This is a genomic window from Microbacterium sp. SORGH_AS_1204 (assembly GCF_030818935.1).
In the GTDB taxonomy this organism is placed as follows: Bacteria; Actinomycetota; Actinomycetes; order Actinomycetales; family Microbacteriaceae; genus Microbacterium.
Window position 1 is genome coordinate 2057892 of record NZ_JAUTBD010000001.1, and the last position, 230686, is coordinate 2288577.

At 69.8% G+C, this 230686-nt stretch carries 213 protein-coding genes, 1 tRNA gene, 3 rRNA genes, 4 pseudogenes and 1 riboswitch; of the genes and pseudogenes, 74 read left to right on the plus strand and 147 right to left on the minus strand.

Annotated elements, in window-relative coordinates:
• Positions 1-53: 53 nt before the first annotated feature.
• The 3 genes from QE410_RS09425 to dapE all read right to left on the minus strand — a co-directional run bounded on the left by QE410_RS09425 (position 54) and on the right by dapE (position 2609).
• Positions 54-224 (minus strand): DUF3117 domain-containing protein, encoded by a 171-nt coding sequence (locus QE410_RS09425; protein WP_074615842.1) that lies wholly within the window; start codon positions 222-224, stop codon positions 54-56.
• 91 nt (positions 225-315) lie between these two features.
• A complete protein-coding gene (locus tag QE410_RS09430) occupies positions 316-1551 on the minus strand; it encodes a hypothetical protein (protein ID WP_307330952.1) in 1236 nt (411 codons plus the stop codon).
• Positions 1533-2609: a succinyl-diaminopimelate desuccinylase gene (gene dapE, locus QE410_RS09435; RefSeq protein WP_307330956.1), complete on the minus strand. Its 1077-nt coding sequence runs from the start codon at positions 2607-2609 to the stop codon at positions 1533-1535. The genes QE410_RS09430 and dapE overlap by 19 nt, the downstream gene beginning before the upstream one ends.
• A 43-nt stretch (positions 2610-2652) precedes the next feature.
• On the opposite strand from dapE, the gene dapD reads away from it, so the two are divergent.
• Positions 2653-3570: a 2,3,4,5-tetrahydropyridine-2,6-dicarboxylate N-succinyltransferase gene (gene dapD / locus QE410_RS09440; RefSeq protein ID WP_307330958.1), complete on the plus strand. Its 918-nt coding sequence runs from the start codon at positions 2653-2655 to the stop codon at positions 3568-3570.
• 903 nt (positions 3571-4473) lie between these two features.
• Here the strand turns inward: dapD and QE410_RS09445 are convergent.
• The 6 genes from QE410_RS09445 to QE410_RS09470 form a co-directional block, all read right to left on the minus strand.
• On the minus strand, positions 4474-5769 hold the full coding sequence (locus QE410_RS09445; RefSeq protein WP_307330961.1) for a citrate synthase: 1296 nt from the start codon (positions 5767-5769) through the stop codon (positions 4474-4476).
• 225 nt (positions 5770-5994) lie between these two features.
• On the minus strand, positions 5995-7098 hold the full coding sequence (gene dapC / locus QE410_RS09450; RefSeq protein WP_307330964.1) for a succinyldiaminopimelate transaminase: 1104 nt from the start codon (positions 7096-7098) through the stop codon (positions 5995-5997).
• A gap of 3 nt (positions 7099-7101) precedes the next feature.
• The gene (fdxA, locus tag QE410_RS09455; RefSeq protein ID WP_251537680.1) at positions 7102-7422 is read right to left on the minus strand and encodes a ferredoxin; all 321 of its coding nucleotides are present in this window, start codon (positions 7420-7422) and stop codon (positions 7102-7104) included.
• 52 nt (positions 7423-7474) lie between these two features.
• Positions 7475-7873 (minus strand): histidinol dehydrogenase, encoded by a 399-nt coding sequence (locus QE410_RS09460; RefSeq protein ID WP_307330967.1) that lies wholly within the window; start codon positions 7871-7873, stop codon positions 7475-7477.
• A 105-nt stretch (positions 7874-7978) separates the two neighbouring features.
• Entirely contained in the window at positions 7979-8293 is a 315-nt protein-coding gene (locus QE410_RS09465; RefSeq protein WP_307330970.1) for an AzlD domain-containing protein, read from the minus strand.
• Positions 8290-9018 (minus strand): AzlC family ABC transporter permease, encoded by a 729-nt coding sequence (locus tag QE410_RS09470; protein WP_307330973.1) that lies wholly within the window; start codon positions 9016-9018, stop codon positions 8290-8292. Before QE410_RS09470 ends, QE410_RS09465 begins: the two co-directional genes overlap by 4 nt.
• 65 nt (positions 9019-9083) lie before the next feature.
• Between QE410_RS09470 and QE410_RS09475 the strand changes: the two genes are divergently transcribed.
• Positions 9084-9635: a helix-turn-helix domain-containing protein gene (locus tag QE410_RS09475; protein ID WP_307330975.1), complete on the plus strand. Its 552-nt coding sequence runs from the start codon at positions 9084-9086 to the stop codon at positions 9633-9635.
• 431 nt (positions 9636-10066) lie between these two features.
• Entirely contained in the window at positions 10067-10432 is a 366-nt protein-coding gene (locus QE410_RS09480) for a DUF2200 domain-containing protein (protein WP_307330978.1), read from the plus strand.
• 262 nt (positions 10433-10694) lie between these two features.
• Here QE410_RS09480 and typA read toward each other — a convergent pair whose 3' ends face one another.
• Together typA and QE410_RS09490 are read right to left on the minus strand one after the other, a co-directional pair.
• Entirely contained in the window at positions 10695-12608 is a 1914-nt protein-coding gene (gene typA / locus QE410_RS09485) for a translational GTPase TypA (RefSeq protein WP_058231280.1), read from the minus strand.
• A 246-nt stretch (positions 12609-12854) separates the two neighbouring features.
• A complete protein-coding gene (locus tag QE410_RS09490) occupies positions 12855-14609 on the minus strand; it encodes an ABC transporter ATP-binding protein (RefSeq protein WP_307330981.1) in 1755 nt (584 codons plus the stop codon).
• 62 nt (positions 14610-14671) lie between these two features.
• Here QE410_RS09490 and QE410_RS09495 point away from each other — a divergent pair, with 62 nt between their 5' ends.
• Positions 14672-15274 (plus strand): PH domain-containing protein, encoded by a 603-nt coding sequence (locus tag QE410_RS09495; protein ID WP_154921986.1) that lies wholly within the window; start codon positions 14672-14674, stop codon positions 15272-15274.
• A 20-nt stretch (positions 15275-15294) separates the two neighbouring features.
• On the opposite strand, the gene QE410_RS09500 is transcribed toward QE410_RS09495, so the two are convergent.
• The 3 genes from QE410_RS09500 to QE410_RS09510 all read right to left on the minus strand — a co-directional run bounded on the left by QE410_RS09500 (position 15295) and on the right by QE410_RS09510 (position 19864).
• The gene (locus QE410_RS09500) at positions 15295-16344 is read right to left on the minus strand and encodes an ABC transporter permease (protein ID WP_307330987.1); all 1050 of its coding nucleotides are present in this window, start codon (positions 16342-16344) and stop codon (positions 15295-15297) included.
• Positions 16345-16375: 31 nt separating this feature from the next.
• Entirely contained in the window at positions 16376-17920 is a 1545-nt protein-coding gene (locus QE410_RS09505; protein WP_154921984.1) for an ABC transporter permease, read from the minus strand.
• A 150-nt stretch (positions 17921-18070) separates the two neighbouring features.
• A complete protein-coding gene (locus tag QE410_RS09510) occupies positions 18071-19864 on the minus strand; it encodes an ABC transporter family substrate-binding protein (protein WP_307330991.1) in 1794 nt (597 codons plus the stop codon).
• Between the two features lie 390 nt (positions 19865-20254).
• Here QE410_RS09510 and QE410_RS09515 point away from each other — a divergent pair, with 390 nt between their 5' ends.
• Complete coding sequence (locus tag QE410_RS09515; RefSeq protein ID WP_373459334.1) at positions 20255-21001, plus strand: CPBP family intramembrane glutamic endopeptidase; 747 nt, start codon at positions 20255-20257, stop codon at positions 20999-21001.
• A 10-nt stretch (positions 21002-21011) separates the two neighbouring features.
• On the opposite strand, the gene QE410_RS09520 is transcribed toward QE410_RS09515, so the two are convergent.
• The 5 genes from QE410_RS09520 to QE410_RS09540 all read right to left on the minus strand — a co-directional run bounded on the left by QE410_RS09520 (position 21012) and on the right by QE410_RS09540 (position 29122).
• The gene (locus tag QE410_RS09520; protein ID WP_307330994.1) at positions 21012-22697 is read right to left on the minus strand and encodes an ABC transporter substrate-binding protein; all 1686 of its coding nucleotides are present in this window, start codon (positions 22695-22697) and stop codon (positions 21012-21014) included.
• A gap of 164 nt (positions 22698-22861) precedes the next feature.
• Positions 22862-25741, minus strand: a complete 2880-nt coding sequence (gene gcvP, locus QE410_RS09525) for an aminomethyl-transferring glycine dehydrogenase (protein WP_307330997.1) — start codon at positions 25739-25741, stop codon at positions 22862-22864.
• Complete coding sequence (gene gcvH, locus QE410_RS09530) at positions 25738-26112, minus strand: glycine cleavage system protein GcvH (protein ID WP_307330999.1); 375 nt, start codon at positions 26110-26112, stop codon at positions 25738-25740. The genes gcvP and gcvH overlap by 4 nt, the downstream gene beginning before the upstream one ends.
• Positions 26109-27458, minus strand: coding sequence for a glycine cleavage system aminomethyltransferase GcvT (locus QE410_RS09535; protein WP_307331002.1), 1350 nt, complete (start codon positions 27456-27458; stop codon positions 26109-26111). The genes gcvH and QE410_RS09535 overlap by 4 nt, the downstream gene beginning before the upstream one ends.
• 151 nt (positions 27459-27609) lie before the next feature.
• Positions 27610-27704: riboswitch (glycine riboswitch) on the minus strand.
• Between the two features lie 242 nt (positions 27705-27946).
• Positions 27947-29122 carry a MarP family serine protease gene (locus QE410_RS09540; protein WP_307331006.1) on the minus strand — a complete coding sequence of 392 codons (1176 nt, stop codon included), beginning with the start codon at positions 29120-29122 and terminating at the stop codon, positions 27947-27949.
• 335 nt (positions 29123-29457) lie between these two features.
• On the opposite strand from QE410_RS09540, the gene QE410_RS09545 reads away from it, so the two are divergent.
• Genes QE410_RS09545 through QE410_RS09570 form a run of 6 tightly spaced genes read left to right on the plus strand, consistent with a single transcriptional unit; the run spans position 29458 to position 35917 of the window.
• Positions 29458-30183: an NUDIX domain-containing protein gene (locus QE410_RS09545; RefSeq protein WP_373459335.1), complete on the plus strand. Its 726-nt coding sequence runs from the start codon at positions 29458-29460 to the stop codon at positions 30181-30183.
• A gap of 11 nt (positions 30184-30194) precedes the next feature.
• Positions 30195-31526 carry a quinolinate synthase NadA gene (nadA, locus tag QE410_RS09550; RefSeq protein WP_307331011.1) on the plus strand — a complete coding sequence of 444 codons (1332 nt, stop codon included), beginning with the start codon at positions 30195-30197 and terminating at the stop codon, positions 31524-31526.
• Positions 31523-33046, plus strand: a complete 1524-nt coding sequence (gene nadB, locus QE410_RS09555) for an L-aspartate oxidase (RefSeq protein ID WP_307331013.1) — start codon at positions 31523-31525, stop codon at positions 33044-33046. Before nadA ends, nadB begins: the two co-directional genes overlap by 4 nt.
• A complete protein-coding gene (gene nadC, locus QE410_RS09560) occupies positions 33040-33897 on the plus strand; it encodes a carboxylating nicotinate-nucleotide diphosphorylase (RefSeq protein ID WP_307331015.1) in 858 nt (285 codons plus the stop codon). Before nadB ends, nadC begins: the two co-directional genes overlap by 7 nt.
• A 56-nt stretch (positions 33898-33953) precedes the next feature.
• On the plus strand, positions 33954-35024 hold the full coding sequence (locus tag QE410_RS09565) for a cysteine desulfurase family protein (protein ID WP_373459369.1): 1071 nt from the start codon (positions 33954-33956) through the stop codon (positions 35022-35024).
• Positions 35021-35917, plus strand: a complete 897-nt coding sequence (locus QE410_RS09570) for a glycosyltransferase family 2 protein (protein ID WP_307331019.1) — start codon at positions 35021-35023, stop codon at positions 35915-35917. The genes QE410_RS09565 and QE410_RS09570 overlap by 4 nt, the downstream gene beginning before the upstream one ends.
• A 523-nt stretch (positions 35918-36440) precedes the next feature.
• Here the strand turns inward: QE410_RS09570 and QE410_RS09575 are convergent.
• Positions 36441-38384, minus strand: coding sequence for an ABC transporter ATP-binding protein (locus tag QE410_RS09575; RefSeq protein WP_307331021.1), 1944 nt, complete (start codon positions 38382-38384; stop codon positions 36441-36443).
• 209 nt (positions 38385-38593) lie between these two features.
• On the opposite strand from QE410_RS09575, the gene QE410_RS09580 reads away from it, so the two are divergent.
• Positions 38594-40081 (plus strand): MDR family MFS transporter, encoded by a 1488-nt coding sequence (locus tag QE410_RS09580; protein WP_307331023.1) that lies wholly within the window; start codon positions 38594-38596, stop codon positions 40079-40081.
• A 68-nt stretch (positions 40082-40149) separates the two neighbouring features.
• On the opposite strand, the gene QE410_RS09585 is transcribed toward QE410_RS09580, so the two are convergent.
• A complete protein-coding gene (locus QE410_RS09585) occupies positions 40150-40287 on the minus strand; it encodes a hypothetical protein (protein WP_167345225.1) in 138 nt (45 codons plus the stop codon).
• 144 nt (positions 40288-40431) lie between these two features.
• Between QE410_RS09585 and QE410_RS09590 the strand changes: the two genes are divergently transcribed.
• Positions 40432-40980: a type 1 glutamine amidotransferase domain-containing protein gene (locus tag QE410_RS09590; protein ID WP_154921969.1), complete on the plus strand. Its 549-nt coding sequence runs from the start codon at positions 40432-40434 to the stop codon at positions 40978-40980.
• Positions 40981-41038: 58 nt separating this feature from the next.
• Here QE410_RS09590 and QE410_RS09595 read toward each other — a convergent pair whose 3' ends face one another.
• The 3 genes from QE410_RS09595 to QE410_RS09605 form a co-directional block, all read right to left on the minus strand.
• A complete protein-coding gene (locus QE410_RS09595; RefSeq protein ID WP_307331028.1) occupies positions 41039-41344 on the minus strand; it encodes a hypothetical protein in 306 nt (101 codons plus the stop codon).
• 81 nt (positions 41345-41425) lie between these two features.
• Positions 41426-42247 (minus strand): Fpg/Nei family DNA glycosylase, encoded by an 822-nt coding sequence (locus tag QE410_RS09600; protein ID WP_307331031.1) that lies wholly within the window; start codon positions 42245-42247, stop codon positions 41426-41428.
• 12 nt (positions 42248-42259) lie between these two features.
• A complete protein-coding gene (locus QE410_RS09605) occupies positions 42260-43666 on the minus strand; it encodes a flotillin family protein (RefSeq protein ID WP_307331034.1) in 1407 nt (468 codons plus the stop codon).
• Between the two features lie 171 nt (positions 43667-43837).
• Here QE410_RS09605 and QE410_RS09610 point away from each other — a divergent pair, with 171 nt between their 5' ends.
• Positions 43838-44251: a glucose-6-phosphate dehydrogenase gene (locus QE410_RS09610; RefSeq protein ID WP_307331037.1), complete on the plus strand. Its 414-nt coding sequence runs from the start codon at positions 43838-43840 to the stop codon at positions 44249-44251.
• A gap of 67 nt (positions 44252-44318) precedes the next feature.
• Here the strand turns inward: QE410_RS09610 and QE410_RS09615 are convergent, their stop codons facing one another.
• Positions 44319-45287, minus strand: a complete 969-nt coding sequence (locus QE410_RS09615) for an aldose 1-epimerase family protein (RefSeq protein WP_307331040.1) — start codon at positions 45285-45287, stop codon at positions 44319-44321.
• Positions 45288-45402: 115 nt separating this feature from the next.
• Positions 45403-45573 (minus strand): CsbD family protein, encoded by a 171-nt coding sequence (locus QE410_RS09620; RefSeq protein ID WP_307331043.1) that lies wholly within the window; start codon positions 45571-45573, stop codon positions 45403-45405.
• Between the two features lie 174 nt (positions 45574-45747).
• On the opposite strand from QE410_RS09620, the gene QE410_RS09625 reads away from it, so the two are divergent.
• Together QE410_RS09625 and QE410_RS09630 are read left to right on the plus strand one after the other, a co-directional pair.
• Positions 45748-47055: a D-alanyl-D-alanine carboxypeptidase family protein gene (locus tag QE410_RS09625; protein ID WP_307331045.1), complete on the plus strand. Its 1308-nt coding sequence runs from the start codon at positions 45748-45750 to the stop codon at positions 47053-47055.
• 71 nt (positions 47056-47126) lie between these two features.
• Entirely contained in the window at positions 47127-47375 is a 249-nt protein-coding gene (locus QE410_RS09630; RefSeq protein ID WP_307331048.1) for a hypothetical protein, read from the plus strand.
• A gap of 14 nt (positions 47376-47389) precedes the next feature.
• Here QE410_RS09630 and QE410_RS09635 read toward each other — a convergent pair whose 3' ends face one another.
• The 3 genes from QE410_RS09635 to QE410_RS09645 form a co-directional block, all read right to left on the minus strand.
• Positions 47390-48268: a hypothetical protein gene (locus QE410_RS09635; protein ID WP_307331051.1), complete on the minus strand. Its 879-nt coding sequence runs from the start codon at positions 48266-48268 to the stop codon at positions 47390-47392.
• Between the two features lie 97 nt (positions 48269-48365).
• A complete protein-coding gene (gene ychF, locus QE410_RS09640; protein ID WP_307331057.1) occupies positions 48366-49439 on the minus strand; it encodes a redox-regulated ATPase YchF in 1074 nt (357 codons plus the stop codon).
• A 39-nt stretch (positions 49440-49478) separates the two neighbouring features.
• Positions 49479-50228, minus strand: coding sequence for a class I SAM-dependent methyltransferase (locus QE410_RS09645; protein ID WP_307331059.1), 750 nt, complete (start codon positions 50226-50228; stop codon positions 49479-49481).
• A gap of 257 nt (positions 50229-50485) precedes the next feature.
• On the opposite strand from QE410_RS09645, the gene QE410_RS09650 reads away from it, so the two are divergent.
• Both QE410_RS09650 and rmuC read left to right on the plus strand, forming a co-directional pair.
• Entirely contained in the window at positions 50486-51079 is a 594-nt protein-coding gene (locus tag QE410_RS09650) for a 3'-5' exonuclease (protein ID WP_307331062.1), read from the plus strand.
• 54 nt (positions 51080-51133) lie between these two features.
• Positions 51134-52483 carry a DNA recombination protein RmuC gene (gene rmuC / locus QE410_RS09655; protein WP_307331065.1) on the plus strand — a complete coding sequence of 450 codons (1350 nt, stop codon included), beginning with the start codon at positions 51134-51136 and terminating at the stop codon, positions 52481-52483.
• Between the two features lie 264 nt (positions 52484-52747).
• Here rmuC and QE410_RS09660 read toward each other — a convergent pair whose 3' ends face one another.
• Both QE410_RS09660 and glpX read right to left on the minus strand, forming a co-directional pair.
• Positions 52748-52960 carry a UDP-N-acetylmuramyl pentapeptide phosphotransferase gene (locus QE410_RS09660; RefSeq protein ID WP_307331068.1) on the minus strand — a complete coding sequence of 71 codons (213 nt, stop codon included), beginning with the start codon at positions 52958-52960 and terminating at the stop codon, positions 52748-52750.
• A gap of 373 nt (positions 52961-53333) precedes the next feature.
• Entirely contained in the window at positions 53334-54323 is a 990-nt protein-coding gene (gene glpX / locus QE410_RS09665) for a class II fructose-bisphosphatase (protein WP_307331070.1), read from the minus strand.
• A 177-nt stretch (positions 54324-54500) separates the two neighbouring features.
• Here glpX and fbaA point away from each other — a divergent pair, with 177 nt between their 5' ends.
• Positions 54501-55529, plus strand: a complete 1029-nt coding sequence (fbaA, locus tag QE410_RS09670; protein WP_058231243.1) for a class II fructose-bisphosphate aldolase — start codon at positions 54501-54503, stop codon at positions 55527-55529.
• Between the two features lie 207 nt (positions 55530-55736).
• Here fbaA and QE410_RS09675 read toward each other — a convergent pair whose 3' ends face one another.
• The 5 genes from QE410_RS09675 to QE410_RS09695 form a co-directional block, all read right to left on the minus strand.
• On the minus strand, positions 55737-56282 hold the full coding sequence (locus tag QE410_RS09675; RefSeq protein ID WP_307331075.1) for an MOSC domain-containing protein: 546 nt from the start codon (positions 56280-56282) through the stop codon (positions 55737-55739).
• 128 nt (positions 56283-56410) lie between these two features.
• The gene (locus QE410_RS09680) at positions 56411-57112 is read right to left on the minus strand and encodes a zf-HC2 domain-containing protein (RefSeq protein WP_307331078.1); all 702 of its coding nucleotides are present in this window, start codon (positions 57110-57112) and stop codon (positions 56411-56413) included.
• Positions 57109-57615 carry a sigma-70 family RNA polymerase sigma factor gene (locus QE410_RS09685; RefSeq protein WP_307331080.1) on the minus strand — a complete coding sequence of 169 codons (507 nt, stop codon included), beginning with the start codon at positions 57613-57615 and terminating at the stop codon, positions 57109-57111. The genes QE410_RS09680 and QE410_RS09685 overlap by 4 nt, the downstream gene beginning before the upstream one ends.
• A gap of 59 nt (positions 57616-57674) precedes the next feature.
• Positions 57675-58241, minus strand: coding sequence for a DUF6264 family protein (locus tag QE410_RS09690; RefSeq protein WP_307331083.1), 567 nt, complete (start codon positions 58239-58241; stop codon positions 57675-57677).
• A complete protein-coding gene (locus tag QE410_RS09695) occupies positions 58238-59299 on the minus strand; it encodes a 4-hydroxy-3-methylbut-2-enyl diphosphate reductase (RefSeq protein WP_307331085.1) in 1062 nt (353 codons plus the stop codon). Before QE410_RS09695 ends, QE410_RS09690 begins: the two co-directional genes overlap by 4 nt.
• Positions 59300-59364: 65 nt before the next feature.
• On the opposite strand from QE410_RS09695, the gene xseA reads away from it, so the two are divergent.
• Genes xseA through QE410_RS09730 form a run of 7 tightly spaced genes read left to right on the plus strand, consistent with a single transcriptional unit; the run spans position 59365 to position 65843 of the window.
• Positions 59365-60759 carry an exodeoxyribonuclease VII large subunit gene (gene xseA, locus QE410_RS09700; protein WP_307331088.1) on the plus strand — a complete coding sequence of 465 codons (1395 nt, stop codon included), beginning with the start codon at positions 59365-59367 and terminating at the stop codon, positions 60757-60759.
• Positions 60760-60769: 10 nt separating this feature from the next.
• A complete protein-coding gene (locus QE410_RS09705; RefSeq protein WP_228375872.1) occupies positions 60770-60997 on the plus strand; it encodes an exodeoxyribonuclease VII small subunit in 228 nt (75 codons plus the stop codon).
• Positions 60997-61629, plus strand: a complete 633-nt coding sequence (locus QE410_RS09710) for a DUF4245 family protein (RefSeq protein WP_307331094.1) — start codon at positions 60997-60999, stop codon at positions 61627-61629. The genes QE410_RS09705 and QE410_RS09710 overlap by 1 nt, the downstream gene beginning before the upstream one ends.
• Complete coding sequence (locus tag QE410_RS09715) at positions 61626-62297, plus strand: carbonic anhydrase (RefSeq protein ID WP_082642140.1); 672 nt, start codon at positions 61626-61628, stop codon at positions 62295-62297. Before QE410_RS09710 ends, QE410_RS09715 begins: the two co-directional genes overlap by 4 nt.
• Positions 62298-62332: 35 nt before the next feature.
• A complete protein-coding gene (locus tag QE410_RS09720; RefSeq protein ID WP_307331097.1) occupies positions 62333-63727 on the plus strand; it encodes a class II fumarate hydratase in 1395 nt (464 codons plus the stop codon).
• Positions 63728-63774: 47 nt separating this feature from the next.
• Positions 63775-65190 (plus strand): cell wall metabolism sensor histidine kinase WalK, encoded by a 1416-nt coding sequence (locus QE410_RS09725; protein ID WP_307331100.1) that lies wholly within the window; start codon positions 63775-63777, stop codon positions 65188-65190.
• Positions 65187-65843, plus strand: coding sequence for a response regulator transcription factor (locus QE410_RS09730; RefSeq protein WP_307331103.1), 657 nt, complete (start codon positions 65187-65189; stop codon positions 65841-65843). The genes QE410_RS09725 and QE410_RS09730 overlap by 4 nt, the downstream gene beginning before the upstream one ends.
• 407 nt (positions 65844-66250) lie before the next feature.
• Here QE410_RS09730 and QE410_RS09735 read toward each other — a convergent pair whose 3' ends face one another.
• A complete protein-coding gene (locus tag QE410_RS09735; RefSeq protein WP_373459336.1) occupies positions 66251-67612 on the minus strand; it encodes a PhoH family protein in 1362 nt (453 codons plus the stop codon).
• 399 nt (positions 67613-68011) lie between these two features.
• Positions 68012-68785 carry an isoprenyl transferase gene (locus tag QE410_RS09740; protein WP_373459370.1) on the minus strand — a complete coding sequence of 258 codons (774 nt, stop codon included), beginning with the start codon at positions 68783-68785 and terminating at the stop codon, positions 68012-68014.
• Between the two features lie 165 nt (positions 68786-68950).
• Between QE410_RS09740 and QE410_RS09745 the strand changes: the two genes are divergently transcribed.
• Entirely contained in the window at positions 68951-69643 is a 693-nt protein-coding gene (locus QE410_RS09745) for a hemolysin III family protein (RefSeq protein ID WP_307334451.1), read from the plus strand.
• A gap of 137 nt (positions 69644-69780) precedes the next feature.
• Here the strand turns inward: QE410_RS09745 and QE410_RS09750 are convergent, their stop codons facing one another.
• Complete coding sequence (locus QE410_RS09750; protein ID WP_307331109.1) at positions 69781-70053, minus strand: hypothetical protein; 273 nt, start codon at positions 70051-70053, stop codon at positions 69781-69783.
• A 63-nt stretch (positions 70054-70116) separates the two neighbouring features.
• On the opposite strand from QE410_RS09750, the gene QE410_RS09755 reads away from it, so the two are divergent.
• The gene (locus QE410_RS09755; RefSeq protein WP_307331112.1) at positions 70117-70512 is read left to right on the plus strand and encodes a DUF4307 domain-containing protein; all 396 of its coding nucleotides are present in this window, start codon (positions 70117-70119) and stop codon (positions 70510-70512) included.
• A gap of 105 nt (positions 70513-70617) precedes the next feature.
• On the plus strand, positions 70618-71109 hold the full coding sequence (greA, locus tag QE410_RS09760; RefSeq protein ID WP_307331115.1) for a transcription elongation factor GreA: 492 nt from the start codon (positions 70618-70620) through the stop codon (positions 71107-71109).
• A gap of 543 nt (positions 71110-71652) precedes the next feature.
• Here the strand turns inward: greA and ilvA are convergent.
• Both ilvA and QE410_RS09770 read right to left on the minus strand, forming a co-directional pair.
• Entirely contained in the window at positions 71653-72882 is a 1230-nt protein-coding gene (gene ilvA / locus QE410_RS09765; RefSeq protein WP_307331117.1) for a threonine ammonia-lyase, read from the minus strand.
• The gene (locus tag QE410_RS09770; RefSeq protein ID WP_307331120.1) at positions 72879-74069 is read right to left on the minus strand and encodes an AI-2E family transporter; all 1191 of its coding nucleotides are present in this window, start codon (positions 74067-74069) and stop codon (positions 72879-72881) included. The genes ilvA and QE410_RS09770 overlap by 4 nt, the downstream gene beginning before the upstream one ends.
• Positions 74070-74144: 75 nt before the next feature.
• Here QE410_RS09770 and QE410_RS09775 point away from each other — a divergent pair, with 75 nt between their 5' ends.
• A complete protein-coding gene (locus QE410_RS09775) occupies positions 74145-75386 on the plus strand; it encodes a winged helix-turn-helix domain-containing protein (protein ID WP_307331122.1) in 1242 nt (413 codons plus the stop codon).
• Between the two features lie 35 nt (positions 75387-75421).
• On the opposite strand, the gene QE410_RS09780 is transcribed toward QE410_RS09775, so the two are convergent.
• The 11 genes and pseudogenes from QE410_RS09780 to QE410_RS09830 form a co-directional block, all read right to left on the minus strand.
• Complete coding sequence (locus tag QE410_RS09780) at positions 75422-75991, minus strand: LemA family protein (RefSeq protein ID WP_307331125.1); 570 nt, start codon at positions 75989-75991, stop codon at positions 75422-75424.
• 135 nt (positions 75992-76126) lie between these two features.
• A tRNA-Leu gene (locus QE410_RS09785) sits at positions 76127-76199 on the minus strand.
• A 213-nt stretch (positions 76200-76412) separates the two neighbouring features.
• On the minus strand, positions 76413-77807 hold the full coding sequence (locus QE410_RS09790) for an NAD(P)/FAD-dependent oxidoreductase (RefSeq protein ID WP_307334454.1): 1395 nt from the start codon (positions 77805-77807) through the stop codon (positions 76413-76415).
• 8 nt (positions 77808-77815) lie between these two features.
• A complete protein-coding gene (locus QE410_RS09795; protein WP_307331128.1) occupies positions 77816-79156 on the minus strand; it encodes a S8 family serine peptidase in 1341 nt (446 codons plus the stop codon).
• Positions 79153-79671: a DUF501 domain-containing protein gene (locus QE410_RS09800; RefSeq protein ID WP_307331131.1), complete on the minus strand. Its 519-nt coding sequence runs from the start codon at positions 79669-79671 to the stop codon at positions 79153-79155. The genes QE410_RS09795 and QE410_RS09800 overlap by 4 nt, the downstream gene beginning before the upstream one ends.
• Before the next feature lie 114 nt (positions 79672-79785).
• A complete protein-coding gene (locus QE410_RS09805; RefSeq protein ID WP_307331134.1) occupies positions 79786-80385 on the minus strand; it encodes a septum formation initiator family protein in 600 nt (199 codons plus the stop codon).
• Between the two features lie 165 nt (positions 80386-80550).
• A pseudogene (gene eno / locus QE410_RS09810) lies at positions 80551-81832 on the minus strand (phosphopyruvate hydratase).
• Positions 81833-81928: 96 nt separating this feature from the next.
• On the minus strand, positions 81929-82606 hold the full coding sequence (locus QE410_RS09815; protein WP_307331137.1) for an O-methyltransferase: 678 nt from the start codon (positions 82604-82606) through the stop codon (positions 81929-81931).
• 54 nt (positions 82607-82660) lie between these two features.
• Positions 82661-83527 carry a cytochrome c oxidase assembly protein gene (locus QE410_RS09820; protein ID WP_307331140.1) on the minus strand — a complete coding sequence of 289 codons (867 nt, stop codon included), beginning with the start codon at positions 83525-83527 and terminating at the stop codon, positions 82661-82663.
• Between the two features lie 37 nt (positions 83528-83564).
• Positions 83565-84419 carry an SGNH/GDSL hydrolase family protein gene (locus QE410_RS09825; protein WP_307331142.1) on the minus strand — a complete coding sequence of 285 codons (855 nt, stop codon included), beginning with the start codon at positions 84417-84419 and terminating at the stop codon, positions 83565-83567.
• A gap of 160 nt (positions 84420-84579) precedes the next feature.
• On the minus strand, positions 84580-86022 hold the full coding sequence (locus tag QE410_RS09830; RefSeq protein ID WP_307331145.1) for an MFS transporter: 1443 nt from the start codon (positions 86020-86022) through the stop codon (positions 84580-84582).
• Between the two features lie 126 nt (positions 86023-86148).
• Here QE410_RS09830 and QE410_RS09835 point away from each other — a divergent pair, with 126 nt between their 5' ends.
• Entirely contained in the window at positions 86149-87006 is an 858-nt protein-coding gene (locus tag QE410_RS09835; protein ID WP_307331148.1) for a helix-turn-helix transcriptional regulator, read from the plus strand.
• Positions 87007-87021: 15 nt separating this feature from the next.
• Here QE410_RS09835 and hisS read toward each other — a convergent pair whose 3' ends face one another.
• A complete protein-coding gene (hisS, locus tag QE410_RS09840) occupies positions 87022-88269 on the minus strand; it encodes a histidine--tRNA ligase (RefSeq protein WP_307334458.1) in 1248 nt (415 codons plus the stop codon).
• A 148-nt stretch (positions 88270-88417) separates the two neighbouring features.
• Complete coding sequence (locus tag QE410_RS09845; protein ID WP_307334460.1) at positions 88418-89038, minus strand: MazG family protein; 621 nt, start codon at positions 89036-89038, stop codon at positions 88418-88420.
• Between the two features lie 456 nt (positions 89039-89494).
• Here QE410_RS09845 and QE410_RS09850 point away from each other — a divergent pair, with 456 nt between their 5' ends.
• The gene (locus tag QE410_RS09850) at positions 89495-92167 is read left to right on the plus strand and encodes a phosphoenolpyruvate carboxylase (RefSeq protein ID WP_307331150.1); all 2673 of its coding nucleotides are present in this window, start codon (positions 89495-89497) and stop codon (positions 92165-92167) included.
• Positions 92168-92246: 79 nt separating this feature from the next.
• On the opposite strand, the gene QE410_RS09855 is transcribed toward QE410_RS09850, so the two are convergent.
• The 6 genes from QE410_RS09855 to rpsA form a co-directional block, all read right to left on the minus strand.
• Positions 92247-92678 (minus strand): gamma carbonic anhydrase family protein, encoded by a 432-nt coding sequence (locus tag QE410_RS09855; RefSeq protein WP_307331153.1) that lies wholly within the window; start codon positions 92676-92678, stop codon positions 92247-92249.
• 386 nt (positions 92679-93064) lie between these two features.
• Positions 93065-93181: ribosomal RNA gene (gene rrf, locus QE410_RS09860) — 5S ribosomal RNA — on the minus strand.
• A 104-nt stretch (positions 93182-93285) separates the two neighbouring features.
• Positions 93286-96398, minus strand: a 23S ribosomal RNA gene (locus QE410_RS09865).
• 423 nt (positions 96399-96821) lie between these two features.
• Positions 96822-98345: ribosomal RNA gene (locus QE410_RS09870) — 16S ribosomal RNA — on the minus strand.
• The 16S, 23S and 5S rRNA genes sit together here, the layout of an rRNA operon.
• A 565-nt stretch (positions 98346-98910) precedes the next feature.
• Complete coding sequence (locus QE410_RS09875) at positions 98911-99084, minus strand: hypothetical protein (protein WP_307331155.1); 174 nt, start codon at positions 99082-99084, stop codon at positions 98911-98913.
• 103 nt (positions 99085-99187) lie between these two features.
• On the minus strand, positions 99188-100642 hold the full coding sequence (gene rpsA / locus QE410_RS09880) for a 30S ribosomal protein S1 (RefSeq protein ID WP_154921078.1): 1455 nt from the start codon (positions 100640-100642) through the stop codon (positions 99188-99190).
• A 427-nt stretch (positions 100643-101069) separates the two neighbouring features.
• On the opposite strand from rpsA, the gene QE410_RS09885 reads away from it, so the two are divergent.
• Positions 101070-102071: a lytic transglycosylase domain-containing protein gene (locus QE410_RS09885; protein WP_307331159.1), complete on the plus strand. Its 1002-nt coding sequence runs from the start codon at positions 101070-101072 to the stop codon at positions 102069-102071.
• A 75-nt stretch (positions 102072-102146) separates the two neighbouring features.
• On the opposite strand, the gene QE410_RS09890 is transcribed toward QE410_RS09885, so the two are convergent.
• The 5 genes from QE410_RS09890 to QE410_RS09910 all read right to left on the minus strand — a co-directional run bounded on the left by QE410_RS09890 (position 102147) and on the right by QE410_RS09910 (position 107563).
• On the minus strand, positions 102147-103739 hold the full coding sequence (locus QE410_RS09890) for an ABC transporter substrate-binding protein (protein ID WP_307331161.1): 1593 nt from the start codon (positions 103737-103739) through the stop codon (positions 102147-102149).
• Positions 103740-103804: 65 nt separating this feature from the next.
• Entirely contained in the window at positions 103805-104563 is a 759-nt protein-coding gene (locus tag QE410_RS09895) for an ABC transporter ATP-binding protein (protein WP_307331164.1), read from the minus strand.
• Positions 104560-105528: an ABC transporter ATP-binding protein gene (locus QE410_RS09900; RefSeq protein ID WP_307331167.1), complete on the minus strand. Its 969-nt coding sequence runs from the start codon at positions 105526-105528 to the stop codon at positions 104560-104562. The genes QE410_RS09895 and QE410_RS09900 overlap by 4 nt, the downstream gene beginning before the upstream one ends.
• A complete protein-coding gene (locus QE410_RS09905) occupies positions 105525-106412 on the minus strand; it encodes an ABC transporter permease (protein WP_307331170.1) in 888 nt (295 codons plus the stop codon). The genes QE410_RS09900 and QE410_RS09905 overlap by 4 nt, the downstream gene beginning before the upstream one ends.
• The gene (locus QE410_RS09910; RefSeq protein WP_307331173.1) at positions 106409-107563 is read right to left on the minus strand and encodes an ABC transporter permease; all 1155 of its coding nucleotides are present in this window, start codon (positions 107561-107563) and stop codon (positions 106409-106411) included. Before QE410_RS09910 ends, QE410_RS09905 begins: the two co-directional genes overlap by 4 nt.
• On the opposite strand from QE410_RS09910, the gene QE410_RS09915 reads away from it, so the two are divergent.
• The gene (locus tag QE410_RS09915) at positions 107533-108114 is read left to right on the plus strand and encodes a PadR family transcriptional regulator (RefSeq protein ID WP_307331176.1); all 582 of its coding nucleotides are present in this window, start codon (positions 107533-107535) and stop codon (positions 108112-108114) included. The two genes, QE410_RS09910 and QE410_RS09915, sit on opposite strands and share 31 nt — an antisense overlap.
• Positions 108115-108135: 21 nt before the next feature.
• Here QE410_RS09915 and QE410_RS09920 read toward each other — a convergent pair whose 3' ends face one another.
• On the minus strand, positions 108136-108807 hold the full coding sequence (locus tag QE410_RS09920; protein ID WP_307331179.1) for a cysteine hydrolase family protein: 672 nt from the start codon (positions 108805-108807) through the stop codon (positions 108136-108138).
• Between the two features lie 89 nt (positions 108808-108896).
• On the opposite strand from QE410_RS09920, the gene QE410_RS09925 reads away from it, so the two are divergent.
• Entirely contained in the window at positions 108897-110441 is a 1545-nt protein-coding gene (locus QE410_RS09925) for an MFS transporter (RefSeq protein WP_307331182.1), read from the plus strand.
• Between the two features lie 30 nt (positions 110442-110471).
• On the opposite strand, the gene QE410_RS09930 is transcribed toward QE410_RS09925, so the two are convergent.
• The 7 genes and pseudogenes from QE410_RS09930 to QE410_RS09960 form a co-directional block, all read right to left on the minus strand.
• Positions 110472-112166: an AarF/ABC1/UbiB kinase family protein gene (locus tag QE410_RS09930; protein ID WP_307331184.1), complete on the minus strand. Its 1695-nt coding sequence runs from the start codon at positions 112164-112166 to the stop codon at positions 110472-110474.
• A 52-nt stretch (positions 112167-112218) separates the two neighbouring features.
• A complete protein-coding gene (locus tag QE410_RS09935) occupies positions 112219-112797 on the minus strand; it encodes a PadR family transcriptional regulator (RefSeq protein WP_058232452.1) in 579 nt (192 codons plus the stop codon).
• 90 nt (positions 112798-112887) lie between these two features.
• Positions 112888-113796 (minus strand): phospholipase, encoded by a 909-nt coding sequence (locus QE410_RS09940; RefSeq protein ID WP_307331187.1) that lies wholly within the window; start codon positions 113794-113796, stop codon positions 112888-112890.
• A gap of 377 nt (positions 113797-114173) precedes the next feature.
• A pseudogene (gene pgi, locus QE410_RS09945) lies at positions 114174-115890 on the minus strand (glucose-6-phosphate isomerase).
• Positions 115891-115961: 71 nt separating this feature from the next.
• On the minus strand, positions 115962-116675 hold the full coding sequence (locus tag QE410_RS09950) for a CoA pyrophosphatase (protein ID WP_307331191.1): 714 nt from the start codon (positions 116673-116675) through the stop codon (positions 115962-115964).
• Between the two features lie 33 nt (positions 116676-116708).
• A complete protein-coding gene (locus QE410_RS09955; protein ID WP_307331194.1) occupies positions 116709-117650 on the minus strand; it encodes a G5 domain-containing protein in 942 nt (313 codons plus the stop codon).
• Positions 117651-117887: 237 nt separating this feature from the next.
• Positions 117888-118880, minus strand: a complete 993-nt coding sequence (locus QE410_RS09960; RefSeq protein ID WP_307331197.1) for an intradiol ring-cleavage dioxygenase — start codon at positions 118878-118880, stop codon at positions 117888-117890.
• A gap of 180 nt (positions 118881-119060) precedes the next feature.
• On the opposite strand from QE410_RS09960, the gene QE410_RS09965 reads away from it, so the two are divergent.
• Complete coding sequence (locus QE410_RS09965; protein ID WP_307331199.1) at positions 119061-119372, plus strand: hypothetical protein; 312 nt, start codon at positions 119061-119063, stop codon at positions 119370-119372.
• Between the two features lie 25 nt (positions 119373-119397).
• On the opposite strand, the gene QE410_RS09970 is transcribed toward QE410_RS09965, so the two are convergent.
• On the minus strand, positions 119398-120225 hold the full coding sequence (locus tag QE410_RS09970; RefSeq protein WP_307331202.1) for an SDR family NAD(P)-dependent oxidoreductase: 828 nt from the start codon (positions 120223-120225) through the stop codon (positions 119398-119400).
• Between the two features lie 190 nt (positions 120226-120415).
• On the opposite strand from QE410_RS09970, the gene msrB reads away from it, so the two are divergent.
• Both msrB and msrA read left to right on the plus strand, forming a co-directional pair.
• Positions 120416-120874: a peptide-methionine (R)-S-oxide reductase MsrB gene (msrB, locus tag QE410_RS09975; protein ID WP_058232446.1), complete on the plus strand. Its 459-nt coding sequence runs from the start codon at positions 120416-120418 to the stop codon at positions 120872-120874.
• Between the two features lie 38 nt (positions 120875-120912).
• Complete coding sequence (gene msrA / locus QE410_RS09980) at positions 120913-121467, plus strand: peptide-methionine (S)-S-oxide reductase MsrA (RefSeq protein WP_307331206.1); 555 nt, start codon at positions 120913-120915, stop codon at positions 121465-121467.
• A 43-nt stretch (positions 121468-121510) separates the two neighbouring features.
• Here the strand turns inward: msrA and QE410_RS09985 are convergent, their stop codons facing one another.
• The gene (locus tag QE410_RS09985) at positions 121511-121909 is read right to left on the minus strand and encodes an arsenate reductase ArsC (protein ID WP_058232444.1); all 399 of its coding nucleotides are present in this window, start codon (positions 121907-121909) and stop codon (positions 121511-121513) included.
• Positions 121910-122050: 141 nt separating this feature from the next.
• Here QE410_RS09985 and QE410_RS09990 point away from each other — a divergent pair, with 141 nt between their 5' ends.
• Positions 122051-123286, plus strand: a complete 1236-nt coding sequence (locus tag QE410_RS09990) for an NAD(P)/FAD-dependent oxidoreductase (RefSeq protein WP_307331212.1) — start codon at positions 122051-122053, stop codon at positions 123284-123286.
• 151 nt (positions 123287-123437) lie between these two features.
• On the opposite strand, the gene QE410_RS09995 is transcribed toward QE410_RS09990, so the two are convergent.
• From QE410_RS09995 to QE410_RS10005, 3 genes are all read right to left on the minus strand, one after another.
• On the minus strand, positions 123438-123938 hold the full coding sequence (locus tag QE410_RS09995) for a GNAT family N-acetyltransferase (protein WP_307331215.1): 501 nt from the start codon (positions 123936-123938) through the stop codon (positions 123438-123440).
• A gap of 67 nt (positions 123939-124005) precedes the next feature.
• Entirely contained in the window at positions 124006-124959 is a 954-nt protein-coding gene (locus tag QE410_RS10000) for a dipeptidase (protein ID WP_307331218.1), read from the minus strand.
• A gap of 3 nt (positions 124960-124962) precedes the next feature.
• Positions 124963-125808 carry a sulfurtransferase gene (locus tag QE410_RS10005; protein WP_307331220.1) on the minus strand — a complete coding sequence of 282 codons (846 nt, stop codon included), beginning with the start codon at positions 125806-125808 and terminating at the stop codon, positions 124963-124965.
• Between the two features lie 159 nt (positions 125809-125967).
• Here QE410_RS10005 and QE410_RS10010 point away from each other — a divergent pair.
• The 3 genes and pseudogenes from QE410_RS10010 to QE410_RS10020 all read left to right on the plus strand — a co-directional run bounded on the left by QE410_RS10010 (position 125968) and on the right by QE410_RS10020 (position 128233).
• Positions 125968-126769 (plus strand): annotated as a pseudogene (locus QE410_RS10010) (glycosyltransferase family 2 protein).
• On the plus strand, positions 126769-127602 hold the full coding sequence (locus QE410_RS10015) for an endonuclease/exonuclease/phosphatase family protein (RefSeq protein WP_307331223.1): 834 nt from the start codon (positions 126769-126771) through the stop codon (positions 127600-127602). Before QE410_RS10010 ends, QE410_RS10015 begins: the two are co-directional and overlap by 1 nt.
• Positions 127603-127645: 43 nt before the next feature.
• On the plus strand, positions 127646-128233 hold the full coding sequence (locus tag QE410_RS10020) for a hypothetical protein (protein ID WP_307331227.1): 588 nt from the start codon (positions 127646-127648) through the stop codon (positions 128231-128233).
• A 144-nt stretch (positions 128234-128377) separates the two neighbouring features.
• Here the strand turns inward: QE410_RS10020 and QE410_RS10025 are convergent, their stop codons facing one another.
• Positions 128378-129907, minus strand: a complete 1530-nt coding sequence (locus tag QE410_RS10025; RefSeq protein WP_307331230.1) for a catalase — start codon at positions 129905-129907, stop codon at positions 128378-128380.
• A 179-nt stretch (positions 129908-130086) separates the two neighbouring features.
• On the opposite strand from QE410_RS10025, the gene QE410_RS10030 reads away from it, so the two are divergent.
• Positions 130087-130302 (plus strand): DUF2945 domain-containing protein, encoded by a 216-nt coding sequence (locus QE410_RS10030; RefSeq protein WP_307331233.1) that lies wholly within the window; start codon positions 130087-130089, stop codon positions 130300-130302.
• A 241-nt stretch (positions 130303-130543) separates the two neighbouring features.
• On the opposite strand, the gene QE410_RS10035 is transcribed toward QE410_RS10030, so the two are convergent.
• On the minus strand, positions 130544-131983 hold the full coding sequence (locus QE410_RS10035) for a cryptochrome/photolyase family protein (protein WP_307331236.1): 1440 nt from the start codon (positions 131981-131983) through the stop codon (positions 130544-130546).
• Positions 131980-132135 (minus strand): DUF2256 domain-containing protein, encoded by a 156-nt coding sequence (locus QE410_RS10040; protein WP_074615906.1) that lies wholly within the window; start codon positions 132133-132135, stop codon positions 131980-131982. The genes QE410_RS10035 and QE410_RS10040 overlap by 4 nt, the downstream gene beginning before the upstream one ends.
• Positions 132136-132247: 112 nt before the next feature.
• Between QE410_RS10040 and QE410_RS10045 the strand changes: the two genes are divergently transcribed.
• On the plus strand, positions 132248-132379 hold the full coding sequence (locus QE410_RS10045) for a hypothetical protein (RefSeq protein ID WP_307331239.1): 132 nt from the start codon (positions 132248-132250) through the stop codon (positions 132377-132379).
• Between the two features lie 152 nt (positions 132380-132531).
• On the opposite strand, the gene QE410_RS10050 is transcribed toward QE410_RS10045, so the two are convergent.
• Together QE410_RS10050 and QE410_RS10055 are read right to left on the minus strand one after the other, a co-directional pair.
• Positions 132532-133023 (minus strand): pyridoxamine 5'-phosphate oxidase family protein, encoded by a 492-nt coding sequence (locus QE410_RS10050; protein WP_307331241.1) that lies wholly within the window; start codon positions 133021-133023, stop codon positions 132532-132534.
• Between the two features lie 85 nt (positions 133024-133108).
• Positions 133109-133435: a biopolymer transporter Tol gene (locus QE410_RS10055; protein ID WP_307331244.1), complete on the minus strand. Its 327-nt coding sequence runs from the start codon at positions 133433-133435 to the stop codon at positions 133109-133111.
• Positions 133436-133663: 228 nt separating this feature from the next.
• Between QE410_RS10055 and QE410_RS10060 the strand changes: the two genes are divergently transcribed.
• From QE410_RS10060 to QE410_RS10070, 3 genes are all read left to right on the plus strand, one after another.
• Entirely contained in the window at positions 133664-133948 is a 285-nt protein-coding gene (locus QE410_RS10060) for a hypothetical protein (RefSeq protein ID WP_307331247.1), read from the plus strand.
• A gap of 16 nt (positions 133949-133964) precedes the next feature.
• Positions 133965-134168 (plus strand): cold-shock protein, encoded by a 204-nt coding sequence (locus QE410_RS10065; protein ID WP_013583139.1) that lies wholly within the window; start codon positions 133965-133967, stop codon positions 134166-134168.
• Positions 134169-134462: 294 nt separating this feature from the next.
• Positions 134463-135581 carry an acyl-CoA desaturase gene (locus QE410_RS10070; RefSeq protein ID WP_307334462.1) on the plus strand — a complete coding sequence of 373 codons (1119 nt, stop codon included), beginning with the start codon at positions 134463-134465 and terminating at the stop codon, positions 135579-135581.
• Between the two features lie 114 nt (positions 135582-135695).
• Here QE410_RS10070 and QE410_RS10075 read toward each other — a convergent pair whose 3' ends face one another.
• Positions 135696-136199, minus strand: coding sequence for a metallophosphoesterase family protein (locus QE410_RS10075; RefSeq protein ID WP_307331249.1), 504 nt, complete (start codon positions 136197-136199; stop codon positions 135696-135698).
• A gap of 54 nt (positions 136200-136253) precedes the next feature.
• On the opposite strand from QE410_RS10075, the gene QE410_RS10080 reads away from it, so the two are divergent.
• Positions 136254-136637: a DUF3054 domain-containing protein gene (locus QE410_RS10080; protein WP_307331252.1), complete on the plus strand. Its 384-nt coding sequence runs from the start codon at positions 136254-136256 to the stop codon at positions 136635-136637.
• Between the two features lie 119 nt (positions 136638-136756).
• Here QE410_RS10080 and QE410_RS10085 read toward each other — a convergent pair whose 3' ends face one another.
• Positions 136757-137269, minus strand: coding sequence for a glycine cleavage system protein R (locus QE410_RS10085; RefSeq protein WP_307331254.1), 513 nt, complete (start codon positions 137267-137269; stop codon positions 136757-136759).
• Between the two features lie 59 nt (positions 137270-137328).
• On the opposite strand from QE410_RS10085, the gene QE410_RS10090 reads away from it, so the two are divergent.
• Entirely contained in the window at positions 137329-137607 is a 279-nt protein-coding gene (locus QE410_RS10090; RefSeq protein ID WP_307331257.1) for a DUF6412 domain-containing protein, read from the plus strand.
• A gap of 126 nt (positions 137608-137733) precedes the next feature.
• Positions 137734-138468 (plus strand): membrane protein insertase YidC, encoded by a 735-nt coding sequence (locus QE410_RS10095; RefSeq protein WP_307331259.1) that lies wholly within the window; start codon positions 137734-137736, stop codon positions 138466-138468.
• A gap of 30 nt (positions 138469-138498) precedes the next feature.
• Here the strand turns inward: QE410_RS10095 and QE410_RS10100 are convergent, their stop codons facing one another.
• The 3 genes from QE410_RS10100 to QE410_RS10110 all read right to left on the minus strand — a co-directional run bounded on the left by QE410_RS10100 (position 138499) and on the right by QE410_RS10110 (position 140503).
• Positions 138499-139746: an MFS transporter gene (locus QE410_RS10100; RefSeq protein ID WP_307331262.1), complete on the minus strand. Its 1248-nt coding sequence runs from the start codon at positions 139744-139746 to the stop codon at positions 138499-138501.
• 176 nt (positions 139747-139922) lie between these two features.
• Positions 139923-140138: an SCO4848 family membrane protein gene (locus tag QE410_RS10105; RefSeq protein WP_058232426.1), complete on the minus strand. Its 216-nt coding sequence runs from the start codon at positions 140136-140138 to the stop codon at positions 139923-139925.
• Positions 140139-140161: 23 nt separating this feature from the next.
• Positions 140162-140503, minus strand: coding sequence for a TraR/DksA C4-type zinc finger protein (locus tag QE410_RS10110; RefSeq protein ID WP_307331265.1), 342 nt, complete (start codon positions 140501-140503; stop codon positions 140162-140164).
• A 53-nt stretch (positions 140504-140556) separates the two neighbouring features.
• Between QE410_RS10110 and QE410_RS10115 the strand changes: the two genes are divergently transcribed.
• The 3 genes from QE410_RS10115 (at position 140557) to QE410_RS10125 (ending at position 142791) form a co-directional block, all read left to right on the plus strand.
• A complete protein-coding gene (locus QE410_RS10115) occupies positions 140557-140913 on the plus strand; it encodes a DUF2834 domain-containing protein (RefSeq protein WP_307331268.1) in 357 nt (118 codons plus the stop codon).
• 62 nt (positions 140914-140975) lie between these two features.
• Positions 140976-142031, plus strand: coding sequence for an aromatic acid exporter family protein (locus tag QE410_RS10120; RefSeq protein ID WP_307331271.1), 1056 nt, complete (start codon positions 140976-140978; stop codon positions 142029-142031).
• Between the two features lie 103 nt (positions 142032-142134).
• A complete protein-coding gene (locus QE410_RS10125; protein WP_307331273.1) occupies positions 142135-142791 on the plus strand; it encodes an LON peptidase substrate-binding domain-containing protein in 657 nt (218 codons plus the stop codon).
• Between the two features lie 176 nt (positions 142792-142967).
• On the opposite strand, the gene QE410_RS10130 is transcribed toward QE410_RS10125, so the two are convergent.
• The 5 genes from QE410_RS10130 to QE410_RS10150 form a co-directional block, all read right to left on the minus strand.
• Positions 142968-143744, minus strand: a complete 777-nt coding sequence (locus tag QE410_RS10130; protein ID WP_307331275.1) for an isocitrate lyase/phosphoenolpyruvate mutase family protein — start codon at positions 143742-143744, stop codon at positions 142968-142970.
• The gene (locus QE410_RS10135; RefSeq protein WP_307331278.1) at positions 143741-144406 is read right to left on the minus strand and encodes an SDR family oxidoreductase; all 666 of its coding nucleotides are present in this window, start codon (positions 144404-144406) and stop codon (positions 143741-143743) included. The genes QE410_RS10130 and QE410_RS10135 overlap by 4 nt, the downstream gene beginning before the upstream one ends.
• Position 144407: 1 nt before the next feature.
• On the minus strand, positions 144408-144791 hold the full coding sequence (locus tag QE410_RS10140; RefSeq protein WP_307331281.1) for a PPOX class F420-dependent oxidoreductase: 384 nt from the start codon (positions 144789-144791) through the stop codon (positions 144408-144410).
• Positions 144792-144864: 73 nt separating this feature from the next.
• A complete protein-coding gene (locus QE410_RS10145; protein WP_307331284.1) occupies positions 144865-145263 on the minus strand; it encodes a YchJ family protein in 399 nt (132 codons plus the stop codon).
• A 23-nt stretch (positions 145264-145286) separates the two neighbouring features.
• The gene (locus tag QE410_RS10150; protein WP_307331287.1) at positions 145287-145832 is read right to left on the minus strand and encodes a phosphoribosyltransferase family protein; all 546 of its coding nucleotides are present in this window, start codon (positions 145830-145832) and stop codon (positions 145287-145289) included.
• A 97-nt stretch (positions 145833-145929) separates the two neighbouring features.
• On the opposite strand from QE410_RS10150, the gene QE410_RS10155 reads away from it, so the two are divergent.
• Positions 145930-146841: a 5'-3' exonuclease gene (locus tag QE410_RS10155; protein ID WP_307331290.1), complete on the plus strand. Its 912-nt coding sequence runs from the start codon at positions 145930-145932 to the stop codon at positions 146839-146841.
• Between the two features lie 3 nt (positions 146842-146844).
• Here the strand turns inward: QE410_RS10155 and QE410_RS10160 are convergent, their stop codons facing one another.
• Entirely contained in the window at positions 146845-147837 is a 993-nt protein-coding gene (locus QE410_RS10160; protein ID WP_307331293.1) for a PHP domain-containing protein, read from the minus strand.
• 6 nt (positions 147838-147843) lie between these two features.
• Positions 147844-148905, minus strand: a complete 1062-nt coding sequence (trpD, locus tag QE410_RS10165) for an anthranilate phosphoribosyltransferase (RefSeq protein ID WP_307331296.1) — start codon at positions 148903-148905, stop codon at positions 147844-147846.
• 133 nt (positions 148906-149038) lie between these two features.
• On the opposite strand from trpD, the gene QE410_RS10170 reads away from it, so the two are divergent.
• The 6 genes and pseudogenes from QE410_RS10170 to QE410_RS10195 all read left to right on the plus strand — a co-directional run bounded on the left by QE410_RS10170 (position 149039) and on the right by QE410_RS10195 (position 155120).
• Positions 149039-149710 (plus strand): heme-copper oxidase subunit III, encoded by a 672-nt coding sequence (locus QE410_RS10170; protein ID WP_307331299.1) that lies wholly within the window; start codon positions 149039-149041, stop codon positions 149708-149710.
• A gap of 16 nt (positions 149711-149726) precedes the next feature.
• Positions 149727-150539, plus strand: coding sequence for a c-type cytochrome (locus tag QE410_RS10175; protein ID WP_058232414.1), 813 nt, complete (start codon positions 149727-149729; stop codon positions 150537-150539).
• 39 nt (positions 150540-150578) lie between these two features.
• Positions 150579-151637: a ubiquinol-cytochrome c reductase iron-sulfur subunit gene (locus QE410_RS10180; RefSeq protein ID WP_307331302.1), complete on the plus strand. Its 1059-nt coding sequence runs from the start codon at positions 150579-150581 to the stop codon at positions 151635-151637.
• Positions 151634-153467: pseudogene (locus tag QE410_RS10185) on the plus strand (cytochrome bc complex cytochrome b subunit). The gene QE410_RS10180 and the pseudogene QE410_RS10185 overlap by 4 nt, the downstream one beginning before the upstream one ends.
• A gap of 178 nt (positions 153468-153645) precedes the next feature.
• Positions 153646-154053, plus strand: coding sequence for a rhodanese-like domain-containing protein (locus QE410_RS10190; protein ID WP_307331304.1), 408 nt, complete (start codon positions 153646-153648; stop codon positions 154051-154053).
• 101 nt (positions 154054-154154) lie between these two features.
• Entirely contained in the window at positions 154155-155120 is a 966-nt protein-coding gene (locus QE410_RS10195; RefSeq protein WP_307331307.1) for an alpha/beta fold hydrolase, read from the plus strand.
• A gap of 391 nt (positions 155121-155511) precedes the next feature.
• Here the strand turns inward: QE410_RS10195 and QE410_RS10200 are convergent, their stop codons facing one another.
• The 6 genes from QE410_RS10200 to QE410_RS10225 all read right to left on the minus strand — a co-directional run bounded on the left by QE410_RS10200 (position 155512) and on the right by QE410_RS10225 (position 161374).
• The gene (locus tag QE410_RS10200) at positions 155512-156303 is read right to left on the minus strand and encodes a PP2C family serine/threonine-protein phosphatase (RefSeq protein ID WP_307331310.1); all 792 of its coding nucleotides are present in this window, start codon (positions 156301-156303) and stop codon (positions 155512-155514) included.
• A 4-nt stretch (positions 156304-156307) separates the two neighbouring features.
• Positions 156308-156724: a cytochrome c oxidase subunit 4 gene (locus QE410_RS10205; protein WP_307331313.1), complete on the minus strand. Its 417-nt coding sequence runs from the start codon at positions 156722-156724 to the stop codon at positions 156308-156310.
• 4 nt (positions 156725-156728) lie between these two features.
• Positions 156729-158492 (minus strand): cytochrome c oxidase subunit I, encoded by a 1764-nt coding sequence (gene ctaD / locus QE410_RS10210; protein WP_307331317.1) that lies wholly within the window; start codon positions 158490-158492, stop codon positions 156729-156731.
• Between the two features lie 2 nt (positions 158493-158494).
• Positions 158495-159376, minus strand: a complete 882-nt coding sequence (gene coxB, locus QE410_RS10215) for a cytochrome c oxidase subunit II (RefSeq protein WP_307331320.1) — start codon at positions 159374-159376, stop codon at positions 158495-158497.
• Positions 159377-159542: 166 nt separating this feature from the next.
• Positions 159543-159908: an iron-sulfur cluster insertion protein ErpA gene (gene erpA / locus QE410_RS10220; protein WP_058232406.1), complete on the minus strand. Its 366-nt coding sequence runs from the start codon at positions 159906-159908 to the stop codon at positions 159543-159545.
• Positions 159909-159979: 71 nt separating this feature from the next.
• On the minus strand, positions 159980-161374 hold the full coding sequence (locus QE410_RS10225; RefSeq protein WP_307331328.1) for a dipeptidase: 1395 nt from the start codon (positions 161372-161374) through the stop codon (positions 159980-159982).
• A 45-nt stretch (positions 161375-161419) separates the two neighbouring features.
• Here QE410_RS10225 and QE410_RS10230 point away from each other — a divergent pair, with 45 nt between their 5' ends.
• Positions 161420-161992 carry a DUF3043 domain-containing protein gene (locus QE410_RS10230; RefSeq protein ID WP_058232404.1) on the plus strand — a complete coding sequence of 191 codons (573 nt, stop codon included), beginning with the start codon at positions 161420-161422 and terminating at the stop codon, positions 161990-161992.
• A 358-nt stretch (positions 161993-162350) separates the two neighbouring features.
• Here the strand turns inward: QE410_RS10230 and QE410_RS10235 are convergent, their stop codons facing one another.
• From QE410_RS10235 to dnaE, 5 genes are all read right to left on the minus strand, one after another.
• Positions 162351-163376 carry a quinone-dependent dihydroorotate dehydrogenase gene (locus tag QE410_RS10235; RefSeq protein ID WP_307331331.1) on the minus strand — a complete coding sequence of 342 codons (1026 nt, stop codon included), beginning with the start codon at positions 163374-163376 and terminating at the stop codon, positions 162351-162353.
• 5 nt (positions 163377-163381) lie between these two features.
• Positions 163382-163882 (minus strand): transcriptional regulator NrdR, encoded by a 501-nt coding sequence (gene nrdR, locus QE410_RS10240; protein ID WP_307331334.1) that lies wholly within the window; start codon positions 163880-163882, stop codon positions 163382-163384.
• Positions 163883-163884: 2 nt separating this feature from the next.
• Positions 163885-165186, minus strand: coding sequence for a histidinol dehydrogenase (gene hisD, locus QE410_RS10245; RefSeq protein ID WP_307331336.1), 1302 nt, complete (start codon positions 165184-165186; stop codon positions 163885-163887).
• A gap of 475 nt (positions 165187-165661) precedes the next feature.
• Positions 165662-166942 (minus strand): hypothetical protein, encoded by a 1281-nt coding sequence (locus tag QE410_RS10250; protein ID WP_307331339.1) that lies wholly within the window; start codon positions 166940-166942, stop codon positions 165662-165664.
• A 95-nt stretch (positions 166943-167037) separates the two neighbouring features.
• The gene (dnaE, locus tag QE410_RS10255) at positions 167038-170550 is read right to left on the minus strand and encodes a DNA polymerase III subunit alpha (RefSeq protein ID WP_307331342.1); all 3513 of its coding nucleotides are present in this window, start codon (positions 170548-170550) and stop codon (positions 167038-167040) included.
• A gap of 100 nt (positions 170551-170650) precedes the next feature.
• Here dnaE and QE410_RS10260 point away from each other — a divergent pair, with 100 nt between their 5' ends.
• Entirely contained in the window at positions 170651-171124 is a 474-nt protein-coding gene (locus tag QE410_RS10260) for an NUDIX domain-containing protein (protein ID WP_307331345.1), read from the plus strand.
• Between the two features lie 55 nt (positions 171125-171179).
• Here QE410_RS10260 and QE410_RS10265 read toward each other — a convergent pair whose 3' ends face one another.
• The 19 genes from QE410_RS10265 to QE410_RS10355 form a co-directional block, all read right to left on the minus strand.
• Positions 171180-172103 (minus strand): RluA family pseudouridine synthase, encoded by a 924-nt coding sequence (locus QE410_RS10265; protein ID WP_307331348.1) that lies wholly within the window; start codon positions 172101-172103, stop codon positions 171180-171182.
• A gap of 1 nt (position 172104) precedes the next feature.
• Complete coding sequence (gene lspA / locus QE410_RS10270) at positions 172105-172683, minus strand: signal peptidase II (protein WP_307331352.1); 579 nt, start codon at positions 172681-172683, stop codon at positions 172105-172107.
• Between the two features lie 9 nt (positions 172684-172692).
• Positions 172693-173310, minus strand: a complete 618-nt coding sequence (locus tag QE410_RS10275; protein ID WP_307331355.1) for a DivIVA domain-containing protein — start codon at positions 173308-173310, stop codon at positions 172693-172695.
• Between the two features lie 132 nt (positions 173311-173442).
• A complete protein-coding gene (locus QE410_RS10280; RefSeq protein ID WP_307331359.1) occupies positions 173443-173745 on the minus strand; it encodes a YggT family protein in 303 nt (100 codons plus the stop codon).
• 6 nt (positions 173746-173751) lie between these two features.
• A complete protein-coding gene (locus tag QE410_RS10285; RefSeq protein WP_058232395.1) occupies positions 173752-174225 on the minus strand; it encodes a cell division protein SepF in 474 nt (157 codons plus the stop codon).
• Between the two features lie 31 nt (positions 174226-174256).
• Entirely contained in the window at positions 174257-174940 is a 684-nt protein-coding gene (locus QE410_RS10290) for a YggS family pyridoxal phosphate-dependent enzyme (RefSeq protein ID WP_307331361.1), read from the minus strand.
• 70 nt (positions 174941-175010) lie between these two features.
• The gene (gene ftsZ, locus QE410_RS10295; RefSeq protein WP_307331364.1) at positions 175011-176198 is read right to left on the minus strand and encodes a cell division protein FtsZ; all 1188 of its coding nucleotides are present in this window, start codon (positions 176196-176198) and stop codon (positions 175011-175013) included.
• 151 nt (positions 176199-176349) lie between these two features.
• Positions 176350-177174, minus strand: a complete 825-nt coding sequence (locus QE410_RS10300; protein ID WP_307331367.1) for an FtsQ-type POTRA domain-containing protein — start codon at positions 177172-177174, stop codon at positions 176350-176352.
• A 110-nt stretch (positions 177175-177284) separates the two neighbouring features.
• Positions 177285-178691 carry a UDP-N-acetylmuramate--L-alanine ligase gene (gene murC, locus QE410_RS10305; RefSeq protein WP_307331370.1) on the minus strand — a complete coding sequence of 469 codons (1407 nt, stop codon included), beginning with the start codon at positions 178689-178691 and terminating at the stop codon, positions 177285-177287.
• A 172-nt stretch (positions 178692-178863) separates the two neighbouring features.
• Positions 178864-179937 carry a glycosyltransferase gene (locus tag QE410_RS10310; RefSeq protein ID WP_307331374.1) on the minus strand — a complete coding sequence of 358 codons (1074 nt, stop codon included), beginning with the start codon at positions 179935-179937 and terminating at the stop codon, positions 178864-178866.
• 139 nt (positions 179938-180076) lie between these two features.
• Positions 180077-181324, minus strand: coding sequence for a putative lipid II flippase FtsW (ftsW, locus tag QE410_RS10315; protein WP_307331379.1), 1248 nt, complete (start codon positions 181322-181324; stop codon positions 180077-180079).
• An 11-nt stretch (positions 181325-181335) separates the two neighbouring features.
• Positions 181336-182871 (minus strand): UDP-N-acetylmuramoyl-L-alanine--D-glutamate ligase, encoded by a 1536-nt coding sequence (gene murD, locus QE410_RS10320; RefSeq protein ID WP_307331381.1) that lies wholly within the window; start codon positions 182869-182871, stop codon positions 181336-181338.
• The gene (gene mraY, locus QE410_RS10325; RefSeq protein ID WP_307331383.1) at positions 182853-183959 is read right to left on the minus strand and encodes a phospho-N-acetylmuramoyl-pentapeptide-transferase; all 1107 of its coding nucleotides are present in this window, start codon (positions 183957-183959) and stop codon (positions 182853-182855) included. Before mraY ends, murD begins: the two co-directional genes overlap by 19 nt.
• Positions 183956-185368, minus strand: coding sequence for a UDP-N-acetylmuramoyl-tripeptide--D-alanyl-D-alanine ligase (gene murF / locus QE410_RS10330; RefSeq protein ID WP_307331386.1), 1413 nt, complete (start codon positions 185366-185368; stop codon positions 183956-183958). Before murF ends, mraY begins: the two co-directional genes overlap by 4 nt.
• Before the next feature lie 64 nt (positions 185369-185432).
• Positions 185433-187223, minus strand: a complete 1791-nt coding sequence (locus QE410_RS10335) for a penicillin-binding protein 2 (protein ID WP_307331388.1) — start codon at positions 187221-187223, stop codon at positions 185433-185435.
• Between the two features lie 5 nt (positions 187224-187228).
• Positions 187229-187855 carry a hypothetical protein gene (locus QE410_RS10340; RefSeq protein ID WP_307331391.1) on the minus strand — a complete coding sequence of 209 codons (627 nt, stop codon included), beginning with the start codon at positions 187853-187855 and terminating at the stop codon, positions 187229-187231.
• Positions 187852-188805, minus strand: a complete 954-nt coding sequence (gene rsmH, locus QE410_RS10345; protein WP_307331394.1) for a 16S rRNA (cytosine(1402)-N(4))-methyltransferase RsmH — start codon at positions 188803-188805, stop codon at positions 187852-187854. Before rsmH ends, QE410_RS10340 begins: the two co-directional genes overlap by 4 nt.
• A 99-nt stretch (positions 188806-188904) precedes the next feature.
• The gene (gene mraZ, locus QE410_RS10350) at positions 188905-189336 is read right to left on the minus strand and encodes a division/cell wall cluster transcriptional repressor MraZ (protein ID WP_307334465.1); all 432 of its coding nucleotides are present in this window, start codon (positions 189334-189336) and stop codon (positions 188905-188907) included.
• 346 nt (positions 189337-189682) lie between these two features.
• Positions 189683-190072, minus strand: a complete 390-nt coding sequence (locus QE410_RS10355; protein ID WP_307331397.1) for a DUF3040 domain-containing protein — start codon at positions 190070-190072, stop codon at positions 189683-189685.
• 64 nt (positions 190073-190136) lie between these two features.
• Between QE410_RS10355 and QE410_RS10360 the strand changes: the two genes are divergently transcribed.
• A complete protein-coding gene (locus QE410_RS10360; protein WP_307331400.1) occupies positions 190137-191216 on the plus strand; it encodes a polyprenyl synthetase family protein in 1080 nt (359 codons plus the stop codon).
• Positions 191217-191248: 32 nt separating this feature from the next.
• On the opposite strand, the gene QE410_RS10365 is transcribed toward QE410_RS10360, so the two are convergent.
• Positions 191249-191593, minus strand: a complete 345-nt coding sequence (locus QE410_RS10365) for an Rv2175c family DNA-binding protein (RefSeq protein WP_307331402.1) — start codon at positions 191591-191593, stop codon at positions 191249-191251.
• Between the two features lie 148 nt (positions 191594-191741).
• Here QE410_RS10365 and QE410_RS10370 point away from each other — a divergent pair, with 148 nt between their 5' ends.
• Positions 191742-192731 (plus strand): LysM peptidoglycan-binding domain-containing protein, encoded by a 990-nt coding sequence (locus QE410_RS10370; RefSeq protein WP_307331404.1) that lies wholly within the window; start codon positions 191742-191744, stop codon positions 192729-192731.
• A 60-nt stretch (positions 192732-192791) separates the two neighbouring features.
• Positions 192792-194744 (plus strand): Stk1 family PASTA domain-containing Ser/Thr kinase, encoded by a 1953-nt coding sequence (pknB, locus tag QE410_RS10375; RefSeq protein ID WP_307331406.1) that lies wholly within the window; start codon positions 192792-192794, stop codon positions 194742-194744.
• A gap of 70 nt (positions 194745-194814) precedes the next feature.
• On the opposite strand, the gene QE410_RS10380 is transcribed toward pknB, so the two are convergent.
• The 3 genes from QE410_RS10380 to QE410_RS10390 are packed head-to-tail and all read right to left on the minus strand — an operon-like array spanning position 194815 to position 197813.
• On the minus strand, positions 194815-196152 hold the full coding sequence (locus QE410_RS10380; protein ID WP_307331408.1) for a class II 3-deoxy-7-phosphoheptulonate synthase: 1338 nt from the start codon (positions 196150-196152) through the stop codon (positions 194815-194817).
• 9 nt (positions 196153-196161) lie between these two features.
• On the minus strand, positions 196162-196875 hold the full coding sequence (locus QE410_RS10385; protein WP_154921137.1) for a 1-acyl-sn-glycerol-3-phosphate acyltransferase: 714 nt from the start codon (positions 196873-196875) through the stop codon (positions 196162-196164).
• A gap of 2 nt (positions 196876-196877) precedes the next feature.
• Positions 196878-197813, minus strand: coding sequence for an ROK family glucokinase (locus QE410_RS10390; protein WP_307331411.1), 936 nt, complete (start codon positions 197811-197813; stop codon positions 196878-196880).
• A 166-nt stretch (positions 197814-197979) separates the two neighbouring features.
• Here QE410_RS10390 and QE410_RS10395 point away from each other — a divergent pair, with 166 nt between their 5' ends.
• Positions 197980-199806 (plus strand): long-chain fatty acid--CoA ligase, encoded by a 1827-nt coding sequence (locus tag QE410_RS10395; protein WP_307331414.1) that lies wholly within the window; start codon positions 197980-197982, stop codon positions 199804-199806.
• Between the two features lie 194 nt (positions 199807-200000).
• Here the strand turns inward: QE410_RS10395 and def are convergent, their stop codons facing one another.
• The 4 genes from def to QE410_RS10415 all read right to left on the minus strand — a co-directional run bounded on the left by def (position 200001) and on the right by QE410_RS10415 (position 206391).
• Complete coding sequence (gene def / locus QE410_RS10400; RefSeq protein WP_307331416.1) at positions 200001-200492, minus strand: peptide deformylase; 492 nt, start codon at positions 200490-200492, stop codon at positions 200001-200003.
• The gene (locus QE410_RS10405; protein WP_307331419.1) at positions 200489-201643 is read right to left on the minus strand and encodes a MinD/ParA family protein; all 1155 of its coding nucleotides are present in this window, start codon (positions 201641-201643) and stop codon (positions 200489-200491) included. Before QE410_RS10405 ends, def begins: the two co-directional genes overlap by 4 nt.
• A 337-nt stretch (positions 201644-201980) precedes the next feature.
• The gene (locus QE410_RS10410; protein ID WP_307331422.1) at positions 201981-202937 is read right to left on the minus strand and encodes a hypothetical protein; all 957 of its coding nucleotides are present in this window, start codon (positions 202935-202937) and stop codon (positions 201981-201983) included.
• Between the two features lie 46 nt (positions 202938-202983).
• A complete protein-coding gene (locus tag QE410_RS10415; RefSeq protein WP_307331424.1) occupies positions 202984-206391 on the minus strand; it encodes a pyruvate carboxylase in 3408 nt (1135 codons plus the stop codon).
• Positions 206392-206460: 69 nt separating this feature from the next.
• Between QE410_RS10415 and QE410_RS10420 the strand changes: the two genes are divergently transcribed.
• Positions 206461-207273 carry a ParA family protein gene (locus QE410_RS10420; RefSeq protein WP_307331426.1) on the plus strand — a complete coding sequence of 271 codons (813 nt, stop codon included), beginning with the start codon at positions 206461-206463 and terminating at the stop codon, positions 207271-207273.
• Positions 207274-208343: 1070 nt separating this feature from the next.
• On the opposite strand, the gene QE410_RS10425 is transcribed toward QE410_RS10420, so the two are convergent.
• The 3 genes from QE410_RS10425 to QE410_RS10435 form a co-directional block, all read right to left on the minus strand.
• Positions 208344-208889, minus strand: a complete 546-nt coding sequence (locus QE410_RS10425; protein WP_058232369.1) for a MerR family transcriptional regulator — start codon at positions 208887-208889, stop codon at positions 208344-208346.
• Positions 208890-208985: 96 nt separating this feature from the next.
• A complete protein-coding gene (locus QE410_RS10430; protein ID WP_307331429.1) occupies positions 208986-209672 on the minus strand; it encodes a MerR family transcriptional regulator in 687 nt (228 codons plus the stop codon).
• Complete coding sequence (locus QE410_RS10435) at positions 209672-210154, minus strand: FHA domain-containing protein (protein WP_307331433.1); 483 nt, start codon at positions 210152-210154, stop codon at positions 209672-209674. Before QE410_RS10435 ends, QE410_RS10430 begins: the two co-directional genes overlap by 1 nt.
• Before the next feature lie 258 nt (positions 210155-210412).
• On the opposite strand from QE410_RS10435, the gene QE410_RS10440 reads away from it, so the two are divergent.
• Both QE410_RS10440 and lpdA read left to right on the plus strand, forming a co-directional pair.
• Entirely contained in the window at positions 210413-211051 is a 639-nt protein-coding gene (locus QE410_RS10440) for a copper resistance CopC family protein (RefSeq protein ID WP_307331436.1), read from the plus strand.
• Between the two features lie 9 nt (positions 211052-211060).
• On the plus strand, positions 211061-212458 hold the full coding sequence (gene lpdA / locus QE410_RS10445; protein WP_307331438.1) for a dihydrolipoyl dehydrogenase: 1398 nt from the start codon (positions 211061-211063) through the stop codon (positions 212456-212458).
• 164 nt (positions 212459-212622) lie between these two features.
• Here lpdA and QE410_RS10450 read toward each other — a convergent pair whose 3' ends face one another.
• Together QE410_RS10450 and QE410_RS10455 are read right to left on the minus strand one after the other, a co-directional pair.
• Entirely contained in the window at positions 212623-213267 is a 645-nt protein-coding gene (locus QE410_RS10450) for a CYTH domain-containing protein (protein ID WP_307331441.1), read from the minus strand.
• A complete protein-coding gene (locus tag QE410_RS10455; RefSeq protein WP_307331444.1) occupies positions 213264-213491 on the minus strand; it encodes a response regulator in 228 nt (75 codons plus the stop codon). Before QE410_RS10455 ends, QE410_RS10450 begins: the two co-directional genes overlap by 4 nt.
• Before the next feature lie 136 nt (positions 213492-213627).
• On the opposite strand from QE410_RS10455, the gene QE410_RS10460 reads away from it, so the two are divergent.
• Positions 213628-214383, plus strand: a complete 756-nt coding sequence (locus QE410_RS10460; RefSeq protein WP_307331447.1) for a glutamine amidotransferase — start codon at positions 213628-213630, stop codon at positions 214381-214383.
• Between the two features lie 92 nt (positions 214384-214475).
• Here the strand turns inward: QE410_RS10460 and QE410_RS10465 are convergent, their stop codons facing one another.
• The 6 genes from QE410_RS10465 to QE410_RS10490 all read right to left on the minus strand — a co-directional run bounded on the left by QE410_RS10465 (position 214476) and on the right by QE410_RS10490 (position 218466).
• Positions 214476-215216 carry an NAD(P)H-hydrate epimerase gene (locus QE410_RS10465; protein WP_307331450.1) on the minus strand — a complete coding sequence of 247 codons (741 nt, stop codon included), beginning with the start codon at positions 215214-215216 and terminating at the stop codon, positions 214476-214478.
• Complete coding sequence (locus tag QE410_RS10470; RefSeq protein WP_307331452.1) at positions 215209-216282, minus strand: YhjD/YihY/BrkB family envelope integrity protein; 1074 nt, start codon at positions 216280-216282, stop codon at positions 215209-215211. Before QE410_RS10470 ends, QE410_RS10465 begins: the two co-directional genes overlap by 8 nt.
• Before the next feature lie 241 nt (positions 216283-216523).
• On the minus strand, positions 216524-216985 hold the full coding sequence (locus QE410_RS10475; RefSeq protein WP_307331456.1) for a prepilin peptidase: 462 nt from the start codon (positions 216983-216985) through the stop codon (positions 216524-216526).
• Positions 216986-217090: 105 nt separating this feature from the next.
• Positions 217091-217387: a DUF1905 domain-containing protein gene (locus QE410_RS10480; RefSeq protein ID WP_307331460.1), complete on the minus strand. Its 297-nt coding sequence runs from the start codon at positions 217385-217387 to the stop codon at positions 217091-217093.
• A 27-nt stretch (positions 217388-217414) separates the two neighbouring features.
• On the minus strand, positions 217415-217837 hold the full coding sequence (locus tag QE410_RS10485; RefSeq protein WP_307331463.1) for a DUF2809 domain-containing protein: 423 nt from the start codon (positions 217835-217837) through the stop codon (positions 217415-217417).
• A 62-nt stretch (positions 217838-217899) separates the two neighbouring features.
• Positions 217900-218466, minus strand: coding sequence for a mismatch-specific DNA-glycosylase (locus tag QE410_RS10490; protein WP_307331466.1), 567 nt, complete (start codon positions 218464-218466; stop codon positions 217900-217902).
• A gap of 57 nt (positions 218467-218523) precedes the next feature.
• Here QE410_RS10490 and QE410_RS10495 point away from each other — a divergent pair, with 57 nt between their 5' ends.
• Positions 218524-219321 (plus strand): alpha/beta fold hydrolase, encoded by a 798-nt coding sequence (locus QE410_RS10495; RefSeq protein ID WP_307331469.1) that lies wholly within the window; start codon positions 218524-218526, stop codon positions 219319-219321.
• A gap of 209 nt (positions 219322-219530) precedes the next feature.
• On the opposite strand, the gene QE410_RS10500 is transcribed toward QE410_RS10495, so the two are convergent.
• Entirely contained in the window at positions 219531-221096 is a 1566-nt protein-coding gene (locus tag QE410_RS10500) for a S8 family peptidase (RefSeq protein WP_307331472.1), read from the minus strand.
• A gap of 20 nt (positions 221097-221116) precedes the next feature.
• Entirely contained in the window at positions 221117-222382 is a 1266-nt protein-coding gene (locus tag QE410_RS10505) for a hypothetical protein (RefSeq protein ID WP_307331475.1), read from the minus strand.
• A gap of 476 nt (positions 222383-222858) precedes the next feature.
• On the opposite strand from QE410_RS10505, the gene QE410_RS10510 reads away from it, so the two are divergent.
• The 3 genes from QE410_RS10510 to QE410_RS10520 are packed head-to-tail and all read left to right on the plus strand — an operon-like array spanning position 222859 to position 228528.
• The gene (locus QE410_RS10510; protein WP_307331477.1) at positions 222859-224334 is read left to right on the plus strand and encodes a DUF3375 domain-containing protein; all 1476 of its coding nucleotides are present in this window, start codon (positions 222859-222861) and stop codon (positions 224332-224334) included.
• Positions 224327-225181 carry a DUF4194 domain-containing protein gene (locus QE410_RS10515; protein WP_373459337.1) on the plus strand — a complete coding sequence of 285 codons (855 nt, stop codon included), beginning with the start codon at positions 224327-224329 and terminating at the stop codon, positions 225179-225181. Before QE410_RS10510 ends, QE410_RS10515 begins: the two co-directional genes overlap by 8 nt.
• Positions 225178-228528: an ATP-binding protein gene (locus QE410_RS10520; RefSeq protein ID WP_307331480.1), complete on the plus strand. Its 3351-nt coding sequence runs from the start codon at positions 225178-225180 to the stop codon at positions 228526-228528. The genes QE410_RS10515 and QE410_RS10520 overlap by 4 nt, the downstream gene beginning before the upstream one ends.
• A 321-nt stretch (positions 228529-228849) precedes the next feature.
• On the opposite strand, the gene QE410_RS10525 is transcribed toward QE410_RS10520, so the two are convergent.
• Positions 228850-230613 (minus strand): HNH endonuclease signature motif containing protein, encoded by a 1764-nt coding sequence (locus QE410_RS10525; protein ID WP_307331481.1) that lies wholly within the window; start codon positions 230611-230613, stop codon positions 228850-228852.
• Between the last annotated feature and the right edge of the window lie 73 nt (positions 230614-230686).

The following is a 230686-nucleotide window of genomic DNA, read 5'->3' on the forward strand; positions in this document are numbered from 1 at the left end:
CAAACGCGAAAGGCCGACCCCTCTCGGAGCCGGCCTTCGCACGTTGATGGTCGTCACGCGGTGACGACGCCACCCAGGACGTCGTAGAGTTCTTTCGCCTCGGCGTCGTTGACGGAGACGACGAGTCGCCCCCCACCCTCGAGCGGCACCCGCACGATGATCAACCGACCCTCCTTCACGGCCTCCATCGGTCCGTCACCGGTACGCGGCTTCATGGCTGCCATCGCGGCCCCCTTCTCGTGATTGCTCTCCGGCTAGTTTAGTCGGTCGTCGGCGCGACCCGCCGTCACGGGCGTTCGCCCGGATACCAGGAGGTCAGGGGATCTGCCAGTACGTGTTGCCCAGCGCGTACATGTTGTAGATCCACCACCACTGCCCGACGAGGGCGAGGGCGAGCACACCCAGACGCCACGGGAGCGACCGCGCAGCGGCGAACGCGCCCCAGAGCGGCGACGCGGGAACCAACAGGCGGAACACACTCGACTGCGGGAAGAACACCAGCAGGAGGTACACGAGGTAGCTCGCCGACCACAGGCGCACCTCGATGCCGAGCTTCTTCACCTGAGGCAGCAGCAACAACGCGGCCGCCACCCCCACCACCAGCAGGAACAGGAAGATGTACCCCATCTCCGGCCCGAGGCCCCACTGCGTAAACCAGAATCCGGCAGCCCGGGCGAACCCATCGACCGGGACGAAGCCGGTCTCGCCGCCCAGCCAGTTGCGGCGCCAGGCGAGCTCCGTGGCGAGGTAAGCGCCCGGATCTCCGGTGACGGCGCCGGCGATCCACTGCCATGAGAAGCCGACGAGCGTGGCCAGCGCGCCCAGCGCCACGATGTGCACCACGTCGCGCCGCGGCAGCGCTTCTGCGCGCCGGCGGAGGAAGCGATGGATGCCGTACAGCCCGAGGAACAGCGCGAACGCCAGGATGCCCGGGCGGGTGTACCCCATCGCGGGCACGAGCAGGTAGAGCCAGCCCCACCGTCGGCGCTGCACGCACAGAATCGCCAGGAAGAGCAGGAAGAGGAAGAGCGTCTCGGCGTATCCGACCTGGAAGAGGCCAGCCAGTGGGCCGCAGGAGAAGAACACGACGGCCCACATCGCCGCGCCGGCGCCGATGCGCTCGCGCAGCATGGCGTACAGCACCACGCAGGCACCGTAACCCGAGAGGAGGGAGATCACCACGGCCCCCGCGCCCCACGACCCGAGGAAGAACCCGACTGCGGCAGAGAGGACGGGATAGAGCGGCATGAACGCCCAGGCGTTCTCAGCGACATGGCCGGCGTCGGCGAGCGGCAGCTGGGCGGGGTAGCCCGAGACGGCCACCGTCCAATACCACTGCGCGTCCCAGCCGATCGCGAGCTCCGACAGCGACGGGGCGACGCCGAAGCGTGACCCCTCCGCCGAGAGCGCGGCGGCGAAGACGAAGAACGCGGTGGTGACAAGACGCGCGATCACGTAGACGACGGCGATCCGCGCGGCGATCGGCAGGCGCGTCCAGCCGCGCTCGGCAGAAAAGACGGTGGCGGGGGCGGTCACGACGCGCTCAGCCACGCGCGGAGTCCGCGCTCGACCTCGTCGATCTGCGAGACCGGCACGCGCTCTTCGTCGTGGTGCGCGAGGTGCGGGTCGCCGGGGCCGTAGTTGACCGCCGGGATGCCGAGGGCCGAGAAGCGCGCCACATCGGTCCAGCCGTACTTGGGCTGGGGCGTCGCGCCGACGGCATCCACGAACTCCTTCGCGAGCGGTGCGTCGAGACCGGGGCGTGCGCCCTCGGCGATGTCGACGATGTCGATCTCGAAGCCCGCGAACACGTCGTGGACGACCTGCGAGGCACCGGCCGCGTCACGGCTCGGAGCGAAGCGGTAGTTGACCTCGACCTCGCAGGCGTCGGGGATGACGTTGCCCGCCACCCCGCCGGTGATGCGCACGGCGTTGAGCCCCTCGCGGTAGACGAGACCCTCGACCTCGATCTCGCGGGCGCGGTACTCGGCGAGACGGGCGAGGATGGGGGCGGCCTTGTGGATGGCGTTCTCGCCGATCCAGGAGCGCGCACTGTGCGCGCGGACGCCGTCGGTGCGGATCAGCGCGCGGAGCGTGCCGTTGCAACCACCCTCGACCTCTCCGTTGCTGGGTTCACCGAGGATGGCGAAGTCGCCCTCGAACAGATCGGGGCGGTTGCGTGACAGACGACCGAGGCCGTTCAGCGAGGAGTCGACCTCCTCGTGGTCGTACCACATCCAGGTGATGTCGACCGCGGGATCGGTGAGCTCGGCGGCGAGCTTGAGCTGCACCGCGACGCCGGCCTTCATGTCGACCGTGCCGCGTCCCCAGAGGAACGCCTCCCCGTCGATCTCGCGGTCTTCCACGGGCAGGTTGCGGTTGATGGGCACCGTGTCGATGTGTCCGGCGATGACCACCCGACGGCTGCGACCGAGCGATGTGCGCGCCACGACGGTGTCGCCGTCACGGATCACCTCGAGGTGGTCGTAAGCCGAAACGGCGGCCTCGATGGCATCCGCGAGACGCGTCTCGTCGTCGGACTCGCTGTGGATGTCGCAGATGGCCCGAGTGAGGTCGACGGACGAGGCGGTGAGGTCGAGCGCGAGCATGCCCCGATCATTTCACACGCGCCCACGCCGGTAGCCTGAGGGTGTGAGCAACGAACGACGCATCAGCGCTGCCGGCCTCTCCACCCGAACGACCGACGGGACGGTGCTCGACGCCTGGTTCCCGAAGCCGGTTCTCGGCACCGCCGATCTGGATGCCGAGCGGGCGGCGCTCGAGGCCTCCGCCGGTCCCGATGAGCGGCGTGGTGTCATCGTCGAGACGGTGTCGCTCACCATCGACGCCGACGCCGCGCCCGCCTCCACCGTCGACGCCTACCTGCGCCTGCACGCCCTGTCGCACCTGCTGGTGCGTCCGAACGAAATCAACCTCGACGGCATCTTCGGTCACCTGCCCAACGTCGCTTGGACGAACGCCGGGCCCGTGCACCCCGACGATGCGGCGCGCCTGCTGCCGCAGCTGAAGCGTCACGGCATCGAGCTGCAGGGTCTCGACAAGTTCCCCCGCCTCACCGATTACGTCCTCCCCGCGGGTGTGCGCATCGCCGACGCCTCGCGCGTGCGTCTGGGCGCCCACCTCTCCCCCGGCACGACCGTCATGCACGAGGGCTTCGTCAACTTCAACGCCGGCACGCTCGGCTCCTCGATGATCGAGGGGCGCGTCTCGCAGGGCGTCGTGATCGGTGACGGCACCGACATCGGCGGCGGTGCGTCGATCATGGGCACCCTCTCGGGCGGTGGGACGCACCGCGTCTCGATCGGGTCGCGGACACTTCTGGGCGCCAACGCCGGCATCGGCATCTCGCTCGGCGACGATTGCGTGGTCGAGGCCGGGCTCTACGTCACCGCCGGCACCAAGGTGAAGGTCGGCGACGAGACGGTCAAGGCCGTCGAGCTGTCGGGCCGCGACGGCATCCTGTTCCGTCGCAACTCCCTCACCGGCGCCGTCGAGGCGTCTGCGCGGGCGGGTGTCGGCGTGACGCTGAACGAGGCGCTGCACGCCTGAGCCCGCGTCGCTAGGAACTGCCGGGGCGCCCGGCCCACCCTGCGCGAGAAACGGCATCCCGAGCGAGACACGCATTGGCGCGCCGTGTCTCACTCGCCGGAGCGTTTCTCGATGTTCGGGCGGCCAGCGCTTTGCGCGAGAAACGGCATTCCGGGCGAGACACTCGCCAATGCGTCGTGTCTCACTCGCTAAAGCGTTTCTCGGCGCATCTCACGCGCCCCAGCTTTTCTCGGCGCATCTCACGCGCCGGAGCGTTTTCCGGCGCCGGCGCGCCCGGCCCACTCCCGCGAGAAACGGCATCCCGAGCGACACACACGCCGTGTCTCACTCGCCAGAGCGTTTCTCGGCGCAGCTCACCCGCCGGAGCGTTTTCCGGCGCCGGCGCGCCCGGCCCACTCCCGCGAGAAACGGCATCCCGAGCGACACACACGTCAACCCGCCGTGCCTCACTCGCCAAAGCGTTTCTCGATGCACCTCACCCGCCGGAGCGTTTCCCGGCGCCAGGGCGCCGGCCCACTCTCGCGAGAAACGGCATCGCGAGCGAAACACCCGCCAATGCGTCGTGTCTCACTCGCCAGAGCGTTTCCCGGCGCCGGCGCACCCGGCCCACCCCCGCGAGAAACGGCATCCCGAGCGAAACACACGCCAACGCGCCGTGTCTCACTCGCTAAAGCGTTTCTCGGCGCATCTCACGCGCCCCAGCTTTTCTCGGCGCAGCTCACCCGCCGGAGCGTTTCTCGGCGCCGGCGCGCCCGGCCCACTCCCGCGAGAAACGGCACCCCGAGCGAGACACGCCACGACGCGCCGTGTCTCACCCGCGGGAGCGTTTCTCGAGCATGGAGACCGTCGCGCAGAGCGAACGCCCCGCCCCTCGCGAGAGGGACGGGGCGTTCGCGGCACGGGTCAGAGCCCGGGATAGTTGCGCTCGGCGGCGCCCGTGTAGAGCTGCTGCGGGCGGCCGATCTTCGTCTGCGGGTCGGTGATGGCCTCGCGCCACTGGGCGAGCCAGCCGGGCAGGCGACCGATCGCGAACAGCACGGTGAACATGCGCGTGGGGAAGCCCATCGCCTTGTAGATCACACCGGTGTAGAAGTCGACGTTCGGGTAGAGGCGACGCTCCTTGAAGTAGTCGTCTTCGAGGGCGATCTGCTCGAGTTCCTTGGCGAGGTCGAGCAGCGGATCGCTGACGCCGAGGGCTTCGAGCACCTCGTCGGCCGACTCCTTCACGAGCTTCGCGCGCGGGTCGTAGTTCTTGTAGACCCGGTGGCCGAAGCCCATGAGCTTGACGCCCTGTTCCTTGTTCTTGACCCGCTCGACGAAGCGCTCGACGCTCTCGCCAGAATCGCGGATGCGGCCGAGCATCTGCAGCACGGCCTCGTTCGCGCCGCCGTGCAAGGGGCCGGAGAGGGCCTGGATGCCGGCGGAGATCGACGCGAACTGGTTGGCGCCGGTCGACCCGACGAGGCGGACGGTCGAGGTGGATGCGTTCTGCTCGTGGTCGGCGTGCAGCATGAGCAGCAGGTCGAGCGCCTTGGTCATCACCGGGTTGACCTCGTAGATCTCGCTCAGCACACCGAAGTTGAGCTTGAGGAAGTTGTCGACGAAGCCGAGCGAGTTGTCGGGATACAGGAACGCCTGCCCGATGCTCTTCTTGTGAGCGTACGCCGCGATGACGGGGAGCTTGGCGAGCATGCGCACGGTGTTGAGCTCGACGTGCTCGGGGTTGTGCGGGTCGGACTCGGCCTCGTAGTACGTGGACAGCGCGGCGGTCGCGGCCGACAGCACCGACATGGGGTGCGCGGTCGGAGGCAGCGACGAGAAGAAGCGCTTCAGGTCTTCGTGCAGCAGGGTGTGACGGCGGATGCGCTCGTCGAACGAGGCCAGCTCGGATGCCGAGGGCAGTTCGCCGTAGATGAGCAGCCACGCGACCTCGAGGTAGGTGCTGTTCTTCGCGAGCTGCTCGATCGGGTACCCGCGGTAACGCAGGATGCCCTGGTCGCCGTCGATGTAGGTGATGTCCGACTTGGTCGACGCGGTGTTGACGAACCCGTAGTCGAGAGTCGTGTGTCCGGTCTGCTTGGTCAGCGAGGCGATGTCGATGCTCGGCACGCCGTCGGTACCTCGCAGGACCGGGAATTCGGCGGTCTTATCCCCCACCGAGAGAGTGGCCTTGTCCTGCTGCGTACCCGCGTCGCTCACCGCGCCTCCTTGCGATTCTCGTCGCCCGTGTGGTCGATCGCGGGTCTGATGCTCCCGCGGCACTCGACCGTTGGATGCCACGGGTGTGCCATCCGGGTCGGCACGCGCGCGGATGTGGCCCGAGCGCATGCTTTTACAGCCTAGTAGTCACGAAGACGTACAGATGACACCACCAAAGGATGCCCCCATCGAATGGAGGGATCCTCCTGTCAGCCGCGTCCGGCGTCAGGACGTCAGCCGCTCCGCCGCCGCCGCGATCCGCTCGTCGGTCGCCGTGAGCGAGAACCGCACGTGGTTCGGGAAGTGCGTGCCGTAGAAGTGGCCCGGACCGACCAGGATGCCGAGATCGGCCAGACGTCCGACGCTCTCCCAGGCATCACGCCCCTCGGTGGCCCACAGGTACAGACCGGCCTCGCTGCGGTCGATCGTGAAGCCCGCAGCCTCGACGGCGGGCTTTAGGACCGCTCGGCGGCGCGCGTAGCGCTCGCGTTGCACCGCGACGTGCGCGTCGTCGCCCAGCGCGACGGTCATCGCGCGCTGCACGGGTGCGGGCGGCATGAGGCCGAGGTGCTTGCGACCGGTCAGCAGGCGCGCCACGAGCGATTCATCGCCCGCGAGGAAGGCTGCGCGGTAGCCGGCGAGGTTCGACTGCTTGCTCAGCGAATAGACCGACAACACGCCGGTGAGATCGTCGCCCACGACCGCCGGATCGAGCACGCTCGGCACCCGCTCCCCGTCCCAGGGCGCGTCCCACCCGAGCTCCGCGTAGCATTCGTCGGATGCCAGGACGGCTCCAAGCTCGCGAGCCCGGGTCACGGCATCCGTCATCTCTGCGACCGACAGCACACGACCGTCGGGGTTGCCGGGCGAATTGACCCATACGAGCCGCGTGCTCTCGGGCCACTCGGACGGATCATCGGATGCCACGGGCTCCGCACCGACGAGGCGGGCGCCCACCTCGTAGGTCGGGTAGGCCGCACGAGGATGCACGACCGCGTCGCCAGGGCCGAGGCCGAGCAGCAGCGGCAGAAGCGCCACCAGCTCTTTCGAACCGACGGTCGGCAGGACGTTGGCCGCGGTCAGACGGGGAACACCCCGGCGCCGGGCGTACCAGTCGGCGATCGCCTCTCGCAGCGCGGGGGTGCCGGCCGTCGCCGGGTAGGCGTGCGCATCGGTCGCATCGGCGAGGGCTGCGGCGACGACGTCGGGCGTCGGGTCGACGGGCGAACCGATCGACAGGTCGACGATGCCGGCGGGGTGGCGCCGCGCGCGCTCCGCGTAAGGGGCGACGGCGTCCCAGGGGTAGTCGGCGAGGTCGGCGACGCCCACGGGTCAGTGGCTCTGCGGGGGGAGCTCTGCGACGACGGGGTGGTCTTTGGCGATCACGCCGACCTTGGCGGCTCCGCCGGGCGAGCCGATGTCATCGAAGAACTCCACATTGGCCTTGTAGTAGTCGGACCACTCTTCGGGCAGGTCGTCTTCGTAGTAGATGGCCTCGACCGGGCAGACGGGCTCGCACGCACCGCAGTCGACGCATTCGTCGGGGTGGATGTAGAGCGAGCGTTCACCCTCGTAGATGCAGTCGACGGGGCACTCGTCGATGCAGGCGCGGTCCTTGACATCGACACACGGGAGGGCGATCACGTAAGTCACCCGCTCAGTCTAATCGCGCCGGGGGACCCGGCCCCGCCGCGGCGGCGCGCGCCTACGATTCGGCGGGTCGCCGAGCCGCGTCGATCTTCGAGAAGTCGGGCCATAGGGCCACCAGCACCATGAGCGCCGGGCCCACCACCGTCCACACCAGCGGAACCCACTCCGTTCCCGCCGTCGGTGCCGCCACGATCGCCGATCCGCCGGGTCCGACCTGCGAGAACAGGTAGGTCGCCGCGGTGATGCCGAGTCCGCCGGCGAGGGCGTTCACCCGGTCGCCGGTCAGCGTCCGCAGGGCGATGAGGAGTGCGGCGCTGCCGACGGTGGCGAGGATGAGCCCGACCGGGATCGGCCCGAGAAGGTACGCCTGACCGACCGTGCCGGCCGTGCCGTAGAACACACCGATCGACAGGGCGACGACCCAACCGACCACGCGCAGGATGCCAGAACTCACCGCGTCAGTGTACGGGCGGCGGCGATGGCGCGGCTGTGAGCGTCGGGCTCTCGCGCGGGTGAGGGTGTGGTGAAGTCGCGTGACGCGATGGTCGACCTCTCGCAATCACGCCGCCCAGCCCCACATCCTCAGCAGCGCGGCAGTCACGGCCGCGGCCGCGACGACGACGAGGAAGGGCGCCCGCGCCCACAGCAGCAGCGCCGCCACGCCCACCGCCGGCACCCGCGCATCGACAATGACCGCGGCGCCGGCGGCGAGGGTCTGCACCACCACGAGCGCCGAAAGGAGCGCGACCGTGAGCAGGTCGGCGATCCGCGCGGGGCGCGGTGCCTCGAGCCATCGCGCGGGCAACAGGTAGCCCACCGCCTTCAATGCGACGCAGATGACGGATGCCAGCAGCACCGCGTTCCACAGGGTCATGGCATCCCTTTCTCTTCGCGCGTGCCGGAAACGGCGGGCGCAGGCCGACGTGGATCGAACAGCCCCACGACGACGGCGACACCGGCCGCGGCGATGACGGGGATCCCGGGCATGAGCACGGGGGTCAGGGCCGCGGCGACGACGGCTGCACCCGCGGCGACGGCGAGCGGCTGACGCCCGCGCAGGCGGGGCCAGAGCAGGGCCAGGAACGCCGCGGCCGCGGCGGCGTCGAGACCGTAGGTCCGCGGGTCACCGAGCACGTCACCCAGCAGGGCGCCGACGAGCGTCGACAGGTTCCAGCCGACCCAGATCGCGATGCCGGTGACCCAGAAGCCCGCCTGACGGGCGCGCGGGGTGTGTTGCGAGAGGCCCACGGCAACCGACTCGTCGATGGTGAACTGCGTCGCCGCGGCCTTCCGCCAGAACCCGTCGCCGACGACCGGCGCCATCCGCATCGCGTAGGCGGCGTTTCGCACCCCGAGCAGCGCCGCCGATGCGATCGCCGCGGGTGCCGCCGCAAGACCGCCCGCCGCGATGACGCCGACGAAAGCGAACTGCGAGCCACCGGTGAACATCAGCAGGCTGAGCACGCACGTCTGCCAGACGTCGAGACCGGACGCCACCGCCAGCGCGCCGAACGAGATCCCGTAGGCGCTGGTCGCGAGGGCGACGGCGAGGCCCTGGCGGGAGGCGACACCCTCGGGTGTTCGGTGGAACGAACGCATGGTCATCATCGTGAACGAGCGCGCGGCGTTCGTCAAGTCGAACGAACGGTGAGCATAATGAACGCATGACGGATCTCGGAGATCGGATCGCCGCGACCCTGCGACGCGAGCGCGAGCGTCGCGACCTCAGCGTCTCGGAACTCGCACGAAGAGCCGCGGTGTCCAAGGCGACCGTCTCCCAGCTCGAGAACGGTGGCGGCAACCCGAGCGTCGAAACGCTGTGGGCGCTGGCGACCGCGCTGGAGATCCCCTTCGCGATCCTCGTCGACGAGGGCGTGCGCTCCCCCACCCTGATCCGCGCGGGCGAAGCGGCCACGGCGGTGCCGTCGTCGGCATCCGACTACCTCGCCGTGCTGCTGTCGGCCAGTCCGCCGCACGCGCGCCGTGACATTTACCTGCTGAGTGCGGAGCCGGGCTCGCCACGGCTGTCGGACCCTCACCCGCGGGGCACCGTCGAGCACGTGGTGATGGTCACGGGTCGGGGCCGGGTGGGCCCGGCCGACGACCCGTACGAACTCTCCCCCGGCGACTACCTGTCGTACCCCGGCGACGCCCCGCATGTCTTCGAAGCGCTGACCCCGGGCATGAGCGCCGTGTGCGTGGTCGAGTCGCGCTGACGACCGGCGGGATCACGTACCCACCCGCGGGGCTCGGGACACGACGCAGGAGGGACATCTGCGGCCGGACCGGGCGGGGCCTCGGTCGCCGGACTCCGGCGTTGCGTCCGGCGGACGATGCACAACTCCTGCACAGGTGTCGCCGCGCCCACGTCTTACCCAGCGAGCGACGGATCTGCAGGAGTTGTGCACGCTCGCCGGCGCCGACAGAACGCGGGAAGATCGTCCGCAGCCGACCTCGATGAACGGGCCGGGCGGTGCTGTGGCCGCCAGATTCCGGTGATGCGATCGGCGGACAGTGCACGACTCCTGCGACGGTGTCGCCGCGCCCGCATCTCACGCACCGCGCGACGGATCTGCAGGAGTTGTGCACGCTATCGCCGGCGAGGCCCGTATCGACGCGGCCCCGAGGGCCGACTATCGTGCGGAGCATGTCCCGCGTCTTCGGCATGGCCTTCTCGTCGGTCTACCCGCTGTACCTCGCCAAAGTGGAGCGCAAGGGGCGCTCGAAGGACGACCTGGATGCCGCCATCCGCTGGCTCACGGGCTTCGACGACGCGACGCTCGCCGTGCACGCCGAGGGGACGACGACCTTCCGCGAGTTCTTCGACGCGGCGACGCTCAACCCGCACGTCGATCTGGTGACCGGGGTGGTGTGCGGCATCCGGGTCGAGGACATCGAGGACCCGCTGATGTACCGCATCCGCGTGCTCGACAAGCTCGTCGATGAGCTGGCGAAAGGGCGACCGCTCGCGAAGGTGCTGCGGGAGCCGCAGCCTGCGGCGGCTGAGGGCTGAGAGTACACGGGTCCGCCGCCCGCGAGGAGATCCCTGGGTCGACGCTGGAGCCGGAAGCTTCGACGGGCTCAGCCGCCTCCCGTGCGGGGGTCCCTGAGTCGCGCCGGTGCCGGCGGCTTCGACAGGCTCAGCCGCCTCCCGTGCGGGGTCCCGGGTCGCGGCCGGAGCCGGGGGCTCCGACAGGCCGGCCACTGCGCGCGGCGGGAACGCGGAACGGCCCCGCCGAGCGTGGGCTCGACGAGGCCGTGACAGGCGGTAACGCTTACGCGTTGGCATCCTGACGCTTCAGGCGCGAGGCGGCGCGGCCGCGCTCGGTCGCGTCGAGCACGACCTTGCGGATGCGCACCTTCTCGGGCGTGACCTCGACGCATTCGTCGTCGCGGGCGAACTCGAGCGACTCCTCGAGCGTGAGCACGCGTGGAGGCGTCATCGACTCGAAGGAGTCGGAGGTCGACGAACGCATGTTCGTGAGCTTCTTCTCTTTGGTGATGTTGACGTCCATGTCGTCGGCGCGGGAGTTCTCGCCGATGACCATGCCCTCGTAGACCTCTTCGGTCGGCTGCACGAAGAAGCTCATCCGCTCCTGCAGGGCGATCATGGCGAACGGGGTGACGACGCCCATGCGGTCGGCGACGATCGAGCCGTTCTGACGGGTCGTGATCGAGCCCGCCCAGTCGTCGTAGCCGTGCGAGATGGCGTTGGCGATGCCGGTGCCGCGCGTGATCGTGAGGAACTCGCTGCGGAAGCCGATGAGGCCGCGCGAGGGGACGACGAACTCCATGCGCACCCAGCCGGTGCCGTGGTTGGTCATGTTGTCCATGCGGCCCTTGCGGGCGGCCATGAGCTGCGTGATCGCGCCGAGGTGCTCTTCAGGGGCGTCGATGGTCAGGTGCTCGAAGGGCTCCTTGAGCTTGCCGTCGTCGCCGCGCTTGGTGACCACCTGGGGCTTGCCGACGGTGAGTTCGAAGCCCTCGCGGCGCATGTTCTCGACGAGGATGGCGAGCGCGAGCTCACCGCGGCCCTGGACCTCCCAGGCATCCGGGCGTCCGATGTCGACGACCTTCAGCGAGACGTTGCCGATGAGCTCGCGGTCGAGGCGGTCCTTCACCATGCGGGCGGTGAGCTTGTGGCCCTTCACCTTGCCCATGAGCGGCGAGGTGTTGGTGCCGATCGTCATCGAGATCGCGGGGTCGTCGACCGTGATCGCCGGGAGCGCCCGCACGTCTTCGGGGTCGGCGATGGTCTCACCGATCGTGATGTCGGGGAAACCGGCGATGGCGACGATGTCACCGGGGCCGGCGTCTTCCGCGGGGAAGCGCTCGAGCGCGCGTGTCTTGAGCAGCTCGGTCACGCGGGCGTTGCTGGTGGTGCCGTCGGCACGGACCCAGGCCACGGTCTGGCCCTTCTTCAGCGTGCCGTTGAACACGCGCAGCAGCGCGAGGCGGCCGAGAAACGGCGAGGAGTCGAGGTTGGTCACCCACGCCTGCAGCGGCGCCTCGTCGTCGTAGGCCGGAGCCGGGACGTGCTCGAGGATCGCGCCGAAGAGCGGCTCGAGGTCGTCGTTGTCGGGCAGCGCGCCGTTGGCGGGACGGTTGAGGGATGCCGCGCCCGCACGGCCCGAGGCGTAGACCACCGGCACGTCGAGCAGGGCGTCGACGTCGAGGTCGGGCACGTCGTCGACGAGGTCGGACGCCAGGCCCAGCAGCAGGTCGTGCGCCTCTTCTTCGACCTCGGCGATACGGGCGTCGGGCCGGTCGGTCTTGTTGACGAGCAGAATGACGGGGAGCTTCGCCTCGAGGGCCTTGCGCAGCACGAAGCGGGTCTGGGGCAGCGGGCCCTCGGACGCGTCGACGAGCAGCACGACGCCGTCGACCATCGACAGCCCGCGCTCGACCTCGCCACCGAAGTCGGCGTGGCCGGGGGTGTCGATCACGTTGATCGTGACGGGCACGTCGGTGTGGGCACCGTTGTACTCGATCGCCGTGTTCTTGGCGAGGATCGTGATGCCCTTCTCGCGCTCGAGGTCGTTGGAGTCCATCGCGCGCTCCTCGACGTGCGCGTGGTCGCCGAACGAGCCGGTCTGGCGGAGCATGGCGTCGACGAGAGTCGTCTTGCCGTGGTCGACGTGCGCGACGATCGCGACGTTACGGAGGTCAGGACGAAGGGCGTGCGCCATGGAGGGTCTCCAGGAAAATTCGGGGTGGCGCCCGGAATCGGGCTGACCCAGTCTACCGGGCGGCTGCGACACTGCCTGGCAGGCAGCAGAAAGGGGTGGAATTCCCGCGGACCCGCCCTGCGGACCCCGCCTCGCGTCACCACAGGAGGGAGCCTTCGTCTGCGCCTTCCGTCGCGGATCCCTCGACCGGGTCGCACGACAAGGGGGCGGCATCCTTCCGAATGCCGCCCCCGCGAATGGTCTCGGTCAGGATGCCGGGGTGTCGCGCAGCAGTTCGTGACGCAATTCGCGACGCGCGGCCTGCACTTCCACATCGGGCACCGGGATAGCCGCGATAAGTCGCTGCGTGTACGGCTCCTTGGGCGCGCGCAGGATCTCGTCGCGCGTACCCTGCTCGGCGATCTTGCCGCGGTTGAGCACGACGATGCGGTCCGCCATGGCATCCACCACCGCCAGATCGTGGCTGATGAACAGGCACGCGAAGCGGTGCTCCTTCTGCAGCTCGCTCAACAGCTCCAGCACGCGCGCCTGCACGGAAACGTCGAGAGCGCTGGTCGGCTCGTCGGCGACGAGCAGTCGCGGCTGCAGCGAGAGTGCACGGGCGATGCCCACGCGCTGCTTCTGCCCGCCCGAGAGTTCGTGGGGGTACCGGTTGCGGTAGCTGCGCGGCAGACGCACCTCATCGAGCAGCTTCTCGACCCGCGCGTCGAGCTCGGCGCCCTTCGCCTCGCCGGCGAGCAGCAGCGGCTCGCCGATGGATTCGCCGATCGGCAGTCGTGGGTTCAGCGACGACGACGGATCCTGGAAGACGATTCCCACACGCCGGCGCAGCGACTTGATGAGCTTATGCGAGCCGCTGGAGATGTCGACCCCGTCGACGACGAGGCGCCCGTCGGCGATGGGCTGAAGACCGATCGCCGCGCGGCCGATCGTCGACTTGCCGGAGCCGGATTCGCCGACGAGACCGACAATCTCGCCTTCGGCGATGCCGAGAGTCACGTCGTCCACGGCGCGGAACGCGGCGACCCGCCCCTTCTTGCCGTACTCGATCGATACGTTTTCGAGCTGCAGCACGGGGTGAGCGATCTCCGGGGCCGCAGCCGCCAGCGCGATCGTCTCGGTACGAGCCGGCCCCTCCGCCACCGCGTGGGCGAGAGCCTCGACCACGTCGACGGTCGCTTCGCCCTCCAGCGTCTCGCCCAGGCGGGGCACGGATGCCAGGAGCTCCCTGGTGTAGGCGTCCTTCGGCGACCCGAGCACCTGGGCAGCCGGGCCCTGCTCGACGATGTCGCCGGCCTTCATTACGACGATCCAGTCGGCGAGGTCCGCCACCACGCCCATGTCATGGGTGATGAGCAGCACGGCGGAGTCCAGACGGTCCCGGAGGTCGCGGATGAGGTCGAGGATCTCGGCCTGCACGGTCACGTCCAGGGCCGTCGTCGGCTCGTCGGCGATGAGCAGCGCGGGCTCGAGGCTGATCGACTGCGCGATCATGGCGCGCTGACGCTGGCCGCCGGAGAGCTGGTGCGGGTACGACGCGAACGCCTTCGCGGGGTCGGGCAACCCGACCATCTCGAGCAGCTCGAGCGCGCGCGCCTTCGCCTGCGTCGGAGCGATGGGCGTGTGAGCGCGCAGAGCCTCGATGATCTGCGAGCCCACGGTCAGCACCGGGTTCAGCGCGGTCATGGGCTCCTGGAAGATCGCCGCCACCTCGGGACCACGCAGCTGGCGCATCTGCGCCGTGGAGAGGCCGTTCACCTCCCGGCCGTTGACCTTGATGCTGCCCGTGACACGGCTGTTGCGAGGTAGCAGGTCGAGCACGGCCATCGAGCTGACGCTTTTGCCCGAACCCGACTCTCCGACGACCGCAACAACCTGTCCGCGCGCGATCGAATAGGTCAGGTGCTTCGCTGCGGGGACCCACACATCGTCGACGGCGAAGTCGACGCTGACATCGGTCATCTCCAGGGCCGGGACGCCGGCCTTCTCGGTCGTGCTCATGAGGTTGTCCTCTCGTTCCCGCCGAGCGGGAGGGAGTGATCGGGGAATGAAAGAATCGGAGGATGCCACGCCAGACGTTCCGCTCGACGTTCACCCGTGTCCTGTGCGGAATCGTGTGGGCGATCATCGCCGCGGTGGCTGTCGGTCTGCTCGTGACCCCGGCCGTGACCGACGCGCCCGCGCTGATCCTGCTCGGCGCGCTGGGCGCGGCCGCCCTGGTCGGCGGCGTCCTGTGGTCGCCGTCGGTGTCGGTCGACGACGACGGCGTGCAGGTCGACAACATCGCCCTGCGCTACCGCGTGCCTTGGGCTGCGCTCGTTCACGTCGATACCCGCTACGCGCTGCAGCTGCACACGCCCGGTCGACGAATCGCCGTGACCGCCGCGCCGGCGCCCGGTGCGGCCGGGTCGCTGCGCGCCGCGCGCGCACATCGCCGCAGCGAAGAGGCTGCCACGCCGCAGATCCGACCCGGCGAACTGCCGAACACCGACTCCGGACGCGCGGCCGACATGGTGCGCACACGCTGGCACGCGCTGCGCGACGCCGGACGCATCGAAGCGGGCATCGCTGAGCGCACCCCCGTCGCCGTCACGGCTCGTGTCGGCAACGTGGTGCTGCTCGTGCTGGGCGCGGCCGGACTCATCGCCGCGATTGCGGTCGCCTGAGGACCACGCGGACACGGTCGTCATGACGACGGCGTCTCCGGGTGCACCCGCGCCTGCGTGCTCGCCGGGGCGGTGACCGAGGGGCCGGCCTGCTCCTTAGTGCGCCGCAGCGAGAAGCGCTTCTGCCGCGGGTCGAACGCGTCACGCAGACCGTCACCCACAAAGTTGACGAGCACGGCGAGCAGCACGATGAAGACGGCGGGCCACCAGAACAACCACGGACGGGTCGAGAACGCCGACTGGTTGTCGGAGATGATCAGACCCAGCGAGACATCCGGCGGACGCACACCGAGCTGCAGGTAGCTCAGCGCCGTCTCAAGGAGGATGGCGGATGCGGCGAGCAGCGTCGCCGCGACGATCACGACGCCGATGGCATTGGGCAGGATGTGCTTGAAGATGATGCGCGCATCGCTGGCACCGGCCACACGGGCGGCTTCGACGAATTCGCGCTCTCGAAGCGACAGGAACTCGGCGCGCACGAGCCGGGCGATCGTGGTCCACGAGATCATGGCCAGGAAGAACGCCAGTGGCACGACGCCCAGTCCGCCGGTCGCCCGACCAACGACAGCACCGATGACGATGATCGGAAGGACGATGAAGACGTCGGTGATGCGCATGAGCACGGCATCCACCCATCCGCGGTAGTACCCCGCGAGGGCGCCGATGACGGTACCGACGGTGGTGCCGACGATGCTGATGACGAGCATCACAAGGATCGAGTTCTGAATACCGCGCATCGTCATAGCGAAGTAGTCGATGCCGATGCGGTCCTGCCCGAACGGGTGGTCGCCCAGAACGAAGGGGAACACCGACAGCGTCGGCGCACCTCCGTTGTTCTGGGGGTTCAACGTCGTGTAGTCGTACTTCCACCAGCCGGGAATCGGACCGAGCCCGATCGCCGAGATGGCGAAGGCGGCGAGAAGCAGGAACAGGACACCGGAGACGACGGCGATCTTGTTCGCGAGGAAGCGTCGAAGGACGAGGCGTCCCTGGCTGACTCCGACCGTGTTTCGCTCGTCTGCGGGAGCCGGCGCGTCGACGTTCGCGGGCTCGGGAAGCATCTGGGTCATGCGGAGACCTCCGGGAATCGGACGGCGGCGATCATGCGACCACTCGCACGCGGGGGTCGAGCGCCGCGTAGGCGAGATCGGCCAGGAAGTTGAACACGATGGCGGTGACAGCGATCACGATGAAATAGCCCATCACGGGGTTCACGTCGACGCGCTTGATGGATGACACGAAGAGTTGCCCCATACCGGGGATGGCGAAGACCTGCTCAGTGATCACCGCACCACCGAGAAGTGCGCCGACATCGGTCGCGATGAGCGTAACGATCGGGATGAGCATGTTCCGCAGACCGTGGCGCATGATGACGGTGCGTTCCGGCAAGCCCTTGGCGCGGGCGGTGCGGATGTAGTCCTGGTTCATCACCTCGAGCATGCCGGCGCGGGCGTACCGCGTGTATCCGGCGAACGAGATGAGAAGGAGCGAGATCGTCGGCAACAGCAGGTGCGTGAACGTATCGATGCCGGTGATCCACATGTCGCCGTTGAACCCAGGGGTCGCCGCGCCCACCGTCGCGATCGGGCGGCCGTTGATGCGGGGGTTGTTCACGTACTGCGGCCAGGACTGCATGTAGCGGTCGAGAACGACAAGAGCGAACGCGAAGAAGGCGACGATCGCGCCGATCCTCGCCGTCATACCGCGATCGGGGGCACCGACCAGGTATCCGGTGATCAGTCCCACCGCGACGGCGACGACCATGAGGATGATGATCGTCCAGACCGTGGAGATGTCGAACAGACCCTGCAGCACGAAATACGCGACGTACGAGATCGCACCGTTCGCTGCCGCGACGATCAGTGCGCGGCGGTTCGACAACCCCGAGATGAGCCCGGTGGTGATGACGACGACGCCCGCGATCAGCAGCAGCAGACCCACCGGGCCGAAGCCGGGGTTACGGAACCAGTCGGTGACGTTGAAGTACACCAGCAGGGCCACGGTGGCGGCGGCCGCCGTGCCGGCGACGATCGCGCGACGGCGCGGCGACCCGCCGATCATGGCCTGCCATACGACCGCCGCGACGACCGCGAGCAACACGATCACCCAGACGGGGATGGAGGTCGCGGATTCAAGGAAGCTGTTGAATCCGAGCGCCAGGAATTCCTTCAGAAGCACGGCCACCAGGAACGACGGCAGCGAGAACAGGAAGAAGCTGAGCAGCGTGATACCGAAGTCGAACCCGCTGTACTGACGGAGGGCGGACACGATGCCGACCACGACGCCGAGCACGATTGCCAGCACGAACGACGCCGTCACGAGTTGGAGGGTGGATCCCACCGCGGTGGGGAGAATGTCCAGAACCGAGGCATTGCTGATGGTCAGACCCAGGTCGCAGGTGCCTGCGAAAGGAATCAGGCAGCCGGCAGCTCCGCCGAGCCACAGGAAGTAGCGCAGAGGCGCGGGGACGCTGAGGTCGAGCGCGGCCACGCGCGCAGCGATCAGTTGGTCGCGGTTTGCAGCGGTGCTGTCTCGCAGGTCCTGCAAGGGGTCGCCGGCGTTGGCGGCCAGTACGTACATGATGAATGACGCGGCAAGGAGAACCAAGATCGAGACGGCGATGCGCCTGAGGATGAATCCGACCATCGCGGAAGGTCTTCTTTCGATCGGGTGACGAGCGCCAAAACGGCGCCCTGGAAAGGATAGTCGCGAGCGCAGAGAAAGGGCTCTGCGCGCACGCGAAATGAGGCGCCGGAGCCGAGCGACTCCGGCGCCTCATGGAAACTCAGCAGGTCATCAACCTGCCAGCGTCCACTCCTGCGCGTTCCACACGATGCCCGTCTGACCGCCGAAGTAGTCGACGCCCGTCACGGAACCGTTGTCAGCGAACAGACCCGGCGACTGGAAGAGCGGCAGACCGTAGAAGTCCTTCGCCGTCGCCGTGTCGATCTGCACCTTGATGTCGGCGAGCTTGTCCGCGTCGACCGTCACCTGGCTCTCGTCGACGAGGGCGTCGACGGCGCTGTTGCTGTAGTTGTTGTAGTTTCCGCCACCGCCGGTCTTGAAGATCTGCGGAAGAGCGGCGTTACCGGCACCCGGTGAGACCCAGCCGAAGATCGACGCGTCGTAGCTGCCACTGCCGAGCAGCGAGCTCCAGTCGGGCGAACCGGCGTCCTCGATCACGAAACCGGCCTGCTGAGCCGACTGCTGGATGGCGCGGAAGCTGTCGACACGGTTCGGGTTATTGGTGTTGTACAGGATGCGCACCGTGGGGGTCGCACCATTGAGAAGCGCCTTGGCACCCTCGATGTCGGGCTCGGTGAACGCATCGTAGCCACTGGCCGCGACGGCGGTGGAGTACTGGTCGCCATCGGTGGGGAGGAAGATCTGCGAGTTCAGGACCTCGGCGTCGGGGTTGACCGGCGTGATGATCGACTCGAGGATCTGCTGACGCGGGATGGTCTTGAGGAAGGCCTCACGCACGTTCGCGTCGGCGAAGACCCCGCCGAAGCTGAGGTCGACGTGGTCGTACGCGAGCTGGTTGCCCGAGTGAACCGTGGCGTTCGCGTTCTCGAGAGCGGTCAGCGTGTCGGCGGAGGCCTGCGGCTGGATGGCCTGCACCTCGCCGTTCTGGAGCGCCGTCACCTGCGCGTTGGAGTCGCCGATGAAGCGGATGATCAGCTGGTCGTACGCGGGCGACATCTCACCCTTGTAGTTCGGGTTCTTGCCGAGCGTGATGCTCTGCTCCGGGGTGAAGTCGGTCACGATGAAGGGACCGCTGGCCACGAGCAGGCTCTCGTCGGTCGGCATGGCCGTGACGTCGTAGCCCGTGTTCCAGAAGTCGGCCGCGGCCTTGAGCGTGGCGTTGGGCACGACGGGGGCGGCGGTGTCGCCCTTGGGCAGCGACTTGAGCAGCTCGATGAAGTCGGCCTCAGAGACGCCGGCCTTCTCGGCGAGCACGTGAGCGGGCTTGCCGATCGGGTTGACGAGCTCGTAGTCGACGTAGGGGGTCGCATAGGTCAGCGTCATCGACATGTTGTCGTCGCCGATCTCGGGGAACGCGGTCGTGTCGAGACCCGCGGTGCTGCCGGCGAGGCTGAAGTACTGCGTACCGCCGTTGGTGACGTCGCCGGTGGAAGGGTCGAGGATGGCGTCGTTGTAGTAGCCCGAGTTGATGGCCCAGTTCACGAGCATGTCATCGGCGTTGATGGGCTCCCCGTCCGACCAGGTCAGTCCCTCGTTGATGGTGTACTTCACCGTCAGCGGGTCCTCGGACACGGTCTCATAGGTGCCGAAGTCGGTGTTGGCCAGGACCGAGAAGTCCTTATCGAGGCGCTGGAAGCCACCAAGGCCGAGTCCGCCGCTCACACCGGTCAGGTAGCCGACCATGCCGTTGGTGTCGAGGTTGGCCTCGGGGGTGTCGCCGTTGAACGAGGTGAACGCGTTGGTCGTGGCGATCGTGATGGTGCCACCCGTGTTCGACTCGCCTTCGGGCGTGGCCGTGGTGGTGCATCCGGCAAGTGCGAGGGCCGCGACTGCGACCCCTGCTCCCACCGAGAGGGCGCGCATGCGCCGGGTCTTTTCAGACACTTTGCCTCCAGTGCAAGGTTGACGAGCACCCCGCCGAACCGTGCGGCCGGGGGGAGCCGTGGATACCGAAACGATAGATACGCGTCACCGGATGGTCAAAACATTTGGATGTTTCGTTACAGACCTTTAACCTCGCACGCGCTGATTCGAGCATTTTGACAATCCGCCATCACGTCGCCCATGGATTTCCTATGGCCCGCCGAGCGGTCGACTGTCTATCACGGAACGATTACGCAGTGGCGGTGTTGAATGGCTCACATGTCACGGCAGCCCTCAGCCGACCCGTCATCATCCTCGTTATCGTCCTCATCGACGATCCACTGTTTCCCCACGCCTATCGGCCGCTCCGACGGCTATGCACGTCGGCGGCTGGCGTGGGAGGTCGTCATCGTGCTCCTCGTGAGCGTCGGCCAGTCCGCGATCTACTCCGTCGTGTCGTTCGTCCGCGCGACGACGCGCGCCCCCATCTCGCAGCAGCAGACGCAGTTGAACCCCTCCCGCAGCGCGGAACCCCTCTGGGATGCGATCTACCAGTTCCTCGACATCTTCTTCTCGCTCATGCTGGTGGCGCTGGCGATCTACCTGCTGTGGGAGCCGGCCACCAACGCGCTCCGGCGGATCGGCCTCGACTTCCGTCGCTTCGGGTCCGATGTGCTGCGCGGGATCGCGCTCGTCCTGCTCATCGGCGTTCCGGGCATCGGGGTGTACGCCGTCGGTCGGGCCATCGGCCAGAGCATCACGGTCGTTCCCGCACCGCTCGATTCGTCGTGGTGGGTGATCGCGCTGCTCGTGCTCGCCGCGCTGCGGGCGGGACTGACCGAGGAGGTCATCTTCCTCGGGTTCCTCTTCGACCGCCTCCGTCGTCTCGGATGGTCGTGGACGGGCGTCATCGTCTCGACGGCGCTGCTGCGCGGCAGCTACCACCTGTACCAGGGGTGGCCGTCGGCGCTCGGCAACGTCGTCATGGGCCTGGTGTTCGGCTGGTGCTACAAGCGGTGGGGTCGTGTGATGCCGCTCGTCGTCGCGCACACGATCATCGACATCGTCGCCTTCGTCGGGTACCCGCTCGCTGCGGCGTGGTGGCCGGGGATCTTCGCCCCGCCCACGCCGTCGCCGTCGCCCACCGGCACGCCGTAGCGACCGAGCGTCAGGACTGCGGTGCCGTCCAGGTCCAGAACGCCGGCGGCACGCCGTCGGGCTCCGACGTGTAGTCCACTCCCCCGACGCCGTCCGCGGTGACCACGGCACCCGTGCGCTCGAGCAACGGCAGGCCCGCGAACGCGGCGAAGAGCGACCGGTCGATCTCCTTCGCCTCGGCGAGCACGTCCACCGGGTCGGTGTGCACCGTGAGATCGGAGAACAGCTCGTCGGTGTTCGCACCGTCGATGCCCTCCGCGAGACGGTCGCGCGCCGACCGGTAGAGGCTTTCGTCTTCACCGACCCACGCCAGAGTGGCATCCGGGGTGTCCTCCGCGGTGGCGGCTCGCACGGCGATCCCCGCCCGTGCGCCCATCGACACGAGGCGAGGGAAGACCTGCGACGACACCTCGTCGGTGGAGTCGTAGGCCACGCGCAGCACGGCGGCACGGTCACCGAGCGCGTTGCGCGCGGCATCCACGTCGCTTCCCGTGCCCGGCGCACCGTTGCCCGCGATCAGATCGGCATACAGCTGACCCGTCGCCGTCGACGACAGGAACGATTGCAGCGGCTGCGCGTCGGAGCGCATCGGGCCGAGCACGTCGCTCACGATCGAGGAACGGTCGGTTGCCAGCGTCATGGCCTGGCGGAGATCGGATGCCGTGCCGTCGGCGTACCGCAGGTGGAGCGTCTGCGTCGTGGGGCCGACCTGCACCTGGTACCCGGCCTCGGTGAGCGTCGCATGCTCCGCGACGTCGAGATCGCCCACGTTGGCCACGTCGACGACGCCCGCCTCGATCGCCGACAACTGGGCGGCGCGGTCGGGGAAGAATCGGACGGTCAGGCCTTCGAGCGCGGGGAAGTGCGCACCCTGGTAGTCGTCGCGCCGCGTCAGCGTCAGGGAGTCGGCGGTCGACTCGGTCACCGTCCACGGTCCGGCCGAGACCACGCTCGCGGGGTCGACGGGGGTGCCGGGCACCACGTCGAAGCCGGTGTTCCACGCCTGCGCCGCCGCGGCGAGTACGGGGTTCGGCTCGACCGGCGCGGAGGGGTCTCCCTTGGGAACGGTGAGGATTGCGGTGAGCAGGTCTTTCACGTTCACGCCCGCCCGCTCGGCGACGACGTGCACCGGCCGATCCAGCAGCCACTGGCGGTTCCAGTCGGCGAACGGCTCGTCGTAGGTGAGGGTGAGGGTGTCGTCGGCCCGGTCGAGACTCGGACGCGAGGTGCGCGCGTTCGGGTCGGCCGGCATCGCGGTGTCGAAGTATCGCGTTCCCGAGACGATCTGGCCGGCCGCGTCGTAGGTGGCGTCGTCGAAGAAATGCGACGACACCGCCCAGCCGAACAGGAGGTCGTCGAGGGTGACGGGGGTGCCGTCCGACCAGACGCGATCGGGGAACAGTTCGTAACTGACCTTGAGCGGGTCGCCCTGCACGCGGGTGATGCGGCCCAGGCCGTTGTTCGGGACCACCTGCAGGTCGCCGTCGAGCGACCCCAGCTTCTCGTCGAGCAGCGAGGCCACGGCGCGGTTCGCGGCGGTGTCGCCCGCGGCGCTGGAGGCGTTGAAGCTCGTGAGCGAGCCGACCACCCCGACGGTCAGTGTGGTGGGCGGTGCCTCCTGCTCGGTCTCGGGCGCCGGCTCCGGTGCCGAGCACCCGGCGAGCACGATCCCCGCCGCGGCGAGGAGGGCGATCACGCGCCCCGCGCCTCGGCGTCGTCGAATGGGGCGAGGGTCCTCGTTCAAGCCGTGGTGCACGAGGGGAACCTTACTAAACGCCCCCTGGGGGAATCCGGGGTGGGCCCGCGCCGAAGCGCCGCGGCGACCGCTCTCGAGGAACGGTCGCCACGGGCGACTGCGCCTCAGGCGAACGCCTCGGGAGGCGGGCATGAGCAGACCAGGTTGCGGTCGCCGTATGCCTGGTCGATGCGTCGAACCGGGGGCCAGTACTTGCCGCGGATGAGCGAACGCACGGGGTACACCGCGGTCTCGCGCGAGTACGGGTGCTCCCACTCCCCCACGACGACCGTCTCGGCCGTGTGGGGCGCGTTGACGAGGGGGTTGTCGTCGGCGGGCCACTCGCCCGCGGCCACGGCGATGGCTTCGTGCTTGATCGCGATCATGGCATCCACGAAGCGGTCGAGCTCGGCGAGATCTTCACTCTCGGTCGGCTCGACCATGAGGGTGCCGGCCACCGGGAACGACATCGTGGGCGCGTGGAAGCCGTAGTCGATGAGGCGCTTGGCCACGTCGTCGACGGTGACGCCCGTCTGCTCCTTGAGGGGACGCAGGTCGAGGATGCACTCGTGCGCGACGAGTCCGCCCTCCCCCGCGTAGAGCACCGGGTAGTGCTCGCGCAGGCGCGTGGCGATGTAGTTGGCCGAGAGCACCGCGGCGGCGGTTGCCTGACGGAGCCCCTCGGCGCCCATCATGCGCACGTACGCCCACGAGATGGGCAGGATGCCGGCGGAGCCGTGCGGAGCGGCCGACACGGGGCCGCCGTCGAACACGCCGCCGGCGTGATCTGCCCGCTGCGAGAACGGGTGCGAGGGCAGGAACGGCGCGAGGTGCGCCTTCGCCGCGACCGGGCCCACACCGGGTCCGCCGCCGCCGTGCGGGATGGCGAACGTCTTGTGCAGGTTGAGGTGCGACACGTCGCCGCCGAGGTCGCCGAACCGCGCGAAACCGAGCAGCGCGTTGAGGTTGGCGCCGTCGACGTAGACCTGCCCGCCGGCGTCGTGCACGGCCTGGGTGATCTCGAGCACGTCGTGCTCGTACACGCCGTGGGTGGAGGGGTACGTGATCATCAGCGCCGACAGGGCGTCGGCGTGCTGTGCGATCTTGGCGCGCAGGTCGCCGAGGTCGACGTTGCCGGCCTCGTCGCACGCGACGACGACGACCTTCATCCCCGCGAGGATCGCGGACGCGGCGTTCGTGCCGTGCGCCGACGACGGGATGAGGCACACGGTGCGCTCGGTGTCGCCGTTGGCGCGGTGGTAGCCGCGGATGGCCAGCAGCCCGGCGAGCTCACCCTGCGAGCCGGCGTTCGGCTGCAGCGACACCGCGTCGTACCCGGTGACCTCGGCGAGCCAGCGCTCGAGCTGGTCGATCATCTCGAGGTACCCGTGCACGTCGGCCTCGGGGGCGAACGGGTGCACGCGCGAGAACTCGGGCCACGACACCGCGGCCATCTCGGTCGCCGCGTTCAGCTTCATCGTGCACGAGCCGAGCGGAATCATGCCGCGGTCGAGCGCGTAGTCGCGGTCGGCGAGCGACTTGAGGTAGCGCATCATCGCCGTCTCGCTGCGGTGCGCGTGGAAGACGGGGTGCGTCAAGAACTCGTCGTCGCGGTGAAGGGTCTCGTCGACGCCGCGCAGGGCGACACCCTCGGGCAGTTCTTCGGTCGAGACCCCGAACGCGTCGAGGACGGCGGCGATATCGGCATCCGTCGTCGTCTCATCGACCGAAACGCCGACCGTGGCGTCGTCGACCCACAGCAGCTGGTAGCCGCGATCGCGAGCGCGGTCGACGACGTCCTGCGCGCGGCCGGGAACGTAGACGCGCACGGTGTCGAAGAAGGCGTCGCCGGCGAGGTGCAGGTCGAACGAAGCGAGGGCGGATGCCAGGGCGTCGGCCTTCTGCGCGACCCGCGCCGCGATGCCTTTGAGCCCCTGCGGGCCGTGGTAGACCGCGTACATCGCCGCCATGACGGCGAGCAACACCTGGGCGGTGCAGATGTTCGACGTCGCCTTCTCGCGGCGGATGTGCTGCTCGCGCGTCTGCAGCGACAGGCGGTAGGCGGGGTGGCCCACGGCATCCTGGGACACGCCGACCAGGCGACCCGGAAGCTGGCGCTCGAGCCCCGCGCGCACCGCCATGTAGCCCGCGTGCGGACCGCCGAAGCCGAGCGGCACGCCGAAGCGCTGACTCGTTCCCACCACGACGTCGGCGCCGAGAGCACCGGGCGAGCGCAGCAGGGTGAGGGCGAGCAGGTCGGCCGCGGCGACGACGAGGCCGCCCTGCGCGTGCACGGCTTCGGCGACGAGCGAGAAGTCCCACACGCGACCGGTGGCGCCGGGGTACTGCACGAAGGCGCCGAACGCCTCGGGCAGGTCGCCGTCGTAGGTCGTCTCGACGATGCGGATGCCGACGGCCGCGGCGCGGTGGTGCAGCAGCGCCTTCGTCTGCGGCAGTGCGTCGACGTCGACGAGGAAGACGTCGGTCTTCGCCTTCGACGCGCGGCGGGCGACGAGCATGCCCTCCACGACCGCGGTGGACTCATCCAGCATCGAGGCGTTCGCCGTGGCGAGGCCCGTCAGGTCGGTGACCATCGTCTGGAAGTTGATGAGCGCCTCGAGGCGTCCCTGCGAGATCTCGGGCTGGTACGGCGTGTAGGCGGTGTACCAGGAGGGGTTCTCGAGCACGTTCCGCGCGATCACCGACGGCGTGAAGGTGTCGTAGTAGCCGAGACCGATCAGGGGGCGCGCGGAGCGGTTGGCCGTGGCGAGCTCGCGCAGCTCGGCCAAAGCCTCGGCCTCGGTGGCCGCGGGAGGGATCGAGCTCGTCGCACGGGGCTGCACGTGGATGGATGCCGGGACGGCGGTCTCGACGAGCGCCTCGACGCTGTCGTACCCGACGACCTCGAGCATGCGCGCCTGTGCGTCGGGGCCGATGCCGATGTGGCGATCCGTGAAAGCGGCCGGGGTCCCGGCATCCGTGCGGGAGGGAAGGACGGAGGTCATGCGGTGAGCTCCTCGTAGGCGGCACGATCGAGCAGATCGCCGGGCAGGTCGCCCTCGAGGCGGATCTTGATGAGCCACCCGCCGGCGAAGGGCTCGGCGTTGACGAGCGATGGGTCGTCGACGACGGCGTCGTTGACCTCGACGACGGTGCCGGACAGCGGCGCGTAGAGCTCGCCGACCGACTTGGTCGACTCGATCTCGCCGCACACGTCGCCCGCGCTGACCGCGGAGTCGGCGCCGGGGAGCTCGACGAACACGACGTCACCGAGCTTCTCGGCGGCGAAGTCGGTGATGCCGACCGTGGCGATGTCGCCGTCGAGGGCGATCCACTCGTGCTCGGAGGTGTAGCTGAGGGCGGTGAGGTCGGTCATGCGTTTCTCCGGTAGAAGGGAAGGGCGGTGACGGTCGCGGGAATGCGGGTTCCGCGCACGTCGATGGTCAGTTCGGTGCCGATTTCGGATGCCGCGGGCGCGACGAACGCCATCGCGACGGGGTGGCCGAGGGTGGGGCTGAGCGCGCCGCTCGTGATCTCGCCGACGACGTCGTCGCCGTGCAGCACGGTGTATCCGGCGCGGCCCGCGCGGCGGCCCTCCGACACGAGACCCACCAGCACGGGGGCATCGGCGGGTCCGGACGAGAGGCCGTCCTTTCCGATGAACGCGGGCTTGTCGACGGCGACGACGCGTCCGAGGCCGGCTTGGGCGGGGACGATGTCGCGCGAGAGCTCGTGGCCGTACAGGGGCATCCCGGCCTCGAGGCGCAGGGTGTCACGCGCAGCGAGCCCGCACGGAACGAGCCCCGCGTGCTGTCCGCTCGAGAGGACGGCATCCCACAGGGCGCCGGCCTGACCGGTGGGGATCATGAGCTCGTACCCGTCTTCGCCGGTGTATCCGGTGCGGGCGATGAACAGCGATGCCTCCTGAAAGGTGCCCTCGGTCCATGCGTAGTAGCCCAGCTCGTCGAGCGCGGTGCCGGTGATCTCCACACCCGGGGTGGAGCTCAGGATGGCGCGAGCCTCGGGGCCCTGCAGGGCGATGAGGGCGTAAGAGTCGGTGACGTCTTCGACGCGGAGGCCGGTGGAGCCGGCGACGACGGCGAAGGAGCGGGGCGCGGCCCCTTCGACAGGCTCAGGGACCTCGGTTGCGGCGTCAGCAGAGGTGGCGTCAGCAGCGGCCGTGGCGGACGCGGAGGCGCCGGACGCGGAGGCGGCGGTCGCGGAGGCGGCGGCCGCGGAGGCGGCGGTCGCGGACGCGGCGGTCGCGGACGCGGCGGTCGCTGAGCCTGTCGAAGCGTCCGACGCCGAGGCCCACGTGCGCTGCGCCGCGTCGAGCGCCGCCGCCACGGCATCCCTGTTCCCGGCGTTCGAGATGACCAGGAAGCTCTGCGGCCCCGTGCGGTAGACGATCACGTCGTCGACGATGCCGCCGCTCGCTGCCAGCACGAGCGAGTACTTCGCCTTGCCGACCTTCATCGTCGACAGGCGGCCTGCGAGCACGTGATCAAGGAATGCCGCGGCCCGCGGGCCGGTGACGACGAACTCGGCCATGTGCGAGATGTCGAAGAGCCCGGCCGCCCGGCGCACGGCGTGGTGCTCGGCGAGGTCGGAGGTGTAGCGCACGGGCATGTTCCACCCGCCGAAGTCGGTGAACGAGGCACCGAGGGCTTCGTGCCGGTCGTGCAGCGGCGACGTGCGCGGTGGAGCGGGGGTTTCGGTCATGAGTTCTGCCGTTCGCGGTGACGGACAGACGCCGGTCGGCGCCTGAAGAACTCCCCCTCTGTCATGGGCCTGAGAGTTTCGCCGCGTTCTCACGCGGCTTTCACCGTCGGCGGATCCGGCGCGGTGCACCCGGATCACTTTCCAGAGTGGCCCGATCGACGCGGTACGCGTACCTGAGAGATTGGCGGGGAGGCTTGCTCCTTCGGTGCCCGGCTGCGTGCGCCGGAGCTCTCCCGCATCGATCATGGGGCCGGTGTGGACTTGTGCGGTCAGCCTACCGGAGCGGTGGGTGGGGCACAGCCCCTGACCCAGCGCGGTCCACCGTCGGCGACGCCCTATCCGCGGCCGGGCCGAGACTCCTCCGGAACAAGGGAGCGTGGGAAGAACGACACGAGGCTCATGCTCACTCACGCCGGAGAGCGCCCGCGACATCGATCGAGGAGCGGTCAGCCCCGGGGCGAGCCTCGTCGACTCTCACCCGGGTGAGGTCAGCCGCGCGTGCAGCTTCCGGACGCCACCGGCGCCGACAGCGCATCGATCTGCGTCAAGACCGGCTCCAGCTCGACCGGCGTCATGGCGTACCCGACGTTGTCGTCGGTGTCGGAGCGCGCGAACACGAGACCGGCGACCTCGCCGCTCGTCGTGAGCAGCGGCCCACCCGAATTCCCCGGGCGCACGATCGCGGCGAGCGCGTAGATGTCGCGCGCCGACGACGACGAGTCGTAGATGTCGGGAACGGGCACGGTCCCCTCCGACAGCACCTGAGCACTCCCCGAGCTGAAGGGGCCACCGCCGGGATAACCCTGCACCACCGCGGAGGATCCGACGCCGAGGGTCGATGCGACCGGGAGGGGTGCGGCATCCAGCCCGTCCACCGCCACGACGGCGATGTCGTCGATCGGGTCGAAGTAGACGACGCGTCCCTCACGGGCGGGGCGTCCGGGCAGTTCGACGACGGGGGTGTCGACACCGGCGACGACGTGCGCATTGGTGACCACACGATCGGATGCCACCACGAAGCCCGACCCGCTCGAGGTGACGCCGCACGCGTAGGCGGTGCCCGAGATGCGCGCGACCGACTGCGCCGCCTGCGTCAGCGCGGGGTCGTCGAGTGCGATCTCGGGCGTGCTCGGCACGGGGCCGATCTGGATGAGCTGCCCGAGGCGCGGAATTCCCTCGGCGAACACGGTCCCTCGGAGCTCGGCGAGCGCGCCCCGCACGGGGGCCGGCGTGAGGTCGTCGATCGTGCGCACCACGGTCGAGGATCCCAGCGCCGCCGAGACGACGGGAACGCCCGCGGGGGTCAGCGAGCCGGCGACGAACGAGATGGCGAGCGCGGCCGCCGCGGTGTTGACGAGCCCGCCGAGCAATCGCTCGGGCACGCGGAGCTTGATGCGGTCGGCGCCCCGGCGGAAGAATCCGCCGACAGCGGTGCCGAGCCCCGACCCGATCAGCAGCAGCAGGATGCCGGTGACGACCATGGCGGGACCGCGCCACGACGGCGACGTGACCCACTGTCCGACGAACGGGGTCGCCCAGTACGCGGCGACGGCGCCGAGAGCGAGACCGGCGAAGAAGCCGATCGTGGCGAGGAACCCGCGCGAGAGACCCGTGATGAGCGCGATCACCAACAGGGCGATCAGAACGATGTCGATGATCGGCATCCGACCTCCTGAATCCGATCCCCACGCTAGGCCGCACGTCTGGGAGAACCCTTTCGACGCGCTGACGGCGGCGGCCCCCGTGCGTTCGACGATTCGGGGCGGATTCCGCACGTTGGGCGATGCGTGCCCAGGCCGTGCGCTCGCGCCTCGGCCCGGTTCGGGGCGGATTCCGCACCTCGGGGCGGATTCCGCACGTCGGGGCGGGCCATTTCCGCCCCAACCGGCGGAATCCGCCCCAAGCCGCTCCGCGGCGCGCCCTCGAACCCGGCGATCCGCACCGGATTCGCCCTTCAGGTCGAAATGACACTAAGATCGGAGCCGGAGATATGGTCACCATGACACGAACCCCCCAGCCCGAGCCCCGTGACGCCGACGTGCGCGTCGCGGTGTCCACCGTGATCTTCAGCGTCCGCCGTGACGCGCACGACGAACCGGTGCTCTCGCTCCCGCTCGTCCGCCGCACGCGCGACCCGTTCGACGGCCGGTGGGCACTGCCCGGCGGCTGGCTCGACTCGACCGAGGAGCTCGACGTCGCGGCATCCCGAACCCTCGCCGAGACCACCGGACTCACCCCGAGCTATCTCGAGCAGCTCTACGCCTTCGGCGCCGTCGACCGCTCCCCCACGCGCGTGGTCTCCATTGTCTACTGGGCGCTGCTGCGCTCCGACGAGGTCGACGCGCAGGTCGCGGCCCACGCGCGCAGCGGCGACGCCCCCGAGAACGTCGAATGGTTCGACGCGACCGACCTGCCGACGCTCGCCTTCGACCACAACGACATCGTCGAGTACACGCTGTGGCGCCTGCGCAACAAGGTCGGCTACAGCCGCATCGCGCACGGCCTGCTGCCCGACGAGTTCACCCTCGCCGACCTCCGCGAAGTGAACGAGACCATCCTCGGCAAGCGTCTCGATCCGGCGAACTTCCGCCGTCAGGTCGACACGTCCGACACGCTCATCCCGACCGACCGCTTCCGCACCGGAAGCCACCGCCCCGCACGTCTCTACCGTTACAACCGCGATGTGGAGCTCGCCGACCGCGGCCCGCTCCCCTCCCGTCACTGATCGGAACGCCCATGGCCGCCACACCCCTCACCCTGCAGCCCCGCCCCGCGATCGACCCGAGCGTCGACCACGCCATCCAGGCGATCGTCGCCGGTGCCTCCACCGACGCCACCTGCACCACCGACCTCGCCGTCGGCCCCTGGGACTTCGACACCCGCCCCGGCTACGGCCCGGGCTCGTCGATGGGCGACGTCATCCCCACCGGCGCGCCCCGCCAGGGTGAGCTGCCGCAGGATTACCGCGATGCGTCCGACGACGAGCTCGACGCGCGCGTCCGCGCGGCCAAGCAGACCCTCGGCGATCGGGTCGTGGTGCTCGGGCACTTCTACCAGCGCGAAGAGGTCGTGCGCCACGCCGACTACGTGGGCGATTCGTTCCAGCTCGCCAACGCCGCGCTCGAGCACCCGCAGGCCGAGGCCATCGTGTTCTGCGGCGTGCACTTCATGGCCGAGACCGCCGACCTGCTGTCGACGCCCGAGCAGGCCGTCATCCTGCCGAACCTCGCGGCGGGCTGCTCGATGGCCGACATGGCCGACATCGACCAGGTCGAGGAGTGCTGGGAGCAGCTCGCCGACGTGCTGGGCGACCTCGAGACCCCGGATGCCGAGGGTCTCGTGCCCGTCATCCCGGTGACGTACATGAACTCCAGCGCCGCCATCAAGGGCTTCGTCGGCCGTCACGGCGGCATCGTCTGCACCTCCTCCAACGCACGGACGGTGCTGGAGTGGGCGTTCGCGCGCGGCCGCCGCGTACTGTTCTTCCCCGACCAGCACCTCGGCCGCAACACCGCGAAGGCGATGGGCGTGCCGCTCGAGCAGATGCCGATGTGGAACCCCCGCAAGCCCCTCGGCGGCTCGACCGAGGCGCAGATCGCCGACAGCCGCGTCATCCTGTGGCACGGCTTCTGCTCGGTGCACCGCCGCTTCACCGTCGACCAGATCGACAGGGCGCGCGCCGAGCACCCGGGCGTCCGCGTCATCGTGCACCCCGAGTGCCCGATGGACGTGGTGGATGCCGCCGATGAGGCCGGCTCGACCGATGTGATCCGCAAGGCCATCGCCGCCGCGACCGAACCGACCACCTTCGCCATCGGCACCGAGATCAACCTCGTGCAGCGCCTGGCCGCGCAGTACCCGCAGCACGAGATCTTCTGCCTCGACCCGGTCGTCTGCCCCTGCTCGACGATGTACCGCATCCACCCCGGCTACCTCGCCTGGGTGCTGGAGTCGCTCGTCGCAGGTGAGGTCGTCAACCGCATCACCGTGCCGGCCGACGTGGCCGATCCCGCCCGGGTCGCCCTCGAGCGCATGCTCGCGGCCAAGCCGAACGGCGCCGTGAAATGACCACGGTCGTCGTGGTGGGCAGCGGCATCGCCGGTCTCACGGCGGCGTTGCACGCGGCGGAGAACGGATGCCGTGTCACGGTCGTGACCAAGGGCGCACTGCACGACACCAACACCCGCTGGGCGCAGGGGGGCGTCGCCGCGGTGACCGACCCCGCCGACACCGTCGCCTCGCACGCGAACGACACGATGACCGCCGGCGCGGGGCTCAACGACCCCGCCGCCGTGGACGTGCTGGTCGGCGAGGGTCCGCAGCGCATCGCCGAGATGGTCGCGCGGGGCGTCGCCTTCGACCGCGCGGCCGACGGTGAGTTCGCGCGGGGGCTGGAAGCCGCCCACGCCGTCGCCCGCGTGCTGCACGCCGGGGGTGATGCGACGGGCGCCGAGATCCAGGCGGCGCTCGGCGCCGCGGTGCGCTCGGCCGGCATCGTCGTGCGCGAGCACGCGCTGCTTCGCGACCTCGTACTGCGCGACGGAAGGGTCGCGGGCATCGATCTCGACGGCGGCGAGCGCCTCGACGCCGACGCGGTGATCCTCGCGACCGGCGGCGCCGGGCAGCTCTATGCCCACACGACCAACCCCGCGGGCGCGACCGGCGACGGGATCGCCGCCGCCCTGCGCGCGGGCGCGGCCGTCGCCGACCTCGAGTTCGTGCAGTTCCACCCCACAGCGCTCGCGGTCGGGGCGCCGTTCCTGGTGTCCGAGGCCGTTCGCGGCGAGGGTGCGACGCTCGTCGACGACGCGGGTCGACGGTTCTGCTTCGACGCGCACCCCGACGGTGAACTCGCCCCGCGCGACGTCGTGGCCCGCGCCAACGCCCGCGCCATGGCGGCTCAGAACGGGCACCCGGTGCGCCTCGACGCCACCGCGCTGGGCGCGCAGCGCCTCGCCGCGCGCTTCCCCACCATCGACGCCGCCGTGCGCGAGCGCGGTCTCGACTGGGCGCGTGAGCCCATTCCCGTCACTCCCGCCGCGCATTACCTGATGGGCGGTGTCGTCACCGACCTCGACGGACGCACCACCGTGCCGGGGCTGTACGCGGCGGGCGAGACCGCGCGCACGGGCGTCCACGGCGCGAACCGGCTGGCATCCAACTCCCTGCTCGAGGGCGCCGTGTTCGGCGCGCGGGCGGGCGATGCCGTGGCGCGCGGCGGCGACGCGGGCACCGGCCGGCGTCCCGCCGTCGCCCCGGTCGCAGAGCCCGCCCCCGAGCCCGCCGTCGAGCCCGCCGCCGACGCGCCGGTGTTCTCGCGCGCGGCGCTGCAGCAGCTCATGTGGGCCGAAGCCGGCCTCGTGCGCGACGCTTCGGGTCTCGACCGCGCCGCCGGCGTGCTCGCCGCCTGGAGCGCCGAACACGCACCGCGCTCCATCGAAGACGCGAACCTGCTCCTCGTCGCCACCCACGTCGTCGCCGCCGCCCGCGCGCGCGGAGTCTCGGTCGGGGCGCACTTCCGCTCCGACGCCCCGGATGCCGAAACCCCGGCATCCACTCCCCTGCCGCAGGAGGCCCTCGCATGCTGACCCGAGCCGCCATCGACCGCGTCGTCGCCGCTGCGCTGGAGGAGGACGCACCCTGGGGCGACCTCACCAGCGAGACGCTCATCCCCGCATCGACCACGGCGCGCGCCGCCCTCGTCGCGCGTGTCGACGGTGTCTTCAGCGGGGCAGCGGTCTTCGCCGCGGCTTTCACCCTCACCGACCCGTCGATCGTCGTCGAGCAGCGGGTGCTCGATGGCGCGCGCTTCGCGTCGGGTGACACGCTGGCCGTGGTCGCCGGTCCCGCACGCGCGGTGCTGACCGCCGAGCGCATCGGCCTGAACTTCGTGCAGCGCATGTCGGGCATCGCCACGCTCACCAGCCGCTACGTCGCCGAGGTGGCCCATACCGGGGCCCGCATCGCCGACACGCGCAAGACGACGCCCGGCCTCCGCGCGGTCGAACGGCAGGCCGTCCGCGACGGCGGCGGCCACAATCACCGCTTCTCGCTGTCGGACGCCGTGATGGCGAAAGACAACCACCTCGCGGTGCTGACCGCTCAGGGCATGTCGGTCACGCAGGCGCTCGAGAGCGCCATCGCGCGACTGCCCCACACCACGCACGTCGAGGTCGAGGTCGACCGCCTCGACCAGATCGATGCCGTGCTCGCCGCCGGGGTCGGCACGATCATGCTCGACAACTTCTCGCTCGACGACCTGCGCACCGGCGTCGCCCGCATCGCCGGCGCCGCGCAGGTGGAGGCGTCGGGTGGGGTCACGCTCGACACCGTGCGCGCGATCGCCGAGACCGGCGTGGACGTCATCTCGGTCGGTGCGCTCACGCACTCGGCGCCGTCGCTCGACCTGGGCCTCGACATCCGTATCGAGACGGCGTGACCCTCTACCTCGACAACGCCGCCACCACCCCCGTGCGCCCCGAGGTGCTCGAGGCGATGGCGTCGTACCTGACGCGGTTCTTCGGCAACCCGTCGAGCCATCACGAGGTGGGCGAGGCCGCGGCATCCGCCCTCGACGACGCACGGGCGCGCGTCGCCCGGGTGCTCGGGATGCGCGCGGGCGACGTCGTCTTCACCTCCGGTGGTACCGAATCCAACAACGCGGCGATCAAGGGGCTCGTGCTCGGCTCGGGCAAGAGACATCTGGTCACGACGGCGATCGAGCACGAGTCCGTGCTCGCCTCCGCCGATTACCTCGCGCGGCTGCACGCCGTCGACCTCACGCACGTCCCGGTCGACGCCGCCGGCGTCCTCGACCCGCAGACCCTCGCGGCCGTCCTGCGCGACGACACGGCTCTGGTCAGCATCGGGTACGCCAACAACGAGACCGGCACGATCCAGGATGCGGCCGCTCTCGCGGCCGTCGCCCATGAGCGGGGTGTGCCGCTGCACCTCGATGCGGTGCAGGCGGCCGGGTGGCTCCCCCTCGCCGGGCTGGGGGCGGATGCCATCACCGTGGCCGGCCACAAGATCGGCGCCCCGAAGGGCACCGGCATCCTGGCCGTGCGCGGGCGCCTGCCGTTCGAGCCGCTGCTGCACGGCGGCGGGCAGGAGCGCGGGCGCCGCTCGGGCACGCCCGATGTCGCGGGGGCCGTGGCCATCGCCCGCGCCCTCGAACTCGCCGACGCGGAACGGGTCGACGAGGCCGCTCGGGTCTCGGCGCTGCGCGACGCCTTCATCGCGCGGGTGCTCGCGCTCGTGCCCGGCGCCCGACTCACGGGCCACCCGACACGGCGACTCCCAGGCACAGCGAGCTTCGTCTTCCCCGGCACGAACGGCGAGACCGTCCTGCTCGAACTCGAGCGTCGCGGCATCGTCTCCTCCAGCGGGTCGGCGTGCGCCGCGGGCAGCGACGAGGCGTCGCACGTGCTCCTCGCCCTCGGCGTCGCGCCCGACGACGCGCGCACGGCGGTGCGTTTCACGCTGCCGCACGGGCTCACGGCATCCCTCGACCCGGTCGCCGACGCGGTCGCCGAGGCGGTTTCCGCCGTAGGATCGCGCGGGTGAGTCCTCGCGCGGTCACCGTCATCGTCCCCGGTTTCGATGTCGCCGGGTACGTCGAGGAGGCGCTCGATTCGCTCCGCGCGCAGACGCATCCCGACTGGGCGGCGGTGCTCGTCGATGACGCGTCGACCGACGAAACGACACGCATCTTCGCCGACGCCGCGGCCGCCGATCCACGCTTCCGCGTCGTGCGCCACGACACGCAGCGCGGTCTCGGCGCCGCCCGCAACACGGGCCTTGCACTCGCCGACACTCCCTACATCGCCTTCCTCGACGCCGACGACCGGATGCGCCCCGACGCCCTCGCGCGGCTGACCGCCACCCTCGCCCGCACGGGCAGCGACTTCGTGGTCGGGGCGTACGTGCGTCTGCGACCGGATGCCGAGGGCTCCGGCTACACCGCCGGCGAAGTGCAGCCGTGGGTCGCCGCCGCCACCGACCCGGCACGCGAACGGACCACACTGGCGGCGCACCCGGCGGCATCCGGGAACATCGTCGCGTGGTCGAAGGTGAGCCGGGCCGACTTCTGGCGCGCGCACGGCCTGCGCTTCCCCGAGGGCTGGTACTACGAGGATCAGGTGCTCGCGCAGCGCATGTACACGGTCGCGGCGACCTTCGACGTGGTGCCCGACGTGGTCGTCGAATGGCGCCAGCGCCGCGACGGCGGCTCGATCACCCAGCGCCTCGCCGAGCTCGACGTGCTGCGCGACTACCTCGACGCCCTCGGCGAGGGCATCGCCCTGCTGCGCGCGGCCGGGGCCGACGCGGCGGTGCACGAACGCGGTGCGCTCATCCGCACGCTCGACCTGCCCCCGCTGCTGCGCATCGCCGAGACGCACCCCGACCCGGCGTACCGCATCGCGCTCGAGACGTTCCTCGAGACGCTGCCCGCCTGAGGAGCCGCCTGCCCCGGGTCCCCCGGGTCCCCCGGTCCCTCGGCTGTGACTTGCGGCCTGTGCCCGCCCCGCCAGCCCCCGCGCGAACACCCGCCGCAACTCAACACAGACCCACCCCAATGAGGTGGCTCGCGGCCCGTGCACACCGCACCAACCCCCGCGCGAACACCCGCCGCAACGCAACCCACGCCAACCCCGGCGCCGATGCTGACTTGCGGCCTGCGCACACCCACCCAGCCCCCGCGCGAACACCCGCCGCAACTTAACGCACACCCAGGCCGACCCCGATGACTTGCGGCCCGTGCACACGGCATCAGCCCCCGCGCGAACACTTCCCGCAACTCAACGCACACCCACCCCGGCGCCGACGCCGATGACTCGCGGCCCGTGCACACCGCGCCCACCCCCGCGCGAGCACTTCCCGCGAGTCAACGCTCGCCCACCACACGGCGGCGATGACGCACGCAGCGCGCCAGGCGCACATCGAGCTGGGGATGCGGCGAAGATGCGGGCGGAGGGACGCTTACGCCGGCGCCTCGTCGGCGCGACGGGCGGGCAGCGCGGCGCGCGCGAGGCCCGCGGCGTCGAGTTGCTCTTCGGCCAGCACGAACGACGCGGCGAGCTGCTCGGCGGCGAGACTCGCGTAGAGGCCACCGGCGGCCAGCAGTTCGCTGTGCGTGCCCGACTCGACGATGCGTCCGGCATCCACCACATGGATGCGATCGGCCCCGATGACCGTCGACAGTCGGTGCGCGATCGACAGGGTTGTGCGCCCGTGCGACGCGGTCTCGAGCGCCTCTTGCACGATGCGCTCCGACACGGTGTCGAGGGCGCTGGTCGCCTCGTCGAGCAGCAGCACGGGTGGGTCTTTCAGCAGCACGCGCGCGATGGCGATGCGCTGCTTCTCGCCACCCGACAGGCGGTAGCCGCGCTCGCCGACGACGGTGTCGTAGCCGGCCTCGAACGACGCGATGACGTGGTGGATGTTCGCGGCGCGGCACGCCGCTTCGATCTCGTCACCGGTGGCATCCGGACGCGCGTAGCGCAGGTTCTCGCGCACGGTGGCGTGGAAGAGGTAGGTCTCCTGCGAGACGATGCCGATCTCGTCGATGATCGACGCGCGATCGAGGGAGCGCACGTCGGCGCCCGAGAACATCACCGCGCCGCCCGTCGCCTCGTACATGCGGGGCGTCAGGTAGAGAATCGTCGTCTTGCCCGCGCCCGAGGGACCGACGAAGGCCACGTGCTGCCCCGGCTCGACGGTGAAAGACACGCCGTCGAGGGTGGGCCGCGCCTGGGCGGGGGCGTCGGGATACCGGAACTCGACATCACGGAACTCGATGCGACCGAGCGGGCCGGGCGCCGCGGTGACCGGCATCGCGTCGGGCACGTCGACGATGGCCGGTTTCAGGTCGAGGTACTCGAAGATGCGGGCGAACAGCGCCGACGACGTCTGCACGTCGAGCGCCACGCGCATGAGCCCCATGAGGGGCATGAGCAGACGAGCCTGCACCGTCGTGAACGCGACGATCGTGCCGGCGGTGATGGCGCCGGCGCCACCGCCGATCAGGTACCCGGAGACGAGATAGATGATCGCCGGCACGCTCGACATGATCACCTGCACGACGGCGAAGAACCCTTGCCCGCTCATCGCCCGGCGCACCTGCAGATGCACCTGGTTGTCGTTCTCGGCGTCGAAACGCGCGGACTCGGTACGCTGACGATTGAACGACTTCGACAGCAGGATGCCGCTGACGCTCAGGGTCTCTTGCGTGATCGCCGACAGCTCCGACAGTGATTCCTGCGTCTCACCCGCGATGCGCGCACGAACCTGCCCGACGCGCCGCTGCACGAAGATGAGGAACGGCATCAGCGCGACCGCGATCAGGGTGAGCCGCCAGTCGATGAGGATCATCGCGACCAGCGATGCGATCACCGTGACGGCGTTGCCGAGGATGCTCGTGACGGTGTTGGTCAGCACCCCCGACACGCCGCCGACGTCGTTCTGCAGGCGAGATTGAATGACGCCCGTCTTCGTACGGGTGAAGAAGCCCAACTCCATGGACTGCAGGTGGTCGAACAGGCGCGTACGCAGGTCGCCGGTCACCCGGTTGCCGACCGTGGCGGTGAGCCAGGTCTGGCCCACGTTGAGCGCCGCCGAGAGGAGGAACAGCGCGATCATCACGCTGACGAGGACCGCGAGAAGCTGCAGGTCGGGACTCGATCCATCGTCCGGGAAGAGGGCGTCGTCGAAGATGCGCTGCACCAGCAGCGGCGGGATGACCGCGACCGCGGCACCCACCACGACCAGGACCGCGGTGAAAGCGATGCGCCAGCGGTACGGGCGGAACAGCTCGACCACACGTCGGCCCAGGTTCGCGACGCGCGGCGCCTGCGCGTTCTGCCGACGCTGGACGTCGACGTCCACGCCGCGGAACATGCTTCCGCCCACACCACCCGCGTTCATGCGGGCCAGCCTACGTCCGACCACCGACACCGGCTTTGAAACAGGTGCCGCGGGAAGGCGCCGGGTAGAATCGGTCGCCCGCCCTCTGCGGCATCCCTCCCCCAGGTTTTTCTCTCGACGTCGGAATATCTCGACGCCCCTCGCCGTTCTCGCCCTTCGCAGTCACCCCCGTGGCGCCACGAAGCCCCCCGTACGAATAGGACCTCGTCATGGCCGCCACCGGCACCGTCCCCACCGCCTCGACCAGTGCCGCACCGGCCACCGGCGTCACCGCCGCGCAGAGTCGCGTCATCTGGCTGCTGCTGACCGCCGCGTTCGTCGCGATCCTCAACGAGACGACGATGAACGTCGCGATCCCGTTCCTCATCCGCGACCTCGGCATCACGGCCGTCGCCGCGCAGTGGCTCACGACCGCGTTCATGCTGACCATGGCCGTCGTCATCCCGATCACCGGGTTCCTCCTGCAGCGCTTCACGACGCGGCAGGTCTTCATCACGGCGATGTCGCTGTTCTCGGCGGGAACGCTCGTCGCGTTCCTCTCCCCCGGGTTCGAGCTGCTCGTCGTCGCCCGCGTCATCCAGGCGTCGGGCACCGCGATCATGATGCCGCTGTTGATGACCACGATCATGACGATCGTGCCGCCCGCTCAGCGCGGGCGCATGATGGGCCGGGTCAGCATCGTCATGGCGCTCGCACCCGCCATCGGACCGACGATGTCGGGCCTGGTGCTGCAGTCGCTCGGGTGGCACTGGATCTTCGGCATCGTGCTCCCGATCGCCCTGGTCGCGCTCTTCGTCGGCGCCCGATGGATCCACAACCTCGGCGACACGCGCAACGCGCCGATCGACATCACCAGCGTCATCCTCTCGGCGTTCGGCTTCGGCGGGCTCGTGTTCGGCCTCAGCCAGATCGGCGGCGGACACGGCGGCGACGCCGGTGCGGCCGACGCGTCGATCGTCACGCTGGTCGTGTCGCTCGCCGTCGGCGTCATCGGGCTCGCGGCCTTCGTCTGGCGCCAGCTGCGCCTGCAGCGCACCGACTCGGCGCTGCTCGACCTGCGCGTCTTCCGCTCGCGCAACTTCACCCTGTCGGTCGCCCAGCTGGGCGTGATGTCGCTGGCGTTCTTCGGCGCGATCACCCTGCTTCCGCTCTACCTGCAGACGGTGCTCGAGAAGACGCCGCTCGAGACGGGACTCGCCGTGCTCCCCGGCTCGCTCGCCATGGGTCTCGCGGGTCCCGTGATCGGCCGCATCTACGACCGCTTCGGCACGCAGATCCTGCTCGTGCCCGGTGCCGTCATCGTCAGCGCCACCCTGTGGTTCTACACCACCGTCGGCACCGACACGTCGTTCGTGCTGCTCATCGTCGTGCAGACGGTGATGATGATCGGTCTCGCCCTGTCGTTCACGCCGCTGTTCACGGCATCCCTCGGCTCCCTCGAACCGCGGTTCTACTCCTACGGCTCGGCGATCGTCGGGACCGTGCAGCAGGTCGCGGGCGCCGCGGGCATCGCGTTGCTCGTGACGGTGATGTCGTCGGTCTCAGCCGCATCAGGCACCGGTCTCGAGGCGGATGCCGCGGGCACGCGGATGGCGTTCCTGATCGCGGCGATCATCTCGGTGCCGCTGATCGTCGGCGCGTTCCTCATCCGCAAGCCCGCCGATCACCTCGAGGGTGGGGCGCCAGTCGCGCACTGACGCGGGGAGGTGGCGGCACGACGCCTCGCGCTCCTCGCGCCGGAAGCGTCTCGTTCAGGATGCCGCGGTCAGAGCGAGCACGAGCCGCCGCCGCAGCACTGCGATGCGGGCCGCGCCTCGTCGTCGGCTTCGACGGCGGGGGCACCCAGCAGCGTGATGAGCGGCTTCTCGGCGGGCTTCGTGTCAGACGCGGTGTCACCAGACATGCGCTCCATGCTACGCCGGCGCGCGCCGACGGGGGCCGGACGCCGCCGCTAACCCCGGGCGGCGGCATCCGCAACCCCCGTCCCGGGCTCGACCCCCGTTCCTAGCGTGGATGCGACCCCGATCGAGAAAGAGAGAGTCGACCCATGACCGATCTCAGCGGCAAGCGCATCGCCTTCCTGGCCACAGACGGATTCGAAGACAGCGAGCTGACCAGCCCGTGGGAGGCCGTGACCTCCGCCGGCGCCGAGGCCGTGCTCGTCTCGCCGAACGACGGCAGCATCAGCGGCGAGAAGGGCCACGAGCAGAAGGTGGACCTGTCGGTGTCCAGCGCCTCGGCGGGCGACTTCGACGCGCTGGTCCTGCCCGGCGGCGTGCAGAACGCCGATGACATCCGCATCGTGAAGGATGCCGTCTCGTTCGCGCGTGACTTCTTCGACCAGCACAAGCCGGTCGCCGTCATCTGCCACGGCGGCTGGATCCTCACCGAGGCTGACGTGCTGAAGGGCCGCACGCTCACCAGCTACCCCACCCTGCAGACCGACCTGCGTAACGCGGGCGCGACCTGGGTCGACGAAGAGGTGCACGTCGACCAGGGCCTGGTCTCGAGCCGCAACCCCGACGACCTGCCCGCGTTCAACGCGAAGCTCCTCGAAGAAGTCGCCGAGGGGAAGCACTCGGGCCAGACGGCCTGATCCCCGCGCGACGAAGGGGCCGCGGACTGCTCGTCCGCGGCCCCTTCAACGTGCGTGATCAGCTGCAGGTGTACGCGACGCTGTTGACCTCGTGGATGCCGGGCCCGAGCTCCGCGCAATTGCCGACGAACGAGAACGCGATCATCATGACCACGATGATGACGACCACGGTCGCAAGCGTCAGCACGGCGCCGATGATGATGCCGACGACCGCCGGGGTGTTCCGGTAGCCGGCTTTCTTCGACTGCACGAGCGCGACGATCGAGATGATGAGCCCGATCACGTTGAACGGGATCGATGCGATGAGGCCGACGATTCCGAGGGTCTTGCCGGGATAGGTGGTGGCGGGCGGCTGAACGGTCATGGGTGCTCCTGGTGGTGGCGAGGTGGGCCGTCGCGTTCACCATATTGCGCAACACCTGTCCGGCGCACGCACTGCTACCGGTCAGGCAGCAGGCCCCTGACACGACGGGCACCACTGCCCGCCACCCTTCGTACCGGGAATGTCCTCGATCAGGCCGTCGCAGTCGGGGCAGGGCTCGCCCGTGCGTCCGTGCACGCGCATCGACGCGACCTTCGCGGCCTTCTGGTCCGCGATCGGCACTCCGCGCCTTGCGATGACGGCCGACGTCAGGGTGTCGTGCAGCGCGCTCCACAGGCGGGTGATGTCGTCGTCCGTCAGCGACGCCGCGTGCGCGGTCGGCGACAGCCGCGCGGCGAAGAGGATCTCGTCGGAGTAGGCGTTGCCGATCCCCGCAAGGGTCTCCTGCTCCTGCAGCAGCGCCTTGAGCTGCTTCCGCCGGTGTCCCAGCGCCGCGGCGAGCATGTCGCGGGAGTAGCCCGGGTCGGCGGCATCCGGTCCCAGCTTGGCGACCGAGGGCACCTCGTCGGCGGCGCCGACGACGTGCAGCTGCAGGGACAGCCACTCCCCGGCATCGGTGATGCCCAGGATGCCGTGCGCGAAGGCGATCCGGGCGATCACGGCCGCGACGGGCGCGGTGTCGTCGTCCGCCTCGGGCGCGGAGTTCCACGTGGCCCAGCCGGCCCGGCCGAAACCCAGCCCCAGGTGCACGCCGTCGAGATCGAGGTCGATGTGCTTGCCGTGCCGCGTGACGGCGGTCACCGTGCGGCCGACGAGCTCGTCGAGTGGGCGCGCGCGGGTCTTCAGCGCCCGCCCCTCGATCAGTTCGACCCCCGTCACCTCGCGCCCGGTCAGGCGCTCGCGCAGGAACAGCGCGAGCGCCTCGACCTCGGGGGCTTCAGGCACGGGCCACCGCGATCAGGACTCCGACGGCGCCGGCGGCGCGGTCGGGGCGGGGTACGAACGCGTCGACGCGGGCTCGCCCGTCTTCTGCGCCTGCGCGAACGCGTCCGCGACGACACGGCCCTGGATGATCTGCGTCAGATCGATGCCGGTGGCCGCGCGCACGGCCTCGAACGACGAGCGCAGGCCGGTCGCCGATTCGGCCGCGAGGTGGCCGCTGGCTCCTTCGCCGCCGAGCACCGTGATGTTGCCGACGCGGTCGTAGCCCTTGGCGAACTCGGCCATCATCGGCACGAGCGCCTCGAGCGCGCGCTGGGCGAGCAGAGCCTCTTGGTTGTGCGACAGGGCCTCCGCCTCGGCGCGGATCGCCTCGGCGCGCGCTTCACCGGCTAGGCGCACGGCCTGCGCGTCGGCTTCGGCGCGCACGCGCACGGCGGCGGCCTCCTGCTCCGCGATCTCGGCACGCGCCTGGGCGGCCTTGATCTGCGCGTAGGCCTCGGCGTCGGCTTCCTTCTGCCGCTGGTACAGGTCGGCGTCGGCGACGCGGGAGACCTCGGACTCCAGGCGGGCCTGCGTGTTCTGCGCCTCCTGCTGCAGAACGGCCTGGCGGCGCTCGGCGCGGGTCAGCGCCTCGGCCTGCTCGGCCTCGGCATTGGCGCGGCCGACCTCGGCCTTGGCCGCGGCGCTGTTCTTGTCGAGCGCGGTCTGCTCGATCAGGTTCGCCTCGTCGGTGGCAATCTGACGCGCGCGGATCTCGCGCACCGCGTTGATGCGGGCGACCTCGGCCTCGCGCTTCACACGCTCGACCTCGGTGGCGCCGAGGGCCGCGATGTAGCCGTTGCCGTCGGTGACGCCCTGGATCTGGAACGAGTCGAGGATGAGTCCCTGCGACGACAGGTCGCCCTTGATGCCCTCGGCGATCTGGTCCGACAGGCGCTGGCGGTCGCGCATGAGCTCTTCGACCGTGAGGGTGGCCACCACTCCGCGCAGCGCGCCCTCGAGCTGCTCGGTGGTGAACTGCTCGATCGCCTTGTCTTGCGAGGCGAAGCGCTCGGCGGCGCGGCGCACCGATTCGGGATCGGAGCCGATCTTCACCAGCGCCACACCGCTGACGTTCACGGTCACGCCGTTCGACGACTGCGCGGTCGGCTCCATCTTGATCTGGCGCGCCCGCAGCGAGATCATCTCGCCCCGCTGCGTGAGCGGGTTGACGATGGCGCCGCCGCCGGTGATGACCGTGATGCGCGACGACTCGCCGTCGGCGCTCTTCTGCCGCTTACCGACGATGACCAGGGCCTCGTCGGCCTTCGCGACGCGGTACCACCCGCGGATGACGAGGGCGAGCACCGCGATCACGACGATCGCGACCACCACCACGATCGCGACGATCAGTCCGACGGCTCCTAATGCGGCGAGTTCCATGCTTCTCCTTCGACAGGCGCCGGCCAGGCGGCGCGGGGAATTCCTCCCAACCTAACGGGGGGCCCCGCGGCCCTGTCCACCCTCTGCACGCACGATCCGCGTCCCGCGGGGGTGGGGAGGAGCGTACCGTTGGGGGTGAGGCGGCCCGAACCGCCGAAGAGAGGTCACCACATGAAGATCGTCTCGTCGCAGGACTGGCGCGATGCCATCCGCTTCGACGCCCCCGTCCTGGTCGCCGACGTCGTACCGGGCGACGCCACCCGCTGCGTCGCCTGCGGCGCCGATGGCCCGCTGTACGAGCGCACCGAGCTCTGGGCGGTCAAGCACCGCCACCCCAAGCATCACGGCGGTTTCGTGCGCTTCTACTGCGAGACGCACAAGCCGGCGGCCGCTCCCCCGCCTGCCGCCGCGCCCGTCGCGAGCGCCCGCGCGCGGGCCGCTGCGGCGCCTCGCGCGCAACGTCGCACCACCTCCCCCAAGCCCACGCCGATCACCGATCGTCCGACGCGGACGATGTGCCCCGACTGCTTCGTCGAGGTATCCGTCCACGGCGACTGCGGCATGTGCGGCGCGCAGGTCGTCTGACGCCGCCGACACGACAGAAGAACCGCCCCGGGGATCACCCCGGGGCGGTTCTGTCATCGCAGTGGTCTCAGCGTGCCGAGATCGTCCACCCGGCCTCGTGCGACGCGCCCGGGTCGAGCGACACCACGCCGGTGTCGAAGTCATAGGCGTCGTCGTTGAAGGCGTCGGGGGCGCAGGTCATCGGCTCCACGGCAAGACCGGCGCGGTGCCCGGGCGTCCCGGGCCCCGCCGGCAGGTCGGCGGTGTGGATCTGCACCCACGCGCACTCGCCCGCCCAGCTCATCGCCACCCCCGTGCCCGACGGATCGGTGACGACGACGCTCGCGCGGCCGTCGGCATCCCGGATCAGACCGGTGTACGCGTGGTCGATCTCGACCGCACCGAGCACCCGCTCGTCGCGGAAATCGAAGCGTTCGGCGTCGACGGCGACGGATGCCAGGGCCACCGGCGACAGCCGGTCGGGCGTCACCTCGAGCACGGTGTCGGCCGGCAGGGTCAGGCTCCATTCGTCCAGGGTCGCCGGGCCCGCGACGAGGTACGGGTGCGGGCCGGTGCCCCACGGTGCCGGCGTGTCCGACAGGTTCGTCGCGCGCACGGTCTGCGTGAGACCGTCGGTGCCGAGGCGGTAGGTGGTCGAGACGACGAGCCACCAGGGGTACCCCGCCTGCGCCGTGATGGTCGCCGTGAGCGTCGCCGCGTCGTCCGACGCATCGGTGACGTTCCAATCCGCCCACGAGAGCAGCCCGTGGAGTGCGTGCCCGCGGTTCGGCTCGGTCAACGCGAGCTGGTGCTCGACGCCGTCGAAGCGGTGGATGCCGTCGACGACGCGATTCGGCCAGGGCGCGAGCGTCGTACCGCGGTAGGCGGGACGCAGTTCGTCGGCATCGAAAGAGACGACGAGATCGCGACCCTCGTAGGTCAGCGAGCGGAGGGAGGCGCCGACGCTCGCGATGGCGGCCTCGTAGCCGTGGGCACGCAGGACGACGGGGGTGCCCGAGACGAGCGTGGGCGTCTCGGTGGGAACGACAGTGGTCATGACGCCATTATCGCGGTCTCGGCAACAAGCTCGCGGCATCCTGGATTCGCGCGGCCGCCGCGAAGAACGACGAATGCCCCGACCGCGGACGATCGGGGCATTCGGGGAGGGCGACTTACTTGAAGGCGTCCTTGACGTTCTCGCCGGCCTGCTTGACGTGAGCCTTGCTCTGGTCGGTCTGGCCCTCGGCTTCGAGGCGCTCGTTGTCGGTGCCCTTGCCGAACGCTTCCTTCGCCTTGCCGGCGATGTCTTCAGCGGCGTTCCTGATCTTGTCGTCGAGTCCCATGGCGGCTCCTCCCGTGTGGTCCTCGGGTATTTCCCGATGCCTTAACGGTAGGTCGAGGCCCCCGCGCGCGACGGGGGGCTTGAATTTCCTCTCGGCCTGAGGCAACGCCGCGGGTTAGGTTCGAGATGTGCGCCCCTCGTCTGCTCCCGTCCTCGTCAGCGTCGAGGCTTTCGCATGAACACCCTCGCCGACTTCCACGAGCTGCTCGACGATGCTCCCCGCGAGCCGCAGAGCAACGGTCGCGCCGGCCGCATCGCCCTCATCGTCTTCCTCGTCGTGACGTTCCTGGTGCTCGGCGGCAGCGGCGGATACGTCTGGTGGGCGTCCTCGGCCGCCCTGCCGGCCCCGATCGTCACATCGCAGGCCCCGGTCGCGGCCCCGGGGCCGGCGGCATCCCTCGTCCTGCCCTCCGACGGCGAGATGCTGATGAGCGTTGAAGGCGGCGAGGCCTACCTGGGTCCGGATGCCGCGGGCTCCTTCGCATCGTCGGGCGGCAACGACGCGCGGCCCATCGCCAGCATCGCCAAGCTGATCACCGCCCTCGTCGTGCTCGACGCCCACCCGCTCGACGGCCCCGGCGACCCGGGGCCCACGATCGCCTTCACCGAAGCCGACACCGACCTCTACGACCAGTTCTACGTGCAGGGCGCGGTCATCGCGAAGATGCCCGACGGGCTGCGCCTGTCGCTGCACGACTCGCTCGCGACGATGCTGCTGCCCTCGGCGGCGAACTACGCCGTGGCCAACGCGCGCTGGGCGTTCGGTTCCGAGAGCGCGTACGTGCAGGCGGCACGGTCGTGGCTGAGCGCGAACGGTCTCAACGACACGCGGATCGTGGATGCCACCGGCATCGACGACCGCAACACGAGCACGCCGAGCGATCTCGTCGCCCTGGGCCGCATCGCCGCGGCGAACCCCGTCGTCGCGTCGATCGTGCGGACGCCCTCCATCAGCGTCGAGGGTGCCGGTTACGTCACCAACACCAACGACCTGCTGGGCACGCTCGGCATCACGGGCATGAAGACAGGCAACCTCGGCGACGGCACCTTCAACCTGCTGTTCACCTCGACTCTCGACGTCGGAGTGGGAACGCCCCTCACCATCACCGGCGTCCGCATGAGCGGCGCGACGCATGACAGCACCGACAGCGACGTTTCTCGGCTTCTCCAGAGCCTGCAGGACGGATTCCACGAGGTCGGCCTGGGCACGGTCGGAGACGAGATCGGTTCCATCTCCACCGCATGGGGGTCGACGGCGTCGCTCGTGCTGGCGAAGACGACGGCGCTGCGCACCTGGTCGGACACCCCCATCGCGGCAGAGCTGGTCACGTCGACTCCGCAGGACTACGCCGACGGCGAGGTCGTCGGCACGGTGACATGGTCCGCGGGCCCGCAGACGGCGTCATCCCCGGTGAAGATCGCCGGCGAGATCGATGAGCCGACCCTGTGGTGGCGTCTGACGCACCCGACCGAGTTGGGCTGACGCGCGCCGCCGTGCGGCTGCTGCATCGTGAGGCCGACCCTCGCAGCGACGCGGGCGGTAGCCTCCTTGCTGTGTCCCAGAAGATCCCGTCTCGATCATTCGGCAGCCACCTGGCGTTCTTCCTCGTCTTCACCGCGCTATTCGCGGCCGGCGGAGTCCTGACCTTCATCGCCGCGCCGCTCTTCGGTCTCACGCCGCTGCAGTGGGGCATCGCGCTGGTGATCACCCTGTGGGTCGGAGTGTCGGCGGCGTGGGAGCTGCGGTGTATGCTCCTGGCGCGACGGTCGAGATCATCCTCTGCCGGACGGTCGGCGGGTTGAGTCGCACGAGATGATCAGGACCGTGGGCCGAGCTCTCTCAGCAGCCGAACGAGCGCGTCTTCGAAGCGGTCGGTGGTGAGTGAGAGAGAGCGCGTAGCGGCCTCGGCAAGGGAACTCGGCTTCCACGAACCTCGCAGGGCGGGGTGACCGCGCAAAAGCTTCTCGCGCTTGTCGTAGATCGATTTCCAGGGCGATCCTGGCTCGCCCCAGGACGGAACGTCGTCCGCGTTCATGTCGGCGCATTCGGCGAGTAGTCGCGGGTTTAGATTGACGAAAGATCCGTTCATCAGGGCATCGACCACAGCATCCTCGTCGTGCAGGTCGACCGATTCGTCATCGTCGTCGCTTTCGCCCGAGAAAGCTAGGAACGCAAGATGGGTGGCATCGGTCTCCATCCAGGCCGCTTCGTTCAACAGACCGGCGAAGCGCTCCGCCGGGAGCGGAAGGTCGGGACCGATTGTGGTGTCGATCGCCCGTAACAGCGCCACCTCGGTTCGCAGGTCCGCCAGGAGGTGGCGCACCTCTCGCCTGAGATCCGCCGATTCGGAGGCCTTCATCGGATGTTCCGAGAGCAACTCCGACAATCTCGGACTCGTCAGTGCCTCAATCTTCCTGGCTGCCAACAGCGCCGCTTTGCCGTGCGCAAGCACGTCCTGCTTCCAGGAGGAGAGAAAGGCGCTCGACTCCCGGTGTTCTTGCTCAGAGGCGAGATCGCGGGACTGTTTACTCGCTACTCGAGCCACGTAGACCGTCACCGCGACAGCCGCGATCGATAGCAGCGCGGCGACGGCGGAGGAGATCGCGGACAGCGCCTCGACCCAGCTCACGTCTTCGGAGACGGGCGCAGGCGCGCCCGGGGAAGGTGCGATTGAGCCCGTAAGCAAGATGAACACGGACATCATGCTCTCACGCAGGTTCGACGGCCCGGAGGGTGACGGCGAGGCGAAGACTGCGGGGCGTGAGCGCGAGCGGCGTGGCGACTGAGGTCACTCAGTTGTTGAAGCGGAACTCCACCACGTCGCCGTCCTGCATGACGTAGTCCTTGCCCTCGAGGCGGGCCTTGCCCTTCGCGCGGGCCTCGGCGACCGAGCCGAGCTCGACGAGGTCGGCGAACGAGATGACCTCGGCCTTGATGAAGCCCTTCTCGAAGTCGGTGTGGATGACACCGGCCGCCTGCGGTGCCTTCGCGCCCTGCGGGATCGTCCAGGCACGAGCCTCCTTCGGACCGGCCGTGAGGTAGGTCTGCAGGCCGAGGGTGTCGAAACCGATGCGGGCGAGCTGGTCGAGGCCCGACTCGTCCTGACCGGTGGACGCCAGCAGCTCGGCGGCATCCTCGGGGTCGAGGTCGATCAGCTCCGACTCGATCTTGGCATCCAGGAACACCGCCTTCGCGGGCGCGACCAGGGCCGCGAGCTCGTCTTTCTTCGCCTGGTCGGTCAGCACGGCCTCGTCGACGTTGAAGACGAAGATGAAGGGCTTCGCGGTCAGCAGACCCAGCTCACGGATGGGTGAGAGGTCGAGACCGGATGCCGAGAGGAGCACGCCGCGCTGCAGAGCGTCCTGCGCGGCCTTGGCGGCATCGAGCACCGAGGGGTCGAGCTTCTTGCCCTTGACCTCCTTCTCGTAGCGCGTGATCGCCTTCTCGAGCGTCTGGAGGTCGGCGAGCTGCAGCTCGGCGTTGATGGTCTCCATGTCGCTGGCGGGGTTCACCGCGCCGTCGACGTGCACGACGTCGTCGTCGGCGAATCCGCGGACGACCTGGGCGATGGCATCCGCTTCACGGATGTTCGCGAGGAACTGGTTGCCGAGCCCCTCGCCCTCGCTCGCGCCGCGTACGATGCCGGCGATGTCGACGAACGACACCGCAGCGGGCACGAGACGCTCGCTGCCGAAGACGTCGGCGAGCTGCTGCAGGCGCACATCGGGAAGATTCACGACCCCGACGTTGGGCTCGATGGTGGCGAACGGGTAGTTCGCGGCGAGCACCGAGTTCTTGGTCAGAGCGTTGAAGAGGGTCGACTTTCCGACGTTGGGAAGGCCGACGATTCCGATGGTAAGAGCCACGGGAGTCCAGGTTACCCGGCTCGACGCGCCGCCATCGCGTCAGGGCCGCCGCGCGCGGAACGTGTGGGTCACGTAGGGAAGGGCGACGGTGCCCCCATCGGCGAGCTCGGGGAGGGATGCCAGCACCCCGTCGACCGCGGCATCGATGCCGGCGCGCTTCTCGGGGCTCGCCGTGATGATGTCGCTGCGCGAGACGACGAGGTCGCGCAGCTGGGGCAGGGTGATGCTCCGCTCCCATCGCCACTCGCGGTGCTCCAGCTCGGCGAACGGCTCGGCGACACGCGGCCCCGTCGTCGCGAGCAGAACCTCGGCGTTCGAGCCGCCCATCGCCGCGGTGAGACGCCGCACCCACTCGACGCCGTCGTCGCGGATGTTCCAGATCAGCCCGAGCGCACCGCCGCTGCGCAGCACGCGCGCGATCTCGCGCGAACCCGGCTCGACATCGACCCAGTGCCATGCCTGTCCCGTGACGACGGCGTCGAGCCCCGCGTCGGGCAGGGGTAGCCGCTCGGCCGTTCCCGCGAACGTCGGCACGCCGCGCACGTTCTCGCGCAGGGCCGCGAGCATGTCGGCATCCGGATCGATGGCCACCACGTCGGCGCCGAGCTCGACGATGGCGCGGGTGAGCTTGCCGGTGCCCGCACCGACGTCGGCGACGCGCACCGACCGACCCGGCTCGCGCACCGGCTCGAGCAGCCACGCCACCGCCTCGGCGGGATACCCCGGACGCCCGGACTCATAGGCGGAGGCCGCCTGCCCGAACGAGGTCGACTTCTCGCGATCGGTCATGCGCCGACCCTACGCCGCACCTCCGACATCGCCGTCTCGCGCCGGTCCCGATCGCGCCGCGACGTCCTCGGCGGACACGACGCGGGAAGCCTGCTCGCTACCCGGCGTCGACCCGGTGCTCGATCCACGACGAGGCCGGTCGCCTCCTGCCTCGTGTCGATCGCCCGCGTGATGCTGCGTCGGGCCGCCCCGCTCCGGATGCCGCCGACACCGGCGCGCCTCACCGTCTCCCCGCCTTGGCGGGTGAGGGTGGAGGCGTGGCACTGGACTTCACCGCGATCGACTTCGAGACGGCGAACTCCAGCGGCGCCTCCGCGTGCGCCGTCGGCCTCGCCCGGGTGCGCAACGGCCGCGTCGTGTCTACCGCAGCCTGGCTGATCAAGCCGCCGGCCGGACACGACCACTTCGCGCCGATCAACGTCGGAATCCACGGCATCGAACCGTCTCACGTCGCGACCGCCCCGTCGTGGAGCGAGCAGCTCGCACGCCTGACCGCATTTGCCGGCGCCGATGTGCTGGTCGCCCACAACGCCGGCTTCGACATGTCGGTGCTGCGTCGCGCGTGCGCCGCCACCGGCGACGACTGCCCGCCCTACCGCTACCTGTGCAGCGTGCAGATGTCGCGCAAGACCTACGCGCTGGCCTCTTATCGCCTGCCGCTGGTCGCCGCCGAGGCCGGATGCTCCCCCTTCGCGCACCACGACGCGCTCGCAGACGCCGTGGCCTGCGCCGAGATCACCATCGACTGCGCCCGGCGCGCGGGCGTCGACGACGTGCACGACCTCGCCGCGCACCTCGGCGTGCGGGTGTCGCAGATCGCGTCGGAGCCGGTGGAGCGCGCCGTCGCCTGAGCCGTTCGGCGGCGTCATCACGCCGATGTCGGAGGTCTGATACATGCTGGGGCCATGGATGCCATCGCCCTCCTCCTCGTGATCGTCGCCCTCGCCGTCGGGGTCGCCGTCGGCTGGTTCGTCGGGTCGTCGCGGGCCACCGTGCGCGCCGCGGTCGAGCAGCAGACGCTCGCGTCCCGCGCCGCCGCGGCCGAGACGGCGCGCGCCGGCGTCGAGGCCCAGCTCGACCACCAGGTCGCGCTCTATCGCGAGCTGGCTGGTCAGTCGCGGGCCGATCAGGCCGCGCGTGAAGAACGAGAACGCCGCGATCAGACGGTGCTGCGCGCGCTCGACCCCGTCCGCGAGACGCTCGACGCGATGCAGCGCAAGGTCGACGGTCTCGAGCGCGATCGCGTCGAACAATACTCGGCGCTGAGCGAGCAGCTACGGCAGTCGCGCGAGGCCGACGAGGCCCTCCGCGCCACGACCGAATCCCTGGCATCGGCCATGCGCTCGGGGGCCACGCGCGGCGTCTGGGGAGAGACGCAGCTGCGACGCGTCGTCGAGGCGGCCGGCCTCACCCGCTACGTCGACTTCGACCTGCAGACGGCGATCTCGAGCGATGCCGGCGCGGGCCGCCCCGACATGGTGGTGCGCCTCCCCGGCGGCAAGTCGCTCGCCGTGGATGCCAAGGTCCCCCTCGACGCGTACCTGCAGGCCAGCGCCATCCCGGTCACCGCCACCGGCGACGAGGGGTCGCGGCGCGCAGCGCTGCTGACGAAGCACGCGCGCGCCGTCCGTGCCCACGTCGACGCGCTCGCGAAGAAGGCTTACTGGGCGGGCCTGACGACGAGCCCGGAGTTCGTCGTCTGCTTTCTGCCGAGCGAGTCCCTGCTGGCGTCCGCACTCGACGAAGACCCGACGCTCCTCGACTACGCCTTCACGCGGCGCGTGGCACTCGCCTCACCCGTCAATCTGTGGGCCGTGCTGAAGACCGTCGCCTTCACGTGGACCCAGCAAGACGTCTCCGACGAGGCACGCACCCTCTTCGCCCTCGGCACCGAGCTTTACGAGCGCGTCGGTGTGCTCGCCGGCCATGCGGGCGACCTTCGCCGGGCGATCGAGAGAACCGTCGACAGCTACAACAAGTTCGCCGGATCGCTCGAGACACGCGTCCTCGTCACGGCACGCAAGTTCCCCGGGATCGATGAGACGAAGCTCGACGCGGTGGCGGCTCCCGCCCCGCTCGATGCCATGCCGCGTCGGTGGACGGCTCCCGAGATGCTCGAGCTCGGCTCGGTGGAACCGCCGACGGGGCTCAGAACGCCGAACGAGGGGATGCCGGTCTCCCATGCCGTCGCAGACCTGGGCGGGGTGCGCGAGCGCGCCGGATGGGTGGAGGAAGGGCGTTCCGACGAGGAGTGAACGGCCGATCAGCCCCTCGGCTCGTCACGCCGCCGCTCCCTGAGCGACACGTCTCAGCGCCGCCGAAGCGACACGGCATACCGCCGCCGCCGAAGCGACGAGTTCCACGGCCGCTACCGGGACAGGACATACCGCCGCCGCGATACGTCCCACCGCCGCTACAGCGATGAGACGAACCGCCGCCGAAGCGACACGGCACACCGCCGTTACGGCACACAGAACCCGAAAGGACACGTCGCGACGACGACGCGTCGAACGGCCGGGTCAGGCGCCGCCGGGCACCCAGCTCAACAGGCTGACGACGGCGGCGGAGACGCCGACGAAGGCGCCTACCATCCACCATGCGCTGACCTCGTGGCCCTCCGCGCGACGAACGCGCAGCAGAACATCAGGTCGGCGGGCCGGGTCGACGGCGCTGGCGATGACCGCCTGAGCACCTGTCTGAGGTGCGGTCTGGTTCGTCGGAGCTGTAGTCACGGACGATCCCCCTTCGGGTCTCGGAAGCACACAGCGTCACCGTTGACACCGAGAACGATTCTGCCAGAGTCCCGTTCCGCGACCGGTCACGCTTGCGTCACGACACGCCCGGCTGTATCTGCACGTGCTGCAGCACCCGCCCACGTTTCCGGCAGCGCGGGCCCCGTGTCACCCGACGCACCCGCCCGCAGCCTCCTCCGACGCCGACAACCCGCGCCACCCGCCTGCCGGGCCATTTCACACCGAGACGGCACCCCGCCGACAGGCACCCCGCCGACGAGACGGTTGCAGCCGGCAACCGACGTGTCGGCGAACTCCCGTCGATCGATGCCCAGATCGCGGCCGACGCCGCGCGCCGCCTACCGGCCAGGTCTCACAGCCACTTCGAGGTCAGGTGCTCCGACGAGATGCGGCGCAGCGTGCCCGATGCCCCGCGCAGCACGACGCTCTCGGTGTAGAGGAAGTCGCCCTCGCGGCGGACTCCCTGCACGAGCTGGCCGTCGGTGACGCCCGTGGCGACGAAGATCGTGTTCTTGCCCTTCACCAGCCCGTCGGCCTCGTAGACCTCACCGTCGACCTGAAGACCGGCGTCGCGGCCCTTCTGCTTCTCGTCGTCGGTGCGCGGCACCAGCACTCCCTGGATGTGCCCGCCGAGCGCCTTGATCGCGCAGGCGGTGACGATCCCCTCGGGGCTCCCGCCGATACCGACGCACATGTCGGTGCGCGCGTTGTGGCGAGCCGCGTTGATGCCGCCGGCGACGTCGCCGTCGCTCATCAGGCGGGTACCGGCACCGGCCTCGCGAATGTCGGCGATGAGCTGCTCGTGGCGGGGCCGGTTCAGCACCGAGACGACGATCTCGTCGACGGGCTTGCCCAGCGCTTTGGCCAGCAGGCGGATGTTCTCCCCGATCGGAAGGCGGATGTCGACGACGCCGACACCGGCGGGACCCGTGACCAGCTTGTCCATGTAGAACACGCTCGACGCGTCGAGCATCGACCCCTGGTCGGAGACGGCGATCACCGACAGCGCATTCTGACGTCCGGCGGCGGTCAGCGACGTGCCGTCGATGGGGTCGACGGCCACGTCGCACTGCGGTCCGCGTCCGTTGCCGACACGCTCGCCGTTGTACAGCATGGGGGCGTTGTCCTTCTCGCCCTCGCCGATGACGATCGTCCCGTCGAAGTTGACCGTGCTGAAGAAGGCACGCATCGCGTCGACAGCGGCGCCATCCGCCGCCTCCTTGTCGCCTCGTCCGATGAAGGGGACGGCGCGAATGGATGCCGCCTCCGTCGCCCTCACCAACTCCAGCGCCAGGTTGCGGTCGGGGTGCAGAGGGCTCATGTCGGCAGTCAGGCTCACCATGGGGCCACTGTAGCCAGGGACGCGGCGACAATCGCTTCTTTTGCCCCGCCGTGGGGCGAAGGAATCGCGGTTTTTAACAGATCGGCAGAAGTGGGCCGTTCCTGTCGCGCGCGCACCGTCACGATCCGACGCCTTCGCTAGGCTGACGTTGTCCCGACAACACCAAGGAGCACCTCCATGCCCGTCGCCACTCCTGAGCAGTACGCCGACATGCTCGACCGCGCCAAGGCCGGCAGCTTCGCGTACCCCGCGATCAACGTCTCGAGCTCGCAGACCATCAACTCGGTGCTCCAGGGCCTGACCGAAGCCGGCTCCGACGGCATCCTCCAGGTCACCACCGGCGGCGCAGACTACTTCGCCGGCCACACCGTGAAGGCCCGCGCCACCGGCGCCCTCGCCTTCGCGAAGTACGTCACCGAGGTGGCCAAGAACTACCCCATCACGGTCGCCCTCCACACCGACCACTGCCCCAAGGACGCCCTCCCCGGCTTCGTCCTGCCCCTGCTCGAGGCCTCCGAAGAAGAGGTCAAGGCGGGGCGCAACCCCATCTTCCAGTCGCACATGTGGGACGGATCGGCCGTTCCCCTCGACGAGAACATCGACATCGCGGCCGAACTTCTCCCCCGCATGAAGAACATCAACGCCATCCTCGAGATCGAGGTCGGCGTGGTCGGCGGCGAAGAAGACGGCGTGCAGCACGAGGGCTCGAACGACGCCCTGTACACGACCGTCGCCGACGTCACCAAAGCCGTCGAGCGCCTCGGCCTCGGCGAGAACGGCCGCTACATCTCGGCCCTCACCTTCGGCAACGTGCACGGCGTGTACAAGCCCGGTGGCGTCAAGCTGCGCCCCGAGCTGCTCGGCGAGATCCAGGAGGGCATCGCCGCGAAGTTCGGCACCGGCCCGAAGCCCCTCGACCTCGTCTTCCACGGCGGCAGCGGCTCGACCGACGACGAGATCGCCCTCGCCGTCGCGAACGGCGTCGTCAAGATGAACATCGACACCGACACCCAGTACGCCTTCACGCGCTCGATCGCGGGCTACATGTTCTCGAACTACGAGGGTGTGCTCAAGCTCGACGGCGAGGTCGGCAACAAGAAGCAGTACGACCCCCGCGCCTGGGGCAAGGTCGCCGAGTCGGCGATGGCCGTGCGCGTGGTCGAGGCCACGAAGCAGCTCGGCTCCTACGGCCAGTCGAAGAGCTGATCACCCGCTCCCCCACGAACGCCCCGGCCCTCGGCCGGGGCGTTCGTCGTTTCCGGATGCCACGTCCACGCGCCCACGCACACTCCCGGCCCGAGCCCATCCGCGGGGCCCGTGTCCGACATGCCGCACGCCGGGCCCTGGCAACGGCGTGTCGCCTGTGACATCCGCCGTTGCGCACGCCCCGGCAGCCGCGCGACACCCCGACCGTCAGCTGCGGTACATCTCCAACACCGTCTGCGCGCCCTCCGGCGACGACACGACCTCGATGGCATCCCCCGCCCGCACCTCGCCGGCACGTCGGACGCTCAGGTACGCACCGAGGCGCCCCTCGTCGGAGAAGCGCTTCACCCAGCCCCGGCCCGCGGCACCACCCACCCAGCGCGCGAATGTCGCACACGGAGTGCGGGGCATCGTCACCTCGACCTCGACGGTGTCGCCGATGCGCCACACCTCGCCGATGCGCGCGCCGTTGACGTCGAGGCCCTCGACGCGCAGGTTCTCACCGAACCACCCCGCGGGCAGCTCGCGGCCGAGCTCGCCCTCCCAGAATGCGGCGTCCTCGTGGGCGTAGGCGTAGACCGCCTTGTCCGGACCGCCGTGATGCTTGCGACTCGCCTGCACGTCAGCTCGCACGCCCAGTTTGCCGACGCGGACAGCACCCGCGAGCGGGCGTTTGTCGATGGCGGTCACGCCGACCGATCCGGCATCCGGATGCAGGGTGTGAACGGCGCAGACGGCGACGAGATGAGGCATGCGACGATGCTAGAGCGTGCTCACGCGCATCCCCGACCACCCGCGCATCCCCGGCACGGCGACCGGCGCCCACGGAGGGAACCGCCCTGGCGGACCCTCTCCCGGTTCCCGCGGCGTGGGAGCCCGCCCTACGGCGAGTCGAACGCGCGCCGCATCACCACGCGATCGCCGTCGAGCGTGCGGATCTCGACCGCGTCGATGTCCGCGGCGGCCAGGTCGGTGCCGGCGCTCAGCTCGGTCGTCGATCCCGGCCCCGCTCGCCATGTGGACAGCACGCTCGTCGAACCCGCGTCGTCGGTGATCGCCAGAGCGTACGGCCAGCCGCCGGGCGGGGCGTCGAGCACCTGTCCGGTGTACTGACACACGAGGTCGATGCGGGTTCCCCACGGCACCGAGGTGAGCTTGACCGACGCTTCCAACGGCGCACCGCCCACGTCGTCGAGGGCGTAGACCGACCCCGTCGACGTCGTCGCGCCCCCGATGGCGATGACGCTCGGCACGGCGATCGCGACGAGGGCGATGGATGCCGCAAGGGTCCACGCCGTGACGCGGCGAGCGCGCCGGCGACGCGCGGTCCGCACCACTCGTTCGCGAAGGGCGGGGTCAGGGGTGGGCAGGGCGACCGGGCGGGTCTCGGCACCCAGCGCTCGCGCGCGGTCCGCCGACAGGCGCGACAGCAGCCCCGGGGTCGGCGCCAACTCGGCGACGGCCGCGCGGCACTCGGCGCAGACGGCGAGGTGCGCTTCGAACTCCGCCCGGTCGGCCGGACCGAGCGCCCCGAGGACGTAGGCGCCGTCCGAGGTCGAAAGACGTTCGTGGTCGGTGTTCATCGGGTCACCCCCCTCTCCTGCAGGGCGAGTCGGAGCGCGCGCACGGCGTAGTGCAGGCGCGACTTGACGGTTCCGGCGGGGATGCCGAGTTCTTCGGCCGCCTGCGCCACACTGCGCCCGCCGTAGTAGGCGCTGACGATGACGGCACGGTGGTCGGGGGTAAGGGTCGCCAGCGCCTCCTCGACCAGCAGCGCGTCGAACATGGCATCCGTATCGTCGTCGCGCACCCGGTCGGGCACTTCGTCGACGGGGAGCTCGTGGCGGCGGCGAGCGCTGCGCGCCTCGTCGATGACGATGTTGCGCGCGACGGTGTACATCCATGAACGCAGCGACGAGGGATCGTCGTTCATGACGCGCGGAGTACGCCACGCACGAAGTAGCGTCTCCTGCACCACGTCGTCGGCGCCGGCGTGATCCCCGGTCAGACTGACGACGTAACGCCACACGGGCACGGCGTGCGCGTCGTACAGCGCCGTCAGCTGCGTCTGCTCGTCGCGCACCATGCCCCCTCCGCGTGTTCGAGAACCGTCTCAGGAGAACACGGGATGCCGGCCCGCCCGGTTCAGTTCGGAACGCTGCCGATGATCGCGGTCATGAACTGCTGGTCGCCCGCCAGGGCCAGGGTCACGCAGACACCGGCGATGAGGGCGGTCGCGACGAAGCCGGCGATCGGGATCCAGAAGGCGACCTTGCCGCGTTTCAGGCGTCGCCAGGTGAGCACGGCGGTCAGCAGCCACCCGATGCCGTAGACGAGGGCGGCAGCCGCGCCCCAGACGTATCCGCTCTGCAGGTTGGTGTAGGCGGCGTCGACGCCCAGCACGTTCGCGGCGGACTCCGCGTAGCGGGGGAAGTCGAGAAGCTGCCCGATGGTCGACACCGTCGACACGAGCCCGTACGCGAGCAGGCCGCCCGTGATGATGCGGTCCCAAAGGGGTCCGCGCAGCGCTCCCGGGCGAGCGCCGTCGACCGGGGCGGGCGCCGGCTGTTCGGGCTGCGGCGCGACGCCGGCGTCGAGCGCCTCGGTCACCTCGGGCCGCTGGATGCGCGCACGCTGCTCCTCGGGGGTGGCGTACTCGCCGTACTGCGGGCGCGGACGAGCCTCGCCGTTGCCGGTCGTTGCCTCGCTCACGCCCGACCCCGCCCGCCGAGCGCGCGGCTGTCGCGCTTGCCGCTGGCATCCTGACGCAACTCCTTGGGGAGCGAGAAGATGAGGTCCTCTTCAGCCGTACGCACCTCTTCGACGTCGCGGTAGCCCGCTCCGGCGAGTTCTTCGAGCACCTCGGTGACGAGCACCTCGGGAACCGAGGCGCCGCTGGTCACCCCGACGGTCTCGACGCCTTCGAGCCACTCCTGCTTGACCTCGTCGACGTAGTCGACGCGGTACGCGGCCTTGGCGCCGTGTTCGAGGGCGACCTCGACGAGCCGCACGCTGTTGGAGGAGTTCGCCGAGCCCACGACGATCACGAGGTCGGCGCCGACAGCGACCTTCTTGATGGCGACCTGGCGGTTCTGCGTGGCGTAGCAGATGTCGTCGGAGGGCGGGTCCTGCAGCTGCGGGAAGCGCTCGCGCAGACGCCGCACCGTCTCCATGGTCTCGTCGACCGAGAGCGTGGTCTGCGAGAGCCACACGACCTTCGACGGGTCGCGCACCTCGATGGTGTCGGCGTGGTCGGGCGAGTTGACGACGGTCACGTGCTCGGGCGCCTCGCCGGCGGTGCCCTCGACCTCCTCGTGACCCTCGTGGCCGATCAGCAGGATCTCGAAGTCGTCGCGGGCGAAGCGCACCGCCTCGCGGTGCACCTTGGTCACGAGCGGACAGGTCGCATCGATCGCCTGGAGTCCGCGATCGGATGCCGCGGACACGACGGCGGGCGAGACCCCGTGCGCGCTGAAGACGACGTGCGCTCCGGCGGGGACTTCGTCGACCTCCTCGACGAAGATCGCGCCCTTCTTCTCGAGCTCGGTCACGACGTGGATGTTGTGCACGATCTGCTTGCGCACGTACACCGGCGCGCCGTAGCGCTCGAGCGCCTTCTCGACGGCGATGACGGCGCGGTCGACACCGGCGCAGTAGCCGCGGGGAGCGGCCAACAGCACCTTCTTGTGACCCTGGACGGGGATATCCTGGAGCCGCCCGCGTCGACCCGGGATACGGGGAACGGGCAGGTGGACGGCAGGTGAGCTCACCCCTCGATTCTACCGGGGTGCCCCTGGACGCCGGCCGAACCGCGCACCTCGACCCTTCGGAGACCATGACCTCGTTCCAGCCCGAGACGATCGCGGGTCAGGCTCCGCCCGCCGACAGCGTCCACCCCCGCGACTCGCGCACGGACGCGCCGACCTCGGTCTCCCGCCTGAACGACACCATCCGCGGGTTCATCGAGCGCTGGGGGTCGGTGTGGGTCGAGGGCGAGATCACCTCGTTCAACCGCCGCGGCGGCAACGTCTTCGGGCGTCTGAAAGACCTCGGCACCGAGTCGACGGTGGCGTTCCGCATCTGGTCGAGCACGCTGAACCGCCTGCCGAAAGACCTCAAGGTCGGCGACCACGTCGTCGCGTGCGTCAAGGCCGACTACTTCCCGCGCACGGGCGACTTCTCGTTCTCGATCTCGGCGATGCGCCACGTGGGGCTCGGAGAACAGCTCGAGCGTCTCGAGCGCCTGCGCGTGCAGCTGCGCGCAGAGGGCCTGTTCGACCCGGTCCGCAAGAAGAAGCCGCCCTTCCTCCCCCACTGCATCGGGCTCATCACGGGCGAGAACTCCGACGCCGAGAAAGACGTGCATCGCAACGCCGAGCTGCGCTGGCCCCGCGTGCGCTTCCGCACCCAGCACGCCGCCGTGCAGGGCGACCGGTGCGTTCCCGAGACTCTCGCGGCGCTGAAGATCCTGGATGCCGACCCCGAGGTCGACGTGATCGTCATCGCGCGCGGCGGCGGGGATCCGCAGACGCTGCTCGGCTTCAGCGACGAGCGGCTGCTGCGGGCCGTCGCGGCGGCATCCACCCCGATCGTCAGCGCGATCGGCCACGAGAACGACCGACCCCTCCTCGACGAGGTCGCCGACGTGCGCGCCTCCACCCCCACCGATGCGGCCAAGCGTGTGGTGCCCGACGTGAGCGAGCAGCGGGCGCTGGTCGCACAGCTGCGGGCGCGCCTGACCGGGCGTCTCACGCAACGAGTGCTGCACGACATCGCCCAGCTCGAGCAGGTGCGCTCCCGTCCGGCGCTGCGCACCCCGCACGCGATGCTCACCTCCCGGGCTCAGGAGCTGTGGATGCTGTCGAACCGCGGCCGTGACATCGTCGACCGCCGTATCGAGGGCGAGCGGCGCCGCGCGAGCGAGCTCGGCGCGGGGCTTCGCGCGCTCTCGCCTCTGGCCACACTCGCCCGCGGGTACGCGATCGCCCAGCTGCCCGACGGCACCGTGCTGCGCGACGCGGCGCAGGCCCCGGCCGGCACCGCGCTCCGACTCACCGTCGAAGAGGGAACGGTGGCCGCACGGTCGGAGGGCGGTGTCCCCGACGCGGTTCCGCACGGGAAGGCCACGGCCGGCCGCGTTCCGGCGGACCGCTCCGACTCCGCGGCATCCGTAGATCGACCGCTCGACGACGAAGCACCCGGCGACCGAGTGTCGGAGGGCCGCGCCTAGAATGGATGCCATGACCGCGACGACACCCGGCCCCTCCGCCGACGTCGCGTCCCTCTCGTTCGAGCAGGCCCGCGACGAACTCGTCCGCGTCGTCGCCGAGCTCGAGCAGGGCGCACCGACGCTCGAAGAGTCGCTGGCCCTGTGGGAGCGCGGCGAGAAGCTCTACGCCCGCTGCGAGGAGTGGCTGCTCGGCGCCAAACGTCGCCTCGATGCCGCACGCGGCGAGGGAGACTCCTGATGGCCCGCGTCGTCGCCCACCTCGGTCGTCCCGAGACCCCGCAAGAGACGGCCGACCGCAAGGCGGAGTCCTCTCGGCGGTACCGGTCGAGCAAGACCTTCCGCAACCTCATGGCGGCGATGCTCGTCACCATCGCGGTCGTGTTCGTCGTCGTCGCCGCCGTCCCGCGCGGCGAGCCGGCTCCGCGGCCCGAACCCGACGTCACCGCGCTGGCCGCCGATCTGCAGGCCGAGCGCGGGCGCCCCGTGCTCACGCCGTCGCTCGGCGAGGGGTGGCGCGTCAACCTGGCGACCACCGAGGGCGTCGGCGGCACCGAGGCGTGGACGATGGTCTACGTCCGTTCGGGCGAATCCGGCTTCCTCCGCGTCGCGCAGGGGTTCGATGCAGATGAAGCGTGGGTGGGGCAGGTGCTCGACGGCACCCGCAGCAGCGAGACGAACGAGATCGACGGCATCACCTGGAACGTCTACCGTCCGTCGAACCCTTCGGGCACGGGCAACATCGATTACGCGCTGGCCACCGAGGCCGGCCCCGACTACGTCCTCGTCTACGGCGACGCGGCACCCGAAACGGCGGCCCTCGCGGCCGCGTCCGTCACCACTCAGGTCGAGCAGTTGAGAGAGGTCCCGTGAGCGAGCGCATGACCCCGCGTCAGGTGTGGCAGCAGATGGTGGAAGGAAACCAGCGTTTCGTCGCCGGTCAGCCCGCCCATCCCCGTCAAGACGTGGAACGTCGCGCCGAGCTCGCCAGCTCGCAGCACCCCACCGCGGCGCTGTTCGGATGCTCCGACTCGCGGCTGGCCGCCGAGATCATCTTCGACGAGGGCCTGGGCGACCTGTTCGTCGTGCGAAACGCCGGCCAGGTCATCTCCGACTCGGTGATCGGAAGCCTCGAGTATGCCGTGGGCGTGCTCGAGGTGCCGCTCATCGTCGTCCTCGCGCACGACGCGTGCGGAGCCGTCGGCGCCGCCATCGACAGCACCGGTCTCGACGCCCCCACCCTGCCGGCCTACATCTGGCGCCAGATCGCCCCGATCGTGCCCGCCGTGCGCCGCGTGCAGCGCGCGAGCGCCGTCGACGGCCACCTGCCCGAGCGGGTCGACCCCGAACAGGTCGGCCGCGAGCACCTGCGCCACACCGTGGGCGAGCTGCTGCGCGCCTCGGAGCTCATCAGCGAGGCCGTCGCCGACGGTCGCACCGCCGTCGTGGGCGCCAACTACCGCCTCGACGAGGGAGAAGCCTTCCCCGTCGTCATCGTGGGCGACGTCGACGACGCGCGCGTCGAAGCCGTCCACAGCTGAGAACCACCGAACGACAGACCTGGAGGAACGACGACGTGACCGACATCGAGTACCGCATCGAACACGACACCATGGGTGAGGTGCGGGTGCCCAAGGACGCCCTCTACGCCGCGCAGACACAGCGCGCGGTCGAGAACTTCCCCATCTCCGGGTCCGGACTCGAGTCGACGCAGATCGCCGCCCTCGCACGCATCAAGAAGGCCGCCGCCCTCGCCAACAAGGAGCTCGGCACCCTCGACGCCCAGATCGCGGATGCCATCGCCCAGGCCGCCGACGAGGTCGTCACCGGGCGCCACGACGCGCACTTCCCCGTCGACACGTACCAGACCGGCAGCGGCACCTCGTCGAACATGAACATGAACGAGGTGCTCGCGACGCTCGCGACCGGCATCCTCGGTACGCCCGTTCACCCGAACGACCACGTCAACGCCTCGCAGTCGTCGAACGACGTCTTCCCCACCTCGGTGCACATCGCCGTGACGCAGGCCCTCATCACCGACCTCGTCCCGGCGCTCGATCACCTCGCCGCCGCCCTCGAGGCCAAGGCCGAGGCGTGGAAGGGCATCGTGAAGTCGGGCCGCACCCACCTCATGGATGCCACGCCGGTCACCCTCGGCCAGGAGTTCGGCGGCTACGCCCGCCAGATGCGTCTCGGTATCGAGCGCGTCGAGGCCGTCCTGCCCCGCGTCGGCGAGGTGCCCCTCGGCGGCACCGCGGTCGGCACCGGCATCAACACCCCGCTCGGCTTCCCGCAGAAGGTCATCGAGCTGCTCGCGGCAGAGACCGAGCTGCCCATCACCGAGGCGAAGGACCACTTCGAGGCGCAGGCCAACCGCGACGGTCTCGTCGAGGCATCCGGCGCCCTCCGCACCATCGCGGTCTCGCTGACCAAGATCAACAACGACATCCGCTGGATGGGTTCGGGCCCCAACACGGGTCTGGGCGAGCTGCACATCCCCGATCTGCAGCCCGGCTCCTCGATCATGCCCGGCAAGGTCAACCCCGTCGTCCCCGAGGCGACCCTCATGGTGTGCGCGCGTGTGATCGGCAACGACGCCACCGTGGCCTGGGCCGGCGCCTCCGGCTCGTTCGAGTTGAACGTCGCGATCCCCGTCATGGGTACGGCGCTGCTGGAGTCGATCCGCCTGCTGTCGAACGCCATGCGGGTGCTCGCCGACAAGACCATCGACGGGCTCGAGGCCAACGTCTCGCGCGCCGAAGCGTTCGCGGGCATGTCGCCCTCGATCGTGACCCCGCTGAACAAGGTCATCGGCTACGAGGCCGCGGCGAAGATCGCCAAGCACTCGGTCGCCAAGGGCATCACCGTCCGCGAGGCCGTCATCGACCTCGGTTACGTCGAGCGCGGCGAGATCACCGAAGAGGTGCTCGACGCCAAGCTCGACCTGCTGTCGATGACCCACCCGGGCTGAGCACCACGACGACCGTTCACGACGCCGAGGCGCGCCATAATCGGAGGATGAGCCGCACGACGAGACCCGTCTCGACGCGCGTGCGACTTCTCGGCGCGATCCTCGGCGTCGTGCTGCTCGGCATGATCCTCGCCGGCGGTGTGACGTTCCTCGTGCAGAGCGACCGTGTGATCGCCAACGCCGAGCGCCAGCTCGACGGCTTCGTGACGACGGCGTCGACGAGCAGTCAGGATGCCGCCGACCTCGCCGCAGCCGTGATCCCGGGTCGCACCGACGGCACCCTCGCCCTCGCCGGCACGCAGGTCCTCGCCGGCACGCCGTCGCCTCCCGGCCTTCGACTGGCCGACGACGCCGAGCTGGTGGCATCCCTCGCTCAGGCGGTCGCCGACGGACGCCTGCGCGGGCGGCTCGACAGCGACCAGGGACCGGTGCTGTACGCCGCGGTCGAGGGGCGCGGTGGCGCGATCGTGCAGGTCATCTCCGTCGACCAGCGCATGGAGCTGGTCGCGCTCTCCAGCGTCACCTACGGCATCACGGCGCTGGCCGTGCTCGTGCTGATCGGGGTCGCGGGCTATTTCGTCACGGGCCGCCTGTTCTCGCCGCTTCGCCGTCTGCGGGCCACGGCCGACGCGATCACCATCGACGACCTCGGCACGCGCCTGCGCGCCCACGGCAACGATGAGATCTCCGACCTCACGACCTCGGTCAACTCCATGCTCGATCGTCTCGCGATGTCGGTCGAGGCACAGCGGCAGTTGCTCGACGACGTCCGGCACGAACTGAAGACGCCCATCACGATCGTCCGGGGGCACCTCGAGATGATGGACCCCGCCGACCCGCACGACGTCGTCGAGACGCGCGACCTCGGTATCGCCGAGCTCGACCGCCTGTCGCGTCTCGTCGCCGACATCGACGCCCTCGCCGACATCGAGACCGGGGCGTTGTCAGCCGCCGTCATCGACGTCGGAGCGCTCACCGACCGGGTCGCCGAACTCGCGGGAGCCATCGCGGGTCACACGTGGAGCGTCGAGCAGCGCGCGCGCGTACGCATCCGCGGCGACGCCGACCGTCTGGTGCAGGCATGGGTGCAGCTCGCCGACAACGCGGCGAAGTACACCCCCGACGGCAGCCCCATCGAGATCGGAAGCACCGCAGACGCCGGCACCGCGCAGCTGTGGGTGCGCGATCACGGTCCGGGCATCCCGCCGGCGGCCCGTCATCGGGTCTTCCGCCGCTTCGACCGCCTGTCCACGCGGCGCGGGGTGGAGGGCTCGGGTCTGGGTCTGTCGATCGTGGATGCCATCGCCAAGGCGCACGACGGACATTGCTCGATCTCCGACACCCCCGGCGGTGGAGCCACGCTGACGCTGCACATCCCCCTCACCGGGTCCCAGTCCCCCGCCCGCCTGCCGACGCCCGTGCGCGCCGGCGACGTCGTCATGCAGAGAGAGGCCACCGGATGACCCGCATCCTCATCGCCGAAGACGAGGAACGCATCGCCTCCTTCGTGGCGAAGGGACTCGAATCCGCGGGCTATCAGACGCTGATCGTCGACGACGGCGCCGACGCGCTCGAGACCGCCCTCTCGGGCGAGGTCGATCTGGTGCTGCTCGACGTCGGGCTGCCCTCGCTCGACGGCTTCGAAGTGCTGCGCAGTCTCCGGGGCCAGGGCTCGTCGCTGCCGGTCATCATGTTGACCGCCCGCACGAGCACGCGCGACACCGTCGACGGACTCGACGCCGGCGCGAACGACTACGTCGCGAAGCCCTTCAAATTCGACGAGCTGCTCGCCCGCGTGCGCTCGCGGCTGCGCGAACCGGTCACCGTCGGCACGATGACCATCGGCCACGGCGACGTCACGCTCGATGTACTGGCGAGGCGCGCCACGGTCGGCTCGCGGGAGATCGACCTGAGTGCCCGCGAGTTCGCGCTGGCCGAGGAGTTCCTGCGCCACGCCGGTCAAGTGCTCAGCCGCGAGCAGCTGCTCAGCCGCGTCTGGGGAATGGACTTCGACCCGTCATCGAACGTCGTCGACGTGTACGTGCGGTACCTGCGCGCGAAGGTGGGGCCCGGCCATATCGTCACCGTTCGCGGCGCCGGCTACCGCTGGGAGTGACGACGACCTCGAAGACCCGAAAAACCCCCGGCGGGGGGAACCGGGGGTTTTCAGGGAGACGCGTCCGGTGGTCTTCCGGCTCACCCGAAGAGCGGTGACCTGCGCGTGACGTGTTCTCTTGTTTCCATGGGGGAACCGCCGAGGCGGTGACGAGGTTTCCCTCGCCGACAGAATCAACAATGGCGGTCGTTTGTGAGAAGCCGGGGAGCCGAACATGAGAAACCTCTCATGTAGGCGGAACGCGCGCGAGCGACGTCGGCAGACGGCCTTCGACGGACACCTCCCGCCACTCGCGCCCGCCGCTCCGATCCCGTCTACGACGGCGACGGAGCCGTGCGCCCGAGCCCGCATCCGCAGCAAGAGGAAGGGCCGGGATGCCACATCCCGGCCCTTCCCCCACCTCGGCGCTATGACAGCTCGCCGGCCTCCAGGAGGTCGGTGACGAGCGCGGCGATGGCGGAGCGCTCGGAGCGGGTCAAGGTGACGTGCCCGAACAGCCCGTGCCCCTTCAGCGTCTCGATGACCGACGCGACCCCGTCGTGACGACCGACGCGCAGGTTGTCGCGCTGTCCGACGTCGTGGGTCAGCACGACGCGGGAGTTCTGCCCGATACGGCTGAGCACCGTCAGCAGCACGTTCCGCTCCAGCGACTGGGCCTCGTCGACGATGACGAACGCGTCGTGCAGCGAGCGACCGCGGATGTGCGTCAGCGGCAGCACCTCGAGCATCCCGCGGGCCAGGACCTCCTCGAGCACGTTGCCCGAGACGACCGATCCGAGGGTGTCGAAGACCGCCTGACCCCAGGGCCCCATCTTTTCGGCCTGATCGCCGGGGAGATAGCCCAGCTCCTGCCCGCCGACGGCGAACAACGGCCGGAACACGATGATCTTCTTCTGCTGCTGGCGCTCCAGCACCGCCTCGAGCGCGGCGCACAGTGCGAGCGCCGATTTGCCGGTGCCGGCCCGCCCGCCGAGCGAGACGATGCCGACCTCGGGGTCGAGCAGCAGATCGAGGGCGATGCGCTGCTCCGCGGAGCGTCCGTGCAGACCGAAGGCCTCCCGGTCTCCGCGGACGAGCCGGAACTGCCCCTTGCCGGTCACCCGGCCGAGAGCCGATCCGCGCTCCGAGTGGATGACGAGGCCCGTGTTGACCGGCATCCCCGCCACCGCCTCGCTCACCGCGACCTCGGTCTCGTAGAGGTCGGCGAGGTCGTCGCCCGAGACGTCGATCGTGGCGATCCCTGTCCACCCCGAGTCCATCGCCTGCTCGGCGAGGTACTCCTCGGTGTTCAGACCCAGGGATGCCGCTTTCACGCGCATCGGAAGGTCCTTCGAGACCACGGTGACCTCGGCGCCGTCCGTGGCGATGTTCATCGCGACAGCGAGGATGCGACTGTCGTTGCCTCCCGTGCGCATGCCCGACGGCAGGACCCCCGGGTCGGTGTTGTTGAGTTCGACACGGAGGGTGCCGTCGTTGCCGACGGGGACCGGGAAGTCGAGACGGCCGTGCTCGATACGGAGCTCGTCGAGGTGGCGCAGGGCCTGTCGAGCAAAATACCCGATCTCGGGGTCGTGACGCTTGCCCTCGAGCTCCATGATCACCACGACGGGGATCACCACCGAATTCTCCGCGAAGCGGAAGAACGCTCGGGGGTCGCTCAGGAGGACAGAGGTGTCCAGGACGTATGTGCGAAGCGCCGCATCGGTGCTCGCTTCGGACTCGGCGCTCTCGACGACGTGACGCTGGTCGTACGGTGCTCGTGCAGTCACAACCCACTCCCGACCCGGGTGCAGCACCCGGTTGTCACGAGTCGACCTGTGGGTCACGAGTCGCAATCCGAAGGCCGACTCGATCGGACTCCGTGTCCGATGTCATCACCGTACGACGCCGCGACGACCCCGAGGGTCGTTAACACGCCGCGAATATGACGAGTTCGTGAACAGCGCGTTCACGCGGTCGGGGGGTCACCGGATAGTTCGGATGCCGCGCTCCGCGACTCGGCCCCACCGACACACTCACGGCCCCCGCCGCGCCGCCGACCGCGACACGGACGTCTGAACCTGTCTGCCCGCGGCGCATCGAGCGTGCCCTGCGACCGCCCCTCCCCCGTTCGCGGGCCCGTGGGACGGAGCACCTCGACGCCACCGCCGCCGCGAGCGCCGACCGATCTACTGGCCGAACCGCCGGTCGCGTGCGGCGAAGTCACGGATGGCGCGCAGGAAATCGACCTCGCGCAGATCGGGACCGAGAGCCTCGACGAAATAGAACTCGGAATGCGCCGACTGCCAGAGCAGGAAGTCGCTGAGGCGCTGCTCGCCCGACGTCCGGATGACGAGGTCGGGGTCAGCCTGGCCGCCCGTGTAGAGGTGTTCGCCGATCTGCTCCGGAGTGAGGCTGGCGGCGAGTTCTTCGAGCGAGCCGCCCGACTCGTCGTGCTTGGCGATGATGGAGCGCACGGCATCCACGATCTCGCTGCGACCCCCGTACCCGACCGCCAGGTTCACGTGGAGGCCCTTGTGACCGCGGGTGCGCTCGGTGACCTCGTCGAGCACCTCCGTCAGCGCCGGCGGCAGATCGTGCGACCGACCCACGTGCTTGACCCGCCAGTCGGGCTCGTGCGAGAGCTCGCGGGCGAGCTCGGCGATGATCTCGAGCAGGTCCTGCAGCTCCTTGCTGTCGCGCTTGACGAGGTTGTCGTTCGAGAGCAGGTAGAGCGACACGACCTCGATGCCGAGGTCGTCGCACCACCGCAGGAACTCGTGCATCTTGGCGGCGCCCGCGCGGTGGCCGTGGGCGGCACTGTCGTAGCCGAGTTGACGCGCCCACCGCCGGTTGCCGTCGATCATCATCGCGACGTGGTGCGGAACGGTCGCCGGCATGCGCCGACGCAGGCGCGAGATGTAGAGACGGTACAGGGGACCCCGCCCCTCGTTCTTCCACACGCGCGCCACCCGCCTACGCTACCGCGTCGCACCCGGGACGACGCCGCGGGTTCGGGTGCCGTTCGCTGAGCGGAGGGAAAGCGCGACCGCCATGTTCCCCCGCGAGCATGGGAGCGGACGTAGTGTCGAAGGGTGACACGTCCGACCCCTGCCGACGGCCCCGAGATGCCTCAGCTGCCCCTGCTCGAAGCGGGAGCGGCGGGCGCGGCGGTCGAGCTCAAGCCGACCTGGCGCGGGTGGATCCACGCGGGCACGTTCCCGGTGGCGATCGCCGCGGGGATCGTCCTCATCGCGCTCGCGCAGGGCGGTCCGGCCAGATGGGCGTCGGCGGTGTTCATGGCGACGTCCATGCTGTTGTTCGGCAACTCCGCGCTGTACCACCGGTTCCACTGGAAGCCGACGACACGCGCGGTGTTGAAGCGGATCGACCACGCGAACATCCTGCTGCTCATCGCGGGCACGTACACGCCGATAGCGGTGCTCGCGTTGCCCACGCCCCAGACCGTGCTGCTGCTGTCGATCGTCTGGGGCGGCGCGGTGCTCGGCATCTTGTTCCGGGTGTTCTGGATCAACGCCCCCCGCTGGCTCTACGTCGCGCTGTACCTCGCCCTCGGTTGGGCCGCGGTGATGTACCTCGGCGACCTGCTCGCCGCGAACGTCGCGATGATGGTGCTCGTGGTCGTCGGCGGCCTGCTCTACACGGCCGGGGCCATCATCTACGCCCTGAAGAAGCCCAATCCGTGGCCGGGGCACTTCGGCTTCCACGAGATCTTCCACGTGTGCACCGTGCTGGCGTTCCTCTGCCACTGGACGGCGTGCCTGCTGATCGCCCTGCGGCCGGCGTATCACGGCGGCTGACGACGGGCCTACCTCGCCACCATCGCCGCACCCGCGCCGGCACCCGGCGGAACGCGGGAGAGGCCGGCCCGCCGCGGCGACGTCAGCTGCGGCGCGCCGGTGTCCGACGCGCGAGAGGCCGGCCCGTCGCGGCGACGTCAGTTGCGGCGCGTGGTCGGGTCGATGTCGTCGTCGGTCTCGCCACCCGCGGCGGCTGCGCGCGCCTGCTCCTCGGCATCCAGCTCGGCGTTCACCTCTTCGCGATAGCGCGCGCGACGGATGCGGCGCAGCATGTCCCACACCAGCAGGAACACGGCGACCCCGATGAACGCGATGGCGGCGAAGCCGAGCGGACCGGGCGTGACGATGGACTCGTCGGGAGTGGTGGCCGGGGAGGGCGTGGTCGCGAGAGCGACGATCACGGGAAACATGGAGTCCTTCGGTCCGGGCGGAAGCGCGTAGCCTGGAACTCCAGCCTAAAGCCCGGAGAGACCATGACGACGCAGGCCCAGCTCGACGATCGCTATGGGCGCACGCGCTCGCCGCGGCGGCGACTGCTGGGGTGGACGATCGTGGCCGTGCTCGCGCTCGGCGCGATCGGGTACCTCGGGTGGACGACCGTCGCCGGCAGCGCGGCGTCGGTGACCGCGACCGACACCGGGTTCACCGTGAACGACGACCGCTCCGTGTCTGCGACGTTCCAGATCACCGCACCCGTGGGCCGGCCGGTCGCCTGCGCCCTCGAAGCCCGCGACGAGGAGCACGGCACCGTGGGCTGGCGGGTCGTGGAGTACCCGGCATCCGACGAGCATTCACGTGCCTTCACCGAGACCATTCCCACCTTGTCGCTGGCGACGACGGGTTTTGTCAACGCCTGCTGGGTGCCGTAAACTCGCCGAATCACGACGCGCCCCGGCTCGATGCCGGGGCGTTCGACATATCCCCCGCCGACGGCTCGCATCGACCGCCGTCTGCGCCTCGACGAAGGAGTAACCGTGTCCAACGACGCTCAGGTGACGTTCCTCACGCAAGACGCCTACGACCGCCTCCACAACGAGCTGGAGCACCTTTCGACCACGGGTCGCGAAGAGATCGCGAAGCGCATCGAGGCCGCGCGCGAAGAGGGCGACCTCAAAGAGAACGGCGGCTACCACGCCGCGAAAGACGAGCAGGGCAAGCAGGAGGCGCGTATCCGCACGCTCCAGCAGCTGCTGAAGGATGCCAAGGTGGGCGAGGCGCCCGAGAGCCACGGCGTCGTCGAATCGGGCACCGTCGTGACCGCGGTGATCGCCGGTGGCGAAGAGAAGTTCCTGCTCGGCAATCGCGAGATCGCCGCAGACTCCGAGCTCGACGTGTACAGCGAGGCGTCGCCGCTCGGCGCCGCCATCCTCGGCCTCAAGGAGGGCGACAAGGGCTCGTACACCGCGCCGAACGGAAAGCAGATCTCGGTCGAGATCGTCAAGGTCGAGACGTACTCGGGCCAGTAACCCCCCGCACGCTTCGCGAGCCGCTCCCCGGATGCCGGGTGGGCGGCTCGCGGCGTTTCCGTTGCCCTGGCGAGTGGCCTCCGGCGTCGGCCAGACGCGCACCAGGTCCCCGCCCCTCCGGTTGGCGCATCGGGCTTCGCTGGCGCGTGTCGTCCTGGGCGTGGCCCGCGTGTGGTGCCCTGGGCCCGGCCGGCGCAGAGCGTCTCGGGCCCGGCCGGCGCAGGGCGTCTCGGGCCCGGCCCGCTCAGGGCTCGCGCCCGGCCGGCGCAGGGCGTCTCGGGCCCGGCCGGCGCAGGGCTCGCGCCCGGCCGGCGCAGGCTCTCCGGTTTGGGGCGCATTTCGCCACTCGGGGCGAGAATCTCCCGCCCCGAACGCCCGAATCCGCCCCGAACCATCGTCCGGTAGTGGCCCGAGCAGGACCGGCCCGCCGGCGCGCGTCACCACCCCGAACCATCGTCCGGTAGTGATCCGAGCAGGACCGGCCCGTCGGCGCACGACACCACCCCGGTACACGACTCGCGCACCGGTCGACGGACGACGCTGTCAGTCGGGAACGACGGTCGCGACGAACCCGGCTTCTTCGAGCGTCTCGATGACGAGCGCGCGGTGTTCGGCGCCCCGCGTCTCGACGCTCAGCTGCAGGATCACCTCGCTGATCTGCAGGCCCTGCCCATGACGGGTGTGCAGCACCTCGATCACGTTCGCGCCGACGCCGGCCAGGAGCTCCGACACGCGGGCGAGCTGGCCCGGACGATCGGGTAGCGGAATGCGCAGCGACATGTAGCGACCGGATGCCGAGAGACCGTGCGCCACCACCCGCTGCAGCAGCAGCGGATCGATGTTGCCCCCCGAGAGGATCGTCACCGTAGGGCCGCTGACCGCGATCTTCCCGGCCAGGATGGCGGCGACGCCGACGGCACCGGCGGGCTCGACGACCTGCTTGGCGCGCTCGAGGAGCACGAGGAGCGCGCGGGCGATGTCGTCTTCGGTGACGGTGACCACCTCGTCGACGTATTGACGGATGAGCTCGAACGGCAGGTCGCCGGGTCGGGCGACCGCGATGCCGTCGGCGATCGTCGGTGTCGTCTCGACCTGCATGGGGTAGCCCGCGGCGAGCGACGACGGGTACGCCGCGGAGTTGTGGGCCTGCACGCCGATGATGCGCACCTCGCGTCCCTCGGCGGCGGCACGCGCTTTGACGGCCGCGGCGACGCCGGCCGCGAGCCCTCCCCCGCCGATGCCGACGATGACGGTCTCGAGGTCGGGCATGTCTTCGACGAGTTCGAGACCGAGGGTGCCCTGCCCCACGACGATGTCGCGGTGGTCGAAGGGGTGGATCAGCACGGCACCGGTGCGCTCGGCGAACTCGGCGGCCAGGCGCAGCGGGGTCTCGACGGTCGCGCCCTCGAGGATCACTTCGGCTCCATAGCCGCGAGTGGCCAGCAGCTTCGGCACCGGAACGCCGAGCGGCATGAAGATGGTGGCGGCGATGCCCAGCTGCTGCGCGGCGAGAGCGACTCCCTGTGCGTGGTTGCCGGCCGAGGCGGCGACCACACCGCGCGCTCGCTCGTCGGCGGTGAGGCGCGACAGACGATACGTGGCGCCGCGGATCTTGAACGATCCCGTGCGCTGCAGGTTCTCGAGCTTCAGGTTGACCGGCGCGCCGAGCAGCTCGCTGAGGTGGAGCGACTCGTCGAGCGGGGTGCGCGTGATGATGCCGCGCAGAGCCTGCGCGGCATCCTCGAACTCGGCCAGGGTGGGAGTGTCGTTCATGATCTCCTTGCGCGGTTGCGCGGAACGGTCTGCCAGATGAGATCTCGGGATGCCAGGGCTTCGCCCTCGTGCTGCCACGCCTTCTGGCTGAGGTAGACGGACACGACGTTGACGAACGCCGCGAGGGGAACCGCGAAGAGGGCGCCGGCGATGCCCCCCACCATCGCGCCGCCGGCGACGACGAGGACGACCGCGAGCGGGTGCACCTTGACCGCCGATCCCATGAGGATGGGCTGCAGGATGTGGCTTTCGATCTGCTGCACCGCGAGCACGACGATGAGCATGAACAGGGCGATCAGCGGGCCGTTGTAGACCAGCGCGATGAACACGGCGAGGGCACCGGTGGCGACCGCGCCCACGAACGGGATGAAAGCGCCGAGGAAGACGAGGACCCCGATGGGGATCGACAGCGGGACGCCGAGGAGGAAGGCACCGAGGCCGATGCCGATCGCGTCGATCGTGGCGACGAGCAGCTGTGTGCGCGCGTAGCTCTTGACCGTTCGCCAGCCGGCGCGGCCGGCGCCGTCGACCGCGGGGCGAGCGGCGCGCGGGAACAGCCGCGTCGTCCACCGCCAGATGCCCCCGCCGTCGGCCAGCAGGCACAGGAGGATGAAGAGGGTCAACAGCAGTCCCGCACCGACGTGGCCGAGCGTCGTGCCGATCGCCAGGGCGCCGGTCCACAGCACCTCCGCCTGCTGCTGCAGGAACGTGCCCGCCTGCTGCAGACCGTCGTCGATCTGTCGCGAGCTGAGGTGCAGCGGGCCGTCGATGAGGTATTGCCGGAACTGCTCGACGGCCTGAGTGGTGCGCACGCGTACGGACCCGAACTCACGGGTGATCTGCCAGACGGCGAGCCAGATGAGGCCCGTGATGATCGCGATGGTGCCGAGCACCGTCACAACGATGGCCAGCCACCGCGGCCAGCGATGACGGATGAGCAACGAGAAGCCCGGCCATACCAGCGCTGTCACGAGGATCGCCACCAGCAGCGGGATGACGAGCAACTTCAACTGGATGACCAGGAAGACGACGACGGCGAGAGCCGCCGCGATGACCAGCAGGCGCCAGGCGTAGGCCGTGGCCTGGCGCAGCGCCGGTGGGATCGGCGGCTGCAGGTCGCTCGAGACGGTACGCCGCCTCAGGGCGTCGAGCAACGATCCGCGGGGTTCGGGATCGGCGCCACTCATCCCGCCAGCCTACCGCCGCCCTTCGGCATCGTCGTTCGCGGGCCGATGTCGGGGGTCGCGGCTAGCGTGAAGGACATGACCTCGACCTTGCGCCGTGCCGAGGCGCGCCGCATCGCCCTCGCCGCTCAGGGATTCGCGCGGCCGCGCCCCGAGGCGGTCGGAACGCGGCAGATCTCCGCCGCGCTGCGCCGCATGCGCGTCCTGCAGATCGATTCGGTCAACGTCTTCGCGCGCTCCCACTACATGCCGCTGTTCGCCCGTCTGGGAGCGTACGACACCGCTCTGCTCGACCGTCTCGCCTTCTCGCGTCGACCGACGTGGGTCGAGTCGTGGGCGCACGTGGCGTCGCTCGTCTCGGTCGACGACTGGCCGCTCCTGCAATTCCGCCGCGACGACCTGCGCCGCAAGTACGGCAGCGACGCGTGGGCAGAAGCCAACGCGCCCCTGCTGCAGTGGCTCCGCGATGAGTTGGCCGCCCGCGGGCCGCTGCGCCCGGCCGAGATCGACCACGACGCTCGCAGCGGGTCACGCGGCTCGTGGTGGGGCTGGGACGATGTCAAGAACGGTCTCGAGCGCCTCTGGCTGTTCGGCGAGGTGGCGATCGCCGGGCGGCGGGGCTTCGAGCGCCGATACGCCCTCGCGTCCGACGTGCTGCCGGCCCCCGCGCTCGAAACGACGGTTCCCCGCGCCGAGGCGATCACCGAGCTCACGCGGCGGGCGGCTCTCGCCTACGGCGTCGCCACGGCATCCGATCTCGCCGACTACTGGCGCATCCGCGACCGTCCGGCGGTGCTCGCCGGCATCCGCCAGCTGGTCGACGCGGGAGAACTGATCCCGGTCGAGGTCGACGGGTGGCAGATCGCCGGCCGCCCGGCGAAGGCATGGCTGCATCGCGAGGCGGCGCGCCCGCGCCGGGTAGACGCCGCGGCTCTGCTCACCCCGTTCGACCCCGTGGTCTGGTACCGCGACCGCGCCGAGCGCCTCTTCGATTTCGACTACCGCATCGAGATCTACACGCCCGCGCCCCGACGCCGGTTCGGCTACTACTCGCTGCCGGTTCTGATCGGCGACGACGTCGTGGGCCGGCTCGACCTCAAGGCCGACCGCGCGTCGAGCGCCCTGCGCGTGCAGTCGGCATGGTGGGAGCGGGGGGCACCGCCGGATGCCGCCGACCGTGTCGCCGCGGAGCTGCTCTCGGCTGCGCGGTGGCAGGGCCTCGACCGCGTCACGGTCGCACGCTGGGGCGACGCGTCGGACGCCATCGCCGGCGCTCTCGCGGCCGAGAGACACGACCACCCCGACGGTCGGGCGAACTGACGCGCCCCCTCCGCCGCAGCGGAGGGGGCGTTCGATCAGAACTGCACGCGAGGTGGTTCCGCGATCGCGGCACCGTCGACGACTTCGAAGAACTCCCGCTCATGGAAGCCGAGCTGGCGGGCGAACAGATTGTTGGGGAACACCTTGATCTTGGTGTTCAGCTCTCGTACACCGCCGTTGTAGAACCGCCGCGACGCCTGGATCTTGTCTTCGGTGTCGACGATGGAGTGCTGGAGCTGGAGGAAGTTCTGGCTCGCCTGAAGCTGCGGGTACGCCTCGGCGACGACGAACAGCGACTTGAGCGCCTGCTGCATGTGTCCCTCGGCGACACCGGCCTCGGCGGGGCTCTGGGCCGACAGTGTCTCGGCGCGGGCTCGGGTGACGTTCTCGAACACGGCCTTCTCGTGCGCCGCGTATCCCTTCACCGTCTCGATGAGATTGGGAAGGAGGTCAGCACGGCGCTTGAGCTGCACCGTGATGTCGCTCCAGGCTTCGTCGACGCGAACGTTGAGGGCGACCAGGGCGTTGTAGGTGGCCCAGAGATAGATCCCGGCGATCACCAGGATGCCGACGATCACAAGGACCGGTACGAGCCACTCCCACATAAGTCCCCACACTTCCGTTCGCGAGATTCCCCTCAGTCTAACGACCGGGTCGAGCTGCGACCGGGCGGTGGTATGGACTCCCAGGGGATCCGGATCGAGCCGGCGACAGAGCGCGGCACGGTGGTGTGCGTGCTGTACCCCCGGTGGGACTCGAACCCACACTGAAGCGATTTTAAGTCGCCTGCCTCTGCCATTGGGCTACGGGGGCCCGTCGCTCCACCGTATCGCGGTGGGCTCGGGATCATCGCCCGCCCGGAGCGTGACGTCGAGAGGTCTGCCGGTCCTCCCGCGCCGACGATGTCCCGGCAGCTCCCCGCCACCCTGGAGGGCACGTTGATGCCGGAAGAGGCTGACGGGACAGCACGCGCGGACGCGAAGACCCCCGCACCCACCCGGGCGCGGGGGTCTTCGGATGACGCGATTACTTCGCGGCGACCGGTTCGGCCTTCTTGTCGGCGGAAGCCGGGGCCGGCGCGTCGGCGGCGGGGGCCGCCGGACGCGGGCGGGCGGCGAACTCCTCGAACGCGGCGCGGGGCTGCTGCACCGCTTCGAGCGAGACGACCTCGCGGCCGTGCACGAAGTTCTGCACCCAGTCGCCGATGACCCGGAACTTGCGCTCCCACGTGGGCATGGCCAGACCGTGGTAACCGCGGTGCGCGAACCAGGCGATCAAACCGGTCAAGGCGATGTTGCCGGACTGGAACGCGCCGTTGTAGAGGCCCAGGCCGGCGACGGCACCGAGGTTCTTGTGGAAGTACTGCTTGGGCTCCTCGCCGCGCAGAACCGCCACGATGTTCTTGGCCATGAGCTTGCCCTGACGCACCGCGTGCTGAGCGTTCGGAACGCAGAAACCGCCCACGCCGCCACCCGACAGGTCGGGAACGGCCGAGACGTCACCGGCGGCCCAGGCGCCCTCGACGATGTCTTCGTCGGTGCCGACGCGCAGGTCGGGGCGGGTGCGGATACGACCGCGCTCCTCGACGGGCAGGTCGCTGCCGCGGACGACGGTGGGGTTCGCCATGACGCCGGCGGTCCAGATGATGAGGTCGGTCGGCAGCTGCTCGCCCGTGGAGAGCTCGACGATGCCGTCGACGGCGCCCTTGACCTGCGTGTCGAGGTGCACGAACGCACCCTTCTTCGCCAGGTCGGCGAGCACCCACTCGCTCGTCTTCTGCGACACCTCGGGCATGATGCGGCCCATCGCCTCGATGAGGTGGAAGTGGGTGTCGTCGAACGACAGCGTCGGGTACTGCTTCAGCAGCGACGACGCGTAGGCGCGGAGCTCGGCGAAGACCTCGATACCGGCGAAGCCGCCGCCGACGACCACGACGGTCAGCAGGCGGTCACGCTCGGGACCGGCCGGGAGCACCGATGCCTTGTCGAAGTTCGAGGTGAGACGATCGCGGATCGCGACGGCCTCTTCGATGGTCTTGAGGCCGATGGCGTTGTCGGCGATTCCCGGGATGGGGAACGTGCGCGAGACGGCGCCGGCGGTCACCACGATCTGGTCGTAGGCCTGCTCGAAGGTCTCGTCGCCGGCGATGGGCGTGATCGTCGCCGTCTTGGTCGCGTGCGAGATACCCGTGACCTTGCCCGCGATGACCGTGGTGCGCTTGAGGTGGCGACGAAGGCCCACCACGACGTGGCGGGGCTCGATCTCGCCGGCGGCGACCTCGGGGAGGAACGGCTGGTACGTCATGTACGGCAGCGGGTCGACGAGCGTGACGTCAGCTTCGCTACGGCCGAGGAGCTTCTCGAGCTTCCACGCGGTGTAGAAACCTGCGTAGCCCCCACCGACGATGAGGATTCTGGGCACGGTAGTGGTCACGATGGGAGGGACTCCTCGTTAGTGATGCGGCTCGGCTCGCGGGAGGTGCGCGCCTGTCGGGATCGCCGGGCAGCAGCACTGACGCCGAGCGCAACCATTATAGCGGCCAGCGTGGCAGCGCCGAGCGGCAACGACCCGTAGAGCACGCTATCGCGCGACGGCAGCAGAGGCGAACTCGCGTGGGGCGCCGACTCCACGGGCGGGAGGGGCGGGATGGTCACCGGGCTCGCGCTCGGCTCGGGCGCGGGCTCGGCATCCGCTCGGCGATACAGGCGGATCCACTCCGTGAGACTGCCGAGGGGGTTCTCGGTGACGGCGGCGACCGCGCTCGTCGACACCGCGCCGGCGGCATCCACCAGCCCGTAGCCGTACAGCTTGTCGGGCTTGGTCGACGCTCCGGCGGCGGGCTTCGCCGTCTGGATGAGGCGGTTCAGCACGTTGTTCGCGTCGAGTTCGGGGTGAGCTGCACGCACCAGGGCGGCGATCCCGGCGACGATGGGGGCAGCACCGCTGGTGCCGTTCCACTGCACGAGGGCCCCGTCGGCCGAGACGCCGATCAACCGCTCGCTGGGTGCGGAGAGGCCGATGGTGATGCCCTGCGTCGAGGCGCTGTTGCTCGCCGTGCCGCTCGGATCGACACCGCCCACGGCCAAGACGCCGGGGATCGTGGCGGGGGCGCCGACCCGATCGGTGCCGCTGCCGCGGTTGCCGGCAGCCACCACCACGACGACGTTCTTGTCGAAGGCGTACTCGAACGCCTCGTCCCAGCTCCGGTCCCAGTCGAGGGTGTTCGTCGTGAGCGAGAGATTGATGACGGTCGCGCCGTTGTCGACGGCCCATCTCATCGCTTCGGCGATCTGCTCGGTGAACGGCTTCGACGTCGTTGCTCCGAAGCCGACGGAGATCGACAGCAGCTCCGCCTCGGGTGCGACGCCGATCATGCCGCGGCCGTTGCCGGTGCCGCGGGCGGCGGCGAGCGAGGCGACCCAGCTGCCATGATTGGCATCCACCGCGCCGACCGGCGTGCGCCCGTCGGAGGAGCCCACTCCGGACACGTCGGTGCCGCCGACCACGGCGCCGCTGAACTCGGTGGGGCCGCGCCCGATGCCCGTGTCGATGATGGCGATCTTCTGCCCGGCACCGCGCGTGGTCTTCCACGCCTCGCGCACACCGTATTGGTCCAGCCAGTACTCCGCCGCGCGGACCGAGTCCGTCGGATCCTCGGCGACCGGACCTGCCGGGGCCTGGGGCGCAGCGGTCGCCGCGGGGGTCGCCGTCGCGCCCGTCAGCACCGCCACGAGGACGACGGATGCCACGGCGGCGACGACGCGCTTCATGCGTCGATCCCAGGGCTCTCGCACTGACAGCGCTGAGGCGACCACGTTCCGCGCTCGAGAGCACGGTCGCCGATCGGGTTGACGCCGGGTCCTGCCGCGAGTGCATGACCCGCCAGGGCGTGCAGGCACTTCACGCGGGTGGGCATGCCCCCGGCGGAGATGCCGGCGATCTCGTCGGGCTCGCCGTACGCGGCGCGATCGCGCAGGTACGCCTCGTGGGCGGCGAGGTACTGCTGCTGCAGCTCCTCGCTCTCGGCGAGCTCGTCCGAGAACTCCTTCATGACGTGGCCCGCCTCGAGCACCGACATCGCCGCGGTCGCGGCGGGGTGGGTGAGGTAGTAGAAGGTGGGGAACGGGCTGCCGTCGTCGAGGCGCGGCGAGGTCGCCACCACCGTCGGGTTCCCGCACACGCACCGCGCGGCGATGCCGACGACTCCGCGCGGAACGCGACCGAGCTGCGCCTGCAGAACGGCGAGATCGGCGTCGGATGCGGGGGGAAGCGTTGCGGTAGTCATCGCTTTCAGGGTACCCGGCCGCCCTCGTCGTTCGCCGAGGGGGTGGCGAAGGCCGACGCAGAGGCGGACACTACGGTCCCCAGGCGTGCTCCCGTGCGCGAGAACGCTCCGCGCTCAGCCCGCCGGGGTCTGCGACGCCGGGGTCGGATCGGGCACGCCGATCGTGGGCGTCGCGACCTGCGCGGCGCCGGACGCCGCCACCGAGCGGACGAGCTGTGCCATCCAATCGGTACGCGTCTGGCCGACCTCGTCGCTGACGTCGTCCTGTTCCTGCGGTGTGGACGAGGCGGGCAGGTCGTTGTCGATGAGGTAGACGATCTCGCCGGGGAAGGTGTATCCGAGCCGCTCACGCGCCTGCGTGCGGATGTACGCAGGATCGGACCACCGGTCGCGCTGCATCTGCAGGTCTTCCACCTCGGACTGGCTGATCTTGACCGCGCTCTGCAGAGCCTGGATCTGCTGCCGCTGATCCATGTACGTCCCGACCGTGGGCACGAGCACGAAGGTGCCCAACACGACGAGACCCAGCATGATGACCACGAAGCCCGAGACGCGGACGCGGGCCAGCCAGTCGCGCACGTCGACGCGGCGTTCGGGCGCTGCCCGCCGCGGCGCGCGAGCGGGCCGCGCGGAGGAGGAGCGTTTCCCCTTCTGCTGGGCGTCGGGGGTTGCGGATGCCACGGGCCGACGGGGAGGCAGAGTCGGTCGTTCCACGCCTGCTCCCTTCGATTCGTGCACGGGTGTACCGGGCGCACGCGAGTCTACGTCGCGTCGACGGACGTCCACGGGGACGCGCCGGATCCGTGGCATCCGCTCAGCCGCCCCGCGAGACGACGAAGGAGGGGGAGCCTTCCGGCTCCCCCTCCCGTGGTCGGACGATCAGCCCTTGAAGCGGGGGAACGCCGAGCGGCCCGCGAAGACCGCGGCGTCGCCGAGCTCTTCTTCGATGCGGAGCAGCTGGTTGTACTTCGCGACGCGCTCGCTGCGCGCGGGGGCACCGGTCTTGATCTGGCCGGCGTTCACGGCGACGGCGAGGTCGGCGATCGTGGTGTCTTCGGTCTCACCCGAACGGTGCGACAGCATCGAGGTGTAGCCCGAGCGGGTCGCGAGCGCGATGGCGTCCAGGGTCTCGCTCAGCGTGCCGATCTGGTTGACCTTGACGAGCAGCGAGTTGGCGACGCCGAGGTCGATGCCCTGCTGCAGGCGCTTCGGGTTGGTGACGAACAGGTCGTCGCCGACGAGCTGCACCTTGGAGCCGATGGCATCGGTCAGCTTCTTCCAGCCGTCCCAGTCGTCTTCGGCGAGCGCGTCCTCGATCGTGACGATCGGGAAGTTCGCGACGAGGTCGGCGAAGTAGTCGACGAGCGTGTCGACGCTCCACTGCTTGCCCTCGACGGTGTACACGCCGTCCTTGTAGAACTCGGTGGCGGCGACGTCGAGGCCGACCGCGATCTCCTTGCCGGGGGTGAAGCCGGCCTTCTCGATCGCGCGGATGAGGAAGTCGAGGCCCTCGCGGTTGCTGGGCAGGTCGGGGGCGAAGCCGCCCTCGTCGCCGAGGCCGGTGTTGTAGCCCGCGGACTTCAGCTCGCCCTTGAGGACGTGGTAGACCTCGGTGCCCCAGCGCAGCGACTCGCCGTAGGTCTCGGCGCCGATGGGTGCCAGGAAGAACTCCTGGAAGTCGATGCCGTTGTCGGCGTGCTCGCCACCGTTGATGACGTTGAAGAGGGGAACGGGCAGCAGGTGTGCGTTGGGGCCGCCGAGGTAACGGAACAGCGGCAGGTCGGCGCTGTCGGCGGCGGCCTTGGCCACGGCGAGCGAGACGCCGAGGATGGCGTTGGCGCCCGTGCGCGACTTGTTCTCGGTGCCGTCGGTCTCGATGAGGATCTCGTCGATGATGCGCTGCTCGCTGGCCTCGACGCCCTCGATGGCGGGGGCCGAGCTCGTCGACGACCGCGGCGACGGCCTTCAGCACGCCCTTGCCGCTGTAACGGCTCTTGTCGCCGTCGCGCAGCTCGTAGGCCTCGAACGCGCCGGTGGACGCGCCGGAGGGGACGGCCGCCCGCTGGACGATTCCGTCGTCGAGGAGCACCTCCACCTCGACGGTCGGGTTACCGCGCGAATCCAGGATCTCGCGCGCGTTGACAGCCTCGATAAGTGCCACGAAGGACTCCTCGTTGGTTCTGGGTGAAAGAGGGTGGAGCGTCGTCGGTCCGGGGACGAGTCTAGTGACCCCCTCCGACACCCGTGGGTCGCCGTGTCATCGGGAGTCGGATGCCACGGCATCCACCACGATGGCCACGGCGACGCCGTCCCATCCCTTGCGGTCGAGGGTCTGCAGCGCAGTGGCGTCGAACCGGGGATCGGCGCCGAGCATCTCGATGCCCCGGCGGGCGCCCCGCACCTTCGAATCGCCGGTGCCGGCGTCGGCGACCTCTCCCCCGCGCACGACGTTGTCGAGCACGATGACGGTTCCGGGGCGCCCGAGGCGCGCGGCCCAGTCGAGGTAGACGGTGTTCGATTCCTTGTCGGCGTCGATGAAGACGAGGTCGAACGGCTCGCCACCCTCGAGGGACGGCAGCACGTCGGCTCCCCGACCGACGACGACCTCGACACGGTCGGCGACTCCCGCGCGCTCAAAGTTGCCCCGCGCGATCTCGGCGTTCTGCGCCTCGGCCTCGATCGTGACGACCCGGCCCGCGTCACCCACCGCGCGGGCGAACCAGATCGTGGAGTACCCGCCGAGCGTACCGATCTCGAGCACGCGCCGGGCTCCCGCGATGCGGGTCAGCAGGTGCAGGAACTTCGCGTTCAGCGGGGCGACCTCGATCGGGGGGAGGTCGGCGTCGCTCTGCGCCTGCAGGGTGGCATCCAGAATCGGGTCGGACCCCACGAGGGTGTCGGTCAGAAAAGCGTCGACGTCGTCAGGAGTGGGCACGTCGCCAGCTTGTCGACGGGGCGGGGCCGGGTCAACGCCCTGGCGGCGCCGCGATCACCGTTCGCCGTGCAGGTGCGCGCGCGTCATCTCCTCGTACTGCTCGTCGGAGAGGTCGTCGAACGCCTTCGCCTCGACGCGGTCGCTGCGCATCCACCGGATCATCAGGATGACGAGGATGGGCACGTCGGCGAATTCGGCGATGAACCAGATCATGTCGCCCGCGAGGTGCTGGTCGTGCAGGGGCGAGGGCCACCACGACAGCGCCCGCGTGGCATCCGGGACGAGATCGAGCACGGAGTCGTTCAGGCGCATCAGCAGGCCCGGGACCGAGTCGATGAGCAGTTCCACGAAGGCCAGCAGGAACTCGATCGCGATGAAGGTCCCGGTGTGGACGGCGCCGAGAGCCGTCATCGGCAGCACCATCGCGAGCCCCACCAGCGGCACGACGATCCCGAGCGACGCCTCCACTGCGGGATTGACGCGCAGGATGCCGGCCAGGGGCGTGAGGAACAGACAGAACACCGCCGCGATGACGATGGTCGCGACCATCGCGTTGCCGAGGATGCGCGTGAGCCGCGATGCGAGCAGCCGTTCCCTCACCCCCGCGGGGAGGAGGTCGAGCGGGCGGCCCGCCGCGACGCCCGCGGGGATCACGAAGATGAGCAGCGCGATGCGCGTGGAGAACGCCCACCGCAGCTCCGATGAGTAAGACCCGAGGAAGCCGAGCTCGATGACGGCGTACGGCAGGAGCCCGAGCGCGAAGAAGCCGACCGTTCGGCGGACGGGCCACGACTTCCCACGACGGCGCATCCGCGCGACGGTCCCCAGGTAGGCGATGGATGCCACGAGCAGCGCGCCGATCGTGCCCGGATCGGCGCGCCAGGTGCTGAAGAAGACATCGACGGGAGGCGTGGGTGGCACGTTAGGCCGCAGAGCTATGCGTCAGCCGAGGCACCCGTCAGCCGCCAGCGCCGTCCCTGGTGCGCCCAAGGGCAACCGGCGTCCCGCGGACGCCGTTGGCGACGGGCTCCTCGGCGAGCGCGGCCCGCACGGCCGGGAGCAGCGCCTCGGCGGTGCGCCGGTAGCCCAGCGCGCTCGGGTGGAAGCGGTCGACGCTGAACATCTCCTCGGGACGCTCGGCGAACACCGGTCCGACCGCTCGCGCCAGAGCGACCACTCGCCCGCCCGCTCGGTGCACCTCAGAAGCCTGCGCCGCCGCGAGCTGCCGCGACGACCGGGCGGCGAGCGCTCGCAGCGGCTGGGGGATGGCCCGGAGTGTGCCGAGGTCGGGGCATGTGCCCACGACGACGGGGATGCCGTCGGAGCGCAGCATCCGCACGATGTCGCCGAGCTGCCCCGCGGCGCGCGCTGCCGGGACCCGGTGCGTCACGTCGTTGCCGCCGACGACGATGACGGCGATGTCGGCGCGATAGCCGTCGGGGAGCGAGCCGAGCTGCGCGGGAAGAGCCGACGTCTCGGAGCCGACCACGGCAGCGGTGCGCAGTCGCACCGGACGCCCGCGCTCACGGGCGATGCCCTTCGCCAACCGCGCCCCCAGCGTGTCGCGACGGCGGCCCGCGCCGAGCCCCGCGGCGATCGAATCGCCCAGGAGCAGGAGCTCGACGGGGCGTCCGGGGTGCTTCTTGCGTCGCCACACGCGGTCGGCGTCGAGCGCCTGCTCCCCCAGCGGTTTGCCGATGCGGCGTCGGGCGATCTCCGCCTGCCGGGTGATGACGGCGCGAAGACCCATCGCGCCCGCGCCGAGCAGCGCGAGAGCAGAGGCGGCCGTAAGGGTGACCGGACGACGACGCATGCATCGATGACACCCGCGGACGGTGAACACCGGGTGGCCGCACCGTGACGCAGGGGCGACGGCGGGCTCCCGGCATCCTGTGTTCTGGATGCCGGGAGTGCGACGCCTGGTTCGCGCCGCCGGTGTCAGCCGCGCATGGCACGGAGGCCGGCGCGCGAGCTCAGTGCGCCGTCCGCGAACTCCGCGCCCGCAGCACGAGCGCCAGCGCCAGTACCGCCGCGGCGAGCGCGATGTCGAGCATGAGCCCGGCGATGAGCTCGTCGCGGCCCGCGGCGCCGGTGAGGGTCACCACTCCGCCGATGACGATCACCCCGAACGACAGGGCGAGTTGCTGCGCGGTGCTGAACATGCCGCCCGAGAGGCCCGCGGCCTCGACCGGGACCTCGCGCACCACCAACTGCGTCAGGGGCGAGAAGATGAGCGCCTGACCGGCACCGAGCACCACCAGCGCGGGCTGGAGCCACAGACCGATCTCGCTTCCCCAGGCGACTGAGAGGGTGACCGCCATGGCGACGAGGGCGACGATCTGCACCGCGACGCCAATGACGAGAGTCGTGTCGCCCCATCTGCTCTGGATGCGCCCCACCAGGAGCGACATCGCGGCGAACACCACCGCGAAGGGCAGCAACGCCAAGCCCGCCTGCAGCGAGGTGAGGCCGCCCGCCTCGACCGCCCGGGGGAAGACGTACAGCAACGCCGAGTACCCGGCGAAGAACAGCCCCGCCGCGAGCAGGCCGAGCTGCAGCGGCCGCAGACGCAGCACGCTCGGGGGAAGGAGCGGAACGCGGCCGGAGCGCTCGATGGCATCCTGGTGCCGCCACATGCCGACGAGGGCGATCGCCGCGGTCACCAGGACGACCGCGACGGGCCACGACCAGTTCCACGCCGGCCCGAAGGTGAGGGCGACGGACGCGGCGAGGATCCCGATCCCGAGCGCCGCCGTGCCCACCAAGTCGATCGCGACCACCTCGTGCGCCCGCGAGCGCGGGGCGAGGGGCGCGAACACGATCGCGGCGACCGCCGTCAGCGCCACCACGACGAACACGGCCCGCCACCCGTCGACGGGCCCGAACGACAGCGAGGCGAGCGCTCCGCCGGCAACCTGCCCGACCGCCGCGCCGACACCGCCGCTCGCACCGAATGCGGCGATCGCGCGGGTGCGTGCCTCGCCGCGGGAGGTCGCCTGAATGGTGCCCAGCACCTGCGGGGTGCACAGCGCTGCGCCGACGCCCTGCACCACCCGGGCGACGATCAGCGTCTCGATCGACGGGGCGAGCGCGCACGCGATCGCGGAGACGAGGAACAGCCCCATGCCGAGCGTGTACAGACGGTGGCGGCCGAAGCGGTCGCCGAGGCGCCCTCCCAAAATGAGCAGCACCGCGAAGGGGATGCCGTAGCCGGCGATGACGAGTTCGAGGGCGATGTCGCCGGCACCGAAGCGTTCTCGCAGCGTCGGCAGGATCACCGTGACCGCGTTGAAGGCGAACGTGCCGACCCCCGGGCCGAGGAGGAACCCGAGGTAACGCCAGGTGGGCACCTCGACCTCATCGGGGTGCAGCGGCACCGGAGCGGCACCGGTGGAGGGGTGAGCGGAGGTGGTCATGGTGCCAGCATCCAGGGCGCAACATCCTGGTACCAGGAGTGTGCTCATCCTGGTACTGGCAGCACTCCCCTCCCACCCCGCCCGTGTCGGTGGTGCGTCTTAGGATCGCGGGAGAGAAGGGATGCCATGAGTCGCTCCGACGATGCCCGCGCCGAGTTCGCGGGCTTCCTCCGCAGCCGTCGCGCGCGCCTCCGCCCCGCCGACGTCGGCCTGCCCGACGGTTCGCGCCGCCGGGTGGCGGGCCTCCGGCGCGAAGAGGTGGCACAGCTCGCCGGTGTGGGGCTCACCTGGTACACCTGGCTCGAGCAGGGGCGCCCGATCGCGGCATCCGCACAGGTCGTCGCGGCGATCGCGCGCGCACTGCGCCTCAGCGACGACGAGCGCGACCACCTGTTCGCCCTCGCCGACCTGCCCGTCCCCGATCGGGAACCGCGTCCATGTGTCAGCACGGCGCACCTCGACCTGCTCGAGAAGCTCCTCCCCTACCCGGCGGCGGTGCAGACCGCGCGGTTCGACATCCGCGCGTACAACCGCTCGTACCGCTACCTCTTCGACGACCTCGACGCGGTGCCCGTCGACGACCGCAACTGCGCCGTGCTGCTGTTCACCGACACCGCCTGGCAGCGCTCGCACGTCGACCTCGACCACGCGCAGCGCCGCATCGCGGCTCGCCTGCGCGCAGCGTACGGGCGGCACCACGAGGAGCCGTCGTGGCAGCGCTTCATCGCCGACCTCGAAGCCCGCTCACCCCGCTTCGCCGAGCTCTGGCGCCTCGGCGACGTGGGCGGCGAGCGCAACGCGGTAAAGCATCTCGTGCACGCCGGTGTGGGCGAACTCGACCTCGAGATGTCGAGCCTGTGGATCGACGACGGCCTCGGATCGCGCGTGGTGTGGTTCGCTCCGCGCGATGCCGTGACCGGCGCCCGTCTGGAGCAGCTCGCCGCCGAGCGTTCCGAGGAGGCGCTGATCAGCGCGGTCGCGTGAGGTCACGCGTGCGGGTCACGACAGCGGCTTGAACTGCAGCGACTCCGCAGTGGTGTCGGCACCCACCGTCGCGAATTCGCCGTATCCGTCGGCCGCCGAGCGTTCCAGCAGCGCCTTCATGTTCTTCGCGCGTTGCTCGACGCGAACGCGCGCGCCGTCGGCGACGAGGCCGCTCTTCAGCGCCAGCAGGTGCGCCAGGGGGACGTCGCGGTCGTGGACGAGCACCACGGAGCGCTCGCCCTGGACCGCGGTGTCGGGCAGCAGGTCGACGATCCGCTCGAAACCGATCGAGAACCCGACCGCGGGCACCTGCTGACCGAGGAAACGCCCGATCATGCCGTCGTAGCGTCCGCCGCCGCCGAGCGAGTAGTCGACGCTCGGGTGGGCCAGCTCGAAGATCGTGCCGGTGTAGTACCCCATGCCGCGCACGAGGAACGGGTCGAACACGAGCGGCGCGTCGGCGCCGCGTGCGGCGGCGACGGTCTCGCCGAGGGCGACGAGGTGGGCGATGACGTCGTCCGGGATGCCGGTGGGCAGCGCCGCACGGATGCCGGCGTCGTCGAACGACGGCGTTCCCGCCGGACGGTCCAGGTAGGCGGCGAGAGCATCGACAGCCTCGGCGGCGGCCCCGCGCTCGCGCAGCTCGGCGACCACGCCCGAGGGGCCGACCTTGTCGAGCTTGTCGATCGTGATCAGCACTCCGGGTCGCTCCTCGGGAGTGAAGCCGAAGACGTCGAGCATCGCGTCGAGCACGCGGCGGTCGTTGACACGGATCGAACCGCCCTCGAGTCCCAGGGCGTCGAGCACGTCGAGGCTCGCGGTCATCAACTCGGCCTCGGCGCGTGCGGACGCATCGCCGATGATGTCGATGTCGCACTGCAGGAACTGCCGGTAGCGCCCCTTCTGGGGTCGTTCCGCGCGCCAGACCGGCGCTATCTGGATCGCACGGAACACCGTCGGCAGCTGCGCACGGTTGGTCGCGTAGAAGCGAGCGAGCGGCACGGTCAGGTCGTAGCGCAGGCCCAGGTCGGCGAGAGCGGCCGGGTCGTCCGCCGCGGCACGGATGCTCTCGGCATCCATCCCCCGCTTGAGGATGCTGAACGACAGCTTCTCGTTGTCGCCGCCGATGCCGGCGTGGAGCCGGTCGTAGTCCTCCATGACCGGGGTCTCGATCTCGTCGAAGCCGTGCGCACGGTAGCGCTCGCGGATGACGGCGAGCACGCGCTCGCGACGGGCCTTGTCTGCGGGGAGGAAGTCGCGCATGCCGCGCGGCGGGTTCACGGATGCCACGACACCATTGTTCCAGGGTCGGGCGGGTGGTCCCGTGCGGGGCGCTGTCGTCGAGATGACACGCGATCGCCGAGATGACGTCCTGCGCGCCGCGCTCCGGGATGATCTCGGCGATCGCGCGTCACTTCGGCGCGGGGCCGGCGCGGCTCGCCTCCGCCGCGCGGACCTCGGCGCGCAGGGCGCGCAGGCGCTCGCGCAGGGCACGCTCGGCGTCCCATCCTCGCGTTCGTCCGAGCTGCACCAGGGCGAGCAGCGCATCGCCGAACTCGGCCTCGGACGTCGGGTCGGAAAGCCGGTGCGCGGGAGCGGCGACGTCGACCTGGTCCGCCTTGGCCAGGAGCTTCTGCGCCAACGCGAGCGACGGCATGTGGTCGCTGACCCCGTCGAGCACACTCGTGCGGGAACGTTTCTCGGCGGCCTTGGCGGCGTTCCAGTGCACGAGCACTTCCTCGGGGGTGGATGCCACGGCGTCCGCGAACACGTGCGGATGACGCCGCACCATCTTCTCGGTCAACCCGCGGGCGACGTCGTCGATGTCGAACGGGTCGACGGGGTCGCCCGCCGCGATCTCCGCGTGGAACAGCACCTGCCAGAGCAGGTCACCGAGCTCCTCCCGCAGATCGTCCCGGGTGCCGGCCTCCACCGCATCGACGACTTCGGCGCTCTCCTCGAGCAGATAGGGCACGAGGTCTCGATGGCCGATCCGCTGCGTCCACGCGCAGCGCTCACGCACCGCGTGCATCGTCGCGGCGGCGTCTCGGAGGGCGTCTTCGCTCACGGCGTCTCCTTCCGCGGGCTGCGGTGTCCGGCATCCACCGGGCGCGGGGCCCCGCTGACCCGAGTATGCCCCGCCCTCCCCGACCAGGGCGCCGTTTGGGCCGAACCATGCTCGATTCAGGATGCCGGGAATCCGCGCCGCGGCGGCCGGCTCGGCGTCGGCGTCGTCCGCGATACCCGGGGTCTCGTGCGCGGAGGGCGAATTCCCGAGGTCCCCTGCGCGCCGCTCGCGCTATCGGAAACATTCGCGCCGTCGCCACGTTAAAGCGCAAATAGCGTCGAACCGCCGGCGCCCCCGCGCAGATTGTCCGGCGACGGGCAGAGGCGGCGAGCACCGCACCACTTCTCCACCGGCGTCGGCCGCGTACCACCGCGTGCCCGTGTCACGTGCGCGCAACGCGACGCCGATAATCTTGGCCGTGTGCGTGAACTGACCCCGACCGAGGCCATCGACCTCGTGGGCCGCTTCGAAGCAGGCCAAGAGCTCCCCGAACAGATGCGTGCCGACGTGCGCCTGCTCGGTTCGCTGCTCGGACGCGTGCTGCGAGAGAGCGGCTCCCCCGGACTGTACGAAGACGTGGAGCGGCTGCGCTCCGCGACGATCCAGGCCTACACAGACGAGACACCCGAGGCGTTCGAGCGCGCCGCGGCCATCGCCGATGGCCTGTCGATCGAACGCGCCGACGAGGTGGCGCGCGCCTTCACGGCGTACTTCCACCTGGTCAACCTCGTCGAGGAGCATCAGCGCGTCCGCGTGCTGCGCGAGCGTGGCGATCGCCCCTCCCGCAGCGGGATCCCCGACACCATCGCCAGCGCGTTCGAGCGCCTGTCCAGCGAGGTCGGCGAAGAGACGGCGCTCGCTCGCCTGCAGGCTCTGCGCTTCCATCCCGTGTTCACCGCTCACCCGACCGAGGCCCGCCGCCGCGCCATCTCCACGAGCATCCGTCGCCTGTCGGAGCTGCTCGGCGAGCGGGACGCCGCGGGCGAGAACGCCGCCGAGAGCCGGCGCACCGAGCGCCGCATGCTCGAAGAGATCGACACGCTCTGGCGCACCGCTCCCCTGCGCCGTGAGAAGCCGTCGCCCGTCGACGAGGTGCGCTCGGTCATGGCCGTCTTCGACGAGACGCTGTACACGGCGGTCCCGCAGGTGTACCGCCGCATCGACGACGTCCTCCAGGGCGAGCACGCGGGTTCGCGCGCTCCGATCGTGAAGCCGTTCGTGCGCGTCGGCTCGTGGGTGGGCGGCGACCGCGACGGCAACCCGTTCGTCACGGCCTCGGTCACCCGCAAGGCCGCAGCCATCGCCAGCGAGCACGTGCTCCTGGGCCTGGAGCGCACGACGCAACGCGTCGGGCGGGGTCTGACCCTGGATGCCGAGACCACCCCGCCCAGCGACGCCCTCGTCGCGCTGTGGAACCGCCTGCGCGCCGCCGACGAAGACGCCGCCGCCGAGATCGCCGAGCGCTCCCCCGAGGAGCCGCACCGCCGCATCCTGCTGCTGCTGGCGCGCAAGATCGCCGCGACCCGCACGCGCGACGCCGACTTGGCGTACCGCGATCCCGAGCATCTGCTCGCCGACCTGCGCACGGTGCAGGACTCGCTGGTCGCCGCCGGCGCCGCGCGGCAGGCCTACGGCGCCCTGCAGCGACTGGTGTGGCAGGTCGAGACCTACGGCTTCCACCTCACCGAGCTCGAGGTGCGTCAGCATTCGGCCGTGCACCGCAAGGTGCTCGACGAGCTGCGCGCCGGCGGCCCCCGCAGCGAGCAGACCGACGAGGTGCTGGAGGTCTTCCGCTCCATCGCGTACGTGCAGGAACGTTTCGGCCCCCGCGCCGCCGGCCGCTACATCGTGTCGTTCACGCAGTCGGCCGAAGATCTGGCCAACGTGCACGAGCTGGCCTCGTACGCGATGGGTCCCGGCGAAGCGCTCCCCGTCCTCGACGTCATCCCGCTGTTCGAGACCTTCGCCGACCTTCAGGCGGCTCCCGGCATCCTCGCCGAGATCGTCACGCACCCCTCCTTCGTGAGCCGACTGGATGCCACCGGCCGCCGCCTCGAGGTCATGCTCGGCTACTCCGACTCGTCGAAAGACGTCGGACCGGTCGCCGCGAACCTGGCGCTCTACGAAGCGCAGGCGAAGATCTCGACGTGGGCCGAGACGGAGGGCATCGAGCTCACGCTGTTCCACGGCCGCGGCGGCGCCCTGGGACGAGGCGGCGGACCCGCCAACTCGGCGATCCTCGCTCAGCCCCCGCATTCGGTCGACGGCCGCTTCAAGCTCACCGAGCAGGGCGAGGTCATCTTCGCCCGCTACGGCGACGCCGACATCGCGATGCGGCACATCGACCAGGTGGCAGCGGCCGTGCTCACCGCATCCTCCCCCTCGATCGAGCGTCGCAACCGCGGGGCCGCCGAGGCCTTCGCCGACGTCGCCGAAACGATGGACGTCGCTTCCCGCGAGCGCTTCTTCGCCCTGGTCAAGGCGCCCGGCTTCGCTCCGTGGTTCGCCACGGTCACGCCCATGGAGGAGCTCGGACACCTCGCGCTGGGTTCGCGCCCCGCACGCCGCGGTCTGTCGGTCGAGTCGCTCGAAGATCTTCGTGCGATCCCGTGGGTGTTCTCGTGGACCCAGGCGCGGATCAACCTCGCCGGTTGGTTCGGTCTCGGCACCGCACTGGACGCCGTCGGCGATGAGCACCGCCTCCGCGAGGCGTACGAACAGTGGCCGCTGTTCCGCACCATGATCGACAACGTGGCGATGAGCCTGGCCAAGGCCGACGAGCGGATCGCGCGTCGTTATCTCGCGCTCGGCGACCGTCGTGACCTCGCGCAGCTCGTGATGGATGAGATGCTCCTCACCCGCTCATGGGTGGAGCGGATCACGGGCGGCGATCTGCTCGAGAACAAGCCCGTGCTTCAGCGCGCCGTGAAGATGCGCAGCCCCTACGTCGACGCGCTCTCGCTGCTGCAGTTGAGGGCCCTGCGCGCCCTCCGCGACGCCGCGACCGAGTCCGAGACACCGGATGCCGAACACCAGCGGCTCTTGCTGCTGTCTGTCAGCGGAGTCGCAGCGGGTCTGCAGAACACCGGCTGAGCGACAGCTTCGATCGCGACGCGTCGGCACCCTTCGGTGGCCGGCGCGTCGTGCGTTGGCAGAGGGTTTGCGCTGGCCGTCAATCGAGTCGGCGATCCGCCGAATGACGCGACAGGCTGCGTCCGTAACGTGCGGTGAGTTGCACCATGAGATCAGGGGTCTCCCGGTCGAGCCCGAACACATAGCCGGGGAAGTCCAGTTCCCTCTGCGCCGCCCAGATCTCTTCGTGACGGTCGGGCGGGAGGATCTGCAGCGGGTCTCCCACGGCGACCCAGGAGATCGGAACGACGGTTCCCGCGGGAAGGACCGTTCGAAGGTGCACGACAGCGTTGATCCGCACTTCGCAGCGGTCCCCCACGTCGGCCCCGTTGAACACCCGTGTGCCGGTGGCGAGGAAGACCTCCTCACCGATGTCGGCGCCGGCGACACTCGCCATCGGACCGATCAGCGTGTGAGGGCCGACGTGCACCGCGTGGGTCGAGCTCGCCCGCACGAGTGCGTTCTCCATCACGATCGTGTTCTCACCGAGAACGATCCGACTCCCCTCCGCCGTCAGAACCGCCCCATGAAGCACCTGACAGCCCGCCCCCACCGTCACATCCCCACTGATGACGGCCGTCGGCGCGATGACCGCATCGGGGTGAATGCGGGGCTCTTCCCCGAGATGGCTGAATCGCATCGCCGCATCCTTCCCGTCGGTGCCGTCAGCGTAGTGCCGTCACACGCTCATGCGCGACCCGCGGTGTGAGCGGGGTATGACAAAGCGCCGGCGCGTGTCCCCTGGAGTGGTGGTGGGGGGGGTGCGTGCCGGTGCTGTGGTCGTGTGCGCGCCCGGGAAAAGGGGTGCGTAAATGCGAAATGGCCACCCAGCGTTGGGTGGCCATTTCGTTAAAGGAAGTCCGGCGGTGTCCTACTCTCCCACAGGGTCCCCCCTGCAGTACCATCGGCGCTGAGAGGCTTAGCTTCCGGGTTCGGAATGTGACCGGGCGTTTCCCTCTCGCTATGGCCGCCGAAACACTATTGATGTGTTCGTAAACCAACAACGATTGTTTCATTGTTGTTGTTCTCGACCGTACATCGAGAACCACTCAGTGGACGCAAGCACCAAAAACAGGTGTGTTATCAAGTCATCGGCTTATTAGTACCGGTCAGCTTCACGTATTACTACGCTTCCACATCCGGCCTATCAACCCAGTAGTCTGGCTGGGAGCCTCTCACCCACAAGGGGCATGGAAGTCTCATCTTGAGGCCGGCTTCCCGCTTAGATGCTTTCAGCGGTTATCCATCCCGAACGTAGCTAATCAGCGGTGCTCCTGGCGGAACAACTGACACACCAGAGGTTCGTCCAACCCGGTCCTCTCGTACTAGGGTCAGATCCTCTCAAACTTCCTACGCGCGCAGCGGATAGGGACCGAACTGTCTCACGACGTTCTAAACCCAGCTCGCGTACCGCTTTAATGGGCGAACAGCCCAACCCTTGGGACCTACTCCAGCCCCAGGATGCGACGAGCCGACATCGAGGTGCCAAACCATGCCGTCGATATGGACTCTTGGGCAAGATCAGCCTGTTATCCCCGAGGTACCTTTTATCCGTTGAGCGACAGCGCTTCCACAAGCCACTGCCGGATCACTAGTCCCGACTTTCGTCCCTGCTCGACCTGTCAGTCTCACAGTCAAGCTCCCTTGTGCACTTACACTCGCCACCTGATTGCCAACCAGGTTGAGGGAACCTTTGGGCGCCTCCGTTACATTTTGGGAGGCAACCGCCCCAGTTAAACTACCCACCAGGCACTGTCCCTGAACCGGATCACGGTCCTAAGTTAGATATCCAGAGTGACCAGAGTGGTATTTCAACAATGACTCCACACTCACTGGCGTGAATGCTTCACCGTCTCCCACCTATCCTACACAAGCCACACCGAACACCAATACCAAGCTGTAGTAAAGGTCACGGGGTCTTTCCGTCCTGCTGCGCGTAACGAGCATCTTTACTCGTAATGCAATTTCGCCGAGTTCGCGGTTGAGACAGTTGGGAAGTCGTTACGCCATTCGTGCAGGTCGGAACTTACCCGACAAGGAATTTCGCTACCTTAGGATGGTTATAGTTACCACCGCCGTTTACTGGGGCTTAAATTCTCAGCTTCGCCTTGCGGCTAACCGGTCCTCTTAACCTTCCAGCACCGGGCAGGCGTCAGTCCGTATACATCGTCTTGCGACTTGGCACGGACCTGTGTTTTTAGTAAACAGTCGCTACCCACTAGTCTCTGCGGCCACCACACCCTTTCGGAGCAAGTCCTAATAAGTGGATGGCCCCCCTTCTCCCGAAGTTACGGGGGCATTTTGCCGAGTTCCTTAACCACGATTCTCTCGATCTCCTTGGTATTCTCTACCTGACCACCTGAGTCGGTTTGGGGTACGGGCGGCTTGAACCTCGCGTCGATGCTTTTCTCGGCAGCATAGGATCACCCACTTTTTATCCGCATCGTGTCTCAGCCTGCATGACTCCCGGATTTGCCTAAGAGTCGGCCTACGCACTTGCACCAGGACAACCATCGCCTGGCTTGGGCTACCTTCCTGCGTCACACCTGTTAATACGCTAGCCGCACCAGCATGGGGTCGAGCGTTCACACGGACGACCATCACCCCGAAGGGATCCGGAACATTCCGAGCTAGGACTCTTAGCACCACTGGATTGACTGGGGCGGTTCTTCGCCGGTACGGGAATATCAACCCGTTGTCCATCGACTACGCCTGTCGGCCTCGCCTTAGGTCCCGACTTACCCAGGGAAGATTAGCTTGACCCTGGAACCCTTGGTCTTTCGGAGGACGTGTTTCTCACACGTCTTTCGCTACTCATGCCTGCATTCTCACTCGTGTAGCGTCCACGGCTGGGTCACCCCGCCGCTTCACTCGCCACACGACGCTCTCCTACCCATCAACACGGCTGGACCACGAAGGCCTACCAAAAATGTCAATGCCACAACTTCGGTGGCGTGCTTGAGCCCCGTTACATTGTCGGCGCGGAATCACTTGACCAGTGAGCTATTACGCACTCTTTCAAGGGTGGCTGCTTCTAAGCCAACCTCCTGGTTGTCAAAGCAACTCCACATCCTTTCCCACTTAGCACGCGCTTAGGGACCTTAGTTGGTGGTCTGGGTTGTTTCCCTCTCGACTATGAAGCTTATCCCCCACAGTCTCACTGCTGCGCTCTCACTTACCGGCATTCGGAGTTTGGCTGACGTCAGTAACCTTGTAGGGCCCATCGGCCATCCAGTAGCTCTACCTCCGGCAAGAAACACGCAACGCTGCACCTAAATGCATTTCGGAGAGAACCAGCTATCACGAAGTTTGATTGGCCTTTCACCCCTATCCACAGCTCATCCCCTCAGTTTTCAACCTAAGTGGGTTCGGTCCTCCACGACGTCTTACCGTCGCTTCAACCTGGCCATGGATAGATCACTTCGCTTCGGGTCTAGGACACGCGACTGAATTGCCCTATTCAGACTCGCTTTCGCTACGGCTACCCCACACGGGTTAACCTCGCCACGTATCGCTAACTCGCAGGCTCATTCTTCAAAAGGCACGCTGTCACCCCTACTAAGGAGGCTCCAACGGTTTGTAAGCAAACGGTTTCAGGTACTATTTCACTCCCCTCCCGGGGTACTTTTCACCTTTCCCTCACGGTACTTGTCCGCTATCGGTCATCTGGGAGTATTTAGGCTTATCAGGTGGTCCTGACAGATTCACACGGGATTTCTCGGGCCCCGTGCTACTTGGGATACTCTTCACGCCAAGAACAAGCATTTCGACTACGGGGTTCGCACCCTCTATGACCGGCCATTCAAAACCGTTCGTCTATACCCTCTTGTCACGTCGACTGCTCGGCAGAACAATCCGAAAAGTCCCACAACCCCCCACACGCAACCCCTGCCGGGTATCACACGCATAAGGTTTAGCCTGATCCGGTTTCGCTCGCCACTACTCACGGAATCGCTGTTGCTTTCTCTTCCTGTGGGTACTGAGATGTTTCACTTCCCCACGTTCCCTCTACCCGCCCTATATATTCAGGCGGGAGTCACCAGGTACGCACGCGCCCTGGCGGGGTTTCCCCATTCGGACACCCTCGGATCAAAACTCGCTTATCAGTTCCCCGAGGCTTATCGCAGATTGCTACGTCCTTCTTCGGCTCCAGATGCCAAGGCATCCACCGTTTGCTCTTAAAGACTTGAAATCACATGAGTTGAATCGTCAAAAAATTGACTAATGATCTTTAAGATCATCTTCACCACACAACCCCGAAGAGTTGCATGGAAGATGCTCGCGTCCACTGTGTAGTTCTCAAAGTACGGGCGGAACCCCCTCCACACCCACCAACCGGCAGGCACAAAAGAGGCCCAGAGGAACACACACCAACCACCACCAGCCTTCCGACTAGCGCGATCAGCGCCCGGCCCCTCAGGACCCAACAGCGTGCATGCCCCACCACCGAGAGCCCCCACCTTTCCGACCACCGAAGTGATGTACTCAGCAGAAACCCCCACCAATGAGGCCTCGTCAAATGTTCCACCCATGAGCTAACCAGCGAGACACATTCGGTCCCGACCTGGCGCCTGGACACCACAACCCACAGACTGTGACGCCAGATGCTCCTTAGAAAGGAGGTGATCCAGCCGCACCTTCCGGTACGGCTACCTTGTTACGACTTAGTCCTAATTACCGATCCCACCTTCGACGGCTCCCTCCACAAGGGTTAGGCCACCGGCTTCAGGTGTTACCGACTTTCATGACTTGACGGGCGGTGTGTACAAGACCCGGGAACGTATTCACCGCAGCGTTGCTGATCTGCGATTACTAGCGACTCCGACTTCATGAGGTCGAGTTGCAGACCTCAATCCGAACTGGGACCGGCTTTTTGGGATTCGCTCCACCTCACGGTATTGCAGCCCTTTGTACCGGCCATTGTAGCATGCGTGAAGCCCAAGACATAAGGGGCATGATGATTTGACGTCATCCCCACCTTCCTCCGAGTTGACCCCGGCAGTATCCCATGAGTTCCCACCATTACGTGCTGGCAACATAGAACGAGGGTTGCGCTCGTTGCGGGACTTAACCCAACATCTCACGACACGAGCTGACGACAACCATGCACCACCTGTTCACCAGTGTCCAAAGAGTCCCGTATTTCTACGGTGTTCTGGTGTATGTCAAGCCTTGGTAAGGTTCTTCGCGTTGCATCGAATTAATCCGCATGCTCCGCCGCTTGTGCGGGTCCCCGTCAATTCCTTTGAGTTTTAGCCTTGCGGCCGTACTCCCCAGGCGGGGAACTTAATGCGTTAGCTGCGTCACGGAAACCGTGGAATGGTCCCCACAACTAGTTCCCAACGTTTACGGGGTGGACTACCAGGGTATCTAAGCCTGTTTGCTCCCCACCCTTTCGCTCCTCAGCGTCAGTTACGGCCCAGAGATCTGCCTTCGCCATCGGTGTTCCTCCTGATATCTGCGCATTCCACCGCTACACCAGGAATTCCAATCTCCCCTACCGCACTCTAGTCTGCCCGTACCCACTGCAGGCCCGAGGTTGAGCCTCGGGATTTCACAGCAGACGCGACAAACCGCCTACGAGCTCTTTACGCCCAATAATTCCGGATAACGCTTGCGCCCTACGTATTACCGCGGCTGCTGGCACGTAGTTAGCCGGCGCTTTTTCTGCAGGTACCGTCACTCACGCTTCTTCCCTGCTAAAAGAGGTTTACAACCCGAAGGCCGTCATCCCTCACGCGGCGTTGCTGCATCAGGCTTCCGCCCATTGTGCAATATTCCCCACTGCTGCCTCCCGTAGGAGTCTGGGCCGTGTCTCAGTCCCAGTGTGGCCGGTCACCCTCTCAGGCCGGCTACCCGTCGACGCCTTGGTGAGCCATTACCTCACCAACAAGTGCTGATAGGCCGCGAGCCCATCCCAGACCGAAAAATCTTTCCAAACATGACCATGCGATCACGCCTCATATCCAGTATTAGACACCGTTTCCAGCGCTTATCCCAGAGTCCAGGGCAGGTTGCTCACGTGTTACTCACCCGTTCGCCACTGATCCACCAAGCAAGCTTGGCTTCACCGTTCGACTTGCATGTGTTAAGCACGCCGCCAGCGTTCATCCTGAGCCAGGATCAAACTCTCCGTAAAAGAAAAAATGCAAACAACACCGGGAAAACGATGCCGCCGCGAGTTTGAAACTGACCAAAGAGATAAATCATTGCTGACTATCCATCGCCAACCCCCAAAAGGGCTGGTCTTTGATCCAAAGGAATTTCTCGCAGTCCGAAGACCAACGAGGAATAAATTGGCATTTGACAAGTGCACGCTGTTGAGTTCTCAAGGAACGGACGCACCCACAGAAACAGTCATCTCGACCAACCCATGAGGCAGTTCACTTCAATACGAGACCACTCGAACCTTCTGGCTCTCACCGTGGGACCTATAAAAAGATCAACGTCGTGAAAACCGGTCGAATGACCAGAACCGAAACTCTACACCATCCAGCGCAGGTCTCGGGGCGGCTCACCACTTGAGAGGACGCGGGGCCTTCCGGCCGCTCCGCTCTCCCCTGTGGGGCGAACAAGTAATAACTTACGCGGATCCCGCCCACTCGTCCAATCCGCGGCGCCGGCCGGGCGTGTCGCACCCCGAAACCGCGAAAAATCGGGGCTGACGCAGGTTCGGCCCGCACGGGGCCTGCGGCGCCGCAGGGTCACACGAGCGACGGGATCGATGTCAGCGCCGCCGCGGCATCCGTGTGTCCCCCGGTGAATTCGATGCCGCCGAAGAACATCGCGCCGATGACCAGCGCGAACACGAACACGATCGAGAGGAAGAGCACGGCGACGCCGGCGAGGGTGATCAGAAGCGGAAGTCGGTTTGCCATGCGTCGATCCTCCCCCACGACGTCGGCCACGGGCCAGGGCTTGCGCGAGAACGACCGAAGGCCGGCACCCCCGAGGAGGTACCGGCCTTCAGTGCAGGACGCGTCAGCGACCGGAGAGCTTCTCGCGAAGCGCAGCCAGCGACTCGTCGTCGGCGAGGGTTCCCTGCGCGGGCGACTCCGACGAGAACGATCCACCGAACGAACCGGTGTCCGTCGGGTTGGCGGCCTCGGCCTCGAGGGCCTTGGTGACGGCAGCCTTGTGCGCCTCCCAGCGACCCTGGGCAGCGGCGTACTCCTGCTCCCACTGCTCGCGCTGGGCGTCGAAGCCCTCGAGCCAGGCACCCGACTCGGGGTCGAAGCCCTCGGGGTACTTGTACTCGCCACGCTCGTCGTACTCGGTGGCCATGCCGTACAGCGCCGGGTCGAACTCGGTGCCGTTGGGGTCGACCGACTCGTTGGCCTGCTTGAGCGACAGCGAGATGCGGCGACGCTCCAGGTCGATGTCGATGATCTTGACGAAGACCTCTTCGCCGACCGACACGACCTGCTCGGCGAGCTCGACGTGCTTGCCGGACAGCTCGGAGATGTGCACGAGGCCCTCGATACCGTCGGCCACGCGGACGAACGCACCGAACGGAACGAGCTTGGTGACCTTGCCCGGAGCGATCTGGCCGATCGCGTGGGTACGGGCGAACACCTGCCACGGGTCTTCCTGCGTCGCCTTGAGCGAGAGCGACACGCGCTCGCGATCGAGGTCGACCTCGAGGATCTCGACGGTGACCTCCTGGCCCACCTCGACGACCTCGGAGGCGTGCTCGATGTGCTTCCAGGAGAGCTCGGAGACGTGCACGAGACCGTCGACGCCGCCCAGGTCGACGAACGCACCGAAGTTGACGATCGACGAGACCGTGCCCTTGCGGACCTGGCCCTTGTGCAGGTTGTTGAGGAACGTGGTGCGCGACTCGGACTGCGTCTGCTCGAGCAGGGCGCGGCGCGAGAGCACGACGTTGTTGCGGTTCTTGTCGAGCTCGAGGATCTTGGCCTCGATCTCCTGGCCGAGGTACGGCGTGAGGTCGCGGACGCGGCGCAGCTCGATGAGCGATGCCGGGAGGAAGCCGCGGAGGCCGATGTCGACGATGAGACCACCCTTGACGACCTCGATCACGGAACCGGTGACGACACCGTCGTTCTCCTTGATCTTCTCGACATCGCCCCACGCACGCTCGTACTGCGCGCGCTTCTTGGACAGGATGAGGCGACCTTCCTTGTCCTCCTTCTGGAGAACGAGGGCTTCGACGTGATCGCCGACGTTGACGACCTCATTGGGGTCGACGTCGTGCTTGATCGAAAGCTCGCGCGAGGGGATGACACCCTCGGTCTTGTAACCGACGTCGAGGAGCACCTCGTCGCGGTCGATCTTCACGACGGTGCCCTCGATGAGGTCGCCGTCGTTGAAGAACTTCAGGGTCTTCTCGACAGCGGCGAGGAAGTCCTCGGCCGAGCCGATGTCGTTGATCGCGACCTGCTTGATAGCGGGAGCGGTCGTTGCGGTAGTCATGTAGTGGGTTGTCCTAGTTGGGTGTGGTGTCGGGCTCCGACTCCTGCGCCCCTCGGTCCAGTGGACCGGGGCCATCGCGCAGCCGCCCGCCGGAGGGCGAACGGATGCCACGAGTCGAAGCGAAGCGGATTGATCGTGCGATGTCACGGGACCGATCGGAATCGAGCAGGCCCACGTGTGACATCTCAGTCTAACCCACCGAGCCATCCCCGTCCGGCGCGATACGGAAAGCTCGTCATACGGCGTCGCACCGCCTCCCGTGTCACCCCGCCGATTCGCCCGGGACCGGCGCTTTTGCAGAGCCATCCACAGCACGCGCGCCCAGGTGGCATCCAGAATCGCATGCCAGGCTCCCCGTCTTGTGCCCGCCGAACGCGGGTCGGACGGTGACACCCGCGCCGTCCCCCCCTCACGTGGAACCGGTTTTATGCGCTCTGCTTCGACGCCCCCCTCCAATCGTCGCGACCGCCGCCTCGCGGCCCGCCGCACCCGTCGCCGCCCCGCCGCGACCGTCGGCGCGCTCGTTGTCGGAGCGGTCGCGGCTGCGACCCTGACCGGCACCGTGCCGGCCGCCACCGCCTCGCCCGCCGACCTCTCGTCGGCGACCTTCTCGCTCGCATCGGCGACCACCCCGATCGCCCTGGCCGCTCCCCGCGGCCCGGAGGTCGCCGAAGCGCACACGGCGCAGTCGACGGCCGCGACGTCGCTACAGGCGGCCTCTGCCGTGCAGGCCGACATCGCGGCATCCGGTCTCGACATCGGCCAACCCGCCACGATCGACACCGACGCGCTGGAACACGCCGCCGAACGCCTGCAGTCCGCATCGGTGCTGCCCGCGACCTTCCTTCCCGGACTCGCCGACGACGTGACGGCCGCGACCTCGGCGGTCGACCAGCGCGTGGCCGAATTGCGCGGAAGCCTCGACGCCGCCATCGCGAAGAAGGCGGAGGAAGAAGCCGCCGAGAAGGCCCGCCAGGAAGCCGAGGCTGCCGCCGCCGCTGCCGCGAAGGCCGCTGAAGAGGAGGCCGCGGCGCAGCGGAGCGCCTCGTCGACGTCATCGTCTTCGTCGAGCGGGGGCGGGTCGTCCGCGCCGTTCGCCACCGGCGGCGGTTCGGGCGACAACAGCCCCGCCGGCGCCAAGGCCACCGCTCGCGGCATGCTGTCCAGCCGCGGCTGGGGCGACGACCAGTTCTCGTGCCTCGAATCGCTGTGGAACAAGGAGTCGGGCTGGAACTACCAGGCCTACAACTCCTCGAGCGGTGCCTTCGGCATCCCGCAGGCCCTCCCCGGCAGCAAGATGTCGTCGGCCGGTGCGGATTGGCAGACCAACGCGGCGACGCAGATCTCGTGGGGCCTCGGCTACATCTCGGGCCGCTACGGCGACCCGTGCGGCGCGTGGGGGCACTCGCAGTCGACCGGCTGGTACTGAAACCCGTACGAAGCCCCGGACACCTCCGCGGTGTCCGGGGCTTCGTGGCATCCGGGAACGAGAGGGCGCCGCGGGTCAGCGCTTCATCGAGATGCCCGTGAAGTCGATCCACCAGCTCTTCGGCTGCTCGAAGCCGGTCACGGCTGCAGACATCGCGCGGGGGGCCGTGTCATTGACCACGAAGAGCCATGCAGCGTCCTGGGTGACCAGGTGGCCGACCTGGGTCAGCAGCGCAGCGCGCTCCGTGTCGTCGACCGTGACCAGCGCCTGATCGTAGAGCGCCTCTGCCTCGGGGTTGCAGTAGCCGAAGAAGTTCCCCTCGCACCCGAACCAGAAGCCCTTCCAGCTCGAGGGCTGCTCCAGGCTGAACGCTTGGTTGGCCGCCTGCCAGCCGGTGTCGCCCGCGCCGAGCTTGGCGTACATGCCGGAGAAGTCGACCGGCTCGAGAGTGACGTCGATGCCCACGGCCGAGAGCTGCGTCTGCAGGGCTTCGTTCATGGCCTTGGCCTGCATCGAGCCCGACCCCGCGGTGATGTAGCCGACCTTGACCGCCACGCCGTCGGGGTACCCCGCCTCGGCGAGCAGAGCCTTCGCCTTCGTGGGGTCGTAGTCGTACAGGTCATCGTCGGCGGTGTAGTACAGGCTCGCGCCGGCGAACATCTGGTGCGCAGGAACGGCCGTTCCGTGCAGCAGGTCGTCGGCGATGGCATCCCGATCGATCGCATAGTTCATCGCCTGACGGACCCGGATGTCGTCGAAGGGCTTCTCGCCCGTCATGAGCTGCCACGACCACTCCCAGTCGAAGGCGTTGCCGGTGGCGACGAATCCGGCCGACTCGAGACTGGCGAGATCATCGGGCTGGGCCGCCTCGATCCAATCCACGCGTCCCGAACGCAGCGCCGCCGTGCGCGCCGACGGGTCGGGGATGAGTTCGACCGTGAGACGGTCGAGCGTGGGGACGCGACCCCAGTAGTCGTCGTTTCGCACGAACGAGATCGACTGGTTCTGCTGCAGCTCGTCGAATCGGAAGGGTCCGGTTCCGACGGGGTGGGTCGCCTGGCCGGCGGAGCCCGACTCCTCGAGCGAGGCGGGGCTGGCGAAGTAGACGTTGTACAGGTCGGCGAGGAAGAACGCGAACGGCTGGTTCAGCGTGAACGTCACCGTCATGTCGTCGACCTTCTCGACCGAGTCGACGAAGTTCAGCACCGTGTAGTAGGTGATGAGCACCGGGTCGTAGTTCGGATCGTTCTCATTCATGTAGCGGTCGATGTTGAAGATGAGGGCATCGGCGTTCCATGCGGTCCCGTCATGGAAGGTCACGCCCTCTTGAAGAGCGAAGGTGTAGGTGAGGCCGTCATCGGAGATCTCCCACGAGGAGGCGAGCGCGGGGGCGACGCCGGCCGGGGCATTGGGGTCGGACACGTCGCGTTTGGTGAGGCCCTCGTAGATGAGGTTTCCGATCAACCGCTGCCCCTCATAGCCGGCGGTCGTGATGGCCCCGGTGTCCAGACTCGGGAAGGACGCCATCTGGGAGCCGACGACGAGCGTCTGATCGTCGTCGGCCGACGGCGTCGTGCTGCCTGAGCACGCCGACAAGGTGAGCGCCGCAGCGAGAGCGACGGCGGCGCCGAGCAGCGCCCGACGCGGTGGGGAGGTGAGGGATCGCATGGTTCTCCTGTGGGTGGAAGCCACGTGACAACGCGGCCGGGCGGGTGATGTGGGGTGTGGTGCCTTCAGGCGGCGGGGATCGGGTGCCGCGCCGCCAGAAGCTCTCGGGTGTACGGATCCGACGGCGCACGGAGCACGTCGACGGTGGGGCCCTCCTCCACCGCGCGGCCGCGGTTCAGGACGAGGAGGTCGTCGGCGATGTGTTCGACGACGGCGAGATCGTGGGTGATGAAGAACAGGGCGACGCCGAGCCCCGACTGCAGCTCGGCGAAGGTGTTGAGCACCTGTGCCTGGACCGACTTGTCGAGGGCGGAGACGGCCTCATCGCAGACCAGGAGCCGGGGCCGACCGGCGATGGCCCGGGCGATCGCGACGCGCTGCGCCTGCCCGCCGGACAGCTCGTGCGGGTAGGCGTGGGCGTAATCGCCCGACAGGCTGACCGTCTGCAGGAGGTCGTCGATGCGCGTCCGCCACTCCCGGCGAGCCACTCCCTGCGCCGCGAGCTGGAACATCATGCTCTCCCCCACGGTGGCCGTGGGGTTCAACGCGTTGCGGGGATCCTGAGGCACGAGCTGGAAGTCGCGCCGCGCCCGACGCAGTTGCGACCTGCTGAGGGCGAACAGGTCGCGTCCGCCGAGCAGCACTGTTCCCGCGTCGGGCTTCATCAACCGCATGACGATGCGTCCGAGCGTCGACTTCCCGCTGCCCGACTCTCCGACCACGCCGAGGGTACGCCCGGGTTCGAGACGCAGATCGATGCCGTGGAGGGCGGTGAAGTCACCGAACGTCTTGACGATGCCGCGACCTTCGAGAATGGTGTTCACGACAGGAGCTCACTTTCTGCGGCGACCGCATGGCCCGGGGCTACGTCGACGAGGGGTCCCCACTCCCGACGAGATCGCACCGACTCGGGCACCACGGCCAGCTGGCCGCGCGGCACCTCGACGGACGGCTCCGCAGCCAGCAGCGCACGGGTGTATGCGTGACGAGGCGCCACGAGAACGGACGGGGCGAAGCCGAGTTCGACGATCTGTCCGCCGAGCATGACGGCGACACGATCGTGCGGCTGCGACGCGATGCGCGCCGCGATGCCGATGTCGTGCGTGATGAAGAGGATCGCCGTGTGCAGATGCTCCCGGAGACCGTCGAGAAGGGCCACGACGTGCGCCCCCACCGACGCGTCGAGCGCGCTCGACGGCTCGTCCGCGACGATGAGCTCCGGCCCGCAGCTGATGGCGATCGCGATCGCGATCCTCTGACGCATTCCGCCCGACACTTCGTGCGGGTAGCACCGGATGACGCGGTGGGGATCGCGGATCTGAACCTGTTCCAGCAGCTCGACGGCGCGCCGCTTCGCCTCCGCCGTCGAGGAGACCTGCCGGTGCTGGCGCAGCGTCTCGATCATCTGCGAGCCGATCCGCCGCATCGGGTCCAGCGCGGCGTTCGGATCCTGCGGCACGACGCCGATCCGCTGGCCGTGCAGGGCCCTCAACGTGGCGCGCGATCCGGTGACCAGGTCGACGCCGTCGAAGAGGGCCGTTCCCGTCACCGTAGCACTCGCGGGCGCGAGTCCCGTGATCGCTCGGGCGAAGACGGTCTTCCCGCTGCCGGACTCCCCCAGCAGGACCGTGACCTGCCCGCGCTCGAGACCGAGCCCGATTCCGTCGATGACCGTCGATGCAGCCTTGCCGGGCCGGGGGAAGGACACGCGGATGTCGCTCGCATCGAGGACGAGGGGTACGGATGCCGCCAGACCTCCTGCCGGCACGTGCGGTGTCATCGCACTCATGACAGAGCTCCCTTCCCGGCGATCGCGTCGCGGAGTCCGTCGCCGATCAGGGGGAACAGCATCGACAGCGCGAGGATGACGACGACGGGCTCCAGGGCCAGGGCGATGTCGGTGTAGATGGCGGCCTGCATCTCGAACAGGATCGAGCCCAGTTCGGGCTGCGGTGACGGCACGCCCAGACCGATGAAGCCGAGACCGCCGGCGATTGCCACGTTCGCGCCCACGAGTGACGTGGAGTACGCGAGGACGGCAGGCAGCGCGACCGGAATGATCTGACGCACGAGGATCGTGGCATCCGATGCTCCGCTCGATCGCGCCGCGGTGACGAAGTCGAGGTCTCGCACCCGCGCCACCTCTGTCTCGGCGATCCGTGCCACCGGCGCGATCCACACGAGGGTCAAGGCCAGGATCAAGGTGCCCAATCCGACTCCGAGCGAGATCGCCAGCAGGAGAGCGAGCAGCACACCGGGGAACGCGAACAGAAGGTCGACCCCGCGCATGAGGACGGTGTTGACGGTCTTGTTCGCCAGGCCGGCGATGGTGCCGATCGCGAGTCCGAGGACGGTGGCGATCACGATCGGGACGACGCCCGCCACGAGAGAGGTCCGGATGCCGGAGAGCAGGCGGCTGAGCATGTCGCGGCCCTGCGTATCGGTGCCGAGGACGTGCCCGTCGGTGAACAGCGGCAGCAGGCGGCGCGAGAGCTCGCCCGTGAGGGGATCGGCGATCGGCAGCAGCGGAGCCGCGGCGGCGAGCGCGGCGAGTGCGATGACGATGGCGAGTGCGATACGGCTGCGCAGCGGCATCCGCCGCCAGAGCGATCGGCGCCGGAAGCGCGGCGCCGCCTCGACCGGCAACTGTCGGGGTGGGAGAACGGAGGTCACGCGCGTCCCTTTCTGATCCGTGGGTCGAGCAGGGCGTTGACGACGTCCGCGAGAAGGAGGACGACGGCGAAGATGACGGCGATCAGCAGGGCGACCGCTTGGACGAGGGTGTAGTCGCGGAGCCCGACCGACTGCACGACCAGGGCCCCCAGCCCCGGGATGCTGAAGATCTGCTCGACGAAGAGCGCGCCGCCCAGCATCGTGCCCACCTGGATCCCGAGCACGGTGATCATCGGCGGAAGGGCGTTGTGGTGCGTGTGCACGGCGATCCGCCAGGGGGCCAGGCCCCGCGCTCGAAGAGTGGGGAGCAGTTCGGAAGCGGAGAGGGTCGAGATCGAGGTCTTGAGCGAACGTGCCATCTGCGCCCCTGGCGCCAGTGCCAGGGCCAGAGCCGGCAGAGCCAGGTGGGTGAGGACGTCAGCGGGCGAGCCGTCGCCGCGCGTGCTGACTCCCCCGGCGGGGAAGATCGGCACCAGCACGGCGAACACGATGAGCAGCAGCAGGGCGACCGTGTACTGCGGCGCGGAGAGGAAGAGCGCCTCGAGGCCGTCCATACCTCGGCGCACCCCGCGCCAGCGGGAGGTCGCCAGGTTGCCCATCGCCAACGCGAGGAGGATGGCGATGACACTCGCCGTCGCACCGAGAAGCAGCGTGTTCTGCAATGCCGGTCCGATGATGTCCGCGACGGGGCGTCCCTGGCTGTAGGAATAGCCGAGATCGCCGGAGAGGAGATGACCGAGCCAGATCGCGAATTGGACGGGCAGCGGCTGGTCGAGCCCCATGACGACGCGCAGACGATCGCGCTCTTCGGGTGTGCTGTCGGTGCCGAGGATCGCCAGGGCAGGGTCCCCCGGGATCGCTCTGATCGCGAAGAACACCACGATCGCGATGAACAACGCGGTGATCACTGTCATGGCGAGTCGTCCCGCAACGAGCCGCATGAGGCGATTTTGCGCTATGGCTTTGTAGTCCATAATTGGAATTATTAGGGAAGCCGTGTTTCGCCCGGGTTTCTTGGCGATGAAAGAGTCGAGCACCGCTCGACACCACGGGGACGCCGTTAGCATCGACACGTCTGAACGACGCGTCTCGCGTCCATCCCGCCGACGAAAGGACAGAGATGGCCCTGCGGCACGCGATCCTGGCAGCATTGTCTCGGGGGCGACCTCGGACCGGGTACGACCTCAACGCCAGCTTCAACGACGTCAACGACCGCGCCTGGCATGCGAGCCCGTCACAGGTGTATTCGGAGCTGGCGAAGATGGAGAAGCTCGGACTGATCGACATCACCGAGCGCACCGAACGCGGTCGGACGAGCTACGTCATCAACGACAGCGGCCTCGATGAACTCCGCAGGTGGCTCCTGCATGATCAGCCGGATCATGGCATCCGCGACGATGCAGCGCTGCGACTGCTCAACCTCTGGGTGCTCGACCCCGCCGATGCGGACTATCTGCTCGACGCCGAAGTGACGTTCCAACGGCAACGCCAGTTCAGCCTCCGTCACCTCCTGCTCTCGTGGGACGAGGAGCGAGAAGACCCCGACAGCCCCGTGTGGCGCAGCCGCCGCGCCCTGTACACGCTGTGGCTGCGCCAGACGGACCTCATGCTCGACTGGCTCGAGGAGCTCCGGACGATGCTGCACGACCCCGTATCGCCCGTGCCCGAGCTGCTGACGGGCGCCATCCCCGCGAAGATCTGACGCTCCGACACGACCGCCCGTCTACCGGCCGACGATCGTCGCCATGTCGGCGGGCTGACGCCCGTAGCCGGGCGTGGTGAAGCGGCGCTCCCACGCGGCGTCCGGCGCGAGCAACTCCCGCCACGGCGCGACCTCGACATACAGCACGCGCAGGGAGTCCAGGGCGGCGCGATGCAACGCCTCCCCATCGGTCGAGACGGCGTCCTCGGGGACGGCGACGTCGAAATTCTTCATCATCCCGGTGCGCGAGGTGGTCTCGACGCAGACGTTGGTCTGCAGGCCCGCGACGATGAGTCGCGTGACGTCGAGGTTGCGCAGGATCTGATCGAGGTCGGTCTGGAAGAACGCGTCCCAGCGATGCTTCTCCATGACGATGTCGCCCGGGGCGGGAGCCACGGCATCCAGGATCGCGGAGCCCCACTCCTCTTCGGCCCCGATCGGCGATTCGTCCGCGGGAGCGTCACGGAGCAGTCTCCGCATGCTGGGCGTCATGTCGGCACCGTCGACCCGGGAGGTCTGCCGCGTGTAGATCACCGGCACTCCGGCGTCGCGCGCCGCCGCGAGAAGAGCCGCGCACTCGGCGACCACCCGGTCGAACTCCCAGATGGGCGGCCACCCGAGAGCGCTGCGCCGCTCCTGCTGCAGGTACATGTTCTGCATGTCGATCATGATCAGCGCGGTGCGCGAGGTCATGGCATCCCCAATCGAGTACTGTGGTTTGATAGTCCAATTCTGTTATAGAGTCTGCATGTTTCTTCAGTGTTTCCGTCACGGAGGTCAGAGTGTCCGCACCGCCGATGTCGGCGCCCCTCTCCTCCGCGAGACGTCGACGCGTCTTCGTCGTCCTCGTCGCCGCGGCCGCGCTGACGATTCTCGACGTCTCCAAGCTCGGCATCGCCCTGCCGGCGATCCAGGAGGACATGGGCGGCGACCCCGCGACCGTGCAGCTCATGCTCGTGGGCTACACGCTCGCGTACGCGGTGACACTCGTCCCCGCCGGCCGCATCGGTGACGTGCTGCGACGACGCACGGTCTTCCTGGTGGGCGCCTCGATCTTCGTCGTCGCCAGCATCGCGTGTGCGGCGGCTCCCACAGCGGAGCTCCTCGTCGCGGGACGCATCGTCGAGGGCGTGGGCGCCGGACTGCTGATGCCGCAAGTGCTCGGCATCATCCAGCGCATGTACCCGGCATCCGAGCGCGCGCGGCCTCTGGCGACCCTCGCCGCCGTTCTCACGGTCACCTCCCTGGGCGCGCCCGTGCTCGCCGGCGTCATCATGAACCTCGCCGGAGACGCGCTCGGCTGGCGGCTCCTCTTCGTGGTCACGGTGGTGGCCGGTCTCGTCGTCGTGCCCGTGGCGGCGACGATGATCGTCGAACCGCCGTCGGCGCGGCGGGCGGGTTTCGACGCCGTCGGCGCCCTCCTCCTCGGCCTCGGCGTCGTGGCAGCCATCGCGCCGCTGTCGGCGTCGTCGGGCGCGCTTCCCGCAACGCCCTGGCCGTACGCGATCACCGCCGCCGGGGTCGTCGTGCTGGGCGCATTCATGCTGTACGAGCGGCACGTGGTGCGGCGAGGCCGCGAGCCACTGATCGACCCCCGGCTGTTCGCTCTCCCCCACTTCGGTGCGGGTGTCGCCGTCTCGGGCTTCATGCACGCGGCAGCCACGGGTGGCACCCTGATCGTCACGATCGCGCTCCAGCAGGTGGCGGGCCTGTCCCCGCTGGAGACCGCGCTGTGGATGCTGCCCACCACGGTCGCCAGCCTCCTCGGCGCGTGGGTCGCCTCGCGCCCGGGCGCGACGGACGGCCCGTTGATAGCGATCGGCATCGGCGTCAGCGCGGTGACCCTCGCGGCGATCGGACTCGCGTTCGGCTTCGTGCCGGCTGCCGCTCTCCCCGTCGTCGTCGTCGCGCTCCTGAGCCTGAGCTCCTTCGGAGCCGGCGCTGCCGCTCCGGCGAATCAGGCACGTACGCTGCAGTTCGCCCCCGAGCACCGCTCGAGCGTCGCCGGGTCTCTGATCCAGTTCTCCCAGCGATCCGGCTCGGCCGTGGGGATGGCCGCGGCGCTCGTGGTCTACTACACCTTGTTCTCCTCACCGACACCGGGCGGGCAGCCGGCGGCGGGGCCCATGCTCGCCCTGCTGCTCGTCTCCGGCCTTCTCGCGATCGGCGGGATGATCGCCCTCGCGGATCACCTCCGCCACCCGGGCGGCGACCGTCGCCGCCACACGCCGAACGACGTCTCTCACGACGCGTCCCGGGGTAAGGCCCGGTCGACGACCGCGCGCACAGCGCCCCTCGTCGGGCACGGGTCTGCGGCCGAACAGTGACCGCGAGGCTGCGGAGACTCGCCGGTGCCGTCAGGCGCCGTTGCGCCGCGCGATGACGCCGGCGAGCAGCGCGTGCGAGAGCGGACCGAGCGAGACGACCATGAGGATCGTGCCCAGCACCGCCTGCTCGGTCTGCAGCAGCACTCCCCCGACCAGCAGCCCCGCGAACAGCACCGCGGAGACCACGCGGCGGATCATCCGCTCGAGGTCGCGCAGCCGACGCTCGATGCGGGGCGTCTCGACCGAGAGCGAGCCCTCTTCGAGCCGCGAGATGAGGTTATCGGCGCGACGCGGCAGACGCGCGGTCACGGCCGCGACGGCCCCGACCTCGCGGGCCAGGGCCTGGACGGTGTTGCCGCTCTCTTCACGGATCAGACGCTGGGCGTAAGGCTCGACGGCATCCCAGATGTTGAAGGCCGGGTCGAGCGCGCTGCACATTCCGCTCGTCAGCGACATCGCGCGGACGATGAGCAGGAAGTTCTCGGGCAGCTGGAACGGCAAGGAACGCACGACGTCGCCGAACTCGATCGCGAAGGCCCGGAACTCGCGCGGATCGACCTCTTGCAGCTCGGCGAACCCCATGCCGCCGAAGCGTGCGAACAGCTGCGTCATCGCGCGCTCGAGCTGGATGGTGTCGGCCGAGGGCAGCAGCACCCCGACATCGCGGATGCCGTCGACGAGGCCTTTCCCGTCGCGCGAGGCCGCGGCGATGAGCACGCGACGCAGACCCCGCCGGAGGCCCGGCGGCACGTCGCCCATCATGCCGAAGTCGATGAAGGTGAACCGCCAGGCCGGGGTCGTGGCATCCGCAGATGCGAGCGGAGTGACGAAGACGTTGCCGGGGTGCGGGTCGGCGTGGAAGAAGCCGTCGTCGAAGAGCTGGTCGAACATCACCTGCGCGAAGCGCGCGGCCACCTCGGACGGATCGATGCCGGCGGCGCGGAGCGCCTCGACGTCGGTGATCTTGATGGCGCTGACGTCTTCGAGCGTCAGCACGCGGCGGGTGGTGCGCTCCCACACCACCTCGGGGACGGCGACACCGCCCTCTCCTCCGAAATCGGCCGCGAACCGCTCGGAGTTCGCGGCCTCGTGGAGGTAGTCGATCTCTTCCAGGCTCGTGACGGCGAACTCCTCCACGAGCGCGGGCATGTCGACACGGTCGCGCACGAGCGCGACCTTGCTCAGCCACACCCCCACTTTGCGCAGCGCACGCAGATCGACGTCGACGATACGGTCGATATCGGGGCGCTGGATCTTGAGCACGACGGCGCGCAAGCCCGTCTCGGCGGCCAGCTCGTCGGTGAGGGTCGCGCGATGCGCCTGACCCAGCGACGCGGCGGCGAGGGGGCGCTCGTCGACGCTCACGAAAGCGCGCTCCAGCGGCATCCCGAGCTCCCGTTCGGCGCGGGCGCGCATCTGGGCGAACGGGACCGCGGGGACCTCGTCTTGGAGCCCCTCGAGTTCTTTCGTGATGACCGGTGGGAGCACGTCGAGGCGCGACGACATGAACTGCCCGACCTTGATCATCAGCCCGCCGAGGTCGACGGCCAGCACGTGGAAGCGGCGGGCGATGCGCTGCAACCGGCGGGTTCGGCCTCGGGCGGATATCCACCCGAGGCCAAACCGCGGCAGGAAGAGCTCGTACCACCAGGCCTGCACCAGGTAGCGCGCCGCGAAGCGCGTGATCCGCCGGTAGCGGGCCTTCATGAGGGCGTCGTCGGTCATCGGTTCTCCTGGATGCCGACGGACGCGCGGCGCACGTCGAGCTCGATCAACCTCAGCCCTGGGCGAGGATCGAGTAGAGCTTACGGCGAGCCTCGTCGAGGATCTCGACCGCCTGCTGCACCTGCTCCTTGTTGCCGGTTCGCGCGACCTGGGCGGCCGCCTGGGCGAGCTCGACACCGGCCTTGGGCAGGGCCGTCATGCGCCCGCTGTCGCGCGAACCCGCGGATTCCCACGGGGCGCTGCGTTCGGTGGTCTCGTCTCCCGCGGCCGCACGGCCCTCTGCGGTGAGCGAGTATGTCTTGCGACCGTTCGACTCCTCGGCCTGCACGAGGCCCTCGTCGGTGAGCAGCTGCAGCGTGGGATACACCGAGCCGGGGCTGGGCTTCCACGATCCGCCGCTGCGGTCCTCGATCTCGCGGATGATCTGATAACCGTGCATCGGCTGCTCGAGCAGGAGCGAGAGCACGGCGGAGCGCACGTCGCCCTTGTTCATGCGGGGCGTCGACCCGGTCTTCTGCTCGAACTGCGTGCGCAGCTGCTCGAGACCCTCGAGGATGTTGGACATCGGCCAGCCGGGGGTGTTGTTGCCACCGCGTCCGCCGAACGCGTCTCCTAGGAATGAACCACTCATGACGACCTCCTTCGCGCGGACCCGATCTGAGTCAGCGATACATAACGATATATCGCTGACGAGGATCGCGGGCGAGTGCGGAGGGAATTCTCAGTACCAGTTGACGGCCTGCGAGTGACCCCACGCGCTGCAGGGTGTGCCGTAGCCGCGGGAGATGTAGTCGAGGCCCCAGGCGATCTGCGTCGCCGCGTTGGTCTGCCAGTCGTCGCCGAAGCTCGCCATCTTGCTGCCCGGAAGGGCCTGCGGGATTCCGGTCGCCCCACCGTCGTTGTTGTAGGCCTGGTAGTTCCAGCCGGACTCCTTGGTCCACAGCGACGACAGGCACGAGAACTGGTCGCTCCCCCAGCCGTACTTCTCGCTCATGAGTTGCGCGGCGTAGGCCTTGGCCCCCTCCGGAGTGTTCACGCGGGCCAGGGCGGCGGCGGCATCCGCCTGGCGCTGCGCCTCCGCGGCGGCCGCGGCCTCGGCCTGACGCTGCGCCTCGGCAGCGGCGTCTGCGGCCGCCTTGTCGGCTTTGGCCTTGTCGAGGCTGGACTGCACCTCGTCGACGCGGGCCGTCACGCGCTCCACCTCGCTCTGGGCGTTCTGGCTGAGGGCGGGGACCAGCAGCACCGGCAGCAGATCGGTGGAACCGAGACGGTCGACGGCGTCTTCGAGGGCCGCCGTGTCGATGGTGGCGTCGCCGATCGACAGGGGAAGACCGGTGGCCGCGACATCGGCGCGCACCGCGTCGGCGCGATCGAGCGCCGAGGTGGCGTCGGTCTCGGCTTCCGCGGCGCCGGTGGTCACGGCATCCAGTGTGGGAGCGCTCGAAACGGGTACGGCCGTTCCGGGCGTCGAGAACGAGGATGCCGAGGCGTCGGGCAGCGAGAGGGGCGCGGCGACGGCGAGGCCGGTCGTGGCGACGAGGCCCAGGGCGAGACCGGCGCACGTGGCGGCGGTGACGAGGGTGCGACGGGCGCGATGGACGTGCAGGAGTTTCACATCGGAACGGAGCAAGAAGAGATCTTTCGTCGGGGCGCGCTCGTCGGGATCGAGCGCGGTCTCGTGTCGTTCGGGTCGACACAAGTCCCCGAGTGTGCGGGGCGGTTCTGAACGTTATCTCTTCGTTACCTGGATGCCGCGTGTGAGCGGCGCGTTCGACGCGGCGCCGGGCAGCCCCGGCGTCAGCGGCAGATGCGCCGGGCGCCACGGAACAAGGATCGGAACGACGATTCGGCACTCGACCTGGGAAGAGAGCGAGCAGCGCCCCGCCGGCGCACGACCCTTCGATCGGCCCGACGCCGCGGTCACCCGACATGACGAACGGGCCGACCCGAAGAGGTGAAGAAAACCTCGGATCGACCCGTCCTCACGGCCTCAGCCGTGTCTCGACCTCAGGAGCGGTGCGCCCGGTAGTAGTCGAGCAGCGACCGGGTCGACGCGTCCTGCGCGGCGAGCGCGTCGTCGTCGCCCTCGATCGCCGGAGCGATCTGCAGCGCGAGCTGCTTGCCGAGCTCGACACCCCACTGGTCGAAGGAGTTGATGCCCCAGATCGTGCCCTGCGTGAAGGTGATGTGCTCGTACAGGGCGATGAGCTGCCCCAGCACCGACGGGGTCAGCGACGGCGCGAAGATCGAGGTGGTCGGACGGTTGCCCGGGAAGGTGCGCGCGGCGACGAGCGCACCGGTCGTGCCCTCGGCCTCGACCTCTTCGGCCGTCTTGCCGAAGGCGAGCGCCTTGGTCTGCGCGAGGAAGTTCGCCAGGAACAGCCCGTGCACGTCGCGGCCGTCGTCGGCCAGCGGGTACGCCGGGTTGACGAAGGCGATGAAGTCGGCCGGGATGAGGCGCGTGCCCTGGTGGATGAGCTGATAGAAGGCGTGCTGCCCGTTCGTGCCGGGCTCGCCCCAGAACACCTCACCGGTGTCGGTGGTGACGGGCGTGCCGTCCCAGCGCACGGACTTGCCGTTCGACTCCATGGTCAGCTGCTGCAGGTAGGCCGCGAAGCGGTGCAGCTGCTGCGCATACGGCAGCACCGCGTGGGACTGCGCGCCGAGGAAGTTCGTGTACCAGACGTTGAGCAGCCCCATGAGGACGGGAACGTTCTCGCTGAGAGGGGTGGATGCCACATGCTCGTCGACGGCGTGGAATCCGGCGAGCAGGTCGCGGAACGCCTCCGGACCGAGCGTGATCGCCAGCGACAGACCGATTGCGGAATCGACGGAGTATCGGCCGCCCACCCAATCCCAGAAGCCGAACGCGTTGGTCGGGTCGATGCCGAACGCCTCGACCTTGTCGAGAGCGGTGGACACCGCGACGAAGTGGTGGGCGACGGCGTCGGTGCGGGCGGCATCCGTGTCGTCGATCGCGCCCGCGGCGCCGAGCTTCTCCCACAGCCAATCGCGGGCGAGGCGCGCGTTGGTGAGGGTCTCGAGCGTGGTGAACGTCTTCGAGGCGACGATGAAGAGCGTGGTCTCGGGGTCGAGGTCGGCGGTCTTCTGCGCGATGTCGGCGGGGTCGATGTTGGAGACGAAGCGCGCGTGGATGCCGGCGTCGGCGTAGGGAAGGAGCGCCTCGTAGACCATGACCGGCCCGAGGTCGCTGCCGCCGATACCGATGTTGACGACCGTGGTCACCTTCTTGCCGGTGACACCGCGCCACTCACCCGAGCGCACGCGCTCGGCGAAGGCGCTGAGGCGGTCGAGCACCTCGTGCACGTCGCGGTCGACCTGCTGACCGTCGACCACGAGCGCGGGCTCTGCGCCCGCGGGACGACGCAGGGCCGTGTGCAGCACGGCGCGGTCTTCGCTGGTGTTGAGGTGCGCCCCCGCCGAGCATGTCGGCGAAGCGCTCGGCCACGCCCGTCTCGGCGGCGAGCGCGACGAGAGCGTCGAGGATCTCGGCGGTCACGAGGTTCTTCGACAGGTCGACGTGAAGGTCGCCGACGGTGCGCGTCAGGTCGCGCGTGCGGTCGGCGTCGGCGGCGAACCAGCCGCGCAGGTCGGGCTCGAATCCGTCGCGGAGCGCCGAGAGGCGCGACCAGGCGGAGGTGGTGGTGGGATCGATGGGCGCAGTCACGGAGACAACGCTAGCGATCCGCGCGGGCACGCACATGACGGATGACGCCGACGGGCCGATCAATTGACGAAGCCGGCCGCGGGGAGCCGGTATTCACACGTCGCGTGTCACGCGGCGGGTCCCGGCCGTTCAGCGGTGGCCGGCTCGGGCAGAGGGATCTCGCGCCTGTCATCCCACGGCTCCGTCCACGCGAGACGGTCGAACAGTCCGTCGAGCACCATCGCGGTGAAACCCCAGAGCGTGCGAGGGCCGCGGGCGGTGTCGAGCAGGAACGCGGGACCGCGCCACTCGACCCCGTCGCGGCGCAGCACGGTCGCACCCCGACGAGCGGGGTCGAGCAGATCGGCGACAGGGGCGCGGAACACCTCCGCGGATTCGGCCGCGTCGACCGCGTGCACGGGCGTCGGCCGCGCCCACCACCCCAGCACCGGCGTGACCTCGTGACGCGAATACGCCAGCGGCACACTGTCGAGAGCGCCGAGCACGTCGACTCCGGCCGGATCGAGACCGGTTTCTTCGCGAGCCTCTCGCAAGGCCGCATCGATGGGTCCCGCATCGCCCGGATCGACGCGGCCGCCCGGGAACGCGACCTGTCCGGGGTGGGCGCGCAGCGTGCTGGCGCGCGCGAGCAGCAGCACGTCGAGATCACTGGGTACGGCGGCTGCCCGGCGCCGACTCGGGATGCCGTCCAGCACGCCGAAGAGGATGAGAACCGCCGCGGCGCGGGCTTCGCCGGCCACCGGAAGAGCGTGCAGGTCGCCGAAAGTCTCGCGGCGCGGATGACGAACGAGCTCTTCCAGTTGCGCGCGCGGGGATGGCATAGGTCGATTACACCATCGTGCGTGGCACCCAGATCAGCCGTTGCACGCCCACCCGTCGCCGTCGCCGTCGAGCTTGTAGACATCGGCACCGACGACGCGCGCGACGCCGTCGAAGTAGGACGGGCCGTTCCCCTTGCCTCCCGCGCAGTCGACATCGGAGTCGATGGGAACGCATGCGTCGGCGTAGTTCTCGTCACATCCCTCCGACCCCGACTGCTCGGCGGCGGGCGGCGCTGCGGCGACCGGTGCGGGTGCATCGTAGGTACCCACGGAGGTGACCTCCGAGACCGGCGCCCGCGTGACCGACTCCCTCACGAGCACACGCGCTGTCTCGACGCCGTCGGTCATCGTCACGCGGTAGACGGCGGTGGACTCCCCGTCGACCCCGGCGGTGGTCACGCGCGTCTCTCCGCGCATGATCGTCGGGTCGTCGACCGAGCTCTTCTCGAAGGGAACGGCCGCGACGACCGAGACCTCCGTGGTCACCGTGTGGGGCGTACGCGAGACGACCGGCTCGGGGGTCGAGCGCGCGGTGGCGCTTGCAGTGGGAGTGAGGGATGCCACGGGTTCCGCGATGGTGGGCGCGACGGACGCACGGGGAAGTGCCGCCGTGACACCGCCGGTAGCGAGGACGATCGCGGCTGCTGCGGCGGTCGCCCCGACAGCCGCCCGCCGCGAGGGGAAGCGGACCCACGTGCGTTTTCCCGTCCACAGCGCGACGATTCCGGTCACGAGAACGACGAACGCAGCGATGGCGACGACCGGCCAGAGGATGACGAGGAGGGGAAGGGCGACCACGACGATGACGATCCAGGCCCACCGCGGGAGGCGGACCCGCCGCACCGGAGGAGCGAGCGGAACGGAGCGTCGCCGACCGTTCTCGCCGACCTGATCCGTCCACGCCGCGCCGTCCCACCAACGCCACCGTGTCGCATCGGAAGGGTCCGGAAACCACCCAGGCTGCTGCCCGCTCATGACAGATCCCCCAATATGCGTCGAGCCCCCTCGCCCGACGAGTCGGCTCAGTGAAACAGATGGAGCGGCGGGTGTCCACTTCGGCGGTCATTCCGCGCACAGATGACACCGTGGCGCGGTCTCACGTCACGAACGAGGCGCGAGAGCGGGAGCACTCACCCCCCGGACGACGACGGCCAGCACGACCGGGGCGTGCCAGCCGGTGAGGTTCTGCAGCATGAGAAAAGTCCTTCCCGGTCAGCCGCGTCGGCCGGGCGCGGCGCCCGCGGTCGGGGTGGTGGCGGTGTCGACGCGGACGCCGAGCGAGACGGTCCAACCGGCGGCGTTGTCGCCGGACGTGGTGGCGAGCTCGAGCGCTCCCCCGTCGTCACCGAAGACTTTGTCGCTGTCGAGGGAGACGCGGGAGAGATTGGATGCCGACGAGGGGTACACCGGGTCGGCGTACACGACCTCGCACGCGGCCTGCGGCAGCGCGACCTGCGAGGTCGCGATCGCGTTGGACGCGTCGGTGATGGCATCCACGTTCGGATAGACCTCGAAGTGGATGTGGGGCCAGCGACCGTCGTAGCAGCCGGGGAAGATCGAGGTGAAAGAGACCACGCCGTCGGCGCCGACGACCTGCACACCTCGAAGGTACGTCTCGTTCTCGATGCCCGAGGAGTACATCGAGTAGCGCCCCTCGACGTCGCAGTGCCAGACGTACACGGCCGCTCCGGCGAAGGGCACGTCACCGTTCGCGGTGTCGTAGATGGTGAGGTTCAGAGTCATGGGCACACCCGCGGCCGTCGCGCCACCGTTGAGGCTCGAGCGGAGGTCGCTGCGGACGATGCCGGACCGCTCGAGCACGTCGGCGCCGTTGGAGCCGTCGCCCGGGTAGGGACCGGCGGTCTCGTCGGGGATCTCGCCGGCGGGCAGGGCGGCGGCGACGGTCGTCGCCGAAGCGGCGGGGGTGGCGGATGCGGTCGCACTCGGGCTCGGGCTCGGGCTCGCGGACGGTGTCGCGGTGGGCGTCGCGGTCGCTGTCGTTCCGGTCGCAGCCGGGGTGCAGGCGGCCAGGGTGACCGCTCCGGCGCTGAGGGTGAGCAGGCCCAGGATGCCGCGGCGCGAGACGAGGGTGCGGATGTCGAACGAGGCGCCCTGGTCGACGACCGGCTCGTCGGCCCGATCGAGCAACCGTCCCTCGTAGGCGGGACCGTCGGGGGTCATCTCGGTTTCAGGAATCCTGCTCATGGTCGTCTCCGGTGGTCGGGCTGATCTCGATGGCACGAGTGTGCGGGAGGCACCCTGCCCGCGGCCTGGCCGATCCTGTGCGCGAGCTATGTGTCGTGGTCCACGAACCGCCACGGCAGTTTCGTCCGCGCGGTCCGCGCGCTCGCACCCCGTGTGAGGATGAGGAAAGGGAGGAACGCCATGACAGGACAGCTGCACGCGGTCACCCTCGTGGTGAACATGCCGATCACGAAGATCGACGCCCTCGACGCGATCGCCTTCGCCGCCGACGGCGGAGTCGAGGATGCCGGCACCGCCCGCCCGCGGGTGTGGCTCGCTCCGCACGCCTGGGCCGAGGTGGAGATCCCCAAGTTCGCCGACCCGCCGCCGTTCGCGATCGACGTCTACTCCGACGTCTCGGGCGAGGTCGCCTGGGCGCAGGCGCGACGGTTGCACGCCGCCCTCGAGCGTTTCGGATGGAATGTGAGCCCGCCGCGGGCGGGCGCGCGCTGAGAGACGCGGCACCTCCCCGCCGACGTCAGCCGTCGAGGCCGGAGAGCAGCGCGCTGCGCTCCCACAGCTGACGCGCGACGACCGGGTCATCGGCGAGCCGGTTCGTCTTCGCGGGCTTGTTGTTCGCGTAGAAGCCGCCCGGCTGCCAGTCGACGCCGGGCTTGCCGAGGGCGAGCCAGGTGAGGCGTGCACCGCCCACCGAGGTGGAGGTCATGAGGCGCTGCGCGAGTGGCCCGCTGTACATCCACTTCCACGGTCCGTTCGACGTCGATCCGAAGCTCGACGCGATCACACCCGGGTGGAAGGCGACGGCCGACAGACCCCGGTCGCCGAACCGGCGGTGGAGTTCCTTGGTGAACAGGACGTTGGCGAGCTTCGCGTTGCCGTAGGCCGCGGTCGAGGAGTAGCGGCGCTCGCCCTGCAGGTCGTCGATGTCGAAACGAGGGAAGAGCTTCGCTGCGGCGCTCGAGGTCTGGATCACCGAGGCGTTCGATTCGATGAGCCGCTCGAGCAGCAGGTTGGTGAGCAGGTAGGGGGCGAGGTGGTTCACCTGGAACGTCAGCTCGTAGCCGTCGTCGGTGACCGTGCGCTCGCCGAAGATCCCGCCGGCGTTGTTGGCGAGCACGTCGATGCGCGGATACTTCTCCAACAGGGATGCCGCGAGCCCCCGCACCTGCACCAGATCGCTGAAATCCGCGACGAACGACTCCACCCCGAGGGCGCGCGCGATGCGCGCGGTCTTCTCCGGGTTGCGGCCGACGACGACCACCTCCTCGCCGAGCTGGGCGAGCTGCTTCGCCGACGCGGCACCGATGCCGTCGCTGGCGCCGGTGATGACGATGGTGCGGGTCATGGCATCCTCCAGGGGTCGAAGACGCCACGCTAACCGCGGCCCCGTCGCGACGGCCGGGGCTTGCCCTCGGCATCCGGGGTCGTCCGCGAACTCACAGCGCGCTCCCAGCCCCGAGGGACCAAAAGCGGCGGCAGAAGCGTTCTCTTGAAGGACGCCCGCCACAGGTCGTCATGACGAGAGGATACGAACCGTGAGCACGGAGTACCGGAAGACGTCGGAGGCACTCAGCCGCCTCACCGACCGCCAGTTCGCCGTCACGCAGGACGACGCGACCGAACCGCCGTTCCGCAACGAGTACTGGGACAACCACGAGGATGGCATCTACGTCGATGTCGTATCGGGACAGCCGCTGTTCTCCTCGACCGACAAATTCGAGAGCGGCTCGGGCTGGCCGAGCTTCACCAAGCCGATCGACGACGCCGCGGTCGTGGAGAAGACCGACCGGACGCTCTGGATGACCCGCACGGAGGTGCGTTCCGCCGGCGCCGACAGCCACCTCGGACACGTCTTTGATGACGGCCCCCGCCAGGCCGGTGGCCTGAGATACTGCATGAACTCGGCCGCACTGCGTTTCGTGCCCGTCAGCGAGCTGGAGGCACAGGGCTACGGCGCGTACCTGAGCCTCTTCCGCGAGACGCGCGCCTCATGAACCTCTTCTCTTTCCGCGACCGCAAAAGGAGCAACAGCATGACCAGCGGACCCACCGACACCGGCGAAATCACCCGTCGCCCCGGCACCGAGACCGCCGTCCTCGCGGGCGGATGCTTCTGGGGCGTCGAGGACCTCATCCGCCGTCAGCCCGGCGTGCTCGACACGCGCGTCGGCTACACCGGCGGTCAGAACGATCACGCGACCTACCGCAACCACCCCGGTCACGCGGAGGCCGTCGAGATCGTCTTCGACCCGACGCAGACGTCGTACCGCGACATCCTGGCGTTCTTCTTCCAGATCCACGACCCGTCGACCCTGAACCGTCAGGGCAACGACATCGGCACGAGCTACCGCTCCGCGATCTTCCCGCTCTCCCCCGAGCAGGAGAAGGTGGCCCGCGACACCATCGCCGACGTCGACGCGTCGGGCATCTGGCCCGCCAAGGCCGTGACGACGATCGAGCCCGAGGCTCCGTTCTGGGAGGCCGAGCCCGAGCACCAGGACTACCTCGTGCGCATTCCGAACGGCTACACGTGCCACTTCGTGCGCCCCGGCTGGGTGCTGCCCAAGCGCGAGGAAGCGTCGGCGTAAGTCGTTTTCCGGGGCCCGGATGCCATGGCATCCGGGCCCTTCGTCACGCCAACAGGTCGTCGAGCAGGCGTGTGACGCGACCCTTGATGTCGTCGCGGATCGGGCGCACTTCATCGAGCCCCTTGCCCGCCGGGTCGGTGAGCTCCCAGTCCTCGTACCTCTTGCCGGGGAAGATGGGGCACGCATCGCCGCAGCCCATCGTGATGACGGCGTCGGACGCCTTCACGTCGTCGGTGAGCAGCAGCTGCGGCACCTCGGCGCTGATGTCGATGCCCTCCTCGGCCATCGCGGCCACCGCCATCGGGTTGAGCGCCGCGCCGGGGGCGCTGCCGCCCGAGAGGACGGTGACGCGGTCGCCGCCGAGCGCCCGGGCGTAGCCGGCGGCCATCTGCGAGCGTCCGGCGTTGTGGACGCAGACGAAGAGGATCGTGACGGATGCCATTGCAGCACCCTGCTGCACTTCGGTGAACGGCAGGTGACGTCGGCGATGGCGGCCGCGACACCCGGCGCGCCATGAGCACTCGACAGCCCTGCAACGCGCAAGCCCCACGGGCGGAGCGGCCGGGCTCCATAGGCTCGCGGGATGAGCGGATACGACGTCATCGTTGTCGGCGCGGGGCTGGCGGGGCTTCGCTGCGCGACGCGGCTCGCCGAGGCCGGCCGTGACGTCGTCGTCCTCGAGGCGGACGACACCGTGGGTGGGCGCGAGCGCACCGACATCGTTGACGGGTTCCGCCTCGATCGAGGGTTCCACGTGCTGAACCCCGCGTATCCGACCGTTCGGCGGTGGGTCGACGTCGACGCGCTCGCGCTGCGGCGCTTCCCGGTGGCGGTCGGCGTGCGGCTCGACGACCGACTCGTGCGACTCGCGCACCCTCTGCGGCATCCGCTGTCGGTCCCCGAGACGCTGCGGAGCGGGCTCGTGCGGCCCGCGGATCTCCCTGCGCTCGCCCGATGGGCGGCGCCCACGGTCCTTTCCGCGCGTGCTGCGAAGGTCGGCCCCGACCGCGCGCTGGACGAGGCGTGGGATCGCACCGGGGTACGGGGACCGCTGCGGGAGGCGGTGCTCGAGCCGTTCCTCGCGGGCGTGCTCGCCGACGACCGTCAGCAGACCTCCGACGCCTTCGTCCGCCTCCTCGTCCGCAGCTTCGCGCTCGGGCGACCGGGCGTCCCGGCCGCGGGCATCGGGGCCCTTCCCGCACAGCTCGCCGACACCGCCCGTCGGGCCGGGGTCGGGATCCGTCTCGGGCACCGCGTGGTCTCGACGCGCGATCGCGCCCGCGGCTGGCACGTGGGCATCGAGGGACGGGATGCCATGACCGCCCGGGCCGTGGTCATCGCGACGGGCCTCGACCCCTCGCTCGATTTGCCGCTCCCCCGTCCCCGCGGTCTGCAGACGTGGTGGTTCGCCGCCTCTTCGGCTCCTTCGCACGACGCGGCGCTCCGCGTCGACGGGCGTCGGCAGGGGCCGATCGTCAACACCGCCGTCATGACGAACACCGCGCCCACCTACGCTCCTCGCGGGCAGCACCTCATCCAGGCGACGTGCGTGATGCCGTCGGGGGCGTCGGAGCACGGCATCCGGCGCCAGCTCGCCGACATCTGGGATGCCGACACCCGTCCGTGGCGCCTGCTGCGACGCGACGACGTCGTCGGTGCCCTCCCCGCACAGAATGCGCCGCTGCGGCCTCGGCGCTCGGTGCGGCTCGGTGACGGACGCTACGTCGCCGGCGATCACCGCGACACCGCGTCGATCCAGGGTGCGCTGGTGTCGGGGCAGCGGGCGGCGGAGGCGGTGCTGGCGGATCTCGCCGGCTGAACCGCGCCGCGCGTCGCGCGGTGCCTCCGCCGGCGACGTGCGTCCCGCGAGATCAGCGGTGCGGGCGGTGGCGGTTCGGGGCGGATTCGGCCGGTTGGGGCGGGCGGATTCCGCCCCGACCGGCGAAAGCCGCCCCGACCCCGATTCGGCTCTATCGTCGCGCCGCCAGCGCCCGCAACGCCTCACCGGTCACCCGCCGCGTCGTCCACTCCTCCATCGCCTCGGCACCGAGGGCGCGGTAGAAGCCGATCGCGGGTTCGTTCCAGTCGAGCACCGTCCACTCGAGCCGCGAGTACCCTCGGTCGACGCATTCCGCGGCGAGCGCGGCCAGCAGAGCAACGCCGTACCCGTTCGAGCGGTACTGCTCGTGCACGTACAGGTCTTCGAGCCAGATGCCGTGGCGGCCGGTCCAGGTCGAATAGGTGAGGAACCAGATCGCGATGGCGCGGATCTCGGCGTCCGAGCCCTCCACGACGAATGCGAACGCGCGGGGGTCGTCGCCGAACAGTGTCTCGGCGATCATGTCGGCGGTGTTGTCGACGGCATCCGGTTCGCGCTCGTAGTCGGCGAGGGCCTGGATGCAGGCGAGGATGCCGGTCTCATCCCCCGCGCGGGCGGGACGCAGGACGGCACCGTCGGTGAAAGTCGTCATGCGTCGAGGTTATCGAGAGGGGGCTGCCAGCACTCGGCGCCCCGCCGCGACGGAGACCGCACGGTCGTCAGACCAGCGGATGCCAGCTCTCGGCCGCGACGCGACGGAAGTTCCCGCCCACGACCGCCGCGATGTCGCCGTCGGCCCAGCCCCGGCCGGCGAGGGCCGCACCGATGCCGACGAAGGTCTCGGGTGGCATCCACTCGACCGGTCCCCACGCGGTGTAGCTCGCGTCGTACAGCTCGGGGCTCGTCGCCAAGACGTCGCGGAACGTCTGCCAGTCGAACGAGAAGTCGGTGCTGACGCCGACGTGGTCGATGCCGACGAGATCGACGGCGTACTCGATGTGCCGCACCATGGCCTCGAGCGTCGGGGTGTTCGGGCCGAGGAAGATGCCGACGCCGGTGATGCCCACCACTCCCCCCGTGTCGGCGACGGCGCGGGCCTGGTCGTCGGTGATGTTGCGCGGGTGGTCCCACACCGCGCGCAGATTCGAGTGGCTGAACACGACGGGGCGGGTCGACGCGGCGCACATGTCGACCGTCGCGCGCACGCCCACGTGCGAGCCGTCGGGCACCATGCCCACGCGGTTCATCTCGCCGATGAGCGAGCGGCCCCACGCGGTGAGGCCTGCGTCGGTCGTGTCGAGGCACCCGGAACCCGCGCGGTTGGCGTAGTTGTACGTCGGAGCGAGCGTGCGCACGCCCTGGGCGACGAGGGTGGACACGGCATCCAGGTCCCCGCCCAGGGGCGCGCAGTCCTCGAGGTCGAACACCACCGCGGTGTCTCCGGCGGCCGCGATTTGATCGACGTCGTCGACGGATGCGGCGAGCGCGAGGCCGTCGATCGCGCGCACCTGCGACCGGAACGCGCGGAGGAGGGATGCCGTGACGTCGGGCCCGTGGGGCGCGTACCCGACGTTGAGCGAGACGAGACCGCCCCCGGCCGGTCGATAGCGGTGGAGCTCGGCGAGATCGGCCGTCTCGATGAGCTCCACGCAGGCGTGCTGGTCCCAGAGCACGGCTCAGGCGGATCCGGCGTCCGAGGCTGCTCCGACGACCGGGGCGTCCGGACTGCCGGAGTCGTGCATCGGCGTGGTGCCTGTGCGGAGCGCCAACGCTGCACCCGTGGCACCGGGTGCCCGCGCCGGCGCGAGCCCGGCATCGAGGGCCTCGCGCTCGTCGAAGACGAAGCAGTCGCCGTCCCAGTGCGCACCGCCCTGGGCGTCGAACCACCCCAGGATGCCGCCGTCGAGCTGATACGCCTCGACGCCCTGAGCGCGCAGGTACAGCGCCGCCTTCTCGCAGCGGATGCCACCCGTGCAGAAGCTCACGACGGTCTTTCCGGCGAGCTCGTCGCGGTGGGAGACCGCGGCATCCGGGAACTGGGTGAACCGCTCGATGCGCCAGTCCTTCGCGCCCGCGAAGGTGCCGTAGTCGACCTCGAACGCGTTGCGGGTGTCGACGAGCACCACCTCGCGGCCGTCGTCGTCGGCGCCGCGGTCGAGCCAGCGGCGGAGGGTGTCGGGGCTGACCGCCGGTGCCCGTCCGTCTTGCGGGCGCACCTCGGGGCGGTCCATGCGGATGATCTCGCGCTTCACCTTCACCAGCAGCCTGCCGAAGGGCACGGCAGCCGACCAGCTCTCCTTCGTCTGCAGCGCCGCGAAACGCGGATCGGTGCGCAGGTCGGCGACGAAGCCGCGCACGGCATCGGCGGGACCGGCGAGGAACAGGTTGATCCCCTCCTCGGCGAGCAGGATCGTGCCGCGGAGGCCGGCGGCGCCCGCCCGGTCACGCAGAGACGCGCGCAGCACCGCGGGGTCGTCGATGCGCGTGAACAGGTACGCCGAGACGTTGAGGACGGATGCCATGGCATCCACCCTACGAAAGGGCACCTGCACGAGTGTCATCGCCGAGCCCAGGCGTCAAGCCGGGAAACGCGGGCGGCGCATCGCCTAGCGTGAGAGGACTCGTCCCCGGGAGGAAGCGTGCCCCAAGGCCCCGCGTCGTCGTCCGCGACCGTCTCGGTCGTGATCCCCGTCCGCGACGACGGTGCGCACCTGCGTGCGTGCCTTCGCGCGCTCGCCGCACAGACCGTCGCCGCCGACGAGATCGTCGTCGTCGACAACGCCTCCACCGACGACAGCGCCGACATCGCCCGCGCCCGCCGGGGCGCGCGTGGTGTTCTGCGGCGAACGCGGCATCCCGGCCGCGGCGGCCACCGGCTACGACGCCGCCGTGGGAGATCTCATCCTGCGTCTCGACGCCGACAGCCTCCCCGCGCCCACGTGGATCGCGAGTCTCGTCGACGCTCTCGCCGACCCGAATGTGGATGCCGCCACCGGCGGCGCCGTGTTCCACGACGGCCCGGCTTCCCGGCGCGTGCTCATGGCTCGGGCATTTCTGGGTCTCTACACGGCGTGCGCGTTCCCGGCATTGGGCCACACGCCGCTGTGGGGATCGAACATGGCCTTCCGACGGCGGGCGTGGCTCGCCGTGCGCGACAAGGTGCACCTCGATCCCGAACTGCACGACGACCTCGACCTGGCGTACCACTTGGGCGTCTCGCATCGCATCCGGTACGTCCGGGGCGATCACATGCGCGTGTCGTCGCGGACCGTCGAACCGCGACGGTTCGCAACCTGCTTCCGCCGTGGAGCGGGTACGGTCTTCGCGCACTGGCCGGCGGACTTTCCGCCCGTGCGGTGGGCGCGGGTGGCGCGCACCCGCTTCGCAGGCGGGCGGACCGCGAGCCCCCGAGTGATGGGCGGCGGCGCGTCGCCGCGACGGGGTGGCGCGGAGCACGCGAGCCGCAGCGGGGTGGCGCACTGATGGCCGGCATCCTGTTCCCGAACGTCGAGGCGCCCGATCTGCACGTGATGAGCTTCAACATCCGGCGCCGGTTCGAGCGGATCACCTGGCCGCCGGCCGACCGGTGGCCGATGCGCAAGCAACGGTTGCGCACGTTCCTCGGGGCGAATCGTCCGCATCTGCTGGGGTCCCAGGAGGCGATGCCCGATCAAGCGCAATGGGTGCAGGACTCGCTGGGCTCTGCGTACGGACGCATCGGTCTCGGACGCGGCAAGAATCGCGACGGCGAGGGAACGCCTCTCTTCTACGACCGCGATCGCATCGAGGTGGAGGATTGGGACCAGGTCATGCTCTCCGACACCCCGCACGCTCCCGGGTCGACCGGGTGGGGCAACACGATCCCGCGGGTGGCGGTGATCGCGAAACTCCGCGATCGGGCGACGGGCGCACGGTTCACATTCGTCAACACGCACTTCGACGCGTTCTCGCACCGCGCGCGCCGCCGTTCGACGACGTGGCTGCACGACCTCGTCGCCGGCGAGGGGGGACCGCTGCTGTTCACGGCCGACGTCAACGCTCACGTGCGCTCGCGCGAACTCGCCGGAATGTTCGCCGACGGACTGCTCGTCGATACGTGGGCGTACGCGCCCGCGCGGCGCACGGCCGAATGGGGCACGTACAACAACTACCGTCGACCCAAGCTCGGTGCGCGTCGGATCGATGCGCTGCTGGCGACCCCCGACGTCGGCGTGCGCGCCGTGGGGATCGACCCCCGGCCGACCGGCACCCAGTGGCCGAGCGACCACCTGCCCGTGCAGGCCGTGGTGCGCATCCCGGCCGGGGGTGCGCCGTGACCCTCCGGCCGGCTCGCTCGTATCCCCTGATGGGCGGATGCCGATGATCCGGGCCCTCTACGCCAACCTCAAGCGTCCCCCGCGGAGCGCGACCGACTGGCTCGCCGACGCGGTGCGCGCGATCGCGATCGTGCTCGTCGTGCTCTCGCTGTTCACCCTGCCCTTCACTGACTTCGCCGTGCTGTCGATGTCGCTGCCCGCCGTGATGCTCTCGCGCATGATCGGCCTGCGCTCGGGCCTGGATCTCGTGACCTGCGTGACCGTGTTCGTCGCCGCCGGTAGCAACGTGCTCGAGCTGTACCGCGCGTGGACGGGGTGGGACCTCGTCGTGCACCTCGCCTGTACCGGCGTGCTCGCCGCGGTCGCGCTGGTGCTGCTCGACGACGTCGGGGTCGTGGCCCCGACCGGCCGCCGCCGCACGCCGATCGTCGTCGCAACCATCGCGGGTCTGGCGCTGAGCGCCGCGTGGGAGATGATCGAGTGGTTCGGCTACCGCTTCATCACGGACGCCATCTTCGTCACGTACGACGACACGATCGGCGACATGATGGCCGGCGGCCTGGGCGCGCTGATCGTCGGTGTCGTCGCATCCCGGTGGCGCCTGACGCGGGACGATCGCGCAGCGCTGTAGGAGCGTCCGGCCGGGGCACGGTGCCCGATCGGCCTGGTTGCATCGCTCGATGGGGGCGGCGAGCACGTTGCTCGACCGGCCGACCGGGGCGGGTTACTCGACCGGCCGGCCGGCGGCACCGGATGGCGCCGCCGGCCGTGCCGCTCAGATCTTGCCCGCGACGTCCGTCCCGACGAGGTCGCCGTCGGGGTTCGGCTCGCTGAGCTGCTCGCCGGGGGCCGTCGACCCCTCGAGCGGCGGGAGCCCCGCCCCGACGCGGGAACCAATCTCGGCATCCACGTTCTTCCAATACTGCACGGCCCGGTCGCGGACATCGGCGCGCGTCACGCCGCCGACGTGTCCCGTGATCGTCTCGACCAGACGGTCGCGCTCCTCGGCCGACATGACGTCGCGCACGAGGGAGCCGGCCTGGCCCCAGTCGTCGTCTTCGGGATGCAGGGTGGCTGCCGAGCGGACGAGCTCGCCGTCGCTCTGCCACCCACCGTCGCCGGCGCGGCGCGGGTCGGCCGCGGGACCGCCGACGGAGTTGGGCGCGTACACCGGCACCTCGGGCGGGTTGTACTCGTAGCGCATCGCGCCCTCTTTCGAGTACGAGTGCACCTCGGTGTGCGGACGGTTCACCGGCAGCTGCTGGTAGTTCGTGCCCACGCGGTAGCGGTGCGCGTCGGCGTAGCTGAAGATACGCGCCTGCAGCATCTTGTCGGGGCTGCCGTCGATGCCGGGCACGAAGTTCGACGGCTCGAAGGCCGCCTGCTCGATCTCGGCGAAGTAGTTGCCCGGGTTGCGGTTCAGCTCCATCGTGCCGACCTCGATCTCGGGGTAGTCGCTGTGCGGCCACACCTTGGTCAGGTCGAACGGGTTGAAGCGGTACGTCTTGGCATCCTCGTAGGGCATGATCTGCACCTTGAGCGTCCAGGTCGGAAACTCGTTCCGCTCGATCGCCGCGTACAGGTCGCGGATGTGGAAGTCGGCGTCCTGACCCGCGATCTGGTCGGCCTCGTCTTGCGTGAGCGTCTTGTGACCGAGGTCGGTGTGGAAGTGGTACTTGACCCAGAAGCGCTCACCCTCGGCGTTGATCCACTGGTAGGTGTGCGAACCGTAGCCGTTCATGTGGCGCCACGATGCCGGGATGCCGCGATCGCCCATGAGCCAGGTGACCTGATGTGCGCTCTCGGGCGACAGCGTCCAGAAGTCCCACTGCATCGTGTTGTCGCGCAGGTGGCTGCCCGGCAGGCGCTTCTGCGAGCGGATGAAGTCGGGGAACTTGATGCCGTCCTTGACGAAGAAGACGGGGGTGTTGTTGCCGACGAGGTCGTAGTTGCCCTCGGTCGTGTAAAACTTCAGCGAGAAGCCGCGGGGGTCGCGCCACGTGTCGGGGCTGCCCTGCTCGCCCGCGACCGACGAGAAGCGCGCGAGCATCTCGGTCTCGGCGCCGGGCTGGAACAACGCCGCGCGCGTGTAGGCCGACACGTCGCCCGTGGTGCGGAACGTGCCGAACGCGCCGCCGCCCTTGGCGTGCACGACCCGCTCGGGGACCCGCTCGCGGTTGAACTGCGCGAGCTTCTCGATCAGGTAGTGGTCGGTCAGAGCGATCGAGCCGTCGGCTCCGACGCTCTGCGAGTGCTCGTCACTGGCGACGGGCGCTCCGTTGTTGGCGGTGGTCGGCTCGGTCATGGCTCTCCTCACGTCGTGGGCCGCGAAACGAAAGGCCCACCTCGACGCTACGCAGGGGGTCCGACATCACGGGGGTATTGCGGTTCCCGCGCGAACCACGTAGAGGGCGGGCCGTCAATCCCCCGATCAGCATCGGGCGGCCTCGACAGCATGGCGGCACCGAACGAGAGGAACGCATCATGTCGAAGGATCTGTCCAAGGGCGACCGCGTGAGCTGGGACACCCCGCAGGGGAAGACCCAGGGCGAGGTCGTGGAGAAGAAGACGAAAGACTTCCAGCACGACGGCCAGAAGTTCACGGCATCCGAAGACGACCCGGCCTACATCGTGAAGTCCGAGAAGTCCGGCTCGAAGGCCGCCCACAAGGGCTCGTCGCTCAACAAGCTCAAGAGCTGAGAACGCGGTCCCCGCCGTGCCGGGCTCCGGAGAACCACCGGATTCGAGTCGGACAGCGCCGGCCCGGCCGGCTCGGTGCGTAGATCCTCCGGAGCGCGGCACGTCGCCCGACCACCGCTGATCTCGACGGACCCGGCGCACGCTTCGACACGCTAAGCCACCGCTCTTACGCGAAGGTGCCTGAGCCTGCCGAAGGGACCGGGGCTTCGGCAAGCTCAGCCACCTGTGCCCGACACCGGTACTACCCCTTCGCGTCGCGGCGCTTGCGCATCTGCGCCAGCGCCAGCCCGAGCCGGTGGTTGCCGGCCAGCACGTCCTCGTGCCGCTCCAGGAACTCCCAGTACGCGTCGGTGAACACCGAGTCCTTGGCATCCTGAGCCGAGGGCCACCACGAACCCATCTTCTGCAGATACGCGCCTCCCGACACGTAGGGCTTGGTCGCGACGAAACCGCCGTCGGCGAACTGACTCATGCCCATGACGTTGGGCACCATCACCCAGTCGTAGGCGTCGACGAACAGCGCCAGGAACCACGCGTTCACCTGCCGCGGCGCATACCCCTGCAGCAGGAACCAATTGCCCAGCACCATGAGCCGCTCGATGTGATGCGCGTAGCCCCAGCGGTGCACCCGCTCGAGCACGGTGCGCACGGGGATCGGCAGGTCGCTCGGCATCCGCTCCCCCGAGTACCAGTACTTCTGGACCCTCTTCTCGAGGTGCAGCGCGTTGACGTGCTCGAGCTTCGGGTGCGCCCGGTACATGCCGCGCATGTACTCGCGCCATCCGATCACCTGACGGACGAACCCCTCCACGGATGCCAGGGGCGCATCGGTGCGCGTGGCGGCGGCGACCACCTCCTCGACGGTGAGCAGCCCGATGTTGAGCATCGGCGAGATGATCGCGTGGAAAAGGAACGGCTCGTCGGCCTTCATCGCGTCTTCGTACCGCCCGAAGTCGTGCAGGCGTTCGGCGACGAAGACGTCGAGCCAGTCGCGGGCGTCCTCGGGCGTCACCGGCAGCCAGAACTCCTCGGCCTTCCCCGGGTGGTCGGGGAACAGCCGGTCGACCTCGGCGATGACCGCGCGGGTGATGTCGTCGGGCTCGAGTTGCGGCAGGGGCGGGATCTCGACCCCCTTCCTCGGCAGCGCCTTGCGGTTGTCGGCGTCGAAGTTCCAGCGGCGGCCGGCGGGCTTTCCCCCGTCCATCAGGATGCCGGTGCGCCGGCGCTGCCAGTGGTAGAAGTCCTCCATGAGCGGCGTCGGGTGCTCCGCGAACCAGCCGTCGACCTCTTCTTCGGGGGTGAGGAACAGCCCGTCCGACAGCACGTCGGTGTCGACGTCGTGCGCGGCGCAGATCGCGGCGATGCGCTCGTCGACGGGGCGGTTGGGGTCGCTCATCCACTGCAGCTCGGTGACGCGGTGCGTCTTCAGCAGGCTTTCCAGGCCGGCTTTGAAGGTGAGGTCGTCATCGAGCGCGATCCGCCGCACCGTCTTCCCCTCGGCCTCGAGCCGCGCCGCCGTATGCCGCATGGCCGAGGTGAGCAGCACGATCTTGTGCTGGTGGTACGGGAGCTTCCGCCATCGCGGGGCCGACTCGATGAAGAAGAACTCCTCGACGTCGTCGTCGGTGTAGGCGGGATGCTCGGCGAACTGCTGCGTCGCGAGGATCAGCGCGGCCTTCATGCGCTCCTCCGGGCAGCGGCCGCCTTCGCGCGGCACCCGCGCGAGCAGTACAGAACCTGGTCCCACTGGTCGCGTCCGCTCCAGCGCTTGCGGTCGGTGAAGGGGCGTCCGCAATAGGCGCAGGGCTTGGAGCGCACCTCAGGTCGTGACATGACGTCATCGTCGCAAGCCGCATGTCATCGCAGCGGGGGCTTGCGCTGGCACAGGCATCGAGTGTGCGCAAGGCCCGCGCGGCCCGCACCCGACCCGTGGTCGGCTGGCGGCATGGATTCCACACCGGACAACGCCCCCGATACCGCCGATCAGCCGGACGAGCTGGAAACAGCCGACGCTCCCACCGTTCCCGACACCACCGACGACGACGGCACTCCCGTCGACAACCCCTCCGGCGGCTGACGCATCCGCGGTGAGGCGGATGACGCATTCGCGGTGACGCAGGCGACGGATCTGCGCGAACGCGGGTGAGGTATCCACGGTGACGCGGGTGGACATCCGCGTCACCGCGATGGGTGTGGTGGCCCCTCGCTCGCGGGGCCACCACAGCCGGGTCAACCCGGCAGGTCGAACTTCTCGTTCTCGCCGCCCTGCGGACGCTCCCCCGTAACCTTCGAGGTCACCAGCGCGATCGCCGTCGCCAGGCGGCCGCCCGCGCTCTCCCAGTACTCGCCGCTCAGCGCGTTGACGCGCAGCAGGGTGACTCCCGGCGACTCGGGGCCGTCGGGGAACCACGCTTCGACGGTCGTCGACCACAGGTCTGTGAGTTTCGCCAGGTCGTCGACGATCTCGGCCTCGCCCGCCAGCGAGAGCCACGTGCTGTCGGAGCTGAACGACAGACCGACCTTCGCATCGCGCCGCACGTGCTCGACCGCCGAGGCGTGCGTACCCACGATGAACCACAGGTCGCCGTCGCTCTCGGTCTCCTGCACGGTGAGCGGGTGCGCGTGCAGCGCACCGTCCTCGGCGCGGGTGGTGACCATCGCGAAGCGGAACTTCTTCAGCAGCTCGTTGAGCTTCTCGAGCTCGGATGCGGTGGATGACATGGCGTTCCTCTCGTCGGAGGCTTCAGCCCACCGCGTCGAGCGCGCCCGCCGCTACGCGTTGACGTCGGTCGCGGTGTCTGCTCTGTCACCCCGGCGGGGCCAATCGGTCGAGTTCGTCCAGGGCCGCCCGGGCGCGAGCCACGCGGGCCGGCACCTCGTCGTCCCACCACCGCGGCCCGCGCTCGCCGAGCCCGGCCTTCGCCAGCCCCACCCGATGCCGGACGTGCGCGAGCGCCGCGTCGTCGCCGTCTCGCTTGGCCGTGCGCACCGCCGAGCGCGCGCGCCCCAGGTGCGAGCGCAGTCGATCGGCCATGTCGTCGGGGAGGGCCGGATCGGTGCGCCGCCAGCGCCTTCCGTCGATGACGAGCCAGCGATCGTCGTCGACGTGCTCCGTCGAATCCTCGGATGCCATGCCCCCAGTGCAGACCACGATGCGGCCGGGCGAAACTCCCCGCCACCGTCCAGACATCCGTGCTAGCGTGAGGGCATTCGTTCTGGGACTTGCTTCATCGACGCCCGCCTCATCGTAGAGATGCCGGGCGCACGGCGCCGAGCCGTTTCCGACAGCAAGCCCACCTTCACCTATCGCGTGCCCCGCTCGACGGCTTCGGTCCTCGCGTCGCACTCGCGGAAAGTATCTGTGTCTCTGCTTCACCCCTCGCCACTGTCGTGGCGCCAGGCCGATCTCGACGTCTACGTCGCGACGGCCGGATCCGACTATGCCGGTTTCGTCGGCGCGGCCACCTCGGGCTTCGAAGCCCAGGGTCCGCTCGGCGAGAATCTCGGCATCCACACGTCCGTCGACGCGGCCCAGGCCGCGGTCGACGGGCATCGCGTACGCGGCACCGACTCGGTCTCGCGGCGTCCCCGTCCGCTCCGCACGCGCCGGAGCGGCGCCCACGGCCGCATCTGCGGCCCAACATGAATAAAGGAAGAACACGATGGCCACTGGCACCGTGAAATGGTTCAACTCCGAAAAGGGCTACGGCTTCATCGCTCCCGATGACGGCTCCGCCGACCTGTTCGCGCACTTCAGCGCGATCCAGGGCAACGGCTTCAAGGAGCTGACGGAAGCGCAGAAGGTCGAATTCGACGCCGAGCAGGGCCCCAAGGGCATGCAGGCGGCGAACATCCGCCCCCTCTAAGCTCCGCTGAAACCCGGAAGCCGGGCTCGTCGTGTTCCGCGTCGGGCCCGGCTTCCGGCGTTTGCGCAACCGGCGGCCGGAACACTCCGCCGCGCGATGCGCGGGTCGGCACGCGCCGCGCTGCGGGCGTCGGAAACACCCGCGGGAGCGTCGTCACGGTTACCGTTCGCCGTGAGGCTCCTGCACATGTGGATGTATTCCGGGGGGTCCATACGCAGGCACGTAGGGTGGGCCTCAGCCCGGGTAGTCGCCCCGGCTCCTGACTACGGTCACCCCCGACCCGAGGAGCAGTCCATCGCCTCCACCATCGTCGAGTCCCGTCTCGGCCCCGTTCGACAGACCTACTCCGGCACCAAAGAGTTCCCCCCGATCGCCAAGGCCTACACAGAGTTGTCTCAGGTCGTTCGCGAGAGCGGTCTGCTGGTGCGCACCCCCGTCTTCTACACCCTCGTCGGCGTCGCGGTCACCCTGGGGTTCGCCGGCTGCGTGACCGGGTTCATCCTGCTCGGCGACAGCTGGTTCCAGCTCTTCATCGCCGCCGCCCTCGGCATCCTCTTCACCCAGGTCGCCTTCCTCGCCCACGAGGCCGCTCACCGCCAGATCTTCGCCTCCGGCCCCGCGAACGACCGTCTGAGCCTGCTCCTGGGCAACGGCGTCGTGGGCATGAGCCGCTCCTGGTGGGCGTCCAAGCACACGCGTCACCACGCCAACCCCAACCGTGTCGGCAAAGACCCCGACATCGAGATCGACACCATCTCGTTCCTCGACGTCGACGCAGCCAAGGCCCGCGGCATCCAGCGCTGGATCACCCAGCGCCAGGGGTACCTGTTCTTCCCGCTCCTGACCCTCGAGGGCATCAACCTCTACGTTCTCGCGTTCCGCCACCTGTTCTCGCGCGAACCCATCAAGGGCCGTTGGACCGAGCTCGGCCTGCTGACGCTGCGTCACGCGATCTTCATCGCACCGATCTTCGTCTTCCTGCCCCTGGGTCTCGCCTTCGCGTTCTTCGGTGTCTCCGTCGCCGTGTTCGGCGTGTACATGGGTGCGTCGTTCGCCCCCAACCACAAGGGCATGGCCGTCATCGAAGAGGGGGCGAAGCTCGACTTCTTCAGCAAGCAGGTGCGCACCTCGCGCAACATCGGCGGAGGCTGGTGGGCCACGTGGCTCATGGGCGGCCTGAACTACCAGATCGAGCACCACCTGTTCCCGAACATGCCGCGTCCGCACCTGAGCCGTGCCCGCGTGATCGTGCGCGAGCACTGCCAGACCCTCGATGTGCCCTACGTCGAGACGACGTTGTTCCGCTCGTACGGCATCGTCATCCAGTACCTCAACCGAGTCGGACTCGCCGCGCGCGACCCGTTCGACTGCCCGCTGACCGGCGCGTCGCGCCACGTCGCGGTCGAGAAGTAAGCAGAGAACCCGTCACGACGGCGTCACTCCCCCGGGGTGGCGCCGTCGTCGTATGCGAATGCAGCGGCGTGCACATACGGTCCGGCGAGGCGGCGTGACGCCCCGGCGGTGGCGTCAATCCCGCGCCACCTCGTGCAACACGACGTCGCGCACGCTCCCGGAGTCGAGGGTCGTCGTCATCGCCGTGCAGGCGGGCTGGCGTCGGCGGTCGGTCGGCGAGCCGGGATTGAGCAGGCGCAGACCCGCCGGGGTCACCGAATCCCACGGGATGTGGCTGTGGCCGAAGACGAGCAGATCGGTCTCGGGGAAGGCGGCATCCATCCGCTTCTCCCGCCCGGTCGCCGCGCCCGTCTCGTGCACGACCGCGACGCGCACCCCGTCGATGTCGGCCCGCGCCACCTCGGGGAGCCGGGCGCGCAGGTCGTCGCCGTCGTTGTTGCCCCAGACGCCGAGCACCGGCCCGAGCGCGCTCAGGTCGTCGAAGACGGTGGCCTCGACCCAGTCGCCGGCGTGGACGATGAGGTCGACTCCGGATGCCATGCGGCGAACGTCCGCGGGGAGTGCACGGGCCCGCTTCGGCACGTGCGTGTCGGCGAGGAGCAACAGACGCGTGGGCATGCGTCCACGCTACCCACGAGCGGGCACGGGGGATCCGGCGGCGAGAATGGAGGGGTGACCTCCGCGCGCCGCTCTCCTGCCCTCGCCCTCGTGCTCGACGCCGTGCTCGTCGTCGTGTTCGCCGCCATCGGTCGCGCGACCCATGACGGCGATGTGCTCGGCCCCTTCGGTTCGGGTCTGGCGACCACGGCGTGGCCGTTCGTCGCGGCCCTCCTCGTGGGCTGGCTCGTCACGCGGGCATGGCGCCGCCCGACGGCCGTGGTGCGGACGGGGCTTCCCGTCTGGGCGATCACGGTCGCCCTCGGCATGGTGCTCAGGGCCCTGAGCGGACAGGGCGTCGCGGTGGCGTTCGTCATCGTCGCGACCCTCACCCTCGCCCTGCTGCTGCTCGGGTGGCGGGGTATCGCACGACTCGCGGGGCGTCGGCGCACGGTCTGACCTCGCGGCGTCGTGGGACGGCGCGCGCAGCTCCAGCAGCCCTAAGCCGCCGGCGCGACGGTGGTCGGTCACGAGTCGGCCCGTGATTCGACGCACCGCGCCCGGTCGGGGTGCCGGGTTCAGTCCGCGAACATGACGTCGACCTGGATCTCGGCGGCGATGCGCTCCAGATCGGCGACGAGGTCGTCGACCTCGACGTCGGGACCGACGACGACGGTGATCAAGGCCTCGAACAGGCGTCCGCCGGCCATCGCGGCATCCGTCGTCTGCGTCGACATGCGCTCGATGCTCACGCCGCGGGCGCTCAGGGCGCTGGAGACGTCGTGCACGATGCCCGGGCGGTCGTTGCCGACGACATCGAGGGTGACGCTGTGGGGCGCGGATGCCGTTCCCTCGGGCGCACCCGTGTGCACCGTTACGGCGAGGGTCGCGGACAGTCCCTCGAGCGCGGCACGCAGCGCGTCGGCGCGTTCGGCCGCGACCGAGACCTCGACGATCCCCGCGAAGGCCCCGGCGAGCTCGGCCAGTTCACTGTTCTCCCAGTTGCCGCCGTGGGTCTGGACGATCTCGGCGACCGCCGACACCAGGCCGGCACGATCGTCTCCGACGACGGTGAGCACGAGGGTGGTCATGGCCCCAGCGTAGCGAGCGGCCCTGCTACCGTGGGGTTTTCGAGGCAGGGGGTGAGTTCGTGATCGCATCACTCATCGGCATGCTCAACCTGCTGCTGGCCGCGACCGAGCTCGCTCTCACTCCCGGCGGGGGTGCGCCGTTGCTCGCGATGGCGCTGGCCGCCGCGCTGGTCGCCGCGACCGTCGTCGTCCTCACCCTCGTGCCCGCTCTCGGCGCCGGCATCGCGCCGCCGGCGCCGCGGCCCATCGACCCGTCGGCCCCGCTCGCCCAGAGCGACCCCGATGCGTCCGGCCACCCACGCCCGCGCGCTCCGGGTCTGTCGACCCGCGTCGCCTGACCCGACCGTCCCGCCGCCTCGCGGCATCCATCGGCGTTCTCGGCAGGCGACGCCGGTCGCCCGCGCGTCGATTCCTCGCGCCACGCGACCGATCGCCCCCGTGATCGCCGTACCGAATGGACGCCCGTGGACCCTTTCCTCTTTCCTCCCCTCGCCCTGCTGCTCGACCTGGCCACGCGAGCCATGCTCGCCCTGACCGCCGCCCTCGATCCGCTCGTCGGGTCGGCCGCGGCGGCGGTCGCCGTCGTCGCCGTCACTCTGCTCGTGCGACTGCTCCTCGTCCCCGTCGGGGTGTCGCAGGCGCGCGCCGAACAAACGCGTGCGCGACTCGCTCCCCGGCTGCGCGTCCTCCGGGAACGCTGGCGGAACGATCCCGAACGCCTTCAACGCGCGACGATGCAGCTGTACCGCGACGAGAACGTCTCCCCCGCGGCGGCCTGTCTGCCCCTCCTCGCGCAAGCTCCTGTCGTCGGGCTGCTGTACGCCGTCTTCCTACATCCCACCGTCGGCGGACAGGCGAACGCGCTGCTCGCCCACGACCTCCTCGGCGTTCCGCTGGGTCGGAGCCTGGTCGCGGCCCTGACGTCGGGCACGGCCGATGGGACGACCCTCGTCGTCTTCGGCTCGCTGGTGGCGGTGATCGTCTTCGCCGTCGAGCTCACGCGCCGCTGGCTGCGGCCGTCGGTCGACCCTGCGGCACCCGCCTGGACGACGACGATCACGGGGGTTCTGCCGTTCTCGACCGCGGTGGTCGCGCTCTTCGTGCCGCTCGCGGCGGCGCTGTATCTGGCCGTGACGACGGTGTGGACGCTGGTGCAGCGCGTGCTGCTGCGGCGGCGGTACCCGCTGCCGCAGGGGTGATGGTGCGGTGACGGGATGACGGAGGGGGCGTCACTCCACGGGAACCGCCTGATCCCACCGCCGTGCGCGCGACGCGTTCACCGCGGCCATCGCGAGTACGAGCGATGCCGCGGCGACGGGGAACAGCATCGCCGTCGCCACCGACACGCTTTCGGCGACGGCTCCCGTGACCGCCGACGACAGTGCCTGCGCCAGGGTGAGCGCGGAGGCGAGGAGTGTCATCGTCGTCGCGGTGCGTCCGGCCGGTGCACGGGTGCCGGCCAGGCTGAACAGGGTCACCAGCGCCGGCCCGACGCCCAGGCCCATGAGACAGAGCACGACCGTCACGGTGAGCACCGAGCCGCCCACGGAGTACGCTCCCGCCGAGGCGAACAGCAGCATCGCGAAGACGACCAGCCGCCACCGCAGCGCGAATCCCGCGGGCAGGACCGCGACCGCGAGCGCGAGCACCGCCGACCCCACCCCCATCGCGCCGTACAGCAACGCGCCGGCCTCGGGTGCGCCCTGGGCGGCCATGAACGCCGTGAGCGAGGTGAGTGTCGAGCCGAAGAACGCCCCGACGCCGAAGACGGCGACGACCAGCACGAGAAGGCGGGGATGCCGCAACGCACGCGCGGGCGCCCGCTCACCGCGCGTGGTCGCGGTCGGTACGACCCGACCCGTCGGGTGCAGCGCGAAGGCGGTGACGAAGACGAGGCTGAGCGCGGCGGCCGCGGCGATGGGCGCCCAGGGATCGGTCACGGCGGCGAGAACGCCGACGACGAACGGCCCGATGACGAAGGCCGTCTCGTCCGCGGCCGACTCGTACGCCATCGCGCGCGAGAACGTGCGTTCACGCCGCTCGGGGGCGACCCGCGCGCCGATGAGCGCCATCACGCGAGCGCGCGACATGGCTGCGGTCTGCGGTCCGGTGAGACCGATCGCGACGGCGACGCCCAGCACGATCGCGTCGGCGGCGGAGGAGCTCACGACGACCGGGAAGAGAGCGAGCAGCAGACCGTTCGCGATGCCGGTGGGCACGAGCACCCCCGACTGTCCGTGTCGGTCGGCGAGGTCGCCCAGCACGGGCCCGGCGACGACGACGCCGATCCCCACCGCGGCGGACGTCAGTCCGCCCAGGGCTACGGACTCCCGCACCGCGACGACCAGCGCGAGCACCCCGACCGTCATCATCGCGAAGGGCAACCGGGCCACGAAGGCGACGGGGAAGTACCACGCACCGGCGTGGTGGATCAGGGGGCGGTGGGCGACGACGCGCTGCGGCGCGGGGGATGTCATGGTTCGGTCTCCGGAGGCGGGGGAACGTGCCGCCTTACCGGACCGGGCAGGTAGATGCACCGTGCAGCGGGAAGATCCCGCTCCACGAGTCTACCCTCGGCGCCCGCGCGCGGTGCCGTCTCCGCCGGCCGCCCCGGACTCGACAGGCCCGCGACGCCTCGACGACGATCCCCGACTCACCCGATCAGCGCGGCGATCGCGGCGATCAGCGATGCCAGCGCCAGCACGAGCGCCAGCGCGATGAGCACGGTGTGCACGATCAGGAACGGCGTCGGCTTTCCCGCGGCATCCTTCGCCCGGGGGTCCTTCGCGACGCGGACATAGAACCGTGGCCACACGACGATGTTGAAGACGGCGTTGGCGAACAGCAGAGCGATGAGCAGAGGTTCCACCCCTCGAGCCTAAGCGCCCGCGATCACGTCGCACACGCGATGCCGCGACGTGCGAAAGGGCGCGCCTCCAGACGCGCGTCGGCGATCGACCGACCGCACTGCTCGCAGACGCCGAAGGTGCCGGATGCCACCCGCTCGCGCGCCGCCAGAATCTCGGCGCGCTCGCTCTCGGCGCCTCGGCGCAGGGCGTCGACCTGCGCCCATTCCCCCGACAGCGTCGATCCCTCGGGATCGTGCTCGTCGTCGGCGGTGGCGTCGGCGCGGTCGTGCCGCAGGCTGGCCTCGTCGTCGCGCAAGCGGCTCAGTCGGTGCTCGACCTCGCGTTCGCGGTCGTCGAGCATGCGCGTGGCGGTGACGGCATCCATGCTCCGACGCTAGCCCCTGCCTCCGACATCGCGGCTGCGGCAGGATCGGGCGCATGAGCGAACTGCGCCGTCACTGGACACCGACCGCCGTGGCGTTCCTCGTGCTGGCGGTGGCCGGACTCGTGGGCACCTGGATCTTCAACGCCTTCGCGATCGTGCAGATGCGCGATTTCGTCGGCGACCTCGTCTCGAGCGGCCCGGCGGTGTCGTCGATCACGGTCGATCTGCTGGTCGTCGCGATCGCCGGGAGCATCTTCATCATCGTCGAGGCCCGGCGGCTCGGCATGCGGTTCGCGTGGCTGTACATCGTGCTGTCGGGGATCACCGCGTTCGCCTTCACGTTCCCGTTGTTCCTGGCGATGCGCCAGCGCCGACTCAGCGCTCGGGCCGACCAGCGGGGGACCTCATGATGCCCCCGATCGAGGGGGTCTCCGACGCCCCCGTCGACAGCGTCATCCGGAGAGACTGAGACGTGCGCATTCCCGACCTCCGCGCGGTCCGCGGCAGCCTGAACGTCCGCGCCCCCCGCCGCGTCCCCCTGCTGCAGGTGGCGAAGTCCGCCGTCGCGATCGTCGCCGCCTGGCTGATCGCGGGGTGGCTGATACAGGGGCCGCCGCCGATCTTCGCCGCGATCGCGGCGCTCCTGGTCGTTCAGCCGAGCGTCAACCAGTCCTTCACACGTGCCGTCGAGCGCAGCGTGGGCGTGATCGTGGGCGTGGTCATCGCCTCGCTTCTGGGCCTGGCCTTCGGATCGCAGCCGTGGGTCGCCCTGCTCTCGGCCGGCGTCGCCCTCCTGGTGGCCTGGGCGGCGCGCATCTCCCCCGGTGCGACGAATCAGATCGCGATCAGCGCCCTCCTGGTGCTCGCCCTCGGCACCGCCACCCCCAACTACGCCCTGGACCGCGTCCTGGAGACGCTCATCGGCGCGGCGATCGGCATCGTCGTCAACGCGGTGCTCGTTCCCCCGGTGCTCGTCCCCGCCGCGCGCGAGAAGGTCGACACCCTGGGGCGCGAGCTCGCCGCCGCGATGGAGCGCCTCGCCGATGCCCTCGAGACACCGCAGACGCCGGCCTCGCTCGAGGGGCTCCTGATCGAAGCGCGCCTGCTCCGGCCGGTTCGGGATGCCGCGGCCGACGCCCTCCGCGACGGCGAGGACTCGCTCGCCCTGAACCCCCGCAGCGGACGCCACCGGGCCGATCTCGCCGCGATGGGCGACCTCCTCGAGCGCTTCAGTCCCGTCGTGACGCAGACGGTGGGCATGACCCGGGCGGTGTACGACGGCTACGAGCGCTCGATCGCCGACGAGCCCGCCGTGCGCGCGATCGCCGAGCAGCTGCGCCGCGCCGCGCACGACGTGCGCCTCGCCTTCGCGCTGGACTCCGGCGCCGATCGCCCGGTGGACGAGGCGCCGGCGCTGACCCGCCCGCTGCAGATCCAGACGCCCTCCCCGGCGCATTGGGTGCTCGTGGGCTCGATGCTGACCGACCTTCACCGCGTGCACGAGACGCTGCGCGACGACGGGTTCTGACAGATCCCGGATGCCGAGTGCACGCACTCGTCGTTCCGGTTTCGCGCCTGCGAATCTCCCCCGTCCGGGCCGCCTCGCCTGCGTGCGCTGGTTGACTGGACGCATGGGTACCGCGATGTTCCCCCTCGAAGCCGTCCTGTTTCCGCACACGCCGCTGGCGCTGCGGATCTTCGAGGAGCGCTATCTCGTCATGCTCGGCCGCCTGCTCGACGAGACGGATCCGGCCTTCGGCGTCGTTCTGATCGAACGCGGTTCCGAGACGGGCGGCGGCGACCAGCGCTTCGCCCTCGGCACGATGGCACAGCTGAGTCACGTCGTCCCCCAGGCGGGCCAGATGCAGATCGTCGCGCGCGGCACAGCACGCTTCGAGATCGTCGAGTGGCTCGACGACGCCCCCTACCCCCGCGCCGACGTGCGCACCCTGCCCGACCTGGAGTGGAACGACGCGCTGCTCCCGCTCCTCGACGAGGCGGAGAAGATTGTGCGGCGCGTCCTGTCGCGCGCGCAGCAGTTCGGAGGCACGCGGTGGGATCCCGAGGTGGAACTGTCGGAAGACCCCCTCCCCCGGGCGTGGCAGGTCGCGGCCATCGCCCCGCTCGGCGAACTCGACCAGATGGAACTGCTGCGGTCGCCGACCCTGGGCGGGCTGCTGCGGGCGACCATCGATCTCACGCTCGCGGCCGAGCCCCTGCTGGCCGACCCGGTTCCCGACGGGGTCATCGTGGTCGACGACGACGCAGACGGTTCCGACGACGACTGACGCGAATCCGCGCGTGCTTCAGCGTGCTCACGCGGACTCGCACGGATGCCGCACGCACGGTCCGCCGACACGTCGACGCTGCGTGCCGACACTGGCCCGGTATCTCGAGCACCGCGCCGCAGAACTCTCGCGCGAGACCCGGGAGCACCGCGGCTTCGGTGTCCCGGGTTCGCACATCAGTTGAGCGCGCGCACCGACGACGGGATCACGCCGTCGCCGTAGAGGTCTCGAGCGAGATCCTGCAGGGCGGTCAGCGCGACGCGCTGCGTCAGCGGTCCGTAGGAGATGCGCGCGACGCCGAGCTTCTCGTACTCCCCCGCAGAGGGCGCGCCGGGAAAGCCGATGACGCTCAGGCGGCGCTCCCCGAGCCCCTCGACCAGACGGCGCGTCGTCTCGGCGTCGAGCAGACCCGGCACGAAGACCGAGGTGGCGCCGGCGTCGAGGAAGGCGCGTCCGCGCTTCACGGCATCCGTGATCTTATCGTCGAGCGGGCGATCGCCGCCCTTCACGAACACATCGGTACGGGCGTTGAGGACGAACGGCACCCCCTCCGCCGCGCCCGCCGCGATCACGGCCTCCACCGCCGCCACGGCCTCGTCGAACGGCTTGACGCGGTCTTCGACATTGGCTCCGACGACGCCCACACCGATCGCGCGGCGGGTGGTCTCGCCGGGGTTTCCGAATCCGGCATCCAGATCGACTGTCACCGGCACGTCGACAGCGGCGACGATGCGACCGACCATGTCGAGCATGACCTCGAGGGGGATGTTCTCGCCGTCTTCGTAGCCGAAGGTCGCGGCGATGGAGTGCCCGGCCGTGGCCAGGGCCTTCGTCTCGGGGAGTGCCGCGACGGCCTGCGCCGACACGACGTCCCAGATGTTCACAACCCGCAGGATCTCGGGTGCGGTGTGCAGCTCGGCGAACGTCCGCGCCCGGTCGGCGAGGGCGCTCACGCGTCGCTCCGCGCGCCATCGGCGACGATGGCCTCGGCGATGAGCGTCTCGCCGGCACCGAAGCGGATGAAGCGTCCGATCGTCGCGGGCTGCACCAGCGCCGCCGCCACGACCGCGGCGACGTCGGCGCGTCCGACCTCCGCCTTGCCCTGGGGTGCGGTCGAGATGCGACCGGTCGGCGGTTCGGTGGTCAAGGTGCCGGGGCCCAGGATCGTCCAGTCGAGGTCGCTGGCGCGCAGGTGGTCGTCGGCGGCGAGCTTCGCGTCGGCGTAGGCGAAGAAGGCGTCATCGGGGTCGATACCGTGATCCGGCGTGGATCCGATCCACGACACCATGACGAACCGCCGTACGCCGGCCTTCGATGCCGCGTCCACCGCGCGCTGGGCGGCGTCACGGTCGACGGCGTAGGTGCGATCGGCGTCACCGCCGCCGGCTCCGGCCGACCACACCACGGCATCCGCGCCCGAGAACGCCTCCGCCATGTCGTCAACGCCGGCCTTCTCGACGTCGAGCACCAGCGGCGTCGCGCCGACCCGCTCGATGTCACCCGACTGGTCAGCGTTGCGGATGACGGACGTGGCCTCGTCTCCCCGGTCGGCGAGCAGCTGCGCGAGGTGCAGCGCGACCTTTCCGTGTCCTCCGATGATCACGATGCGTTCCATGTCACTGTCCTCCCACGTTCTCGATCGACATCTTCAGAATCACCCGGTCGGCGCGGTCGGGTGGCGCCTCCTGATCGGCATTGCCGTAGCGCTGCCCCAGGTGCACGTAGAACGCGCCCTCCGGGTCGGGCACGGTCTCGACGAGACGCCCGCGCACCTCGATGTAGCGGTAGGGCTGGTCGGGGTCGAAGACCATGAGGCTCATCGACGGGTTCTTCTGCAGGTTGCGGTACTTCTGCCGTGTCACGGTGTGCGTGAAGAGCAGGTGCTCGCCGTCGAAGTCGAACCACATCGGGTTGACCTGCACCGTGCCGTCGGGCCGGACGGTGCCGAGGCTGCCGTAGTTCGGGTTCTCGAGCAGATCGCGCTGCGCGTCGGGGATCATCCGTGTCCTTTCGCCGAGTGTGCGAGCACGACCCTACGCAGCACCTCCGACATCGACCGGCGGGGTTGACGCCTCAGCCCACGTCGCCGTCGACGTAGACCCACCGCCCGCCGCGGCGGACGAACCGACTCCGTTCGCGCAGTTCTGCGTCGATCCCATGCTGCCGCCAGGACGCGCGGAAGGTCACCGTCGCGGCATCCCCGTCTTCCTCGGCCCCCTCGATGACGAGTCCGTGCCACACGGTGCCGTCGTCGGCGACGACTTCGTCGGGACGTGTCCGCGGATGCCATGACCGCTCGAGGTGCGCCGCGTCGCCGATGACGAAGGCGGTGTAGCGCGAGCGCATCAGCCTCTCAGCGGTCGGCGCGGCCGCCCCGTCGAGGATCGGGCTGCAGCATTCGCCGAACGTTCCCCCTCCGCACGGGCACGGCGCCTGGGTGGACGGACGCACGGATGCCGAGCCGAAGGACATCCCGCCACTCTAGGCCGAGCGCCTCACGGCAGCTCGCGCACGTGCAGCAACGAGCGCACACGCAGGTTGCGTCGCAGGTCCGATCGCTGAAGGGCATCGACGACGACGGCCGCACCGATCCATGAGGCGCCGCTGAGATCGACCAGCCGCCGACTCGCCTCCAATTGCGCGCCCGTATCGACCCAGTCGTCGACGAAGATCACGCGGTCCCCCGCCTGCAGCAACGTCCGCCGCAGCCCGAGGCGGAGATGCCGGTCCTGATAATCCGGCGCGGTCGTGACCTCCCACCACGCGTCACTGTCGACGCTTTGCGCGGGATCCTTCCGCACCTCGGCGAGCCCCACGCCCAGCGCGTGCGCCACGAGCACACCGAGCAGACTACCACGCGACTGCGGCCCCATCACGACCGTCGGCGAGTCGTCCGGGAAGAGCGCCGCAAGGCTCGGGCCGATCTGCGCCACGATCGCCGGCTCACGCCACCATCCGGTGAGGTCGGCCGCGGAGGTGTCGTCGGTGCGGTCGCCGAGCCAACGGAACGTGCGGCGGAGATTCTCGCGGAGATCGGGCACGGTTCATCATGGTCGGTCCTCGCGACGCCCGCCGACCGACGGCCGCCGCCCAGGCGAGGTCCCCGGCCGCCCCCTCGATCGTGACAGGATCGCATCCGTGACCGACCGCATCATGCTCCTCGACACCGCGTCGCTGTACTTCCGCGCCTTCTACGGCGTTCCCGACAAGGTGAAGGCGGCCGACGGCACCTCGGTGAACGCGGTGCGGGGGCTGCTCGACATGATCGCCAAGCTCGTCACGACTTACGAGCCGACCCGGCTCGTCGCGTGCTGGGACGACGATTGGCGCCCGGCCTGGCGCGTCGACCTCCTGCCGAGCTACAAGGCGCATCGCGTCGTCGAGGCCGTCCCCGCCGGTACCGACGTCGAGGAGGTCCCCGACCCCCTCGAGGCCCAGATCCCCGTCATCCGCGAGGCGCTCGCCGTGCTGGGCATTCCCGTCGTGGGTGCGGCCGAGCACGAGGCCGACGACGTCATCGGCGCTCTCGCCACCTCGGCCGAGTCGCCGGTCGACATCGTCACGGGCGACCGCGACCTGTTCCAGCTGATCGACGACGCACGCGGCATCCGCATCGTCTACACCGCGCGCGGGATGAGCAACCTCGAGATCATCGACGACGCCGCCGTCGTGTCGAAGTACGGCGTGCACGCGGCCCAGTACGCCGACTTCGCGGTGCTGCGCGGCGACCCCTCCGACGGTCTCCCCGGCGTCGCCGGGATCGGCGAGAAGTCCGCGGCCTCGCTCCTCTGCGCCCACGGTTCGCTCGACGGCATCCGCGCGGCCGTGGCTGAGGGAACCGGGGGCACGCCGGCCCAGCGCGCAAAGATCGCCGCCGCTTCGGACTATCTCGACGTCGCGCCCGCCGTCGTCCGTGTCGCCCGCGACCTCACCTTCGCCCCGTTCGACGATCGCCTGGGCGACGTCGACACCGACGCCGCACACGCGCTGGCCGAGAAGTGGAACCTCGGCTCGTCGATGACCCGTGCCCTCGCCGCGCTCGCGCGCTGACGCTCAGCGCGGTCTCTCGAGCCACTCCCGTAACCGCTCGAGCGGCCACGTCGTGACGATGCGGTCGGCCGGCACCCCCGCCGCTTCGGCGCGCGCCGCGCCGTAGTCGAGCAGCGACAGCTGCCCGGGCGCGTGCGCATCCGAGTCGATCGAGAACAGGCACCCGGCGTCGATGGCCACGGCCACGAGCTCGTCGGGCGGGTCCTGCCGCTCGGGGCGCGAGTTGATCTCCACCGCGACCCCCGACGCCGCGCACGCCGCGAAGACGGCGGCGGCGTCGAACTCCGACGGCGGGCGCGTTCCCCGCGACCCCTCCACGAGCCGACCGGTGACGTGCCCGAGCACGTCGACGCGCGGATCGGAGGCCGCCGCCACCAGACGACGGGTCATCGGCGCGCGGTCCATGCGCAGCTTCGAATGAGCGGATGCCACGACCACATCGAGCTCGCGCAGCAGGCCGTCCTCCTGGTCGAGGTCACCGTCGTCGAGGATGTCGACCTCGATGCCGGTCAGCAGGGTGAAGCCGTCACCGCGATGGGTGCGGACGATCTCCATCTGGGCGCGCAACCGCTCCGGCGAGAGTCCGTTCGCCACGGTGAGACGCGGCGAGTGGTCGGTCAACGCGAGGTATTCGTGTCCCAGCCCGCGCGCGGCCGCGACCATGGCGTCGATCGGGGTGAGCCCGTCGGACCATTCGCTGTGGCTGTGCAGGTCGCCCCGCAGCTCCGCCCGCAGCGCGGCCCCGCCCACGGGAGCGTTCTCGGCACGAAGTGTCGCCAGGCGCTCGGGCACCTCCCCCGCCAGCGCCTGCTGGATGACGGCGAATGTGGACTCGCCGATGCCCGGCCTGCGACGGAGCCCGGGGTCGCGCAGCTCACCGTCGCTCAGTCCCTCGATCGCTCTCGCGGCCGTGCGGAACGCCTTCGACTTGTAGCGCGACGAGCGCTCCCGCTCGAGCAGATAGGCGATCTCGGTGAGCGCGTCGAGCGGGTGCATCGTGCGCTACTCCGCCAGGGCCTTCGTCGTCTGGACCCAGTCCCCCAGCTTGGCCGAGGCCCGGCCGTCGTCGACCGCCGCGGCGGCGTCGGCCATAGCCTCGGCCAGGCGCTCCAGGATCGGACGCTGGACCTCGGTGGCATCCTGAAACAGCCGGTACGACACCAGGCCCGCCGCCGCATTCAGCAAAACGATGTCGCGGACCGGTCCCGTCTCACCCGACAGCACCCGACGGACGACGTCGGCGTTGTGATCCGGCGACCCGCCGAGCAGATCGTCGATGTCGGCGAGAGGGATGCCGAGATCTCGCGGATCCAGGTCGTGCTCGTGCACATCGCCGCGGCTGATCTCCCACAGCCGGCTGTGGCCGGTCGTCGTCAGTTCATCGAGGCCGTCGTCGCCTCGGAAGACGAGTGCCGTCGCGCCGCGCGTGCGGAACACGCCCGTGATCAGCGGCACCCGGTCGAGGTGCGCCACACCGACCGCGTTGGCTTCGGCGCGCGCGGGATTGCACAGAGGTCCCAAGAAGTTGAAGACGGTCGGCACGCCGAGCTCGGCTCGGGTGGGGCCGGCGTGGCGAAATCCGGGGTGGAACGCCGACGCGAACGCGAAGGTGATGCCCGTGCGCTCGAGCGTCTCGGCGACCTGCTCCGGCGTCAGCGTGAGGGCGATGCCCAGAGACGACAGCACGTCGCTCGACCCGGACGCCGAGCTGGCGGCGCGGTTGCCATGTTTGACGACGGGCACTCCGGATGCCGCGGCCACCACCGCCGCCATGGTCGAGACGTTCACGGTGCCGAAGCGGTCACCACCGGTACCGACGATGTCGAGCACCTCCGCGCGCACGGGGAGCGGGACGGCCGCCTCGAGGATCGCGTCGCGGAAGCCGACGATCTCCTCGACGGTCTCGCCTTTCGCCCGCAGCGCGACCAGGAATCCGGCGAGCTGCGAGGGCGTCGCCTCGCCCGCCATGACCTGTCGCATCGCCCACGTGGACTCCGACACGCTGAGGTCGTCGCCGGCCAGCAGCGAGGAGAGCAGATCGGGCCAGGTGAAGCGTTCCGCCATGCCATGATCCTTTCACACGCGTGTCGTGCCGCCGTGTCGAGGTCGCCGTTGATCGAAGTCGGTCCGTACCGGGGATTCCTTGCGGATTCTGAGGCTTCCTCAAGTCTCGACGATGGAATAACTCATCTTCGTGATGGGAGGATCGGGCCTGCGGATCGCGCATAATGGAACGGTGACGACCTCAGCGACGTATTCCCAGGCCGTGCGTGCCGTGAAGCGACCCGACCCGGTCGCCGTGGGCACCATCGTGTGGCTGGGCAGCGAGGTCATGTTCTTCGCCGGCCTGTTCGCGATCTACTTCACCCTGCGCAGCACCTCCGCCTCCCTGTGGGCCGAAGAGACCCAGCTGCTCAACGTCCCCTTCGCGACCGTCAACACCATCATCCTGGTGCTGTCGTCGGTCACGTGCCAGATGGGCGTCTTCGCCGCCGAGCGGTACCAGCCGTACACGGTCAAGGCGAACTCCTTCTGGCGCCGCTGGGGAATGGTGGAGTGGTTCTACCTCACCTTCATCCTCGGCGCGGTCTTCGTGTCGGGTCAGGTGTGGGAGTACGCGACGCTGGTGGCGGAGGGCATGCCCATCAGCGCCAACCCCTACGCCTCGGCCTTCTACCTCACCACCGGCTTCCACGCCCTGCACGTGACAGGTGGCCTCATCGCCTTCCTGCTCGTTATCGGTCGCGCGTACGCCGTGAAGAACTTCGGCCGCAAAGAGATGACCACCTCGATCGTCGTGTCCTACTACTGGCACTTCGTCGACGTCGTCTGGATCGCCCTGTTCTTCGTCATCTACTTCCTCAAGTAAGAGAGCTGTACTCCACATGGCACGCGAGAAGAAGACTCGTCGGGCGTCCGGGCGCCGTAGCCCCCTGGCCGCCGCCGCGCTGATCGGTATCGGACTCCTCCTGACCGGAGGCGTCTACGCCGGCGCATCGGCCGCGATGGCCGCCACCTCCAGCACGCCCGTCAGCGAGGCCAACTCCGCGACCGCGGTCGAAGAGGGCCAGAAGCTGTTCCAGGCGAACTGCGCCACGTGCCACGGTCTCGACCTCGAAGGCAGCCAGCAGGGACCGTCGCTGTTCGGCGTCGGTGAGCTGTCGGTGCACTTCCAGGTCTCGACCGGTCGTATGCCGCTGCAGGCACAGGGGCCGCAGGCTCCGGTCAAGCCGGTCCAGTTCACCGACGAGCAGATCAACGCCATCGCGGCGTACGTGCAGTCGGCCGCTCCCGGTCCGCAGTACCCGACGGAAGAGCTCGTCGACGGCGAGGGCGATCTCGCTCACGGCGCCGAGCTGTTCCGCATCAACTGCGCCATGTGCCACAACGTCGCCGGTGCCGGTGGCGCCCTCACCGAGGGCAAGTGGGCGCCCGACCTCCACACCGTCAGCCCGGTCAACATGTATGCGGCGATGGTGACGGGTCCGCAGAACATGCCGGTGTTCAACGACCTCAACCTCACCCCCGAAGACAAGCGCGACGTCATCTCGTACCTGATGTACCTGCAGAAGACCGACTCCCCCGGTGGCTATGCCCTCGGGTCGCTGGGCCCGGTCTCCGAAGGTCTGTTCATCTGGATCTTCGGTATCGGGGCGCTCATCGCCCTGACCGTGTGGATCACGGCGAAGTCCAACTGACCGTCGTCTTCGACATTACGTAAACGCACGAGGAGCACCATGGCACACGAGGACGACGCACTCGAGCACGGGAGGGCTTCCTGGAAGCCCGGCTCGGGGCTCGCCGTCGCGGTTCCCGACGCCGCACAGAACCCCGGTCTTCCCGGTCACCGCCAGCGGATGACCGACAAGGATCCGCAGGAGATGAAGCGTGCGGTCCGCACGGTCTACACCCTGTTCTACGTCTCGGTCGCGGCCAGCATCTGGGCGAGCATCGCCTACATGATCTTCCCGATCGAGTCGGGCGCGATGATCGACATCCGCTACAACAACCTCTTCATCGGGCTCGGCATCGCCTTCGCGCTGCTGGCGATCGGCATCGGCACCATCCACTGGGGCAAGTCGGTCATGTCCGACAAGGAGTACATCGAGGACCGCCACGCGACCCGCGGACGCGACGAGGTCCGCGAGGGTGCGATCAACGTCTTCGCCGAGGCCGACAAAGACTCCGGATTCGGACGTCGCGAGATCATCCGCAACTCGATGTTCGCCGCGCTGGCGGCCTCGATCATCCCGGGGATCACGCTGTTCCGCGGTCTCGCGCCGCAAGACCAGGATCCGGTCAAGCTCCTCAGCCACACCATGTGGAAAGAGGGCATGCGCCTGTCGCACGACCCCTCGGGTCGTCCGATCCGCGCGGCCGACGTGACCCTCGGCTCCGCCTTCCACGTCATCCCGGAAGAGCTGGCAGGCCTCGGACACGACGAGGGCTACCTCGAAGAGAAGGCCAAGGCCATCGTCCTGCTCATGCGTATGCAGCCCGAGCAGCTCAACCCCGAGACCAACAACCTGGACTGGTCGTACGACGGAATCATCGCGTACTCGAAGGTCTGCACGCACGTCGGCTGTCCCGTCGCGCTCTACGAGCAGCAGACCCACCACCTCCTGTGCCCCTGCCACCAGTCGCAGTTCGACGTCGCCAACGGTGCGGCCGTCATCTTCGGCCCGGCCGCCCGTCCCCTGCCGCAGCTCCCCATCACCGTCGACGCCGAGGGCTATCTCGTCGCGCAGAGTGACTTCCAAGAGCCCGTCGGCCCCAGCTTCTGGGAGCGCTCATGAGTACCGGTACTCACCCCACCGAGAACGTCACGACCGAACCGGCCGTCTATTCGGGTCCGCCGCAGGCGCCCGCGGGGCGTGACGGCAAGCCGCTCGGCGGCCGCTTCGTCGGCGCCACGGCGAACTATCTCGACGAGCGCACCAGCATGTCGGGCATCGTCAAAGAGCTCGGCCGCAAGGTCTTCCCCGACCACTGGTCGTTCATGCTCGGCGAGATCGCCCTGTGGAGCTTCGTCGTCGTGCTGCTGTCCGGCACCTTCCTGACGTTCTTCTTCCAGGCATCCATGGTCGAAACGCACTACAACGGTGCGTACGAGCCCATGCGCGGCATCGCGATGTCCGCGGCGATGGAATCGGCGCTGCACATCTCGTTCGACCTGCGCGGCGGCCTCCTCGTCCGCCAGATCCATCACTGGGCCGCCCTCGTGTTCGTCGCCGGCATCGGCGTGCACATGCTGCGCGTTGTTCTTCACGGGTGCGTTCCGCAAGCCCCGCGAGCTCAACTGGGTCGTCGGCTTCATCCTCTTCATCCTCGCGATGGCCGAGGGCTTCACCGGTTACTCCCTCCCCGACGACCTGCTCTCGGGCAACGGTCTGCGCATCATCGACGGCATGATCAAGGGCCTGCCGATCATCGGTACCTGGACCTCGTTCCTGCTCTTCGGCGGCGAATTCCCCGGCACCGCGATCGTGGGTCGCCTGTACACGCTGCACATCCTCCTGCTGCCGGCGATCCTCGTCGCGCTGCTGGCGGTGCACCTCATGCTGATGATCATCAACAAGCACACGCAGTTCGCCGGCCCCGCCCGCACGAACAGCAACGTCGTGGGCTACCCGATGATGCCGGTGTACGCCTCCAAGATGGGCGGCTTCTTCTTCATCACGTTCGGTGTCATCGTGCTGATCGCGGCGCTGGTGACGATCAACCCGATCTGGAACTACGGCCCGTACGACCCCTCCCCCGTGTCGGCCGGTACGCAGCCCGACTGGTACATCGGCTTCGCCGACGGTGCTCTGCGTCTCGTGCCGCCGCACCTCGAGTTCGTGCTCTGGGGCCACACGTGGTCGTGGAACATCATCTTCCCCGTCGCCGTGCTCGGTCTGTTCATCGTGCTGGTGCTCATCTACCCCTTCATCGAGGCGTGGGTCACGGGCGACAAGCGCGAGCACCACATCGCCCAGCGTCCGCGCAACGCCGCGACGCGTACCGCGATCGGTGCCGCAGGCGTCACGTTCTACGCCGTCATGTGGGCCGCTGCATCGTCCGACATCGTCGCGACGCACTTCCACCTCACGATGGAGGGCGTCATCCACGCCCTGCAGGCCCTGCTGATCCTGGGCCCGATCCTCGCCTACTTCGTCACCAAGCGCATGTGCATCGCGCTGCAGAAGAAGGACCGCGAGATCGCCCTGCACGGCTACGAGTCGGGCCGCATCGTGCGCCTCCCCGGCGGCGAGTACATCGAGGTTCACCAGCCGGTCGATGAGTACGAGCGGTGGAAGCTCGTCGACAACGAGACGTACGAGCCCCTCGTCGTCCGCCCGAACGACAAGGGTCAGATCCCCTGGCACGAGAACGTTCGCGCCGCGGTGTCGCGCTGGTTCTTCGAGGACCGTCTCGCTCCGCTCACGCAGGCCGAAATCGACGCCGCGGTGGCTCACCAGCACCACGAACTCGACCACATCGCGCACGAGGAGGCCGACGAGATCGCCGGCGCCGATGCTCGTGCCGACGAAGACGGTCGCCCCCGCAACGCGGTCGGCGAGCGGGTCGAGGTCGAGTTCCCGGCCCCCAAGGGTCTGAACGGACCGCGCGACAAGAACGAGTAAGCGCCTCGAACGAAGCCCCGGTGTCATCGACACCGGGGCTTCGTCGTTCCCGAGGTGCGTTCCGCGCGGGCTCTCCTCGGCATGCCGTGAGAGCAACGCCGCCGCTCTGGCAGGAACCCGCGGCACTGTGGCATCCGGATCTCTCCCCCGCCGGCCCGCTTCTCTCTAACGTGGAGGAATGACAGATGCGCTGCAGTACTTCCAGAACCGCCTCGCCGTCGAGACCGACCCGTCCGATGTCTACGCTGCGCACAAAGCGGGAGAACGGTTCGTGCTCGTCGACGTGCGCGGCGAGGACGCCTGGGCGCAGGGGCGGGTCTCCGGCGCCATCCACATGCCGTACCGGCAGATCGCGGAGCGCGCCCCCCTCGAGCTCGACCGGGACACCCCCGTGGTCGTGTACTGCTGGAGCCCGGGCTGCAACGCCGGGCAGAAGGGCGCTCTCGCGTTCGCCCAGCTCGGCTACTCGGTGAAGGAGATGATCGGCGGCTACGAGTACTGGGTTCGCGAGGGACAACCGTTCGAGAACGACCTCGGGCCGTGCGAGCGCGTCTTCGACCCGACCGTGATGGTGGTGCGTCGCTGACGCGCACGTTCCCTGGCGGGCTGGAGCGGTGTCGTCTGTCCGTGGCGACGACGGATCGGTGAGCCCACGGCATCCCTCCTCCCCTGCCATAGGATGCCGGGATGCAGCACCCGCCACTCGAACCCTTCACGCACGGCTTCCTCCACCGTCCGCACGGGGTACGGCTGTACTGGGAGGCCTCGGGCAACCCGGCCGGACGACCGGCGCTATACCTCCACGGCGGCCCGGGCGGAGGGCTCGGGAAGGGCGGCTACCGTCGCCGCTTCGATCCAGAACTCCACCTCATCGTCGGCCTGGATCAGCGCGGATGCGGGAGGAGCACGCCGTGGGCGTGTGACGACCTCGGAAGCCTCGAGAACCAGACCACCGCCCACCTGATCGACGACATCGAAGCGCTGCGCCGGCACCTCGGCGTGGATGCGTGGCTCGTGCACGGCGTCTCATGGGGTTCCACGCTCGCCCTTGCCTATGCGCTGGCCCACCCCCGGCAGGTGTCCGCCATCGTGAACCTGGCCGTGACGACCGGCGGCCGGTGGGAGATCGACTGGATCACCGACGGCATCGCTCCGGTCTTCCCCGAAGCGCACGAGCGATTGCGGGAGCCACTGCGGCCGGATGAGCGGACCATCGACGGATACGCGCGTCTGCTGACAGACGACGACCCGCGGGTGCGCATCGACGCGGGTGACAGATGGGACGCCTGGGAGGCGACCCACATCTCGCTCGGCCCCCTGTCCACACCAGGCCCCCTCCACGAGGACGCCCGGCACCGTCTCAACTTCGCAACGCTGGCGACGCACTACTGGGCTCGTGACTGCTTCCTGCCGGGCGAACACGCGGTGCTTCCCCGCGCCCACCAACTGGAGGGCATCCCGGGGGTCCTCGTACACGGGCGGCGCGATATCAGCGGGCCCGCCCTCACCGCCTGGCAGCTGCACCGCGCGTGGCCCGGCAGCCGCCTCGAGATCGTCGAGGAGGATGGGCACGGGGGTCCGCGGAGCGCGGAGCTGGCCGGGGCGGCGATCGACGCTTTCGCGCGCGCCGCCCTCGGGCGCAGCGCGAGCTGAGAGCGTCTCGCGCACCCGTACTCTGCCCGAGGGGGCGGCTAGCCGGACTCGCAACCGGCCACCGCAGCCGTCGGCCGCCCATTCCATCACCCATCGGGATGATGCGGCGGTCGGCGTGCTCTCGCAGGCTCAGCGGGCGTCTACGGGTGCGCGAGGCTCGTCTCGTCCCGCCCCACCGGGGACGCGAACGCGAGCGCAAGCGCAACGGGAACGCGAGCGCTACGGGGACCTCAGCGCAAACAGGGACGCGAGCGCAACGCAAGTCGGACGCAAACGCGACCGCGAGCGCGAGCCGAGCGCGACCGCGAGCCGAACGCAAACGCGAACGCTGGAGCGTGTCGCGCAAGACGTGGCAACTCGCCGCCAGCAGGTGCCCGCCAGTGCGCCGCCGTCAGGCCGTCTCGACGTCTTCTGCAAACCAGCGAGCCGCGGAACCGAAGAACACGGGCTCCGCCGTCGCGGTGTCATCGTCGTCGACGACGTCGCAGACGACGACCGTCACGTTGTCGCGCGTCCCCGCCTCGAGTGCGAGGGCCACGGCGGACGCCGCCGCCGCGCGCGGATCGTCAGCCTCGGCGATGAGACGGGCGACATCCGCTTCGGGCACGTAGTCGGTGAGACCGTCACTGCACAGGACCCAGCGGTCACCGACCCGGGGCGGACGCTCCGCCACGGAAACGACGTCGCCCTCTGCGCCACCCAGTGACGCCGTGATGATGTTGCGTCGGGGGTGCGCCGCCGCCGCCTCGGGCGGGATGATGCCGTGGTCGACGAGCGCCTGGACGTACGAGTCGTCACGCGTCTCGCGTGAGAACTCGCCGTCGCGCAACAGATAGGCCCGCGAGTCACCCGTGTGCGCGAGGAGCAGGTCACCCGTCGTACTCAGGAAAATTCCGGTGAACGTCGTAGCCATGCCCTCGAGAGCAGGGTCGCGTTCCACGTGGGCCCGAATGTCCCAGTTCGCCTCGCGGATACGCACGAGAAGACCATCGGCGTCGAGACCGCCACCGCGCGTCGCGACGAGACGATGCACAAGGGCCGCCGAAGCGAGATCACCGGACGGACCACCGCCGACGCCGTCCGCGACGGCCGCACCCCAGGACGCCGCGAAGGCGGCGTCCTGGTTGGTGGGACGGTGGGCGCCGGCATCCGAGACGGCGGCCGTTATCAGCCGAACGGGCACAGGATCAGCGCGCGAAGTACCCGCGGTAGTACTCGTACACCCACCCGACAATCGCGACGACGAAGACCGCGAAACCGACGGGGACGAGCCAGCTGCCCACCGCGAGGCCGATCACAGCGATCGCCGCGGAGGCCGCGAGCACGATCGGCCACCACGACCACGGGCTGAACTCGCCCACCTCGGGGTCGCCGTCGTCGATGTCTGCCGTCAGGGTGTCTTCGGGCAGTTCACCGCGCTGCGCCTTGAGGACGCGCCCGATGTAGAAGGCGATCATGGTCGACATGAGACCCAGGAACGCCAGGGCAACAGTGCCGACCCATTCGACGCCGCCGTGCTGCAGCAGGCTCCAGACGGTGTAGACCGCCGCAATCAGGAACGAGAAGACCGCGAGAATCCACCAGAGGTTGGTATTGGTACGCATCGTCTTACTTGACCTCTCCAGCAGCGGCATCCACGACGGGCGCGTCCGGCGCGTCCTTCGCCGGGCCCACACCGACCGGGATACCGGCCTCGGGGTGGTTCAGGTCGAACGCGGGGCGCTCGCTACGGATACGCGGGATCGAGGTGAAGTTGTGACGGGGCGGCGGGCACGACGTGGCCCACTCGAGCGATGCCCCGTAGCCCCACGGGTCGTCCACCGTCACGCGCGGCGCCTTGCGAGCAGTGATCCACACGTTGAGGAGGAACGGGATCATCGAAGCGCCGAGGATCATCGAGCCCACCGTCGACAGCTGGTTCTCCCACGTCCACCCATCAGCCGCGGCGTAGTCGGCGTAGCGGCGGACCATGCCGTCGACGCCGAGCCAGTGCTGGATGAGGAAGGTCATGTGGAAGCCGATGAACAGCATCCAGAAGTGCACCATGCCGAGGCGCTCGTTGAGCATCTTGCCGGTCCACTTCGGCCACCAGAAGTAGAAGCCGGCGAACATCGCGAACACAACGGTGCCGAAGACCACGTAGTGGAAGTGCGCGACCACGAAGTACGAGTCGGAGAGGTGGAAGTCCAGCGGCGGCGAAGCCAGGATCACGCCGGTCAGACCACCGAACACGAACGACACGAGGAAGCCGAGCGCGAACACCATCGGTGTCTCGAACGTGACCGAGCCCCGCCACAGGGTTCCGATCCAGTTGAAGATCTTCACACCGGTCGGCACCGCGATCAGCATCGTCATGAGCGCGAAGAACGGAAGCAGCACACCGCCCGTGACGTACATGTGGTGCGCCCACACAGCCACCGACAGGGCGGCGATCGCGATCGTCGCGTACACGAGCGTCTTGTAGCCGAAGATCGGCTTGCGGCTGAACACCGGGAAGATCTCGGACACGATGCCGAAGAACGGCAGCGCGATGATGTACACCTCGGGGTGGCCGAAGAACCAGAACAGGTGCTGCCAGAGCAGAACTCCACCGTTCTCGGGGCTGTAGATGTGCGAGCCCAGCACGCGGTCGGCGGCGGCGGCGAAAATGGCCGCAGCGAGAACCGGGAACGCGAGCAGGATCAGGATGCTCGTGATGAGCGTGTTCCACGAGAAGATCGGCATGCGCCACATCGTCATACCGGGGGCGCGCATGGTCAGCACCGTGGTGATGAAGTTCACCGCGCCGAGGATCGTGCCGAAACCGCTGATGCCGAGACCGAGCATCCAGAGGTTCCCGCCGACGCCCGGGGAGAAGCTCGCGTTGGCGAGCGGCTGATAGGCGAACCATCCGAAGCCGGCCGCACCCTGCGGGGTGAGGAAGCCCGACACGGCGATGGTGGAGCCGAAGAGGAAGAGCCAGAAGGCGAATGCGTTCAGACGCGGGAACGCCACATCGGGCGCACCGATCTGCAACGGCAGCAGCGCGTTGGCGAAGCCTGCGAACAACGGCGTCGCGAACATGAGGAGCATGACCGTGCCGTGCATGGTGAAGAGCTGGTTGTACTGCTCTTTGGTCGGGATGATCTGCATGCCGGGCTCGAACAGCTCAGCGCGGATGATCAGTGCCATCACGCCACCGAGCATGAAGAACATGACGGAGGCGATCAGGTACATGTACCCGATGGTCTTGTGGTCGGTGGACGTGATCCACTTGACGACCAGGTTGCCCTTCTGCTCGACACGCGTGGTGCTGAGCAGCGCGGCTTGACGCGGCGGGAGAGTCGTCGGGCGCGAAGGGCCCGTCCCCTGGAGCGGAAGCGTCGTGGCCATGATCACTCGTTCCCTTCGGTACCGGTCGTCGTCAGGTTCTGCAGACGCGACAGGTCGCTGATGTCACCCACGTCGCCGGCACGGCGCAGGGAGTCGAGGTAGTCCTCGTACTCGGCCTCGCTGACGACCTTGACGTTGAAGAGCATGGCGGAGTGGTACTCACCGCACAGCTCGGCGCATTTGCCTTCGTACGTGCCCTCACGGGTGGGCGTGAACGACCACTCGTTGTCGCGGCCGATGTACATGTCTTTCTTGTACAGGAAGTCGATGATCCAGAACGAGTGGATGACGTCGCGCGAGCGGAGGTCGATCTTGACCGTCTTGTTCACCGGCAGGTAGAGGGTGGGCACGTCGTCGAGGTCGTACCCGTCGGAGGTCGCGATCGCCTGCACGCCCATGGAGTACACGGCGTCGGAGTTGTCTTCTTCTTCGCCGTTGTACTGGAAGTCCCACGCCCACTGCTTGCCGTAGGCCGTGATGGACACGTCGGGGTCGTCGTACTGCGTCTCGAGCGTGTTCTGGTCGCGCGCCGTGAAAGCGAAGAAGCCGACGACCAGGATCAGCGGGACGATCGTGTAGAAGATCTCGACCGGCATGTTGTAACGCAACTGCACCGGGAGGCCCGACTGGCCCTTACGACGGCGGTAGGCGATGACCGACCACAGCATCAGACCCCAGGTGATGACACCCACGGCCAGGAGCACGATCCACGAGTTGACCCACAGGCCGGCGACCATGTCGGTGTGGTTCGTCGCGGGCGTGCCGTCATCGACGAAGCCGGGCAGGAATCCGTGCAGCTGGGTCGTGGTGCAGCCCGAGAGGAGTGCGACGGACGCGATCCCGAGAGGGAGCGCTGCCCAGCGAAGGCGACGTTTGGAGGGCACAATGCACCTTTCCGGGTCGTGGATGAAGCTTTGACAGTCTACGGCAACCTCTCACGGTTCTCAGGCCATTCGTCCAGTGCCGAGACATCGAGAACCCCCGGTTTCCGCGGTGTGATCCGTGGTCCCGGGGGTTCTCGAAAGCGGCGCCGTCGAGCGGCGGCTGAGCTCAGTGGAAGCTGTCGCCGCAGGCGCAGGAGCCCTGCGCGTTGGGGTTGTCGATCGTGAAGCCCTGCTCCGAGATCGTGTCTTTGAAGTCGATGCTCGCGCCGTCGAGGTACGGCACGCTCATGTCGTCGACGATGACCTCGACGCCGTCGAAGTCGACGACCTTGTCGCCGTCGAGGTAGCGCTCGTCGAAGTAGAGCTGATAGATGAGTCCGGAGCAGCCGCCGGGCTGCACGGCCACGCGCAGGCGCAGGTCGTCGCGACCCTCCTGCGAGAGCAGGCTCTTCACCTTGTCGGAGGCGGCGGCGGTCAGGCCCACGCCGTGCTCGCGGGTCTCGGCGGAGGACGACAGAGTGGTGTCGGTCATGGCGATGCCCTTCGGGTTGATCGGTCGCGGGGACGAGTCGAGTCTACGCCGATCCCGCCCCCGTGGCCCCGTCAGATGGTGCGCTGATTCAGCCGCGCCAGAAGCAGTGCTTCCGAGACCAGGGCGTTGCGGAACGTCTCGAGGTGCAGGGACTCGTTCGGGCTGTGCGCCCGGGCGTGCGGGTCTTCGACCCCCGTCACGAGGATCTGCGCCGCCGGGAACTCGCGCACGAGGTCGGAGATGAAGGGGATCGAGCCGCCGATCCCGACGTCGACGGAATCGACGCCGTAACCCTCGGCGAACGCCGCGCGCGCCTCGCCGACGGCCCAGCCGCTCGTGTCGACGAGGAACGAGTCACCGCAGTCGATGTCGCTGAACTCCAGGTGGGCGCCGAACGGCGCGTGCGCGCGGAGGTGCTTCTCGATCGCGGCGAACGCCTCCTCGGCATCCTGACCGGGAGCGACGCGCGCGCTGATGACGACGCTGGTCGCGGGGGCGAGGGTGTTGGATGCCGACGCGACGGGGGTGGCATCCCACCCGGTGATCGTGACCGACGGCTTGTTCCAGATGCGGCTGAGGATGGAGTCGCGCCCGATCGGGCGGACACCCTCGAGGAGCCCCGACTCTGCTCGAAGTGTGGCTTCGTCGTAGGCGGGCGTCTCGGCGTCACGCACGGCGAGGCCCTCGACAGCGACCGCGCCGTCGTCGTCCCACAGGGTCGCGAGCAGTTTGACCGTGGCGAGCATGGCATCCGGAACCGCGCCGCCCATCATGCCGGAGTGCGACGCGTGCGCCAGGGTGCGCACCGTCAGGGTGAAGCGGGCATTACCGCGAAGCGACACGGTCAGACCGGGAGTGCGCTCGTCCCAGTTGCCGGAGTCGGCCACGACGATGACGTCGGAGCGGAGCACATCGGCGTTGTCGGCGAGGAACTGCGCGAACGAGCGGGAGCCGTACTCCTCCTCCCCCTCGATGAAGACGGCGAGCCCCAGGTCGAGGTCGTCGCCGAGCACCTCGGCGACGGCGCGGATCGCCCCGACGTGGGCCATGATCCCGGCTTTGTCGTCGGCGGCACCGCGTCCGTAGAGGCGACCGTCGCGCACGGTGGGCTGGAACGGTGGGGAATCCCACAGTTGCTCGTCACCGGGCGGCTGCACATCGTGGTGCGCGTACAGCAGAACGGTGGGCCGTCCGTTGCGTGCGGCGCGCGAAGCGAGCACGGCGGGCTGCCCCATCTCGTCGGTGCCGGGGATCGCGGCCCGCGCGACCTTCACGGTGTCGAAGACGCCCGTGCCCTCGAGAAGGGCCGCGACGGCGTCGGCGCTCCTCACCAGGGCGGACTGGTCGAAGGCGGGCCACGCGATCGAGGGGATGCGAACGAGCGAGCCGAGATCGGCGAGGGCTGCGGCGATGCCGGCGTCCGCTGCTTTTTGCACAGCGTCCTGCCGGGACAGGTCGAGGGTCATGCGGGTAATCTTAAATCTCCCGATCAGCGAACTTCCGAGGTCTCCGTGGCAAAGTCTCCCGCCCCCGCTCCCAACGACACCCCCGTCGACCCGACGGAGATCGGTACGGGCAAGGGGCGTGCGACCCCGTCGCGCGCCGAGCAGGAGGCCGCGCGCAAGCGCCCACTCGTTCCCGACACCAAGGAGGCGAAGGCTCGCGCCCGTGCCGAGCTGGCCGCGCAGCGCGAGAAGGCCCGCATCGGAATGGCCGCCGGTGAGGAGCGCTACCTGCCGGTGCGTGACCGCGGGCCGCAGCGCCGCTTCGCGCGCGATTTCGTGGATGCCGGATGGCACCTCGGCGAGGGCGTCATGCCGTTCATGGTGCTCGTCATCGTCGCGACCCTGATTCCCATGTCGATCTTCCAGTACTGGTCGTTCGTGGCGCTGTGGATCTTCATCCTGTTCGTCGTCGGCGACATGATCATCACCTCCATCCGCGTCAAGAAGGCCGCGAAGGAGAAGTTCGGCGAGAGCAAGCTCGAGAAGGGCCTCGGCTGGTACGCGGCGATGCGCACCGTGCAGATGCGCTTCATGCGTCTGCCCAAGGCTCAGGTCAAGCGCGGGCAGTACCCGGTCTGATCAGCCCCTCGGATCAGCCGGAACGGCGCGCCTTCGGGTGCGCCGTTTCTGTTCTCCCCGCCGGTCGGCCCGGTGGGAACCGGAGCACCGAGAAGTCGGACGCGGCGCGCGAGTCGAGTCAGCGCGGGGCGCGTCAGCGTGCGCCGGGTGGGCCGCGAGTGTGGGGCACGCGCGCAAGGCGGGTCGCGCGTGTGGGGCAAGCGCGCGGGGCGAGCCAGCACGCGCGCGACGCGTCATCACGCGCGCGGCGCGTCAGCGCCCGCCGCAACGGCGACTGCGGGGCGAGTCAACACGAGCGCGGCGCGTCATCACGCGCCGCAACGTCGACTGCGGGGCGGGTCAGCGGGCGTGAGGCGGGTCAGCGGGTGCGCGCGAGGCCGCGGTTGATCTGTCGCGCCCAGAGTGGACCGCGGTACAGGAAGCCCGTGTAGCCCTGCACCAGCGTGGCGCCCGCCGCGAGACGCTCGCGCACGTCGTCGGCGGTCTCCACTCCCCCGGCGGAGATCACGACGAAATCCGTCGGCACGGCCTCACGGACGAGTCGCAGGACCTCGGCCGCACGCACCTTCAAAGGCGCACCGGACAGACCGCCCACCCCCGCGGCTTCGACCGTCGCGGCATCCGTTCGAAGCCCGGAGCGTTCGATCGTGGTGTTGGTCGCGATGATCCCCGAAAGACCGGCGTCGACGGCGAGGCGGGCGATGTCCTGCACCTCGGCGTCGTCGAGGTCGGGCGCGATCTTGACGAGCAGCGGGGTCTCGCCCGCGGCATCCCGCACCGCCGTCAGCAGCGGACGCAGCGTCTCGACCGCCTGCAGCCCGCGCAGACCGGGGGTGTTCGGTGACGAGACGTTCACCACCAGGTAGTCGGCGAGAGGCGCGAGCAGCTTCGCGCTGCGCACGTAGTCGGTCGTGGCGTCTTCGACGGCGACGACGCGACTCTTGCCGATGTTGACGCCGATCACCGGACGCGTCCGCGAGCGACGAAGGCGGCGGAGCTTGGCCGCGGCCGCTGCCGCGCCGTCGTTGTTGAAGCCCATCCGGTTGATGACGGCGCGGTCGGCCACCAGGCGGAACAGGCGCGGCTTGGGATTGCCCGGCTGCGGCAGAGCCGTCACGGTGCCCACTTCGACATGACCGAAGCCGAGGGCCCCCAGGCCCCGCCCCATCGTGACGTTCTTGTCGAACCCCGCGGCGACGCCGAACGGCGACGGGAAGTCGAGCCCGAGAGCGTGCACGCGCTGGTCGGGCGTCGGCGCCGTGAACCGCCGAACGAGGGATGCCACCGGCTCGACGCCCGCGGCGCGGATGACGAGCGCGCCGAGGTGGTGCGCGAACTCGGGATCGAAGCGGGTGAGAACCGTGCGGAAGAGAAGGGGATACATCACCGTCAGGCTACTGGACGCCCGTCGACCTCGTCGTTCATGGGGGCGGCGCCGCGAGCGGCGTGATCGGCGCGCAACTGCGCGATGGCCGCGTCGAAATCGTCGAGCGAGTCGAAGGCCTGGTAGACGCTCGCGAATCGGAGGTACGCGACCTCGTCGAGATCGCGCAGCGGACCGAGGATCGACAGCCCGATCTCGTTCGCCTCGATCTGCGACGACCCGGTCTGCCGGATCGCCTCCTCCACCCGCTGGGCGAGCACCGCGAGATCGGCGTCGGTGACCGGCCGACCCTGACAGGCCTTGCGCACGCCCGACATGACCTTCTCACGACTGAACGGCTCGACCACGCCGGAGCGCTTGATCACGTTCAGGCTCGCGGTCTCGACCGTCGAGAAACGACCACCGCACTTCGGGCATTGCCGGCGACGGCGGATGCTGAGCCCGTCGTCGCTCGTGCGCGAGTCGATGACGCGGGAGTCCGGGTTTCGGCAGAACGGGCAGTGCACGACTACGCCTCGAAACGCGCCGTCACGGCCTCGCCGTGCGCGGGAAGAGCCTCCGCTTCGGCGAGGGTGACGATGGCATCCCGCACCTCGGACAGGGCCACGCGGTCGTACTCCACGACCTGCTGGGGCCGCAGGAACGTCGCGGCCGACAGGCCGGCGTTGTACCGGGCCTGACCGCCCGTGGGGAGCACGTGATTGCTGCCGGCGAGGTAATCGCCGAGGCTGACCGGCGTGTAGGGGCCGACGAAGACCGCCCCCGCGTTGACGAAGTCCTCGGGACGCGGGTCGGCGAGGTGCAGTTCGAGGTGCTCCGGGGCGTACGCATTGCTGAAAGCCGTCGCCTGGGCGATGTCGTCGACGAGCACGACGGCCGACTGCGGGCCGTGGAACGCCGCGGTCACGCGCTCGCTGTGACGGGTCGCGTTCACGCGCGCCGGAAGCGCTGCCTGCACGGCGTCGGCGAGAGCGGCGGAGTCGGTCACCAGCACGGCCGACGCCTGCTCGTCGTGTTCTGCTTGACTCACCAGGTCGGCGGCGATCAGAGCGGGTGCGGCGGTGCCGTCGGCTACGACGAGGATCTCGGTGGCGCCGGCCTCGGAGTCCGTGCCGACGCGGCCCGCCACGGCCCGCTTCGCCGATGCGACGAAGTTGTTGCCCGGCCCGGTGACCACATCGACCGGGTCGAGGCCGATCTCGGACACCCCGTAGGCGAACGCGCCGATGGCACCGGCTCCGCCCATGGCGTAGACCTCGGTCACCCCGAGCAGGCGGGCGGCGGCGAGGATCACCGGGTGCACACGCCCACCGAACTCGGCCTGGGGAGGCGACGCGAGCGCGACCTCACGCACCCCGGCGACTTGAGCGGGGACGACGTTCATCACGACGCTGGACGGATAGACCGCCTTGCCGCCGGGAACGTACAGTCCGACGCGGCGAACCGGCTGCCACCGCTGGGTGACGCGGGCGCCGGCGCCGAGCTCGGTGACGACCGGGGCGGGCACCTGGGCGGCGGATGCCGTGCGCACGCGCTCGATCGCGGCGTCGAGGGCCGCGCGGATGTCGGGTGCGAGGTCTCGAAGAGCCTCGTCGAGGTGGTCGGCGGGGACGCGGATGGCGTGGTCGCTCACCCGGTCGAATCGGGCGGCCTGCTCGCGCAGCGCCTCTTCGCCGCGGTGGGCGACGTCGTCGACCAGACGCGCTGCCGTGGCCAGGGCCTCGTCACGCGCGGCGTCGGCGCGAGGGACCACGGCGAGGAGCTCGGCCGGCGAGAGCACGCGGCCGCGGAGATCGATCGTGCGGAGCATGCGTCCAGGTTACCGGCCGTCTCCGCGCCCCCTCGCGCGTCGCGGGCGGCTCGCAGGCGGCGTTCAGCCGGGCACTCCGGAGCGGTGGGGAGCCGGCGGGATCACGGACGGTGAGGAGCCGAAAGACCCGCAGACGGTGAGGAGCCGAAAGACCCGCGGGCGGTGAAGAGCCGAAAGACCCGCAGACGGTGAGGAGCCGAAAGACCCGCGGGCGGTGAAGAGCCGAACACCCGCAGGCGGTGGAGACCTGAAAGACCCGCGGGCGGTGGGGAGCCCGACGGCTCGTAGGCGGTGTTCCGCCGGCGGCTCGCGGACGGCGGGGCGCCGAACTGCTTGCGGGGCGGCGCTCAGCGCCCGCCCGCGGACGCCGCGCCGTCGTCTGCTCACGGTCATCCGGTGTGGCGCCCGCGGCCGAATGGCAGACGCGCCCCTTCCGCGAGCCACCCGCGCACGGCGCGTGGCTCGCGGACGCTGATCACCCGCGGGTGACGCCGGAGACGTCGTGCAGGTAACCGATGCGGCCGTCGTCGTGACGCACCACGAACGTTTCGCCGCGGTCTTCGACGACGAGTGCCCACGCGGTCGGCCCGATGCGGAAGATCGGCGTGCCGTAATCGTCGACGACTTCGCGCTCGACGGGGGCGAGAGCCCAGAACGCCTGTGCGTGCGCGTGCTCCCGCTCGTCGTGGCGGTCGCGAACGGCATCCTCGCGTCCGTACGTCGTCTCGCTCGCGGAGCGGGCGGCGCCGTGGTCGTCGCGGTCGGAGTCGTGGCGGTGCTCGTCGTGGGTGAACTCGACACGCGGGCTCTCGTCGTGGCGGTCCTCGTCGCGGTCGACGCGAAGCGGTGCGAACACGTCGGTGTCGTTGTCGTCGGCGGTGTGTGCCGGCATCACCGACGTGCGCGGGGCGGCGTCGTCGTGCGCGAGGTCGGTCGACCCGGTGTAGCTGCCCGGGGTGGGTGCATCGGCGCCGTGGACGGTCGACTGCTCCCCCTCCTTCGCGGAGTGGTGCTCGCTCTGGCTGCGCGCCGGCGGGCGCGGCGCACGCGGGCGGGCGACGACGGGACGGATCGGCCGTGCGTTGCGGTGCGCCGGGACGTCTTCGCGGTCGCGGAAGTCCTGCGAGAACGGGGGGATGAGGGGTGCGAAGACGGTGAGGACGACACCGGCGAGCAGCACGACGGCCTCGACCCAGATGACCCACGAGCGCGTCCAGATGCCGGTCTCGCCGAAAACGACGACGGTGTCCCACACCCACGCGATCCAGACGAGCGCCGAGACGGTGAAGGCGACGGAGGCGAACTGGTCGATGCCGAGGGAGCCGACGCGGCGGATTCCCTGGGGCGAGAGGCGACGCAGCACCAGCAGGCCGACGGCGACGGTCGGCAGCGCGATCGTGGGGATCCACCACAGGCCCGACAGCCAGACGTTGACACCGCCGACGAGGACACCCGACGGCGAGTCGAGGAGGTTCGTGCGGAAGAACGAGACGAGGAACGCGACCACCCAGATACCGAGCAGTGCGACCTCGCGGATGGAGAACGGACCGACCCCGTACTGCGGGGCCCGGCCGGTGGGGCTGTCGTTCCGGTCGTGAGAACCGGAGTTGGCGTGCGCCGACGCCGGCACGGAGCGGTGCTCCGCGGCGCGCACGGCGGAGACGGGGCGGTCGCGGTCGGCTGTCTCGTCGGCGGAGGCGGCGAGACGCTCGCGATCGTCGGGCGTGATCCCGTCGTGGGGGTTCTGATCGGTCACGATGATCCTTTCACCAGGGCGCCTGAGCGCCTCGTCATCCTAGTCATGGGCCCTACGGCATCCGCTGGGCTTCCCGGGCAAATTCTGCGGGCGTCTCAGCCGAGGCAGTTCGGGCCGAGAAGGCCCTTCAGCTCCCCGAACAGATCGGCCGTCACGCGCACCGGCATCGGCACCTCGAAGACCTTCGCCGTGCCGCCCTTGTGCAGCTTCAGCACGACCTCGGTGGAGCCCGCGTGCCGTCGCAGCATCTGAGCGAGTTCGCCGACGAGCGCCTCGTTCGCGCGCTGCTCGGGGACGACCAGCGTGAGGCCGCCCGACTCGTCGAGTCCTTCGAGATCGGGCGCGAACGCGCTCTGCGCGTGGAGGTTCAACCCGTCGTCGCGCCGCGACACCCGCCCGCGCACGACCATGATCGCGTCGCCCTGAAGGATCGGCGCGAATTCGGCGTAGGTCTTGCCCATGAACATCACGGTCACCTCGCCGTTGAAGTCCTCGACGGTCACCATGCCGTAGGGGTTGCCGCTCTGCTTGGCGACGCGATGCTGAACGCTCGTGAGGAGCCCGGCCACGGTGACCTGATCGCCGTCTTGCACGTCTTCTGAGGCGAGGAGGTCGTGGATGGACGTCGACGCGTGCTTGGCCAGCGGCACCTCGAGTCCTGCGAGGGGATGATCGGAAACGTACAGTCCGAGCATCTCGCGCTCGAACGCCAACTTGTCTTTCTTCGTCCACTCGGGCCGCTCGGGTACCTTGACGACCTGCTGCGGTTCGTCCCAGAGGGAATCGAAGTCGAATCCGACCTCGCCGTTGGCCTCGCGACGCTTGTCGAGCACCGCGCCCTCGCAGGCGTCTTCGTGCACCTCGATGAGTGCACGCCGCGTCGAACCGAGCGAATCGAACGCGCCGGCCTTGATGAGCGACTCGACCGTGCGCTTGTTCGCGACGTGCACCGGCACCTTCGACAGGAAGTCGTGGAACGACGTGTACGCGGCATCCTGACGGGCGGCGACGATGCCGTCGACGACGTTGGTGCCGACGTTGCGCACCGCGCCCAGACCGAAACGGATGTCTTCGCCGACGGCCGCGAAGAAGCGGATCGACTCGTTCACGTCGGGTGGCAGCACCTTGATGCCCATGCGGCGGCACTCGTTGAGATACACCGCCATCTTGTCTTTCGAGTCGCCGACGCTGGTCAGCAGCGCCGCCATGTACTCGGCCGGGTAGTGCGCCTTGAGATACGCCGTCCAGTACGACACCAGCCCGTAGGCCGCGGTGTGCGCCTTGTTGAAGGCGTAGTCGGCGAACGACTCGAGCACCTTCCACAGGGTCTGCTGAGCGACCTCGCCGAAGCCGCGCTCGGTCATGCCGCCGAAGAAGATCTCTTTCTGCTTGTCGAGCTCGCTCTTCTTCTTCTTGCCCATCGCGCGACGCAAAAGGTCGGCCTGGCCGAGCGTGTAGCCGGCCACCCGCTGGGCCACGGCCATCACCTGCTCCTGATAGACGATGAGGCCGTACGTCGTGTCGAGGATGTCGGCCAGGGGCTCTTCGAGCTCGGGGTGGATCGGCTCGATCTCTTGCTGCTTGTTCTTTCGCAGCGCGTAGTTGATGTGCGAGTTCACGCCCATGGGACCCGGACGGTACAGCGCGAGCACCGCCGAGATGTCTTCGAAGTTGTCGGGGCGCATCAGGCGCAGGAGGGAGCGCATGGGCCCGCCGTCGAGCTGGAACACGCCCAGCGTGTCGCCGCGGGCGAGCAGTTCGTACGACGCGGCGTCGTCGAGGGCGAGGTCTTCGAGCACCAGCGGATGGCCGCGGTTGGCCTCGATGTTGTCCAGGGCGTCGTTGATGATGGTGAGGTTGCGCAGCCCCAGGAAGTCCATCTTGATCAGGCCGAGCGACTCGCACGCAGGGTAGTCGAACTGCGTGACGATCTGACCGTCTTGCTCGCGGCGCATGATCGGGATGATGTCGATCAGCGGCTCGCTGGACATGATCACGCCGGCGGCGTGCACACCCCACTGGCGCTTCAGGTTCTCCAGCCCCAGGGCGGTGTCGAAGACGGTCTTGGCCTCGGGGTCGGTCTCGATGAGGGTGCGGAACTCGCTCGCCTCTTTGTACCGGGGGTGCTCGGGGTTGAACATGCCGTCGAGCGGCATGTCTTTGCCCATCACCGCCGGGGGCATGGCCTTGGTGAGTTTGTCACCCATGCTGAACGGGAACCCGAGCACGCGGCCGGCGTCTTTCAACGCCTGCTTCGCCTTGATCGTGCCGTAGGTGACGATCTGCGCCACGCGTTCGTCGCCGTACTTCTCGGTGACGTACTGGATGACCTCGCCACGACGGCGGTCGTCGAAGTCGACGTCGAAGTCGGGCATCGAGACGCGGTCGGGGTTGAGGAAGCGCTCGAAGATCAAGCCGTGCTGGAGGGGATCGAGGTCGGTGATCTTCATCGCGTAAGCGACCATCGAGCCCGCGCCCGAACCGCGGCCGGGGCCGACCCGGATGCCGTTGCGCTTGGCCCAGTTGATGAAGTCGGCGACGACGAGGAAGTAGCCGGGGAAGCCCATCTGCAGGATGACGTCGGTCTCGTACTCGGCCTGCTTGCGCACGTCGTCGGGGATGCCGCCGGGATAGCGGTCGTGGAGGCCGTTCTCGACCTCTTTGATCATCCAGCTGCTCTCGGTCTCGCCCGGGGGCACGGGGAAGCGCGGCATGTAGTTGGCCGAGGTGTCGAACTCGACGTTGCACCGTTCGGCGATGAGAAGGGTGCTGTCGCACGCCTCGGGGTGGTCACGGAAGACCTGACGCATCTCGGCCGGCGACTTGACGTAGTAGCCGTCGCCGTCGAACTTGAAGCGCTTCGGGTCGTCGAGGGTGGAGCCGGACTGCACGCAGAGAAGGGCGGCGTGGCTCGTCGCGTCGTGCTGGTGGGTGTAGTGCAGGTCGTTCGTGCCGACGAGGGGGATGCCGACATCTTTCGACAGCTTGAGCAGATCGCCCATGACGCGACGTTCGATCGAGAGCCCGTGGTCCATGATCTCGGCGAAGTAGTTGTCTTTGCCGAAGATGTCTTGGAACTCCGCCGCCGCCGCGCGCGCGGCCTCGTACTGTCCCAGTCGCAGGCGGGTCTGCACCTCGCCGGAGGGGCACCCCGTCGTCGCGATCAGACCCTTGCTGTAAGTCTGCAGCAACTCGCGGTCCATACGCGGCTTGAAGTAGTAACCCTCCATGCTCGCCTTCGACGACAGCCGGAACAGGTTGTGCATGCCCTCAGTCGTCTCGGACAGGAGCGTCATGTGGGTGTAGGCGCCCGAACCCGACACGTCATCGCTCTGCTGCTCGGGCGAGCCCCAGCGCACGCGCGTCTTATCGGAGCGGTGCGTGCCGGGGGTGACGTAGGCCTCGATGCCGATGATGGGCTTGATGCCCGCATCTTTGGCGGTCTTGTAGAACTCGTACGCGGCGAAGGTGTTGCCGTGATCGGTGACCGCGATCGCCGGCATGCCCTGTTTGACGGCCTCTTGTACCATCGGGCCGATGCGCGCCGCGCCGTCGAGCATCGAATACTCGCTGTGCACGTGAAGGTGAACGAAGGAGTCTGCTGCCACGTATCGAGTGTACGTTCGGCCTCCGACATCGCCCCGGGATGTTCGCGGCGGACACCCAGTCGGCACCGACCTCCGCGCGCGGCTCGGCTACGGTGGGCGCGTGCCCACCCCGGATTTCATCCTCGAACTGCGCCGCCACATCGGCACCGCCCCGCTCGCCCTCGTGGGCGTGACCGCCGTCATCGTGCGCGACGACCAGGTGCTCCTCGGTCGCCGCAGCGACACCGGGCGGCTGACACCGATCACCGGCATCGTCGACCCCGGGGAGGAGCCCGCGGATGCCGCCGTTCGCGAGGCGGAGGAGGAGGCCGGCGTGCGCATCCGTGCCGAGAGACTCGCCTGGGTGCACCAGATCCCCCGGGTCACGTACGCCAACGGCGATCAGAGCGACTACCTCGACATGACCTTCGCGTGCACCTGGATCTCGGGCGACCCCGTGCCGGTGGACGGCGAGATGACCGAGGTGGGGTGGCATCCGGTGTCGAAGATCGCGGAGATCCTGGATGCCGAGATGGCGGCGCGGGTGCAGGCGGCGCTGACCGATGGGCCGACACGTTTCGTGGGCGGACGCTGACGGTCGACATAGCCGGGCGAGCGCATCAGCGAGCGCCCCGCACGACTTGCCGGTCTCAGACGCCGTCGCCGAGCACCTCGAGCGCGTGCGCCAGATCGGCCGGGTACGGCGATTCGAACGACACCCACTCCCCCGTGCCGGGGTGCAGGAATGCGAGCCGGTGCGCGTGCAGCCACTGCCGGGTCAACCCCAGCCGCGCCGACAGCGTCGGGTCGCCGCCGTAGAGCGGGTCACCCGCGCAGGGGTGTCGGTGGGCGGCCATGTGCACACGGATCTGGTGGGTGCGACCGGTCTCGAGGTGGACCTCGAGCAGGGACGCCCGTGGGAAGGCCTCGAGCGTCTCGTAGTGCGTCACGGAGTCTTTGCCGTCGGGAGTGACCGCGAACTTCCACGAATGGTGCGGATGCCGACCGATGGGCGCATCGATGGTGCCCGCGAGCGGATCGGGGTGGCCCTGCACGACGGCGTGATAGATCTTCTCGACCTCGCGCTCCTTGAACGCGCTCTTGAGCAGCGTGTAGGCGCGCTCGGTCTTGGCCACGACCATGAGGCCGCTCGTGCCCGCGTCGAGGCGGTGCACCACGCCGCGGCGCTCGGCGGGTCCGCTCGTCGCGATGCGGAAGCCGGCCGCGGCCAGCGCGCCGAGAACCGTGGGCCCCTCCCATCCGAGCGAGGGGTGCGCGGCGACACCGGCCGGCTTGTCGACCACGACGATGTCGTCGTCGTCGTGCACGATGCCGAGGTCGGGAACGGCGACCGGAATGATCTCGGGGTCGCGCTTGGGCTCCCACTCCACCATGAGCCAGCTGCCCGCGCGCAGGCGATCGGAGCGACCGACGGTGCGACCGTCGACGCTCACGCCGCCGGCGTCGGCGACGTCCGCCGCGAACGTGCGCGAGAAGCCGAGCATCTTGGCGAGCGCCTGGTCGATGCGTGTTCCGTCGAGCCCGTCGGGAACGGGAAGGCTGCGCGACTCCATGTCAGCGTGTGCCCGGCTCGGGCGACGACTCGACGTCGGCGCCGGCATCGGCGTTCCGCGACGCGCGCGTCTCACGAGTGCCGTCGAGGCGGAGCCCCGCGAGAACGAGGATCGCGACCGAGATCATCATCGAGACGATGAAGATGTCGGCGACGTTGTAGATGGCGGGCATCATCCAGGGCGTGGAGATGAAATCGACGACGTGGCCGACCGGGAACCCCGGCTCACGCACGAGGCGGTCGGTGAGATTGCCGAGGACGCCGCCCAGCAACAGGCCCAAGACGACAGCCCAGAGGCGCGAACGCACGCGGCGCACCGCCAGGAAGACGATGACGCCGGCGACGACGGCCAGCGCGATGGTGAAGATCCACGTCACGCCCTCGCCGAGCGAGAACGCCGCCCCGGGGTTTCGTACGAGATAGAACTGCAGGGCGTCGCCCAGAACCGGGACGACGCGCTCCGGGGGAAGGCTGTCGATGGCGACGGTCTTCGCCAACTGGTCGGCGGCCAGCACCAGCACCGCGAGAATCGCGATGACGATGCCGGCCGCCGCCGGACGCAGAGGAGATCGACTGCGCAAAGAGTCGTCCTACAGACCGATCGCCGACACCGGCGTCGAGCCCGAGGACGTCGCGGTGGTGTCGAGGTCGCGCAGCTGGCCCTCGATGTACGAACGCAGCTGCGAGCGGTAGTCGCGCTCGAAGTTGCGGAGTTCGGTGATACGGCCCTCGAGCGTGGTGCGCTCCTTCTCGAGACGGGCGCGCTCCTCGCGGCCCTTCTGCTCGGCCTCGGCGACGATGGATGCCGCCTGAGCCTGGGCCTCGCTGATGAGCTGATCGCGCTGGGCACGACCCTCGGCGACGTGCTCGTCGTGCAGGCGCTGGGCGAGCTCGATGATGCCGGCGCTCTGGGCGGCGGGCTCCTGGCCGGAGGTCGGCGTCGACGCGACGGGAGCGGGAGCCTCTTCGACAACGGGCTCAGTGGCCGCGGGGGCCTCGGAGGCGGGCGCCTCGGCGGGCGCGGGGGTGGCCTCACCCGACTCGTAGGCGGCGAGCTTGCTCTTCAGCTCTTCGTTCTCGGCGATCGTCTTGCGCCACTCGACGACGATCTCGTCGAGGAAGTCGTCGACCTCATCGGGGTCGAAACCCTCTTTGAAGCGCACATGCTGGAACTGCTTGGTGACGACGTCATCGGGGGTCAGTGCCATGGTGATTCCTCTTTCGAGAGCTCTGATAAGGAAGGGATGGGGGTGTCGCACCGGGGCGTACCGCTTCGGAACAGCATAGCCGCCGCCCTCCGCCGGTGTCGAAGCACCGGCGCAAGAGCGGCGGCTCTGCGCTCACACGGCTGCGAGGGAGCGGGTGACGCTCAACAGCAGGAAGCAGGCGAACATCACGATCGCGAAACCGAAATCGATGGCGATGCCCCCGATGCGGAGGGGCGGGATGACGCGACGGATCAGTTTGATGGGCGGATCCGTCACCGTGTAGACGATCTCGGCGAGCACCAGGGTGACGCCGCGCGGACGCCACTCGCGGTTGAACATCGGGATGTACTCGAGCACGAGGCGCGCGAGCAGGATCACGATGTAGATGAACAGGATCGTGCTGAGGATGGAGCCGATCAGGCTCACGACGGCCACGGCGCGTTACTGGGACGCGAAGGGCGCGACCTCGGGGTCGGCCTGCGCGATCGCACCGTCGCCGGAGACGGCGATGTTCTCGGGCGAGAGCAGGAACACCTTGCTCGTCACCCGCTCGATGCGGCCGTACAGTCCGAGCGAGAGTCCGCTCGCGAAGTCGATCAGGCGACGCGCGTCGGCGTCGCTCATCTGCGACAGGTTGATGATGACCGGGATGCCCTCGCGGAAGTTCTCGGCGATCGTCTGCGCGTCGCGGTACTGCTTGGGGTGCACCGTGAGGATCTCGCTCACGGGCCCGGCAGTGGGCTGGCGCACCACGGCGGGGCGGTGCAGCGGGGTCACCGGCGCGGCCTTCTCGACGGGAGCAGCAGTCGGCGCGGGCTGCTTGCGCGCGATGGGCTGCGGTGCTGTCTCCTCATAGGTCTCTTCCTCGTCGGCGAGGCCCAGGTACACCATCGTTTTCTTGAGGGGGTTCGACATCGCATCCTCCGTTCGCTCGTCTGGTCCGAGGCTAGTCGCGCGCAGGCCTCGGGCCCGTGATTGCGGAGCCGATCCGCAGGTGTGTCGCGCCCATGGCGATCGCTTCGGGGAAGTCGCCCGTCATCCCCGCCGAGATCCACCGCGCCTCGGGCACGACGGTGCGCACGGCGTCGGCGCACTCCCGGAGCCGCACGAACGCACGCGCGGGCTCTTCGTCGAGGGGGGCGACAGCCATGACACCGCGCAGGCGCAGAGACGGTAGTCCCGCCACGTGCACCGCGACCTGCTCGACGCCGCCCGGGGCGACCCCGCCGCGACCGGTGTCGTCGGTGAGGTTCACCTGCAGCAGGACGTCCAGCGGGGCGGTGCCGTCCGCGGCGTCGAGCGCGTCGGCGATGCGGGCGCGGTCGACCGAGTGCACGGCATCGGCGGCCGCACGCACCGCGCGCGCCTTGTTCGTCTGCGCCTGCCCGATGAAGTGCCAGGTCAGGTCCGGGATGCCGGCGAGCTCGGCGCGCTTGGCGGTGAGCTCCTGCTGGCGGTTCTCCCCCACGTCGCGCACGCCCAGCGCGTGGAGCTCGGCGACGAGGGCGGCGGGGTGGAACTTGGTCACGACGATGCGAGTGATGTCGTCGACATCGCGGTGGGCCGCGCGGGCGGCATCCCGGATGCGCTCATCGACGGCGGCGAGCCGGTCGGCCAGGGCGGTGTCCATGGGTCTCCTTCGACGACGAGAGCGGGCCCGGTGGAGACCGGACCCGCTTCGTCGGAGAGTTCGTTCGTGCTTACTTCAGGAAGTCGGGCACGTCGAGGTCGTCGTCGGCGTAGCCGTTGTCGTACGAGGTCTCGGGAACGCGCGCGGTGACGGGGGCCGGCTCCGGGCGGCGCTCGGGGGCGCGCTCGGTCGTGGCCTTCTGCTCCTCGGCCGCATCGAGGTCGCGGGCGACATCGTCGGCCGGGATCGCGGGCAGCACCGGCGCGGTCGCCGGACGCTGGGCACCGACGGGGTCGATGCGCAGCGACGGCTCGCCGCCGTCGAAGCCGGCCGCGATGACCGTGACGCGCACCTCGTCGCCGAGGGTGTCGTCGATGACCGTACCGAAGATGATGTTCGCCTCGGGGTGGGCCGCTTCTTTGACCAGCTGCGCGGCGTCGTTGATCTCGAAGATGCCGAGGTTGGAGCCACCCTGGATCGACAGCAGCACGCCGTGCGCACCCTCGATCGACGCCTCGAGGAGGGGCGATTCGACGGCGAGCTCGGCGGCCTTGATCGCGCGGTCGGCGCCACGGGCGGAGCCGATTCCCATGAGGGCCGAGCCCGCACCCTGCATCACGCTCTTGACGTCGGCGAAGTCGAGGTTGATCAGGCCGGGGGTGGTGATCAGGTCGGTGATGCCCTGGACACCCGCGAGCAGCACCTGGTCGGCGGTCGCGAAGGCCTCGATCATCGAGATCCCGCGGTCGCTGATCTCGAGCAGACGGTCGTTGGGGACGACGATGAGGGTGTCGACCTCTTCTTTCAAGCGTCCGACACCGGCCTCGGCCTGGCTCTGGCGTCGGCGACCCTCGAACGAGAAGGGCTTGGTGACGACACCGATGGTGAGGGCACCGATCGACTTGGCGATCTTGGCGACCACCGGCGCACCACCGGTGCCCGTGCCACCGCCCTCACCCGCGGTGACGAAGACCATGTCGGCGCCGCGCAGGGCCTCCTCGATCTCTTCCGCGTGGTCTTCGGCGGCGCGACGGCCGACCTCGGGGTCGGCACCTGCGCCGAGTCCCCGGGTGAGCTCGCGACCCACGTCGAGCTTGACGTCGGCGTCGCTCATGAGCAGCGCCTGCGCGTCGGTGTTGATCGCGATGAACTCCACGCCGCGCAGGCCGAGCTCGATCATGCGGTTGACGGCGTTGACGCCGCCCCCGCCCACACCGACGACCTTGATCACGGCGAGGTAGTTCTGGTTGTGGCTCATGCCGGCCTCCGTTTGTCCCCGAACCCGAAACTCTAAACCTCATGTTGAGGGTTAAAGAATTGCCCGGTATGCAATTCCTTAGCTCGAAGGTAGGTGGCGGATCCGACCCCGCCCGCCCGACACGCGGCGTGTCGGATATTCGCCGGGAAGATCAGCGGACGACGCCCGCCTCGGGCGACGTTACGTCGTATTCCTTGGCCCGATCGGGCGGGCTCTTCTGCATCAACCGGTCGAGCACGACGGCTTTTTCCGCCGAGCGATCCGCACTCCCCCACACCACCTTCGACCCCGACGCGCCCAGCGTCAGGGTGACGTCGTCGGGAGTGGATGCCGTGACGCCGGTCACCTGCGATCGCACCGCATCCGGGAGGGCGCGCATGACGCGGCCGGCCGCATGGAAGGCCGCCGACGACGTGCCCTCGGCGATCTCGAGCACCGGCTGCCCCGCCGGAGCGTCGGGGGTCGTCGACAGGGCGACGCCGGCGGCATCCACCACCGTGAAACCCGCCGCGGTCTGCATCGCCCCGATCGGTGTGCGCTCGACGACGTTCACCACGAGGTCGTGCGGCGGTCGCGCCTCGAGGGTGTAGGACTCCACGAGCGGGAAACGCACGAGGGCGGCTTTGACCGCACTGTCGTCGACGAGGGCGAGCGGCGTGCCGAGTTGCCCGCTCAGCGCCTCGGTGACGGCGGCGGCGTCGAGCTGCGAAGTGCCCACGACGTCGATGCGCTCGAGCGCGAACAGCGGACTGTACGCCGCACCCGCGGTGCCGACCACGGTAGCGAGAATTGCGGCGCCCACGCCGATCAAGATGTTGCGGCGACGGCGACTGCGTACCGTGAAGCGCTTGACCTCGGCCCTCATCACCCGTCGACGGGCCCGCGAGGCCCGCCACACGTCGCGAAGCCCCGCGCCGCCGTCGACGGACGGCTGCGCTGCGGCATCCACCGATCCGGGACGGGTGAGGGGCGTCACCGGAGCGGTCTGCTCGGCCGTAGCGGCATCCCGGGCGACCGGCCGCTCGACCCGCGGGAGGGGGCGGACGGACTCCGGCGGCTGCGGGAGGGGCGAGGGCCGCTTCACGCTCAGACCGCCGCGGCCTCGGTGCGCGAGAGCGCTTCGAGCACCTGCGGGATGATCTGGTACACGTTGCCGCAGCCGAGGGTGATCACGTAGTCGCCGGGACGAGCGATCTCGGCCGTGTAGTCGGCAGCCGCCTGCCAGTCGGGCACGTAGTGCACGTGGGCGGGATCGGCGAAGGCGCCGCTGACCAGCTCGCCCGTGACCCCGGGCACCGGGTCTTCGCGCGCGCCGTACACGTCGAGCATGACGGTGTGATCGGCGTGGGTCTCGAGCACCTCGGCGAACTCGCGGAACATCTCCTGCGTGCGGGAGTACGTGTGGGGCTGCTGGATCGCGATGATGCGCCCTTCACCGACGACGGTGCGGGCGGCCGACAGGGCGGCGGCGACCTCGGTGGGGTGATGCGCGTAGTCGTCGTAGACGCTGACGCCCTGCTGCACCCCGTGCAGCTCGAAGCGGCGGACCGTACCGCCGAAGCCCTCGACCGCGCGCGCGGCGTCGGCGAGGGAGTGACCGAGCACGCGGAGCACCGCGACGGCGCCCGCGGCGTTGACGGCGTTGTGGGCGCCGGGAACGCGCAACCGCACGTCGACGCTCTCGCCGTCGGCGGTGAGCGTGAAGGACACCGGCCCGTCGGTGCGGATGCCGCTGAGCCGGACGTCGGCTGCCGCGTCCTCGCCGAAGGTCACGACGTTCGCGTGCGTGATGCGTTCGCGGACGGCGCGCGCTCCGGGGTCGTCGGCCGAGATCACGACGGCCTCGCGCGCAGCATCCGCGAAACGGGCGAACGCCGCGTCGAACGCGTCGCGCGAGCCGTAGTGGTCGAGGTGGTCGGGGTCGACGTTGGTGATGAGCGCCACCGACGTGTCGTACAACTCGAAGGTGCCGTCGGACTCGTCGGCCTCGATCACGACGAGGTCATCGCTGCCGGTGCCGCTGGAGACGCCGAGGTCGGCGATCACTCCCCCGTTGACGAAGGTGGGCTCGATCTCGAGGGCACGCAGCGCCGTGACGATCATGCCGGTCGAGGTGGTCTTGCCGTGGGCGCCCGCGACCGAGACCAGCCGGCGTCCGCCGATGAGCCAGTGCAGCGCCTGCGAGCGGTGGATGACGTGGAGGCCGCGCTCCTTCGCCGTGACGAACTCGGGGTTCTCGGGCCAGATCGCGCCGGTGTGCACGACGGTGTCGGCGTCTCCCAGGTGGGCGGCGTCGTGGCCGACGTGGACCGTGGCGCCCTGCGCGGCGAGGTCGCGAAGCGCCGCGCTGTCGGAGCGGTCGGAACCGGAGACGCGGATGCCGCGGTCGAGGAACATGCGGGCGAGCCCGGACATCCCGGATCCACCGATTCCGATGAAGTGGGCGGAGGCGATGTCCTCGGGGATGGGGAGGCTCAGGTCGGGTCTGATCATGGCGTCTGCGAGTTTACGTCGCCCATCCTGCGCGCACGCCCCGGCACGCCCGCGTGCGCCGTCCGGGGCCCACCGTCACCAGACTCGATCGTGCGAGGGATCAGACGCAGCGCGACCCGTGGCATCCGCTCGGGTCGGCGGTGCGGGTGAGCGGCAGCGCGACCCGCGGGCGTCAGCGCGCCAGCGCCTCGTCGATGAGCGCGATCACGTTCTCGGTGCCGGTTCGGATGCCGGTGCGGCCGGCCGCGTCGCGCATCGCCGCGCGGCGGGCGTCGTCGCGCAGCAGCGGCACGATGTCGCTGCGCACGCGCTCGGGCGTCAGATCGGCGTCGGCGATGAGGATCGCCGCGCCCGCGCGCACGGAGGCGGCGGCGTTGAGGCTCTGCTCGCCGTTGCCGACCGCGTAGGGCACGTACACGGCGGGGATGCCGAGCGCGTTGATCTCGCTGACGGTCGCCGCACCCGAACGAGAGACGACGAGGTCGGCCAGCGCGAAGGCGAGGTCCATCCGGTCGACGTAGCGCACGACGGCGTAACCCTCAGCGCCCGGGTCGGGCAGGTCGGAGTTCTGTCCCGTGACGTGCAGCAACTGCCAGCCGGCGTCGAGCACGTCGCGCCACGCACCCCCGAACGCGGTGTTCAGGCGCACAGCCCCCAACGAGCCGCCGAACACGAGGAGGGTCGGCCGCGCGGCATCCAGTCCGAAGTGCGCGGCGGCCTCGGCGCGCGTGGCGGCGGCGTCGAGCTCGACGATCTCGCGACGCAGCGGCATCCCGACCTCGCGCGCGCCGCGCAGGGGCGTGCCCTCGAACGCCACACCCACGCCCGCCGCACCGCGGGCGCCCAGCACGTTCGCCAGCCCCGGCTTGGCGTTGGCCTCGTGCACGACGAACGGCACGCGCTCCCGGCGTGCGGCGAGGTACGCGGGAGCGGCGGCATACCCGCCGAAGCCGATGACGACGTCGACGCCGCGCGCGCGGATGAGGCGGCGCACGTGGGCGATGGCGCGGAGGAACCGGGTCGGGAACGCCGCGGCAGCACGGTCGGGGCGACGCGGGAACGGCACCTTGGCCACGGTGAGCAGTTCGTAGCCGCGCATCGGCACGAGACGGGCCTCCAGCCCCTCGCGCGTGCCGAGCACGAGCACCTCGGCGGCGGCGTCGCGCGCGCGAAGGCCGTCGGCGACGGCCAGGAGCGGGTTGACGTGGCCGGCGGTACCGCCGCCGGCGAGGAGGTAAGTCGTCACCGTACGACCCTAACGAGGTCGGGGGCCGGTCGGCGTGCCGGTCTCCCCGGGGAGCGCATCGCCGCGGTGGGCGCGATCTCGGTGGACGGTTCCGCACAGAGACCTGCGGGGTCCGCGCCGTCCTGCGAACGGTATCGGTTCAGCCCCGAGACCGCCCGGTACGCCCGGCGGTGCGCGCCGGGGCCGCGGCGACGGCGCGGCGATCCGGCAGCGTGCGCGCGCACGACAGCAGCACACCGCACGCGATGAGCACCGACAGCAGCGACGTGCCGCCCTGCGACATGAACGGCAGGGGGACGCCGAGCACCGGGAAGATGCGCAGCACCACGCCGATGTTCACGAGCGCCTGGCCGACGATCCACAGGGTGATCGCGCCGGCGATGATGCGCACGAACGTGTCATCGGTGCGGCGGATGATGCGGAACGCGCCGATCGCGAACAGGGCGAACAGCACGAGCACGACCACGCAGCCGATGAGGCCGAGCTCCTCGCCGATGATCGCGAAGATGTAATCGTTCGCGGCGGCGGGAAGCCAGTCGTACTTCTCTTTCGAGTTGCCGAGGCCGAGGCCGAACAGCCCGCCGCTCGCCAGCCCCCAGATGCCGTGCAACGACTGGTAGCAGGTCGAGTAGTAGCACGAGGCGTCATCGGGGGCGAAGAGGCTGCCGATGCGCTCCATGCGGTTCTCGCTGCCGACGGCCGACAGCAGCACCACGACCACCGACAGCAGAGCCGGCAGGATGAACATGCGCAGTTTGATGCCCGCGAAGAACAGCGCGCCCAGCACCACCAGCACGAGGATCATCACCGTGCCGAGGTCCTTGCCGCCGAGCACCGTGCCGATCACGAGCACCGAGACCGGCACGACGGGGATGAACACGTGCGCCCAGGAGGTCAGCAAACGACGTTTGCGGTAGAGCACCGCGCCCATCCACAGCGCCAGGGTGAGCTTGAGGAACTCCGCGGGCTGGAACTGGAAGCCGCCGATGGCCACCCAGTTGCGGTTTCCGTTCGCCGCGATTCCCAGGCCGGGCACGTACACCAGCAGCTGGAACGCCGTCGCGAGGATCAGGGCGGGCCACGCGATCCTCTGCCAGAACCTCATCGGGGCGCGACTGAGCACGAACATCAGCGGGATGCCGACGACGGCGAACACGCTCTGCTTCATGACGTGGTCGAACGGGCTCTGGCCGTTGTCGAGGGCCGAGGTGGCCGACAGCACCATCACGAGGCCGAACCCGGTGAGCAGCAGTGCGGCCGAGGTGATCAGCAGGAATTCGCTCGACACCGGCCGGAACGCCCGACCGAGCGAGACGCGGGCGATGAGTCCGCCGCGCTCGGGCTGGTCGTCGGAGGCCTGCCGGCCAGGAGGCGCCGTCGTGGTCACGCGTGTCCCCCTCAGTCGTGCGGTCGAGATGCTCCGTCGCCGTGGTCCGCGATCCACGCCCGTACCGCGTCGGCGAAGCGCTCACCGCGGTCGGAGTAGGACGCGAACTGGTCGAAGGATGCCGCCGCGGGAGCCAGGAGCACGGTGTCTCCGTCCCGGGCCACACCCGCCGCCAGCTCGACGACCTGGGCCATGACGTCTTCAGTCTCGGCGTGGTCGACCTCGAACAGCGGCACCGCCGGGGCGTGTCGCGCGAACGCCGCGACGATGTCGCCGCGCTCGGTGCCGATGACGATGGCCGCGCGCACGGCACCGCCGCGGGCGCGGACGAGATCGCTCAGGTCGACGCCCTTCAGCAGGCCCCCGACGACCCAGACGGCGCCCGGGTAGGCCGCCAGCGACGACGCGGCGGCGTGCGGGTTGGTGGCCTTGGAGTCGTCGACCCAGGTCACTCCGGCGTGCGCGCCGACGACCTGGATGCGGTGCGGGTCGAGACGGAAGCGTTCGAGCGTGTCGAAGATGTGCGCCGGGGTGGCCCCGAGCGAGCGGGCGAGGGCGGATGCCGCGAGGATGTTGGCGACCATGTGCGGCGCCGCCAGCCCCCGGGCCGCGAGGTCGGCCACCGTCGTGAGCTCCAGGGCGGAGGTCGCGCGCTCCTCGAGGAACGCGCGGTCGACGAGGATGCCGTCGACGACACCGAGGTCGCTGGGACCGGGAACTCCCAGGTCGAAGCCGATGGCGCGCGCGCCCTCCATGACCTCGGCGTCCTCGACCATCCCGCGGGTGGCGAGGTCGGCCTTGTTGTAGACGCAGGCCACGCGCGTGCGGGCGTAGACGCCGGCCTTCGCGTCGCGGTACGCGTCGGCGCCGCCGTGCCATTCGAGGTGGTCGTCGGCGAGGTTCAGGCACACCGCGGCGTGGGGCGACAGCGCGTCGTCGCCCTCCTGCAGGTTGAGGTACCACAGCTGGTGGCTCGACAGCTCGACGACCAGGGCGTCGAAGCCGCTCGGGTCGCGCACGGCGTCGAGCATCGGCGTTCCGATGTTGCCCACGGGAGCGGCGCGCAGACCCGCGGTCACGAGCATCTCGGCCGTGAGCCGGGTGGTGGTGGTCTTGCCGTTGGTGCCGGTGATGAGCACCCAGTCGGCGGGGCGCCCGTCGGGGCGTACGACCTTGTCGCGCACGCGCCACGCCAGCTCCACATCGCCCCACAGCGCGATGCCCGCCTCCTGCGTCCACCGGATGACGGGGTGGTGCGGCGGGAATCCGGGCGAGGCGATGACCACCTCGGGGGCGAACTCCGCGAGGGCGGACGGCACGGCATCCAGCGGCCCCTCGTACAGGTCGACGCCCAGCACCGGCAGGAGCCGGGCGTACTCGGCATCCGCCCGTTCGGTCGCCACGAGCACGACGGCGCCGAGTTCGGCGAGGGTGTCGGCGACCGAGAACCCGGTGACCGACAGGCCGAGCACCGCGACGCGCACGCCCTTCCAGTCGGCGTGCCAGCTGGTGAGGGAGGTGAGGTCGGTCATACGAGGGAGAGCCATTCGACGTAGAAGAAACCGATGCCCGAGACGGCGAGCAGACCGGCGATGATCCACATGCGCACGACGATCGTGACCTCGGGCCACCCGCGCATCTCGAGGTGGTGGTGCAGCGGACTCATCAGGAACAGACGCTTGCCCTTGGTCGCTTTGAAGTAGGCGCGCTGCAGGATGACCGAGCCCGAGGCGATGACGTAGACGCCCGCGATGAGCACGAGCAGGATCTCGGTGCGGGTGAGGATCGCCATTGCGGCGATCACGCCGCCGATGGCCATCGAGCCGCAGTCGCCCATGAAGACCTTGGCCTTCGGCGCGTTCCACCAGAGGAACCCGACCAGCGCGCCGACGAACGACGCCGATACGATCGCCAGGTCGAACGGGTCGCGCACCGCGTAGCATCCGGCCTGCACGGTCGGGTCGAGCGCGTCGGCGCACATCTGCTTGTTCTGCCAGAACGCCATGAGGCTGTATGCGCCCACGACGAAGATGCCCGACCCCGCGGCGAGGCCGTCGAGCCCGTCGGCGACGTTGACGGAGTTGGATGCCGCGGTGCCGATGAACGAGATCCACGCCAGGTACAGCAGCCAACCGAGCACCGGGCCGAGGGCGAAGAGCGAGAGCACCTGGATGTCGCGGAACACCGAGATGTACTCCGACGCCGGGGTCTGCCCGATGCTGTTGGGGAAGTTCAGCGCCACGATGGCGAAGGGCACGGCCACGATGATCTGCCCGGCGATCTTGCGCCAGCCGGAGAGTCCGAGGCTGTTCTGGTGGCGCACTTTCATGAAGTCGTCGATGAAGCCGACGACGCCGAAACCGAGCATGAGCCACAGCACCAGCAGTCCCGACAGCGTGGGCGGGTTGTTGCCGGCGAACGAGCCGATGAGGTAGCCGATGATCGTGCCGAGGATGAAGATCGTGCCGCCCATGGTGGGCGTGCCGCGCTTGGCACCGTGCGAGGGGTTGTGCACGTTCTCGGGCGTGCGGATGACCTGCCCCCACCCCCACCGGCGGAACCACCGGAGGAACACCGGGGTGAGAAAGAGGGTGAAGGCGAGCGAGATCGCCGCTGCTGTCAGAAGTGATCTCACGCGAACAAGTCTCCCAGACGGTCGCCGAGGTGCCGGAGCCCCGCCGAGTTGGACGACTTCACCAGCACGCGGTCACCGTCGCGCAGTTCGGTCGAGAGGTAGTCGTAGGCCGCATCGGCGTCGGCGAAGAACACGGCCTCGCCGTCCCACGAGCCTTGGGCGATGGCCTCGAGGTACATGCGGCGCGCCTCAGGGCCGATGACGACGATGCGCTGGATGCGAAGACGCACGGCCAGCAGCCCGACGCGGTCGTGCTCCTCGTCGGCGTACTCGCCCAGCTCGCTCATCGCCCCGAGCACGGCGACCGTGCGTTCGCCGGGGCCGGTGATCTGCGCGAGGGTGCGAAGGGCCGCGGCCATGGAGTCGGGACTGGCGTTGTAGGCGTCGTTGATGATGCGTACCCGCTCGGACCCGAGCGGCTGCATGCGCCACCGCTCGGCGATCTCGACCGTCTCGAGGCGGGCGATCGCGTCGGCGGCCGGCACCTCCAGGGCCGTCGCCGCAGCGATCGCGGCGAGGGCGTTCATGACGTGGTGCTCTCCGAGCACGCGCAGGGTGAGGGTGTACGCCTGCCCGTCGACGAGCAGGTCGGCGCGGGTTCCGGATGCCGAGACCTCGACGTCGACGGCGCGCACTTCGGCCCGTTCGCCGCGGCCGAACCACCGCACGCCCTGCCCGCGCTCGCGCGCGATCGGCTCCATCGCGGCCACGCGGGGGTCATCGGCGTTGAGCACGGCGAGGCCGCCTTCGCGGGTGGCCGTCACGAGCTCGCTCTTGGCGTGGAAGGTCGACTCGATGCCGCCGAAACCGCCGGCGTGAGCCATGCCGACCATCAGCACGACGCCGATGTCGGGGGTCACGAGTCCCGCGAGGTGGGCGATCGCACCGGGCGCGCTGGCGCCGAACTCGCTGACGAGGAACCGGGTGGCATCCGTCACACGCAGCATCGTCAGCGGCGCGCCGACCTCGTTGTTGAACGAGGCGCGGGGCGACACGGTCTCGCCCTCGTCGGCGAGGATGCGCGCGAGCAGGTTCTTGGTCGTCGTCTTGCCGTTGGACCCGGTGATCCCCACGATCTTCAACTCGCCGCCGGCACGCACGCGATCCACGACGTCGCGGGCGAGGTCGCTCAGGGCCGTCACGACGTCGGGGACGACGATCTGACTCACGTCGTCGTCGAGTTCGCGCTCGACGATCGCCAGCGCCGCGCCGCGATCGACCGCGGTGCCGACGAAGAGGTGGCCGTCGGTGGTCTCACCGGGTTTGGCGACGAAGATCCCGCCGGGCTCGATGAGACGCGAATCTGTGTCGACCAGGCCCGAGACGAGGGTGTCGCCGGTGTCGCCGCGGCGTGCGACCAGGCGACCGCCGAGCACGTCGGCGATGTGGGAGAGGCTCGTGGAGATCATTGCTGTGCGGACGCCCTTTCCGATGTCGCATTCGTTACCGAGACGAGACCGGCATCCGGGTGTCTCAGCCGAACTTGGGCAGTTCGGGGGTCGTGGTTCCAGAGGGAATGACCCGGTAGGTCTTGAGAACCTGCGTGAGGGCCTTCTGGAAGGCGGGCGCGGTGGCCGCCGACGATTTTACCGTCCGCGGTTCGTCGAGGTTGACCTCGACGACGTACTGCGGGTCGTCGGCGGGGGCGAAACCGATCATCGTGGTGAAGTAGGCGTCCGACTTGTAGGCACCGGTGTCGCGGTCGGTCTTCTCACCGGTACCGGTCTTGATGGCCACGCGGTAACCGGGGATCGCGACCTGGTCGGCGAGGGTTCCCTGGGTCGCGACGTTCTCGAGCATCTGCGACACCGTGCGCGCGGCATCCTCCGACACGACGCGCTCACCCTGCGCGTCGGGCACGTCGGTGACGGTGCCGTCGGCGGCGGTGCAGCTCTCGACGAGAGACAGCGGCATGCGCACTCCCCCGTTCGCGATCGTCTGGTACGCGCCGGCGAGCTGGGGCACGGTCACCGCGAGGCCCTGTCCGAAGGTGGTGTTGTAGAACGTCTGCTTGTCCCAGGTCGCCGGGTCGCGCAGGATGCCGGACGACTCGCCCGGGAACCCGACCGACGTCTGCTCGGTGAGTCCGAACTTCTGCAGGTACGAGATGCGCGTGTCCAGCGGAATCATCTCGCCGAACTTCGAGATGCCGACGTTCGAGGAGTCGATGAGCACGCCCGTGAGGGTGTAGCGGTTCTCGGGGTGCGCGAACGCGTCGGAGATGCGTGCGCCACCGTCGAGCACCTCACGAGACGACGCCGTCACGGTAGTGCCGGCATCGAAGGCCCCGCTGTCGAGGCCGATGGCCGCCGTGATCGCCTTCATGGTCGACCCCGGCTCGTTCGGATCGCCGAAGGCGGCGCTGCCGCGATCGGTCTCGGGCGTGGCCGTGGGGTCGTTGGGGTCGACGGTGGGGTACTCCGCCAGGGCCCGGATCTTCCCCGTCTTGGTCTCGACGACCGTGATGGTGCCGCGCAACGACCCGGTGTTCTGCACCTGCTCGGCGATGAGCTGGCCGAGGTACCACTGCAGGTCGCGGTCGATGGTGAGCTGCAGGGTGCCGCCGTCGACGGCGGGCTGGGTCACGACTTCGGTGCCCGGCAGCACCACACCGGATGGACTCTTCTGGAAGACGACCTTGCCGTTGGTGGATGCCAGGCAGGAGTCGTCGGCCGCTTCGAGGCCCGCGAGCGCCTGCCCGTCGCTGCCGACGAAGCCGAGGAGGTTGCCGCCCACGGCGCCGTCGGGGTACACCCGGCCCGCCTGCGGCGGGAAGCTCAGGAAGGGCAGTCCGAGGTCGGCCAGGGCCCGGTACTGCTCGGTGGAGACGGCCTTGGCGATGACCGCGTACCGAGAATCGGGGTTGTCGGCCAGGGCGTCCGCGACGATCTTCTGCACGTCGCCGGTGCTCATGCCCAGGACGGCGGCGATGCGTCCGGCGAGCTCGGGCCAGGCGGTCGTGATCTTCTCGTCGCCGTCGTACGTCTCGATGCCGTCAACGGCGAGCATCGGGTCGATCTGCACGTCGTAGCGGTTGATGCTGCTCGCCAGCGGCGTACCGTTCGCGTCGACGATGGCCCCCCGCGAGCCGTAGAGCGTGCGCGACGATTCCAGACCCATCGCCAGGGAGTCGTCGACGTGTTCGCGGGCGTTGACGACCTGGATGTCGACGAGTCGCACGACGAAGGCGACGAGCACGACCAGAACGACGGCGAGGGCGACGACGGTGCGACGCCGCGGGGACCGGGAGGTGGCTGTCGTCATGATTCTCATCGTGTCGCGGGCGTGGGCAGGCCGTCGCTGATCGCCGGGGGTGTCGCGGATCCGGCATCGGGCTCGATGGTGCCGGCGGGAGCGGTGGTCGTCGCTTCCGCCGCGGTGCCGCCCGTCTCGGTGGTCGAAGCGGACGGGTCGGTGACCAGCGGCACACCGGCGATGAGCGAGTTGCCGACGGACCCGCGCCCCTTGGCATCCACCGACGAGGTCGTATCGGCCGGCTTGTCGGAGCCGATCACCGCGCCGTCGCTCAGACGCAGGTACGTGGGCGACTCGTCGATGACCATGCCGAGGGCGGCGGCGTTGGCCGCGAGGTACTGGGGCGAGCTGAGACCCGCCGTCTCATCGAAGAGGATCTGCTTCTGATAGGTGAGTTCGCGCTGCTGCTGGGTGAGGGAGGCGATCTCGAAGGAGCTCTGCGTGGTGAGGATGCCCAGTCCCATCTGCGCGAGCACGATCACCAGCGCCCCCGTCACGGCGATGATGCCGAACAGTCGGCGCGGTACCCGTCGACGGGCGGGCGCGGGCACGACGGTGAGGCGACGCTCGCGAACGGGCGTCGGGAAGTCGGGGAGGAAGGCATCGTCGATCCGGGGGTCGATGGCCGGGGTTGCGCTCATGCGTCCTCCTGGATCCGCTCGGCCGCGCGCAGGCGCACGGGGGTGGCGCGGGGGTTGACCGCGCGTTCTTCGTCGCCGGCGAGCTCGGCGCCGCGCACGAGCAACCGGAACTTCGGTGCGTGTTCTGGCAGCTCGACCGGCAGACCGCGCGGGGCGGTGGATGCCGAGGCGTCGGCGAACACACGCTTGACCAAGCGGTCTTCGAGCGACTGGTACGACAGCACCACGATGCGACCGCCGACCCCGAGCACGCTCAGGGCGGCGGGGATCGTGCGCTCGAGCACCGACAGCTCGGCGTTGACCTCGATGCGCAGGGCCTGGAACACGCGCTTGGCGGGGTGACGTTCGCGCAGCACCGCGGCGGGCGTGGCGTTCTGCAGCACCTCGACGAGCTGAGCGGAACGCTCGAGCGGCGCCTTCTGACGCGCGGCGATGATGGCGCGGGCGTAGCGTCCCGCGAGCTTCTCTTCGCCGTAGCGCTCGAAGATGCGGCGCAGGTCTCCCTCGCCGTAGGTGGCGAGCACCTCGGCAGCGGTGACGCCCTGGGTCTGGTCCATGCGCATGTCGAGCGGGGCGTCCTGCGCATAGGCGAACCCGCGCGACGCCTCGTCGAGCTGGAGCGACGACACACCCAGGTCGAACAGGATGCCATCGACCCTGTCGACACCGGCGGACGCCACGGCCTCGGCTATGCCGTCGTAGACGGTGTGCACGAGGGTCACGCGGTCGCCGAAGCGAGCCAGACGCTCCCCCGCGATGCGCAAGGCGTCGGTGTCGCGGTCGAGGCCGATCAGGCGCGCCCCGGGGAAGCGCTCGAGGAACGCCTCGGAGTGCCCGCCCATGCCGAGCGTGCCGTCGACGAAGACGGCGCCCGGCTTCTGCAGTGCCGGACCCAGCAGCTCGGCGCAGCGCTCGAGCAGGACGGGGGTGTGGATGTCGCGGATGTCCATGATGACGGGGGCCGATCCTTCGGCTCTGATCCCCACCCGCATCGACCTGGCGCCGGGGAAGTGCGTCAGGGCGTGCGGCTGGGCATCACAGCCGGAGGGTCAGAACAGTCCCGGGATCACCTCCTGCTCCATCTCGGCGTATGTCTCTTCGTTGCTCGCTGCGTAGGCGTTCCAGGCCTCGGCGTCCCAGATCTCGGCGTGCGCTCCGACGCCGGTGACGACGAGCTCGCGCCCGAGACCGGCGTAGGCGCGCAACGCCGGGGGGACGGTGATGCGGTTCTGGCTGTCGGGCTTCTCGGCGCTGGCCCCCGAGAGGAACATCCGCAGGAAGTCGCGTGCCTGCTTGTTGCTGAGCGGCGCCTCGCGGATCCGCTCGTGCACGCGCTCGAACTCCTCGGTGCTGAACACGTAGAGGCAGCGGTCCTGCCCCCGGGTGATCACCACTCCGGCGCCGAGATCGTCACGGAACTTCGCGGGCAGGATGACGCGCCCTTTGTCGTCGAGCTTGGGGTTGTGCGTACCGAGCAGCATTCGGGCGTCCACCCCCTTCGTCCGGCCAGCGAAGTTTTCCCCACTTTACTCCACTACCCTCCACTTGGCTATCGATAAGAGGGATCTTCCGCCCGGGACCAGCGGTGTGTACTGTGTCGCTGCGCCTCTCCCCGGCATCCGAGAAGCCCGGAATTCCGCGGGTTCTCCGCCGCGCCGAACCGCCGGCGTCTCGTCGGTGGAGGAAAAGGGAGGGATGCGCGCCGTCCCCACCCCGTCGTCGCGGAGGGAGTGCACGCCGCCGACCGCGCCGCGTGGATGCCAGGACCCCGGGCGCACGAAAAAGCACCGGCTCCGAAGAGCCGGTGCGATGTCGTTGCAGGCGGGTTTAGGGGTTCTCGCGGCGGCGGTCCCACCGTTCGTTCATGCGGTCCATGAACGAGGAACCCGATGCGCGAGGAGCGCGGGGCTTCGTGCCGGATGACGTGGACGAGGCGGTCGCGACGGTGCCCCGCGTGGGCGTGACGGCGAAGACCACGCCGCCGACCATGAGGACGAAGCCGAGGACGCCGATCGCGATGCCGAGGAAGCCCGTGTTGAAACCGATGGACACGCCCACGACCAGCGCACCGAGACCCGCGAGCACCATGATGGAGCCGAGGACGATGTTGCGGTAGCTGAGGGCGCGACTGGGGGCCGTCACGACATCGGTGTCGTTACTCATGAGATGGCGTTCCATCTCATCCAGCAGACGCTGCTCCTGTTCGGAGAGTGGCATGCATCCCCCTCTATTCTTCGGTGTGGACGATTCTACGTGGGGCGAGGATCACTAGGCTAGGCCCGTGCCGACCTCGCCGGAACCGATCGAAGCTGTTTCCCAGCGACTCGACACGTTCCTCTCCGAACAGCTATTGTACGCCGCCGCACTCGGCCCCGAGGCCGAGATGCTGACCCGTTCGGGCGCCTCGGCGCTGCGGGGAGGCAAGCGCCTGCGCGCGCGCTTCTGCCTCACCGGGTGGGGCGCGGTGCAGCCGTCGGTGAGCGGTTTCACCGATGCGGCCCTCGCCGTGGCGACCTCGCTCGAGATCTTCCACGCGGCGGCCCTCGTGCACGACGACCTCGTCGACAACTCCGACACCCGTCGCGGCCAGCCCGCCGCCCACAGGGCTCTGCAGAACGCGCACCGTGACGCCGACTGGTCCGGCGACTCCGACACGTTCGGACGGTCGGGCGCGATCCTGCTCGGCGACCTCCTCGTCGCCTGGAGCGACGACCTGCTCGAAGAGGGCCTGAACGGCGCTGCCACCGCCGCGGCGACGCGACGGGCGTACGCGCAGATGCGCCGCGACGTCACGATCGGTCAGTTCCTCGACGTCGCCGAGGAGTCGGCGTACACCGTCTACCCCGACGCCACGCACGCCGAGCGTGCGCTGCGCGTCGCCTCGTACAAGTCGGCGCGCTATAGCATCCAGCAGCCCCTGCAGATCGGAGCGGCGCTCGGCGGTGCCGACGACGCGCAACTCGACGCCCTGGGCCGGTTCGGGCACGACGTCGGCATGGCCTTCCAGCTGCGCGACGACGTCCTCGGCGTCTTCGGCGACACCGCGGTGACGGGAAAGCCCGTGGGTGACGACCTCCGCGAGGGCAAGCGCACCGTGCTCGTCGCGTACGCACGCGAGGCGGTCACGGTCGACGAGCGGCACGCGATCGACGCGCGTCTGGGCGATCCGGCCCTGGATGCCGAGCAGATCGGCATCCTGCAGCAGACCATCGTCGACACCGGGGCACTCGCCCGCACCGAAGACCTCATCGCCGACTACGCCCGGCGCGCCGATCTCGCGCTCGAGGACGCGCCGCTGAACGCCGAGGCCGTCGGGGAACTGCGCGCGCTCGCCCGCGCGGCGACCGAGCGCGCGGCCTGACCGGCGCCCGGCGCACGCGCCGGTATCCGCCCTCAGGCGAGGGTCGCCGCGACCCGTCGCACCTCGCTCTTGCGACCGGCGCGAAGCGCCTCGATCGGGGCGACGCCGATGGTGTCCTCGGGCTCGAGCAGCCAGTCGATGGTCTCGTCGGGATCGAACCCGGCGTCGTGCAGCACGATGATGGTGCCGCGGAGGGCCGGGATCGGTCGCCCGTCCACGAGGAACGCCGCCGGGACCTTGAACACGCCGTCGCGGCGCGAGCCGACGAGGTAGTTCTCGTCGATGAGTCGGCGCACGCGCCCCAGGGGCTCGTCGAGCAGCTCGACGAGGTCGGGGATGGTCAGCCAGTCGGTCTCGTAACGGGTCGTCTCGGTCACGATGCAACTATCTCATCCCGCCGTCGCCGACAACCGAGTCGCGCGGATCTTCACATCCGTCACAATCGTCACATGCACCTCATACGTTGACATCCGCCTCAGAGCGTGTCAGCGTGGCGGGCAGTCCGACGAACGGAAGCCCCCCACCATGCGCCGACTCCCCCTGTCTCCCCCGACGACCCGACGCGTCGTCGCCGCTTGGCCGGCCGCCGTCGCCGGCACCATCGCCCTCAGCCTCGCCGGCGAGGGTGCGGCCCACGCGGCGCCGCCCGCTCCGCCGCTCAGCTCTCTGCCGACATCGCCCATCAAGACCCTCCCCGCGCTCGCCTCCCTCAGCGGACCGACGACCTACACGGTGCAGCCCGGCGACACGGTCTGGGCCATCGCCCGCGCGAACGGCCTCGACGTCGCCTCGGTGCAGGCTGCGAACGGCCTCGGTGCCGACAGCGTCATCCGCCCGGGTCAGGTGCTGGTGCTCGGCGGCGCGTCCGCCGCGCCGGCACCCGTCGCCCCCGCAGCCCCCGCGCCGACTCCCGCCGCCGTGACGCACGAGGTGCGCCCCGGAGACACCATCTCGGCGATCGCGAGCGCGAACGGCGTCTCGCTCGATGCGGTGCTGAGCGCGAACGGCCTCACCCGCGCGTCCATCATCTACCCGGGCGACGTGCTGCAGATCCCCTCCGGCTCCCCCGCCGCGGCCCCCGCCGCCGTGGCGCCCGCGACCGCTCCCGGCCTCGACGTCGATCAGTCCGACAACGCCCGCCTGATCATCCGCATCGGCCGCGAGCTCGGCGTGTCCGACCACGGCATCCGCATCGCCCTCGGAACCGCGATGCAGGAGTCGTGGCTGCGCAACCTCGACTGGGGCGATCGCGACTCGCTCGGGCTCTTCCAGCAGCGTCCCAGCATGGGCTGGGGCACCCGCGAGCAGATCCTCGACCGCGAGCGTTCGACCCGCGTCTTCTACGGCGGGCCGGCCGATCCCAACGGATGGCAGACGCGCGGCCTGCTCGACATCCCGGGCTGGGAGCAGATGCCCTACGCCGATGCCGCGCAGGCCGTGCAGATCTCGGCCTACCCCGACCGCTATGCGCAGTGGGAGCAGCCCGCCACGACCTGGCTCGAGGTCCTCGGCTGAGCCGGGGCATACGGTGAGCCGCTCCCCCGGCTCACAGGAGCCTCTCCGTAGACTCGACGTGTGAGCACGAGTCAGCAGGCAGACCCGCTGATCGGCCGTCTCGTCGACGGCCGATACCGGGTGCGTGCGCGTATCGCGCGCGGCGGCATGGCGACCGTGTACGTCGCGACCGATCTGCGCCTCGAGCGTCGTGTCGCGCTCAAGGTCATGCACGGCCACCTCAGCGACGACACGGTGTTCCAGAGCCGGTTCATCCAGGAGGCCCGCTCGGCCGCCCGCCTCAGCGACCCGCACGTCGTCAACGTCTTCGACCAGGGCCAGGACGGCGACATGGCGTACCTGGTCATGGAGTACCTGCCCGGCATCACCCTGCGCGAGCTCCTCCGCGAGCACCGGCGCCTCACGATAGATCAGACGCTGACGATCATGGATGCCATCCTGTCGGGACTGGCGGCGGCCCACCGCGCGGGTATTGTGCATCGCGACGTCAAACCCGAGAACGTGCTGCTCGCCGAAGACGGCCGCATCAAGATCGGCGATTTCGGCCTCGCGCGCGCCACGACCGCCAACACCGCCAGCGGTGCGCAGCTCATGGGCACGATCGCTTACCTCGCGCCCGAGCTCGTCACCCGCGGCACCGCCGACGCCCGCAGCGACATCTACTCGCTCGGCATCATGCTGTACGAGATGCTCACCGGTGAGCAGCCGTACAAGGGTGAGCAGCCGATGCAGATCGCGTACCAGCACGCGACCGACTCGGTGCCCCGACCGAGCGCGAAGAATCCGGGCGTGCCCGAGCAGCTCGACGAGCTGGTGCTCTGGGCGACCGAGCGTCAGCCCGACGACCGTCCGCTCGACGCGGGCAGCATGCTGGAGCGCCTGCGCGCGGTCGAGAAAGACCTGGGACTCGCTCCGCAGGTCGCCCGCGCCGTCGCCGTGGGCACCACGGGTGCCGCCAGCGCCGCTGAGTCGCGTGAGCTCACCAAGGTCCTCCCCCAGACCGCCTCACTGCCCATCGCCACCGCGGAAGAGCCCGACAACGCCGCGCGCCTGCGCACGCGCACGAAGCGGCGCTCTGCCCGCGGCGTGTGGACGCTGGTGCTCGTGCTGCTGCTGGCCGCGGGTGCGGCGGCGACCGGGTGGTACTTCGGCAGCGGGCCGGGCTCCCTCGTCGCGGTGCCCGATGTCTCGCAGCGCAGCTATGCCGACGCCGAGGCACTGCTGGCGGCCAACGAGCTCGTCGCGCAACCGCAGGAGGTGAACGACCGCGAGATCGCCTCAGGCACCACCGTCGGCTCCGATCCCGCCCCCGGCGAGCGTCTCGACAAGAACACGGTCGTGACCGTCTTCGTCTCCGTGGGCCCTGCCACCCACCAGATCCCCGACCTCTCGGGAAAGAGTGCCGACGAGGTGACCGGCATCTTCCAAGCCGCTTTCGTGGATGTCGCGGCCGACCCCGCCCGGGAGTTCTCGGATGCCGCCGACGGCACCGTGCTGTCGGCATCCGTCATCCCGCGATCGGGCGGTGACGCCGTCGGATGCACCGAGGGCTGCACGGTCTACGAGGGCGACGCGGCGTCGTTGGTCGTCTCGCTCGGCCCGCTCCCCGACGTCTCCGGTGAATCGCGGTCCTCCGCCCAGCGCATCCTGAGTCAGGTGGGTATGGAGACCTCGTTCTCGGAGCGCTACAGCAACAGCGTGGCATCCGGGGTCGTCATCGGTATCGGCGACCGCGACGGCGAGGGCAACTGGCGCCCGGGAGACACCGTGCCCGTGATCGTCTCCCTCGGACCAGAGCCCGTGGAGATCCCCGGCAACGTCGTGGGCATGACGATCCGCGAGGCCGTGACGGCGCTGGAGGGCCTCGGCTTCGAGGTCAATGCCGGCATCGACGACGGCACGCTGCCGCTGGGCTTCAAGTACTGGGACATCTACAAGGTGCGCGCCACCAACCCCAAGGCCGGAACGACCGCGCCGCAGGGGTCGACGATCACGCTGACGCCGACGCTCTGATCCCCCGGGCGACCCGACGACGATGCCCCCGACCACACGGGTCGGGGGCATCGCACAGACGGAACGCGCGTCAGCGCTTCTCGAGCTCCTCGGCCACGAGGAATGCCAGCTCGAGGCTCTGCCGGTGGTTCAGGCGCGGGTCGCACAGACTCTCGTAGCGGGTCGCGAGGGTGGCCTCGTCGATCTGCTCCGACCCGCCCAGGCATTCGGTGACGTCGTCGCCGGTGAGCTCGACGTGGATGCCACCGGGGTGCGTGCCGACGGCGCGGTGCGCCTCGAAGAACCCGCGCACCTCGTCGACGACGTCGTCGAAGCGACGCGTCTTGTAGCCGGTCGGCGTGGTGATGCCGTTGCCGTGCATGGGGTCGGTGACCCACAGCGGCACAGCGCCGGAGTCGCGCACGGCCTCCAGAAGCGGCGGCAGGGCGTCGCGGATCTTGCCGGCGCCCATGCGGGTGATGAACGTCAGACGGCCGGGTTCGCGCTCGGGGTCGAGCTTGTCGATGAGCGCGAGGGCGGTGTCGGTCGTGGTCGTGGGACCGAGCTTGACGCCGATGGGGTTGCGGATCTTCGAGAAGTAGTCGACGTGCGCGCCGTCGAGCTCGCGGGTTCGCTCACCGATCCACTGGAAGTGCGACGAGGTGTTGTAGGGCAGGCCCGTACGCGAGTCGATGCGGGTCATCGGGCGCTCGTAGTCCATGAGCAGGCCCTCGTGGCCGGTGTAGAACTCCACGCGCGTCAGCTCGTCGAAGTCGGCGCCCGCCGCCTCCATGAACTTGATGGCGCGGTCGATCTCGGTCGCCATGCTCTCGTAGGCCTGGTTGGCCGGCGTGCTCGCGAAGCCCTTGTTCCAGCTGTGCACCTCGCGGAGGTCGGCGAAGCCACCCTGCGTGAACGCGCGGATGAGGTTCAGCGTCGACGCGGCCGTGTGGTAGCCCTTGAGCAGGCGAGCCGGGTCGGCCTTGCGCGACTCCTCGGTGAAGTCGTAGCCGTTGACGATGTCGCCGCGGTAGGCCGGCAGGGTGACGTCGCCGCGCGTCTCGGTGTCGCTGGAGCGAGGCTTGGCGAACTGCCCCGCCATGCGGCCCATCTTGACCACGGGCATCGACGCGCCGTAGGTCAAGACGACCGCCATCTGGAGAACCGTCTTGATGCGGTTGCGGATCTGCTCGGCGGTCGCGCCGGCGAACGTCTCGGCGCAGTCACCGCCCTGCAGGAGGAACGCCTGACCGGCGGCGGCGCGAGCGAGGCGCTCGCGGAGGATGTCGACCTCGCCGGCGAACACCAGCGGCGGGAGGGTCGCCAGCTCTGCGGATGCCGCGGCCACCGCGCCCTCGTCATACCACTGCGGCTGCTGCTTGATGGGCAGGGAACGCCAGTGGTCGAGGTCGTGGAGCTGCTGATTCACCCCGCAAGTCTAGTGGCGCGAGGTCGGCGCCTTCGCCGCCTGGGCGGTGGCGAGGCGGTCCTTCACGGTCGAGGCGTAGACGTCTTCGTAGCGCTGCTCGCCGAGGCGCTGCAGGGCCACCATGATCTCGTCGGTGACGGAGCGGAGGACGTAGCGGTCGCCCTCCATCCCCTCGAAGCGCGAGAAGTCGAGCGGTTCGCCGATGACGATGCCCACACGCCCCACACGGGGCAGGCGCTGCCCGATCGGCATCACGGAGCCGGTGTCGACCATGACGACCGGAACGACCGGCACGCGGGCCTCCAGCGCCATGCGGGCGATACCGGTGCGCCCGCGGTACAGCGTCCCGTCGGGGCTGCGGGTGCCCTCGGGGTAGATCCCGAGCAGTTCGCCGCGGCCGAGCACGCCCAGCCCGGTGTTCAGCGACGCCTCCGACGCCTTGCCGCCGGAGCGGTCGATGGGCAACTGGCCCGTCGCGGTGAAGAACATCCTCGTGGCCCAGCCCTTGATGCCCTTCCCGGTGAAGTAGTCGCTCTTGGCCAGGAACGCCATGCGGCGGTCGATCATGAGCGGCAGGAAGATCGAGTCCGAGAAGGAGAGATGATTGCTGGCGAGGATCGCCGCCCCCTCCGCCGGGATGTTGCGCCGGCCGACCATCCACGGGCGGAACACGGCCTTGATGACCGGCCCGATCACCACGTACTTCATCAGCCAGTAGAACATCGTCAGCGCTCCTTCCCGGCGAGGTCGGCGACCCCGATGAGACCGGCATCGTTGCCGAGTCGCGCGATGGCGAAATCGGCGACCGGGCGTTCACCGTACCCCGGCAGCGACGTCTCGTACGCGAGTTTCACGGGGGCGAGCAGATCGGCGCCCAGCTGTGCGACACCGCCGCCGATGACGAACAGCTCCGGATCGAGCACGGCCTGGAAGCCGCCGCACGCCTCGCCCAGGGCGGTGGCGACGCGGCGGAGCGCCTCGATCGCGCCGGGGTCGCCGGCGAGCACCAGCCGCGAGACGGCGGGGCCCGGGATGGCGCCCTTCTCGTCGCGGACGGCGGCGAGGGCTGCACCGATGCCGCCCTCGTCGGCGATGGCGTTCGCCTCGCGCTGCAGGGCGCGGCCCGAGGCGTATTGCTCGAGGCATCCGTTCTGTCCGCATCCGCAGGGGTGCCCGCCGCGGACGAAGCGCATGTGGCCCAGCTCGCCGCCGATGCCGTGACCGCCGCGGAAGAGCTCGCCGCCGCTGACGACGGCGCCGCCGACGCCCGTACCCATGGTGAGCATGACCATGTCGTCCACGCCGCGGCCGGCGCCGAAGCGGTACTCGCCCCAGCCGGCCGCGTTGGCGTCGTTCTCGATCGTGACGGGCGCGTCGAGGCGCTGCTCCAGGCGCGCGCGCAGCGGCTCGTCGCGCCAGTCGATGTTGGGTGCGTAGATGACGGTGCTGCGGTCGAGGCTGATGAAGCCCGCCGCGGCGACGCCGATGGCGTGGATGTCGTGCGCGCGGCGCAGGTGGTCGGCCATGTCGACCACGGCATCCACGAGGGCCGCCGGGTCGATGGGGGTGTCGACGCGGAGCTTCTCGATGATGGTGCCGTCGTCGTCGACGACGCCGCCCGCGATCTTCGTGCCCCCGATATCGATGCCGATGTTGCGCACCGCGCTCCCTTCCGGGCCTGCCGCGCGGCTCGGCCCGGAGCAGTCTAGCCACCCCGGGAGCGCGGCGCGGGAACGCTCCCTCACGGTGTGGGCCGCAGACCCGCGATCAGACGCGGATAGACTCGACGGACCTGATCGACATCTTTCCGGTACCGAAGGAGTTGCCGTGATCCAGTTCGACCGTCCCCCTCTCGTCCCCGCGGATCCGGATGCCAACGCCTCCGACCTGCTGGCCGACCGCGTCCGCGCGACGCCGGAGCGCCCGCTGTTCGCGGTCCCCGATGCCGGCGGCTGGCGTGATGTCACCGCCGCGGAGTTCGAGCGCCAGGTCATCGCCCTCGCGAAAGGCTTCATCGCCGCGGGCGTGCAGCCGGGCGAGAAGGTCGCCTTCATCGCCCGAACCACCTACGACTGGACGCTGGTCGATTTCGCGCTCTTCTACGCCGGGGCCGTGATGGTGCCGGTGTACGAGACGAGCTCGCCGTCGCAGATCTCGTGGATCCTGTCGGATTCCGGAGCCGTCGCCGTCGTGCTCGAATCGGCGGATCACGCCGAGCGTCTCGACGAGGTGCGCAGCGACGTCCCCCTCGTGCGCGCGGTGTGGGCCATGCACGCGGGCGATCTCGACGCGCTCGTGGCGAACGGCACGCACATCACCGACGAGGAGGTCGAGCGCCGGCGTCACCTGGCGAAGGCCTCCGATGTGGCCACGCTCATCTACACCTCGGGGTCGACGGGGCGCCCCAAGGGCTGCGTGCTCATGCACAGCAACTTCGTCGAGCTGGCCCGCAACTCCGCCAAGGCGCTGCACGAGGTCGTCGAGACACCGGGCTCATCGACCTTGCTGTTCATCACCACGGCGCACGTCTTCGCGCGCTTCATCTCGATGCTGAACGTGCACGCCGGCGTGAAGACCGGCCACCAGCCCGACACCAAGCAGCTGCTGCCCGCGTTGGGTTCGTTCCAGCCCACGTTCCTGCTGGCCGTGCCGCGCGTGTTCGAGAAGGTCTACAACTCGGCCGAGCAGAAGGCCGAGGCCGGGGGCAAGGGGAAGATCTTCCGGCTGGCCGCCGACACGGCCATCGAGCATTCGCAACGCCTGCAGGAGGGTCGCAAGATCCCCCTCCCCCTCAAGCTGAAGTTCGCACTGTTCGACAAGCTGGTCTATTCCAAGCTCCGGGATGCCATGGGCGGACGCGTCGTCTACGCGGTGTCGGGGTCGGCGCCGCTGGGGCCCCGGCTCGGACACTTCTTCCGCAGCCTGGGTGTCGTCATCCTCGAGGGCTACGGCCTGACCGAGACGACGGCTCCGGCGACGGTCAACCTCGCCACGAAGGCGAAGATCGGCACCGTGGGCCCCGTTCTGCCCGGTGTCGGCGTGCGCTTGTCCGACGACGGGGAGATCCAGGTGCGCGGGATCAACGTGTTCCGCGAGTACTGGCAGAACCCCGAGGCCACCGCCGAGGCGTTCGACGGCGAGTGGTTCAAGACCGGCGACATCGGCGCGTTCGACGACGACGGCTTCCTCGCGATCACGGGCCGCAAGAAGGAGATCATCGTCACCGCCGGCGGCAAGAACGTCGCTCCCGCGGCCCTCGAGGACCCCATCCGGGCCAACCCGATCGTGGGTCAGGTGGTGGTCGTGGGCGACCACAAGCCGTTCATCGCGGCGCTCGTGACCCTCGATCCCGAGATGCTGCCCACGTGGCTGGCGAACAACGGCCTGCCCGCCGACATGTCGTTGTCCGAGGCGAGCACCAACGACAAGGTGCGCGCCGAGGTGCAGGGGGCCATCGACCGCGCCAACGCCCGGGTGTCGCGCGCGGAGTCGATCCGCAAGTTCACCATCCTCCCCACCGAGTGGACCGAGGCGAGCGGACACCTGACGCCGAAGATGAGCATCAAGCGCAATGTCATCGTCGGCGACTTCGCCGCCGACATCGAAGACATCTACGCGGTGCCGGTGAACACGACCAACGTGTCGCTCCCCTGACGCCCGCGACGACAACGGCCCGGTTCCTCGCGGGACCGGGCCGTTTCGCGTCACGAGAACAGGGGATGCGACGGAAACAGGGCGATCCATCGAGCCTCAGCCTGTTCTCGTCGCCTCGGCCTGTTCTCGCGACACGCGGGGCGGACACGCGAAGGGCCCGGATGCCGCATCCGGGCCCTTTCGCAGGAGTCGGCTCAGAACCAGTCGCTCTCGCGCACCTGGCGCATCGCCTCGCGGCGCGTTTCGGCCGGCAGACGCGAGAGGTAGAGCATCCCGTCGAGATGGTCGGTCTCGTGCTGAAGGGCCTGCGCGAGCAGCCCCTCGCCCTCGAGAACGACCTCGTTGCCGTCGAGGTCGATGCCGGTGACCTTGGCCCACGGGTAGCGGATCGCCTCGTGCCAGAGTCCCGGCACCGAGAGGCACCCCTCCCCGACCGGCTGCGGCTCGCCGCGGGTCTCCACCAGCACGGGATTCAGCACGTAACCGATGTCGCCGTCGATGTTGTAGCTGAAGGCGCGCAGGCCCACCCCGATCTGGGGGGCGGCGACACCCGCCCGACCGGGGAGCTCGACGGTGTCGATCAGGTCTTGCACGAGGGCGCGGATGCCGTCGTCGATCTCGTCGATGGGCGCGCTGACGGCGCGCAGGACCGGGTCACCGAACAGGCGGATGGGACGAACGGTCATGCGGCGGCCGCCGGCGATCGCAGGCCCTCGACGACGGCGGCGGCGAGTTCGCGCGCAGCCTGTCGTGTCGAGGCATCGAGGTCGCGGAATGCGATCGCGCTGCCGGCGGCGATGCGCGCGTCGTACGGCATGCGGATGACGGTGCGCACGCGCGAGCGGAAGTGCGCCTCGAGCTCGCTCTCGCGAACGAGCGGAGCGCCCGGGCGAGAGTTGTTCAGCACCACCACCGCGTCGCGCACGCGTGCCGCATACCCGTTGGTCTCGAGCCACGTGAGGGTCTCGGACGCCAGGCGGGCCTCGTCGACCGAGAGCCCCGCGACGACGACGATCGTGTCGGCGAGTTCGAGGGTCGCCCCCATCACCGAATGCACGATGCCGGTACCGGTGTCGGTCAGCACGATGGAGTAGTAGTGCGAGGCGACGTCGGCGACACGGCGGTAGTCGTCGTCGCTGAAGGCCTCCGACACCCGCGGGTCCGCGTCGGACGCCAGCACGTCGAGCCGGGTCGCGTCGCGGGCCACGACGGAGGAGACGTCGTTGAAGCCGACCATCTCCTCGTGCGAGCGCACGAGGTCGCGCACGGTACGGCCGTTGGCGCTTCCGACCCGGTCGGCGAGCGTACCGCGGTCGGGATTGGCGTCGACGGCGATGATGCGATCGTCGCGCGCGTCGGCCAATGCCATGCCCAGCAGCGAGGTGACGGTGGTCTTGCCGACGCCGCCCTTGCGCGAGAGCACGGGAACGAAGCGGGCCCCGCCGGTCAGGGGGGAGCCGATGCGGCGGTCGAGAGCTTTGCGTTCGCGCGCCTTGCGGCCGTCACCGAGGTTGATGCGATGACCCGACACGGAGTACACGAGCTGCTGCCAGAGTCCCTCGGGCTCGGGCTTGGCGATCTGCCGCGGGTCGAGAAGTCGGTCGGCGGTGAGCAGGTCGGAGCTCTCACGCGTGTCGTCGATCTGCCCGATGCGCTTCGAGGTGAGGGTGACCTCGGCCGCGGGCGTGCGCACACGTTCCATCGCGTGGGCACGGTCCACGCGTGCGGCCTCCTCGGCGGCGCGCGCCGCTTCGTCGGCCTGGTGTGCGCCCCGCCGCGTCAGCGGAATGGTGCCGATGGCCGCGGTCGCCGCGCGTTCGGCGCGGGTGGAGGGCACGGGACCGGTCTCTGAGACGGACTCGGCGGCGGGCACAGAGCCCGCGGTCGGAACGGACCCCGTCGCAGGAGCCGCCGCCGGAACAGACCCGGTCGCGGGAGCCTCCGCCGGAACGAACCCGGTCGCGGGAGCCTCCGCCGGCACGGACCCCGTGGCAGGAGCGGTCGTCGGCACGGACCCGGTCGCGGGAGCCGCCGCCGGCTCGGAATCCGCGACGGGAGGGGCCGTCGCGGGACCGGTCGCCGGCGCGGCTGCGGCGGAGCTGCGGTCCTCACCTTCGGCGGAGCCCTCCGCGGCGCGGGGGGAATCGTCTTCCTTCTCGGATGCCACGTCGTCCTCACTCTGCGTCGTCACCGGCTCGTTCACGGCCTCGTTCGCGAGGTGCGCATCGGTGACGATGTCGCCTCGCGCTTCGTCCCCGGCGTCGGCGGTTGCGTTCGCGGCGTCGCCGTCGTCGGGCGCGGGACGGGGCAGGCGCGGGCGCGGGCACCCACGGCGCGTGGGTGAGGGCGGATGCGTTCGCGGCGTCGCCGTCGACGTCGAGTCCCTGCGCACCGTCCTCGGCCGGTGTGTCGTCCCCGTCCGCGCCATCGAGGTCGACGGGCTCGGCCGCGTCGGCTTCGAACAGCTCCACATCGTCGACGATCTCCGCGTCCCGGAGGTCGTCGGCACGGACGTCGACGCCGTCGGCGTTCGACGCGCCGTCGTGGGCACTCGCGGCGTGATCGTGGCCGGGGGCGGCGTCCTCGACGGCGGCGCCGTCTGCGCGGCCCTCGGGGTCGCTTCCGCCCGGGCTCTGGAAATCGGTGTCGACGTCCGCATCCGTCTCGTGGACGGCATGCGCCTCTGCCTGCGGAGCGGACGACGCGAGGTGGGTCGTCACGTGATCGCCCTCGTGTTCGTCGACGAGCTCGGCATCGTGCACGTCGTCATGTTCCCCACCCCCGTGCGCCTGGTCGTCGTCATCGGAGACGTCGTCGTGGGGTTCGAGGATGATGTCACCGGTCGGCAGCGTCTCGAGGTGGTGCACGTGGTGGATCTCGTGCTCCGCGTCGTCGGGGCGGCGCTCGTGGGGGGCATCGAGGAGGGGCAGGTCGGCGTCGTCGATGGGGATCTCGTCTTCGATCACGTCGTCGTCGATGTCGTCGTCGGCGCTCACCGGCAGGTCGACGTTGACCTGCGCGATGTGCCCACCGAGGATCGTGATGCTGGCGGTGTCGAGATTCCCGCTCTCGTCGAGGACGCCGTGCTCGGCGTTCTCGTCGGGGTTCGCGTCGGTGCGGTCGGGGGTCACAGCAGTCTCCAAACGGGAAGAGGGCGCGAAAGCGCCCCCCTCCAGGCTACTGCGCGGGGCGGATTACCAGCAAAAGGTCTCCCGCTTCCACCTGCTGTGTGATACCGATTGCGACACGTTCGACCACCCCGTCGATCGGAGAGGTGATCGCCGCCTCCATCTTCATCGCCTCGATCGAGGCCACCGCCTGACCCGCGGTGACGCGGTCGCCGGGCGCCGCCTTCAGGGTCACCACGCCCGAGAAGGGCGCCGCGACCTGACCCGGCTTGGATGTATCCGCCTTCTCGGCCTGGCGCGACTCGACGTCGATGGAGCGGTCGCGCACGAACACCGGCCGCAGCTGCCCGTTCAGGGTGGTCATGACGGTGCGCATGCCCTTGTCGTCCGCGTCGCCGATGGCCTCCAGCCCGACGAACAGCTGCACGCCCCGTTCGATCTCGACGACGTGCTCGCCACCGGGGCGCAGCCCGTACAGGTAGTCGGCGGTGTCGAGCACGCTGAGGTCGCCGAAGCTCGCACGCATCTCGTCGAACGTGCGCGTCGGGCCCGGGAACAGCAGGCGGTTCAGGCGTGCGCGCCGCTCGGCGGACTCCCCCGCCAGCGCGGCGGTGTCGTCGTCGGTCAGCGCGGTGACACCGGTCTTGGCATCCCGCCCCGCGAGCACCTTCGAGCGGAACGGCTCCGGCCAGCCGCCCGGCAGGTCGCCCAGCTCCCCCGCCATGAACGCCACGACCGAATCGGGCACGTCGTACTTCTCGGGGTTCTGCGCGAAGTCGGCCGGGTCGGCCTTGACCGCGGCCAGGTGCAGGGCGAGGTCGCCCACCACCTTCGACGACGGGGTCACCTTGGGCACACGGCCCAGGATGCCGTCGGCGGCGGCGTACATGTCTTCGATGAGCTCGAAGTCGTCGGCGAGGCCCAGCGCGATCGCCTGCTGACGGAGGTTCGACAGCTGTCCGCCGGGGATCTCGTGACGGTACACGCGGCCGGTCGGTCCGGCGAGACCGGACTCGAACGGCCGGTACAGATGACGAACCGCCTCCCAATACGGCTCGAGGTCGCTGACAGCGGCGAGCGAGAGCCCGGTGTCGCGCTCGGTGTGCGCGAGCGCCGCGACCAGAGCCGACAGCGACGGCTGGCTGGTGGTGCCCGCCATCGGTGCCGCCGCGGCATCCACGGCATCCGCCCCCGCCGCCGACGCGGCCAGCAGGGTGGCGAGCTGTCCGCCGGCGGTGTCGTGCGTGTGCACGTGGACGGGCAGGTCGAAGCGCTCGCGCAATGCCGACACGAGCTTCGCCGCGGCGGCCGGGCGCAACAGTCCCGCCATGTCCTTCACGGCGAGGATGTGCGCGCCCGCGTCGACGATCTGCTCGGCCAGACGCAGGTAGTAGTCGAGCGTGTAGAGGTTCTCGGCCGGGTCGAGGAGGTCGCCGGTATAGCACACGGCCACCTCGGCGACCGCCGTTCCCGTGGCCAGCACCGCGTCGATGGCGGGGCGCATCTGCGACACGTCGTTGAGCGCGTCGAAGATGCGGAAGATGTCGACCCCGGATGCCGCGGCCTCGGCGACGAACGCATCGGTGACTTCCGTGGGGTACGGCGTGTAACCGACGGTGTTGCGGCCGCGCAGCAGCATCTGGATGGCCACGTTCGGCAGGGTTTCACGCAGCGCGTCGAGACGCTCCCACGGGTCTTCGCCGAGGAAGCGGAGAGCGACGTCGTAGGTCGCGCCTCCCCAGGCCTCGACCGAGAGCAGCTCGGGCGTCATGCGGGCGACGTACGGGGCGACCCGCACGAGGTCGCGGGTGCGCACGCGCGTGGCCAGCAGTGACTGGTGGGCGTCGCGGAACGTCGTCTCGGTGACGGCGAGGGCGGTCTGCTCACGCAGGGCCTTCGCGAAGCCCACCGGGCCGAGCTGCTGCAGGCGCTGACGCGATCCTGCGGGGGCGGTGTCGGCGAGGTCGAGCTTCGGTAGTTTGGCGCCGGGGTCGATCGAGAGCGGGTTCTCGCCGTTCGGGCGGTTGACCGTGGTGTCGACGAGCCACGAGAGGATCTTCGTTCCGCGGTCCTTGGATTCGCGACCCTTGAGCAGCTCGGGGCGTTCGTCGATGAACGAGGTGCTGAGGTCTCCCGCGACGAACGCCGGATCGTCGAGCACGGCCTGCAGGAACGGGATGTTGGTCGAGACGCCGCGGATACGGAACTCGGCGAGGGCGCGGCGGGCGCGCGCAACCGCCGCCGGGAAGTCGCGACCGCGACACGACAGCTTCGACAGCATCGAGTCGAAGTGGGGGCTGACCTGGGAGCCGGCGGCGGTCGTACCGCCGTCGAGACGGATGCCGGCACCACCGGGCGAGCGGTAGGTGGTGATCTTGCCGGTGTCGGGCCGGAAGCCCTGCGTGGGGTCCTCGGTGGTGATGCGGCACTGCAACGCCGCGCCGCGCAGGTGGATGTCGTCCTGCTGCAGGTGCAGGTCGGCGAGGGTCTGCCCCGCGGCGATGCGCATCTGCGACTGCACCAGGTCGACGTCGGTGACCTCCTCGGTCACCGTGTGCTCGACCTGGATGCGGGGGTTCATCTCGATGAAGACGACCTCGCCCGCGCGCGGGCCCGCCGTCTCGAGCAGGAACTCCACGGTGCCGGCGTTCTGGTACCCGATCGACCGGGCGAAGGCGACGGCGTAGCGGTGCAGGTCGTGACGGACGCTCTCGTCGAGGTTCGGCGCCGGGGCGATCTCGATCACCTTCTGGTGGCGCCGCTGCACCGAGCAGTCGCGCTCGAACAGGTGGACCGTCTCGCCCGTGGCATCCGCGAGGATCTGCACCTCGACGTGACGTGGGCGCTGCACGGCCTGCTCGAGGAACATGCGGGGGTCGCCGAACGCGCTCTGCGCTTCGCGCATCGCCTCAGCGAGCGCCGGTGCCAGCTCGCCCTTCGCCTCGACGCGCCGCATGCCACGACCGCCGCCGCCCGCGACGGCCTTGGCGAACAACGGGAAGCCGATCTCGTCGGCCTGGTCGAGCAGCGCGTCGATGTCGTCCGACGCGGGCGTGGAACGCAGCACCGGGACACCGGCGGCGATCGCGTGCTCCTTGGCCGTCACCTTGTTGCCCGCCATCGACAGCACCTCGGCGGGCGGGCCGATGAAGGTGATGCCGTGCGCGCGCGCCTTCTCGGCGAGCTCCGGGTTCTCCGACAGGAAGCCGTACCCCGGGTAGATGGCATCCGCTCCGCATTCGCGCGCGACGCGGATGATCTCGTCGACGTCGAGATACGCGCGTACGGGGTGCCCGCGTTCGCCGATCTGGTAGGCCTCGTCGGCTTTGAGGCGGTGCAGCGACGCGCGGTCTTCGTACGGGTAGACCGCGACCGTGCGCGCCCCGACCTCGAATGCAGCGCGGAATGCGCGGATCGCGATCTCTCCGCGATTGGCGACCAGAATCTTCGAGAACATGCGCACCTCGCGTAAAGCTTTCCGGGGCTGAATGTGCTCACAGCCTAGGGGACGGTAACGTGGACTCTCGTGCACGTACTCTCCGTCAGCTCTCTCAAAGGCGGGGTCGGCAAGACGACCGTGACACTCGGGCTGGCTTCCGCAGCCTTCGCGCGGGGCGTTCGCACCCTCGTCGTCGACCTCGACCCGCAATCCGACGTGTCGACCGGCATGGACATCTCGGTGGCCGGCCGACTCAACATCGCCGACGTCCTGGCGAACCCCAAAGAGAAGGTCGTGCGTCAGGCGATCACCTCCAGCGGGTGGGCGAAGGTGCACCCCGGCACCATCGACGTGCTCATCGGCAGCCCGTCGGCCATCAACTTCGACGGGCCGCACCCGAGCGTCCGCGACGTGTGGAAGCTCGAAGAGGCTCTGGCGACCATCGAGAGCGAGTACGACCTCGTGCTCATCGACTGCGCCCCCTCGCTGAACGCCCTGACGCGCACCGCGTGGGCCGCGAGCGACCGGGTCATCGTCGTGACGGAGCCGGGCCTGTTCTCCGTCGCCGCCGCCGACCGCGCCCTCCGCGCGATCGAGGAGATCCGCCGCGGCCTCTCGCCGCGCCTGCAGCCGCTCGGTGTCGTGGTCAACCGTGTGCGCCCGCAGTCGATCGAGCATCAGTTCCGCATCAAGGAGCTGCGCGACATGTTCGGTCCCCTCGTGCTGAACCCGCAGCTGCCCGAGCGCACGTCGCTGCAGCAGGCGCAAGGTGCCGCCAAGCCGCTGCACGTCTGGCCCGGCGACTCCGCACAGGAGTTGGCCGCCGACTTCGACGCACTGCTCGACCGCATCGTGCGCACCGGCCGCATCCCCGTGACGAACGAGGCCCCCCAGGCCTGAGCACTGCGCTCCCCCGGACGCCGTCCCGCTGCCCCGCAGCCGGGCGGCGTCTGTCGTCGACGACGCCGCCCGCGTCGCTCGAACACGACCGTCGGCGGGCGCGCCCGGCCCGAGAAACGGCATCCGCGGGACGAAACGCGTTGCCGCGGCGTTTCCTCGCGCGGATGCCGTTTATCAACCCCCCTCACACCGCGTCGGCGCCGCGCCGGGGCCCCGCGGGGCACTGCGCCGAGGCCGTGCACCATCGGGCCGGCGTCCGCACCGCGAGAAACGGCATCCGCCGGACAAAACGCGTTGCCGCGGCGTTTCCTCCCGCGAGTGCCGTTTATCGACTCCCCGCCCGCACCGCGCCGGCGTCGGCGCCGGGACACGCTGCGCGAGGCCCGCGGGGCACCGCGTGGGGGCCGTGCACCACCGGGCTGACGTCCGCACCGCGAGAAACGGCATCCGCGGGACGAAACGCGTTGCCGCGGCGTTTTCTCCCGCGAATCGCGTTTATCGACTCCCCGCCCGCACCGCACCGGCCCCGGCGCCGGGACACGCTGCGCGAGGCCCGCGGGGCACCGCGTGGGGGCCGTGCACCACCGGGCTGACGTCCGCTCCGCGAGAAACGGCATCCGCCCGACGGAACGCATTGCCGCGGCGTTTCCTCCCGCGAATCGCGTTTATCGACTCCTCGCCCGCACCGCACCGGCCCCGGCGCCGGGACACGCTGCGCGAGGCCCGCGGGGCACCGCGTGGGGGCCGTGCACCACCGGGCTGACGTCCGCACCGCGAGAAACGGCATCCGCGGGACGAAACGCGTTGCCGCGGCGTTTTCTCCCGCGAATCGCGTTTATCGACTCGCCGCCCGCACCGCGTCGGCCCCGGCGCCGGCTCCGGCGCCGGCTCCGGCGCCGGCTCCGGCTCCGGCGCACGCTGCGCGAAGCGCCTCCAGAAACGGCATCCGTGGGACGAAACGCCTCGACGCGGCGTTTGAGCCCGCATACCGCGTTCATCGACCAAAGACTCCGGGGACGGAAGACCCGGGATGCCGTGGCATCCAGCCGTCGCGAGAGTCGGGGTCGCGCTCAGGCGGTGCGGGCGGCGCGGCGGGCGGCGAGCTCGTCGACGGCGTCGGGCTGAGCGGTCTCGAAGTCCACGAGGGTGGACTCGACCTCACGCAGGACCTTGCCCACGGCGATGCCGAAGACGCCCTGACCGCGGCTGACGAGGTCGATGACCTCGTCGTTCGAGGTGCACAGGTACACCGACGCGCCGTCGCTCATGAGCGTCGTGCCGGCGAGGTCGCGGATGCCGGCGGCGCGCAGCTGCTCGACCGCGGTGCGGATCTGCTGCAGGGAGATGCCGGTGTCGAGCAGGCGCTTGACGAGCTTCAGCACGAGGATGTCGCGGAAACCGTAGAGCCGCTGCGATCCCGATCCGCTCGCGCCGCGCACGGTCGGGACGACGAGCTCGGTGCGTGCCCAGTAGTCGAGCTGGCGGTAGGTGATGCCGGCGGCGCGCGCGGCCACGGCCCCGCGATAACCGGTGTCGTCGTCCATCTCGGGCAGACCGTCGGTGAAGAGGAGGTCGGTGGCGAACCGGGGTTCACCGAGTGCGTCGCCAGCGTTCATGCTCGCGTCCCTCCTCATCGGCTCGTTGCTTCCACGCTAGATCAGCGAGGGTCCCCCGGCAATGACATCCGCTCCGAGGGCCGCGGCGTGTCGCGATCAGGACAGCATGCGCTCCAGCGCATCGCGCACGAACAGCGTGCGCACCTCGTCGAGCCGCCCTGCGAGCTCGGGGGCGAGCTCGCTCGCGCGCGCCCGCGACGGCGCGTCCTGACGACGCAGGAGCGCCGACAGCGCCGACTCCACGAGGGAGACCTCGCGCTCGGCGCTCTGACGCAGCGCCCGCACGTGCCGGGGCTCGATCCCATGACGGTCGAGGGCGACGAGGGCGCGCAGAAGCGTCACGGTCTGCTCCGGATAGCTCTCCGCCGCGGCGATCACGCCGGTGCTGACGGCATCGTTGAGCAGCTGCGGCCCGGCGCCGGCGGCGGCGAGCAGCTCGTCACGCCGGTAGCGGCGGGGGGCGCTCGTCATGGACGGCATCGAGGTGGGCGGCGCAGGGTTGCGACCCGCGTCGAGATCGGCCAGGTAGTCGCGGATGACGACGAGCGGGAGATAGTGGTCGCGCTGCAGTGTCAACGCCAGACGCAGACGCTCGAGGTCGGCGGGCGAGAACTTGCGGTAGCCCGACTCGGTCCTCGTCGGCGACACGATCCCCTGCACTTCGAGGAAGCGGAGCTTGCTGGAGGTGAGCGCCGGGAAATCCGGGGTGAGGCGCGCGAGCACCTGACCGATGCTGAGCAGCCCCGCAGCCGTCTGACGACTACGGGACGGGGCTGCCGCCATCAGTGCGCAGCCGCGGGCAGGTCGACCGGCGAACCGAAGAAGTTGAGGCGGAACTTGCCGATGCGCACCTCGGCGCCGTTCACGAGTGCGGCGCGGTCCACTCGCTCGCCGTTGACGTAGCTGCCGTTGAGCGAACGCTGGTCGACGATCTCGAACGCCGTCCCCGTGCGGATGATCTCGGCGTGCCGTCTCGAGACGGTGACGTCGTCGAAGAACAGATCGGCCTCGGGGTGACGGCCGACCGTGGTGGTGTCGGTGTCGAGGAGATAGCGGGCACCGGTGGTCGGACCGGAGCGCACGATGAGCAGCGCGGCACCGGAGGGCAGAGCGTCGATCGCTTCGAGCTCGGCCTCGGTGAGGTCGGCACCGAAGGGCACGAACGACAGGTCGGCGTCGTGGGTCTGCGTCGTGTCGTGCGAACGGGCGGCGGCTTCGCCCGCACGCCGGATGTCGTCTCGCTCGAATCGGCTGGTCTCGTCCACGGCTTCTCCTTCTCCCTCACCATAACCGACCGATTCGCACGGGGAGGGCGAATGGCCTCGAGCAGGCTGTGGTGATGCGTGATGTGTCATTGTTCGTCGACACCGGCATCGCGGTTCGGGGCGCGAAGCCGCCGACGAGACACTCGAACCTATCGACCCGAGCACGCCCGTGTCGAGTCCGGGTACGCCGGTGCGGGCGGGTGGACACCGACCGCGACTCCCCGGCCCCTCGTCGCCGACCGTCACTAGGGTCGAAGGATGACGTCTCCTCAGGCGCCGCGCCGGCGCACCCTCTCCGCCGTCCTGGCGACCGTCCTCCTGGCCGCTGCCGCGCTGCTCGTTCCCGCGCTCCCCGCGGCCGCCCACGACGAGCTGATCGGCACCGACCCCGCATCCGACGCCGTGCTCGAAGCCCTCCCGGATCGGATCACCCTCTCGTACAGCGCCGACGTGCTGACCGACGCGGGTGCGACGGTGATCGAGGTGACGGACGCCGCGGGCACCTCGCTGACGGACGGCGCGCCCGAGGTCTCCGGGAGTGAGGTGACCCAGGCGCTGACGGGTCCGGCATCCGGCACCGTCACCGTGCAATGGCGCGTCGTGTCGAGCGACGGTCACCCCATCGACGGCGAGTTCGCGTTCTCGGTGCCGGAGTCGTCTCCCACCCCGACGCCGTCGGCGACGCCGAGCGCCTCCGCGACGGCTGCAGCGAGCGAGGCGGCCTCTCCCGCCGCGACCACGGAGGTCACGACCCCCCTGGAATCGGATGCGCCGGCGTCACCGCTGCCGTGGATCCTCCTTGTCGTCGCACTGGTGATCGTGGCGGGTGTGCTCGTGTACGTCTTCGCGTCGCGCGGGCCGCGGAATACCGCCGGAGGGGGCGGCGCCGGGCGATAGGCTGGAAGCATGCCTCATTACGATCTGGTCATTCTTGGTGCGGGTCCCGGCGGGTACGTCGCCGCCGTCCGCGGCGCACAGCTCGGACTGTCGGTCGCGATCGTCGAAGAGAAGTACTGGGGCGGTGTGTGCTTGAACGTGGGCTGCATCCCCTCCAAGGCGCTGCTGCGCAACGCCGACCTCGCGCACACGTTCCACGCGAAGGCCGACCTGTTCGGCATCTCGGGCGAGGTGCACTTCGACTTCGGCAAGGCGTTCGACCGCTCGCGCAGCGTCGCCGCCGGCCACGTCAAGGGCATCCACTACCTGATGAAGAAGAACAAGGTCACCGAGTACGAGGGCCGCGGGTACTTCGCCGACGACCACACGATCGACGTGACCAAGACCGACGGCTCGAAGGAGCAGGTCACCTTCGACAACGTCATCATCGCGACGGGCTCGACCGTTCGTCTCCTCCCCGGCGTCACCCTCTCCGACAACGTCGTCACCTACGAGGAGCAGATCCTCACCCGCGAACTTCCGGAATCCATCGTCATCGTCGGCGCCGGCGCCATCGGCATGGAGTTCGCCTACGTGATGACGAACTACGGCGTGAAGGTCACGATCATCGAGTTCCTCGACCGTGCCCTCCCCAACGAAGACGCCGACGTCTCGAAAGAGATCCAGAAGCAGTACAAGGGCTACGGCGTCGACATCCTCACCTCCACGAAGGTCGACTCCGTCACCGACCACGGCGACAAGGTCACCGTCGCCTACACCGGCAAAGACGGCCAGGCCGGATCGATCGACGCCGACCGCGTGCTCATGTCCATCGGATTCGCGCCCAAGGTCGACGGCTTCGGTCTCGAAAACACCGGTGTGAAGCTCACCGAGCGCGGCGCCATCGACATCGACGACCACATGCGCACCAACGTCCCCCACATCTACGCCATCGGCGATGTCACCGCGAAGCTGCAGCTCGCCCACGTCGCCGAGGCGCAGGGCGTCGTCGCCGCCGAGACCATCGGCGACGCCGAGACGCAGACGCTCGGCGACTACCGCAACATGCCGCGCGCCACCTTCTGCAACCCGCAGGTCGCCTCGTTCGGACTCACCGAGCAGCAGGCACGCGACGCCGGCCACGACATCAAGGTCGCCAAGTTCCCCTTCTCGGCCAACGGCAAGGCCAACGGCCTCGGCGAGCCCGTCGGCTTCGTCAAGCTCGTCGCCGACGCCGAGACCCTCGAGCTCATCGGCGGCCACCTCATCGGCCCCGACGTCTCGGAGCTGCTGCCCGAGCTCACCCTCGCGCAGAAGTGGGACCTCACCGCTCTCGAGGCCGCCCGCAACGTGCACACCCACCCGACGCTGTCGGAGGGCCTCCAGGAGGCATTCCACGGCCTCACGGGACACATGATCAACCTCTGATCGCGTGACGCACGAAGGCCCGCCCGGTTCGCCCGGGCGGGCCTTCGTCGTCTCGTCCTCGTGCCCACTGCGCGTAGGCACCCTGCGGCCGTGACGTGCGGACGGCTCGACGCGCTACGTCTCGAGCGCCACCGCGGCGGAATGCCTCCGTCCGACGCGTGAGCTCAGTGCCCGAGCGCGCGGGCGAGCTTGGATCCGGATGCCGCGGGCCGACCCCCCGCGGCGTATACCGCCGCTTCGACCGCGGCGAAGAACGCCGCGCGTGCCGCATCGTCGGCGGGGGCGGCGGGGCCGAGCTCGACCTCCCACTCCCGCCATGCGGACTCGACGCCCCGGCGCTCGTCGAGGGCACGGACGCGGTCGTCGACGAATTCGGCGACCTCGCCCCCGTCGGCGTCGAGTAGCGCGTAGGCCGTGCGATTGTTGCGCACGCGGGCCAGCGGAGTGAATGGCGGTGCGGCGATCGGAGCCACGGCATCCTGAACCGCCGGAGGCACCTCGGGGTCGGCGTCGGCGTCGATGATCTCGCCGAGCGGCCACTGACGTTCGGTGCGCCCGCCGGCCTGCGCCGGGCCCTTCACGTGCCAGCCCTCGTCGGGACCGCCGCGACGACGGCGCACGGCGACACCGGCGCGCGCCAGAGCGGCGTCGGAGGTGTCGACGTAGCGGGCGTCGAGGTCGCGGGGCTCAGGACTGCCGACGCGCGCGACTCCCGGCAGCGCCGACCACTCGGGCAGGGGCGTGCCGTCGTCGACGTCGAACTTCGCTTCGACCTCGACGCTCGACGCGCCGTGCGGAGCTGCGCTCAATCGTCGCGTCCGTCGGTGTCGGGGTTGATGTCTTCGGTCTCATCCGAGAAGGCGAAGACGGACTGCGTCGGCCCGTCGGACTCGCCGGTGTTCGTCGCCTCGCCCTGACGGCGGTAGACCAGCTGACCCTCGCTGTAGGGCATGATCAGCGTGTCATCGGATTCGTCGTCGAGCGGGATCACCTGCCCGTCGAGCGGGCCTCCGGTCAGTCGTGCAATAGCCATGGCAGAAGCGTAGACGGCGGCTCCGACACTCCCCGAGTGCCTTGACAGCAGATCCGACCGCATCGCCCGGATGACGAGCGCGGACGTGCCTGCCGACCACTCGGCACGAGGCCGGCGCTGGCTTACAATCGCTCGGGTGACCTGGACCGACCTGCCCGGTGAGCGCCCGTTCGTCCTGCTGGCCACGAGAGCCGAAGACCTCCCGGCCGACGAGGAGTACGCGCTGTTCCTGCGCTACACCGGTCTGCCGGCGGAGCGCCTGCGCCGCGTCCGTCTCGAGCGCGAGGCCATGCCCGCGTTCGACCTCGATGAGGTCGCCGGCATCCTCGTCGGGGGCAGCCCCTTCAACGCCTCCGACCCGGTCGAGAAGAAGTCGACGGTGCAGCGGCGGGTCGAGGCCGAGATGGCTGCGCTCGTCGACGAGGTCGTCGCCCGCGATCTGCCGTTCCTCGGCGCGTGCTACGGCGTCGGCACGCTGGGCACGCACCTGGATGCCACGATCGACGGCACCTTCGCGGAGCCGATCAGCGTGGTCGAGGTGACCCTCACGCCCGAGGGCCGCGCCGACCCGCTCACCGCCGGGATGCCGGACGCCTTCCCCGCCTTCGTGGGGCACAAGGAGGCGATCACCGTCCTCCCCGCCGAGGCCGTGCTGCTGGCGTCCTCACCCACCTGCCCGGTGCAGATGTTCCGCGTGGGTCGGAACGTCTACGCGACGCAGTTTCACCCGGAGCTCGACGTCGACGGCATCGTGACGCGCATCCACGCCTACGCCGGGTACGGCTACTTCGCCGCCGACGAGCTCGCGCTCACGCTCGCGGCCGTGCGGCGGCTCCCGGTCACCGCACCGTCGCGCATGCTGCGCACGTTCGTGGAGCGCTACGCGCGCTGAGCCAGGGTAGACGGGCGCGCCGCGGCGGCCGCGGGACCTCCGACAACCGCCGGTGACGCGCCGGCACCCGCCCGGCGGCGCGCGAACGTGCGTCAGAACCGATGACGCGCCGGTACCCGCACGACGGGCACCGCACTGGCGACGGCGGGTTGCGCTCGCCGGAGAGCGGGCTCGAGGCCGAGGTCGACGAGGTGCACGCGCCCCGACAGCTCGGGGCCGCGGCCGCGGACGAGTCCGGCCTTGAGCGCGCCGAACGTGACCGTGATGTCGGCGGGGAGCACGGCGGCATCCGCTGTGCCCTCGTCGGGGTCGAGGCCGCTGGGCAGGTCGACGGCGACCACGCGCGGCCGTTGGACCAGGGCGAGGAGAGACTCGACGAGCGCACGGGCGGAGCCGCGCAGACGGCGATCGGCGAGCCGCCCGATACCCAGGATGCCGTCGAGCACCAGCACGTACGCGTCGAGGCGCGCACACACCTCGGACGCGGAGACGACCCGGGCGCCGGCGGAGACGGCCGCATCCAGTGCCCCGCGGTGCACGCGGTCGCGCACGAGGACGACGTCGACGCGGTCGGCGCGGCGCGCGAGATCGGCGGCCGCGTAGAGCGCGTCGCCCCCGTTGTCGCCCGCGCCGGCGAGCACCAGCACAGCGCCCGGCGCCGCGTCCAGCTCGGTCGCGACGATCTCGGCGAGGGCCGCGGCCGCCCATCGCATGAGCGGACGACCGTCGGCGAGCAGCGGAGCCTCGGCGGCCCGGACGGCGTCGGCCGTGTAGGCAGCGGTGCGCGGCGTCGCCCCGGCGTCGGTGGCCGCGGTCGTCGGGGTCTCAGGCATCGCTCTTCGCCTCGGCGTCGCGTTCGGCCTGCGTCTCCCGCGCCGCGGCGGCGGGATCGGTCTTCGCGAGCGTCTCGCGCTCTTTCGCCTCGGCCTCGCGGGCGGCGTTCAGCTCGCCCATGGCCGCGGTGACCGCTTTCTCGGCGCGTCGGACGCGGAATTGGATCATCGTCGCCGCGCCGTACTTGGCGCGGACGCGGTCGTGGTCCTCCTCGGTGGCGACGGTGATGTAGGCACCGGCGATCAGGATGACCTGGCTCGACAGGTTCAACCACAGCAGCAGAGCGATGAGAGAGGCGAAGGTCGCCAGCAGGGGGTTGCTGCTCGCGCCGCCCACGAACAGTCCCGACAACTGTTGGAGCACGACCAGACCGAGCCCGCCCAGCAGGGAGCCCCGGATGAGTGTGCTGCGGCGAGCGCGCACCCCGGACAGCAGCGCGAACGCGGCGGCGATGGCCGCGGAATCGAGCACGAGAACCACGACGGTCGACAGCAGCCACGTCAGGACCGCGGTGATCCAGGAGTCGGCGGAGATGCCCAGCAGTTCGCGGATGAACGTCAGCCCCGCCGTGGCGAGGAAGGTCACGGCCGCGCCCGCGACGAGGGCAAGACCGATGCCGATGGCGAGGGCGAGGTTGCGCAGCAGCACCCAAACTATGAGGGTGTCGTCGGTGGCGACCCCCGCGATCTGTCGAAGGGCCGTGCGCAGCGACCCGATGGCGCCGATCGCCGCGCCGATGAGACCGATCGTTCCGATGATTCCGGCGAGGGTCAGGCCGCCGGGGGCCTCGATGTCGTCGACCTTGATGAGGCCTTCGGGTCCGACCAGCCCCGGAACCACGCTGTTCACCGAGCGCACGAGCGCGCTGAGTCCTTCGGGGTTGCCCGAGAGCCAGAGCGCCGCGAACGAGAATCCGATGAGGACGGCGGCGAACAGGCTGAACAGCGTGCGGTACGTGACACTGTCGGCCAGTGTCGGCCCGCGCGCGCCCGAATAGACGAGGAAGGCGCGCACCAGGCGCAGCGACAGCGCCCACGCGGTGACGCGACGGATGAGGTCGAGCATGGGGTCAGCGTATCGACGCGGCGCGAACGGTCTCGCAGGCTTGACCGCGGCGTCCCAGCGGGGCACGGCGCGAGCCGCGCACCCGCTGTTCGTCGCGGATACCGCCGGCCGCGCCTATGCGTTCACCACTCGGGGAGCTGCGGCCCGACGGCCGTGGCACCGACCCCCGGGTCCCCCTGGGGATCGACCGTCACCACGGCCTCGGGGATCGACCGTCACCACGGCCCTGGGGGATCGACCGTCACCACGGCCCCGAGAGCAGCCTCGCCCACGTGCCCAGCAACAGGAACGGCCCGAACGCGATGGTCGTTCCGCGGGCCCCCGCGGCCACGGTGCCCGCCGCGGCCACGCCGCCCGCGACGAAAGCCAGCGCGATCCCGGATGCCGCAGCCTCCGGGCCCACCCACCCGAGCACGCCGCCGCAGATACCCGCGAGCTTGACGTCACCCCCGCCGAAGGCCGCCGGTCGTGCGAGGTGCACCGCGAGGCAGACCACGAACGCGGCCGCTGCTCCCCCGGCGATCCCCGCCAGGCGATGCGGTGAACCGATGACCACCGCGGCGCTCGCCATCAGGGCGAGCACGATCCCCCCGCCCGGGAGCACGATGCCGTCGGGGAGGCGGTGGGTGCGGACATCGACCACCGTGAGGACGACGCTGAGCATCGCGAACACCACCAGAGCGGGAACGAGACTCCACGGCATCCGTCACCTCCTTCTCACGACGGGTCGTGCGAGACCGGGGCATCCATCGGGCGCCCGTACGGCGGACGTCACCGGACGGCGGGCGTGGCACCGCGGCATGGGTTCTCAGGCGTCGAGCACGACGAGGTCGACATCGATGGTCGCGCCGGGGTCGATCCCTTCCGTGTCGCGCACCGCCCGTTTCAGGGGCAGGACGTACGCGCCGCCCGCCTGCGGAAAGATCGACGTGCGCCAGGTCGAGCCGCCGATCGTCGCCTCCACGCGCACCCCGCCGAAGCCGCGACGGTACGTCTGCGTCTCGCGGATGTCGTCGCTGAGCTCCGGTGGGAGTGCGACGAAGTACCAGTCGCTGTCGGTGCGAGCCTCCCACCGGAAGACGTCGCCCTCGAATCGCACGATCACGCGCGTCTCCTCTCGTCGCGCGTCACCCTACTCGGGAGGTCGGACACCGCCGCGAGCCGGTCCCCTGGGGAGGAGGCGCACGCTCACGGCCCGGTCGATCGCGACCGTCGCGATCACCGCCAGCACGTACACCACGAGGTCGCGGGCGTCGAAACCGGTCCCGAGCACCAGCGCCACCGGCGGCATCCACTCGGCCAGCGCGAGGGGGAGGCCCGTGCGTTGCAGAAGCTCCACCGCGACGCACCACCCCGCCGCGGCGAGCGCGACCGCCCATCGAGGCGCGCGCGGCATCAGCAGCACGAGACCCGTGTAGGCGGCGGCGGCGTAGAGGGCGTCTCCGGCGATGTCGGTCGCCGATGACGACGGGAGAGCTCGCGACACGATCAGCCCCGCGACCACCACCGCGAGAAGCGCCGCGAACGCCGCCCAGCGCCGTCGTCTGGGCCGCACGCCCACGTCGGAGCCCGGTATCGAGCCGCGCACCGCGCGCGCACCTCGGCGCCGCACGGACATCACGCGAGCACCCCCGCCGCGCGAGCGGGCTCGGCGTACGCGCGGGCGAGGGTGGCAACGGTGTCGTGCGCGTTCAGGCCGCTGGGGTTGGGCAGCACCCAGGTCGGCACGTCGGCGATGGTCTCGTGCTGCTTCCCGGCGACGGCGCGGGGCCGGTCGAAACCCTGTCGGTACGCGGCGAGTCCGACGACGGCCACCGCCCGCGGACGCCATGCGCCGACACGCGTGACGAGGGTCGCCGCACCGGCGCGCAGCTCCTCGCGCGACAGTTCGTCGGCGCGGACGGTCGCCCGGGCGACGAGGTTGCTCACACCGATCCCCGCGTCGAAGATCATGCGACGGTCCTGCGCGTCGAGGGGCTCGGCGTATCGCGGCAGCCGCGGGAGCATGCCGGCCTCCACCAGCGCGGGCCAGAACCGATTGCCGGGGCGGGCGAACGGGGTCCCCGTCGCCGCGGTCCACAGACCCGGATTGATGCCGACGAACAGCAGCCGCACGCCCGGCTCGACGAGGTCGGGGATCGTGGCATCCCGGAACGATTCGAGCTCGGCGCGCGTGAAACCCATGAGACCACTATGACCAGTACCCCGGGCCGAGGCTGTGCGTCTGCCAGGATCGGAGGAATGGATGCCGTGCCCGCCCTGACCGAGATGCCCGCGCCGCAGTACGTCATCGTCGGCGACAACGTGCGCCTCGCGACGTACACCTGGGGTGACGCCGACGCCGACGCCGTCCTGTGCGTGCACGGCTTCGGTTCGAGCACGCGCGACAACTGGGTCAACACCGGCTGGGTGCGCGACCTGCTGCGCGCCGGGTTCCGCGTGGTCGCGGTCGATCAGCGCGGGCACGGGTCGAGCGAGAAGCCGATCGACGCCGCGTCGTACACGATGCCGACGCTGGTGTCCGACCTGGTCGCCGTGCTCGACACCTACCTGCTCGACGCGGTGCGCTACCTCGGCTACTCCCTCGGCGGCCGGGTGGGATGGCAACTCGCGGTCGACGCTCCCGAGCACGTCGAACGGGCCGTGCTCGGCGGTATCCCCGACGGTCGTCCCCTGGCCCGGCTGAAGGTCGACCAGGCACGCGCGTTCCTCGACCACGGCACACCGGTGGAGGATGCCACGACCCTGCGCTACGTCTCGCTCGCCGAGCGGGTGCCCGGCAACGACCTGCGCGCCCTGGTCGCGATCGCCGAGGGCATGCGGCTGGGCGAGACGGATCCCGACCCCGCGTCGCCGCCGCAGCAGCCGGTGCTCATCGCCACGGGGACGCAGGACCCCATCCACGACCAATCGGCGCGTCTCGCGTCACTGTTGCCACAGGGGGAATTCGCCGATATCCCGGGCCGTCACCACGTGAACGCTCCGGGAGCACGCGCGTTCCGCGAGGCGGGCCTGGAGTTCCTGGGGCGCTCCCGGTAGGCGGACACGCGTCACCGGGCGCTGTCCCTCGGGCCGGGGCGCCCGTCGCACAACGCTCCCGGTAGGCGGACACGCGTTGTCGGCGTCCCCCTCTGGGCGGTGAGCCCGTCAGACGGCGCTCCCGGTAGGCGGACACGCGTCGTCGGGGCCGCCCCCTCGGGCCGGGGCGGACGGCGCTCGCGGTGACGATCAGTGCGCACCCGGCGTCCTCAGGGCCCCGTCGCGGTGACCGGGTCGGTCGTGACGACCGCACCCGATGGCATCGTTGCGGTTCCGACGACGCTCGCCGTGTAGGCATGCCCGGACTGCGCGTCGGTGAACACGATCGAGGAGCGCGTCGCCGAGACGGTGACGGGGTACTCCTGCCCGGTTGTCGTGTCGACGACCGTCAGCGCGAACGTGGAGAAGGCTCCGATCCTGTTCGTCGTCCACGCGAGGGCGAGGCCCGCGGGATCGGCCGTGACCGACAGCGACGCGATGCGCGGAGTGCCGGGGATGGCCGCCACGAGGTTCGGGGTGCCGGCGGGCAGCCCCGCGATATGACCGGTCGCGGTGGCCCTGGTGAGCTCTTGCTGCACTTCGGTCGTCGTCCATGTCGGGTGCCGCTCCAGCAGGCGCGCGGCGAGACCCGCCACGTGAGGGGACGCCATCGAGGTACCGCTGATGGTCGAGACCTGGCTGCCGATCCAGGTGGAGGTGATGTCGGAGCCCGGAGCGAGGATGTCGACACACGACCCCCAGTTGCTGTACCAGGCGAGGGTGCGCGTGGTGTCGAACGCCCCTACGGTCAGCGGCTGAGCGGCGCCCGCGGGAGAGGTGTTGCAGGCATCCTGGCTGTCGTTGCCGGCGGCGACGACGACGACGAAGCCGGCCTCGGTCAGGCCGTCGGCGAAGTCGTTGACCTGCTGGACGGTCGGGCTCCCGACGCTCATGTTGACCACCGACTGCTCGGGGGCGTTGTTCTGGTAGATCCACAGCATCCCGTAGAGCATGTCGAGCACGGATCCGCCCTGGCCGCAGCCGATTACGCGCACCGGCACGATCCGCACGGCCTTCGCGACACCGTAGGTCGTGCTGCCGATGGTGCCGGCCACGTGGGTGCCGTGACCGTTGCAGTCCTCGGTCCCCCGTCCGTCGCCGACCTCATCGTGTCCGGCGGCCGCATCGACCCGCCCGCCGAAGTCGGGATGATCCGACTGCACGCCGCTGTCGAGCACGAACGCGGTCACGCCGGCACCGGTGGAGTCGTACAGGTAATTGTCGTCACGGGCGGCGTCGGTGTTGTCGACGGCATCCAGGCCCCATGACGGGACGGGGGTCTGCGCGTCGTCGGCCTCGAAGGTCTTGTTCGGGGTGACCTCGACGTCTGGGAGCGCGGCGCGGACGGCCGCGACGTCGGCGTCACGCACGGCGGCGTAGACGGTGTCGTCGAGCGTTCGCGGACTGACGATGTCGACGCCCGGGATGGTCCGCAGCCGGTCGAATTGCGCGGCGGGGACGGCGACCAGATCGTACGACAGCTTGATCTGCAGACGTTCGTCGTCGGTGGCATCCGCGGGGATGCCCAGGGGCTCCGACCACGAACCGACGGCCGAGGGGTCGGGTGTGGCGGCGGCGCGGGGTGCGGACGCGAGCACCTCGGATGCGACGCTCGATCGGACGTCGTCGCCCGCAGGCCACACCGCGGCGGTCACGCCCGTCGCGATCAGCACGCAGCCGGTGATGCCGAGTACCCACCAGCGACGCCGGCTCGTGGGACGGGGACGATGCGACACGGGCTCTCCTTCTCGTTCGTTCAGCACGACGCCACCGCCGAACCGAGGGGCACCACGACGCGCGTGCCGCCGCGCGACGCGGGTGACGCGTCGCCGACGGAGGTGACGTCGGACGCCACCTGCCCCGTACCGTCCTGATGGATCGTGGTGCCGACGCGGAACAGGTCGGCACCCACCGCCGTCGCTCCCGCGGGCACGGAGCGTGCGGGGCGGACGGTGTTGCCCGACACCATGAACAGCGCGGCGTCTCCCGCCGTGGTGATGACCGGCAGCAGGCGCTCGCCGGCGTAGGACGGGTTCGGCGTGAGCGCACCCCACGAGGCGATCCCGGATGCCACGATGCCGGCACCGAAGGCCGCGGTGCCATCCCAACTGACGCGATGGATGTTGCCGGCGGCGGTGAAGAGGTCGTCGGCGACCGGCGTCGCGCCCGCGGGCGGCCCACCGGCGGTGCCGTATTCGAATGCCGTCCGCGTGTCGCCGTCGGGCAGGCGCAGCAGCCGCGGGGTGCCGTCGGTCGCGCGATACGGCAGGTAGAGACGCCCCGCTGTGTCGGCGTCGTGCTCGATCAGCTGTCCGCAGGCATCGACGCCGGAAGCGACGACGACTCCCGCGCGGTACAGCGTCGAGCCGGAGAGGAACAGGTCGGCGGCGACCGGCGTCGCGCCCGAGGGGATGCCGACGACGGGGCTCGCCACGTTCGAAGCGGTGTCGAAGACCACCGCGCGGCCGTCGTCGAGACGCAGCGGCAGGAGGAAGGCGGAGGCGTCGTCCGCCGAGGGGGCGAGCGTCCCCACCGCGTCGACATCCGTCGCGACGGCGCCGACGCCCGAGCGGTGGAGCGTGCCCGACGACAGGTACAGATCGAGCGCGACGGGGGCCGCGCCCACCGGGATGAGGGTGGCATCCGAGAGTCCGCGCGGGGACGCCAGCAGCCGTGCATCGAAGGCGGTGAGTGTCGCGGTGGCCCCGGTGGCGCCCGACGCAGTGGCGGCGATGCTTCCGGCCGCGCCGCCGGCGGGTACGTGGATCGCGCCGCAGGACGCCGTGCCGTCGCCGCCGGTCACGACCGTGGCGGAGACGGCGCCCGCGTCGAAGGTGTAGCCCCCGGCCAGCTGCAGCACGACGGTGATCCCGGAGACGGCGTGGGCGCCGTCGGTGAGGCGCACGACGGCGTCGAGGATCGTGGCGCAGGCGACGCCGGCATAAGAGGCTGACGTGAAGGTCAGAGCGGGGCCCGAGGCGGCCGCCGCCGGCGAGGACGAGACGAGAGTGATGGCCGGCACCGACCAGGCAGCAGCGTGCAGGACCAGGCGACGGGCGGGACCGGCGGACGACACCCCAGCCGGCGCGGGGGCCGCAGCCGGTGCGGGGGCCGCAGCCGGCGCGGGAGAGGTCTGCGGGGCCGGCGAACCCGGGAGGTGTGCGGCAGGGGACACGGAGCGTCCGTCCTTTCTGTGCCGCCCAGGCCGGGTGCGTGGCGGGGCAGACGACGTCTCGCGATGATGGATGCCGCCCCGCGGGCCGGCGAACGCGTCGTCTTCGCGGATCGAACCCGGGGTGAGGGGCGGACGGGTGGCATCCCGGCACCGTCTCCTGGCGGAACGTCCACCGGGCCGCATGACGTCGCCGGTCACCGGAATTCACCCGTGGCCTCGCCCCGAGCTCGGCGCGCTGTCAGTGAGCGGGGAGCTCGGGGCCGACCGCGGCCGACGCCTCGCCGGATCGTGGGGTGGCAGCAGCCGCCGGTAGACTTCAGCCAGTGACCCGCACCCGAGCCGAAGCCGCCTACCTGCGCTCGGTCACGGCGTTCAAGAACCCCACGCTCGATCTGCTGCACGGCCGGTTCGCACCCTTCGTCGTGGCCGTGCTGTCGGTGGTGTTCTCGCCCGACCGCCCCGCCGTGGCGGTCGCCGACGCGCACGTCGAGGTCGCCGAGGCGATCGATGAGCTGCGCGCCGCGGGATACGACACCGACGACGATCGACGCATCCCCGCCGGGTCGGCGCGCGATATCTGCCGCGGCTGGGTGCGCGTGGGCTGGCTCGGCCTGCAGATCGAGGACGACGTCGAGGTGTACCGCCTCTCGGCGCACGCGGTCGGCGCCCTCGAGATCGCCGGTCGCGCCGGTGGGGGGCGCGCGCGGGTGTCGCGCTCGCGCGTGCGCACGTTGCTCGACGCGGTCGATCGTCTCGCCCGCGACGCCGAGAGCGACCCCACCCGCAGACGCGAGGCCCTGCTCGAAGAGCGCGCGGCACTCGATGCCGAGATCGCCGCGCTCGACGAGGGCGTCGTGGAACCGCTCGACGACGACCACCTGCTCGAGGAGGCCGAGAACGTCATCCACCTCGCGCGCGAGCTGCCGGCCGACTTCTCGCGCGTCGCGGAATCAATCGCCGCGATGCAGCGCGACGTGGTCGCGGAGCTTCGCCGCGACGTGCGCCCCACCGGCGAGGTGCTGCGGGAGTACCTCGAACGCGGACGACAGGTGATGCAGGCGACGCCCGAGGGGCGGGCGTTCCAGGGCGCCCTGCGCCTGATCGGCGACCCCGAGAACATCGACGACCTCACCGACCAGCTGCACGCCGTGCTCACCCAGCCCTTCTCGCGCCTGATGACCCCGGAGCAACGCGGCGAACTGGATGCCATCGCCCGCCGCGTCGAAGCGGGTGTGCAGGAGGTGCTCACGGCCCAGCGACGGGCCTCGCACGTCATCACCGCGCAGGTGCGCACGCACGACCCGATCCGCGACCGCCACGTCGACGACCTGCTGCGCGGCGTGATGGCGGGGCTCCACCGGTGGAGCCAGACCCGCTCCCCCGGTCGCGTCGAACCGGTGCGCACTCTGCCGCTCGCCGACGTGGGCCACCTGCGCCAGTCGATCAGCGACATCAGACCTTCCGGAGCGCCCGAGCCCCTGGCATCCGGAGCGGACGACGTCGAGTTCGCGGGCATCGACACGCGCGCGTGGGGCGGGCCGCACTACGCCGAGCTCGAGGCCTACGTGGCGCGACTAGACGACGGCTTCGACCTCGCCGAGGCCTTCTCGGGAGCGGATGCCGAGACCCGCCGCCCCGTCGACCTCGTGGGCCTGCTCGAGATCGTGCATCGCGGCGGCCTGACCGAGACCGACGACATCTCGATCGTGGAGGCCGTGCGTCCCGACGGCACGACGCGCCGGTTCGCTTTCGGGGCGGTCAGAGCAGCAAACCTCGCAGAACAGGATGCCGATGAGTGACGTGGAGACCCCGGGCACGCGCGCGGCGGAGACAGGTGCGGACAGCGACGGCCGGGAAGGCTCGGCCCCCGTCTTCATCTCGCCGGTCGCCATGGAGAACGACCCCGACGCGCTGTTCGCGGGCGACCGCGGCACGCTCGACGCCGAGGTGCGACGGGTGCTCGTGCGGATCCTGCAGAGGCGGTTCCTGCTGGCGGAGAACTCCCCCGCCGAGTGGAAGCTGCTGCTCGAGCACCAGCAGATGATCGAATCGCGCCTGAACGACCTGTTCGTGCGCCTCGTCGTCGACCACGCGCGGGGCGTCGCCTACAAGGAGCAGGTGCGCAGCGACGAGGTCGACGTGCCGATCCTGCTGAAAGACGAGGCGTACTCGCGGGCCGAGACGCTCGTGCTCGTCTACCTGCGGACGGTGTTCCAGCGCGAGACGACCGCCGGCACGGCATCCGCGCGCGTCGATGTCGAAGAGGTCGAGCAGACCGTGCTCACCTACTTCGCCGAGTCCGACGGCACGCGCGCCAGCCAGCAGCGCGCCGTGCGCACGGCGATCGCGCGCCTGGATCGCGAGGGCATCATCGAGGAGGAGTCCGAGGGGCGCTACCGCATCGGACCTCTCATCGAGGTCGTGCTGAGCGCGGAAGTGCTGCGGGATCTGCAGCGCTGGCTCGACGAACAGACGCGGGATGCCGAGACGCCCGCCTCCCGTGAGCCAGCGGGCCGTGACGCCGCGGTCGCCGAACGTCCCGCCCAGGATGCCGAGACACCCACCCCGCGTGAGCCCGAGGCCGTGACATTCCCGTCGCCCGAGCCCTCGGCATCCGGACTCGTCGAGAGGGATCTGCTTTCATGACCATGCTCGAAACCCTCTTCGGGCTCATCCCCGCCGCCTCCCGCGGGCAGCAGTGGGTCGCCGAAGACCTGCAGCTGATCAACTGGGGCGGCTACGACGGCACGCACCGCGTGCGCTTCGCCCCGACCGCGACCCTGCTGTGCGGCGGGTCGGGCTCGGGCAAGTCGACGCTGATGGACGCGTACGTGGCGCTGATGATGCCGCATACGACCCCCTTCAACGGCGCGTCGAACGGCGCGGTCGTGGGGCGTCCGCGTGGGCAGGAGCAGCGCAACATCCTGTCGTACGGCCGCGGCAAGCTCGACGAGTCGCGCACCGACGAGGGCACGAAGGTGCGGGTGCTGCGCGGCGACGGCGTCGACACGTGGACGGCGATCGCGATGACCTGGGTCGACCACGACGGCGCCCGGTTCACGGCGGTGCGGGCCTGGTACATCCCGGCCGCGGCGCGCACGCTCGACGACGCCGTCAAGGTGCGCGCGACGGTGCACGGCGCGTTCGAGCTGCGTTCGTTGGAGCGGGCGGCGCAGAGCCACCTGGCGGACTCCGCGGTGCGGGCGGCGGGGCTCGAGACCCTCGCGACCGACCGGGAGTTCTCGGCGCGCCTGCACGCGGTCCTCGGCATCGGTGCGGCGGGCGCGGGTACGAAGGCGATGAGCCTGCTCGCGCGTATCCAGGCCGGGCAGCAGATCACCACCGTCGACGACCTCTACAAGCGGATGGTGCTCGAGGAGCCCGAGACGCTCGCCGTGGCCGAGGCGGTCGTGTCGCACTTCGACGGGCTTGAGTCCACGCGCACGCGCATGCTCGAGGCCCGTCAGCAGGTGCGGGCGCTGCAGCCGATCCGCACGATGAAAGCGCGGATCGACGAGGCGTCGGAACGGTTGCGGATGCTCGATGCGCTCGGGCGCTTCGGCGACCCGGACTCGCGGGCCTCGCTCTGGCGCGCCCAGCGGCGGGTCGACCTGCTCGCCGCGGTCGAAGACGAGCTGCGCGAGCGTACGCACGCCACCGACGCCCTCGTGCGCGAGCGCCAGGCCCTCGCCGACGCCGCCGAGGCCGAACGCGAGGGACTCGGCGACGTGCTGCGTGCGGCCGGCGGCGACCGGCTCGACGCGGCACAGCGCGAGCTGCGCGCGCTCGAGCAGCGGCTCGCCGGCATGCACCGCGATCGCGAGCGGTTCGAGGCGGCCCTCGGCGTGCTGTCGGTCGAGGTCTCGTCGGCGAAGCACTTCGACGCTCTCGTGGCCGAGGCCCGCCGAACACTCGCCGACGCGGATGCCAAGACCGCGGTGCGCGACGCGTTCGTCGCCGCGAGCAGCACCCACACCGATCTGCGCCAGCAGCTCGCGGCGCTCGAGGCCGAGCATCGGCGCACGCAGACGCGCGACGACAACATCCCCCCGCGGTTGCACGAGGCCCGCGAGGCGCTGGCCGGGGCCGCGGGGCTGAGCGCGGCGGAGTTGCCTTTCGTCGCCGAGCTTGTGGATGTGCGCACCGAGTTCGAGCCGTGGCGCGGGGCGTTCACGCTCGCCCTCGGCGGTTTCGCGACGACGCTGCTCGTGGATGCCGCCCACCTGGCATCCTTCCGCTCCGCGATCGACGGGGTGCGGCTCTCGGAGCGTCTGCGATTCGAGGGCGTGTCGACCGGGCTGCCCGAGCAGACGGGTCTGGACCCCGCCACCCTGCCGGGGCGGCTGGAGTACCGCCGCTCCCCCTTCACCGGGTGGCTGCAGGATCGGCTCGAGCAGCAGTTCGCGTTCGTATGCGTGGATTCGCCGGCCGAGCTGCCCGCCCATCGCCTCGCGCTGACGATCTCGGGCCAGACCAGCCAGGGCGCGCGCGGCGCGCACGGCGGCTCGACCCGCAACAGCGTGCTCGGCTTCTCGTCTCGCGTGCGCCTGACCGAGCTGGGCGAGCAGATCGTCACCGTGCGTCGCGATCTCGCCTCGGCCAAGGCCGCGGTGGATGAGGCCGCGGCCGCCCTGGATGCGTTCGACGAGCGGCGCAGCGCCTTCGAGAAGGTCGCGGACCTGTCGTGGGGGCAGGTGGACACGGCATCCGTTCTGCGCGATCTCGACCGCTGGAATGAGACCATCGTCGAGATCACCGCAGGAAACCCGCGCATCGCAGAGCTGCAGGAACAGATCTCGGGGACGCGTTCGCGCGCCGCGCGGCTGCGCGAGGAGATCGGCGCGGCCAAGACCGAGCAGCAGGCGCTCGCGGCCCGGTGGGCGGAGATCACGGACGACGTCGACCGTGCCAACGAGCGCATCGAGCGGGCGGAAGACGCCGACCTCGTGCTCTCGGCGGAGGAAGCCGCGTACCTCGACGGACTCTTCGTCGCACCGTCGGACGACGCCTCGCCCTCGCAGCTGCTCTCGCGTTTCGACGCCGCCCTCGAATCGGCGTCGAAGCGTCTGCTCGAGGAGCAGCGCGGAGCACAGGAGACCTTCGCCGACCAGCGCGAAAGCCTGCGGCGCACGCTCACCGCGTTCACCGATCGGTGGCCGAGCCCGAACCTGCTCGCCGACCCCGACGAGTCGCTCGGGGACTTCGAACGGATCCTCGCCGACCTCGAAGCCAGCGGTCTGCACGAGCTCGAGACGGAGTGGCGCGATTCGCTGCTGCGCCTGTCGGGCAACGACCTGACGAGCCTCGATTCGGCGCTCACCCGGGCGCTGCGCGAGATCCGTGAGCGCATCGCACCGATCAACGACATCATGCAGGACCTGCCGTTCTACGACGACGAGCACCGGTTGCAGATCGTGCCGCGCGAGAACCAGTCGGAGGTGCGGCGCCGGTTCCGGCGCGAGCTGCGGGATGTGCGGGCGGCGATCGATGCGGCCTCCTCCGACGAGGAGCGCGAGGCCGTGTACGGGCGGATGGCACGACTGATCGGGCGTATCCGTCCCACGGCGCCGGACTTTGCCGACCTCGTCGACGTGCGCAATCACGTGCGCGTCAGCGCCGAGCGCTTCCGCGCCGACACCGGCGAGCACGTCGCCCTGTACGACCACATCGGCGAGAAGTCCGGCGGGGAGTCGCAGGAGCTGATCGCGTTCATCGTCGGCGCGGCCCTGCGGTATCAGCTCGGGGATGCCGGGGCCGAACGGCCGCGGTATGCACCGGTGTTCCTCGACGAGGCGCTCATCAAGGCCGACGCGCACTTCACCAAGCGCGCGATCGGCGCGTGGCGCGGTCTCGGGTTCCAGCTGGTCATCGGCGCACCGAACGACAAGTACAGCGCGATCGAGCCGCACGTCGACGTCGAATACGACATCCTCAAGGACACGCGCGGGCGCTCGTGGGCGAAGGCGAAGGTGGGGTTGCCGGCGGAGGGGTGAGGGTCTCGCAGCGGAGGGGTGAGGCTCTCGCAGCGGAGGGGTGAGGCACGCGGCGATGGCGAAAGTGGGGCTGCCGGCGGAGAGTGGGCTTCTCGCCGCGGAGGGTCGAGGCACGCGGCGATGGCGAGCGGCCCTCTCGCGCGTCAGGACGCGGTCATCCCCGGTTCGCGAACGGCTCGGGCCACCGTTCGCAGAATGAGGTAGGCGCCCTTTCGAGGAATGGGCTCGTGCTTGCCGTCGGCTCAGCGTTCGCACTCGTTCCGCTGCTCATGGTCGCCCATAGTGCCGCGCACGAGACGACGGCATGTTGATCTATCGGGGCTAGAACGGCGGCGGATCCTCGGCGATCTCGGCCCCCAGTGGCGACGCCCAGTGGAGGTCGCCGGTGTCGGGATCCCGGGAGGGATGCCAGCGGGACTCGTGGCGCAGACGATGGTGATGTCGACATTCGGGGGCGAGGTTGTCGTCGTCGGTTCCTCCGCCATCGAGCCACGCGGTGAGATGGTCGAGGTCGCACTCGCGAGCGGTCCGTCCGCATCCGGGGAAGACGCACGTCGGAGCGATGACGCCGAGCCAGCGGCGCAGAGCGACGGGCACCCGGTAGGTCGTGCGATCGAGCGCGAGGGGAACCCCGGTGACGGGATGGGTGAGGACGCGGATCCACGAGGACGCCTCACCCGCGAGACGGCGCGCGGTGTCGAGATCGATCGGACCGTAACCGTCGAGCACTGCCGGCTCCGTGCTCGCGCCCAGCAGGGAGAGCGCCGGCACCGTGACAACGATTGCGGCGGGGCGTCGCGGCGGCGAACCTGCAAGGACGTGTGTGCGGGGTTTTCTCGGGCCCGTGGCCGCTCGGCGCTCGGCGGCTGGTCGCACGGCGGCTGGGCCGACGGCGGCTGGGCCAGCGCTGCCCGGCGCGGTGGAAGCCGCCGGAGCTTCGGTCATCGTCGACGTGGGCGTCGCCGTGAGCAGATCGGCGAGAACATCGGCACGCAGTTGCGCGAGCGTCCGATCTTCGTCGGGCGCCGCGCGCACGTGGCGGGCAGCGCGGTCCACGCGCGCCATGGCGTCGTGGGCGCGATCGGCGGGGAGCAGGGCCGACAGCGTCGCCATGCCGTCGAGTTCCGGTGTGAGCCACACGCCACGATCACGCGCTGCCCGCCGGTGCCGGGCTTCGAGCGACTCGCTGTGCACGCGCTCTCGCAGCGAGCGCGCGGCGACGGCGAAGCGTGCGGGAGGCAGCCGGAGCGCGCGGTCGAGCGCACCCTCGTCGAAAACGCGCCACGACGCGTGCTCGCTGGGTGGAGAGTCGCACCTCACCTCGGCTGCGGCCGAGTCCGAGGGAGACCCATGCTCACCCGCATCGCGGTCGTCGCCCACGAGCTCCACGTCGCCCGCGATGAGCCCGGCCTCGTCCGGCGAAGCGACCGGTTCCGCAACGGGTGTGTCCTCCGCGTCGGGAAGCGAGGTCGCCAACCGCGCGGCCTCGACGGCGTGACGCTCGGAGATGTTCCCCTCTGTGAACGCGCCCCACACATCGGGGCAGCGCGTCTGCAGCACCTCAGCCTGGGCGGCACGCGCTCGCACGGTCTGCTCCGACAGACGTAGCCGCGTCGCGATCTCAGCGATCGCGGCACGCTCGGCGACGTCACGCCGATCGCGTCGCACGGCAGCGACGGTTCGGCCGCGCATATCGCTCCATGCCAGGTCGAGGGTGGGGTCGGGACCCACCCACGGCACCGGATCGGCCGCCGCGCGATCGAGCAGGAGCCGAATGAGCCGATACTCCGCAGCGGTCGCACGGTGACGTTCTCGCACCTGCCGCTCCAACTCGTCGAGCACCCGCCCCGGCATCGCGGCGTCCGACTCCGCCGGCTCGGAAAAGGCGACCGTGTCGACGCCGAAGGCACCCGGGTCGAGATCGGCGAACGTGTCGACATCGAAAGCACCCGGGTCGGCGAAGCCTACCTCGACGGCCCACGCCGTATCGGCGTCTCGCTGGAGGTCGTCGGCGCTCGGCCACGGCACACCCCAGGGCGAGAGATTCGGCTTCGGCCGGTCGCCCTGCGGAGTCGTGATCTGCATGATTCCACGCTAGCGAGGGGTTCCGACATCGGCCCCTGACCCGAGCTTCGACGACACGAGACGGGTCACCGCC

Excerpts from the sequence above, each read along its gene's own strand:
- QE410_RS10495 (WP_307331469.1), top strand. The coding sequence starts at position 218,524 with ATGGATGCCGTGCCCGCCCTGACCGAGATGCCCGCGCCGCAGTACGTC.
- ftsZ (WP_307331364.1), bottom strand. The coding sequence starts at position 176,198 with ATGAGCCACAACCAGAACTACCTCGCCGTGATCAAGGTCGTCGGTGTG.
- QE410_RS09745 (WP_307334451.1), top strand. The coding sequence starts at position 68,951 with ATGCCTCAGCTGCCCCTGCTCGAAGCGGGAGCGGCGGGCGCGGCGGTC.
- QE410_RS10160 (WP_307331293.1), bottom strand. The coding sequence starts at position 147,837 with ATGCACCCGCTCGACGCGCTCACCGAGATCGCCTATCTGCTCGAGCGG.
- QE410_RS09470 (WP_307330973.1), bottom strand. The coding sequence starts at position 9,018 with ATGCGTTCGTTCCACCGAACACCCGAGGGTGTCGCCTCCCGCCAGGGC.
- QE410_RS10235 (WP_307331331.1), bottom strand. The coding sequence starts at position 163,376 with ATGTATCCCCTTCTCTTCCGCACGGTTCTCACCCGCTTCGATCCCGAG.
- QE410_RS09675 (WP_307331075.1), bottom strand. The coding sequence starts at position 56,282 with ATGCCTCATCTCGTCGCCGTCTGCGCCGTTCACACCCTGCATCCGGAT.
- QE410_RS09590 (WP_154921969.1), top strand. The coding sequence starts at position 40,432 with ATGACCGATCTCAGCGGCAAGCGCATCGCCTTCCTGGCCACAGACGGA.
- QE410_RS09465 (WP_307330970.1), bottom strand. The coding sequence starts at position 8,293 with ATGACCCTGTGGAACGCGGTGCTGCTGGCATCCGTCATCTGCGTCGCA.
- QE410_RS10055 (WP_307331244.1), bottom strand. The coding sequence starts at position 133,435 with ATGGCATCCGAGGATTCGACGGAGCACGTCGACGACGATCGCTGGCTC.
- QE410_RS10190 (WP_307331304.1), top strand. The coding sequence starts at position 153,646 with ATGACAGATGCGCTGCAGTACTTCCAGAACCGCCTCGCCGTCGAGACC.
- QE410_RS09705 (WP_228375872.1), top strand. The coding sequence starts at position 60,770 with ATGACCGCGACGACACCCGGCCCCTCCGCCGACGTCGCGTCCCTCTCG.
- hisS (WP_307334458.1), bottom strand. The coding sequence starts at position 88,269 with ATGCGCGACTTCCTCCCCGCAGACAAGGCCCGTCGCGAGCGCGTGCTC.
- QE410_RS10075 (WP_307331249.1), bottom strand. The coding sequence starts at position 136,199 with ATGCCCACGCGTCTGTTGCTCCTCGCCGACACGCACGTGCCGAAGCGG.
- QE410_RS09505 (WP_154921984.1), bottom strand. The coding sequence starts at position 17,920 with ATGGTCGGATTCATCCTCAGGCGCATCGCCGTCTCGATCTTGGTTCTC.
- ilvA (WP_307331117.1), bottom strand. The coding sequence starts at position 72,882 with ATGAACGACACTCCCACCCTGGCCGAGTTCGAGGATGCCGCGCAGGCT.
- QE410_RS09915 (WP_307331176.1), top strand. The coding sequence starts at position 107,533 with ATGGCCCTGCGGCACGCGATCCTGGCAGCATTGTCTCGGGGGCGACCT.
- QE410_RS09685 (WP_307331080.1), bottom strand. The coding sequence starts at position 57,615 with ATGGTGCGCGACGAGCAGACGCAGCTGACGGCGCTGTACGACGCGCAC.
- QE410_RS09710 (WP_307331094.1), top strand. The coding sequence starts at position 60,997 with ATGGCCCGCGTCGTCGCCCACCTCGGTCGTCCCGAGACCCCGCAAGAG.
- QE410_RS09750 (WP_307331109.1), bottom strand. The coding sequence starts at position 70,053 with ATGTTTCCCGTGATCGTCGCTCTCGCGACCACGCCCTCCCCGGCCACC.
- rpsA (WP_154921078.1), bottom strand. The coding sequence starts at position 100,642 with ATGACTACCGCAACGACCGCTCCCGCTATCAAGCAGGTCGCGATCAAC.
- glpX (WP_307331070.1), bottom strand. The coding sequence starts at position 54,323 with ATGGTGAGCCTGACTGCCGACATGAGCCCTCTGCACCCCGACCGCAAC.
- QE410_RS09770 (WP_307331120.1), bottom strand. The coding sequence starts at position 74,069 with ATGAGTGGCGCCGATCCCGAACCCCGCGGATCGTTGCTCGACGCCCTG.
- QE410_RS10430 (WP_307331429.1), bottom strand. The coding sequence starts at position 209,672 with ATGGCGGCAGCCCCGTCCCGTAGTCGTCAGACGGCTGCGGGGCTGCTC.
- QE410_RS09935 (WP_058232452.1), bottom strand. The coding sequence starts at position 112,797 with ATGAGTGGTTCATTCCTAGGAGACGCGTTCGGCGGACGCGGTGGCAAC.
- QE410_RS09580 (WP_307331023.1), top strand. The coding sequence starts at position 38,594 with ATGGCCGCCACCGGCACCGTCCCCACCGCCTCGACCAGTGCCGCACCG.
- QE410_RS10175 (WP_058232414.1), top strand. The coding sequence starts at position 149,727 with ATGGCACGCGAGAAGAAGACTCGTCGGGCGTCCGGGCGCCGTAGCCCC.
- rsmH (WP_307331394.1), bottom strand. The coding sequence starts at position 188,805 with ATGGACATCCGCGACATCCACACCCCCGTCCTGCTCGAGCGCTGCGCC.
- def (WP_307331416.1), bottom strand. The coding sequence starts at position 200,492 with ATGACCGTTCGTCCCATCCGCCTGTTCGGTGACCCGGTCCTGCGCGCC.
- QE410_RS09985 (WP_058232444.1), bottom strand. The coding sequence starts at position 121,909 with ATGGCATCCGTCACGATCCTCTTCGTCTGCGTCCACAACGCCGGACGC.
- QE410_RS10115 (WP_307331268.1), top strand. The coding sequence starts at position 140,557 with ATGAGCGAACTGCGCCGTCACTGGACACCGACCGCCGTGGCGTTCCTC.
- QE410_RS10030 (WP_307331233.1), top strand. The coding sequence starts at position 130,087 with ATGTCGAAGGATCTGTCCAAGGGCGACCGCGTGAGCTGGGACACCCCG.
- QE410_RS10385 (WP_154921137.1), bottom strand. The coding sequence starts at position 196,875 with ATGTTCTACTGGCTGATGAAGTACGTGGTGATCGGGCCGGTCATCAAG.
- QE410_RS09800 (WP_307331131.1), bottom strand. The coding sequence starts at position 79,671 with ATGACTACCGCAACGCTTCCCCCCGCATCCGACGCCGATCTCGCCGTT.
- QE410_RS09950 (WP_307331191.1), bottom strand. The coding sequence starts at position 116,675 with ATGCCATCCCCGCGCGCGCAACTGGAAGAGCTCGTTCGTCATCCGCGC.
- QE410_RS09425 (WP_074615842.1), bottom strand. The coding sequence starts at position 224 with ATGGCAGCCATGAAGCCGCGTACCGGTGACGGACCGATGGAGGCCGTG.
- QE410_RS10125 (WP_307331273.1), top strand. The coding sequence starts at position 142,135 with ATGGGTACCGCGATGTTCCCCCTCGAAGCCGTCCTGTTTCCGCACACG.
- QE410_RS10475 (WP_307331456.1), bottom strand. The coding sequence starts at position 216,985 with ATGCCGTGGAGTCTCGTTCCCGCTCTGGTGGTGTTCGCGATGCTCAGC.
- QE410_RS09775 (WP_307331122.1), top strand. The coding sequence starts at position 74,145 with ATGACCTCGACCTTGCGCCGTGCCGAGGCGCGCCGCATCGCCCTCGCC.
- QE410_RS09625 (WP_307331045.1), top strand. The coding sequence starts at position 45,748 with ATGAACACCCTCGCCGACTTCCACGAGCTGCTCGACGATGCTCCCCGC.
- QE410_RS10020 (WP_307331227.1), top strand. The coding sequence starts at position 127,646 with ATGATCCGGGCCCTCTACGCCAACCTCAAGCGTCCCCCGCGGAGCGCG.
- QE410_RS09795 (WP_307331128.1), bottom strand. The coding sequence starts at position 79,156 with ATGAAGCGCGTCGTCGCCGCCGTGGCATCCGTCGTCCTCGTGGCGGTG.
- hisD (WP_307331336.1), bottom strand. The coding sequence starts at position 165,186 with ATGCTCCGCACGATCGATCTCCGCGGCCGCGTGCTCTCGCCGGCCGAG.
- QE410_RS10265 (WP_307331348.1), bottom strand. The coding sequence starts at position 172,103 with ATGGAGTCGCGCAGCCTTCCCGTTCCCGACGGGCTCGACGGAACACGC.
- QE410_RS09890 (WP_307331161.1), bottom strand. The coding sequence starts at position 103,739 with ATGCGATCCCTCACCTCCCCACCGCGTCGGGCGCTGCTCGGCGCCGCC.
- QE410_RS10005 (WP_307331220.1), bottom strand. The coding sequence starts at position 125,808 with ATGGCATCCGTCCTCAACGTCTCGGCGTACCTGTTCACGCGCATCGAC.
- QE410_RS09495 (WP_154921986.1), top strand. The coding sequence starts at position 14,672 with ATGCCACGCCAGACGTTCCGCTCGACGTTCACCCGTGTCCTGTGCGGA.
- QE410_RS10290 (WP_307331361.1), bottom strand. The coding sequence starts at position 174,940 with ATGGACACCGCCCTGGCCGACCGGCTCGCCGCCGTCGATGAGCGCATC.
- QE410_RS09995 (WP_307331215.1), bottom strand. The coding sequence starts at position 123,938 with ATGACGACTTTCACCGACGGTGCCGTCCTGCGTCCCGCCCGCGCGGGG.
- nadC (WP_307331015.1), top strand. The coding sequence starts at position 33,040 with ATGCTGACCCGAGCCGCCATCGACCGCGTCGTCGCCGCTGCGCTGGAG.
- murF (WP_307331386.1), bottom strand. The coding sequence starts at position 185,368 with ATGATCTCCACGAGCCTCTCCCACATCGCCGACGTGCTCGGCGGTCGC.
- QE410_RS09830 (WP_307331145.1), bottom strand. The coding sequence starts at position 86,022 with ATGACCACCTCCGCTCACCCCTCCACCGGTGCCGCTCCGGTGCCGCTG.
- QE410_RS09620 (WP_307331043.1), bottom strand. The coding sequence starts at position 45,573 with ATGGGACTCGACGACAAGATCAGGAACGCCGCTGAAGACATCGCCGGC.
- msrA (WP_307331206.1), top strand. The coding sequence starts at position 120,913 with ATGACCAGCGGACCCACCGACACCGGCGAAATCACCCGTCGCCCCGGC.
- QE410_RS10370 (WP_307331404.1), top strand. The coding sequence starts at position 191,742 with ATGCGCCGACTCCCCCTGTCTCCCCCGACGACCCGACGCGTCGTCGCC.
- QE410_RS10085 (WP_307331254.1), bottom strand. The coding sequence starts at position 137,269 with ATGACCACCCTCGTGCTCACCGTCGTCGGAGACGATCGTGCCGGCCTG.
- QE410_RS10275 (WP_307331355.1), bottom strand. The coding sequence starts at position 173,310 with ATGGCACTGACCCCCGATGACGTCGTCACCAAGCAGTTCCAGCATGTG.
- QE410_RS09910 (WP_307331173.1), bottom strand. The coding sequence starts at position 107,563 with ATGCTGCCAGGATCGCGTGCCGCAGGGCCATCTCTGTCCTTTCGTCGG.
- QE410_RS09725 (WP_307331100.1), top strand. The coding sequence starts at position 63,775 with ATGAGCCGCACGACGAGACCCGTCTCGACGCGCGTGCGACTTCTCGGC.
- QE410_RS10100 (WP_307331262.1), bottom strand. The coding sequence starts at position 139,746 with ATGACATCCCCCGCGCCGCAGCGCGTCGTCGCCCACCGCCCCCTGATC.
- QE410_RS09540 (WP_307331006.1), bottom strand. The coding sequence starts at position 29,122 with ATGCCGATCATCGACATCGTTCTGATCGCCCTGTTGGTGATCGCGCTC.
- QE410_RS09900 (WP_307331167.1), bottom strand. The coding sequence starts at position 105,528 with ATGAGTGCGATGACACCGCACGTGCCGGCAGGAGGTCTGGCGGCATCC.
- QE410_RS10515 (WP_373459337.1), top strand. The coding sequence starts at position 224,327 with ATGAGTGACGTGGAGACCCCGGGCACGCGCGCGGCGGAGACAGGTGCG.
- trpD (WP_307331296.1), bottom strand. The coding sequence starts at position 148,905 with ATGGCGGAACGCTTCACCTGGCCCGATCTGCTCTCCTCGCTGCTGGCC.
- ctaD (WP_307331317.1), bottom strand. The coding sequence starts at position 158,492 with ATGGCCACGACGCTTCCGCTCCAGGGGACGGGCCCTTCGCGCCCGACG.
- QE410_RS09960 (WP_307331197.1), bottom strand. The coding sequence starts at position 118,880 with ATGAGCAGGATTCCTGAAACCGAGATGACCCCCGACGGTCCCGCCTAC.
- QE410_RS10180 (WP_307331302.1), top strand. The coding sequence starts at position 150,579 with ATGGCACACGAGGACGACGCACTCGAGCACGGGAGGGCTTCCTGGAAG.
- QE410_RS09825 (WP_307331142.1), bottom strand. The coding sequence starts at position 84,419 with ATGCGTCGTCGTCCGGTCACCCTTACGGCCGCCTCTGCTCTCGCGCTG.
- QE410_RS10285 (WP_058232395.1), bottom strand. The coding sequence starts at position 174,225 with ATGTCGAACCCCCTCAAGAAAACGATGGTGTACCTGGGCCTCGCCGAC.
- QE410_RS10205 (WP_307331313.1), bottom strand. The coding sequence starts at position 156,724 with ATGCGTACCAATACCAACCTCTGGTGGATTCTCGCGGTCTTCTCGTTC.
- QE410_RS09930 (WP_307331184.1), bottom strand. The coding sequence starts at position 112,166 with ATGACCGACGACGCCCTCATGAAGGCCCGCTACCGGCGGATCACGCGC.
- QE410_RS10110 (WP_307331265.1), bottom strand. The coding sequence starts at position 140,503 with ATGGATGCCGTCACCGCCACGCGCATGCTCGACGACCGCGAACGCGAG.
- QE410_RS10440 (WP_307331436.1), top strand. The coding sequence starts at position 210,413 with ATGACGTCTCCTCAGGCGCCGCGCCGGCGCACCCTCTCCGCCGTCCTG.
- QE410_RS10340 (WP_307331391.1), bottom strand. The coding sequence starts at position 187,855 with ATGAGCGCAACCCCGGCCATCGACCCCCGGATCGACGATGCCTTCCTC.
- QE410_RS09575 (WP_307331021.1), bottom strand. The coding sequence starts at position 38,384 with ATGAACGCGGGTGGTGTGGGCGGAAGCATGTTCCGCGGCGTGGACGTC.
- QE410_RS10355 (WP_307331397.1), bottom strand. The coding sequence starts at position 190,072 with ATGCCACTCTCCGAACAGGAGCAGCGTCTGCTGGATGAGATGGAACGC.
- QE410_RS09845 (WP_307334460.1), bottom strand. The coding sequence starts at position 89,038 with ATGCACGCGGTGCGTGAGCGCTGCGCGTGGACGCAGCGGATCGGCCAT.
- QE410_RS09885 (WP_307331159.1), top strand. The coding sequence starts at position 101,070 with ATGCGCTCTGCTTCGACGCCCCCCTCCAATCGTCGCGACCGCCGCCTC.
- QE410_RS09835 (WP_307331148.1), top strand. The coding sequence starts at position 86,149 with ATGAGTCGCTCCGACGATGCCCGCGCCGAGTTCGCGGGCTTCCTCCGC.
- QE410_RS09875 (WP_307331155.1), bottom strand. The coding sequence starts at position 99,084 with ATGGCAAACCGACTTCCGCTTCTGATCACCCTCGCCGGCGTCGCCGTG.
- QE410_RS09605 (WP_307331034.1), bottom strand. The coding sequence starts at position 43,666 with ATGGAACTCGCCGCATTAGGAGCCGTCGGACTGATCGTCGCGATCGTG.
- QE410_RS09920 (WP_307331179.1), bottom strand. The coding sequence starts at position 108,807 with ATGACCTCGCGCACCGCGCTGATCATGATCGACATGCAGAACATGTAC.
- QE410_RS09730 (WP_307331103.1), top strand. The coding sequence starts at position 65,187 with ATGACCCGCATCCTCATCGCCGAAGACGAGGAACGCATCGCCTCCTTC.
- QE410_RS10045 (WP_307331239.1), top strand. The coding sequence starts at position 132,248 with ATGGATTCCACACCGGACAACGCCCCCGATACCGCCGATCAGCCGGAC.
- lpdA (WP_307331438.1), top strand. The coding sequence starts at position 211,061 with ATGCCTCATTACGATCTGGTCATTCTTGGTGCGGGTCCCGGCGGGTAC.
- murD (WP_307331381.1), bottom strand. The coding sequence starts at position 182,871 with ATGGCTCTCCCTCGTATGACCGACCTCACCTCCCTCACCAGCTGGCAC.
- QE410_RS09755 (WP_307331112.1), top strand. The coding sequence starts at position 70,117 with ATGACGACGCAGGCCCAGCTCGACGATCGCTATGGGCGCACGCGCTCG.
- QE410_RS10520 (WP_307331480.1), top strand. The coding sequence starts at position 225,178 with ATGACCATGCTCGAAACCCTCTTCGGGCTCATCCCCGCCGCCTCCCGC.
- QE410_RS10415 (WP_307331424.1), bottom strand. The coding sequence starts at position 206,391 with ATGTTCTCGAAGATTCTGGTCGCCAATCGCGGAGAGATCGCGATCCGC.
- QE410_RS10490 (WP_307331466.1), bottom strand. The coding sequence starts at position 218,466 with ATGGGTTTCACGCGCGCCGAGCTCGAATCGTTCCGGGATGCCACGATC.
- nadA (WP_307331011.1), top strand. The coding sequence starts at position 30,195 with ATGGCCGCCACACCCCTCACCCTGCAGCCCCGCCCCGCGATCGACCCG.
- dapE (WP_307330956.1), bottom strand. The coding sequence starts at position 2,609 with ATGCTCGCGCTCGACCTCACCGCCTCGTCCGTCGACCTCACTCGGGCC.
- typA (WP_058231280.1), bottom strand. The coding sequence starts at position 12,608 with ATGGCGCACGCCCTTCGTCCTGACCTCCGTAACGTCGCGATCGTCGCG.
- QE410_RS10035 (WP_307331236.1), bottom strand. The coding sequence starts at position 131,983 with ATGAAGGCCGCGCTGATCCTCGCGACGCAGCAGTTCGCCGAGCATCCC.
- gcvP (WP_307330997.1), bottom strand. The coding sequence starts at position 25,741 with ATGACCTCCGTCCTTCCCTCCCGCACGGATGCCGGGACCCCGGCCGCT.
- QE410_RS10225 (WP_307331328.1), bottom strand. The coding sequence starts at position 161,374 with ATGACCCTCGACCTGTCCCGGCAGGACGCTGTGCAAAAAGCAGCGGAC.
- QE410_RS09535 (WP_307331002.1), bottom strand. The coding sequence starts at position 27,458 with ATGACCGAAACCCCCGCTCCACCGCGCACGTCGCCGCTGCACGACCGG.
- QE410_RS10525 (WP_307331481.1), bottom strand. The coding sequence starts at position 230,613 with ATGCAGATCACGACTCCGCAGGGCGACCGGCCGAAGCCGAATCTCTCG.
- QE410_RS09955 (WP_307331194.1), bottom strand. The coding sequence starts at position 117,650 with ATGAGCGGGCAGCAGCCTGGGTGGTTTCCGGACCCTTCCGATGCGACA.
- erpA (WP_058232406.1), bottom strand. The coding sequence starts at position 159,908 with ATGACCGACACCACTCTGTCGTCCTCCGCCGAGACCCGCGAGCACGGC.
- QE410_RS09680 (WP_307331078.1), bottom strand. The coding sequence starts at position 57,112 with ATGAACACCGACCACGAACGTCTTTCGACCTCGGACGGCGCCTACGTC.
- QE410_RS10015 (WP_307331223.1), top strand. The coding sequence starts at position 126,769 with ATGGCCGGCATCCTGTTCCCGAACGTCGAGGCGCCCGATCTGCACGTG.
- QE410_RS09990 (WP_307331212.1), top strand. The coding sequence starts at position 122,051 with ATGAGCGGATACGACGTCATCGTTGTCGGCGCGGGGCTGGCGGGGCTT.
- QE410_RS10170 (WP_307331299.1), top strand. The coding sequence starts at position 149,039 with ATGGGAGGATCGGGCCTGCGGATCGCGCATAATGGAACGGTGACGACC.
- mraZ (WP_307334465.1), bottom strand. The coding sequence starts at position 189,336 with ATGCTGCTCGGTACGCACAACCCCAAGCTCGACGACAAAGGGCGCGTC.
- QE410_RS09585 (WP_167345225.1), bottom strand. The coding sequence starts at position 40,287 with ATGTCTGGTGACACCGCGTCTGACACGAAGCCCGCCGAGAAGCCGCTC.
- QE410_RS10135 (WP_307331278.1), bottom strand. The coding sequence starts at position 144,406 with ATGGAACGCATCGTGATCATCGGAGGACACGGAAAGGTCGCGCTGCAC.
- QE410_RS09645 (WP_307331059.1), bottom strand. The coding sequence starts at position 50,228 with ATGACCGATCGCGAGAAGTCGACCTCGTTCGGGCAGGCGGCCTCCGCC.
- QE410_RS09780 (WP_307331125.1), bottom strand. The coding sequence starts at position 75,991 with ATGTGGGAGTGGCTCGTACCGGTCCTTGTGATCGTCGGCATCCTGGTG.
- QE410_RS09480 (WP_307330978.1), top strand. The coding sequence starts at position 10,067 with ATGTCCCGCGTCTTCGGCATGGCCTTCTCGTCGGTCTACCCGCTGTAC.
- QE410_RS09565 (WP_373459369.1), top strand. The coding sequence starts at position 33,954 with ATGGCGTCGTACCTGACGCGGTTCTTCGGCAACCCGTCGAGCCATCAC.
- QE410_RS10145 (WP_307331284.1), bottom strand. The coding sequence starts at position 145,263 with ATGTCCTTCGGCTCGGCATCCGTGCGTCCGTCCACCCAGGCGCCGTGC.
- QE410_RS09595 (WP_307331028.1), bottom strand. The coding sequence starts at position 41,344 with ATGACCGTTCAGCCGCCCGCCACCACCTATCCCGGCAAGACCCTCGGA.
- QE410_RS10470 (WP_307331452.1), bottom strand. The coding sequence starts at position 216,282 with ATGCTCGACCTCATCCGTCGCGTCACCGCGTGGGCGCTGTCGCTGCGC.
- QE410_RS10050 (WP_307331241.1), bottom strand. The coding sequence starts at position 133,023 with ATGTCATCCACCGCATCCGAGCTCGAGAAGCTCAACGAGCTGCTGAAG.
- QE410_RS10425 (WP_058232369.1), bottom strand. The coding sequence starts at position 208,889 with ATGAACGCTGGCGACGCACTCGGTGAACCCCGGTTCGCCACCGACCTC.
- QE410_RS09970 (WP_307331202.1), bottom strand. The coding sequence starts at position 120,225 with ATGACCCGCACCATCGTCATCACCGGCGCCAGCGACGGCATCGGTGCC.
- fbaA (WP_058231243.1), top strand. The coding sequence starts at position 54,501 with ATGCCCGTCGCCACTCCTGAGCAGTACGCCGACATGCTCGACCGCGCC.
- QE410_RS10040 (WP_074615906.1), bottom strand. The coding sequence starts at position 132,135 with ATGTCACGACCTGAGGTGCGCTCCAAGCCCTGCGCCTATTGCGGACGC.
- QE410_RS09500 (WP_307330987.1), bottom strand. The coding sequence starts at position 16,344 with ATGACCCAGATGCTTCCCGAGCCCGCGAACGTCGACGCGCCGGCTCCC.
- QE410_RS09615 (WP_307331040.1), bottom strand. The coding sequence starts at position 45,287 with ATGACCACTGTCGTTCCCACCGAGACGCCCACGCTCGTCTCGGGCACC.
- xseA (WP_307331088.1), top strand. The coding sequence starts at position 59,365 with ATGACCTCGTTCCAGCCCGAGACGATCGCGGGTCAGGCTCCGCCCGCC.
- gcvH (WP_307330999.1), bottom strand. The coding sequence starts at position 26,112 with ATGACCGACCTCACCGCCCTCAGCTACACCTCCGAGCACGAGTGGATC.
- QE410_RS09475 (WP_307330975.1), top strand. The coding sequence starts at position 9,084 with ATGACGGATCTCGGAGATCGGATCGCCGCGACCCTGCGACGCGAGCGC.
- nadB (WP_307331013.1), top strand. The coding sequence starts at position 31,523 with ATGACCACGGTCGTCGTGGTGGGCAGCGGCATCGCCGGTCTCACGGCG.
- QE410_RS09610 (WP_307331037.1), top strand. The coding sequence starts at position 43,838 with ATGAAGATCGTCTCGTCGCAGGACTGGCGCGATGCCATCCGCTTCGAC.
- QE410_RS10140 (WP_307331281.1), bottom strand. The coding sequence starts at position 144,791 with ATGATCCCCGACGCGCAGCGCGATCTGCTCGAGAACCCGAACTACGGC.
- QE410_RS10455 (WP_307331444.1), bottom strand. The coding sequence starts at position 213,491 with ATGGCTATTGCACGACTGACCGGAGGCCCGCTCGACGGGCAGGTGATC.
- murC (WP_307331370.1), bottom strand. The coding sequence starts at position 178,691 with ATGATCAGACCCGACCTGAGCCTCCCCATCCCCGAGGACATCGCCTCC.
- QE410_RS10065 (WP_013583139.1), top strand. The coding sequence starts at position 133,965 with ATGGCCACTGGCACCGTGAAATGGTTCAACTCCGAAAAGGGCTACGGC.
- rmuC (WP_307331065.1), top strand. The coding sequence starts at position 51,134 with ATGGATGCCATCGCCCTCCTCCTCGTGATCGTCGCCCTCGCCGTCGGG.
- QE410_RS10025 (WP_307331230.1), bottom strand. The coding sequence starts at position 129,907 with ATGACCGAGCCGACCACCGCCAACAACGGAGCGCCCGTCGCCAGTGAC.
- QE410_RS10465 (WP_307331450.1), bottom strand. The coding sequence starts at position 215,216 with ATGCCTGAGACCCCGACGACCGCGGCCACCGACGCCGGGGCGACGCCG.
- QE410_RS10195 (WP_307331307.1), top strand. The coding sequence starts at position 154,155 with ATGCAGCACCCGCCACTCGAACCCTTCACGCACGGCTTCCTCCACCGT.
- QE410_RS09545 (WP_373459335.1), top strand. The coding sequence starts at position 29,458 with ATGACACGAACCCCCCAGCCCGAGCCCCGTGACGCCGACGTGCGCGTC.
- QE410_RS09965 (WP_307331199.1), top strand. The coding sequence starts at position 119,061 with ATGACAGGACAGCTGCACGCGGTCACCCTCGTGGTGAACATGCCGATC.
- QE410_RS10335 (WP_307331388.1), bottom strand. The coding sequence starts at position 187,223 with ATGACGACAGCCACCTCCCGGTCCCCGCGGCGTCGCACCGTCGTCGCC.
- QE410_RS09490 (WP_307330981.1), bottom strand. The coding sequence starts at position 14,609 with ATGAGCACGACCGAGAAGGCCGGCGTCCCGGCCCTGGAGATGACCGAT.